We start from the raw sequence: 161643 nt of genomic DNA, 5'->3' as shown, positions 1-161643 counted from the left end.
TAGCTTCCATAAAAATATTCGTTGGAGTTGTTTCGGTTAGGCGGCAAAGGCCAGAGAACCCAACAGCAAATAGAATTCTATTCTTTTTGGATAAACTTATCCACAGGGAGGAGGTATAAATATCATTTGACAAAACCGCCTTAAAGATAGTCTAATTACGTGTTTTAGCTAAACAAGTTTTTGGGATAACAAAATGAAACGGACCTATCAACCTTCTGTTGTTAAACGTAAACGCACTCATGGTTTCCGCGCACGGATGAAAACCAGTGGCGGCCGCGCCGTGATTAGAGCACGTCGCGCCAAGGGACGGGCGAAACTTAGCGTATAGATGTTGCTTCGTAGTGCCTGCTACCCATGCTTTTCAAAAAAGCAAACGCTTAAAAGAAACGGATGAAATTTCATCCGTTTTTTCGTTTAAATGCCAAGTATATGGTGATTATTTACGTATATTGGCCAAGCCGAACGAGCTGAATCACCCGCGATTTACCGGCATTATTCGAAAAAAAACGGCATCTCATGCGGTAACCAGGAATTACATCAAGCGTAGCTTGCGAGAAATTTTCCGGCGGCACCAGAACCTATTTGACCGCTTGGATATCGTTGTCTTGGCGCACAAGAGCTTTACCGGGAATGCGTTCCATCAAGTAGAAGCAGAGTTCTTGCGGCTTATGGATAACCTGCAAAAACGGTTGGTGCAAAGATAATGAAACAATTGTTTATCGGCTTGATCAGAGTTTACCAGTACTTAATTAGCCCTTTGCTGGGGCCACGTTGCCGATTTACACCGACTTGTTCTGAATACTCTTGCCAGGCATTAGCCAAGTTCGGAGCCTTCAAAGGCAGTTGGCTTGGAATAAAAAGGCTTTGCCGTTGTCACCCCCGGCATCCGGGCGGATATGATCCGATACCCTAATTATGATTGAGGCAGCATGGACACCCAACGTCTGATACTTTTCATCGTTTTTTCATTTTCCGTTCTGATGTTATGGGATACCTGGCAAAAGGATCAGCACCCTGCCCCGGTTGGTCAGGTTGCGCAAGAAAAAGCGGGAACATCCCAAACGCCTTCCCCGACGGCGTTGCCTGCTGACGCGCCTGCCAAGGACTTTGGTGGACCGCTACAATCAGGAGAACGGGTAAAGGTACAAACAGATTTGATTTATGCTGAAATCGACACTCTTGGTGGCGATGTACGCAGGCTGGAATTGTTGAAGCACCATGACACCCAGGATAAAAGCAAAAATTTTGTCTTGCTGGAAGACGACCCGAAACACCTCTATATTGCTCAGTCAGGCCTGATAGGCAATGATTTGCCAACACATAAGACACTATTTTCTAATGCGGCAACCCAATACAAGCTCGCCGAGGGGGCGAATGAAATACAGGCAAGACTGACTTGGGTGGGTGCAAATGGCGTCAAGGTGGACAAGATTTTTACCTTTCGAAAAGGTAGCTACGTAGTTGATGTTGCCTACGAGATCAACAACGGCAGCGGAACCCGACTTGAGCCACATGCCTATTTCCAGTTAGTGAGAAATGGCCAGCCCCCACTCGGTAATCCCAAGTTTGTCTCGACCTATACTGGGTTTGCTGTTTACACTGAAAAAGATAAATTTAACAAAATCAGCTTCTCCGATATTGATAAGAATAAAGCGAGCTATCCGAAGCAAAGTGATGATGGTTGGGTCGCCATGGTCCAGCATTATTTTCTTAGCGCATGGCTTCCCGCCAACCAGCCGCGTGAATATTATGCGAAAAAGCTGGGAGATGATCTTTACGATGCGGGTGTGATTCTGCCTGTAGGCTTGATTGAGCCAGGATCCGTGAAGAAAGTTACGGTACCTCTTTATGTGGGACCGCAGGAGCAAGACCACCTCAGCAAGGTTGCGCCCGGCCTCAATCTGGTTGTTGATTACGGCATACTGACCGTAATTTCAGCGCCACTGTTCTGGGTTCTGGCGTTTCTTAACAAGCTGGTTCATAACTGGGGGGCGGCAATCATTTTGCTGACTATCCTGATCAAGCTGGCTTTCTATCCGTTGTCGGCAAAGAGCTACCGCTCCATGGCGCAGATGCGAGTTCTTGGGCCTAAACTGCAAAAACTCAAGGAGCAGTACGGCGACGATCGGCAAAGGTTGCATACAGCCATGATGGAGCTGTACAAGACCGAGAAGGTCAACCCGCTTGGGGGTTGTCTGCCGGTCGTGGTGCAGATTCCGGTATTTATCGCACTTTACTGGGCGTTGCTGAATAGTGTCGAAATGCGTCAGGCACCGTTCATGCTGTGGATCCATGATCTGTCTTCTCCCGACCCCTTTTACATCTTGCCGATCGTGATGGGGATCACGATGATCATTCAGACCAAGCTTAACCCGACCCCACCCGACCCCATTCAGGCCAAAGTGATGATGGTTATGCCGATCGCTTTCAGCGTTTTCTTCTTTTTCTTTCCCGCCGGCCTGGTTCTGTACTGGGTGGTGAACAATACGCTGTCGATTGCACAGCAATGGTATGTCACTCACGGCGTTGAGCAGGAAAAAGTCGCCGCAAAAAGGCATGGTAAACACTGATACCATCGCAGCAATTGCCACTGCCCATGGCCGCGGTGGTATTGGCGTGGTGCGTGTTTCTGGTGAAGACCTGCGAGTTTTCGCCAAGAAAATCCTAGGGAAAAACTCGCTTCCCCGTGTCGCTACGCTGAGCGATTTCCTCGGGGCCGACGGGGAAGTGATCGATCAGGGTATCGCACTGTCTTTCCCCGCCCCCCATTCCTATACTGGCCAGGATGTTCTCGAACTGCAGGGTCACGGCGGTGACGCGGTGTTGCGCCGGGTGCTTAGCCGTTGTCTGGAATTGGGTGCACGCCCCGCCGAGCCGGGAGAGTTTACCCAGCGCGCCTTTCTTAATGACAAGATGGATCTGGCTCAAGCGGAAAGTGTTGCTGATCTGATCGATGCGGCCACTGTCGAGGCGGCCAAAACCGCAATGCGCTCACTCCGCGGAGAGTTTTCCCATGCCATCCACCAATTGGTTGATGCACTGACCAGCCTGCGTATGCTGGTAGAGGCGACCCTGGATTTCCCGGAAGAGGAGATCGACTTTCTCGAAGAGTCCAATGCGCTAAACCAGCTAGTCGCTATCAGCGCTCAGCTGGATAAGGTCTTCCATCAGGCAAAGCAGGGTAGCCTGTTACGTGAGGGCTTGCATATCGTCCTCATTGGTCAGCCGAATGTGGGCAAATCCAGTTTGCTTAATCAGCTTGCGGGCGAGGAAGTGTCAATCGTCACTCCCGTGGCGGGAACCACTCGTGATGCGATCCGTCAACACATCGAGATCGAGGGCGTTGCGCTTCATTTTATTGACACTGCTGGCCTGCGAGAAACCGATGAGGAAGTTGAGAAAATCGGTATTGCCCGCACCTGGAGCGCGATACAGCAGGCTAACGCGGCGTTGCTCCTGATTGATGCTGCGAAAGGGATCGCGCCGGTCGACTTGGATATTATTACCAAATTACCATCAGGTTTGCCGCTGCTTCGTGTATTCAATAAGGTTGACCTTCTTGGGCAAGAACCCAGAGTGGATGTCGTGGGTGGGACTGTAGACATTTACCTCTCGGCGAAGACGGGAGCGGGAGTCGATCTGTTACATGAGCATCTGTTGCGAGTGGTTGGTTGGCAGACGGGTGGCGAGGGTGTGTTCATTGCGCGCGAACGTCACTTGAGCGCATTGCGCGTAGCCAAGGAGCGATTGACGCTGGCGGCCACATGCGAAGGACGTGTCGAGTTTTTTGCGGAGGAGCTCCGGTTAGCCCAGAACGCACTTTCCAGTATAACCGGCGAATTTACATCTGACGATTTGCTGGGCGAGATCTTTTCCCGTTTCTGTATCGGAAAATAGCGTTTCACGTGAAACAATAGCCTTTTTGGGTTATGATTCGCACTCATTTCGCACTCCCGGTTGACCATGCTTTATCCCTCCCAGTTTGATGTTATTGTGATCGGCGGCGGCCATGCAGGAACGGAAGCCGCGCTAGCCAGCGCCCGCATGGGGCTGAAAACGCTATTGTTGACGCATAACATCGAAACGCTCGGCCAAATGTCGTGTAATCCCTCGATCGGCGGTATTGGCAAGGGTCATTTGGTGAAGGAGGTCGATGCTCTGGGCGGAGCCATGGCGGCAGCGACAGATGAAGCGGGCATCCAGTTTCGCATCCTCAATTCCAGCAAGGGGCCGGCGGTGCGGGCAACGCGCGCGCAGGCTGACCGCGTCCTGTATCGGCAGGCGATTCGGGGTCGACTGGAGAGTCAACCCAATCTGTGGCTGTTCCAGCAGGCGGTTGATGACCTGATTCTTGAGCAAGACCGTGTGATGGGCGTGATTACCCAGCTGGGTTTGCGTTTTCAGGCCAAGGCCGTGGTGTTAACGGCAGGCACGTTCCTGGCAGGCCTGGTCCATGTTGGACAATCGAATTATCAGGCAGGGCGCGCCGGAGACCCCCCTTCGATCACCTTGGCGCAACGGTTGCGCGAGATTCAATTGCCAGTGAAGCGTTTTAAGACGGGCACGCCGCCGCGTATCGATGGACGCAGTCTGGATTATTCGGTGATGGTGGAGCAACCTGGCGACGACCCGGCGCCGGCATTTTCCTTCCTGGGCTCTTCCGCACAGCATCCACGCCAATTGCCATGCTGGATCACTCAGACCAATCTGCGTACTCACGATATTATCCGTGGCGGGCTGGACCGCTCGCCGCTTTACACGGGTGTGATAGAGGGGGTGGGGCCACGCTATTGTCCGTCTATTGAAGACAAGATCATGCGTTTTTCCGGCAAGGATTCACACCAGATTTTCGTTGAGCCGGAAGGGCTGAATACCCATGAAATCTATCCCAACGGCATCTCTACCAGCTTGCCTTTCGATGTACAGGTAGAGCTGGTGCGGTCTATACAAGGCTTTGAAAATGCACACATTACTCGGCCTGGCTACGCAATAGAGTACGATTTTTTCGACCCACTCGGGCTGAAACACTCATTGGAAACCAAGGCAATACAGGGACTATTCTTCGCGGGCCAGATTAATGGGACAACCGGTTATGAAGAAGCCGCAGCGCAGGGAATCCTGGCGGGTATTAATGCTGGGTTGTCGGCACAGGGAAAAGAAGCTTGGTATCCCGGCCGGGATCAGGCCTATCTCGGGGTGATGGTGGATGACCTGATCACCCGTGGCGTGGTTGAGCCTTACCGCATGTTTACCAGTCGCGCCGAATACCGGTTGATGTTGCGCGAGGATAATGCTGATCTGCGATTGACGGAAGCGGGGCGGTTGCTCGGCGTGGTTGATGATGCGAGGTGGCGGTGTTTCGTGGAAAAGCGTGAGGCTATCGCGCGCGAACAGGAACGACTGAAAAGTGTATGGGTTAATCCGAAGTTGCTGCCCCAGGAAGATGCGGAAAGGGTGCTGGGAAAGGGGATCGAGCGGGAGTATTCGTTATTGGATTTACTGCGCCGGCCTGATGTCAGCTACAGTGACTTGATGACGCTGACGGGCGCCGGTGTGGGGGTTGGAGACTCAAAGGTGGCCGAACAAATTGAGATCCAAGCCAAGTACCAGGGTTACATCGCGCGTCAGCAGGAGGAGGTGGCCCGTCATCAGCATTATGAAGCCATGGTCTTGCCGCTGAGTTTGGATTACCGCGAGGTGCATGGACTCTCCATCGAGGTGCAGCAGAAGCTTAACCAGCACAAGCCTGAAACACTGGGACAAGCCGGGCGAATCTCCGGGGTGACGCCAGCGGCGATTTCTGTACTGCTGGTGTACTTGAAGCGTAGTCAGAAGATTAGTGACGAGAAGAAAAGCGCATGAGCCCGGAAGAAAAATTAGTCTGTGGTCTGGAGGAAATGGGCCTGGATTTAGACCCGGCAACGCAATCAAGATTGCTGAGCTATGTTGAGCTCATACAGAAATGGAACCAGGTTTATAACCTGACTGCCGTGCGTGATCCGCAAAAAATGGTAACCCAGCATTTGCTCGATAGCCTGGCGGTTTTACCGCATATCGACGGGTGCCGAATCATTGATGTCGGAACCGGGCCCGGTCTGCCGGGAATCCCCTTGGCACTGGCGAATCCGTCGCTTGAGGTTACCCTGCTGGACAGCAACCATAAAAAAACCAGTTTTCTCCGGCAAGCCTGTCTGGAGTTGGGCTTGAAGAACACGACAGTAGTCTGCGAAAGGGTAGAGGCATGGCGGCCGGAAGAAAAATACGATGTAGTGATTTCTCGGGCATTTTCTGATTTGGCCGAGTTCGTCGGCTTGGCGTTGCATTTATGTAGTAATACGGGGCTGATGCTGGCAATGAAGGGGGTTTATCCCTATGAGGAGTTGACCCGATTGCCGGCTACCGTTGTATTGCAGGGAGTAGAGCCGCTCAAGGTGCCGAGCCTGGATGCCGAACGGCATCTGGTTTTGCTGCGACCGATAAAAATGGAAGCAATGGGTTAGGGTGGAGTGATGGCAAAAGTACTCGCAATTACAAATCAAAAAGGAGGTGTGGGGAAGACCACCACCACGGTCAATCTTGCGGCCAGCTTGGCGGCAACCAAACGTCGTGTGTTGCTGATCGACCTTGATCCGCAAGGCAACGCCACCATGGGTTGTGGTGTCGACAAAATGGCTCTGACGCAGACGGTATATCATGTGCTGCTGGAGGAAAAGAGCATCGCGGAGGTGCGTATCACCAACACCTGCGGCAAGTTTGACCTGATCCCTTCCAACCGCGAATTGGCGGGCGCGGAGGTCGAACTGGTGGATTTGCCGCATCGGGAAAAACGGCTTAAAAATGCCCTGGCAAACATTGAGGCAGATTACGATTTTGTGCTGATCGACTGTCCGCCGGCACTTAACTTGCTTACGGTGAACGGCCTTTGCGCTGCGCAGGCGGTGATGATCCCGATGCAGTGCGAATATTACGCCCTGGAGGGTCTGAGCGATCTGGTGCAGACCATTAAGCGGGTGCGTGCCAGCCTGAACCCGCAGCTGGAAATCGAGGGTTTGCTGCGGACCATGTTCGATCCGAGGAATACCCTCGCACAGCAGGTGTCAGAGCAACTGCAGCGGCATTTTGGCGATAAGGTCTATCGCACCGTGATTCCGCGTAATGTCCGGCTGGCAGAAGCGCCCAGCTATGGTGTGCCGGTGTTGTATCACGACAAAACATCGAAAGGCGCGCAGGCGTATTTGGCGCTGGCTGGCGAAATGGTAAGAAAGTGAGGGGGAAATGGTAAAAATGAAGGGGTTGGGACGTGGTCTTGATGCACTGCTGGCTGGCGGCGGTGAAGAAGAAAATAAAGATAGGCTGCAAAATTTACAGCTGGATCAGCTTCAGCCAGGAAAATATCAGCCGCGCACCCACATGGACCAGGAATCCCTGGCGGAATTGGCCGAATCCATCAAATCCCAGGGCATCATGCAGCCCATACTGGCCAGGGCGCTGATTGCGGGCAGCTATGAAATTATTGCCGGCGAGCGGCGTTGGCGCGCAGCTCGGCTTGCCGGGCTGACAGAAGTGCCGGTGCTGGTGCGGGTGGTGGCGGATGAGGCGGCATTGGCAATGTCGTTGATCGAGAATATTCAGCGTGAGAACCTCAATCCGCTGGAGGAGGCTACGGGAATCCAGCGCCTGATTAACGAGTTTGATATGACCCACCAGCTAGCCGCTGAAGCGGTAGGGCGATCGCGTAGCGCGGTAAGCAATCTGTTGCGCCTGCTCAATCTGGCAGCACCGGTGCAGGAGCTGCTGATGCACAATCAACTCGACATGGGGCATGCCAGAGCGTTGCTAAGCCTGCCTAATGTGGGACAAATTACGGTGGCCAATGAGATTGTGGGCAAAGGGTTGTCTGTGCGCGAAGCGGAAAGGCTGGTTCAGCGTCAGCAACAACCGGCGAACTCAAAGCCTAAGACCAGGCCGGACCGGGATATTTTAAGGTTACAGGAAGATTTGGCGGAAAAATTGGGTGCTATAGTAACGCTAAAAACACAAAATAAGGGCCGGGGTAAGCTGATCATTAATTACGATAGCCTGGAGCAACTGGACAATATTATTGGTCGACTGAGCGAAAGATGATGTGTAGAATTTCTTCTGTACATATAAGAATATAATTATTTGCCTACATATTAAATTGCCTGTAATCTGATGTTAAGGTCCTGAATAAAATGCTCGGCTGAGCGAGCTTCTGGAATGCCCTTAAATTGACGAGCGGGTCAAGGAGGGATTAAAATCGCGTCACTTTTTATTTCTGACTGCGATTTGCAAATGGGCGTAGGTTACGGGGCGGTCGGTGTGCAGGCTGCTACGGTGATTCTTGGCGCATCGTTGTTGCTAATCTGGCAGGAAAGAAATGTTGCTGTTGCGGCATTTTTTGGTGGCGCGGTAGCCGTGGCAAATGCGCTGTTTCTGATCTGGTGCATGCGTGCCGGTGCGCAGCGGCCAGTGCAAGAAGCGCGTCAGGAACTGGCTTGGTTGGTACGCTTCAGCATGGAGCGTTTTTTGATGGTCGCGCTGCTGATAGTGGCGGGATTGGGATGGTTGAAGCTGATGCCGGTGCCTTTGCTGATCGGTTTTGTTTTGGGGCAGTTGACCTTGGTATTTTCGACAATATTCAGTGGAATAGAGAAACAATAAATGTCTGCAGAAACACTCACATCCTCAGAATATATCAGACACCATTTGCAGAATCTGACTTTTGGCCAGTTGTCAGATGGTTCCTTGGGTATTGCGCGAAGTGCAGAGCAGGCTAAGGAAATGGGTTTCTGGGCCATTAATCTGGACACCATGTTCTTTTCCTTTGCCCTTGGCGTACTGTTTCTGTTCTTTTTTACGCGTGCGGCTCAAAAAGCCTCGGCGGGCGTACCTAGTGGGCTACAGAATTTCGTCGAGTGGATCATTGAATTCATTGATACCAGTGTGCGCGGTTCGTTTACTGCCAGAAATGACATGGTAGCACCGCTCGCCCTGACGATTTTCGCCTGGATACTGTTAATGAATCTGATGGATCTTGTGCCTATAGATTATCTGCCCTTAATCGCCCATGCGGCCGGTATTCCATTTCTGAAAGTTGTTCCCACGACCGATCCCAATGCCACATTCGGCATGTCTATCGGGGTGTTTGTGCTGGTGGTGTATTACAGCATCAAGATGAAAGGCCTGGGCGGATTTGTCGGCGAATTAACGCTACAACCCTTCGGTAAATTCGGTATGCCAGCCAACATCTTCCTGGAGGGCGTGAACCTGATTGCCAAGCCGATTTCGTTGGCCCTGCGGCTATTTGGCAATATGTACGCTGGCGAAATGATCTTCATCCTGATCGCTCTCATGGGCGCCTCGTGGGCAAGCGTCTCTTTTGGTAGCACGCTGCTGTTCGGTTCGCAGATTGTACTTTCACTGGGGTGGGCGATTTTCCACATTCTGATTGTGACGCTACAAGCGTTTATTTTCATGACATTAACCGTGGTTTACCTGGATATGGCCCATCAGGAACATCATTAAAGTTATTCAACCCCTTATTTTTTAAATTAACCAGGAGATACACAATGGAACATGCACTGCTTTTCATCGCTGGCGCGATCATGATGGGTCTGGGCGCACTGGGTGCGGCTGTCGGTATCGGTATTCTGGGCGGGCGCTTCCTTGAAGGTGCGGCTCGTCAGCCTGAATTGATTCCGATGCTACGTACCCAGTTCTTCGTGGTCATGGGTCTGGTTGATGCAGTGCCGATGATCGCGGTTGGTATCGCCATGTACGTCCTGTTTGCGGTTGCAGGCTAAGGCTGATAGTCATTCTTAATACAAGAAAGGTTCCTGCATGAATATCAATGCAACCCTTCTCGGGCAAACGATCATGTTTATCATGTTCGTCTGGTTCTGCATGAGGTTTGTCTGGCCGCCCATCATGCAGGTGTTGACCGCGCGCAAGCAGGTCATCGCCGATGGATTGGCCGCCGGTGAGCGCGGAAAGCACGAGCTGGAGTTGGCCTCCCGTCGTGCTACTGAGGGCATGCATGAAGCCAAGCAGAAAGCGGCTGATGTGATCGCCCAGGCTGAGAAGCGCGCAGCTCAAATCATCGATGAGGCCAAAGGGCACGCCAAGGATGAAGGCGACCGTCTCGTTGCTGGGGCTAAAGCTGAAATAGAGCAGGAAGTCCATCGGGCCAAGGAAAGTTTGCGCCAGCAGGTGGCCGATCTGGCGATCGCCGGCGCGGAGAAAATCCTTCGTCGAGAAATAGATGCCAAGGTGCACGCCGAACTCCTGACATCGATCAAGAGCGAGCTATAGAGACATCATGGCAGAAGTCACTACCATAGCCAGACCCTATGCCGAAGCGGTTTACCGCATCGCCGAGCAGGGTGACGCACTCGATAAGTGGTCGCAGATGCTGGAGTTTGCTTCAACGGTTGTTAACGACCCGCAGATGCAGGCGGTGATCGGCAACCCCCGGCTGACGGCGGAACAACAGCGAAACGCGTTTCTTGCCGTGTGCGAAAAGAGTATCGATGCACAAGGCGTAAACATGGTAAAGCTGCTGCTGGAGAATGGCCGGCTGACCTTGTTGCCGGTCATCCGCGAGCAGTTCGAGCTGCTACGGGCACTGCACGGCGGCGTCATGGACACCGAGATTTTCAGTGCCTATCCCCTGAGTGACGCAGAGAAAGAAGATTTAGTGCGTCGCTTGGAAACCAAATACAAGCGCAAAGTTGAGGCGACCGTAACCCTGGACCCCGGACTGATCGGCGGTGTCAGAATCGTAGCGGGCGACGTCGTGATTGACGCATCGGTGCGCGGCCAATTACAAAACATGGCGTTTACGCTCAAAAGTTAGGAGAGATCATGCAGTTGAATCCTTCAGAGATCAGTGAGCTGATCAAGAGCAAAATCGAAAACCTGGCCACCACGGCCGAGGCGCGGAATCAGGGCACGGTAGTGTCGGTTACCGACGGTATCGTCCGAGTTCATGGCCTGAGTGACGCAATGCAGGGTGAGATGCTGGAATTTCCCGGTAACACCTTCGGCCTTGCACTCAATCTTGAGCGAGACTCGGTTGGCGCCGTGGTGTTGGGCGAATACGAGCACATTACTGAAGGCGACACCGTCAAGTGTACCGGCCGCATTCTGGAGGTGCCGGTCGGTGAAGCACTGATGGGACGCGTGGTGAACTCGTTGGGTCAGCCGATTGACGGCAAAGGGCCGATCAACACCACCGAAAAATCCCCGATCGAAAAAATTGCTCCCGGTGTTATTGCTCGCCAGTCCGTGTCTCAACCAGTACAAACCGGCCTCAAGTCAATTGACGCCATGGTGCCGATCGGCCGCGGTCAGCGAGAACTAATTATTGGCGACCGGCAAACCGGCAAAACCGCCGTGGCCGTGGATGCCATCATTAATCAGAAGGGCACCGGGGTAATCTGCATCTACGTGGCTATCGGTCAGAAAGCGTCGAGCATTATCAACGTGGTGCGCAAGTTGGAAGAGCACGGCGCCATGGGCCACACTATTGTAGTGGCCGCAACCGCCTCTGACTCGGCGGCAATGCAGTACATCGCACCCTATTCGGGTTGCTCGATGGGCGAATATTTCCGCGACCGTGGTCAGGACGCCCTGATCATTTATGACGACCTCACCAAGCAGGCTTGGGCCTACCGCCAGATTTCCCTGTTGCTGCGGCGTCCGCCTGGTCGCGAGGCTTACCCGGGTGATGTGTTCTACTTGCACTCCCGTCTGCTCGAGCGCGCTGCGCGCATCAACGCGGAAGACGTGGAAAAGCGTTCCGGGGTAAAAGGCAAGACAGGCTCGCTCACCGCGCTGCCGATTATCGAAACCCAGGCCGGCGACGTTTCGGCGTTCGTTCCGACCAACGTGATTTCGATTACCGACGGTCAGATCTTTCTGGAAACCGACTTGTTCAACGCCGGGATTCGTCCCGCAATCAATGCCGGTCTTTCCGTGTCCCGCGTCGGTGGAGCGGCGCAGACCAAGGTGATCAAGAAGCTGGGCGGCGGTATTCGTATGGCGCTGGCGCAGTACCGCGAGCTGGCAGCGTTCGCGCAGTTTGCGTCCGACCTTGACGAGGCAACCCGCAAGCAGCTGGAACGCGGCAAAATGGTTACCGAGCTTATGAAGCAGGCCCAGTTCGCTCCGATGACCGTAGCGGACACGGCGCTAACCTTGTTTGCCGTGAACAAGGGTTATCTTGACGATGTTGACGTGAAAAAAGCGCTGGCCTTCGAGGCTGCTTTGCACGCTTTCATCAAGAGCAAGTACAGCGCGTTGCGAGACAAGATCGAAGAAACCAAGGAAATGGACGCTGAAGCAGAAAAAGCGTTGAGCGCGGCGATCGATGATTTCAAAGCCAGCGCCGTTTATTGATTGAGCGCAGACGAATTCACAGCGGAGTTGACTGATGGCTGGCGGTAAAGAAATTCGGACCAAGATCAAGAGCGTCCAGAATACCCAGAAGATAACCCGAGCCATGGAAATGGTTGCGGCCTCCAAAATGCGCAAAGCGCAGGATCGGATGCGTGCGGCCAGGCCCTATGCGGAGAAAATTCGTAATGTAGCGGCACACCTGAGCCATGCCAATCCGGAATACAAACATCCTTTTCTGGTAAAGCGCGAGAACCCGAGCCGCATCGGGGTGATCGTGGTTACCTCGGACAAGGGGTTGTGCGGTGGCCTGAACACCAACGTCCTGCGCATGACCCTGGCTAGGATGAAGGAATGGGAAAGCGGCAAGCATGGCGTTGAGGTTTGCGCTATAGGCAACAAAGCACTAGGTTTCATGCAGCGCATCGGAGCTAGCGTGCTTTCACAGGCGACGCATCTGGGCGATACGCCGCACATGGAAAAGCTGATCGGGCCGGTTAAGTTGATGCTGGATGCCTATAATGATGGCCGCATCGACGCGTTGCATATCTGTTTCACCCGCTTCGTCAATACCATGAAGCAGGAGCCGGTGATGGAGCAGCTTCTGCCCATTAGTGGTGAAGCGTTGGGAAGCGCAAGCGGCCATTGGGATTATATTTATGAGCCAGATGCTAAGCAGGTCATTGACGATCTGCTGGTGCGGTATATCGAGACCCTGATTTATCAGTCAGTGGCTGAAAATATTGCCTCCGAGCAAAGTTCACGGATGGTGGCGATGAAGGCGGCCTCGGATAATGCCGGGAACGTGATTGACGAACTCAAGCTGATTTACAACAAAACCCGTCAGGCAGCCATCACCAAGGAACTATCCGAGATCGTCGCGGGTGCCGCAGCGGTTTAATCGAATGAATTGTATTTATTAAGGAAGTGATGATGAGCCAAGGTAAAATAGTGCAGATTATCGGTGCGGTGGTTGACGTAGAGTTCCCGCGCGAATCTCTGCCCAAAGTTTACGATGCGCTGAAGCTGCCTGATGTGGGCCTGACACTGGAAGTGCAGCAGCAACTGGGCGATGGCGTGGTGAGAACTATTGCAATGGGCACAACGGACGGTTTACGTCGCGGTATGGAAGTATCCAATACCGGTGCGCCTATTTCCGTACCGGTGGGTACCAAGACCTTGGGCCGTATCATGGACGTATTGGGTAACCCGATCGACGAGTTGGGCCCGATTGGTAATGAACATAGCTGGGCAATTCATCGCAAGGCTCCCGCTTTTGATGAGCTGTCACCCTCGACCGAACTGCTCGAAACAGGTATCAAGGTGATTGACCTGATTTGCCCGTTCGCCAAAGGCGGCAAGGTTGGTCTGTTTGGCGGCGCTGGTGTGGGCAAGACCGTTAACATGATGGAGCTGATTCGCAACATCGCGGTCGAGCACAGCGGTTATTCGGTTTTCGCTGGCGTCGGCGAGCGCACCCGCGAGGGCAACGACTTCTATCATGAAATGAAAGAAGGCGGTGTGCTGGATAAAGTCTCACTGGTCTACGGCCAGATGAACGAACCACCTGGCAACCGTTTGCGCGTAGCCTTGACCGGCCTCACCATGGCGGAATTCTTCCGCGACGAAGGCCGCGACGTGCTGCTGTTTGTGGATAATATTTACCGCTTTACCCTGGCCGGCACCGAAGTGTCCGCGCTGCTGGGTCGTATGCCTTCAGCGGTGGGCTACCAGCCCACCCTGGCGGAGGAGATGGGTCGCTTGCAGGAGCGTATTACCTCGACCAAGAAAGGCTCAATTACTTCTATCCAGGCCGTATATGTGCCTGCGGATGATTTGACCGATCCGTCTCCGGCCACCACCTTTGCCCACTTGGACGCAACCGTGGTGTTGTCGCGGCAAGTGGCGGAACTGGGCATCTATCCAGCGGTCGACCCTCTCGATTCCACCTCCCGCCAGCTCGATCCGCTGGTGGTGGGCGAGGAGCATTACAATGTCGCCCGCGGCGTGCAATCCACGCTTCAGCGCTACAAGGAATTACGCGACATCATCGCGATTCTGGGTATGGATGAGCTTGCTCCGGAAGACAAGCTGGCGGTATCTCGTGCACGCAAAATTCAGCGCTTCCTGTCCCAGCCGTTCTTTGTTGCCGAGGTGTTTACCGGCTCCCCCGGCAAGTTTGTGTCACTCAAGGATACGCTCGCGGGCTTCAAGGGCATCGTCAACGGTGATTACGATCATTTGCCGGAACAGGCCTTCTACATGGTTGGCACCATCGACGAAGTCGTGGAAAAAGCAAAAACCATTTAAGGCAAATCAACCATGGCAATGACAATGCATGTGGACGTGGTCAGTGCGGAACGTTCGCTTTTCTCCGGATTGGTAGAATTCCTCGTTGCTCCGGCGGCAATGGGAGAAGTGGGTATTTACCCACGTCACGCGCCGATGATTACCAAAATCAAGGCGGGCTCGGTTCGCCTCAAGTTGCCTGATCGCGACGAAGAGGAGTTGATCTACGTTTCCGGCGGCTTGCTCGAGGTTCAACCCTCGGTGGTGACCATCCTTGCCGACACAGCGGTTCGTGGCAGAGACCTGGATGAGGTGAAGGCAATGGAAGCCAAGCAACGAGCTGAGGAGGCTATGCGCGATCGCACGGCATCGATCGATTACGCTCAGGCACAGGCTGAGTTGGCCGAGGCCATCGCCCAGTTACATGCGATTCAACGACTGCGCAAGCAGAGGTAGTGCTTGTGCGAGTGGGTAGGTAGTGTTGAAATGGCAGCCTCTAGGGCTGCCATTTTTTTATAGGCAAAACAAAATCATGATATCCAAACTTAACATCGTTATATTGGCGGCTGGAAAAGGTTCGCGCATGCACTCAGACCGCCCGAAGGTTCTGCACCCGCTTGCAGGCCGTCCACTACTCGGGCATGTTATCAATGCCGCACGAGAACTTGACCCTGCAAAATTGCTGGTGGTTTATGGGCATGGTGGTGAGACCGTGCCGCAGGCATTCGCTGACAGTGATATCACCTGGGTCAATCAGGTGCAGCAACTTGGAACCGGTCATGCATTGCAGCAGGCCGCAGTGGAGTTGGATGATGCCGGGGTGACCCTGATTCTGTATGGTGACGTGCCGCTGATCTCCGTCAGTACTCTACGTAACCTGCTGGACTCAATGAATGGAGATTCGGTTGGTTTGCTGACGGTATCGTTACCGGACCCGGAGGGATACGGCCGAATCCTGCGCGATGCGCAAGGCCAAGTAAAATCCATTGTAGAGCACAAAGATGCGAATGAGGCGGAGCGCGCCATACATGAAGTGAATACGGGCATCATGGCACTACCCAATGCTAAGATGAAAAAATGGCTTAGTGCTTTACGCAACGACAATGCCCAGGGAGAGTACTATTTGACTGACGTTATCGCCATGGCCGTGGTTGATGGCGTGAGAGTGAATGCTCGCCACCCTGGCCACCACTGGGAGGTGATAGGAGTGAACAGCGCCGCTCAGTTGGCGCATCTGGAACGTCTGCACCAGCATGAAGTTGCCACCAGGCTGATGGAGCGAGGCGTACGTCTGATGGATCCAAAGCGCATCGACGTGCGTGGCGAATTGGTCTGTGGCCGAGATGTCAGCATCGACGTCAACTGCGTTTTTGAAGGCAAGGTGGTATTGGGCGATAATGTCACTGTTGCCGCCAACTGCGTGCTGCGTGATGTCAGTGTTGGAGAGGGGACCCGGATTGCGCCATTTAGCCTGATTGAGGAGGCACGAATTGGCGATAATGGACGTATTGGACCGTTTGCCCGACTCCGCCCTGGTACCGAACTGGCAGAAGATGTGCATGTCGGCAATTTCGTCGAGTTGAAAAATAGCCAGGTTGACCGCGGCAGCAAGATCAACCACCTGAGTTATATCGGTGATACCACGGTAGGAAAAAATGTGAATATCGGCGCTGGTACCATCACCTGCAACTACGATGGCGCCTACAAGCACCGGACGGTTATCGAGGACGACGCATTTATCGGTTCAGACACCCAACTGGTAGCCCCGGTCACCGTAGGCAAGGGCGCGACCATTGGTGCGGGAGCGACAATTACCAGAGATGCGCCGGCGGAGCAACTCACTCTGTCGCGGGCAAAGCAGGTTACAATCCCAGGCTGGAAACGGCCTCAAAAAAATAAACCTTCTCCCTGACGGAGTCTAAATATGTGTGGAATCATCGGCGCTGTTGCACAGCGCAATGTTGTGCCTATTCTGCTGGAAGGCTTGAGGCGGCTTGAATATCGTGGTTACGATTCGGCAGGTCTGGCCGTGTCGGTGAATGGTGGGCTAACTCGAGTGCGGAAGCCGGGGCGCGTGGCCGAGTTGGAAGCGGAAATAAAAATCCAGAAAACGCATGGCAATCTCGGCATTGCTCATACTCGTTGGGCGACGCATGGCGTACCCAGCGAGCGCAACGCCCACCCCCATGTTAGCGAGGAATCACTTGCCGTTGTGCACAATGGTATTATCGAAAACCACGAAGCGTTGCGCCAGCGGTTAAGCGAAATCGGTTACCACTTCACTTCCGATACCGACACCGAAGTCATCGTCCATTTGATTCATTTTCATTTCCACCAGGAAAAAGACCTGTTTCAGGCTACCCGCAAGGCCGTCACCGAACTCAAGGGTACCTACGCGATAGGTGTGATCTGTGCCGCTGAGCCAAATCGACTGGTGTGCGCGCGCGAGGGCAGTCCGCTGTTGATCGGTGTCGGTATCGAGGAGCACTTCATCGCTTCCGATGTTTCGGCATTACTCCCGGTTACGCAAAAAGTGGTTTACTTGGAAGAGGGCGACGTGGCGGATATTGGCCTGCTCGACTTCAGGATTGTTGACCGGAGTGGCATGCAGGTATCCAGGCCGGTACAAATCAGCGAACTCAGCGCGGACCGGGCAGAGCTGGGCGGTTACCGGCACTACATGCAGAAAGAAATTTTCGAGCAGCCTCGCGCTTTGGCAGAAACCCTGGAAGAGGCGCTGAGCCATGGTGACCTCAACCCGACAATATTTGGTGATCACGCGAGTAACGTACTCAGTGCAATCGATAGTGTAACCATCATTGCTTGCGGTACCAGTTATCACGCCGCAATGGTGGCACGCTACTGGATTGAGAGTGTTGCGGGAATTCCATGCAACGCTGAAGTGGCGAGCGAATACCGATATCGTGACAGTGTGCCCAATCCCAATGCGCTGATCGTGACCATTTCCCAGTCGGGCGAAACGGCGGATACCCTGGCAGCGCTAAAGCATGCCAAATCCCTCGGCCATGTACATAGCCTGTCTATTTGTAATGCCCCTGAAAGCGCGCTGGTACGCGAATCGGGGCTACGCTTTCTGACTCGTGCGGGCCCTGAAATTGGTGTTGCCTCTACCAAAGCTTTCACCACCCAACTGACCGCATTGCTTTTGCTGGCATTGGTGTTGGGCAAGCTGCGCGGCCGCATCAGCGCCGCGCAGGAAACAGCGCACCTCGATGCGCTGCGCCACTTGCCAGCGATGGTCAACCAGGTGCTGCTGCTCGAGCCGCAGATTGAGCTCTGGGCTGAGCGCATGGCATTCAAGCAGCATGCCCTGTTTCTTGGGCGTGGATTGCATTATCCGATCGCCATGGAAGGCGCGCTGAAGCTGAAGGAAATCTCCTACATCCATGCCGAAGCCTACCCGGCGGGAGAGCTAAAGCACGGCCCGCTGGCGTTGGTCGATAGCGACATGCCGGTGGTCGCTATCGCCCCCAACGATGCCTTGCTGGAAAAACTGAAATCCAACCTGCAGGAAGTCCGCGCTCGCGGCGGCGAGTTGTACGTGCTTGCTGACCAGGATAGCCAGATGCAGGCACAGGAGGACGTTCACCTGATCAAGCTGCCGGAGCATGCTGGACTGCTGAGTCCGATCCTGCATACGGTGCCGCTACAGTTGCTGGCCTATCATGCGGCCTTGCAAAAGGGAACGGACGTGGACAAGCCAAGAAACCTGGCAAAATCGGTCACAGTGGAATAGCGGAGGCAATAACATGGCTGTGATAGCGGTCTTCAACCAGAAAGGCGGGGTGGGTAAAACCACCACGACTCTGAATCTGGCGGCCGCCCTGGCGCATCTGGAAAAACGGCCGATTGCGATTGACCTCGATCCCCAGGCGCATCTGACACTTTCATGTGGAATCCGCGCAGAAAACCGGGATGAGAGCATTGCGGCGTTTTACCGCGAGGAGACTCCGTTGGCTAGCCTGGTACGTGATGTCGCTGACGGTATGCGGCTGATTCCAGGTCATCTGGAGTTGTCGAAAATCGATGCGCTATACGGAAAAAGCACCAGCATTGCATCGCGCCTGCGCGAGGGCCTGCAGGAAAGCCTGGCATGGGAGGATAGTCCGATTTTGATCGACTGCTGCCCGATGCTTGGCGTGTTGTCATTGAATGCGATTTTTGCTGCCGACCGAGTGTTGATCCCTGTGTCGGCCGATTATCTTTCCATGCAGGGGGTTGAGCGGCTGGATGCAGCACTAAATGTTCTGGAGAGAGGTCTGAAGCGTAAAATCGAACGCAAAGTGGTGGTGACCCGCTTCGATTCCCGCAGAAAGTTTTCCCATCACGTTTATGAGCAGTTAAGGGAGCGTTACGGCGACGCTTTGTGCGAAACGCATATTGCGGAAAATGTCAGCCTGGCGGAGAGCCCGGAGCATGGCAAGAGTGTGTTTGATTTTGCGCCCCGCAGCCAAGGGGCAAAAGACTATTTTGCGTTGACAGCGGAATTGCTTGATAAAGGCTTCATTCAGTAGCGAGATGCGCGCTATTCCTGAATTTCTTGTAAACATCATCAAGTCGGCCAAGCAAGGCATTGACGTTTTCTTCGTCGATCGCTTCGGCGACATTGTAAAGTAACCGAATTTCTCCTCCATCCAGGTTTTCTTCACGCAAGGCTCTTTGCAGACGGTCTGCGCAGTCGCGCATTTTCTAGAGCGGTTTCCGGCAGAATCGCCAGAAACTGACCATCTTTGTGGTTTTCCACGATATCCATCACGCGTAGATGAATTCGCAGTATGTCCGCGATCTGCAGGAACTGCTCCTGACCGGCATTCGGAACCTTGAGCAGGAGCAGACGGAATTTTTGCTGATAGCGCTTCATCCGGGAAATTTCTTCCTCGATGCGGCGCGACATTGTGCTCGTCACGCAAATGAATAACCCGCGCGTGCAGGATTACGCGGCGTATAGTTCCCCCCGCTTCTCGGCCAGATCCGGGTAAATGGAGGTTAGTGGCAAGCCTATGCTGTGAGAGGGGACGCCAAATTCGCCGATTCGGTCGCTCAGGTAAAGTACGTTGAGTTGGCAATCAGCCAACAGTTAAGCCACCACTTCGTCCTGTTCTGTCAACGCAGCAAGCACAGGACCTGATGGGATGAAGGAACATTCAGCATAAGGCTATCTCGTGATGCAGGCAGGAAATCAATATAACAACACCCATCTGGGGTTACGCTGCGCCGGACTTTCTGCTGATGCCATGTTTCATGGCAAAGGTGGCAACCTGCACGCGGTTGTCGAGCCCGAGCTTTTCCAGGATGCTGCCCAGGTGATTACGTACGGTGTTGTCCGAAAGGCCCAGTTCATCGCCAATGGCCTTGTTGCTCATGCCGCGCGCAACCAAACCAACGATTTCCAGTTCGCGGGTTGAAAGTTTGCTGCCGGCATCGGATGCCAGTTTCCCCTGCATGGCTTCATCCATGACGGGGGAGTGATGTAACCCGGAACCTCTCGCGACAGTAGATATCGCCTGAAGGATTTGAGCGGGCTCGCTGGTTTTGGATACGTAGCCGTCAACCCCACGCTCTATAGCCTCACGAATTTCGTGGGCTTCGTCAGCAACGGTCAGCATGATTACCTTGATGCCGAACCGCTTCAGTTCGGGAACCAGAGTCAGTCCATCCTCGTCACGCAAGTTACGATCCAGCAAGGCAACTTCCGCGCGGCCGCCGTCACGAAGCCAGTCGAGGACGCCGCCTATCTCGGCAAATTGCCCGGCAACAGTGATTCCATCCGTACCAGCCTCGAGCAGGTGCGACAAACCTTTGCGAAACAGAGGGTGGTCGTCGACCAGAATGACGGAGATGCTCATGGCAGAGAGGTTAGATATTTCCCCTAGTTACCGGCACGTTCCTGCCGCGCCCGTTTGATCAACTGGTCGAGAGCCGACATCAGGCCGGCATGGCTGCCAGTGTTTGATACGGATGTGCGATATTTTCCATCCACGATAACCGTGGGAACACCACTGATACCATAGGCTTGGGTAAGCTGCTTGGCACGCAATGTCTTGCTCTGGGTAGAGAATGAAGAATAATTATCGATAAAGCTTTTCCGGGGGATGCCCTGTTTTTCAACCCAGTCAAAGATGGCATTGTCGTCAGCGAAGCGAGTGTGGCGGACATGTATGGCATTGAAAAATTCGCCATTCAGCCTTTCGGTCAGCCCCATGGCTTCGAAGGTATAAAACACTTTGGCAAGAGGCGTCCAGTCGGCACGGAAAATCGCCGGCAAGCGGCGAAACTCGACATCGTTGGGAAGCTGCTTCGCCCATTTGCTTATATCTGCCTCGAGGTCGAAACAATGTGAGCAGGCGTAGGAGAAGATTTCCAGAACCTCGATCTTTTTCCCGGTCTCCACGGCTTGGGGCGGGGAAAGCAGCTCATATTCCTTGCCGGGACGGAGATCTGCTGCTGCAGTGAACCCGACCAGGGACAAAGCGATAGCCAGGAAAATGCGCAGGAAAAAGGGGCGGAAGAAAGGGGTAAAGTTCATGTTGTCTACTCCGGAATAAATAATTTCAGTGAGTTAATGTGTCGACGGTTCTTTGATCTTGACCAGACTGGAGGCAATGTCGTTCTGCGTGAGCAGGGTGCGAGAGCGGCTCATGTCTTCGATGTTGGCAAAAGGCCCAATGCGTACCCGGTGCCAGACTCCCTTGTCGGGAATGTCCGCCGTTTGGATGACCGCTTCCAGGCCGAGGAGGGCGAGACGCGCCTTCATGTTGTCAGCTTCGGTTGCCGCTTGAAAAGAACCGACCTGAAGAAAATAGCTGTCTTTGGCGACCCCTTCCTGCTTGGTGGCTTGCTTGATTTCCTGTTCTGACACCGGCGCCTCGCTGCCAGGCAGGATCGTATAGAAATCAAACCGGGGCTTGTCGGAAGACTTGCCATTTTTGCCTGCCACATCGGGTGGCGCAGTATCTTGCGCGGCGGTGTCGTTTTTTGTCGCTGCCTTGGTGGATGTAGATGCCTCAGGCTGTTTGTCTCGGCTGGCGAAGGGCTTGGGGCTGAAGTTAATGTAAAGAGCAACACCAATCGCTACGGCGAGACCGACGATCAGCCCGATTAGAACGCCCATAAATAACGGGCTACCCTCTTTTCTGGAGGAAGAACGGTCGGTTTTTTTGTAATCGCGGCTCATAAAGTGACCAAATCTACATTTTTTCTGGGCTGCCAACGCCAAGTAGCGCCAACCCGTTACGCAACACTTGCCGGACGGAGGTAATCAGCGCCAGACGAGCTAGTCGCAAACCGTTGTCCGGAACCAGGAACTGCTCCGCATTATAGTAACTGTGAAACTCTCCAGCCAGTTCCTTGAGGTAATAGGCGATCAGGTGGGGAGAAAGTTCCCTGGCCGCGCTTTCTACAATACCCGAATAGTCGTTCAGCAGGTTCATCAGGGCAAGCTCGTGCTTGCCGCCCAAGACTCCGGTTTCCACATCGGCCAGTTCTGCTGCGTTGCCCCCCCATTGCCCCAGTACACTGCAGATTCGGGCGTGCGCATACTGGATGTAATACACGGGGTTCTCGTTGCTCTGCGATTTAGCCAGTTCCAGATCGAAGTCGAGGTGCTGGTCGCTTTTGCGCAGTACGTAAAAAAACCGCGCGGCATCGTTACCGACTTCCTCGCGCAATTCGCGCAAGGTGACGAAGTTGCCGCTACGCGTGGACATCGGCAATTTTTCCGCGCCGCGCCAGAGCACGGCGAACTGAACCAGGGCGATAACTAGTCGCTCGGCATCCAGTTCCAGTGCGGTCAGTGCACCTTTAACGCGGGCAATGTAGCCATGGTGGTCCGCACCCCAGACATTAACGACGCGGTCGAAGCCGCGTTCATATTTGTTCAGGTGATAGGCGATATCAGAGGCGAAATAGGTGTAAAGGCCATTCTCGCGCTGTACCACGCGGTCTTTCTCGTCACCGAAGTGGGTGGAGCGGAACCACTTTGCGCCGTCCTGCAGGTAAATATGGCCATGCTTTTCCAGGTCGGCGACGGCGCGATCCACCAGTCCGGTGTCGAATAGCGATTTTTCCGAGAACCAAGAGTCGAAAGTAACGCCGAATTCGGTCAGGTCGTTGCGGCAATCCTCCAGCTGCTCGGTCAGCGCAATGTTGTGGATATAGGCATAACCCTCGCCAAGCAGCTTCTTGGCATTGGCGATCAAAGCATCGAGGTGGCCATCGGCATCCTCCTCATGGGCGGGAACGCTCTCCAGAATAGGACCCGGCTGGTGCAGGTAACGATCACCGTGGGCTTCCTGGATCAGGCCTGCCATGTCGCGCACGTAGCCGCCCTGATAGGCATTGGCCGGGAAGGCGACGTGCACGCCATTCAGTTCCAGATAGCGCAGCCAGGTGGAGAGTGCCAGGATATCCATCTGCCGACCGGCATCGTTGACGTAATACTCGCGGGCAACTTTATATCCGGCAGCGCCAAGCACATTCGCGAGGCTCATGCCAAACGCCGCGCCTCGTCCATGGCCGACATGCAGCGGGCCGGTGGGGTTGGCGGAAACGAATTCGACCTGAACTTTGAGTCCTTGTCCCAGGGTGCTGCAGCCAAAATTTGATCCCTGCGCCAGAACCAGCTTGATGACCTGTTGCTTGGCAGCTGAAGTCAAAAAAAGGTTGATGAAGCCGGCGCCGGCAATTTCGGTTTTTTTCCACAAAAGGCGAGGCGGGTAGAGCACTCAGCAGCCTGGTTGCGATTTCCCGCGGATTGCCGCGCAACGGACGCGCCAGCTGCATCGCCAGATTGCAGGCAAAATCGCCATGTTGCGCCTGCTTGGGGCGTGTGATTTCGAAAGCGGTACCGGCGTGTTCCGGCGCGACTTCTTTCAGGGCTTGGGCAAATAGTTCGGAAAGATGATGTTTCAAAGCGATAACTCTTGCGTAAAACAGCCATTTTAACGGCTATTCGCTCGTGCTGCACTAAAACTCCAGAGGGTCGACATCCAGAGACCAGCGGACATTCCCGCCCAAGCCGAACAGCGCTTTATTCCAGGCGCTAAGAAAAGCCTGCAAAGCGCCTCTGGATGCGGCCTGAACCAGCAGGTGCGCACGCTCCATGCCGGCCAGGCGAGTCATCTGGGCCGGCACTGGATCGAACAGATTGACGTCGAAATCTTGGGGAACAACTCCCTGCGCTTTGCGCAGGAACGCCAAGGCAGTTTCCATTTGCGGTGCTTCGGCACGCAGCAGGGCCTGGTGGCAAAAGGGCGGGAATTCAGCCTGCTTGCGCTCGGTCAACAGGGTTTCGGCAAAACCCGGATAGTCGTGCTTGATCAGCGCTTGGAACAGGGGGTGGGTTGGGAATTGGGTCTGGATCAGCACGATGCCGGGGAGGGCGTCGCGCCCGGCGCGCCCCGAGACCTGCATAAGCTGCGCGAAGAGCCGCTCCGAGGCGCGGAAATCGGCGCTGTACAGTGCGCCGTCCGCGTTCACCACGCCGACCAGGGTGAGTTTCTTGAAGTCGTGGCCTTTCGCCAGCAGCTGGGTACCGATTACGATATCCACCTCCGCCGCATGGATGCGCTCAAGCATTTCGGGCAAGGCCTGCTTGCGCTTGGTGCTGTCGCGGTCGACGCGCAGGATGCGGGCGCTGGGAAACAGACTGCCCAAGTTATCCTCCAGCCGTTGTGTGCCTTGGCCGAGAGGCGCCAGGTCGGCATTGCCGCAATCCGGGCAGGTGGGAGGAATGCGAGATTCGTGGCCACAATGATGGCAGCGCAGGCGTTTCTCGCGCAGGTGAACGACTAATCGGCTGGAACAACGGTGGCAGGTGGAGACCCATCCACACTGGGCACAGCGCATCACCGGGGCATAGCCGCGACGGTTGATGAAAATCAGGCTTTGCTCGCCGCGCTCCAGGCGTGCTCGCAGCGCATCGATCAAGGAGTCAGACAGGCCATCGGCCAGCTTGGCGCGACTGATATCGATGCAGTGAATGGCCGGCAACGCGGCTTCCGCGATGGCGCGTGCCGGCAGTTCCAGCTTTTGGTAGCGGCCGATGCCGGCGTTGTACCAGGTTTCCAGCGCGGGCGTGGCCGAGCCGAGTATCACTGGCGTGCCGGCCTGTTTGCCGCGTGCGACGGCCATATCGCGCGCAGAATAGCGAAGCCCATCCTGCTGCTTGAACGAGCCGTCGTGCTCTTCGTCCACCACGATCAGCTTCAGTTTCGGCATTGGCGTGAACAGGGCCAGGCGGGTGCCCAGTACGATTCGGGCGCGGCCAGACTGCGCCAGCGACCAATTGCGCAGACGCTCCCCGGCGGAGAGGCGGCTGTGGAGGCTGACCTGGCAGGTATCCGGGAAGCGGGCGCGAAAGCGCGATTCCAACTGTGGCGTGAGGTTGATTTCCGGCACCAGCACCAAGGCCTGCCCGCCGTGCTGCAAAACCTGTGCGATGACCCGCAAATAGACTTCCGTTTTGCCGCTGCCGGTGATGCCGTACAGCAGCCAGACCTGAAAATGATCCTGGCCGGACAGAATGGCGGTGACGGCTTGTTCCTGCGGTGGTGTCAGGGGCGGCAGATCGTCCGCCTTGGCCGGTGTGGGTGCAGGCTCGGCTATTTCCTCGCTTTCTTCAGCCCACCCCCGCGCAATAAATTCCTTGATGGCTTGCGGGGCGCTCGGGGAAATAGCGGCAATATCGCTGCGCAGAAGCGTGCCGGCTTGCTTCAGACTTTGCAGCAGCTTGCGCTTGACGATGGCGCGGGCGGGCAAGGTATCGGTTTCGAGTGCGAGACCCGTCTCGGTCAGGTGGTAGCCGGTCGGTTTGGCGCGCGCAACCGGCTTGGTCTGGCGCAGGGGGACGGGCAGGGCGTTGAGAACGACTTCACCCAAAGGATGGTGATAGTAGTCGGCGCAGAAGCGCAGCAGCCGGAATATTTCTCCTGAAAGGGGCGGTGAGTCGCGAAAGACCTGAAGCACCGGCTTGATGCGCCCCGGTGCCAAATTGGAGTGGTCAGTAATTTCGGCGACCACGCCGACCATCTGACGTCGACCGAATGAAACCAGAACCCGGTCGCCGATGGCGATCTCGCCCTGATCTGCTGCGGAATAATCAAACAGGGTGTCGAGCGGGACATCCAGTGCGACACGAAGAATCTTCATGCCAGACGTCACATATTTTGGGCGGCTACGCGTGGTACGGCTTGCTCAGTTCGTGCACCGCTTCGACCATGGCGGCGGCATTTTCAGGATTGGTGAACTGCGAAATGCCATGCCCCAGATTGAATACGTGGCCGCTGCCCTTGCCATAGCTGTGCAGGACTTTGCCCACTTCGGCGCGGATGGCATCGGGGTTGCTGAACAATACTGCCGGATCAAGGTTGCCCTGCAGCCCGACCTTGTCACCGATACGGGCACGCGCCTGGCCGATGTCGATAGCCCAGTCCAGCCCGACCGCGTTGCAACCGGTAGCGGCGATGCTTTCCAGCCACAGTCCGCCGCCCTTGGTGAAGATGATATTGGGGATGGTGGCGCCATTATGTTCACGGATCAGTCCGCTGACGATCTGCTCCATATAGGGCAGGGAGAATTCATGGTAAGCAGCGTGGGACAGCGCCCCACCCCAGGAGTCGAAAATCATCACGGCCTGCGCGCCGGCTTCGATCTGCGCATTCAGATAGCTGGTCACGGCGCGGGCGTTGATGTCGAGGATGTGATGAAGCAGCTCAGGGCGCTGGTAGAGCATAGTCTTGACCAAAGCAAAATCCGAGCTGCTGCCGCCTTCGACCATGTAGCAGGCCAGCGTGAACGGGCTGCCGGCAAAGCCGATCAACGGCACTTCGTTGTTGAGTGTTTTGCGGATCTGGCTTACGGCATCCATCACATAGCGCAGATGTACGTTTGGGTCAGGTACGGCCAAGTCGCGAATTTCCCATTCGTCGCGCAGCGGGCGCTCGAATTTTGGTCCTTCGCCGGTGCTGAAATAAAGACCCAGGCCCATGGCGTCAGGAATGGTGAGAATGTCTGAAAACAGGATGGCGGCGTCGAGCGGGAAGCGTGCCAGCGGCTGCATCGTAACTTCGGTGGCGAGGTTGGGGTTCTTGCATAAAGACAGGAAATCACCCGCTCTGCCACGCGTCTGATTGTATTCCGGTAGATAGCGGCCGGCTTGCCGCATCATCCATACCGGGGTGTATTCGGTTGGTTGGCGCAACAAGGCGCGCAGGAAGGTATCGTTTTTTAGTTTATTGCTCATTTTATAACCCTCTTTCCCAACCCCTCGCTCACTTGCGGACGAGGGGGGTAAAATTATCGGGGTAAATCGGAAAAGCCCATCAGGGTTTCATCGACGGCACGTGCAGCTTGGCGGCCTTCGCGTATGGCCCACACTATCAACGATTGGCCGCGGCGCATATCGCCGGCAGCGAATACCTTGTCCGCCGAAGTTTTGTAGCAGCCCGCACCATCCGTCGCGGCCTTGGCATTGCCGCGGCCGTCCTTTTCCACACCAAAGGCATCCAGAACTTTTTGCACCGGGCTGACGAATCCCATCGCCAGCAGCACCAGATCGGCCTGAATTTCGAATTCGCTGCCGGGCATTTCAACCATCTTGCCGGCATTCCATTCCACGCGCACGCAGCTCAGTTTTTCGACCTTGCCATTGGCGCCGAGGAATGCCTTGGTGGTGACCGACCAATCGCGCGTGCAGCCTTCTTCCTGAGAACTGGAAGTGCGCAGCTTGAGTGGCCAGTTGGGCCAGGTCAGCGCTTTGTTTTCCTGTTCGGCAGGACGCGGCATCACTTCGATCTGGGTTACCGAAGCCGCTCCCTGGCGGATCGAGGTGCCCACGCAGTCGGAGCCCGTATCGCCGCCGCCGATCACTACGACATGTTTGCCGGAGGCCGATATCTGTTGAGGCAGCACATCGCCGGCAACCACCTTATTCTGCTGCGGCAGGAACTCCATGGCGAAATGGACGCCCGACAGTTCCCGTCCTGGTGCCGGTAAATCACGGGCTTGTTCCGCACCGCCGGTCAGAACCACGGCGTTGAACTCGTCCTTCAGTTTTTGTGCCGGCACATCCTCGCCGACCTGTTGATTGACGCGGAATTCGACTCCCTCTGCGCGCATCTGTTCGATGCGGCGGTCGATGTGTGACTTCTCGAATTTGAAATCGGGGATGCCATAACGTAACAGTCCACCGATGCGGTCGTTCTTTTCGAACACCACCACGTCATGTCCGGCCCGTGCCAGTTGCTGCGCGCAGGCTAGCCCGGCGGGGCCGGAGCCGACAATCGCGACCTTCTTGCCGGTCTTCTTCTGTGCCGGCAGTGGTACGACCCAGCCTTGCTCCCAGCCCTTGTCGATAATCGCGTGCTCGATCGACTTGATGCCCACCGCATCATCGTTGATGTTCAGCGTACACGCAGCCTCGCAGGGTGCCGGGCAAACGCGGCCGGTGAACTCGGGAAAGTTGTTGGTGGAATGCAGCACGTCGAGGGCCTGCTTCCAGTTGCCCCGGTACACCAGGTCATTCCAGTCCGGAATGATGTTGTTGACGGGGCAGCCGCTGGTACAGAAAGGAATGCCGCAGTCCATGCAGCGTGCTCCCTGTATGGCGGCTTGTTCGTCGGCCAGGGGCTGAACGAATTCGCGGTAGTTCTTCAGGCGCTCCGCGACGGGAAGGCTCACCTCGTTCAGGCGGCGCAATTCCATGAATCCGGTAGGCTTGCCCATTTATGCAACCTCCTTCAACTTGGCCTGTTGTGTTGCGATTTCCTGCAAGGCGCGGCGATATTCGGTAGGCATGACCTTGACGAATTTCGGCAGATAGTGCGCCCAGTTATCCAGAATTTCCTTCGCCCGCGCGCTGCCGGTGTAGCGCAGGTGCTTCTCGATTTTTCCGCGTAGCGCCGCTTCGTCGGCTTTGCCGAGAGGGTTGAAATGGACCCTGCCATGCCCTTCCAGTGCGCCGGTTTCACTGGCGGCCACCTCTTCGGGTATTGGCTCCAACTGCACCATGGACAAATTGCAGCGACGTTCAAAGCTGCCGTCCTCGTCGAGCACGTAGGCAACGCCACCGGACATGCCGGCCGCAAAATTACGCCCGGTCTGACCCAGTACGATCACCATGCCGCCAGTCATATATTCGCAACCGTGGTCACCCAGGCCCTCCACTACGGCAACGGCCCCAGAATTACGCACCGCGAAGCGCTCACCCGCTACGCCGCGGAAGTAGCATTCGCCGCTGGTCGCCCCGTACAGTACGGTGTTGCCGACGATGATGTTTTCTTCAGCCACGATTTTGCATTCTTTGGGCGGCATCACCACGATGCGTCCGCCGCACAAACCCTTGCCGACATAGTCATTGCCTTCGCCGGACAACTCGAAGGTAACGCCATGGGCGAGGAAGGCGCCAAAACTTTGCCCTGCCGTACCGGTCAGCTTCACCGTGATGGTGTCGTCCGGCAGTCCGGCGTGACCGTAGCGTTTCGCGACCTCGTGCGACAACATGGTGCCGGCGGTGCGGTTGACGTTGCCGATGACACTGCTTATTACCACCGGTTGCTGGGTTTCCAGAGCGGCTTTGGCCTGTGCAATGAGCTGATGATCCAGTGCCTTGTCCAAGCCGTGATCCTGCGTCTCAGTGTGGAGGCGCGCCACACTGGACGGCATGGCGGGCTGATGGAACACCTTGGAGAAATCCAGTCCTTTGGCTTTCCAGTGCGTGATGCCCTGCTTCATGTCGAGCAGATCGCTGCGCCCGATCAGATCATCGAATTTGCGGATACCCATCTGCGCCATGAGTTCGCGCGCTTCCTCGGCGACGAAGAAGAAGTAATTCACTACATGCTCGGGCTGGCCGGTGAACTTCCTGCGCAGCACGGGGTCTTGAGTTGCCACGCCCACCGGGCAGGTATTCAGGTGGCACTTGCGCATCATGATGCAACCTTCCACCACCAGCGGCGCGGTGGCGAAGCCGAATTCGTCCGCGCCCAGCAAGGCGCCGATCAGCACGTCGCGACCGGTCTTGAGCTGCCCGTCCACCTGCAAGGCAACGCGCCCGCGCAGCTGGTTCAGCACCAGGGTCTGCTGGGTTTCCGCCAAGCCGAGCTCCCACGAGGTGCCGGCGTGCTTGATGGAAGACAGCGGCGATGCGCCGGTGCCGCCATCGTAGCCGGCGACCACGATGTGGTCCGCCTTGGCTTTGGATACACCGGCTGCCACTGTGCCCACGCCCACTTCGGAGACCAGCTTGACCGAGATGGACGCGCTGGGATTGGCATTTTTCAGATCATGGATCAGCTGCGCGAGATCCTCGATCGAATAAATGTCATGGTGCGGCGGCGGGGAAATCAGGCCCACGCCGGGGACCGAGAAGCGTAGCTGGGCGATGTATTCGGAGACCTTGTGGCCGGGCAGCTGGCCGCCTTCGCCGGGCTTGGCGCCTTGCGCCATCTTGATCTGGATCTGGTCGGCGCTGGACAGGTATTCTGCCGTTACGCCGAATCGACCGGATGCCACCTGCTTGATCCGGGAGCGCAGCGAATCGCCTTCTTTCATCACCAGGTCGCGTTCAATACGACCCTTGCCGATAATCTCGGAGAGCTTTTCGCCGTCCTTCACTGCCCTGAAGCGAGCGGCGTCTTCACCGCCTTCGCCGGTATTGGACTTGCCGCCGATGCGGTTCATCGCGATGGCCAGCGTGGTATGCGCCTCGGTGGAAATCGAGCCGAGCGACATCGCGCCGGTGACGAAGCGCTTGACGATCTCTTTTGCCGGCTCAACTTCATCCAGCGGCACCGGCGCGCCGGCTGTCTTAATTTCGAACAGTCCGCGCAAAGTCTTCAGATGCTCGCTCTGGTCGTTGATCAGCTTGGCATATTCTTTGTAAGTCTGAGCATTGTTGGAACGCGTGGCATGTTGCAGTTTGGCGATGACGTCCGGCGTCCACATATGGGCTTCGCCGCGCACCCGGTAGGCGTATTCGCCGCCCGCTTCCAGTGCGTTGGACAGCACCGGATCGTTGCCGAATGCGGACTGGTGGGTGAGTACGGTTTCTTCGGCGATTTCGTTCAGGCCGATGCCTTCGATCTGGGTTGGCGTGCCGGTGAAATACTGTTCGATAAAGCCGGCGTTCAGGCCGACCGCCTCAAAAATCTGGGAGCCGCAATAGGACTGGTAAGTGGAAATGCCCATTTTGGACATGACTTTCAACAGGCCCTTGTTGATCGCTTTGATATAGCGCTTGTTGGCTTCTTTGCCGGTCAGTCCGGCGGGCAAGGTGCCAGCCAGGGCATCAACAGTTTCAAAGGCCAGCCAGGGGCATACCGCCTCTGCGCCATAGCCGGCGAGCAGGGCGAAGTGATGTGTTTCGCGGGCAGAACCTGTTTCTACTACCAGACCGGCGCTGGTACGCAGGCCTTCGCGAACCAGGTGATGGTGCACGCCTGCGCAAGCCAGCAGCGCCGGGATGGCTGCACGGTCACGCGATATGGCCCGGTCGGACAGGATCAACACATTATAACCTCCCGCCACGGCCGCGTCGGCAGCTTCACACAAGGTCGCAATGGCTGCCTCGCAGCCTGCCGCACCTTGAGTAACCGGATAAGTGATATCCAGTATCCGGGTTTTGTAGCGCCCCTGCGTCAGCTGGTCGATATCGCGCAGCTTCGCCAAATCCTCATTGGACAACACCGGTTGATGGACTTCCAGGCGCAGCGGCGGATCAGTCTCGTCGATGCCGAGCAGATTGGGCTTTGGTCCGATGAACGAGGTCAGCGACATCACGATTTCTTCGCGGATCGGATCGATCGGCGGGTTGGTTACCTGGGCGAACAGTTGCTGAAAGTAATCGTACAGCGATTTGTTCTTGTCGGAGAGCACCGGCAACGCAGTATCGTTGCCCATGGAGCCGGTCGCTTCCTCGCCTGCCGCAGCCATGGGTGCGAGGATAAACTTGAGGTCTTCCTGCGTGTAGCCGAAGGCTTGCTGGGTATCGAGCAATGTTTCCTGGAGCGCCGGCTTGCCGTCTACGCCAGGCAGATCGCCAAGGAAATAGCGCGATTTCTCGATCCACTCGCGGTAAGGTTTGGCAGTGGCGAGCTGCTGCTTCAGTTCGGCGTCGTCCACAATACGGCCTGCCTCCAGGTCGATCAGGAACATCTTGCCCGGCTGCAAGCGCCATTTTTTCACGATCTTGTGCTGCGGAATGTCGAGCACGCCCATTTCGGACGCCATCAGCACGATATCATCATCGGTAATCAGGTAGCGTGCCGGACGCAGACCGTTGCGATCCAGGGTTGCGCCGATCAGGCGGCCATCGGTGAAAGCCACGGCAGCAGGGCCGTCCCATGGTTCCATCAGGGCGGCGTGGTATTCGTAAAAAGCACGGCGCTCTTCGTCCATCAGCGGGTTGCCTGCCCAAGCTTCAGGGATCAGCAGCATCATCGCGTGGGGAAGCGAGTAGCCACCCGCCACCAGTAGTTCTAGAGCATTGTCGAAGCAGGCCGAATCAGACTGGCCGTCCACGATCAATGGCCAGAGTTTTTCCAGATCCTCGCCCAACAACTTTGAAGACATCGCCGCATGGCGCGCCGTCATCCAGTTTACGTTGCCGCGCATGGTGTTGATCTCGCCGTTGTGGGCGATCATGCGGAAAGGGTGAGCAAGATCCCAGGTGGGGAAAGTGTTGGTGGAGAAGCGCTGGTGGACCAGCGCCAGCGCGCTGACCACGCTTGCATTTTGCAGGTCGAGGTAATATTTGCCGACCTGATTGGCCAGCAGCATGCCTTTGTAAACGATGGTGCGCGCGGACAGGGAGGGGATATAGAAGCCTGCCCCCTGTTCATTGGGCAGGTTGCGCACGGCATGTTCCGCAGTTTTGCGGATAACAAATAGTTTGCGTTCGAAACTGTCGGCATCCGGGCACTGCGCCCCTCGACCGATGAATACCTGGCGTACGACTGGCTCTACCGCCTTGACGCTTTCACCCAGGCTGGCGTTGTCCACCGGCACATCGCGCCAGCCCAGCAAGATTTGACCTTCCGCAGCGATTTTTTCGGCAATCGCGTGTTCGCAGGCGGCTCGCGCCGCAATATCGCGCGGCAGAAAGATCATGCCGACTCCGTATTCTCCGGCCTCGGGCAAATTCACGCCCTGAGCGGAACAGGAGAGCCGCAAAAATGCATCAGGAACCTGGATCAGTATGCCCGCACCATCGCCCGCCAGAGGGTCAGCACCCACTGCGCCGCGGTGGGTGAGATTTTCCAGAATCTGCAAGCCCTGACGTACCATGTCATGGCTCTGTTTGCCCTTGATGTGCGCGACAAAGCCCACGCCGCACGCGTCGTGCTCCTGGCGGGGATCATACAAGCCCTGTTGTACCGGCAACGAAAGATGGCTCACGTTGTTCCTCATCAAATTCATGGTCAGCTAATTTTTAAAGTGTTGATTCCATAACGCAGCGATGCCTATAGCAAAATCAGCGCGAAAGGGCGGAAATGTTACCCCGTCTAGAGCTGGATGGCAACCATGGGCCAATACCTCGTCCTGTGCTTTACACCGACTTCATTGAGAGGCAGGGCCTTATCGGTTTGGTGTGGTTTTACTTTAAGGGTGGGGGACGCGGAACTGAGTCATTGAGGTTATGTATAAGTTCGGTTATACGCTATAACTAAAATAAGTAGTTTGCGGAACAGAACTGAATCACGGAAAGCCACTTGGCAATTGATGTGATTTATACCTCTTTCGATTCCTTACCTAGGAATTCTGGCCAACAAGAATGTTGGGGATGGTTAGAGGCGGGCCGGAGAGGAATGACGGATGTACGATTGATTGCCTACCCAATAAAGCGTAGATTACTGTTAAAGCATCGAGTTATCCTGCATTGTTGCCATCACAAGTTAGCAGCAACAAACAGATGATGAGACAACTTAGAACTGCATACAACCTATTCGGTCCAGAGCATGCTCGATATTCACAATTTTTTTTCTGGCATCATGCATGGCCGTCGAAAGGCAGATGCATGGAGTATGCTGGATGTTCGCAAATTTCTTTTTGGCAATAAGAAACGCCATAGAACGCCAGATGAATGGGACAAAACCATTGTCGCCTTCTCGCCCAACTTCTCGCCTAGCTGGTTAAGAGACCTCGCCTTACCGGCGCCCGAGGACATTGCGAACCAACGGGATGAAAATGCCGAACAGCAGGTTTTCAAGGTTCGTCTTGCCAACAGCGAAGACCGCCGTAAATCAGCCAGTTTGCTCATTCAGAAAATGTATGACTGGCGTGGCTATGATGCCGATGCTTTAAAACATGATCCCAACAAGATAACCTTGGCGGTCTACCAGGAAGATAAAGTGGTGGGCACAATGTCCTTGGGCATGGACTCCCCTCAAGGTATGGTGGTAGACCAGCTTTACAAGCCGGAAGCAGATCAACTGCGCGCAGAAGGAAGAAAACTTTGCGATATCACCCGGCTAGCCGTGGATCATGATATCAAGTCAAAAAGTGTATTGGCCTCTTTGTTTCATATGGCGTTCATTTATGGACACAACATTCACCATGCAACAGATTTTCTGATTGAAGTGAATCCGCGCCATGTGCTTTTCTATGAACGCATGATGGGATTTGAACCATTTGGCGAAGAAAAAACGTGCCCCAGGGTCAATGCGCCAGCCGTACTGATGCGACTGGATGCAACCCACGCGGATGAACAGATAATCCGCTACGGCGGGATGGGGGCCGTCGCCACGGGCGTGAGGTCGATCTACCCCTATTTTTTCTCGCATGATGATGAATTGGGTATCACGCAGCGCCTGCTTAGGGGAGAATGACCCTAGTGGGTTTCTCTGGTTTGATCGCATGCAATCCTTTACTTATGATGAGGCTTTTTCCCGCAATATCGGCTGGCTTACCCGGCAGGAGCAGCAACAGTTGCGTCATAAACGCGTGGCGATTGCCGGCTTGGGCGGCGTGGGAGGAGTACACTTGCTGACGCTTTGTCGGCTGGGTATAAGCAAATTCCATCTGGCCGAGTTCGATACCTTCGATCTGGCTAATTTCAACCGCCAGGCCGGAGCGACGGTCAGCACTCTGGGTCTGGGCAAGATGGAGGTCATGATCCGCCAGGCGCGCGACATCAATCCGGAGCTTGAAATCAAGGAATTTGCAGGCGGTGTGACAGCCGACAACCTGGATGCCTTTCTGGATGACGTGGACATCTACGTCGACGGTCTGGATTTCTTCGCTTTTCAGGCTCGTCAGCTGGTCTTTGCCGCTTGCGAGGCAAAAAATATTCCTGCCGTCACTGCCGCCCCGCTGGGCATGGGCACGGCCGTGCTCAATTTTTTGCCGGGTGGCATGAGTTTTAATGATTATTTCCGCCTGGACGACGGCCCTGAGGCGGAAAAGCCCCTGCGTTTCCTCATGGGGCTTGCACCTGCCCGTCTGCAAATGGGCTACCTGGCCGACCCCTCCGCAGTTGATCTGGCCAATCGCAAGGGCCCGTCCACTATCATGGCCTGCCAGCTTTGCGCGGGCGTGGCGGCGACTGAAGCCCTGAAAATTCTCCTGGGTCGCGGTTTGGTTCGGATGGCGCCCAAAGGTTACCACTTCGATGCCTACCGCAATAAGCTGGCGCTGACCTGGCGACCCGGCGGTAACCGCAACCCCTTGCAGCGTCTCGTCATTGCCCTCGCCAAACGCCAGCTCGGACTTTAAAATGGACCCGATTCCGCAGCCCATCGCAGATATTCTCGAATTTTCCCGCTGGGCGCCCTCCGGCGACAACACCCAGCCCTGGCGCTTTGAGATCATCAACGAACGCCATCTGGTCGTCCACGCTTTCGATACCCGTGACCATTGCGTCTATGACCTGGATGGCCACCCCAGCCAGATTGCCTTGGGCGCGCTGCTGGAAACCCTCGCCATCGCGGCGAGTGCGCATGGCCTACGGGCGGAATTCAGGCGCCACTCCGACTCACCGGACACTCACCCTGACTATTCCGTGGACCTGATCCCGGATAGCCAATTGCCACCGGATCCCTTGCTGCCCCACATCAAGCACCGTTCCGTGCAGCGTCGGCCCATGCGGCTCACCCCCCTCACCGAGCCACAAAAACAGGCCCTGCAAATCGCTGTCGGAAAATCTTACGCCGTGCGTTGGTTCGAGGGCGGGCCACAACGCTGGCAGTTGGCCAAATTAATGTACGACAATGCCAAGCTCAGGCTCACCCTGCCGGAGGCCTATGCCGTTCACCGCAGCATCATCGAATGGCAAGCCCGATACAGCGATGACAAGGTGCCTGATCAGGCGCTGGGGCTGGACAAGATGACTCTCAAATTGATGCGCTGGGTCATGGGGAGTTGGCAACGTGTTGATTTTTTCAACACTTATTTGGCCGGGCACCTGATGCCGCGGATTGAAATGGATCTGTTGCCCGGACTGCTCTGTGCTGCCCATTTCGCCCTTCTGGCGCACAAAGCGCCTGAGACGATAGACGATTACGTTGCTGCAGGCCGGGCAGTTCAGCGCTTCTGGCTGACGGCTACTAGCCTGGGTCTACAACTGCAGCCAGAGATGACCCCGCTGATTTTTGGCCGCTATGTACGTGAAAACAGGGCGTTCAGCCGCTTGCCAGGCGCCATGGAAACAGCGGCAAACCTGGGTGACCGGCTTTCCCGGCTGTTGCGGAACGATGCGGTGGGGCAAGCCGTTTTTTTCGGACGAATCGGCAACGGGCGGTCAGCGGACAGCCGATCCCTGCGGCTGTCCGTTGGGCGGTTGATGAACGCAGGGTAAAGTCAAAAACTGTAGCGCACCTCGGTGTAAACCCGGTCTTTGTTGTCGAATGCACCGAACAGGCCGGTTGGCGGCCCGCCAAAAATATCAACACCGGTTGCCAGTCGCCAGTTACCGTCCAGTTTCCAGGTGAGTTTGAACTGGGCGGACCAGTCGTCGCGGTTTAAACTCCGGATAAGCAGCAATTTTGGTTCGAGCTTAGGGTGCAGGGCTTGGGTGCTGAACAGGAGGGAGATGCCGCTTTCAGTTTTGTCCGGTACGATGCCTGCATCGTGGCCGGGGAACCAGCGCTGAAAAAATTGCGCGTTGAAGCGGGTTTCCTGAGGGAAGCTCCATTCCAGCCCGACGATGTAATCCAGAATGTTTTGTTTGACCAGGCCATCTGCATCGGAGGCGCTGGTGGTGCTGAACAGTTTGTCTTTCGTGTAGATTGCCTCAGCCTTGAGCACCATCGGTCCCAGATCCTTGCCCAGAGTGGCACCTAATTGGTGAATGCGCTCATGGATGGGCTGATAGGTAATGGTGGGGGTGGGCAGCAGAGCAATCTGGCGCGATAAGGCTGCCGATGGATCGTTGGCGGTGTAGTAGAAACCCGAGATGTCCCAGCCACTCTTGAGCCAGGACAAGCGCGCTCCGTAAGCCGCGTTACCTAGACCAACAGGTTGCTTTTCCGAAGCAATTACCGTTTGAAAACCGGCGACGGCAGCCGGATTGAACGGGTAGAATTCGGCTGCGGGCTTGCCGATATTGTCGTAGCTCATGTAGGGTATCCACACCCCCTCGACGTGAAAATTCCCCTGAAAATACTCGGCTCGCGCCGCCCATTGGGGGATACGGATGATGTCGAAATCCGGCAGCACGAGCTGGCGCATATCCTTGGCCGATACCACGTCGGCAAAAAACAGCCCGACCATTTCGCCCCAGACGACATGCTGTCGACCCAAGCGAAAATCCCAGTCGCCGGACGAAAAATCCATATAGGCTTCACGGATCATGGCCTCGAAACGCTGATCTTTGCGCACAGCTTGGGGGTAGGTGTCGGCGAGGTCGTAGATCGGGTCGTAATTGATGCGCCCGCCCAGCTTCCACGACGCTCCGCCCGCCATGCGGCCTTGGGTGGAAAGGTCGAGGGTGTTGTTGAATCTGGACCAATGCTTTTTGTCGGTGTAGGTGTAAGCCAGGTCATTTTGATAAAAACCGGCCAGATGCGGTTCGGATGGTGAGGGCTGGCTTGGCGGCCCGGATTCAGCCGCGGCAGGTGCGCTGATGTCTTGCGGCGCTTCGGCCGCTTTCTTTGGGGCAGGGGGAGGACTGCCAAAGAGGTCGTCGATGGATTCCACATCCATGCGGGTTTTGCTCTTTTCTGCTGCGCCCGCCGGGATGGTGGTGATCAGCAGGCCCAGCAGCAAGATTCCGAGAAACCTTGGCTGCTGACTTGGCCGTCGGGTTTTGGAGCAAAAATGTACTCCCACAGTGTTCTCCCTATTCCATTATCTGGCCATCGGCCAGTTCAATCACCCGGTCGGCCATCTCCATGACGCGCGCGTCATGGGTGGAGAAAATGAAGGTCGTGCCTTCTTCCTGGTTGAGGTCTTTCATCAGCCTGAGAATACCTTCGCCGGTTTTGTGATCAAGGTTGGCAGTCGGTTCGTCTGCCAGGACGATGCTTGGACGGGTGGCGAGGGCACGCGCGATCGCCACTCGCTGGCGTTGACCACCGCTCAATTCATTGGGGCGGTGGTGCGCATAGGGTTCCAGGCCAACCACCTTCAGATAATGCTGGACGCGTTCCTGCCGCGTTTTCTTGGCTACCTTAGGTTGCTGCAACAAGGGATATTCGACATTTTCCCAAGCTGACAATACCGGCAGCAGATTGAAGGTCTGGAAGACAAAGCCCAGCGTGTTTAGTCGCAGATCAGCCAGTTCATCGGGTGTTTTGCCGCTGATATTCTGCCCTCCAATCAGGATGGTTCCCGTGGTCGGCGTGTCAATACAGCCAATCAGATTGAGCAGGGTCGACTTGCCGCTCCCCGACGGCCCCGCTAGCGCCATGAATTCGCCTTTATGGATAGAAAGGGAAATGTTGCGCAATGCCGTAACAGTTTGTTTGCCAAGGGCATATTCTTTGCCGACTGCTTGAGCTTCGACGATCACTGCCGCAGGTTCGGCATCGTTTTCTTCATCGGCAACAAATTCCAGTTGAAAGTGGTGAATCGTGAGCTTGTCGCCATTTTTTAGTGGGGCACGCTGGATTTTTTCTCCGTTCAGGAAGACGCCACATCTGCTTCCCAAGTCTTCCAGGTAATAGAGGCCATCGACCAAAGTAATCCGCGCATGTTTGCGGCTGATTCCCGGATCTGGCAGTTGTATCTCGCATTCCGAGGCGCGGCCAATCTTGAGATCAGCCGAGTAGAGGCGAATATTCCGCTGGGTCTGCTGGTCCTGTCTTATCAGAAGGCTAGCCACGACCTCTCCTTCCCGTTGCCCAGGAACAAAACTGGGGAGGACAAAACACAGATTTTTGCTTGTTACCGAGCATGCACATGACCTCACTTAACTTTATCATATAGTATTCAATAATCTTAGTTTATTCGGTTTTGGTTGACAGGACACCTCTTATGACTATGACTCCATCTTATTATCCACACGACGTTTACGTTAAGCGCTTTCGGCTGATGCCTATCCGGACAATTTTCGCCGCCGCGATGCTGTTGTTGATTTTCCGGTCGGCGCTGGCTGCCGACACCGCAGGTGGAGATCTCGTTGCTCGTGAAATGCTGACCCGCGCAGACCGTATCCGTTTTCCTGACGAGGGTTTCCAGGTTGACGTGACCATCACGACAACCGAACCCGATGCCACTGAAGACGTACGCGCTTACCGGATACTTTCCAAAGGCAACGACCAGACCCTGGTGCAGACAACGGCGCCGGTGGTTGACCGAGGTCAGATTTTGCTGATGCGGGATCGCGACCTGTGGGCTTTTTTGCCCAACCTGTCTCAGCCGATTCGTTTGCCGCTCTCGCAGAAATTGACTGGCCAGGTTGCAAATGGCGACTTGGCTCGCGCCAATTTTGCAGGTGATTACGAACCCATACTCTTGCGCACAGAGAAAATTGACGGCGTGTCATATCATGTTTTGCAATTGGATGCGGTCGATAGCGGAGTCACTTATCGACGGGTGCTTTACTGGGTGAACGCAAAAAACAGTCGACCTTATAAAGCCGAATTCTATGCGCTTTCGGGCCGTTTGCTGAAAACCGGGCTCTACCAGGAGTTTCGTGCACAGGGCGGGGAAACGCGACCGACACGACTGGTGATAGAAGATGCACTGCGTCGCGGTCGACGTTCGGTACTCGAATATGGCGAGATGGTCATGCGAGATCTGCCAGATAAGGTGTTCACCAAGGATTACCTGAAGAAGCTCAGTCACTGAAGCGGTATTTCAAATATTATGACGCAGTGCGTCCACCACCGGCAGGCGTGAGGCGCGCCGGGCCGGAAGCACGGCAGCCATAACCGCTGCTAGCGCCCCAGTCAGGGCCGCCATCACAAGCACCCACGGCACCAGTCGAATCGTAGCAGTGTAGCCGACGTTCGAGCCGGGCGGTGGCGGCATGGAAATGCCGATGCTAGATACCAAGCCTGCTAGCGTGCTCCCCACGACCACTCCGAGCAGGCTGCCGAGCAGTCCCAGCAGCGTATTTTCGAGCAGGACGAGCTTGAAGATTTGGCGCCGGCGCAGGCCCAGAGCGAGCAAAGTTCCGAATTCGCCGGTGCGTTCGTAGACCACCATGTTAATGGTGCTGGCCACGCTCAATACCAGCATGACCAGAATGATAGCCTGCAGCGCCCCGAATTGGCGCCGGTACAGGGCCTCAGTTTTTTGATAAAAATCGGCCAACTCATGCCAAGGCTTCACGACGTAGCCGAGCGGCTCCAGCTTGGCTCTGATGATGGTGGTTACCGCGTCGGTTGAAGCAGTGTCGTCCAACAACACGACAGCGCTATGTACCGACTTGGTAAACAGCAATTCCTGGGCGGCTGACAACGGAATACGTACGGCTCGATCGTCGTAATCCTTGGAGAAAGTGCGGAACACGCCGACGACTTCATACTCCAGGGTGTTCAGCGCACCTTCCGGCGTATTCACCATCAAGGTCACGAAACTGCCGGGGTGCAACTGCAGGGCGGCGGCGACACCTTCTCCGATTACCGCGCCGAATGCGTCCGTATTCCGCAACGGGCGGCCGGCAACGATGGTGGTGGCGGTTCCCAATTGCGCTTCCCTGCCCGGTTCAATGCCTTCGCCGATAATGGGTAAATCGGCGTGGCCGTTATTGGCCAGCCCGGAAAAATTCAGGCGAGTCATTACCGCCTGCACGTGCGGAATAGCCTGTACCGCGTCCGTCACGGACTTCGGCTGCGCGATCATATAATGTGACGGATCGCGGCGACCATACTCAAGATAGCCACTCCTCAAAATCTGCACATGTCCGATGCGCGAGTGGATTGTCGCCTCGCGCAGCTGCACGAACACATCCTCGACAAAGCCGCCGCTGATGATGATGGCGACCACCCCGGTAATGATTGCCGCCAGTGTCAGCGCAGTACGCAGACGCTGGCGGAAGATGTTGCGGAAGGCGAGCTTGAACATGGCTTTCGCGGGCCTCAGATATTGTGACGCAACGCGTTAATGATTTGCAGGCGCGAGGCTTTCCATGCCGGATACAAACCCGCCAGCGTAGTGGTGATGAATGCGACAAGAAACGCATTCATCACCACGTTCAAGGTAATCAGTATTTCGCCGGTGTAGCCCTCTGTCATTCCCGGTGGTGGTGGCATGGGGATGCCAATCGCAGAAATCAATTCGGCCAGCCCATAACCGGCGACCAGACCCAGGGATGCGCCGACTAGCCCGAGCAGCAATCCTTCGATGGCGAACAGATGAAGGATTTTTTTGCGCTTGAAACCAATAGCCAGCAGCGTGCCGATTTCGCCGGTACGCTCGAGCACATTCATCACCAGCATGTTGGAAATGCTGAGGACGATAATACAGCCAATGATCAGTCGCAGCACGTTCATCTGCTGCGAGAACAGCGCCACTGTCTTGTTGTAGAAATCTGCTTGCTGGTACCAAGGTACGAACTCCAACTTGTTCGATTGCGCGGGGAAGCGGGTGCGGAACCGCTCCAGGTAGTCGTCTGTGCGCTCGGTGTCATCGAGCAACACCAGCCAGGCGTGGGCGCCGTTAACGCGCAGAAGTGTCTGCGCCAAGCCGATAGGCAGGCGCAAGGCGGAATCGTCGTAGGTCTGGTTGGCACTGATAAACACCCCGGCCACCTTTGCCTCGACGGCGTTGATGCCGCCGCCTGCAGTATTGGCCAGTAGCGCCACAGTGGCGCCCGGCTTCACATCGAGATTGCGCGCCAGGCCGTATCCCAGAATCACCTCTTTTGCGGTCGCGCCGGCGATATTTCTTCCTTCCGAAATACGCAGAGCCTTGCTCAGCTCCGCCTCCTTCTGCGGATCGACACCATCTGCCACAAACGCTATTGTCGTCTCGCCGTGGCTGATGAGTCCGGTCACCGCCAGCCGCGGTGCTACCAGTTTGACGCCGGGAGTGGATTCGATCGCTTTGCGCTGAGGCAAGTTCTCCGGTAATACGTAAGCGTAAGGATTGGCTGCGCCTGCGCTGAGGTATCCCGGTCGCACGACCTGAATGTGGCCTAATTGGGACTGGATGGTGCCTTCGCGCATGGCCCAGAAAATCCACTGGATGAAACCGTCGGCAAGCATCAGTGAGGTGACGCCGACGGCCACCGTAAGCAGGGCAGCTAGCGCACGCCGCCGATTGCGTGCGAGGTTGCGCGCGGCAATCAGCAGGTTAGCCATGGCAATCCAGGCTATTGGGGATGGATGCATGGCCCGCCACACCTACGGCTCGATGCTTCGGTGCACTTCTCATGGGCATTCGGATTGTCGTTGCGATGCTACACATTCGGGAGAACTCCCACTAATTTCATTGCATGAGCCATAATACAAAATAATCACTGTGTTATGGTATTACTTTCCCGCGAGTGAGTGTAATGCAAAGCCGAAACAAGCCAGTTATTCTTCTTGTTGCTGAAGCGGTCACGCTTGCGCATTTCGCCCGGATTGCAACGCTGGCGAAGGCGCTCGATCCCGCGGTGTATGAAGTGGTTGTCGCATCGGATCCTCGCTACACCGATCTGGAAGCGCCACTTGGCTTTGCGTTTCATCCCATTCGATCCATCTCCACAGCCGAATTCGCACAAGCCCTTGCCCGGGGCAAGCCGCTTTACAGCGTAGAAACGCTTACTCAGTACGTCGAAGACGACCTTGCGCTGCTCGATAGCGTCAAACCCGATCTGGTGGTCGGAGACTTCCGCCTGTCGCTGGCCGTGAGTGCGCCGTTGCGCCGCATCCCCTATGCTTCCGTGGTCAATGCCTACTGGAGCCCGTTCGCCGATACCGCCTACCCGGTACCTGACTTGTCCATGACCCGGATTCTGGGCGTCCGCCTGGCGCAAAAACTGTTTGATGCAGCCAGACCCATGGCCTTCGCCCTGCATGCCCGACCCTTGAACCGGGTACGCCGCCACTATGGACTGCCGTCGCTTGGGTCGGATCTACGAAATGTCTACACTTGGGGCGATTACACCCTGTATGCGGATATCCCCGAAGTGGTGCCGACTCGCAGGCTGCCAGCCCAGCATCGCTATCTTGGCCCGATTCTCTGGTCCACACATACACCGCTGCCCGAGTGGTGGAGCCGCCTTCCCGAAGACAGGCCGATCGTATTCCTGACTCTGGGCAGCTCGGGTCAGGCCGATCTCCTGCCTATGGCTCTCACGGCACTGTCGAAACTCCCGGTCACGGTTATTGCTGCCACCGCAGGCAACATTGCGCTTGCCGATGTGCCTGCCAATGCGTACATCACAAATTACCTGCCGATGGACATCGCAACCCGACGCGCGCAACTGGTGATCAGCAACGGCGGCAGCCTGACTACCTACCAGGCTTTTGCCAGTGGCGTGCCGGTCATCGGTCTGTGTTCCAATATGGATCAACTGCTGAATATGGGTGCGACAGAACGCTTGGGAGCCGGAATCATGCTGCGTGCCGGAAAGGCGTCTTCTGCCAGCATATTGGAGGCTGCAATTGCCATCCTTAATAATCCATCTTATGCGCAGGCGGCCAACCGGGTTGGCCGGATCCTGGTGCAGACTGATGCTGCGCAACGTTTTCGGGATGTCGTGGAGGAGATGCTCCGCCAAAGGAGCAATCCCTCTTCGGACCAACCCCAGAAGTAGATTGGCAAGAATGCGGCTTGCATCCTGTACGAATTGCCCAGGCAACCGTCGGAAAAATTTACACCCGCGAAAGTAGTGCTAGCCCGTTGGCTATAGGTGGATTGCACCGGTTTGCGGGAGGAATGAAAAAAGGCAAGAGTTTGATCCCTTGCCTTTCAAAACCACCTAGCGCAGAGCGCTTATGCTTGCTTGCGGCGGCGGGCGAATGCTGCTCCGAGCAGGCCTAGTCCCAGCAGTCCAAGGGTGGCAGGTTCAGGCACACGCTTGACGTCCGTTTTCTCGATCATCGACAGGCTTAAGGTGTAAGCACCAGTGCTCAATGCATTGGTGTACGCAGAGTAGCCACCGAAGGTATCGTTAGCATAAGGTCCCGAGTGTACCGCGTCAGGATCACCCCCGGTCAGCACTTCACGAGTCAGGTTCAGGTTCTCTGCATCGGCCAATTCCGTACCGCCAGCAATCCCATCGCCGACCACACCGTTAGGCGCCCATACAAAGGTTGGGACCAGATCGCCTACCTTGGTCAAGGTGATGGTCATGGAGAGCGTGCCGCGCGCTACCGAGCCCGCTTTGGCAAGCGCGTCTAGCGAAGCCAAAATGTAAGGGTCGGCCAGGAACGAGAAAGAAATCCGGCAGTCGTGGCTCGCGCAATCGCTTCCGAGTTGAATGCCAAGGCTGACGGAGGTCGAAGATATGTTGCGTCCGTCCGCATCACCAAAACCGCTATACTCGACATTGCTCTCGGCCATGTTGCGTGCCTCGATCGGGGTGCCAGTAATACTCTGTTCGGTCACCACTTTTGCATCGCCGGAGGAGTAGTTCGTTCCCAGTTGGCCGAAGAGATTGTAGTAAGTATTGCCAGCACCGGTGGTGGTGACCATCTCATTGGTACGGAATGGGTTTGAGCCCGTGCCGTTGGAAGCGGGTGCGTCAGGAGGCGGAGTGACTGAAGAGCCCGCGCTTCCGCTGCCATTCAAAGTGGCGGCGCTGGAGGAGAGGGACGATGGGGTTCCAAAGGTGAAGATTCCAGGAATGCCCGCACCAACAGATTGCCCATCAAACAGCCCGATTACAAAACCATTGCTAATATTATTTGTTACCGTTGCGTAGGCGTTCGCCTGTGCTTGACCGGACACACCGATTCCGCAGGCAAGCATGCTGGCCGACAGCGCAAGCAGCTTAATTTTCGTTTTCATGATTGTTCTCCTATTAATAAATGTTGAGCTTCTTGAACCTGAGAGGCTCTGCCGTCGAAACTGGCCGGTCTTGGCACTCACTGTTGGTTAAAGCAGAAAGTGTGCCATAAATAAATAAACCATCAAAAACAATTTGTTATGATTAAAGCTCAATTGCTGGCGGGTTGTGTGTATGTGGCTTGTAAAATTTTCCGACGCTACCTACGAGCCGTGAGTCCAACCCAAATTCAGACCCGGGTGCGCGGTTCGGCATCAGGCTACCGCCCCCGATTCCCGCCGCTTTAACAATTTGGCCGGAACACCGCCCCAGATCTCCCCAGCTCCTATGTGAGTGCCCTTGGTTACCACCGCGCCCACCGAGACGATGGCGCCATCACCGATGGTGACCCCGGACATCACCACAGCATGGGCACCAACGGTGACATTGTTGCCGATGTGAATGGGATGGTGAGCCAAGCGCGTACCTTCGATGACGTGAGGCACGAGCAGGGCGGATTCACCAATGACAGAATTGTTCCCGATTTGAACAAAAAGCGGGTCATAAATCAGGCCGGAGCTGTAAGTATTGTGGCCAAGTCGGGCGCCCAGAACCAGGTAGAGCAGGCGCATGAAGGGGATAGGGGGGGTTCCACTACGCATGATGGAATTGAAGAAAATGAGGTAAAACAGAACATAAACATGGTAGACGAATTCGGCCCGAGATCCTTCGTGAATCTCGCCTTCCGGCAGGGGCATGGCCACCAGAAACAGTCTGTAGACAGCGATTGCATACGCATAGACATATGCCACCCAAGCTGCAACCATGCCGATCCCACGAAAGTCTCCCAGCGGGAGTTTGCCTGGCAGCAGGCTGGTTGTTGCTGTTGCCAGCGCAAAAACAATCAGACATAGACCAATAAAAACCACGATGGGTTGCCAGGTAATCTTGCGCATGATCGGCTAAATAACCTCGTGGTTGGTTGAGATGGTGAAACAGGTAAAAAGGGATCGCGCATAGGCAGGGAGGCCTTCGGTGGCGGAATGCGCTGTAAAATATTCCGACACTGTGCCTGAAGCCATGACGGCAGGCCGGTTAAAAAGTTGGTCAGGTTGGAGACAGTGTGGCTTCTGATGGTTCATGGGATCCGCCTTGGCCTACCATTTTTTTAGAAGTGCTTTGGCTTCGTCTTGCTGTGGAAAGCTTAACCCAGAAGCCAGAACGGCCTCAAGCTGTTTGCGCGCCTTCTGCCTGTCGCCCGCTTTGGCGAGCGCAACGGCGTAGTGAAAGCCGATTTCCGGATTTGTGGGCGCGAGTGCAACCGCTTTTTGCAGAAGTTCGACGGCGCGTGCCGTTTTACCCTGTTCGAATAAAATCCAGCCCAGGGTGTCCGTGATAAACGCGGCATCGGGTCTGAGTTTATAGGTTTGCTCCGCCATGGCCAGCGCACGCGGATCTTTTGCGCGATGATACAGCCAGGCGAGGTTGTTGAGAGCGAGCAGGTTGCCGGGCGCATCCCGTAATAGAATCTGGTATTGCTCGATGGCTTGCTTATCTTGCCCGCGGGTCATGTAAGCTTGCGCCATGTAGGTGCGGGTAGCGGTGTCTTTAGGTTGCTCTTTGAGCCATTGCAGCAGACGGGCGTCGGAATCCTTTACACTTCCGGCCAGTGACTGCGCCTGGTGCCGTTTGACCGCGATCAGACCGCTTTTGTCGAGGGCAAAGGCTTTCTCGTAGGACTTTGCAGCCTGGTCATACTGCTTCTGGTCGATGTGAATGTCGCCTTCGAACACGAAACCTGCCGACATCTTGGGGTTTTGCTGTTGCACCTGCTGGGCGATTTTCAGTGCATCCGCAGGTTTTCCAGACCTGAGTTCCAGAGAGATGAGCGCGGCTTGCGCCTCCAGAAAGTCGGGCTTCAGTTCCAAAGCTTGGTTTAATGATGCTTTGGCTGCGTCAAGGTTTTTTGCGGTGGCCTGTACCGATGCGAGTTTGAAATGAGCAAGTGGCGACTTGGGTGCCAGGCGGGCGAGTTTTTGGTAACTCGTGAGTGCATTCTCCGTTTCACCGGCGGCAAGCTGCGTTGCACCGAGCAAGTCCAAGGCATCCGGGTCGTCAGGATTGGCTGTCTGCGCTTCGCGCGCAAGGTTCAACGCCTTTTGTGCCTCATTAATTCCCAGGTAGTGTTCTGCCAGGAGTCGGCGTGGCTGAAGCGCCGATGGATTGGCCCGTGCCGCCTGCTCCAGCCAGGAAACAGCCTCTTTCTTGTTACTTGCCAGCTTGACCAGCGCCAACAATGCGGGGAGATTATTTTTATCCTTGGCCAGGATGGCTTCGTAGCGCTTGCGGGCAGCCTGGGGTTTGCTTTCCTGGAGGTCGATCTGCGCCAGGTTCATGGCTGCTGAGCTGTAGGCTGGATTGAGTGTCAGCACGTGTTCAAAATTTTTCCGCGCATTGACAAAATCTTTTTTGCCGGCGTAGGCCGCCCCTCGGAAATTGTATACAGCGGGGTTGTTCGGACTCTTTTTCTCAAGCACGTTAATCGCTGCCAGCGCTTTGTCGAATTCGCTGTTACGCAGATGGGTCAAGATCAATAGTGTATCTGCCACGGTTTGACCTGGATCTTCTGCGGTTGCGGATTCCAGTTCTGCCATGGCGCGCGCCGAGTCGCCGGTGGCCATATGACTTAGGCTCAGTGCGGTGCTTAGTTTGGCGTTTTTCGGATCGATTGCTTTTGCTTTTTGAAGATAGTCACGCGCCTGCGCGGGTTCATGCGCTTGCAGAGAGGCTTCGCCAGCCATCGTCAACACGCTCAGGTCTCGGCTTTCCATCATGAGCAGGGGTTTTAAGGTGTCTAGTGCACGAACGGGTTGCCCCGTTTTCAGCCACGCAGCCGCGAGGCCTTTGCGCGCATACATGCTATTGGGGACTTGGCTCAAAACCTTGGTGAAATTCTGGATGGCCTGTTCATAACTGCCGAGTTCGTAGGACACCATCCCGAAAAGCAGGATGCTTGGCAGATGATTGGGGGCATCCTTCAGTACTTCTTGCAGGTTATCCCGCGCTGCGGCATATTTGGCCTGCCGAAATCCCAGTAGTGCCTGTAAATACTTGGCCCGCAGATTATGCGGCGCAACTTTGCGCGCCGTACCAATCTCCGACTGCGCGGTATCAAACTTGCCTGCCGACATGTGCAGAAAGGCCAGGCTCAGGCGGGCATCGACGTGATCAGGATCGATCTTGAGTACGTCAGAGTAGGCGGCTTCTGCCGCTTCAGGTTCATTTCTGACTTGCGCCAGTTTGCCCATCCACATCCAGGTGTCGGCATTCTTGGCGTCCAATTTGAGGGCCTGTTCAAGCAATGCCTTGGCATGATCTAAGTCCTTCGTGGCAGCGGCGCACCTGGAAAGACCCCAGTAGGTAGGGACATAAGCTGGATCGATCTTCGCGGATTGCTTGAACAGCTCGCATCCTTGCTCCAGATGACCCAGGCCTAACTGAGCCTCACCGTGAAGCTGTTGAATTTTTGCCATATTTTTGGGAGATGTTAAGGTGCTTGGCGTGACCTCATTAAGGACCCGTTCATAGCTCTCCTGCAAAAGCAATGCCTGACCCAGCAGAACTTTGATTGATTCCTCGTTGACTCCGAGTTTCTGTGCCCGCAGCAACTCTTTTTCCGCGTCCTTACCTTGTTGCGCCTTGATATAAATTTCCCCTAGGAGCAGGCGAGCTTCGGCATTGTCAGGGTTTTGCTGCAACGCATTCTTGAGTTCGATGATGCTTGCGCGTGGGTCACCCTTGTCCAGGAAGTCCTTTGCCTTTTGGATATGTTGCTGAGGTGTTGAACTACTGATCTGATCGCACGCTGAGACAACAGGTAATGCGATGATTGCCGCCAACAGCGCCGCTTTGCCAAAAGCACCTGAAACCATTTTTCTCTCCTTTATCATTTACCGATTTGCAGCTGCTTAAGCATGTTTTGCGCATCTTTCTCATGGGGAAATGCAACCCCGCTGGCAAGCAGTCGTTCCAGTTCCTGCCGGGCATGCGCGCTATCACCCGATTTCGCCAGTGTGACCGCCAAATGCCAGCGGATCTCGGCAACGCCCGGCGCCTGCGAGACGGCGCGGCGAAGGGGGTCGAGACCTTTGGCAGGCTGTCCGGACTGGGTCAGCAGCCAGCCGTAGGTGTCCAGTATAGTGGGATTATTGGGTTGAAGCTTCAATGCCTGTTCGGCATACGAAAGCGCGCGATTATCTTTGAGTTCCGACAACGCCCAAGCGAGATTGTTGAGGACAATAAGGTTACCCGGGGTTTGCTGATTCTGGAGCAGGTAATGTTCCGAGGCCGCCTTGAATGCGCCGCGCGCGATCAGGTGCTCAGCCAGATAAAGCCGGGTTCCGCCGTCCTGCGGATGGCTGGCGAGCCAAGAGGCAAGCCGTTTCTCACCTTCCTCGAATCGGCCTGCACCGGCTAGTGCCTGGTACAGGCGAACCAGTGTGACGGGAGAGGGCGCGAGTTTGTGCGCGCGCTCAAACGCGGCGAGCGCGGCGGGATATTGCTTGCGTGCCAGTGCCGTATCGCCTTCCAGCATCAGTCCTGCTGGGGAAGCGGGCTTTTGTTGCTGGATCTGTTTGGCAATTTTATGCGCTTCGTCATACCGCGCAGACTGGATTTCAAGGCTGCCGAGCATGAGTTGCGCCTCAATCAAATCGGGTTTCGTTCCCAGCGCCCCTAGCAGGGTTTTGCGTGCGTCCCCGGGTTGCTTCATCGCCATCTGAACCTGGGCGAGCTTCAATTGCGGTTCCGTCTGGTTGGGGAGTTGATCGGCGAGTTTGCGGTAGGTGTCCAAAGCGTTGCCCAAGTCTTTGCTGGCAAACTGGGCGGTGCCAAGCAGGTCGAGCGCAGCCGGATTTTTGGGTTGGACGTTGACCGCTTCGCGCGCGGCGAGTACGGCTTTGGCATTGTCGCCTTTGGCCAACTGGAAACGCGCCTGTAGTAAATGCGGCTGGATGGCTTGCGGGTTGGCGTTGGTCGCTTTTTCCAGCCAGTTGGTGTAAGCTTTTTCGTCCTTCTGGAGCAGGCTCAGATCAGCTATGGCAAGCATGGCCAGGAGATGTTTGGGATCAGCTTTGAGAATATCTTCGAAACGTTTTCGCGCGTTCGTGGCCTGTCCATCCTTGAGATCAAGCTGGGCGAGATTGGCGGCGGCAGTGAAAAATTTGGGATCGAGTTTGAGCGCGTGTTCGAAACTGTCGCGCGCTTTTGCGATGTCTTTTTTGCCAAGGTAGGCCACACCCCGGTAATTCCACGGCAAAGGGCTCTGCGGCATTTTCTTTTCCAGCACGGCGATGCTGGTGAGCGCTGCGTCGTATTGCCGGCTCTTGATCTGGCTGAGGACGATGAGGATATCGGCGCGACCACTTTCACCCTCAAGTCCGGAGGCGATTTGCAGGTCGGCGAGCGCACGCTTGTCGCCTTGCGCCAAACGCGAAAGGCCTAGCTCGGTGCGGATGGCGGCGTTATTCGGGCTGATCTGCGCGGCTTTCTCGAAGTGCTCTGAAGCTTGAGCAAACTGTTTTTTTGCGAGGGCGGTTTCAGCGGCGATTACGTGCACGCCTGCATCATTCGAATGTTCGGGATCAAGCGGAACAAGCGTGCGTGCGGCATCGTCCGGTCGTCCTTGCCGCAATTGTGTTGCGACCAGCAGTTTGCGCGCGTAGAGGCTGTTTGGGTCTTTGTCCAGATAGGTTTTCAGATGCTGTTCGGCCTGTTGCAGCGAGCCCAGGGAAAACTGGACCGCACCTGCAAGTAGCACGCTGGGCATGTGGTTGGGTGTGGCGCGCAATATCTGCTGAAGGGAATCGAGCGCTGCTGCATGTTTCCCCTGGCGGAAATCGAGCAGCGCCTGCAAGTAATCCACCATCAGGTTCTTTGGCGCCTTCTTGCGCGCTGCCTCGATATCGGCACGGGCCTCACCAAATTTCCCGGCGGCAAGTTCCACAGACGCTCGGCTAAGGCGTGCCGGCGTGTTGTCCGGCATGATCTTCAGAGCCTCTCCGTAGGCGTCCAGAGCAGGTTGAATCTTCCCTTGGGCTCGAAGCAAATCACCCTTGAAAAACCAAGCGTCGATATTTTTTGGGTTTTTGCTCACCGCGAGATCGGTGAAGCTCACGGCAGCATCGATGTCTTTGTCCTCGATGGCGAGACGGGCCATCCCGAGCAGGGCATCGGCAAAGTCATCCCTGGACTGGAGCGCCTGCTCGAATGATTGCTTGGCATCCTGGTATTTGCCCAGACCGAGATAGGCATTTCCGCGCAAACCCAGTATTTCCGGAGAGGTTGGTTTCTTGGCTGCGGTTTGGTCTGTTTCATCCAGAACCTTCTGGAATTGTCCTTGCATCAGCAAGACTTTTCCCAGTCCCGGCGCTACCTTGTCACGGCCCATGCCTAGCGCCAGAGCCTTGCGTAGTTCCTTCTCGGCCGAAGCGGGATCGCCGGTTTCCTGATAAATCATGCCTAAGAGGTGGCGGGCTTCGGCATCATCCGGGGTTTTCTGCAAGGCGTTCTTAAGCTGAATAATGGCGGCCTGGTTGTCCCCCTTTTGCTGAAACTGCTTGGCTTGAGAGATTAGTGCCTGGGTGTTTTCGACCTTGCTACAGGCGGTTGTTCCTCCCCCGATTAGCACGACGATCGTCGAAAGCATAACCCACTTGTTTACCCGCTTATTACTGCCGAAATTATGCATAGGTACTTTCTGCTATAAGAGCCTTTGCTAGGCAACCCGGTCTTAGCATGGAATCTATTTTTGCCGCAATATTTTACAAGACCAACGGTATAAATTTAGACGGGAATGGAGACAGACTCTCATAACACATTCTATTATTTATTATTATTTATTGATAGACCTTGCCCACAGGGGAGTCAAGGTTGCCACGGTCATGGCGGCCGTAATCTTAGCAACAAAATGCAAGTGAGTGAGTTGCTTGCGGCGTTTAGGTTGATGATGCCAGGATCCGAATAATGTCGGTATTTTTTACACACACCACTGTCAGGCATCGAGCGCTATTAGTTAATCTGTTGTAATTATAAGAAAATCATATTTTGGCGTGAAACTTGCAGGTGTGTATCACCAATCTTGAACAAAATTAGGTGGTAAGTTGCAATGTCTTTTTCAGGCAAGCTCTTGGTAGTGCTGGTAGCGTGGACCTTGTGTGTCAGCAGTGCCGGCGCCGACGACCATACGCGCTCATCGCTGGCGGTGCAGGAAGCCGGTTTGGACAATCCTGAGGCGCTGGTCGCACTGGCGGTAAAGTATGAACATGCCGAGGGCGTGAAGCAGGACTTTGCCAAGGCGGCAGACTTGTATTGTCGCGCCGCCCGCCTTGGTTTTGCCGGTGCCCAGTTTGCCCTTGGCTGGATGTATGCTAATGGACGCGGCGTTTCCCGCGACGATGGGGTGGCCGCGCATTTATTTGCTATGGCGGCCGAACAGGGGCATGAGCACGCGCAGGAAATGGTGCGCTATACGCGTTCTTCTGCGGCGACGTCGTTGCCACGCTGTTTGTTGCCCGAGGAATCCGCGCCGGAAACGGGAAACGGTCCGGAGCCGGTGGATGCAAAGGTCTATCCGAAAGGCCCTATCTTCACCCTGGTGCAACAATTGTCGCCCCGCTACTCGGTAGATCCCAAGCTGGTTTTGGCGATCATATCAGTTGAATCTGGTTTCAACGTGAGAGCGGTATCACCTAAAAATGCACAAGGACTGATGCAACTCATCCCCGAAACGGCGCATCGTTTCCGCGTCAAAAACGCTTTCGATCCGGCGCAAAATATCCAGGGTGGGTTGGCCTACTTGCAATGGTTGCTTGCATTCTTCAAGGGCAATGTGCCGCTGGTTGCCGCAGCCTACAACGCCGGTGAGAGGGCTGTAGAAAGGCATCGCGGGATTCCTCCCTATCCCGAAACAAGGGACTACGTGCGAAAAATAACGGCCCTTTACGGGAAGTCTACCCACCCCTTCCTGATCAACCTGGCTGAGACGTCATCATTTGTGGCGTTGCCGGTGAACTATCCTCAATAAACTCGTAACGGTCGCCCTGGTTTGAGTTAGGCATTTCAAATTCCCCGAGATCTGTTGCAGATTCCAGATCTCCGGTTACCTCAAGGCCAATGGACGGTCTGCCGCCAGGCAAGAAATATCTTGTCTGCACTGATAACGCGCCGGAGGCTCGCGGCATCACACCCTGTGTCAGAAGGTGTGCAGCAAGCGAGCTTGGGAAGGGCGCGAGCGACGCATCGCAATTCCCAGTCAGGTCTCGTCGAACAATGCGCAGCCATCGTCGACAACTGCCAGAACTTTTGTGATTGGGGGGGCAGACCTTGTCATCGGCGCTGGTTATGGAAATGCCTCGCGTTTATAAAATCCTCCACGAGGTCTTCGTGAAACAGATACACTCCTGTCATAGCGCTGCTACCCTTCCCTTCGGACTTGAGTCCGCCGCTATCATGAAGTGCGTTGTCTTTCAGCTGATAAGCCAAGACTAAGTGGATTTTTTGATGGTCCGCTACACCTGCGGACCTTTCTAATCACGGCGGACCTGTCACGTTCGGAAACTGGGGCTAGTGTGCGCAGTAGTGTTCAGCGAGTACCATACCCCATTTTATAATGCGCTATAGTGGAATAGAGATGGTTTCGTCATGGCAGAGGGCTTTGAGGGGTTGGTTCTTGATGCAGATGGAGAGGGACCGCATAATTATTTGCGCGATAATCGCGACAGGGGACCGTAGCGGGATGGGTATGAATAGCAATACACGATTGAATGGCTGCAGTGCTTTCCTGGGCCATTGCTTAGGGCGCGTAAGAAATATTGTCCTTGTGGGACTGGGGTTGCTGATGGTTTCCCCGCTTTGGGGTACCGAGCTGGTCCAAACAATTGAACGTATCAAGCCAGCCGTTGTGGGTATAGGAACTTTTCAAAAGACGCGTACCCCGCCAGTGAATTTTCTGGGCACAGGCTTTGTGCTGGATGATGGTCTCCACGTGGTCACCAATGCTCACGTTGTCCCCGAATCGTTGGACATCGGGAACAAGGAGTCGCTTGTCGTGATCACTGGCAAAGGTAAAGAGCCGGAACTCAGGGCGGCGACTCCAGTTGCTCTGGATAGGGAGCACGATCTGGCTCTGTTGAGGATTAGCGGGACGGCTCTACCTGCAATGCAGCTCGGGGATTCGGGCGCTGCCCGGGAGGGACAGGCATTGGCCTTCACCGGGTTTCCAATCGGAATGGTTCTGGGGTTTTATCCGGTGACTCACCGCGCCATCATTTCCGCGATCACACCCGTCGTGTTACCAGCACGGAACTCCCGTGGGCTTGACGCAAAGATGATCGGCCAGTTGCATCGGTCCGCCTATACCGTGTTTCAGCTCGATGGCACAGCCTATCCCGGCAGCAGCGGGAGCCCCCTCTACGATCCTGAAACCGGGTTGGTGTACGGCATCATCAACATGGTGTATGTAAAGGGAATGAAGGAAGCCGCCCTTACTCATCCGAGCGGCATAACCTACGCTATCCCCGGAAATTACATCGTCGATCTGCTGGGTCGAAAAATACCGTAAAAGGGAGTACCTGAGTTGGCTCGAATTTCCAATCATCACATTTCCACAACGGCAATCTTTCTTTTTAGCGTGGAAGCGCTCGTACTGATGATCTCGGTTTACCTAGGGACAAAAATTCGTTTTCTTGACCAGCCCCAGCTTTTTTCAGCCGCTCTTACGGACCTGTTTCCGCAGGCTGGCACCTTTGCCGTTGTAATGGTCTTGAGCATGACTGCGATGGGGATGTATCAACTGGATTCCAGGCCGGACCCCAAGGCTACGTTGCTTCGCCTCATGCCTTCCCTGGTTTTGGGGTTGGGCCTTATGAGTCTGGTTTTCTACTGGGCGCCCGACCTGTATTTTGGCCGCGGCATATTGGGGATAGTGTTGCTTCTTGCCATGGTGGGGATATTTCTGACTCGGTCGGTTTTTTTCAAGTGGTCCCGCTTGGGAATTTCGGAGTCTCGGATCATGGTGCTCGGTACAGGTGCCAGGGCTAAGGAATTCGGTGATCTGATCGGGAACGACCCTGGTTGCCATAAATTCAAGATCGTCGGTTTTGTGGCGCTACCAGGTGAGAAGCATCTGGTGCCTCCCTCCTCCGTTTTGCCTGCGGAAGGGCTCCTGATGGCCATGGTCAACAAATACTCTGTAAGTGAGGTTATCGTCGCGGTTGGAGACCGGCGCAACGGCGGCTTCCCAATTCAGGAGCTTCTGGAATGCAAACTGCATGGGGTCAATGTGAGCGACGCCGCCAAATTTTACGAACGCGAGCGAGGCCAGATCCGGGTTGATTCCCTTTTCCCTAGCTGGCTGGTCTTTGGCGATGGATTTGAGCAAGGGATCTTGAGAAGGGTCGTCAAGAGGGGTTTCGACTCGACCGCAAGCGTCATCCTTCTGGCGGCCACATTCCCCGTCATGCTGGTTACAGCCCTCTGCATTTTCGTCGAAAGTGGTGCGCCTATCCTTTTTCGGCAGGAAAGGGTGGGAAAAGGGGGCGAAACGTTTATGGTCCTGAAGTTTCGCAGTATGAGAAATGATGCCGAGCAAGAGGGAAAACCACAATGGGCGGCTGCTAATGATCCACGGACAACAAGGGTGGGCAGAATTATCCGGAAATTGAGGATAGACGAACTTCCCCAGATATTTAACGTGTTGAAAGGGGAAATGAGTTTTGTGGGTCCCCGCCCGGAAAGGCCCTATTTTGTGGACCTGCTCAGCGCCAAGATCCCCTATTACAACACTAGGCACAGCATCAAGCCGGGGATAACCGGATGGGCCCAGGTACGCTACCAGTATGGCGCCTCGGTGGGGGATGCCATCGAAAAGCTGCAGTATGACCTGTACTATGTGAAGAACAACAGCCTGTTTCTGGATATCATTATTCTGATAGATACAATCCAGGTCGTCTTGTTGGGCAAGGGGGGAAGGTGAGCTCAAGTCACCGAGATATTCCATGTTGACAACAAACATTGTGGCACTCAGCTACGCTGCCGCTGCGGCAGCATTTTTTTTCTTGTCCGGCCTCCTGTTGACAAGTTGGCGCGGTCGTCTGCACGGGATGGTGCTCACCGTCGCATGCCTGCTTTCTGCGCTTTGGGCGGCGACGGTCGCTTATCAGGCCACTTTGGGGCGTCCGATATCGCTCCTGACGGATATCCTGGAAATCCTTCGGAACGCAGGCTGGACTGCTTTTCTGGTCATGTTGCTGGGACCCTTACGGCAGACGGAGGTTTTGTCTCCCCCCAGAGTCAAGCCAGCTGTGGTGGCAGTGACAGGGTTTTACCTTTTGCTCTTTCTTGTCACTCTCTACTCTTATGAAGGTCTTGGCACTGCCCCCTTTGGGGCGATGGCCAGCGTCGTCGGACGCGGGGCAATGGCGGTTATTGGCATGATCCTGGTGGAGCAGCTCTACAGAAACACGCCTGCCAAGCAGCGCTGGGGGATAAAATTCGCCTGCCTGGGGATAGGCGGGTTGTTCGCTTACGATTTCTATCTTTATAGCGATGCCATGTTATTCCGGCAGGTGAGCCCGGAGATCTGGACAGCGCGAGGGATAGTCAATGCCCTGGTCGTTCCCTTGATGGCGGTGTCTGCCGCGCGTAATCCTCAATGGTCATTAGGAATTTCGGTTTCGCGCCGGATCCTGTTCCATTCCACGGCGCTTTTAGGGGCCGCCATGTACTTGCTGGTCATGGCGGCTGCCGGTTACTACTTGCGTTTTTTTGGGGGAAACTGGGGCCCGGTGCTGCAGGTTGCTTTTCTGTTCGGTGCCGTCGCATTGCTCCTGATTGTGCTGTTCTCGGGCACTTTGCGTTCCTGGCTAAAGGTTTTCATCAGCAAGAATTTTTTCAGCTACAACTACGACTATCGGGAAGAATGGTTACGTTTTATCCTCACTCTCTCCGAGGATGGCCACGGTCTGGGCGAGCGCGCCATCCAGGCCATTGCTGAGCTGGTGGAAAGCCCTGGCGGAGCTTTGTGGATCAGCAGCGAGTCCGGTGATTGTGAACTTGTTGCGCATTGGAACATGCCACTGGCTGGCGGGATAGAGCCAGTGAATAGCCCCTTTTGCCGGTTTCTCGAAAACCAGCAATGGGTGATGGATTTGCAAGAGTACGACACCAATCCCGAAAAATACGCTGCAATCACCATTCCACAGTGGTTACGCGCTATTCCAAAGGCTTGGCTGGTGGTTCCGCTGATTCAGCACGGAGGATTATTTGGTTTTGTGCTGCTGGCTCAGCCCAGGAGCAGAATCAGGCTGAACTGGGAGGTGAATGATCTGCTCAAGATCGCCGGCCGCCAGGCGGCAAGTTATCTCGCGCAACAGGAAGCGGCCAATGCGCTTCTGGTGGCGCGACAGTTTGAATCATTCAATCGCATGTCCACTTTCGTCGTACACGACCTGAAAAATTTGGTTTCCCAGTTGTCACTGCTGCTTTCCCTCACCGAAAAACACAAAAATAACCCGGAGTTCCAAAAAGACATGACCGACACGGTGGATTTCTCGGTACAGAAAATGAAGCTGCTCCTTCAGAAATTGAGCAGCGGTACTTCTGATGAGAAGTCCGCCCCGCTACCTATTGAAAATCTGCTGCAGCAGGCGGTTGCGGCCAAGCTGGCCGATACGCCGAAGCCGGTGCTTGAGATCCAGGATCCCGGTCTGGAGGTCTTCGCCAATTGGGTGCGCCTGGAACGGGTGATCGGGCATCTCATCCAGAACGCCATTGAGGCTACTCCAAGAGACGGCCAGGTCCTTGTGCACTTGGCCAGGCAGGATGAGTCTGCAATCATAGAGGTCAAAGACAGCGGGCACGGCATGAGCGAGGAGTTTATCCGCGAGCGGCTGTTCAAGCCCTTCGAGTCTACCAAGTCGGCAGGCATGGGAATAGGCGTGTTTGAAAGCCGGGAATACATACGTGAACTTGGGGGCCAGCTGGAAGTTACCAGCAGCCAGTCGGGCGGCACTACTTTCCGTGTGATGCTGCCGCTTCATCGCCAGGATCAGGCTGTCGAGAGAGTCGCATAGTTTGAAAGGGAATTCGGTGAATCGGGACAAACCCCACCTGCTGATTATTGAGGACGACCCCGGTCTGCAGAAGTTGCTGCGCTGGAATTTCGAGGCTTACGAAGTTTTGGTGGCAGGGGATCGTGAAAGCGCACTCGCGCAAGTTCGTCGGTATCAACCGGCGGTTGTCACCATGGATCTCGGGCTTCCTCCTGACCCCGATGGTGCTTCCGAGGGCTTGGCCACGCTGCAGCAAATACGCGCACTTGCCCCGGATACCAAGCTGATCGTCCTTACCGGCAACCAGGATCATGCCAATGCGGTGAAGGCCATCGGCATGGGCGCTTACGATTTTCACCAGAAACCTTTTGATCCAGAGATGCTCGGTCTGGTGGTCGAACGGGCCTTTTTCCTGTATGCGTTGCAGCAGGAAAACCGTCGGATGCAGCAAGTCCAAATGGATTCACCCCTGTCGGGCATTATCAGCAGGGATCCGGGTATGCTCAAGATATGCAGTAACGTGGAAAGGGTCGCGACCTCTGACGCCACAGTAATGCTATTGGGCGAAAGTGGAACCGGCAAGGAGTTGCTGGCAAAGGCCTTGCACCAGTTGAGCTCGCGGCAAGGGGAGCGGTTCATGGCGATCAACTGTGCGGCGATCCCCGAAAGCCTTCTGGAAAGCGAGCTGTTCGGTTATGAGAAGGGTGCCTTTACCGGGGCTGCCAAGCAGACTCTGGGCAAAATCGAGATTGCCAATGGGGGCACCTTTTTTCTCGATGAGGTGGGTGACCTGCCGATGGCCCTGCAGGCAAAAATTTTGCGCTTCCTGCAGGAAAGGGTGATAGAACGGATAGGGGGTCGTGAAGAGATTCCTGTGGATGTGCGCATTGTCTGTGCGACACATCAGAACCTGAAGGAAATGATAGCAGCGGGAGACTTCCGCGAAGATCTCTATTACCGGTTGAGCGAGATCGTCGTCACGATTCCTCCACTACGGGTGCGGGTGGGAGATGCCGCATTGTTGGCGCATCACTTCAGGAACAAGTTCAGTGTTCGGGAGGGACGTTCCTCGCTTAATTTCAGTCAGGAGGCGCTGGCCACGATAGAAAGCTATTCATGGCCAGGCAATGTGCGGGAAATGGAAAACAGCATCAAGCGTGCCGTCATCATGGCGGATGGCTCCCAAATCAGTGTGGACGATCTTGGGCTGCAGCCTTCATCCAAGGCAGAAGAAGAGCATCTCAATCTACGTCAGGTGCGGGATGAGGCGGAATACAAGGCCATTGTGAAGGTGCTGGCGAGAATGGATGGCAATATTACCAAGGCGGCCGACTTGCTGGGTATCAGCCGCCCAACCCTGTATGACCTGATGAACCGGCATGGGATAAATTAGCTTAACTTGTCGCGAAGTATTCATTTCAAATTCTGTATATCCAACATAATTTCATGCTTTTATACAATATAACCATCCCTGATGGGGTGGCCAAATAATGGAACGACAATGGGTTTAAGGGCCAAAAGATAAAGGGCTGCGATGTTAAAAAAAATAAGGAACTTGTTGTGAGTGGTCTGTGCGGCTGGATAGGCTACGGTGCCACAACGGCAGAAAATCGGCAGATTGTTGAGCGAATGGCTGGGCCGCTGGCGCGCTTTGATGGTAGCAACATTCAGACCTTGGTGGGGAGGGCTGGTGCCCTGACTGTCGCCGCGAGCGGCGACAGTGCTCACCTCTACCACAATGAAGGGCTTTTGGTCGCGGTATGGGGCCGGGTCAGATTTATGGAGTCTCGTCTGGCCCTGCTTGCGCAGGCCGAGGGTGTGGCTAAAGTACTGGCAGACGGCTGGCGGGAAAAGGGCGAATCAGTTCTCTCGCTTCTGGAGGGTGCATATGCCCTTTGTATCCTGAATGAAGCCACCGGTGAAGTGGTTCTGGCGGTTGATCGCATGGGGAATCTGCCTCTTTCCTACACACTTTCTGGAGATGGACTGGTATTTGGTTCATCGGCGGATGCTATCATTCTTCATCCGTTGGCAAGACCGGAGATCGACCCGCAGAGCCTCTACAATTACCTTTATTTTCATATGGTGCCTGGTCCCGACACGATCTACACGGGGCAAAAGCGCCTCCTGCCGGGCGAATATCTGGTTTTCAGTAAGGGCAGGGCGGAAACAAAAAAACACTGGGAAATGCAGTTCCTGGAAGGTCAAAATCGTCCCTTTGACGAGCTCAAGCAGGAATTTTTGCGGCTGTTGCGCTCAAGCGTGCGCGAGGCCTCCTCAGATCAGGATGTTGGCGCCTTCCTCAGTGGCGGGACAGACAGTTCCACGATCGCGGGCATCCTGGGGGAGGTTGGCGGCCGGCCTGCCCGCACCTACTCCATCGGCTTCGAAGCCGATGGCTATGACGAGATGGAATACGCTCGTATTGCGGCCCGACATTTTTCTACCGAGCATCACGAATACTATGTTACTCCGGATGACGTGGTGGCAGCTATTCCGCAGATTGCAGGAATCTTCGATCAGCCCTTCGGCAACGCTTCTGCCGTGCCCACGTTTTATTGCGCACGCATGGCGAGAGCGGACGGCCTGAACAGGATCCTGGGTGGTGACGGGGGTGACGAGCTATTTGGCGGTAACGATCGTTATGCAAAGCAGTATATCTTTTCCCTCTATGAACGTATTCCCTCGTTATTGCGCAAGGGGGTGCTGGAACCTGCCGTTTTCGGCATGCCCGGTGGCCAGAGAGTGCCGCTGGTGCGCAAGGCCCGCAGCTACATCGAGCAGGCCTCGGTGCTGATGCCGGCGCGCACGGAAACTTACAATCTGCTCGATCGTTACGGCCATGAGGAGATTTTTACACGGGAATTTCTAGCCACCGTTGATCCGGGACAGCCTCTCTCCCGCTTGAAAGAAACTTATCGCCAAACCCATGCCCAAAGCCTGATCAACCAAATGCTCGCCCTTGATTTGAAGTTTACTCTCGCCGACAACGACCTGCCTAAGGTGGTCAAGGCCTGTGAACTGGCGGGGATGGAGGTGGCTTTTCCGTTTCTCAACGACGAAATGGTGGCCTTCTCGGCGGGGCTGGCACCGGAGCTCAAACTCAAAGGGACAAAACTGCGTTATTTTTTCAAGGAAGCGCTGCGCGATTTTTTGCCGGGCGAGATCATCACCAAGCAAAAGCACGGTTTCGGCCTGCCTTTCGGCGTCTGGCTCCAGGATCACAAGCCACTGCAGGAACTGGCCACCGATAGCCTGAATGGCCTGAAATCGCGCAACATCGTGCGCGCCGAGTTCATCGACAAACTGCTCGGGCAGCATCTGGCGGAGCACGCCGGATATCATGGCACCATGGTATGGGTGCTGATGATGCTGGAACAGTGGTTCAGGCAACGCTAGTGGCCTGCTTCCGAAAATACCCCGGATTCAAAAAATCCCTTAAAAAATTTTCTGGGAGTAAGCAGCTATACTTTTAAAATAAGCGTTGCACTTCAGACATGCAATTCACCCCAATTATCTTACGTTATCGAGTTTCAATATGACTTACGCCCCAGACTCCACCGTCATCAATGCACTCTCTCGCAGCCAGCAGCACAGGAAGGCTTTGAGCTTCATTATCTGTGGCAGCGTCGGCTCCGGCAAGAGGACCCTGGCCAGTCAGCTGCCCTATCAATCAGAAATACTGTTCGAGGGTCAGCTGGCCATGCTGAACGCCGGTACGAAGAATAAAACTCAGGGCGCCGACAACCCTGATTCCGCCTTGCTAGCGGAAGGAGTGTCCGCGGGTCAAGAGCAGATTGATGCCGCCGGCCACCTCTTTTCCGCCGATGTGGCAGTCATCCTCATCGACGCAAGCCAAGGCATGCTCACCCAGGATCGCCAGCATAGCCACCTGGTATCATTGCTAGGAATCCGCAAGGTCATCCTGGCCATCAACAAGATGGATCTTGTGAACTACTCGGAAATAGCATTTCAGCGCATCGTCGACGACTACCGCAGCTTCGCTAGCCAGATCGGGCTGGCACACATCACTGCCATTCCCCTCTCGGCATTGCATGGCGACAACATTGTCGCGCCCGGTAACCACATGCCGTGGCACCAGGGCACCACTCTGACGAGTTGCCTGGAAGCGATGGAAATCGATATCGCGCGCGGAGAGGCCATTTCTGCAGCTGATGCGCCGGCAAGTGTGGCCGACCAGTTTGAATCCACGATTATCTGGATGCACGATGCCCCCCTGTTTTCGGGGCGGTCGTATTTGCTCAAGACCGGATCCCAAACGGTTACAGCCACTATTACCGACATCAAATACCAGATGAGCATGGACTCTCCGGAACACCTGGCGGCAACAAAATTGGAGAACAATACCGTCGGCGTGTGCAACATCAGTGTCAACCGGCCGGTCACCTTCAAACCCTATAACGAAGATCGGGATATGGGCGGTTTCATCCTGATCGACCGAGTGAGCAACCGCATCGTCGGGATGGGCTTGCTGCACTTTGCCCTGCGCCGTGCACAGAACATCCACATGCAGCACGTCGACGTGGACAAGGCCGCACGCGCCATAAGCAAGGAGCAGAAGCCCTGCATGCTGTGGTTCACCGGCCTTTCCGGCTCAGGGAAATCCACCATCGCCAATCTGGTGGAAAAGAGGCTACACGCCATGGGCTGCCACACTTATCTGCTCGATGGCGACAACGTGCGTCACGGCTTGAACAAGGATCTTGGATTCACCGAGGTTGACCGGGTAGAGAATATCCGTCGCGTGGCGGAAGTAGGCAAGTTGATGGTGGATGCCGGCCTGATCGTCCTGGCCGCATTCATTTCCCCTTTTCGGTCGGAACGCCGCCTGGCGCGGGAACTGCTCGAAGAAGGCGAATTTATTGAGATATTTGTTGATGTCCCGCTTTCGATCGCCGAAGAGCGCGACCCGAAAGGGCTTTATCGCAAGGCCCGTAAAGGTGATCTGAAAAATTTTACCGGGATCGACTCGCCTTATGAGACGCCTCAAGCACCTGAAATCCATCTTGACACAGCTTCGATGTCACCCGATCAGGCGGCTGAACTGGTCGTGGAAACTATTCAGCCCATGTCGAACTAATTAATCAGGCAATTGGTCTTTAATATCGTGAGGGCTTTTCAGTTCTGGTGCTGGGCTATATTTGACTTACATGCGTTGTGGCCCAGGAATGGTGCCTGGCTGGCAGCAATGGCGAAAAGCAGTGTCCCATGTGCGAACCCATAGCGCAGTAGCAGTTCCATGGGTGTTGCATAGTGGGCCCTGTCCTGGCTCAAAAGAAACTGAAAAGCGGAAAAAACTTGGCCGTATTTGATGATGTAGGACTCAAAGCCAGCGTGCAGAGCGAGATAAGCCAAAGGAAACGAGGCAATACTCCATAGTACTCCTCGCATGGTGCCTACACGCATGCCGGAGCCGAGCGCACCGGCCAGTTGAGCTCCCGCCAGGGCAAGCATGAACAAACCGGCAGCGACCCACAGAAATGTCTTTGGCGTTCCGCCCCCGGCAAGAAGCTCGGTCAGATTGTCTGTTGCAGCGTACCGAATGACCACGATATAGATAACCGGCAACAAAGCCAGCGTAGCGACTGACCATACCCAGATAAAGCCACTTGCTTTGGGTAGCCAGGATCGCAATGAGATAAATCCTGCCCCAAATGAAACCACAGACCAGAGCGCGAACAAGCTGATAAAACGTCCGATCGATTCCCATTCCCAAGGCCAGTCCAGAATGGGTGAGCCGACGATTTTATGAATCATTTCGAGGGGCGCTGACATGCGCAGCAGAAACCAGGCGACGATACCGTGAAGTAGCAGATAGGCGGGCAGATATTCAGGCCGTTGCGAGCCTGTTGTCAGGTGTCTGGCTGCCCAGGCCGGGAAGCCAAATATCCATGCAACAGCGCACGCGAGGGCTAGAGAAGACAAGACGGGGTGCTCTTGTCCGATCAGTTTGCGTACGTTGTAGGGTACCTCAGGGATATACGTTGCAGCCAGGAGCAGCAAAGCAAGCCCCAGCACGAGTCCCCCTGCAAACAGCCATGGACTGTGGCGAGGCGCCGGTATGACAGGTGTAGTTCGTACTCGTTGGTGGCGCATGGACATAATTCGCCATGCAAGTGCGCACCCCGCCCAACCCCCTGCTATTTCCAATACCCAGTCAGTCAGGTCGGCGAATTTGCCGGGCAGGAATAGCTGGCCTACTTCCACTGAGCCAGCAACGATACCCGTGCTAGCCAAGGCGGCCATCTTCCAGAGAGAGGGTGGCCCGGAGCGAATTTTGCCTGCAAGCAAGGCGAGCAGTATGCCCAGTGGAAAAAAGAACCCGATCTTGTGCAATACTTCAGTCACTGCTCGATATTCGGTACCGAAGTAATAGATGGCAAGAGGCACCCGGGTTGTTGCCTCGGTAAGCCGGCTGTGCAAGAACGCTCCATCAGTTCGAAAATCGAAGGGATACCAGAACACGGCAAATATCAGGGCTAGCCAGAGGAGTATCCCTGCGATTAATCCGCTGGTGTTGCCCACTGCTTTAGCCTGTTTTACAGCAGGTTCTCCGGCTCGCCATCGAATAGCCAGCCATATCCCGATAGCAGAACCCAAACTGCCGGTGAGAATGTCGGTAGTGTCTGTGACGCGGGTGTAAACAAAAATCTGGAGAAACTCGATCATGGCCGCTGCGGCAGTCAGCCTGAGCCAGATTCGTTTTGTATCGTATCTGGCGGTAAGGCTTGCCAGTACCCCGGCTGGAACCCATATCAACACATCCGTGAGAAAGCCGTAGAATTGTTGCGCAAGATCGGCCTGTCCGTTTGTGAATGGAATGAGGACAATACGCCCTTCATGCCACTTGTGGTAGATCTCTACCGGGCTGATGGTCAGATCCAACGGCAGGATGTTATACCCGAACAACAGAAACAGGTAGCCATAAAGAAGCCGCTGGGCGAGATCCATTGGCCCTTCGACGGCTCGCCAGCCCAAATACCATCGAGTTACGGATGACCCGATAACCCACCACAGAGAGATGCCTATAAAAGCGCCGAGGGTTTCTGCGTAAATGTCGTTCAGCGAAACGGTGCGTGGCGGGAAGAAAATCTGGGTAAATTCAATCGCCACACTCAGGCCGGTGCAGGCAAGTAGCACTAATAGCGTTGCCGCGATACGCCAGCCTACGATTTTTGAGTGCCACAGTGTGCCGAGCCATACAAAAGCCAAAGGCACGAACAGCAGAATGTTTGCCACCCAGTCGGCGCGAGATCCAATTCCCAGGTTAAGGTAGCGAATGTCGCGAAAAAATGCCCGAGCTTCTTCCCATGGGTGCGGCTGGAAGTGCAGCGGCACCAAGCTTCCGTAAATGACAAAGGCCGTGTACGCGAATGCGAGCAACAGCAGGAACTGGCGCGTCTCAGTACTATTCTTCTCGTCAGGGCCGGATTTGCGCTGAGGCTGAGCAGACCCGGCCGAATGCGGATTGTAGGCGATTGGCATTTCAGGCATGACGGTCATCTGGATAAGAAAGGCGCATTTTCACGGTTTCCTGTTTTTGCTGAGTGGCCAACCAGGGTTGCGACCTTCACCTGCGTAGGCGCCGGCGAAAGAGTTTTTCCGACTCTCACCGTTGAAACCAAGATCCCAACCTTCATAGCTATGCAGTGTGTGGGTCTCCATTGGTAAGTTCTTCAGTCTGCCCGGTCGCGGATACAGGTCCAGCTTTTCCAGAGGGGCAAATGGCGCATTGAGGTATCTTCCCGCTACTTCATAACGATTGGTCAGGTTCGCCGATAATGCCCTCTCGGGAACAGATAGCGGCGGCTTGCCAAACACCGCATTGCCCGCCACGAACTGACTATATTCAGGGTCGCCTTCACGTTTCAAAAGTACAATGCCATTTATAAATGCAACAATTGTATTGTAGAACACGCTGATGGTTCGTGGCGTGTCGTTGTGAGGTTGAATCCGGATCGCGTCGCCCGCGTGATTCACGAACAGGTTGTTGTACAAGGCGATATTCCCCTCGCCCTGGAAGAGAGACTCACCAGGGTTCTGGTAGAAAAAGTTGCCATGGACGAGATAGATATCATTGCTGCCTGGGCCCACCAGCGGAAAGTGTCCTACCAGCACGTTCGGCCTGGCCATAGGGCCATTCGATGCGCCCTGTTCCTTGCTGAACACATTGTCGCGAATAGTGGTTACGCTGCGCTCCTGCGGCATCCCCGGCAATTCCGGGCGCTGGTTCTGGTGTTTGATCTGCAGGTTGTAACCGATCGTATCCAGAATCACGTTGTGCTCGATCAGGCCGCCAATAAAAGGGGCGTTGCCATCAGAGTTGCCCAAATAAATGCCGGTGCCGGCGCCCACAATCCGGTTTTCCCGAATCACCCAGCCCCATGCCGGGCATTTGGTGGAGATGCCCACGGTCTGCTGGTTGTTGCCATGGCCACGGATATCCAGATTTGCAAGGGTAATATGGTGCGCCCACTGCGCATGGCCTTCGCATTTCACGCCATCCACAGGCAGGCCCGCACCATCGAGTGTCAGGTTCCGCACAGTCACATGGCTGGAGTTCACAATGCTGACGGTGTTGCGCCCGGTGTGCGCCAGGAGGAGGGCTGGCAGCGTGCCGTCAGGACCGGTGACCACGATGGGCGCGTGCACGGTCCCGTTCAGATTGTGAATTGGAAGCCCACGTTCATAAATGCCCGGAGATAGAGTCAATTGATCGCCTGGTGCGAGTTCGCGAAGCAAGGCCACATAAGTATCTGGCGTTGCGGTGTATGCTGTGCTTCCTGCCGCCATGTTCGCCAAGAGTATTGTGCCTATCAAAGCAACCAGAGGTTTGATCATCGCTTATTCTGTCCGAATCATTATGGGTGGAAGCTTACATTGGCTTTGTTAAGGTGTGTTTGCTTAAATTATAGGGTTGGCAGATTACTGTTCTTTGGTCTTTCCGGCGGTTGGGTGGGTTTGCACCAACGTGGTGAATACGTACATCATGACTGGAGCATTCTCAAGGTTGACCCGAAGTGGTTTCGCCAGGTGTTAAACTAGTATGACCATTGCCGAAATGGGGCGACAAGAAAGTGCTGATGCCTTGCTGGACGGAACCTGCATCCGTGATTACGCTCACGTCACCGGTTCATTTTAAGGTGTTGATAGGAGGAGCTGACTTGTTGGTGGCAAGATAAAATAACTGCAACGTGGTTTTCAAAACGCTACAATCGTAAAGCTATCCGATTAGAATAAAAAATAAATTTAAGCGGTAAGATTTGCCTTGATTAACCTACCTGCTTCTGACGATAACAAAGACATTGTGGGGATACCGCCGCTGGTGTTGATATTCTGACCCGGCTAGCGAAATTCTGCCGCCAGTTTGAATGGTGTGTTAATTGCATTGCGGCACTAAGGAAGTGGCATATAGATGATTGCAGTATTAAAAAGCTTATACGATTACCGTGAGTTGATGGCTGTGCTCGCCTGGAAAAATGTCACTCTACGCTATAAACAGGCTTATCTGGGCATCGCTTGGGCTGTGGTGAAGCCGCTTACGCTCATGCTTATTTTTACACTGGTCAAGAGCTTCGTCGGTATCGACAGCGGCAGCATTCCTTATCCCCTTTTGACCTTTGCGGCGCTCATGCCCTGGGTGTTCTTTCAAGAAGCTGCATCGGAGGGAGTAAACAGCGTCGTCGGCAATGCTAACCTGATCAAGAAGATCTATTTTCCCCGCGAGATATTTCCCCTCACCGCAGTCATCACCAAACTGGTGGAGCTCGGCATCAGTTTTCTCATCCTGGCTGGGCTCATGGTTTGGTATCATTTTGTACCGGGCGTTTACATCTTCTGGGTGCCCTTCATAATCCTCTACACCATCCTGGCAGCACTGAGCATCGCCTTCGTCGGCGGAGCCGTCAATGTTTACTACCGTGATGTGGGGACGGCACTGCCCGTGCTGCTTTCTCTGTTGATGTATGCTTCTCCGGTGATCTACCCCTTGCAGCTGGTGAAAGATAAGCTGCTGGTTCACCACGCTGCCGGTGAGTGGTCCAACCTGCTTTATACCCTGTATACCCTCAATCCTATGGCCGGCATCATCGACGCATTTCAGAGTGTGGTGCTGAGAAACGAACCGCCTGACCTGGGAGCCATGGTGCCCGGTATGATCCTGGTCGCGATCCTTCTCCCCCTGAGCTACGCCTTCTTCAAACGGGCGGAATCCTATTTCGCGGACGTCATTTGACCATGCCTATTATCGAAGTCGATCATGTCACCAAAGAATTCAAACTCGGCCAACTGCAGAGCCTGAAAACCACCGCGCTCAACCAGTTGCGACGTCTTACTGGCGAGCCGATTGAAAAGCGTGCCCCGTTCAAAGCCCTGGATGACGTCACTTTTTCCATCGAGCCTGGCGAGGTCGTTGGCATCATAGGTCACAATGGCGCCGGCAAGAGCACGATTCTCAAGCTGCTGGCCAACATTTCAAAGCCCTCCAGCGGCAGCATCCAGGTTAAGGGCAAGGTAGCGCCGCTTATCGAAGTCGGCGCGGGACTGGTGCCCGAACTCACTGGCCGTGAGAACATTTATCTCAATGGTTCGATCCTCGGCATGAAGCGCGCCGAGATCAACAACAAACTCGACGATATTGTGGCCTTCGCTGAACTGGAAGAGTTCATTGATACCCCGATCAAGAGATATAGCTCTGGAATGCAGGTTAGGTTGGGGTTCGGTATTGCCACTAGCGTTGATTCCGATATTCTCATAGTGGATGAAGTACTTGCGGTAGGGGACCTTGCATTTCAGCGTAAGAGCTTCGGTCGAATGACAGAATTAATTAAGGACCGCAACCGGACCGTGCTGATCGTAAGCCACAATATTAGACAAATCGAGCGCATATGTACTCGCGCAATTCTTCTTGATCATGGAAAGCTCGCACGGGATGGGGTCGTTGGCGACGTCTGCGATGCATTTTTCCGCGGGAGCAATGATAAGATTGCTGAGGATGCCGCGAAAATCAGTCGCGCACGAGTGCGTGCATCAGGCGAGGCGGAGTTTCTGTCCATCGCCGTGATAAAAGATTCGGGTCAGCCTGTCACTGAGGTGGCGTCAGGTGATCCCTTAAGAATTCGAGTCAAATTTCGGCTTGATGTGCCATTAGAAAAGCCAGAATTAATCCTGGGTACGCACACGACAGACTTCTTTTATCTGACCGGATCTTCAACTGCGGTTTTTGATTCGCGACCCGATTTCGAGGCGGGTGTACACGAAGTTGAGGTGGTTTTTCAGCACTACCCTCTTACGGCCGGTATTTATTGTTTGCGGTTTGCAATATTTGATAAGGATCGGCGTGCCATCTTTGTCGGGGACAACCTTGGAACATTTAAAGTGAAACCGGGCCATGATGAGGTAAGAGAAGAAGGGTTGCGCATGCTTGATATACCTGCAACATGGGCGCTTCAGGGCCATACTTTTCAGAGCCGCCATGACAACTGAGCGTGTTTCAGGTATCCCGTTGATGAAAATGATGCCGCAAGTGCGCGCATCACAATCAGTACGAAGCTTAGGTCGCCTCATCATCACGAGAACTTAACCTGAAGATGCGCATCCTCTATGCCAGCGAACGCCCGCCTTACCCTTACTTTCTCGGAGGGGCTGCGCGGTGCGCGCATCAATTGCTGATGACTATGGCGAACGAGCTTGGAGTCGAGTGCGCTGCCGTGGGCTCCAGCGATTATGCGATATCGCCCTGGGCCGATCCACAGCCTGGGGAGTATCAGGCGTTGGGGATACAGGGTGTTTGGCCAAACGAAAAAAGACGGGCTTTATCCGTCTCCGCACCGCTGCGCTCCTCTCCCCGGCCTGTTTGCGATGAGTTGGAAGCGCGCGCGCGGCCTGATGAGTGGGGAGGTATTATCGACTGTGGCTATCCGGTGCAGGTCTTTCCGAATTTCCTCGTTGCACTCGCCGATTTTATCGACGACTTCAAGCCGGATGTTATTTGGTCCCAGCTAGAGGGCGCCCGAGAGGTTCTTGATCTCGCTAAGGCCAAAGGTATCCAGGGCGTGCTTTACGTGCACGATGCTGAGTTCGACCCTGACGAGTTGCGTGCAACTGCGGAGTTGGGCTGCCATGTCGTGTGCAGTAGTGGCTTTTTGGCCGAGAAGGTCCGCAGGGTGCTAAGCAGAGGGGTTCATGTGGTCTATCCCGCCGCCGAGCTGTATTTCGATTCGGCAGGCGATCCGGACGGCTACGTGACCATGATCAATCCGCATCGGGTGAAAGGGGTAGACACATTTTTCGAGATCGCCAGGCGCCTGCCGGCGGAAAAATTCTTGCTCCTGGAGTCATGGAAGTTGAATGATGCTGCTCTAGCGAGCTTGCAGTCGCAGTTAAACCAAGTGCCTAACGTGCTGTTTGTGCGTCGTGTTTCCGATATGCGTTCGATTTACCGCCAGACTAAACTGCTAGTCATTCCATCGATTTGGGAAGAGGGGTTCGGCTTAGTGGCCATCGAGGCGCAGTCGTGCTGCATCCCGGTGATTGCCAGTGCGCGGGGAGGGTTGCCTGAATCGGTGGGTGATGGGGGCATCCTGATCCAGAATTCTCTGAATGCTGATGCGTGGGTCGAGGCCATCGGAGAGGTGCTGGGCGATGCGTTTGCTTACAGCGAATGGTCCCGTCGAGCCCTGCGCCACGCTGGCGCGGAAGACTTTGCTCCCCTTCAGCTCGCCCGGCGGTTTCTTGAGGTCTGCTCTGCCCCTGTGCTCATTATAGCGTGGCATGTCCGTGTTCTTAATGCCGCGCGCGATCGTCTGCAGAAACTCCCTGTGTTGGGCAGACTCTTCTGTCGGGACTTCCGGTAAACTCCATTCAACAAGGGACAAGATATGCATTCCATTAGAACACTGGCCGGCCTAAAGCTACGACCCGTTGCCATGGCAATGCTTGTGGTTGCCACATGGGCAGCAATACTGAGCCTGCCGACTGGATGTTCCAGCCCGGATAAGCCAGTAAAGGTGTTTGAGGATGTGACGCTGTCTTCCGGACTTGGGGGATATGTCGGTATGACCTATGGCGTCGCTTGGGGAGATTTTGATGGCGACGGCCTGCCGGACCTCTATGTGACTAACCACCTCAACGAAGCGAAGTTGTTCCGGAATATGGGCAAGGGACGCTTCGTCGATGTGACCCGGGATTTTTTCGTATCGGGGGATGTGGGAGGCGACAAGCATGGCGCTGCGTGGGCCGATTTCGACAACGATGGCCGACTCGACCTGGTGCAATTGACTGGCGCGAAGGAGGGGGTTGGCTCGGAATTGAAGCGCCTCTTTCTGAATCGGGGCACGAAATTTGAAGAAGTGGCAGAGTCAGCAGGTGTTTCCAATCCTTATGGCCGCACACGTATGCCCTTGTGGGTCGATCTCAACCATGACGGCCGGTTGGACCTGTTCCAGGGGGCAGAGATCCGCTTCGATGATCGTCTGCCACCGTTCGCCTTCCTGCAGCAAGATGGCCGCTTTGTTGAAGCGCCGGAGGCATTGAAGTTTGCGTCCAAATCTGTGCCATTTTGTATCGTCACCGAGCTCAACAATAACGCGCACCCCGAACTGGTATGCAGGGTTGCGGGCAAGGGTATAAACCGGACTGCACAGGTGTTCGATACTTCCAAGCTGCCCGCTCGGGAACTCGATCTGCTTCCGGTCACGGCGTTCGAGGATATCGTCGCCGGCGACTTCGACAACGATGGCGCCATCGACCTTTTCCTGGCGCGCAAAAATCCCTCTGGGCCGGTTGCCTTTGGCCGGCCAGGCAGCAACGAGATTATTACGGATATATTGATCAATGAGGCAGATGTCGGCAAGACGGTGGGTTTCAGTTTCCGTTCTGCGGGCAGGGTCAGTTTTCGCGTTGCATCTGTCCACCCCGCTGGGGCGTTGACGGCAGAACGTATCCACATCGGCCAGCAAGGCTGGCATCCGGATGGGCTTAATTTTCCCCTGTCGCCGGAAACGGCGAAGGTGGTTGGCACAGCGTCCTACCAACCCGGTGTGCAGGCGGGGCTTTATGTAGGGCTGACGTCACCGGACAAATGGCAGGTGTTCGTCTCCGGTGCTCGGGATATAGTGCCGGGTGGCAAGGCCAAGTTCCACCAGGTCGCAGTAAAGGTTATTTCGACAGAGCCCATAACGGACCTTGCGGCGACTGGCGAATCCTCCAAGGCCGAGGAGGCGCCACAACGCCTGTTTATGAACCGGGGTGGGAAGCTGATTGAAGAGGGCGACAAGCGGGGCATCAACAAAAAGACAATTGCGGCGGTGAATGTGGTGGCCGGAGACTTCAACAACGATATGCTCCTGGATCTGTTCGTACTGGCCTCGGGCGACGTCGGCAAGCAAGAAAACCTGCTGTTGCTTAATCGGGGCGATGGCTACTTCGATACGGTGCTAATGGCGGGCGGGGCGGCCGGTCCTCGCTCAGGCGTGGGTGACAGCGTGACGGCAGTGGACTTCGATGGTGATGGATTTCTCGATCTTCTGGTGACCACAGGCGGGAGTATGGGCCGCAGCCTCGGTCTGCCGTCCGAGGGTGGGGCCTATTATCTTTACCGTAATGTCGGAAACGCTAACCACTGGCTCGAAATCGATCTGGAGGGAACGGCGTCAAATCGTGACGGGATTGGCGCCAGAGTGAATGTCACAGCAGGTGGAGTCACCCAGGTGAGGATACAGGACGGAGGCATCCATCACCGCGGGCAGAATCACAGCCGACTGCATTTTGGCCTGGGCAAGAACACGCAGGTGGAGAAAGTCAGCATTCAATGGCCGAGTGGAACGGTCCAGGAGTTGAGCGGTGTGGGCGCTGATCAACGTATGCGGATCAAAGAACCTGCCAAGTGATTTAACGATATGGCGAGGATGTCCGAAATGTTTTTCTGGCGAAAGCAGAAACCGAGTTATGAAAAGGCCATGGACTGGTTCAAACAGCACATGGTGCCCGACCAAGGCATCATTGTGCATACCAAGACGCCCGTGCCGTATCCGGAAGTAACCGGCTATTTCATCCCGACGTTATACAACTGGGGTGAGCAGGAACTAGCGAGAACTTGCACCCGCTGGCTGCTTTCCATACAGTTGCCGAATGGCGCATTCCCCGCCCCGGACGGCGTGCCCTATACCTTCGATACCGGGCAGATCATGCGCGGGTTGTGCGCAGCATTGAACGATATGAATGATATCGAAGCCCCGTTGCGCAATGCGTGCGACTGGGTGGTGGCGCAGATTGATACGGAAGGCCGCCTGACCACGCCTTCGACCGAACTTTGGACCGGCATTGCGAACGATCTCATTCATACCTATGTGCTGCCTCCGCTCGCTCAGGCGGGCAAGCTGCTGGGCGTCAAAGAATATGAAGATGCAGCCAATTTCGTTCTGTCCTACTACAAGAAACAGGAGGCACTGGTTCCCTTCAATCGGTTGTCGCATTTCCATGCTTACACCATGGAGGCGCTGTGTGAACTCGGGGAACTCGAACTGGCGAGCCGCGGCATGGCGGACGTGGAACGATGCCAGCGGGATGACGGCAGCATTCCCGCCTATCCGGACGTGGATTGGGTTTGCTCGACCGGCATGGCGCAGTACGCCATCGTCTGGTACACGCTGGGAAAGAAGCAACCAGCCGATCTGGCCATGCGCTACCTTGAGAAAATACAGAACAAATCGGGCGGGTTCTACGGTAGCTACGGCAAGGGCGCGAAATATATTGCAGGTGCGGAAATCAGTTGGGCGGTGAAGTACTTTCTTGATGCGCACCTCCTGAAAATGCAAGGGGAAGGCAAACATGCTTAAGGTTCTTACTGTTTTCGGCACCCGTCCAGAAGCTATCAAAATGGCGCCGGTCATCTCTGAACTGGAAAAGTATCCAGCGCTGATCGAGAATAAAAACTGCCTCACCGGCCAGCACAAGGACATGGTGGCGCCGCTGATTGATCTCTTCAACATTCGGGTCGATTATGATCTGAACCTGATGCGCGAAAATCAGACCTTGGAACACATCACCATCAGCGTGTTGCGGGAAGTCAGCCGGATACTGCGCGAGGAACATTTTGATCTGCTGCTGGTACAGGGCGATACGACCACATCGATGGCCGCGGCCCTGGCGGCCTTTTATTGCGGCGTCAAGATCGGCCACATCGAGGCCGGTCTCAGAACCTTCGACAAATTTCAACCCTACCCCGAAGAATCCAACAGAAAAATCATCGATGCGGTGGCGGATCTGTTCTTTGCTCATAGTGACAAAGCGAAACAACATTTGCTCAACGAGGGCATTCCCGAGGGACGCATTGCGGTGACGGGTAACACGGTAATCGATGCCTTGCTCGACGTTTCCAGTCGTCCTTACAGCTTTGCGGGAACACCGCTGGAAACGCTACCCTTTAGTACGAAACGCATCATTCTGGTCACCGCTCACCGGCGAGAGAGTTTCGGTGGACCATTCGAATCGATCTGTCGCGGTCTCAAGGAGTTGGCCCTTAAATACAAAGACCAGATCGTGCTGGTCTACCCGGTGCACCGCAATCCGAATGTACGCCAAGTCGTGAACAGTGTTCTTTCCGGGATCGAGAATGTGTTACTAATCGACCCGCTGGATTATCTGCCCCTGGTCCACCTGATGAAGAAGTCCTACATGGTGCTCACGGATTCAGGCGGGCTTCAGGAAGAAGCACCCAGCCTGGGCAAACCGGTACTGGTGCTGCGCAGGGTGACCGAGCGACAGGAAGGCGTGGAGGCGGGCACGTTGAAGCTGGTCGGGATGGACGCGGCGACCATCGTCGCGGAAGCTTCACAACTCCTCGACGATGAAGGTGCATACCAGGCCAAGGCGTCGAAAGTGAATCCTTACGGGGATGGCACGGCACGGATCAAGATCGTGCAGCGGATTCTGCAAGACCCGGGCATGCGTGACACATGATCGATAGCACTACTGACAACCCTCTCGTCAGCATTGTGTTGCCCACCTACAAGCGGGCTCATGTGCTACCGAGCGCGATTCAAAGCGTATTGAATCAGACTTATACGAATCTGGAACTGATCATTGTCGACGACAACTCACCTGATGACACACGTGCGGTGGTGGCTACGTTCAACGACCCGCGCATCCGCTATGTGCGCAACGAACCGAATCTCAAACTGCCACGCGCACTGAACCGGGGGTTCTCGCTCGCACGCGGTGAGTATCTGACCTGGACCTCCGACGACAATCTGTACGACAAGAATGCTATTCAGCGTATGGTCGAGGTATTGCAGGGCGGTGACTGCGATTTCATCTATGCGGATTACTATCTTTTTGCCGACCTGGATCCGGACGGTAGGCCGCTGGATATCCACCACGACAAGCTCCCGAACAAAGTGCAGCTGGAAAAAGGCAATCATATTGGCGCCTGTTTTATGTACACCCGTGAGGTCTATGCAGCGGTGGGGGATTATGACCCGGAACTGTTCCTGGTGGAGGACTACGATTATTTCATGCGCATCGCAAAGCGCTTTCGGCTGTGCCACATCCCCGAGCCTCTCTATTATTTCAGGCGTGACGACGATACGTTGTATTGCTCGCGCTTCTGCGAAGTCAAGGCTTCCGATGTGCTGGTACGTTACAAGAATGGTTTGCTCAGCGAGACGGACGTCCTGGAAGCCGTCGTGGCACTGCTCCTGCGAAACACCGTTGACCTGAAGAATCCTTTTCTCCGCTGGGGCCATCTCGCGGTCGGCAAGCTCTCGTTTCGGCTCGCCACGCTGCACCGGAAGATGCTTGCCGAGTACCTGCGGCGGCGCCTGAGGAGCCGCGTATGGGCGATTCTGGAAGACTATCGATTGAATCGTATCGCCTTTAGTGCCGCCAAGGATGTGCTGTGCAGCTTAATGAAGGAGCTGGGAACGATTGTCTACACTCAGCCGAAAAGCAAGTAGGGGATACCGCATATGCGTCAATATTTAATGTCAGCGCTCCGAGGTCCCGCGCAGGCGCGCGCTGCCCATCGACAGGCGCTGCTGAGGCATCCGGGCATCGCTTCAGGTATTGAGCAGTTGCTCAGCGCCTGCCCAGATAGCGACATAAACGATGACGAAGAGCCGGTCTTTCTCTTGTCCGCCGGTTGGCGTTCCGGATCAACTCTGTTGCAGCGGCTCATCATGTCGGATTCGCAGGTGCTCATCTGGGGCGAGCCTTACGACGAATGCGGCATGATTCAGGCGCTCGCGGAAAGCATGAAGGCATTTCGGCCCGATTGGCCACCCGCCGAGTATTACTACGACGGCACGCCTCCCGCCGACCTATCTGGCAACTGGGTTGCCAACCTGTTCCCCTCTCTGGAGGATTTACGCAAAGGACACCGCGCCTTCTTTGACACGCTGTTTTCCGAGCCGGCAAAGCGAGGGGGGGCTGCGCGCTGGGGTATCAAGGAAGTTCGGCTGGGCAGTGAGCACGCGCTCTATCTGCGCTGGCTCTACCCCAAGGCCAAAATTCTCTTTTTGTATCGCAACCCGCTGGATGCTTACCGTTCCTATGCGCGATATGGCCGTAGCTGGTACGACATTTTTCCGAACAGGCCGATGTTCACGCCTACCGCCTTCGGTACGCACTGGCGTCAGTTGATGGAGGGCTATTTGAGAGATGCCAGGAAACTGGATGCGCTGTTGGTGCGCTACGAGGATCTCATCGGGAACCGTCCGCCTCTTGAAGAGATTGAATCGTATCTGGGCATCCGCATTGACCGTTCGGTGCTAGGCGCCAAAGTGGGCAGTTCGGAGCGGGGCGGCGAGAAAGCCCGGGTGAGCCGACTGGAGAAATGGCTGCTCAAGCGGGCCGTGTCGCCGATGGCGAAGGAGCTGGGATATGAATGGTAGCCTACGTTATTTGCCAACGCCACGTGCCCGATGCCGCTGTCCGATCAGGGCTGGCTGACAGCCATGGACGTCAGTATTATCGTTTGCACTTACAATCGCGCCGAATCGCTGCGTGACACCCTGAGCGCGCTGCATGCTCAAAAGACCAGTCCGTCACGTGAGCTGGAAGTTGTTGTCGTCGATAACAACTCGAAAGATCAGACGCGCGCAGTCGTGGAGGAGATGCAGCGTGTGTGGCCCCAGTTGCGTTATGAGTTCCAGGGCGAACAGGGGCTGTCCCACGCGCGCAACCACGGCATTGCCGTAGCGCACGGAAACACACTGCTTTTTACTGATGATGACGTGCTGCCGGAGCCCGATTGGGTGGAAGTGACCCTGGCCGGGTTGGAGAAATACCGCGCCGATTCCTGTGGTGGCTATATTGCTCCCATCTGGGAAGTGCCGCCCCCCAGCTGGCTGACCGAGCGCTTTTATGGCTTTCTCGCTATACGCACCGATCGCAGCGATGATTATGTCATTACCTCGCCTTCTCAGGCGCCGTTCGGTGCCAACATGGCTTTCCGCCGCGAGGTATTCCAGAAGGTGGGCGGTTTCGACACCAGTCGTGGTCGCAAGGGCAAGGTGCTTGCCAGCGGAGAGGATGGCGAACTTTTCGAGCGCATCCTGTCGGCGGGTCTCAAGGCTGTATTTCTCGGTCAGTCTCGTGTGCACCACAAGGTGGAAAGTTTCCGTCTGACCAAGCGTTACTTCCGCCGCTGGCGGTTTCAATCCAGCCGCAACATTGCACAAAACAAGAAGATGGTGGGTGAACGCCGACTGTTGAATATTCCTCTGTATGTCTTTCCCCAGTTTTTGCGAGCTGTGGCGCGCATGTTGTGGGGGCACGTGTCCCAGCCCCGGGACGAAGCATTCAACCGGGAAATGGTAGTGTGCCATTTCCTCGGCCTGATGCAAGGCCTATACCGCTCGCGTTTATCTTGACCCCGCTGCTCACTATTCTGATCTGCACCCACAACCGAGCTGACCTGCTGGAACGGGTACTGGTTTCGCTGAACGCGGCGCAGCGCCCCGTCATGCCGGTGCAGATTATTGTGGCAGCCAATGCCTGTACCGACGATACGCTGGCGCGGATGCGGATTTATCAGTCGCAACAGGCCAGCAAGGGTTGGCTGCCGCTACGCCTGATTAACGTTCCCACACCGGGAAAGTCCCATGCGCTCAATCGGGCCATCCCCGAGATCGACACTGAGCTTACTGCCTTTGTCGATGATGACCACCGAGTCGATGAAAATTATCTGCTTGCGATAGAGCAGGCGGCGCAAACCTGGCCCGATGCGGGTTTGTACTGCGGACGCATTCTGCCCGACTGGAACGGCATGGAACCCGCTTGGGTGCATGATGAAGGTCCATACCGGATTTATCCGCTGCCGGTACCCCGCTATGACCAAGGGAAAGAACCCAGGACCATCACCCCGGAGGAAGGCCCCATTCCTGGTGGTGGTAACCTCGTCGTGCGCCGTCACGTATTTGAACTGGTCGGGCAGTTTTCAACTGAACTGGGGCCACACGGTCACGATCTGGGTGGCGGCGAGGATAGCGAATATGTGCTACGCGCCCTGACTCGCGGTGCACGTTGTCAGTACATGCCGGCCATTGTGCAACATCATTATGTCGATGCCGAACGGCTCAAACTTGGTTATCTGCTGAAGAAAGGTTATCAGCGCACCCGCTCCACTTCACGTATTCACGGCAATGGCCGGATACCTCTCTACATGTGGCGCAAGCTAGTTGAATATGGGTTGCAAAGTGTATTCAGCCTGTCTTGGGCAAAGAGCCGCTTTTACTGGGTTCGAGTTGCTGCTGCCTTGGGTGAAATTCAGGGCCGTCACGAGTCCGGCCACCGTGGCAAGGGACTAGACCTGCCGCCAGATCACGACATGTCTGGGGCCAAGGCATTAGGGATGCTGATAGCGGTGTGTGGCCTGGTGGCGTTGTTCGCAAGCGGTGAGGGCTGCTGGGCCGGTTTGTTCCCCGCTCTCGGGGTCGCTGTGGCTGGAACGGCCGTCCTGCTGGCTAAATCATTGTTGGACTTTTCCCAGACCGGGCCGCGTATTCGTGCGGAAATCCTAACCTATTACCGGCGTTATACGCTGTTTGCACTGGCGCGTCTCAGCCTGTGGGCGTTTTCGCTGATGCTGTTCATAGGTGGAGGCGGGGTGCTGATTTACTATTCGCTGAACGTAAGCCTGGGTTGGGTTTGGTCCTCGTGGTTGGCCGTACTGGCCGCCTTCCTGGGCCTGCTCGGTGCAAGTGGGCTCCAATTCATCCGTAAGCTGCGCTTCAATCCGGGGTTGCTGGTCGCCTCCATGCACTACCGCATGAGCCGTTTCTACTGGTTGTGGCGCTGGATGACGCCGGGCCGCATTTATTTCATGCAGTTTATATTGGCTGCAGCCGCTTTGCTGTTGATGATCGCCGCTTCATGGCAATTGGCCAGGCAGAACCAGACAGGCGATCTGATCGCGCTGTGGGCAGCTGTACTGTTCTTTGCAGGCGCAATCGCCTGGGCAGCATGGCTGCCCGAGGCGCGTCCTCCGGCACGCCGTTCACCCGAACGCGCTACCGATGTACCACCAAATATCCTGATGATCGGGTCGGATACGTTGCGCGCTGACCGGTTGAGTTCGTTGGGCTACCGACGTGCACTCACTCCCCACATTGACCAGCTTGCCGAGCAGGGAGTTCTGTTTGCCAACTGTTATGTGCCCTGCGCTCGTACTGCACCCAGTCTGGTTTCTCTGCTCACTGGCACCTGGCCACATACCCATGGCATCCGCGACAATTTTGTGACCGACGCGGAAACCCGGCTCAAGGTTGCCGCTTTGCCACAACTGCTGAAACCATTAGGCTATCGCACCGCCGCTCTGTCCGACTGGTGCGGTGGCGACATGGGAAAACTCTCATTCGGCTTCGATTACACTGACCTGCCGGAAGACCAGTGGAACCTGAAATACCTGATACGGCAGGGGCCAAAGGATTTGCGCCTGTTTGTATCGTTGTTCACCCATAACCGGCTGGGGCGGTTGCTGTTGCCTGAAATATATTACCTTGGCGGCGTGCCCCTTACCCAACAAATGGGACGGCGTGCCCGACGGCTGGTGTCGCGCCTGGCCGCCAGCCCGGAACCATTCTTCCTTAACGTGTTTTACTCCACCACCCACCCGCCATTCGCTTCTGAATGGCCGTGGTACACGCGTTTTGCCGACCCAGCCTACGCGGGCGAATCCAAGTTTGCCATGGCGCGGTTGACCGATCCCTTTGAGATCATCCGCCGCCAGGGAGCACCCAAAGAGGAGTTCGACCTTGATCAAATCATTGATTTGTACGATGGCTGCGTGGCCGAGTTCGATGATGAAGTGGGCAAGATGCTGCGCCACCTCGACGCCTGCGGGCTTGCGGACAATACCATTGTCGTTGTCTATTCCGACCATGGCATGGAATTCTTCGAGCATGACACCTGGGGCCAGGGCAATTCCGCCGTAGGTGATTTCAGCCCGCGTATTCCGCTGTTGATCCGCGACCCGCGCAAACCTGCTCGCGGCAAGGTTGAACAGGTTGTGCGCAGTATCGATCTCGCCCCCACCCTGCTGGAATTGGTGGGGGCCAGCCCCGCCACCAGTATGGATGGCGTGTCACTTGTTCAGTGTTTTTCTGCGCATGGCAACTGCCCAAGTCTCGACGCCTTCAACGAAACCGGTGTGTGGATTGCCGAAATCCCAGGTATGCCGGAACATCACCTGCGCTACCCTGATTTGCTGGAATTGATGGAAGTGCCGGACAGAAGCAGCGGCACCATGGCGATCAAGCCGGAATATACGCTGCGGATCATGGGTGCAAAAGATCGCATGATCCGTAGCGGCCGCTGGAAGCTGGTGTATCAACCGCTGGAATCGGGTTATCAACTGCGCCTGTTCGATTTGGACATCGACCCGGAATGTCAGGTTAACGTGCTGGATCGATATCCGGAGACGGCTGGCTACCTGCGACAAGCCTTATTGTCATGGATAGCCGAAGATTGATTATGAAAGGTTGCGACAGGCAGTTGCACCATGCTCAAAATTGCGTGAAATCTTGAAAGAAGAAAGCCATGCCCCGCGTATCCGTCATAATTCCCACCCACAATCGACCCGTACTGCTGGCCGAAGCACTAACAAGCTTGCTTGCTCAGACCTTTACCGACTGGGAAGCGCTAATCGTAGATGATGCCTCTACCACTCCAGTTACTATTGATGAAGGAGACAAGCGTATCCGGGTCCTTCGCCACTCCTCATCCCAGGGTGGTGCCGCCGCTAAGAACGCCGGGATCAAAGACGCTTCTGCCGAGATACTCGCATTCCTGGATGACGATGATCTCTATGCTCCCCAGTATTTGGAACGTGCGCTTGGCATACTGGACCGCAACCCCAACCTTGACGTGGTTTTCATGGGTGTGTCCTGGTTCGGTACTGCCGGCTCCTGGGGTCAGCGTAACTATGACGAAGCCATGGCGAAAACCTTGGCCCTGGCTCAGGGTAAGGCCCTTGAAGAGGGCGTCATTACCTTTGGTGATCGTCTGCTTGATGCTCTTCTGAAATCTGTTCCTATGGCCTTCCAACGGCCAGTAGTCAGAAAGCGAGCCTTGGAACGCATTGGCCCATACCGACCGGACTGTCTGCTCTGGGATTGCGACTGGGCGATAAGCGCTGCGCTGAACGCCAGCACTGCATTCCTCCCGGATGGATTGTATCTGCAACGGGCAGAAGGGCAGGGATATTCATCACGTGGCAATCGCAGACTCGAACACTTGGCCTCGAGCATTGAAATCAAGGATCGATTTCTGCAGAACGCGCACCATGGGCTCTACCCACAGCGCCTCATACCCCAGTTTCGTAAAGCGGCGGCCATGGCTTGGTTCGATCTGGCCTGGCATCATTATCAACAAAACAATCGGCGCAGAGCATTCGGCGCACTATGGGCTAGCGAACTCAGACAATTCAGCCTGCCCCACCTCAAACTGCTGGTCCGACTTATGCTGCCGAACAAATCACTATAAATGTGTCTTCTCCGTTGTCTTTGCATCACCAATAGCGACTCAACGACATCAAGACAAGCGCGTTGGGGTTTGCAAGCTCATCTCAATCTACAGAAACCACGAATGTATTGGCCGCGGCTCAAGATTTAGGCCCTCCCGATATCAGCAGAGCGCGCATCAGGCCGAACCACGCAGGCAGGCAGGATGGGCGTAGTGCAATTGCTGCGAGGTATGTGTTGATGGCCTCTTTACGGCGGCCTTGCAGCCGATAGTGCCAGGCCGTACCCAAGGTGCTTTGGTAGCGCTCCTCTCGCAACAGCGGGAGCAACCTTTGGTGCTGTTCTCTATTCAGGTGCCTTTCGAGATTGCGTAATGCATGGGCATTTCCGACCTGCATTTCATATGCACTACCGGAGGTATTGGAGCTGTGACGACGGTACCCTGCCAACGTTTCGATTTGGTAGAGGAACGCGCCTCGCGCGGCGATGCGCATCCATAAATCGTAATCATCCGACCAGTGGGGTTGGCTAGCATCGAAGCCGCCTACTGCGTCAAAAGCACTACGCCTGAGCATGACCAGCGAGGCACTCAAAATGAAATTGCCGCGAATCAGGTGTTCAAGTATCTGACCAGATGTGCGTGGATAGTGAAGTGCGCCGGACGGGCTGGTAACTACGCCATGCTCGTCAATGCCGCGATGATCGCAGTAGGTGGCCAGGGCATTGCTGTGCTGATTCAGCAGGGCGGCCTGACGTTCCAGCTTGATGTCGTCCCAGACGTCATCCTGATCAAGAAAAGCCACCAGTTCGCCATGGCTGGCCTTGACGCCGTTGTTTCTGGCAATAGCGGGCCCACTGTTGGTCTGGTCTATTATCAGGATCCGCCCCCCATAGCTTTTGAGGATTTCCATGCTGTTGTCTTTGGATCCATCGTTGACCACTACGATTTCAACGTGAGGGTAAGTCTGGCTGAGTGCGCTATCAATACAAGCTCGCAGATAACGACTGCCGTTATAAACCGGAATGACAACAGAAATCAGCGTATGGGTCATGCTGGGCGATGTGATGTTGAGGCTGCCACATCGCTTGTTGGTCGGGCGACGATGGCATATTGTTGATACAGGGTATCCGCCAGCGCGCCCATGGATAGCAGGCTGGCAATTTTCTGTGCACGGGAATAGTGTGGGTTGATACCCTGAAGGTTGACTAACGCATAGCCGCATTGTGCGATGGTGGAAATTATGCTTTTTTTGGTAAAGAAACGCAGATGGGTGCGATCCAACACCCCGACGTTCACATAATTCCAGTTGCCGCGCAGGGTGTAATCAACGAACTCAGGCCAGTGCCTGATATTGGGGATGGAAGCGACAATCACGCCAGTTTTGCTCAGCAAGTCCTGCATCTTGACCAGTATGGAATACGGATCCACCAGATGCTCCAGTACGTCATTGAAAATGATGCAGTCGAAATAGTGCAGGGGCAGATCGGGCAGGGCGCTCTCCACGCTACCAGTCAGAACGCGATGTAATTTTTGTGTAGCCAGGCTGGCTGCCTCTGGTTGATACTCAACGCCCCAAGTTTCGGCGCCCAATTTATCCTTGATTAGCAGACTAAAGCCGCCTGTGCCACAGCCCACTTCAAGGGTGCAGGTGACGCTGGGCGGAATAAACGCCAGCATTTCCGCACGGTCATGCTGATAATATTGTTTGACTGGTTGCATCGTCTCTCCCGAACTTCGTGAAAGTGGTCGCACGATATTGTTCAATGTCGAGGAACGTCGGGACCATACCCTGAACTGGAACCGCACATCCTGAAATTAGCGCCCTGCCGGATCTTGCAAGACTTGATGGGGGTAGATCCAATTCAATCCGTACAGAAGCGGCAATAAGGATTTGTTGGTGAGCCAATTTTAGGGGGATCATTCTGTGGTGTCGGCCCGGTTGGTGCTGTCAGATTGGCATCATCAGTGGCCTGGCTCGTTGCCTCCCCCGAAGGTGGCGCAGCTTCGGATGTTACTTCTTTAACCTCATCCCTGGTCGCCTCAGTGGGCACGGTTATGGCAACCGCTTCAGGATAGGGTAACTTTCCTCCCAACTCCGTATAGCGGCGCTTGAGTGCTTGTGAACCTGGGTTGCGCCTTAAGCCTTCGGTAGCCATTTCCAGAGCCTTGGGTTTGTTTCCCATTTCCTGATGGTAATCTGCCAGCGCCTGGTAAACTTCAGGAGAGTCGGGGCTGTAGCGCAATATCTTGGTAAATTCAGCCGCAGCTTCCCAATGCTTACCCATCAGCTTCAGGGCTCGTGCTTTGCCCATATGCACTTCGCCGCGCATGGCGTAATCCTCCTGAGTGTGACCCAACACATAATCGAAATTGTTGATCGACTCATTCAAGTAATGCCCCATTTCCTGCTTGTTGCCTATAGCAGCATAGGCGCGATTCAGGAAGCGCAGTCCATCGCAATAGTGGTGCATATGCGCACTATTCGGATTGTTGTGGTCCAGACGCGAGTAAACACGAGCCTGACACATAGCCTGCTCTGCTGAGGTCGGCGCATAGGGCTGAATTGCCCATGCCGGCATGGAAATCAGTAGTAATATCCCAATCCAGTATTTCTTCATGCTGTATCGCTCCTTGTCATTTTCTGGGATAGGGCAAGCGTTTTTGTCGCCACTCTTTCCCATGCGAATTCCGTTTGCGCTCGGGACCAACCACGATGCCCCATTTCCTCGGTTTTTTCCCTGTTGAGCAGCAGTTTGGACAAGCCCTGTGCCACGGCCTCGACAGAGTCGCCCTCAACGCGCAGGCCAGTCACCCCATCGAGGACCGCCGCGCCTGTCCCCCCCGCCGCGCCTGCCAGAACTGGTTTGCCACAGGCGGCGGCCTCGATGAACACCATGCCGAAGCCTTCGTTGTCGCCATTGATTTCGCGGTTGGGCATGGCAAATACATCACAGGCATTCATCCACCTGGGTAAGTCCTCGGCGGCAACCCCACCCAGCATGTGCGCTACGCCACGTAAATTATGTTCCGAAATCAGGCCGTCCAGGTAATCGTAATCTTCTCCAATACCCGCCAGTACGTAGTGCACTGGCATTCCTTCCTGGCGCAATTGTGAAATGGCACGTATGAGCTGATCAAAGCCTTTGCGCCGTGACAGCCGTCCAACCGAAAACACCAGCTTTTCTTTTGGGCCAATTCCCAGACTTTCTCGCAAACCGCCCGTATCAAGGCCGGACCTGAATACAGTCACATCCACTCCAGGATAGATGAGGGTGATTCTATCTTCCGCTACACCCATCACCAGCAGAGTATCTCGGGTGTGTTCGCTGTTGGCGATGACCCGGTCAGCATGCCTCAATGCAAACTGCATGGCTTGGTACTTGCGACCGTGCCCCCAAGTGGTGAGTTCCTCGCCATGAGCATAAATGACGACAGGTCTGAAAGACAAGCGGGCCACCAGCCAGGCTGTCAGTCCTTCGGGCAGGGCACGAAAGGCGTGGATGGCATCAAAGCGATGTGTCAGTATCAGCCACAGGGATTTGAAAAAAAAACGGGCATACATCACCAGCGATTCAGGCCTGAGCCAAGGTACGCGCTTGAGGTCGAGCCGGTGAATGCTGTTGGGATGAATGGCGTCGACCTCGGCCGCACCCGGAACATCTGCGGTGACGATGTGAATCTCCTTGCCACCAAGGCGTTTGTAGACTTCAGCTGCCCATACGGCGGTGCCGCCCTTGGTAGGCAGAAAAAGTTCGGTGAGGACGAGCAGTCGGTTCATTATGCTTTCAGTTTATCCCAGAAGACGCAGAAGTCACGGATTGCACGATAATCGCCTGCGTTTTTCTCACCCTTTCAACATCGATAATACGTCCCGCAGGCTGCGCCAACCGGGGTTGCTGACCAGCGAGGGCAGGACGGCGTACACTGCTGCGCTGCGCTGCGCATTTTTTGCCAGTGCGCACGCCAGGTTGTAACGTGCGCTTTGCATCCGCTGCTTGATGCCCAGTCGCACCGGTGGGGGGAAGTTTTTCGCCAGGCGTTCGAGGTCGGTCAGCGTGCGCACATTTTCTTGCTGCGCCGCAAGGGGGTTGCGCCGCGTCGCGCTCCTGCTGTGGATAAGATACACACCAAGCGGTGCGCATACCACACCGATGCGCTGGCTTCTGGATATAAGACGGGTGAGAAAATGGACGTCCTCACAGACCTTGTAGCCGAGTGGGTAGCCACCAAGATCGAGAAATATGCCGCGCGGTACGGAAAGCGTGTGGGTATCGCCAAAATGATCTGCAGCATAGGCCTGAATTTCATGTCCTTGATCCATGACTGCACGCGCATTGTTTGCTGCCTTGGCAATCATCATGCGTCCTGAGTCATGCTGTGACATGGACGTCCCCAGCAATTTGCCGGCATCGTCTCGATACTCGTAATCCCCGGTCAAAAAATCGAGTGCTGCATCTTCTCGTATCCATTCTGCATGCAGCCGCAGCCGATCGGGGTAGTACCAGTCGTCAGCATCCAGGAAGGCGAGCCAATCTCCACTGGCGATTCGTGCGCCGTGGTTGCGCGCACTCGACACCCCCGCGTTGTCCTGACGCATATAGCACAGCTTGTCGCCATAACGGGCGACGACTTCGGCTGTCCCATCTGCTGAGCCGTCATCGACCACGATGATTTCTTGCGCTGGATAGGTTTGCGCAAGCACGGAATCGATGGCGCGCGCCAGGGTGGTTTCGCTGTTGTAAGCCGGAATGATGACGGAGAAGCTTGGCGTCATTTATGCCCCTAGCACCTTACTCAGCATCCACAAGGGCACGGCGAGGCCACTTATTTTGGTCAGCTTGGCAAAACCGCGTATTTGTTCGATGCGCCGCAACCAGATTCGAAATCGCGGGATTAAGTTTGCTTCCACCAGTGCCGGAATTTTTGTTTGCATCGCGTTAGCCAGCGCTAAACTGGTCATGAAGCGTATCTCTGGAAAAGCGCTTTGCAGTTGCTTCAGGGCAGCCTCCAAAACAAGCAAACTTGCATCGCACTTCTCCATTGTGCCAATGAAATTGAAGCGATGCATTTCCACCAGACACGGCCTCCCAAGACGCAGGTGCTCCCTGGCATCGCTCACCAGCCGCTCCGGTGTATGTCCCAGCATGGGCTCGAAATATACATCTCGTACCAGATAAATTTGCCCGCTGTTACTCAGCTCGCCGTTTACTATTCGTTTGTCCTCACCCCCGGGCTTTCCTGTTGCTTCTCGGCGGGTGTAGCGGGCGCCGGGCGTGATGATGACGTCAATACCCTCGTTGGACCATGCTGCTTCCACTTCTTCCGTCCAGACGAAGGTGGTCGCTACGGCCACGCGCGGCCGTATTTTGAAACATGCGCCGAATAAGTGGGTTTCCTCAGTGATGGCCGTGCATAGCGCCTCGCTAGCCAGTGTGCGCGAGGGTAGTACGCTTGCGTCCGTCCAGCGTGCCTGTAGAGGCGAGGGCAGGGATTCCGTGGCAGGAATGCCATCGCTTTGCAACCAGTCGCGAACGCTCGCGTCTGTCACTGCTGCCTGCATGAGCGATTGAGGCCAGTAATGTTCCATGCCGTGGAGATGCAGCGCAAATACGCCTTGTTGCACACCCGCCGCCATCACCTCACGCAATGGGGCATAAAACGGCATAGCCAAATTGGTTGAAAAATACTCAGCTCCTCCGGCGTCTCTTATGCGCCGGGTATCGGCTGTTGCCAGAATAACGCCGAGAGTAGCGACGGGTGTTTGTCCTTCCCTGTCTTTAAAACGCGCCAATATTTCGCGCAAGTTTTCTAAAGCTTTCGCTTGATCAAGCGGGCCGGCACCCCAGTCATCGCTTTCGAAGATCACCACCGGATAACGCAACACCGGCTCACGCCAACTGCGACGCAAATCCATTGCATAAAAACCGATCAGGCCGCCCCAAACCAGAATCAAAAAAAAAGTGAGGTAGCTCAGCATATCGATGTGTTAGTTTGGGTAACCCATTTGCAGAGCTGTTGCCCGTACCAGCGGCAGTACACGCTCCACTCGTTCGCGGTTACGACCGTCCCGCCACTTGTCGATCCGTATTTCGCCAAATGCGTCGTAGGGCGTTTCCAGCACATTGCGGCATAGGCTTTCTATCGGTGTATCGAATTGCAGTTGACAGGATTGGAAAATGGCGCGGAAACCTGCGACGGGATCGCGCACCAGGTCTTCATAAAAAACTTCTATCCATTTATCCGCGGGTACCGTTGCCTTAGCCGCCATGATGGCCTCATTTATGGCGCGATACTGAAACGCGGCCACCTCTTCTACCGGCGCTTTGAGATATTGGCGCCAACCGTCGGTCAGGAAAAAACACCACTTGGTATATCGCCCGCCATCTATTTCTACTCGCGCAGGAAGATCGTCCGACCAGGTGGAATATTTGCCTTCCTTGCCCCAGCCTTCGATAAGTGAATTGATGTTGTCTCCCGGGCTGCGCTTGATATAGACGAAGATGGCTTCGGGGAAAAGTGCCTGCAAATAAGGCACGCACAAGCCATTTTGATTGTTTTTGTCGATCCAGCGCGAATTGCCACTCCAAGCGTAAAAATAGCGGGCCACCACTTTTCGGTCCTTGGGCGTCGCATCTTGGGCCGAAAGTGCATGTGTGTCCCAATTTTTTTCCGCCAACGGATGTAACGCGACCCAAAAATCATGGGTCTCCCGATTCAGTGAACCCAATTCGGGGGAAGCAGCTAATGTTTTATACAGCATGGTGGTGCCGGCACGGCTACAGCCAATTACGAAGATCGGCCGGTCCGGTCCGGTGCGAGCAATATCCCACCATAAACTCCGCAGGCCGCGTAGCACTTGTTGGCCGTGATGGCGTAGGGTTTTATCAACTTTAAGCCAGAAATATCTCAAATCCGGTTTCCCTTCACCGTTTTAGTTAGCTGACACCGCTAGCCTCTGTATCCATTATGGCAGGCGGATGCGCTGCTTTTGAGCGAGGATTCTCTGGGGCATAGCCTGAACTACGTCGGAATCAGTCAGGTTGTCCATCTCCAGCGTTCCCCAAGTGTTCTTGACAGCAATCTGGTATGTCAGCACCAGAATAATTACCAAATGGTAGTAGTAATCAAAATACGCAAGGCCAAGAAACGCGCCCCCCGTCGCATAGCCAACCATGCTCACCTGAGTCATGGCTGCCAAGTCAGCTGCCCACTTCTGGTCCGGATCATTTTGACATTTCCGGATAACTTTGCTTCCCGTCCGCCATGCGGTCAGCCCAATGAGCACGAATAAGCCAAAGCCAATAAAGCCATGCTCACCCAGGACTTCGAAGTAGATGCTATGCACATCGTGCACGTTATCGGGGTCTGGGGCGTACAGAAGGAAAGTCGGGCCTTGGAAGGCTTCGAACCCCCCTCCGGTGATGCGAGACTTTGCCACGTTAATGGCGGTGTGCCAGGCATTGATGCGACCCATTGCCGAGGCGTCCTCCTGATAGTTTTGGATGGTGTGCATGCGGTCCCAATATTCCTGGGGCATGATCGACGCGATCAAGATGATTGCCGCGATGATATAGAACGCTGTGGTCACCTTGTTGCGGCTTTTTAACCAGAGCAGACCGCCCATGGCGGCTGCAGCCAGCAGAGCCCCGCGTGATTGCGATCCGATTGCGGCCAGCCCGGTTAGTACCATACTGGCCGCCAACCCCAACCGAATCAGCTTGTTCTGTGACTGCAGGTGCAGGTACCGAAGCAATGGAACCGTCATGATCAGTGCCAACCCTATCTCGTTGCTTCCGGCAATGAAAGTGGTTGCCGGACCCTGCACGTGATATATGCCGCCATTCAAAATGGTAAAAATTCCACCTTTGACTCCGTAAAATGCAAGCGAGAGCGCGATCACCCATACCAGGCCGTCCATGCGTTTTCGGTCTGTTATCAACATCGCAGTCAGCAGTGTCATGATCTGGATCTTCAAGACCTTATCCCACTCCTCCCAAGCTGATTGTGGGTAAAATGCGAAGAAAGTAGTAAATGTCACCCAGCCCAGAAAAAGGAGCAACAGGATGGTTTCCGGAGTCCACGGAAGGCGCTTGGGTTCTTTTGAGAGCAGGTAAACCGTCAAGGTGGTCAATGCGGTCATGAACGCGAATGGGATAGTGGTCGCAAATCCCCATGCCAGCTTGTGGGGGTTCATGTAGCTGAGCCAGGACCACAGATAGATTCCGTAGTGAGGATGCTTGAAGACTAGCACCAGGGCGCCAAACACGACAACGGTGACAAAGATATCCCTCATGCTGTTTTTTCCCCTGCATTGAACCAGGTTACGCGTTTTGGTAATTGGACGTCCCGCAGGAGTCCTTTGCGTAAATGCTCGGCCACTTGTCGCTCATGATGCCATCTGCGATCTTTTACCTGGTAAAGCTTACCCTTGCCTGGCTGCTGCGCACCCAGAGGCTCGCCCTGGGCTAAACGGGCCAGTGCTTCTGCGTAGATCTCAGCGCTGTCACGAACGCTGCGCCAGAACAGATTCAACTCATCATCACCTGCATGTACTTCCGGGCAGACATGGGCGATGAGCCTGCCGGTGTCGATGCCCGGATCGATGAAGTGTAGCGTGCAGCCGACTTTCTCCGGCTCGCCATTGTATAGGGCCCAGAATGTGCAATCTGCACCGCGATATTCAGGTGAAAGACCGCCGTGCAAATTCATGATGCCGATTAGCCCCATGTCAAGCAAAGGGCCGCGGATCAGCGAGGTGCCAAATACCGCAATCACATCTGGCTGCAAGCGACGCGCCAGTTCGACGACATCGGGATGGTTGATGTGAGGCACTTCGGTGACCAGATCCGCCCGTGCCAGACGAGGCCCCGTTTCACCAAAGAAAAATTTTCCTTCACCCCCGCCGGTATATCGTCTGCGATCACGCAACCAGCGCCATACCTTGCGCCATAGATTATCCGGTCGCAGCAACTTCAGGACTTTTTTCGTCGTCCAGTGGCTGCCTGCCTCCTGGACAATGGCAACTACATTCGCCGCGCCGCATAACCGGTTCGCCACATAAAGGTGCCGCGGAGAGCGGCCGCACAGCACCATGACGGATAAGTCAGCCATGGCTCTGCGCTCCCTGATTAGCCAACCGAGTGGCAACAGGCGGAATTGCCTCATCCTTCATGTCCATCATCAGCGCATCGGCGAAAAACTTCGCTGCCCAGTTGGGATATTCGAAGCGGGAATAATCCCCCCAAATGGGAGAGGATCCGGCAATGCCGCCTTTAACGGCATTATCCGCATCATCGAGGCGTTGGGTGCGCTTTACGTATTCGATTGCGCGCCGTGCATGCTCACGCAGTTCGGGCGCGCCGCCATCTTGCGCCAGACGCGTCCAGTTGAGGCTCATCTGAGCTACGCCGGTAAGGCAGCTATAGGTTGCGCGCGGTTCCCAGTTGTCGGCATAAGTGCCTGCGAGCCAGCCATCTGCGCGCTGGGCGCGTGCCATGCCGCGAGCAGCGACAAGCGCAGCCGACAGGTAACGTTCATCTCCCAGCAGTACGCCGCTTTCCAGAAAGCCCCGAATCGCATAGGCGATGGTGTGTGTAAAGGGGGCTTTGTCGGAGGTAAAGGCATTGGTGGAAAACCAGCCGGATTGGGTCTGCTGGGTAAGCGCCCAGTCGAGGTTGCGCCGTGCCGCCTGTGTCAGTTCCCGTTCATTTGCGATGAGGCCTGTGGCGAGCAGCGCCCAAGTGCCACGGGTGTTGTATACGTGTGGAACGTCATTGTGTTCGAAGCGCCGCCAGCAGCCATCGGCTTCTTGCTGTCGTGTCAGCCACCAGCCGGCTTTGACGGCGGCTTCCAGGCATTCCTTACGGCCCAGCAGCAGGTAACCGGCGAGCATGCCATGCATGATCTGCCCGGTATTGAAAATAACGGGTTGGCTGCCGGCCTCACCGAAATGCCCAGGGAAAGCCCCATCTTGCAGCTGAATTGAAAGTTCCCAATCGATCATGCGCTGGGCTCGCGACACCAATTCCGGCCGGTCAAGGATATTTGCCGCAGCCAAAAAGGTCTCAATGATGTAGCCGGTTGTCTCGGGATAGCTCGGCAGCCAGCCATCCTCAAAACTCCAGCCGGCAGAAACGCCTCCCGCATCCAACTGGTTCTCGCGCACATCCTGTGCGCGACATAGCCAATCAATGACACCGACAAGATGCATCTGGTGCGAGCGCGGTTTTTCCGCGGCCGGTCGCATCAGATCATTCATGATGAGACGAAGGTGGCGCGGTCGCCAGGGTTTAAAGCGGAACGGCAAGCTTAACAGGGTTGCAAGATTCACTCCGCCCCTCATCAGTTCGCGGCGCCGTCCGATGTGGCGATACCTAACCCACCGGCAAGTGATACATGGCTGACGACATAGCGATGTTTGCCGGATGCCTCAGGTGCGATGTTGTCCACGAGTTGAATTCGGATATTCACATCTTCTCCCATTCGTTCTTTCAGCTCAATTTCGATGTTGCGTAGAGCTTCTTTACGCCAGCTCGTGTTCCGAACTACTAACACTTCCAAATCGCGCAGTTCGTGCTGTATCAGCTTGAATTCAGCCACACCTTCTATGGCGCGCAGCACATAAATGCCGGCCAGCGCGTGCATGATGGTGCCATCACTTTTTACCAGAAAATCCGTGCTGCGTCCTACTACTTCGGAGATAACATGCAGGCCACGCCCATCGCGGCATGGTTCTTCGCTCATCCGCACCATGTCACCGGTGCGATAGCGGATGAAAGGTTGCGCCTCGGAACACAACCCGCTTATGACCGCTTCACCTGCTTCCCCCGGCTTGACTGGCTGACCTTGAGGGTCGTGCACCTCCAGCAGAATGCTTTCGCTGATCAGCAGCATTTGTCCGTGCGGCGTTTCGTGGGCGGTGAAGCCGATGTCGCGGCTGCCAAATTCATTGGCCACTGGCACGCCAAACACTTCCTGAATAAGTGACCGCTGATGGGGGAAAAGCGGCTCACCCGTAGTGCACACTACCCGCAATTTGGGTAGCTTGAAGCGCATATTACGTTCCTTCGCATGCGCAGCTAGCAAGGCCACCGAACTGGCGTAGCCGTAAAGGCACCGAGGCTGCCAGGATTGAATTGCCTGGATGTAAGTATCCATCCGCACGGGTGACATATCGAATGCGTTCAGCACCATCTGATTCACCAAACGATCGCGCAAGGTTTTGATGCGATCTGTTTTATTGAGTTCGACCGGTGCACCCCATAAATACACTTCACGCTCACCCGGCTCCACGCCCCACCAGCGGCGGGCACGCATCCTGCCCGCCGCATCGGAAGCCTGCCGCTGCCGACCGTAAAAAAAGATCAACGGTTTGCCGCTCGAGCCGCCAGTGTTGTAGCGAAACGTACCACCTGGTGCACCATGCCAAACCAACTGGTCGCGGTTGGCTGCCGCATCGGCTTTGTCCATGGTGGGCAGTTTTCGGAGGCTGGCAAGCGTTAACGGACATGATAGGTCGAGTCCGGCTGCTTGAATGCGCGCCGCATGCCAGGGGCAATGTTGTGCCGCTACGTTCAGCAGTCCTTGAAGTTTTTGCAACTGAAGCTGCTCTATTTCTGGACGCGATAGCCATTGCGAGCGCTCCAGTTCATGCAAATAAGCAAACGTCGGTCGATGCAGAAGGTGCTCCTGCAAACGGTAGATAGAACTGCCTATCATGGCGTTTATCGACAATGGGCTCACGGGCTCTCCGCTGAGGTTTGCGCTGTTTCGATGGTGCACAGTTGAGCATACACGCCGAACAATCGCTCGCGCACACATTGCCAGGTATATTGCTGGACGCTTGCCAGGCCTGCTTCGGACAGGCGCCGCGCAAGATCCGGTGTGGTCAACACTTGTATCAAGGCTTGCGCCATGGCTTGTGGGTCGCCCGGCGGAATCAGCAGCGCGGTTCGCCCGTCTTCCACCAGAAAAGGAACCCCTCCCACATTGGTGCTGACGATCGGTACGCCGCTCGCCAACGCCTCCAGGACGGAAATAGGCATATTGTCGGCAAGGCTAGGATTGATCATCACATCCGCTGAACGATAGAGTTCAGGCATGTGTTCATTTTCCACTCGCCCGGTGAAATGCACGGCAGTATCGATGTTCAAAACACGCGCCAGGCCTTCGAGCGCGGCGCGCTCCGGTCCTGAGCCTGCGATGGTCATTCGTGCGCTTGGCAACCGATCTTTAACAATTCGGAATGCACGCAATGCGCTCGTGTTGTCATAAATTGGTTCGAGGTTGCGCGCAACGAGGATATGCGGCCATTGTGCGCTATTCGAAGATGGCATCCTTGGAGAAAACCGCGTTAGATTAATTACATTCGGCACGATAGTTGTCGTGAAACCAAAGCGGCCAAACACTTCCTGGAGAAACCCGGATGGCACAATCAATATATCCGTCCGCTCCAAACTTGGCTTCACCCAGCGCAGAGCGCGAGTAAGAAAGCTTTCCGCTTCTCCCCCCCGGTAGTTAACGACAACCGGGATTTTTTTAATTTTTGCGATCCAGATGGCCGGCGCCGCAAACAAGTGCCAGGACCAACCCGAGTTGGCCATGATGTGAAACAAGTCGGCGCGGCTTGATGCTCGCCATAGATGAATAAAATACGGCAGCAGGCGAAACACGGCGCGCAGCCCTTTGATCTGGCCGATCCAGCGTGGCCGGTAGGGCGCGTTGACTTGTACCAGTTCCACGCCGATACCTTCTTGCGCCAGCAGCCCGGCCAATTGCCGGGTTTGATTGGCCATGCCGCCAGAAGGTGGCGGCAGTGGCCCGATGAGGGCAATTTTTAAATCCTGAATTCTCATCCCGGTCACTCCACAGCCTTGCGGGTCGAGCGATTATAAACGTCACGATAGCGCTCTACGGATACTTTCCAGTTGCGCTCGGTCTCGACAAAGCGCCGCCCGGCGGTTTTCATCGCGGGCCAGCGCTTGGGTGTGTTAATCAAATCAATCACTTTACTTGCCAGATCTTCCTGAGACTCGGCTTTAAACAGCACACCCGTTTCGCCATCTCGAATCAGTTCTCTGTGGCCACCCACATCGGAGGCCACAAATAAGCGGCCCTGTGCCATCGCTTCTAAAGGCTTCAGCGGCGTGACCAATTCGGTTAAACGCATCGAGTGGCGTGGATAGACGAGCACGTCCACCAGGTCGTAATATCGGTTCACTTCGCTGTGTGGTACGCGGCCAGTGAACACGACCTTGTCCATGATGCCCAGTGCATGGGCTTGCCGCTTCAGGCTTTCTTCTTGTGGGCCGCCACCTACCAGCAGGATACGCACGTCCGGGGCCTGCACAAGGATTTTCGGGAAAGCGGCCAGCAATAGATCCAGCCCCTCATAGGCGTAAAAGGAACCGATGAAACCCAGTACCCGAACACCGCTCAGGCCAAGCTGCGTTTTGAGTTGCTGGTCCGGCTCGCCACCGAGAGAAAATTTTTCGATATCGACTGCATTCGGAATCACCGTCACCTTATTCGATGGAATGCCGCGTGCGACGATGTCGCTACGCAGGCCTTCGCAGATCGTGGTGACCGCATCGACATGCTTGAAGGCGTAGGTTTCCATGGCGCGGGTTAAGCGATAACGCATGCTGCCTTCTTTGGCCGTGCCGTGATCTGCCGCTGCGTCTTCCCAGAATGCGCGCACTTCGTACACTACCGGGAGGCCCAATGCATGTCCCACGCGCAGCGCTGGCAATGCGGTCAACACTGGAGAATGCGCATGCAGAATATCTGGCTTCACGATAGCAATCACTTCGCTCAGCCGATGCGCCAAACTTTGCATTACCGCGACCGGGTTCAGCCCCGGCATCCGGCTTAATCGCCCGTTATGCTTCGGTGTGCGATAGAAGTGCAGCCCGTCCACCTCTTCTTCCAGCACGTCGCAATTGACCTGCTTTTCGCTGGTGAGGTGGAAGGTTGCCCAGCCTAATGCGCGTTGCTCGCGCAGAATCGCAGCGCTACGAAAGGTGTAGCCACTGTGCAGCGGGATGGAATGATCGAGGATATGGAGGATACGGTAACTCATTACTTTGCTTTAATTGACTTGTTGATTGCGCAAAAATGACTCGAACATCAGCAACGTCCATAGCGCCGTGCTGTAATCCCGCAAGCCGGATTGATGCAGATCCACCAACTCGTTCAGATAGCCGGCGTTGAAGTAGCCGGTTTGAGCCAGCACTGGACCAAGGACAGCGTTTCTCACTCTATCTTTCAGTGGGCCACGGAACCAACTGGCCAGCGGTACGGCGAAGCCCATTTTTTTGCGGTAGAGAATGTTGTCGGGCAGGTAGGGCTCCATGGTTTTTTTGAAAATATATTTACCCTCCCGCCCATTCAGTTTAAGCGACGGCTGGATGCACGATGCCCATTCCACCAGCTTGTGGTCGAGCAAGGGTTCGCGCACTTCGAGCGCATGCGCCATGCTGGCGCGATCAACTTTGGTGAGGATGTCACCGACCAGATAAGTTTTGATATCGAGGTATTGCACGCGTGCGAGCGGTTCATCAGTGGGTGAGTGGGCATCGTGTCGCTGCATCACTTCCACCGCGCGATAACCTTGCAGTTCGCGCTTGAAGCTTGGGCTGAACAAGCGATCGCGCATGGTGTCGCTCCACAGCGAGATGCTGTGGAAATAGCCTTCGACCGAATCGCGCGCCATGCCTTCGAGTGTGGCTTTGGCGCGGAAAATCTTCGGCGCCCAATCTGCTTTAGGATAGACGCGACCCAGCATGCCAAACAGGGGGCGACGCAAGGACGTTGGCAACAGTCCACGCATGCGTTCTTCATTCATGTGCCAGCGATAGCGTCGGTAGCCGGCGAAATTCTCGTCGCCGCCATCGCCAGACAAGGCAACGGTGACATTCTTGCGCGCCAGCTCACACACGCGGTAGGTCGGGATCGCCGAGCTATCCGCATAGGGTTCATCGTAAATCGCCGCCAGTTTGTCGATGAGATCGAAATCGTCCGTATCGACTTGCTCTACGCGGTGATTGGTTTTATATCTTGTGGCGACTTGCGCAGCGTATTCGGACTCATTGAATGCCGGATCGCCGAAGGAAATGGAGCAGGTGTTCACCGGCTCGTTTGATAGGTCCGCCATTATCGCCACCACTGCGCTCGAGTCCACGCCGCCGGAAAGAAAGGCTCCCAGCGGCACTTCGGACACCAGACGGATCTTGATCGATTCACGTAGCAGGCGTAGCAGTTCTTCTTGTGCTTCCTGCTCAGAGATCGCGGCGACAGGCTGGAACGGCACATCCCAATATTCGTGCGTCTGCGGCAATGGCTGGCCGCGCTTGACGGTGAGGGTGTGGCCGGGAGGCAGCTTGTAGGCTTCCTTATAAATCGTGCGGGGCTCGGCAACATAGCCGTAGGCAAAATATTCTTCGATGGCGCATGGATCAATCTCGCGCCCGCAGGCCGGATAGGCGGTCAACGCCTTGAGTTCGGAGCCGAAAATCAGCATGCCGTCGTGTGCGAACCCGTAATACAAGGGCTTTACGCCCATGCGGTCACGCGCCAGAAACAGTGTCTCCTGATTACGATCCCACAAGGCAAACGCGAACATGCCGCGGAAACGCTCGACACAAGCCTCGCCCCATTCCTCCCAGGCATGGACGATGACTTCGGTATCGCAGCGCGTGCGGAAGGTGTGGCCCAGCGCTTGCAGTTCGGGAATCAGATCGACGAAGTTGTAGATCTCGCCGTTGAATACCACCACCACGCTGCCATCTTCGTTGAACAAGGGTTGGTGGCCGGATGATAGATCAATGATGGACAAGCGCCGATGCCCCAGGCCCACGCCGGACTCGGTATGCAGCCCGCCTTCGTCCGGACCGCGATGAAATTGGGCCTGGTTCATCTGCGCGAGCAGCGTCTGGTCGACTTCGGCCCGCCCGTTGTAATCAAAAATTCCTACGATACCGCACATGCTGTTTGGTTATTCCTTTGTCAGACTGGTTCGCTCCGTTCGAGCTGGGCTAGAAGCGAATTCATGATTGTTGGCGAGTGCACGGTCATACACGCTGAGATAGTTCGCTAGCATCGCTTCCATGCTGAAGCGAGAGTCGATTTTTTCCCGCGCGGTTTGACCGTGCGTTTTCACCTGCACGCTGTCCTGAGCATAGCTGTGCAAGGCTTGCGCCAAAGCCGCCGAATCACCGGCAGGTACTAGTTTACCGGTTCGGTCATGCTCTACCAACTCAGGGTTGCCGCCAACACGGGTGGCAACCACCGGTAGCCCGCTCGCCATGGCTTCCAGAATGGTGTTGGAAATGCCTTCGCCCAACGAGGGCAATACGAATATATCCAGTGCGCGCATGATTTCGGCCACGTCTGAGCGTTCCCCCGGTAGCCATGCCAAATGCTCGGCCCCGGCTGTACGCAGCAGATCAAGGCATTCCACTCGGCTGTCGCCCTCGCCCACGATGACCAGCCGCAACCGCTTGCGCGACTCAGGCTGGTCCGACAATAAGCGCAGAAATGCGCGCACCAGGTTTGGATAGTCTTTTACTTCCGCCATACGGCCAACGCTGCCGATCAACAATTCGCTGCCGCTCATGAAACCATCCGGCCCGATCAGTGTGCGTTCATCTTGGCGCGGGTGGAAATGCAAGCTGTCCACCCCATTGTAGATTTGGGTGATGCGCTGAGGCGCGGCTCCGACCGTGTTTTCAAGCCAGTTAGCCAAATCCTTGCTGACTGCGATGTATTGGTGCACTAGCGGCCGCGCCAATTTGCGCAGCAGGTTGTATTTTCGGTTCTTGCCTTGCAGGTCGAACACGTCACGCCCATGCTCGCCATGTACGCGTGCTCGCACGCCTGCTGCTGCCGCTACGAACTGCCCTTCCAGCGTCGACAGGTTGCGGGTGTGCAGCAGATCCGGGCGCAGCTCGCGCAGCAGCCGGAACAGCCTCCCATACAGCCCTAGGTCTTTGCCGGGCCGCTTGTGCAGAGCGAAAAACTGTACATCGTCTCGCTGTAGGCGATGGCGAAAATCGGTGTAACCGTCCAGGCAAACTACCGCATGGCGGTAACGGTCGGCTGGCATGTGGTTGAGCAAATTGACGACACCGTTTTCCAGCCCGCCCATGCCGAAATGCTGCACCACGTGGGCGATAAGCGGGGCGCGCATGCTCATGGCCCGCCCGCAGCCTGTTTCAGGCTTGTTTCGATGGTCGGCAGCATGTCGCCGATGAATTCTTGCATGACGACCGCAGCGGACTCTATATCGCCATCGTAGGGTGCGGAGAGGATGATCGCTGCCGCATCGTCACGCTGGCCCAGCAATCTCGCTTTGGCTTCCAGCAGCTTGGCGAAATGCGCATTAACGGTGGGAATATCGCCGATGCGATTCCAGTTCCACACCAGCAACCGTCGCGTCGCCGAGCGTAGCTTGGTCTGCACAATCGGCAGCAGCTGGCTGTCGATTGTGACGACGCGGCTGGTCTCACCGACGTTGCTCCAGACGGGGTGTTTCTGGCGCACGATAACATTGGTCGATGTAACGAGTTGGGCACCTTCATGCTGATGGAGGTAGTAGCCAATGTAGAGACTGACTACCTTGGACCCTTTACGGTAAGTTTGCATCACGCTGGCGTCGCTGCCGCTATAATTCGGCTGCCAGTCGGACAGAGGTAACGGGTCTGCGAGCCAGCCATTGGCGGCAGGAACTTCGAGCTTGATCGGTACGGGTGGCGGAACATGGTTTTTCAGGTAGGCGGCATATCCCGGCCACATAGCCGCTATGCTTACGGCAGCAAGGGTGGTCAACGCGATACGCCGGAGGGGTAACGGAGCCAAATTGGTCGGTGTTGCGGCGGATTCGCTGTCTTTCGTCTGCTGCAAGTCTTCGCGCCAGAAGGCGCCAATCCAGAACAGCAGCAGCATCACCAGACCAAAGAATACCCAGCCGTAGATGTAGTGATCGACGCCCAATGCCAGTTTCATGTCAGAGAGGTGCGCAATCATTACGATCATGTAGGCGCGCAGACCGTTGGCGATGACCGGAACGATCACTGACAAAATAGTGAAAATGATGCGCCGTCGGGTGCTGCGGTAAGTGAGGTAGGCGTACAGGCAGCCCAGGGTGAGCGAGGCGATCAGGTAACGCAAGCCGCTGCATCCTTCCACTACCGACCATTGGCCACTGGGAATGGTAAAAAAAGTGCCCTCGCGGTAGACCGGAATGCCGGTGAGCTGCAATGCGGCAACGGTAAAATCGGCGGTGAAATCCATCATGTACGGGATGAGAAACTCACCCATCGGCACCGCAAAAAACAGAAAACCCAACGGGAACGTGAGAGCACGGGTGACGCGCAAACCAAGAATAATCCACACCAGCACCGGAATCATCGCCACTAGCGCGTATTGCTGTACAACCAGTACCCGTGCCAGGTAGGCCAGCAGCCAGCCAAAGCCAAACAGGAGTAATACCGGCAAGCCGCGCAGGTCTGGCTGAGGCGCGAGCAATGCAATTTCCTTGCGCCGACCCCAGATCAAAAAAGCACTGATGGGGAAGATCAGGAAGCCATGTGCAAAGGTTTCCGAACGGTTCCAAATGGCTACCGTGGACAGGGTGGTCTGGTAAAACAGCAACAGCAGCGCTGCCACCGCAGCGATTGTCAGCAGAGTAGCGATGGCCCAGTCGTTGGCCTGACGCTCGGGAGCTGTGCTGTCGGGATGGATGGCGGCAGGTTTACTCATGCATTACTCCAGCGGTTGTTAGCGCGATGGGTTTTGATGCGGTAGCTGTGCTGTGAAATGTCATCCCCGGTTCCGGTGAAAGTAAATCATCCACACGTTCCAGGTTGCGTTCCCATGTGTAGTCCGCCAGGGCTCGTGCCCGTGCGGCCTGGCCAATGTTGTTTTGGGGGTGTTGCAGTAAGGTCGAAATAGTGGCGACAAATTCTTTGTGGTCACGTGCCAGCAGAACTTCTTCTCCAATCTTCGCGGCAATGCCTTCCAGTGCCTGGATTGAGGCGACCACCGGCTTGGCCATGGCCATCGCCTCCAGCACCTTGTTCTGGATGCCGCGAGCAATGCGTAGTGGGGCCACTGCAAGGCGGGCATGCGCAAGGTAGGGACGAATGTCAGCCACTGCGCCGGTCACGTGCACGCCAGCCAATGCCGTGAGCGCCTGTACCTGGGGTGTGGGCCGGGAGCCGACGATATAAAAGCGCACATCAGGATTGCTGGCCAGCACCTCAGGCAGGATTTCCCGCGCAAACCATTGCACTGCATCGATATTGGGCCAGTAGTCCATCGCGCCGGTGAATACGATGGCAGCTTCATCTGAATGGTAAGGGTTGGGATACTCATGGGCGGGTGAAAAATATCCGGCATCCACCCCATTGTTAAAGAAGCTGGTCTTGGTCGCGCTTTCCGGCGCAAGTTGCTGAAACAGATCGGCCTCCGCTTGGGACACGAATAGCGATGCGTCGAATTCGTACGCGACTTTTCGCTCGTAGCTCAGCAGCGAGCGGCTTTCGCGCCGGTACAGCCAGCTCATGGGCCAGGGTTTTTTCTCGGCATATTGCCGCCATTTATCCGAGTCTATGTCGACGAAATCGATGATGCGCCGTGCTTGTCGGGCATTCATCACGTACTGAGCCATGGCCGAAGAGAATACCAGAACGCGTTCTATGGACTGTTCCTTCATTACCGTGTCTACCCACTGTTGCAAACCGCGATTGTGATAATAGTCCAGCGTTAGCGGCCGCTTGCCAGTCAACGCGCCCAGACTGCGCAGTCGCGCGGTGCGCGGGTTCAAGGATGCAAAATGGGTCTCTCCGCACAATTTCTTTACTGTATCCACGTGTTGCCAGTCGTCGTGGTCATCGACAAAGGTGCCTAAATGCACGCGATAACGCTGCGCCAAGTACTTCAGTATATGCCAGGAGCGGATTTTGTCGCCCTTGTTGGGCGGGTAGGGGATGCGATGGGTGAGATACAGAATGTCTTGCATCGCTCTACCCCAGATTCCTGACGATATACGGGCCGATTGCGTTGGCCACAGACAGAGGCAAGTGCTGCCACAGTTTGATGAACAGCCGGTACTTGGGGTTCAATGGATTGGTGTCCGGCACGGTCTTTGCTCGGTGCAACTGGTATTCGTAATGCAGCGGCTGTGGTTCGAACCCCCAGTTTTTCTTGAAGTCGAATGGCCCGGTGCCGCGCTTGCTGCGGCCATAATCGAACACCTTGATGCCGCGCTCGCAGGCGCGCCGCATCAGCTCCCAGTATTTGAAATCGTTGGCTGCAACATCGCGTGCTGCCAACGTGTCGCCAGCATAGTAGGGTAGTACCTCGTCGCGGAAATAAAAGCTTAGCACGCTGCTTAAGACTTGTTCGTCTTTTACCACAGTCAGCACTTCGCAATCTCTGCCGAATACTTCTTGCAGCAGAGCAAAATAGCGCTTGGGCAGCGCGGGAGTGCCATGGCGGTGGACATTGTCCGCGAACACGGAAAAAAATCGCTCCACATCGTTGTCGATCTCGCTAGCAAGCTCGGCCTTGATGCCCTTGCGCACCATCGCGCGCTGTTTGCGCGGAATGGCGAGCATGTTGGCTTCCACGTCCGGATCAATGGTCTTGCGGAAGGTGACGTACAGATCCTTGCCCGGCCAGTCGGTGTGAAAAGGCACTGTGTTGCGGTATTCCAGGAAGTCCACGTTGAGACTTGCAGCCAGTTTTTGCGCCTCCTCGTCCAGCGCCTGTCGTGCCGGCTCAGTGCTGGCGGCGATGCCGCCGTAGACACAAAACGGCAGTGAAGATAACGAATGCCCGAAGAGTCGGCTGTCGTTTTCTGCCAACGGCAGCACGCCCTGGATGGCGCCGTTCTCCTCGGCCAGCAGGAAGTGGGTGCGGTGGCCGAAGGCGCGCTCTATCACTTCTTTCCAGCCGGCGCGGTGGAAAAATGTGGCTGCGTGACAGCCGAAAACGAACTGATCCCAGTGTGCGGTGTCACCCGGCGTCATCGTGCGCACCTGTAGTGCGGTCGGGTTCGCCGTGCGTACGCTCACGTTTCTGCTTTCATGAACACGCGATCCATGCGGTCCCAGTGAAAATCCCGTAATAGCGCCTGAATGCGGGATTCCATGCGTGTCAGATTGACGTAATGGCGGAATTGCGTTTTTAACGAGATGCCCTGCTGACGAGGCTGGTCTGGATCAAGTTCCCACGGATGGAAGTAGAAAATGCAGGGCTTGCCGTCCTGATGGTTGACACGGCGTATGAGCCAGCGTGACGCCTGATAGGGCAGTAGTCTGAAATAACCGCCTCCTGCCGCTGGCAGGTTGCGGCCCAGCAGCGCCACAGTGGTGGGGGGGAGTTCTAGCACGCCACCCTCGCCACGCGGGTAGTGGGCAAAGCGCGGCGCCTCGGGCATACCGTAATGGTCGTGCCGGATCGGATAAATGCTGGAACTGTATTGATAACCCGCCTCCAGCAGCACGTCGTGCGCCCACAGATTGTCAGCACCAATGGAAAAGCTCGGAGCGCGATAGCCGATTACCGAACTGCCGGAGATGTCCTCCAGCAATTTCTTGGCGTGTGTGATGTCCTTGCCGAAGTCGTTCCGGTTTTGATCGCTGACGCGGTGATGGCCATAGCCGTGGCTGGCGAGTTCGTGGCCGTTGTCTACGATGCGCCGCACCACATCAGGGTAGCGCTCGGCGACCCAGCCCAGGGTGAAAAAGGTGGCATGTGCGTTACCCTCATTCAGCAAGGCCAGTGCGATGTCGATGTTGCGTTCCACCCGGCACGGCAGGCTGTCCCAATGTTCGCGCAGGATGTGGGGGGCAAAGGCCGAGACCTGGAAGTAATCCTCCACGTCGATGGTCATCGCATTCCGTATCTGCGCTGTTGTCATAAAATGTTTTCTGCAGGAGGCTGCATGAATGTCAGCTCAGACATCCATTTTCCAGCCATTCGTGAATTGCCGTTGCAATGCGTATCGAGGCTTGTCCATCCCAGAATTCAGGGATCCTGCCCGCCTTGCCGCCGCTGCGCATAATTTCGTCGAAGGCCGCCAGAATTTTTACCGGGTCCTGGCCGGCAATGGTATTGGTTCCCTCTTCCACCGTGATCGGCCTTTCCGTATTGTTTCTCAGCGTGATGCATGGGACGCCAAGGGCCGTAGTTTCCTCCTGAATGCCGCCTGAGTCGGTCAGCATGACCCGTGCATTCTTCATCAATCCCAGCATTTCCAGATAACCCATGGGCGGCAGCAGCAGCAACTCGGGAACTTTCAGCATCTCTTCCAGGCCAGAATTCTTGATCATGGCGTGGGTGCGCGGGTGCATCGGGAAGATGACGGGCAACTTGCGGCTGATTTTCAGGACTGTATCAAGCAGGGTGCGCAGGGTGGCGGGATCGTCCACGTTGGAGGGTCGGTGCAGGGTGAGGACGGCATAGCCGGCGTTGCCGCCCATAAAATCCTCATGCCCGGCGTCTTTCAGGATTTTGGACAAGGGGACGGCCCTTTCCAGATTGCGGCGCAGAGTGTCGATCATGACGTTGCCGACAAAATGGATGCGCGATTCGACTATTCCTTCTCGCAGCAGGTTTTCGCGGCCGCTGCTTTCGGTGATAAAGAGCAGGTCGGAGATCTGGTCAGTCAATATCCGGTTGATCTCCTCCGGCATGGCGCGGTCGAAGCTGCGCAGACCCGCTTCGACGTGAATCACCGGAACTCCTTTTTTTGCCGCCACCAGAGCGCAGGCCAGAGTGGAGTTTACGTCGCCGACCACTAGCACAGCGGAAGGCCGCTTGGCGTCCAGCACGGGCTCGAAGCGGCGCATGACTTCTGCTGTTTGGATCGCGTGACTTCCGGAGCCCACCTCCAGATTGATATCCGGTTGCGGGATACCGAGCGCCTCGAAATACTGATGGTTCATGACGGCATCATAATGCTGACCAGTGTGAACCAGACTCAAGGCCAGCGGTGGTCTGAGATTCCCCAGCGCCGCCATGATCGGCGCCATTTTCATGAAGTTCGGGCGCGCACCCACGACGCAAAGGATGCTGCCCAGGGTCTGAACCCCTGACGTGGGTATCGGCATTGACTATCTTCTTTTCGAAAGTTCTTTATTTACTCTGGGCAAGGAGAGGATCTGTTTGAGCAGATCCAGCACCGAGATGACGGAGGTCTCCATCTTGGCAAGCCTTTCATCCATGTTTTCCAGACTGACGCGGGTTACCGCTTTGTCTGGAACGGTGGTGGAAGTGATTTGGGCATCGGCTCCCGAGGCGGGAAGATCAAACTCATGCTGGATATCGCGAATGACTTCATTGACCTCTGAACTGCCAAAATCGTGTAGTTCTTCCAGGCAACCCATCAGCAACAGGCGGTCACACAGGGTATTGATCTTTCTGGGAATGCCGGTCGTGTAGTCGTAAATGGCGTCAAAGGCGTCCGCACCGAAGGACGGGTCGCCGCGCCAGCCAACGGTGCTCATCCGGTGTTCGATATACGACCTGGTTTCCGAGGCATCCATCGGTCCCAGATGATAGGTGGCGATTACCCTTTGCCGCAATTGTTCCATCTCACTGCCATGAAGGGTTTTCCTGAACTCCGGTTGACCGAGCAGGAAGGTTTGCAGCAAGGATTTGTCGGCAGTCTGGAAATTGGAAAGCATCCTCAATTCTTCCACCGCGCGGGGGGCAAGGTTCTGCGCCTCGTCCACCACCAGGAGGGCACGTTTTCCCTGACGGTCGCAAAGCCGAAGAAACTCCTCAATTGCGGTCAGAAGGTCGGCCTTGCTCGCGTCCTTGAAGGGAAGGCCGAAGGCCGCTGCTGTCATTCGCAGAGTGTCTTCCGAACCGAGGTGGGTGCTCACCAGTTGCGCCGCCAGGATGTTTTTCGCCTCCATTTTGCGGAAAAGGTTGCGCACCAGGGTGGTCTTGCCCGCGCCGATTTCGCCGGTGATGACGATGAAGCCCTCACCCTGAGACAACCCGTATTCCAGGTAGGCCATGGCGCGCTTATGGCCTTTGCTGCCGAAGAAGAAATTCGGGTCGGGTTTAAGTTGGAATGGCTTGGCGCTGAAACCGTAGAAGGATTCATACATGCTGAAAGCCCGCTAGAATCTCATGAACAGGGAGGCAGTCAGGGCATTCTCGCTATAATCGCCGCTGTCCTGGCTGGAGTCACGCTGCAGCCGCCGCAATTCAACCGAGCCATTGAGCTTGGGCTGGAACTGCCTGGTCAGGCTGAGCCTGATGGTCTTGTCGTTGTCTGTTCTGCCCAAGGAGGGGTAGCTGTTTCTGGTATACCCGGCGTTGATATTGGCGCTGGTGCGCGGGCCTATCCGCCAGTTCCAGAAAGCATTGCCGCCCACCTGTTTTGTGCTGTCGCTCAGCGCCAGCGCGGAGCTGCCAAACAGGGTGCTGTCTTGAGTTTGTGAGGTCTGCGCATCGCGCGTCGCGTGGAACAGGCTGAGTATGAGTGTGTTTTTTGCACCCGTCACGGCAACAGATGCCTGCAGGCGTTTTTGCAGAAAGAGGCGGTTGGTCAGGTAATTTACGGATTCTGCTAGGGATGGTCCGACGCGCAGTGTTATCGCATCAACATATAGCTTCCGGATGACTGGATCGGGCATCGTGGCGGCCAATAACTGATTCAGGAAACTCGCGGTGTCTATTGTGGCGGGAATCAAAAACTGATCTCTGGTAGAAGTGATATCCTCGCTGTAGCCCAGGCTCCAGGTGGTCAGGCGGGTGCGATGGCTGGCTGCGAGGGAGTAGGTGTCACCAAAGAATCTTCGTCCGGCGCTGGCATCGAGGCTGGTCGTTGCGCTGGGCGTCCAGGAAAAGCCGGCAGACCAGAAAGAACCATCGGGCTTTGTTCCGATCGAAATGTAGTTGTTTTTTTCATAGCCTCCGGTGGCTGTCAGCCTGAATTTCGGGGTAACCGGATAGCTCAGATTGCCGGAAAGAACTTCTGTATCTATATCTGGGGTGTTGGTGGTATTGCCATAGCTGGTTTTCCCGCTGCTGTAGTTCAAGCCCCAGCCCAGCGTGCTAAAGGCTGATCCGCTGTTCAGGCCGAGCTGGATGCGGTCCGACTGGCTGTTCCATAGCCCACTACCGCCAGTGCTGACTTCGTCATGAGTGTAGCGAACCTCGGTTGAGGCAAAGTTACTGAATTTATGGCGCAGATAGGGGCTGACGCTATAGGTCTGTACCTCGGTGCGGTTCCCGGTGGTATTGACGTTGTCAGCCGCCTGCGGGCCAGACAAAGATATGTTTTGCTGGCTAATCGCGGCTCGACCATCCAGGAAAAGCAAATCATCAACCAGCTCGGCATTGGCGCTGGCGTTCAATAGGTGATTCATCGTGTTTTGGCTGCTCTCCTCCGCGTAGACAAGATTCTGCATAACGTAACTGGCGTTGAGCTTCAGGCGGGGGCCGGTGCCCGTCAAGGATATGCCGGGATTGACCTGGGTAATGAATTCGCTCTTTTCCTGCCCCGACGGTGCCAATTTAACGTTGTCGGTATAGGTCTCTTTCAGGTCGAGACTGGGGGAGATTTTCCATTCCGCCGCGCCTGCATGAGAGTACACAAGCAGCATTGCCGTGGCGATGGAGCAGGTTGCAGGAAACGAAAGCCTATGGCAGGTGCCGGATCCAGGCGCTTTAGCCGTAGTAACCATAATACTCCCCACCGGGGAATGCCCGGGCTTTGTTGTAAATCAGATTAACGATATCGCATGCTTCTATTTGCCTGAGTGCTTCCTTGATCGCTTGCTGGGTCGTGCTTTCAGCCGCCACCACCAGGACAATCTGCCCCATTTGGCTTGCCAGCACATGCGCCTCGCTGGTAAGGAGCAAAGGAGGGGAGTCAAATATGACAATGCGGTCTGGGTAACGGCGCGCAATTTCCTTGAGCAAGTCGCTCATGGCCTGGCTCGCCAACAGCTCGGTTGCACGCTTGTGCCTGCTTCCGGCCTGAAGGATGGAGAGCTTTTCAACATTGGTTCTGATCAGGACGTCAGCCAGATCAAGCTTGTCGTCGAGAAGCACATCCAGCAAGCCGCGACCAGTCTCCAGCCCGAGGTACCTGGGTACCGAAGGCCGGGCTACATCGGCATCCACCAGAAGAACCGTGTGATCCAATTCCATCGCGATGCTCATCGCCAAGTTGGCAGCGCAGAAGGTTTTTCCTTCTCCAGCCAGGGCGCTGGTGACCATAATCAGATTGCCGCTATTGACAGGCTCGGCTCCCTGACTGAAAGCATTCTTGATCAATGGGCGCTTGATCAAGCGGAACTCCTCGGCAATTTGTGATCTTTCTCCATCAGGAATTATCATGCCCAACTGGCGTAATTTCGACAGATTGATCATGCCCTGTTTTGACACATGGCCTCCCGCCGAAAGCGCCGGGTTGGTTTCGTTCCCCTCGTTTCCACTGACAGCCTTCTGGTCTGAATGTTCTGGCGTCTCCGGGGCTATTTCCGCTGAGGAGGATGTTTCCATCTTTTCGATCTGATCGAGCTTGCCTGCTGCCTTTTCAATAAGGCTCACGCGGTCTCCCGATGGGGACTTCGCGGTAACCTCATGCGGGGGCAACTTTGCCCCTTTTTCGATCTGATCGAGCTTGCCTGCTGCCTTTTCAATAATGCTCACGCTGTCTCCCGATGGTGTTCATTCCCTAGGCGCCAATCCCGTTATGTTGGATGTCTTGTGGCCAGGAGTCTATCGGACTGACAGACTCCTAGGATGGTTGAACTCAAAATGGTGGCATGTTTTTGAGTGCCTTTGCCAAGAACGCGCCATATAAACCTAACAAAAATAGCAAAGAGAGGCCGAAGGCGTAAACGCCCTTTTTTCGCTTGATGATTTCCTGGTCCGTCCAAATCATGCTCACCGTGCCCAATACCGGGAAGCCGGTTATCTCTCGCAGGGTGCCCTGGCTCTGGAAGGTGGGCCGGATCAGGCTCATCAGCAACGCAGTCCCGATTCCGGCCAGCAGGGCGCCCAAAAATACCAGGGAGACCAGTCTGAAACGGTTCGGAGCGGTGGGGATTTGTGGAACCATTGGCGGATCAATAATCTTGAATGTCAAGAGTTCTGTAGTGGTGGCCATTTCGCCGGACATTTTTGCGCTTTCCCGGCGTTCAAGCAGTTTTTCGTAATTACCCTTGTTTACCTCATAGTCTCGGTTGAGCTGGGTGAACTCCGCTTCAACCTGGGGTATTGCATTGATCTGGGTCTTCAGGTGATTATAACGGGCAGAATATTCTGCCACGCGTGCCCTCATGGAGGCCACCCTGGCGTCGGCTTCCATGAGGGCAACATTGATTTGTTGCAGCATGGGACTATAGTTTTTCCCGGGGTCGGCACTGCGCTTGCTCAGCTTGGCCTCTTCCTTCTTGCGCTCTTCAAGTTGAGTAATCAGACGTTTGGTGGCAACGATGTCCGGGTGCCGTTCGGTAAAGTTCAGGCGAAGCGCGTCCAGATTCTTGTTCAGGGCCTGGATGCGACCGTCTATTTCAGGGTTTGAGTCCGCGACCGGGAGCTGATCTGCCATCGGTTCACCGTCAGTCATCTGTTTCTTGATGGAATTACGCGCATTCTCGGCTTCCCGCAATTCAAGTTGTGCCTGATTGAGGCTCTCAGCTGTTGTTGTCAGCTTTGCAAAATAATCCCCGCCTTCATGGGGCAACAGCCCAATGTTTTTCCGCTTGAATTCCTTCAGGGCATTTTCGGCGAGGACCAGCTTCTCCTCATAAGCTTTGATCTGCTGTTCGATGAAGTGAACCGCCGATGCCGAGTCCTGTTTCTTGTCTCCGAGACTGCCCTCGACAAAGATAGTCAGAAATGATTGGACCACGTCTTTAGCGAGTTTGGGATTTTCATTGCTGTACAAAATAGTATAGAGGTTATCCCGGCCAGTCGTGGCCATCGTGATCTCGTCCATCAGGCCTTTGATCTGCTGCTCCCGGTCCTTTGCCGTGCTGGCCTTGATGTCCAGATCTACCATGCGCAGGACCCTTTCTACGTTAGGGCGGCTGAACAGGGTGCGGCTCATGATTGAGACTTGCTGTTCCACGTTGGGAGAGGTTGTCATTCCCGACAGCAACGGCTTCAATATGCTTTGGGTGTCCACGTAAACTCTTGCCGAGGCCTCATAACGGTCAGGCAACTTGTACACCGTAATCCACCCTGCCAAGGCAACGACCCAAGCGGCTATCACCGCATACCAGCGATATTTCCATATCCCCTTCAAATGGGAAAGCAGCTGGGCCATCAGTTCTTGCATCTTGAAACTCCCCTTGCTTTTTTGTTTTTGCCTTGGTAATTCAGTAATAGATAAAGTATCTGTCCGTGGCATTTGTGCCGTCATTGAGCCTTGGAAGCCTGATGACAGATCGCTTACACGCCCTCCCAATCCGTAGCCTTACTTAATCGCCCATGTTTTGAAGCGAGGAGGGCAATGTCAAAGAATGGCCAGAGAAAGGGGCTTGGGAATTAAAAAAAGCTTTCAGGTATAACTAGGATATCTCCCGGACGCATGGGAACGTTGGCTGACATGTCACCATCCTTGATCAGGTCGTTCAGTCTGACGGCGAACTGCTGCTGTGTTCCGCTGATGCTGCGTATGACGCTGGCCCGGTTTCCAGCCGCAAAATCAGTGATTCCCCCTACTGCAATCAGAACATCCATCAGACTCATGTCCTTGCGGTACGGCAGCGCCTGCGGTTTTGCCGCTTGGCCAATGACCCGGATTTGCTCGTCGTATGGTCCGACAAAGCCGGTTACTATGACCGTTACAACCGGCTCCTGAATGTATTTGGCCAGAGCCTTCTCGATGTCTCGTGCCAGTTGGCTTGATGTCTTGCCGCTGGCCAGCAGGTCTTCCACCAGCGGAGTTGTGATTTTACCATCAGGTCGGACCGGCACCGTCATTGAGACCTCCGGGTTGCGCCACACGGTGATACTCAGGCTATCCCCGGGACCAACCAGGTAGTCATGCGTGGGAGGGGGGGTGTCTGCTGCAGAGATGGGTTGATGTGCCGTGCCCGTGCAACCGCCAAGGGCAAGAATGGAAAACGCAAAAGCAAGGCAAGCCAGCCATCTCGTAGTATTGGTGTGTTGTGGAGCATTCATTTGGATTACCTTTTTTAGGTTGTGAAAGGTGCGTTGGCAGCGCCAGGACAAAGTTTGATTTTCCGTAAAATTATGTTGGATTAAGGCTCTCGTCCAATGGAGGGTTTTCCCCATTGCCATGCATATAGGTATTCTACACATAGCAATCAATTTTACTCTAACACTTATGCAAAAATCATTTCCTGAGCCACGTCAATTAAGGGGGTACGATAAATAACGAACGGTGTCTCAGAACTCGTATAGGCACATGATTTCACAAGAACCAATGCGATGATATTTGCAAGGAGTTCGGATGCCAGCCTGGAACGCCAATTACAGCTTTAGACTAGATAACGTCACGAGGATTGTCAAGCTTGTATAACGGCCAGCAGAGCCGCTTTACCCCTATGCAATGATGAGTTGTGGAATTTTCTGGAATTGCTCCTCAAGTCTCTTCAATGGTGAACAGGCGCCGGTATTCCCGAATGGCGTAACGGTCGGTCATGCCAGCAATATAGTCGGCAATGGCGCGAGGCTTGTCCTGTTGAGCTTTTTCCTGGTATTGCGGCGGCAGGAGGCGAGCGTCGTCGAGAAAGGCCTGGAAGAGTTCTCGGATGATGCGCCGTGCTTTGCTGCTCATACGCATGACGCGGTAGTGGCGGTAAAGCTGAGTGCGCAGGAAACGCTTCAGTTCTTGCTGTTCCTCGCGGATGGCGGGGCTGAAGGCGATCAGGGGCGGCGCTTCGCGTACGTCATCTATGGATCTGGGCGCGGCGGCAGTGATGTTTTCTGTGCTTTGCATGATCAGGTCCAGTGCCAAGGTATTGATCATGCGGCGCACGGTTTCATGGATCAAGCGTCGGTCGGCCAAGTCGGGATAAAGGTCGCGCACTATTTTGAGGTGGCGGGCGAAAAGGCTGACTTCGGCCAGTTGTTCCAAAGTAATCAGGCCGGAGCGCAGGCCGTCATCGACATCGTGATTGTTGTAGGCAATTTCGTCGGCAAGATTGGCAACCTGGGCTTCAAGGGAGGGACGTTTGCCGTGCAGGAAGCGTTCGCCCACTTCGCTGAGCGTGGCGGCGTTTTGCGGGGAGCAGTGCTTGAGGATGCCCTCGCGGGTTTCGAAGGTCAGGTTAAGGCCATCGAATTCGGCATAGCGCTCTTCCAGCATATCCACTACGCGCAGAGACTGGAGGTTGTGTTCGAAGCCGCCGTAGTCCTTCATGCAGCCATTGAGTTCATCTTGGCCGGCGTGGCCGAAAGGAGTATGGCCGAGATCGTGGGCCAACGCGATGGCTTCCACCAGATCTTCGTCGAGTCGCAGGTTGCGAGCGATGGTACGTCCGATCTGTGCCACTTCCAGGCTGTGAGTCAGACGCGTGCGAAACAGGTCGCCTTCGTGGTTGACGAACACCTGGGTCTTATATTCGAGACGGCGAAAGGCGGTGGAATGAATGATGCGATCACGGTCGCGCTGAAATTCGCTGCGGCCGCCGGGTATCGGCTCAGGGAAGCGCCGCCCGCGAGAGGCTGCCGACAAGGCCGCGTAGGGGGCGAGGTTCTCAGACATGCTGAGCGGTTTCCCGTAGTGTTTCCCGCAGCGTCTGTTCCGTGACGTCTGCGGTGATCACCGCCGCGCCGATCGCTTTCAGTAGTACAAAGCGCATTCTGCCGTTTTCCACCTTTTTGTCTATCGCCATGTGTTCCAGATAGGCGTCCACTCCGAGGTCGGGCGCACTGACCGGCAGCCTGGCTCGCTCGAATAGCGCACGGATGCGGCTCACCTCGGCTTCGCTGATCCAGCCCAGTCGCTGCGACAGGCTTGCTGCTAGCATAGTGCCGGCCCCAACGGCTTCGCCGTGGAGCCAGTTGCCGTAACCCATCCCGGCTTCTATGGCGTGCCCGAAAGTGTGCCCCAGGTTGAGCAGGGCACGAACGCCGCCTTCGTGTTCATCCGCGATGACGACTTCCGCCTTATTCTCGCAGGAGCGTTTGATGGCATAAGCCAGCGCATCAGGGTCGCGCGTAAGCAGCGCGGGCATGTTTTGCTCCAGCCACTCGAAAAAAGGCAGGTCGCGGATCAGACCGTACTTGATCACTTCGGCCAGGCCGGCGGAGAGCTGTCGGTCATCCAGCGTGTCCAAAGTGGAAGTGTCGGCCAGCACCAGCTTGGGCTGGTAGAAGGCCCCGACCATGTTTTTCCCCAGCGGGTGGTTGATGCCGGTTTTCCCGCCCACCGAGGAATCCACCTGTGCCAACAAGGTGGTAGGAATCTGGATGAAAGGTACGCCACGCAGGTAGGTGGCGGCGGCAAAGCCGGTGAGATCACCGATGACGCCTCCGCCCAGAGCGATCAGGGTGGTCTTGCGCTCGCAATGGTGTGTCAGGAGTGCATCGTAGACTAGGTTCAGCGTCTCCGAGTTTTTGTATTCCTCCCCATCGGGCAGGATGATAGGCACGATATCCACGCCTTCCGCCGCCAGGGGCTTGCTCAGCGCATCCAGATACAGCGGCGCTACCGTGGTGTTGGTGACAATGGCAACCTGCTTGCGGGCCAGATGAGGAAGGATCAGTTCGGGGCGCGTCAGCAGGGCGGTGCCGATGTGGATCGGGTAAGTACGCTCGTTCAAATCTACGGTAAGGGTTTGCATGGGCTTTGTTTAATTTCAGTCAGTTTTTGAGGCGCCGGGGTTAAGCTGTTTCAGCCGTTCTTCAATCTGGTGAACCAGCGCATGGACGCTTTGTGATCCCGTGTCCACAATGATGTCCGCAATTTCAGAGTACAAAGGGTCGCGTTGCACAAAAAGCTCTTTCATTTTTGCCTGAGGATCGGAAGTTTGCAGCAGGGGACGGTTTTTGTCGTGACGGGTGCGTTGCCAAAGATCTTCCACCTTTGCGCGTAGGTAAATTACCGTACCATTGTTGCGGAGGTTGTCTCGATTTCGTTGGCTCAATATTGCGCCGCCCCCGGTCGCCAGCACGATATTATTTTGTCTGGTCAGTTCTTCGATAACCGCTGTTTCTCGGATTCGGAAACCGGCTTCTCCCTCCAACTCGAAAATCAGGGGAATATTGACCCCAGTGCGCTTTTCGATTTCATGATCGGAGTCGACAAACGGTCTGCTGAAGTGCCGGGCGATAAGCTTGCCTACGGTAGTTTTGCCGGCGCCCATCAGCCCGACTAAAAAAATATTGCCTGTCACTCGTTCCCTTTAAGGGTTGTCATCGTGACAGGCATTTTAGCGGAAAAAACAGTGTCTGGCCCAGCTAACGCACCAAACAAAGCTTTTCGATGCGTTATCTCAGGTTGAGGCTTTCCTTGAGAATCTTGGGCGTAACAAAAACAAGCAGTTCTCTCTTGTCGTCACGCTTGTCGGTATTTCGGAACATAAAACCGAGAACCGGAATATCACCGAGCAGTGGTACTTTGGTCACCGTGGTGGATTCCTCCTGGTTGAAGATGCCGCCGATGACCACGGTTCCGCCATTCTCAACCAGCACCTGCGTGGTAATCTGCTTGGTATTGATGGCCGGGCCCGCGACGGTGTCTACTCCCCGGCTGTCCTTGTTGACCTTCAGATCCATGATGATATTGTCGTCAGGCGTAATTTGCGGCTTCACTTTCAGGCTCAGCACGGCCTTCTTGAAGGATACACTGGTGGAGCCACTGCTGGAGGCTTGCAGGTAAGGGATTTCGGTGCCATCCTCGATGACGGCTTCTGACTGATCAGACGTGAGCACGCGTGGGTTGGAAATGATTTTCCCCTTGCCATCCGCTTGCAGTGCTGACAGTTCAAGATTCAGAAAGCGGGTAGCGTTCGATTGGAAGAGGATCATGGACAAGACCCCAGCTGTGCCGGATGAGCTTTTTGCAGGTAGGTTAACATTCATGCCTTGAGGGCTGTATGTCGGAATTGTTGCCGCCTGTCCAGTGCCATATCCAGGAGCTTCGAGCTGGCCGCCTACCATGGCTCTCTGGTTGGTTCCCGTGATGCTGCCGTGATCTTGAAAGCCTAATCTCGCCCCAAGCGCTCTGCTGAAAGTGTCGCTGGCCTCAACAATGCGCGCTTCTATCATCACTTGCCTGACCGGTATGTCGATCTGGTTGATCAGTTTGCGTACATCTTCCAGCTTGGCAGGGGTATCCTGGATAAAGAGCATGTTGGTACGAGGGTCCCAGACTGCGCTGCCGCGCTTGGAAAGGATTTTCTGCTTGTCGTCAGCAAGGATCTTCTGGAAGGACTCGGCCTTGGTGTATTTAAGCTGGAAGGTTTCCGTCCGCAACTGCTCCAGCTCAGAGATCTGCTGCTTTGCTTCCAGTTCCAGTTTTTCTTTGGTGGCAAGCTCCTCGCTGGGGGCAATCATGATGACATTGCCGGATTTGCGCATGCTTAACCCCGATTGCTTGAGGGTGATATCCAGTGCCTGATCCCAGGGGACATCTTTCAGGCGCAGGGTGGTAGAGCTTCTGACGGAATCGCTGATAACGACATTCATCTCGGCGAAATCTGCAAGCACGGCAAGCAAGGTGCGGGTTTCAATATTTTGGAAGTCGAGGGAAAGCTTCTCACCGCTGTAGCCGGCCTTTGTTCCTTGCACCAGTTTGCTAGAATCTTCAACAATCGGCTTGACGTCCAGAATGAATTGGTGGTCGGTTTGATAGGCGGAGTGTTCCCATAGCCCCTTGGGTTCGATCACTAAGCGCGCATTGTTACCATGACCGAACGTACTGACTGTTTGTACCGGCGTGCCGAAATCCACAACATCGAGCTTACGCTCCAGGTTGCGTGGGAGCGTGGTATTGATGAACTCTACTACGATAGATTTACCTTCAGTGCGGATATCAATGCCGGTATTTGCATCGGAAAGGTCGACAACGACCCGGCCTTCACCTCCTTTGCCACGGCGGAAGTCGACGTCTCGCAGAGCATGTTTTTGTGAGCCGGGGGGGGCTTCGGCAAATTTTGCACTCACATTAGAGGTGACTCCGGTAGATTCGGTGCCCTGTAGGGTGATCAAAAGGGTGTCTCCGGCAATCTTGGTTTCATAGCCGGCTGGCTTGGTTAGATTGATGACCAGCCGGGTGCGGCTACCCGCCTGAACAATATTCAGGTTGCGCAACACGCCTTCACCGATATTGATGGTATTTTTCCCCAATGTGTTGGCCGTATCCGGTAGATCCAGCGCAATTCGTGGTGGATTGTTGACGGCAAACCCGGCAGGCGGATTTTTCAGGGCATGTTTCAGCTTCAGAGTGATCAAAAATTTGCCATTTTGAAGGGCGGCATAGTCCACGCTTTCGATGCTGTTCTGTGGCATCTGGGCTGCTTCCGGACTGGTACTGCCAGGCTCGACAGCTGCGTGGCTATTGGCAATGAACAGGGTAGTCAGGCAGACGACCTGAATAAAACAGCGAATTGTCGATTTAATAATGTTCATGGCGGCCTCTATCTTTACTTTTGGCCTGGCGCACTGGCCAGATTAATGCTGGTGTTTTGCTCGATCCAATTTCCGGTGCTGTCCTGAACAACTTCTGTCATGATAATCTCGTTATCTGTGATTTTAGTGATCATGCCGAAATTTTGTCCCATGTGTTCACCAATTTTGACTCTATGCAGAGAGCCATCCGAGGTTCTTATCAGGCCATATCTGACCTTGTTTTGTTCCAGAAATCCGACCATCTTCAGGTTTTCAAGCGGATATTTCTCTAGTTCTTCCTTGTTGCGCTTGAGGTCAGGCTGGAGCCCGCCACCTTGACCTGGTTGTAATTTCCGTGGCTTGAAAGGGTCTGGCAAGTCGAATGCATGGTAGGCAAAGGATTCGTAAGGCTTGATTTCCGGCAAGGGCTCAATCTTGCCCCGTAGGCCTTCTCCAGACTCGTTGACGAATTGCTTCAAATCATCCAATCCATCCCCGCTACAGGCCGAAAGGGCGAGAATGGGCATAATGATTAAAAAAAGGTGGGTGGGCCTCACTTCTTGGCCTCCTTGGCAGATTTTCTCTGCGCCGCTTTCTGCGCCGCGAGCTCGTTCTCATCAAGGTAACGGTAGGTTTTTGCAACGGCGCTCATGGTCAATGTCTGGCCGCTGGGGGTGATATTGATTTCGTTTAAGGTGACGATGCGTGGTAGCCGCGAGACATCACTGGCAAAGGCTCCGAGGTCATGGTAATTGCCGGTTACGCGAATGGAAATGGGCCGCTCAGCATAAAATTCGCTTAAAATTTCATTGTTTGCGGGTCGAAACAGTTCAAACTCCAGTCCGCGCCCAAGGCCGGCTTGGTTGATGTCTGTCAGGAGCGCATCCATTTCAGCCTTGTTAGGTAACTGTTTGATCAGTGCACCGAAAGCCTGTTCCAGGTCTTTGAGCTGTCGGCGATATGTGTCCAGGTTGACGACCTGTTTTTTCTTCGAGATAAAGGTTTCGCGAAGTTGGGATTCCTTTTCTTTTGCGGCATCCAGGTCAGCAAGCTGGTTTTGCCAGTCGAACCAGTATCCGGCGAAAAGGATTAGTACGAACAGTCCGCACAGCGCAAGTACTTTCGGGATTATTGGCCAGTTGCCAATATCCTTCGGGTTGAGTTTTGTGAAATCGTCCAGATTCATGCTTTTTTATCCTTGGACTTGGCGCTACCCTCACCCTTGCCTTTGTCGGCAGCGGCCTCTGGCGGGGCAAGTTTGACGTTTAAGGAAAATTCGCTGGCACGCAGGTTGTTTATTGTGGCAGCTTTGACCTCGATCAAATTTGGGGACTGCAGCCAAGGGGATGCTTCCAGACTTCGCATCAATGTAGCCACCCTTGCATTGGATTGCGCATATCCTTGCAGGTTTATGCTATTGCCACTTTGCTTGACAGCTTTGAGGTACACCCCGTCAGGTAATTGGCGTACTAGTTGATCAAGCAGATAGACGACTGCGGAGCGATTGCTCTGTAGGGTTTCCACTACTTGCTTGCGAGCCAGCATGGCCTGCGTTTGTTCTTTAAGCACTTGAATTTCTGCAATCTGGTCGTCGAGTTTTTTGATTTCCGTTACTAGAAATGTATTACGTGCCTCCTGATTTTCTATCTGAGTACTCAGATAGGTATGAATCATAATTACAATCAACAGACCCAGTACCGATGCGGCGCCGGCCATAAAAGCAAGTTCACGCTGGCGTGCGGCTCGTTTTTGCTCGCGATGGGGTAACAGGTTGATGCGGATCATGATGGATCGAACCTTCGCATGGCAAGGCCACAGGCAATCAGCAATATCGGCGCGTCCTGCGCCAGTTGGCGGGGTTTGACGCGCGAAGAGATCGCCATGTTGGCAAAAGGGTTGGCAACGGAGGTGCGGACCTGGGTTCGTTGCGAAACAGCTTCATCCGCGCCCGGGATCATGGCGCATCCGCCGGCCAGCAAAATGTGGTCAACCCGGTTGAACTGGGTGGAAGAGAAGAAAAACTGCAATGATCGAGCCACTTCCAGCGCGAGCGAGTCTAAAAAAGGTTGAAGTACTTCGGGCTCATAATTTTCCGGCAGGCCACCGTTACGTTTTGCAATTTCGGCTTCTTCCGCCGACAGACTATAACGGCGCTGGATTTCTTGGGTTAGCTGATTTCCGCCAAAAGTTTGCTCGCGCATATAAACTGACTGGTTGTTGAGTAGTACGTTGACATGCATCATGGCGGAGCCAATGTCGATGATGGCAATGGTCTGATCATGCCCATTATTAGGCAGTTGCGGGGCAATCAGCTCGTAGGCCGTTTGGGTGGCGTAAGATTCCACATCCATGACCAGTGCTTTTAGGCCTGCTGATTCGATAGCGGCGACCCGGTCCTCAACTTTTTCCTTGCGCGATGCGGCGATTAAAACCTCGTCTTCCTCCGGATTATTTGGGACCGGGCCTAACACTTGAAAGTCCAGGTTTACCTCGTCCAGAGCGAATGGAATATACTGGTTGGCCTCGCTTTCCACCTGCATCTCGAGTTCGTTTTCACTTAGCCCGGCAGCGACAATAATTTTTTTTGTGATGACGGCTGCCGCTGGCAGAGCCAGAGAAACATTTTTGGTCCGTGTTCCCATTTGGCGCCAAGCATGTTTAATAGCTTCCGAAACCGCTTCGAGATTTGCGATGTTGCCGTCTGCAACGGCATCTTTTGCCAAGGGTTCAATAGCGTAGCGCTCGATACGGTACAAGCCCTTACCGGCGTCGCTGAGTTCAACCATCTTGACGGACGAAGTACTGATGTCAACGCCGATGAGGGGCGGAGACTTGGTCTGCAGAAAATCGAGATTCAAATTGAAGTCGAGCTGCAACGAATTTCCTTTTCAATATTGCCCGGTTAGGTGAGTTACGTATAATTTACATTAAATGCTAGCAACAAGTGCTGAACGTGTAAAGTATTTTTTTGGAATTTCTTTTGTCGGCCCAGACGCCTATAATCCTCCCCTTAAGTAATTTATGTCAATTGGTTCTGATATTAAATTAAAGTAAGAAAGAGTTTAATGAGTTCACGTTGGTGGCGATATCCGCTGTTGGCCTTTTTGGCTTTAGGTTTTGTTTTTTCTGCCGCAATCATGCTGGCGGGAATTTTGGCTTACCCTGACCTCCCCTCACTGGAGGTGCTGACCGATTACCGGCCCAAAATCCCTCTGCGCGTTTATACGACGGAGGGTGCGTTAATTGGCGAGTTTGGCGAGGAGCGGCGTGCGCTAATCAAGATTGGGGATGTGCCCAAGCCGATGAAGCTGGCGATTCTTGCTGCTGAGGACGACCGGTTCTATAGTCATGGCGGGATAGATTACATGGGGGTGCTGCGCGCCGCCCTGGCTAATCTGACCGCTGGCGGCGCACGGGAAGGTGCGAGCACGATTACGATGCAGGTGGCGCGGAATTTTTTCCTGTCCGGAGAGAAAACGCTGACACGCAAATTTAGCGAAGTACTCCTGGCACTGAAAATTGAACATTATTTGTCCAAGGATCAGATTCTCGAACTGTACGTCAACCAGATTTATCTGGGACAGCGTGCTTACGGTTTCTCCGCCGCTGCCCAGACTTACTTTGGGCGCCCGCTTGAAAGATTGACCGTGGCAGAGGCAGCGATGCTGGCTGGACTCCCGAAAGCGCCCTCGCGCTACAATCCTGTGGTGAACCCGAAGCGGGCAAAAATTCGGCAGCATTATGTCCTGCGCCGTATGCATGATCTCAAATACATTACTGATGCGGAATATCAGGCCGCTCTGGCACAACCTCTGGCGGTAAAGCGTGAGGTGCATAATGTAGAGGTCAATGCGGATTATGTGGCGGAAATGGTCAGGCAGGCGATGTTCGAGCGCTATCAGGAGGCGATTTACAGCAGCGGCATGAAAGTTTACACCACGCTGCGTAAGGTTGATCAAGAGGCTGCCAATCAGGCGTTGCGTCAGGGCGTGCTGGATTATGATCGCCGCCATGGCTACCGTGGGCCGGAGAGTTTTGTTGATCTGCCTGTTAGGGCGGCAAATCTTGAAGAACTGTTGGAAGACGCTTTGGCGGATGCGGATACAAGTAATGGCCTGGTGCCCGCGATCGTTCTGGAGGCGAGTCTGAAGCAGGTAAAATGCTATATTAAGGGCGGCGAAACTGTCCAGATTAGCAACGAAGGTCTGAAGTTCGTACTTAAAACCCTGAGTGATAATGCCAGCCCGAAAACTCGACTGCGCCGAGGTGCGCTGATTCGCGTCCAGAAGGATGACAAGTCAGGGTGGCAGATTTTACAACGGCCGCAAATCGAGTCGGCGCTGGTCTCGGTAGTGCCTCAGGACGGTGCGATTCGTGCTCTGGTCGGAGGGTTCGATTTTAATCGCAGCAAATTCAACCACGTCATGCAGGCATGGCGTCAGCCGGGTTCGAGCTTCAAGCCGTTCATTTACTCGGCGGCGCTGGAAAAAGGCTTGACTGCCGCAACCGTGATCAATGATGCCCCCATCGTTGTGGATGCTGCCCAAACCGGGGGCCAGGTCTGGGAGCCAAAAAATTACGAGAATGATTATGATGGCCCGATGCGTTTGCGCACCGCCCTGACCAAGTCGAAGAACCTGGTTTCTATCCGTGTGCTGCAGTCTATCGGCCCATCGTACGCACAGGATTACATCACCCGTTTCGGCTTCTCGCCTGAGCAGCACCCCCCCTACCTGACTATGGCACTGGGTGCGGGATCGGTAACTCCTATGCAAATGGCCGCGGCTTACTCGGTGTTTGCTAACGGGGGCTACCGTACGCAGCCTTATTTGATAGACCGGATTGTCGATGCACGCGGCACCCTGCTGGTGCAGGCCAAACCCAAGCGTGCGGGCGATGACGCCGAGCGTGTGATCGATGCACGGAATGCTTTTATCATGACTTCCATCATGCGCGATGTGGTCCGTTTTGGTACCGGGGCGCGCGCCATGCAACTGAAGCGCCAGGATCTCGCCGGAAAGACCGGAACTACTAATGACCAGGTGGATGCCTGGTTTACAGGTTTCAACCCGGGACTGGTGGCGATTGCCTGGATTGGCTTTGATCAGCCTCGTTCCATGGGCGGATCAGAAACGGGCGCTCAGGCTGCGCTGCCGATCTGGATGGGTTATATGGGCAAGGTGTTGAAAGGTGTGCCGGAAGTAGATCTGGTCATTCCGGAAGGTGTAGCGACAGTCAAGATCAACCCGCAAAGTGGACATCGTGTTCCCGATGGAAGTGAGGGGATTCTAGAATATTTTTATCAGGAAAATGTTCCGGCCGAACAGACCGGATTTTTCGAAGGCCTCTTTGGCGGTGGCGGAAAATCCGCAGAAGAGGTTAAGGATCAATTGTTCTGAAATGTCGGGACGGGATAATGACTTGGGTGAAAAGCCCGCGCAGATGCATCGAGAGAGAGAAAAATCCGCGAACCTCCGTATGCGTGAGCGAATCGCGCACCAAGCGGCCCGCATTATTGCGGAGGATGGTCTTCAGAATTATGCCTTGGCCAAGCATAAGGCCGCTCGCCAGATAGGTGCGCCGGACACACACAACCTGCCCGATAATGAAGAAGTTGAGCGGGCCTTAAGGGATTATCAGGCGCTTTACCAGCGGGGTGAGCAAAGTGCGCGTTTAAGCCAGTTGCGGCAGCAGGCATTGGATGCGATGCGCCTGCTGGGGCAGTTTAACCCGTACCTTACTGGTTCTGTTTTGAAAGGCACGGCAACCCGCTACTCGGACATTAACCTGCAGTTATTCACAGATAGCGCCAAGGAGGTAGAGTTGTTTCTTCTGGCTCGGCAGGTGTCCTATAAAAGTGGAGAAAAGCGCCTCTATTTTGGGAGCGAAGAGCGCGCCCTTCCAGTCTTCACTTTGCTGGATGGCTCCGCAGAAATTAATATTACGGTATTTGCTGCAGAGGATATACGCCAAATTCCGCGTGGTCCTTCTGAAAAAAATGCGCGCGCGCACGTCAGGCAGGTCGAGGCATTGCTTGAAGAAGGATAATGCCCTTATACTTTGCATGCACATTCTTGCCTAAGGCGCATAAAAAAGGATCTTGCGTTTTTGTTTTCTAAATAGTTTTAGAGACCCCACTTTTTAATGACCCCTCTGTTGTCTTTCTGCTCTGTCTCTTTCCATAATAACTTATGGGTAATCCTTGCTGGATGTCAGCATGACATTCTTTCCGCAGTTACTGGCGGGGCAGCATGGTAACCCCTGCCGAAAATTCATCCCAAGGCTTATCGGTTGCCAACGAAGACGACGCCAGTAGTTTTACGGTAAGTTGGAAGAAAGAGATTGTCTATATTCTTCGCGCAGTGATGGAAAAAACTGAGTTGGTAACCATCTATTTTAACCGTGGTGAAAATTTCATACTGACATCCATCATTGATATAGACCCTGACGAGGAGCGGGTTTTTCTGGATTTGGGTGCGAACGAAGCGCTCAACGAAAAAATTCTCGATAGCGGTAAAATAATTTTTGTTACGGCCCAAGAGAAGGTCAAAGTTCAGTTTGTCGCCAACTGGATAGAAAAAACTCGGCTCGAAGGCCGTGATGTGTTCATGACAGAGCTTCCCAAGTCGTTGATAAAGTTGCAGCGGCGGGAATATTATCGGGTGACGACGCCTATTGTTAATCCATTGAAATGTATTGTGTTAATGGACGACAAGCGTAAGGTTGAAATGGCAGTTGCAGACATTAGCATCGGCGGCGTAGGCGTTGTTCTCCCGCCGGAAGGTGCTGTAGTGGAACCCGGGATGGTATTTAATGGATGCAACCTGATTTTGCCGGAAATCGGCAATATTGTGGCGACCATGGAAATACGGAACGTGTTCGAAGTGACTTTAAGAAACGGGTTGAAAACCAAACGGGCAGGTTGTCAGTTTATCAACTTGTCGGCCCATACACAGTCCATGATTCAACGCTATATTATCAAAATGGAGCGTGAGAGACGGGCTATGGAACGGGACCGTCAATAGCCCTTGGGTTACTTAACCGGTCATAATGATGTCAAAATTCGACAAGAATTTTGAGTTGAAATGGACCATGTTCGGTGATTCGAACGTTGCCCATCATTCCATTTTGCTTTCCATGAGCCAGTTCGCCGCATCCAACGCAAAATAGGTCAATATTCCATCCGCGCCGGCGCGCTTGAACCCCAGCAAGGCTTCCAGCACGCATGCTTTCTCATTTAGCCAGCCATTCTGGGCGGCCGCTTTGAGCATTGCGTATTCGCCGCTAACCTGGTAAACAAACGTAGGCGCCTGGTAGGTGTCCTTGATGCGTCGAACGATGTCGAGATAGGGCATGCCAGGTTTGATCATGACCATATCGGCCCCCTCTTCGAGGTCCAGCCCCACTTCCCACAGGGCTTCATCGCTGTTGGCTGGATCCATCTGGTAGGTATATTTGTTGCCCGCCCCCAGATTGGCGGAGGAGCCGACCGCATCGCGGAATGGTCCGTAAAAGCTCGATGCGTACTTGGCGGAATAAGCCAGAATTCGGGTGTGGATGTGATTCTGACTATCGAGCGCATTGCGTATTGCGCCGATGCGTCCGTCCATCATGTCAGAAGGGGCAACCACATCGGCGCCGGCCTCGGCATGAGTAAGAGCCTGTTTTACCAATACCGCTACGGTCTCGTCATTCAAAACATAGCCGTTGCTGTCGATCAGCCCGTCCTGGCCGTGGATGGTGTAGGGGTCCAGCGCAATGTCGGTGATGATGCCTAATTCCGGAAAACGTTGCTTCAGTGCTCGCACCACTCGGGGTACCAGGCCTTCCGGGTTATAAGCTTCGGCTGCATCCAGACTTTTGAGGGGCAGATCGATCACCGGGAAAATCGCCAGGGCAGGTATTCCGAGTTTGACGCATTCTTCCGCCTGATGAAGAAGCTTGTCCAGGGTTTGCCTGATGACTCCAGGCATGGAGGCAACCTGTTCACTACGGTTATTGCCGTCCAGTACAAATACCGGGTAAATAAGGTCGGCTGGCGTCAGTAGCGTTTCGCGCATCAGGCGACGGGAAAACTCGTCGTGCCGCATGCGGCGCATGCGTTTATGTGGATATTTGCCCAGAGCGTGCATACCAAGTCCTGTGTAGATGGAGTCCGCGAATTGCGCGGCCTCATTAAGGGTGTGTCAGTGCAGTGTTTCGGGGATGCTGAAATCGATGTTAAGCGCGGAACTTTTGCTGGTCATGCCACTCTGAACAAGCGGACGATAACCCTTTCGTCCCCCGCTTTCCTCCCTGAGCGGGTGCCTTAACCCTTGTTAAGGCGTTTCATCCCCCCGGGTTTACTCCCCTTTACCCGGGGTTTTTTTGTTTTCTAAAGATATCAATGTCGCCAGATTGCGTCAATGCGCAACAATGGCCCCCATATCCTCTTGGGGAGCAGACAACCATTTTCCTATCATTGCTTCCGCCTCATCGAGGCCGACCCGTTTCAAACTGGAAAAAAGTTGAACCGTGCAGTTTGGGTAAGTTCGCTCGAGCTCGGTCCGAACTGCGCGTAGAGTGGATGTGGCTTGCTGCTTGCTAAGCTTGTCCGCCTTGGTGAGCAGGACGTGTACCGGCTTGCAGGTGGGGATAAACCAGTTGAGCATTTGGTGATCCAGCGGGGTGAGCGGATGACGGGCATCCATGATCAGCACCAGACCGTACAGAGATTCCCGCTCCATCAGGTAGCGGCTCAACACACTTTGCCAATGCACGCGCATGGCCTCAGGCACCTTAGCGTAGCCGTAGCCGGGAAGATCAACCAGAAAGCGGTCGTTACCAAGGCTGAAAAAATTGATCAACTGGGTGCGCCCCGGTGTTTTGCTGACGAATGCGAGACGATTGCGATTGGCCAGCGTGTTGATTGCGCTGGATTTTCCTGAGTTGGAGCGGCCCGCGAATGCAATCTCTATACCGCTGGGGGGTGGCAGGTCGGTAAGCTTGTCCGCCGAGATAAAAAACTGTGCTTCTTGAAATAATGCCATATTCTTCCTTTTTCAGTCTGGCATGATAAGGCAAATTTGGTATAGAATGCGAAGTTATTTTTAGCAAATTCATACAACGGTTTAAGGAGCAGGCGATGAAACAAGCCATGGTGGTGGCAGCGGTTGTCGGGTTGATGGCCGCATCAGGGGTAAACGCGGAAGTGGTAAGCAAGGCTGACCCGGCGAAGGCTCAGCAGATCGTCAATACAGTCTGCGTTGCGTGTCATGGTGCGGATGGCAATAGTCCGGCGCCAGCCAATCCGAAGCTGGCATCCCAGCACCCTGATTATCTTAACAAGCAGCTGACCAACTTCAAATCGGGCGAACGTAAGAGTGCAATCATGGCGGGCATGGCCGCGGCCCTTACACCGGAGGACATGAAGAATCTGGCAGCTTATTTTGGCGGACAAAAACAGGCGCCGGCCGCCGCTCAGGACAAGGTGCTTGCTGCGCAAGGTGAAAAAATCTATCGGGGTGGAGTCGCAGAGATGGGCGTGCCGGCCTGTAGTGGTTGCCACGGCCCTACCGGTTCCGGTATCCCGGCGATGTTCCCCCGCTTGGCTGGGCAGCACGGCGAATATATTGAAACCCAGTTGAAGAATTTCCGCATCAGCGAGCGTGCCAACGACCCTGGTAAGATGATGCAGATGGTCGCCATGAAAATGTCCGACAAGGATATGAAAGCGGTGGCGGAATATATTTCCGGGCTGCATTGATTCTCTGAATCAAACTCAGGTGGGTAAAAAGGGTGGCGCAAGTCACCCTTTTTTTATTCGTAGAGTCCCTGCAAAAGCATTACGCACCTGTTTTCCACGGCCCTTTATGAGCCGTTGAGTTCAATGCATTGTTTTAAGGTAAAATAAAAATTAATACTTCCTGATGCGTAGAAGTGTTGCAGCGGATTTTAGGGAGAATTGAACGTGAAAAAATTTGTAATTCTCGCAGTGATGGTTGGATTAACTGCCACTTGGGGGGCCGTGGCAGCCCCCCCCAAGGGTGACCCGGATAAGGGCAAGCTGATAGCCTCCCAGGTTTGTCTGGCTTGTCATGGCATCGATGGCAACGGCACAGAGCCGACCAACCCTGAATTTCCCAAGCTGGCGGGCAAGCAGCCCGAATATCTCCTCAAGCAGCTCAAGGATTACAAGTCAGGCAAGCGTAAGAACGAGATCATGGCCGCCATGGTGGCGAGCCTGACACCCGATGACATGGCCAACCTTGCGCTCTATTTTGCTGGCCAGAAAGCTAAGCCTGGCGTGGTCAAAAACTCGGCCCTGCTGGCTCAGGGGAAAAAGATTTTCATGGATGGCAACCCTGAAGCCGGCGTACCGGCCTGCGCTGGATGCCACGAGGCAGATGCCTCCGGCTATGCTTTTTTCCCCCACCTTGCCGGACAGCATGCCGAGTACACTTTGTTGCAGCTGAAGCGTTTCAATAGCGGCGAGCGCGATAACGACAAGGGACTGGCGATGCAGTCCGTTACAGTGAAAATGACGGAGCAGGAAATGAGGGCCGTAGCGGAGTATCTTGCGGGCATTCAATTAAAATAAGCGGAACTCTTTCCAATACCCACAATGGTGTGTCGCTTACCCTGTGCGCCAATGTCTGGCCGCATGGGACATTAATCGTAGACAAGGAAACCGATAATGAAAAAACTTTGCTTCCTGGCGCTGGCCTTGGCTTTGGTGCAGACATTGCCTGCTTTGGCCGGGGCGCCCCAGCAACCCAAGGCACCGGGAATCGAATCCAAGGACTATGTCTGGAATGAACCCGTAGGTGAAAAGGCTGAAATTCTCAAGCTGAAAGGCGACGCTGAACGCGGCCGCATTGCCTACCGAGTTTGCCAGGGCTGTCACAAGCCGGACGGCGCCGGGCTAAGGGACGGAACTTACCCGCAGTTGGCGGGTCAGCATGCCACTGTGCTGATCAAGCAGATGGCCGACGTGCGCGATGGCCGCAGGGAAAACCCGAAGATGTTCCCGTTCGCCGGCAAGCACATTATCGATATGCAGGAAATCGCCGATGTTGCTGTTTACCTGCAGAACATGAAAATTCCGCATGACAACGGCAAAGGTCCGGGCACCAGTCTGGCGCGCGGCAAGGAACTGTACAAAAGCGACTGCCACGACTGCCATGGCGAAAACGGTGAGGGCAACGAGAAGAAGTTTTACCCTGTTCTGGCGGGGCAGCATTACAAATACATGTTGCGCCAGATCATGAATATTCGCGATGGCAAACGCGGGAACGCCAACCCTAAGATGGTGAAGGTAGTACAGAATTTCAACGATGCAGACATGGAAGCGGTGGTGGACTATATGTCCCGGCTTTCCATGCCTGAGCGCAGTGCTGTAAGGAAGTGATGTATTCCCGGAATTAGCGCCGCCGCCTCGGGGTGGTGGCTGTGAATGGCCGCCCCCTGAGCGTGGCAAACAGATGCAGGATAGGAGTGATAACCGGCTCCAGTTTTTTGCGCATCAAGGTGCCAGAGGCGGTGGTTAGTGCCAGCACCGGTGTCGCCGTTTCCGCGCCCATGCATGCTAGTGCGATCATCGCCCGTATTTCTCCTGCCAACTCCGGCACTGCATTGAGCAGTTCCCGTACTTCCACTGGCTGCTCGTTGCTGGCGCAGACTGCTTCAGCGTGGGCAAGGGCAGCCTCGACTGAGCGTCTACAGGCGCCGGTCCCCGACCTTACCGCAGAAAAATAGGCCGCTATCGCATTCAGCAGGGCGATTATCACATCCTGGTTTTCCGGGCGGCGCAACACTTCTTCGCTGGTCTGAAGGAAGGCTTGGCCCGGCCCGGATAGCAATCGTTCCAGCTGGCGGGCGTAAGGATTGCCCTGTCCGATTAGAGGTGTCAGCTTTGCCCGCTGGGTTTCCCAATCAGCGCGTGGAGCGTGCTGTTCTGGCAGATCGTCCGGCATGCACTCGAAAAAGCCGAGGTAGTAGGCATTGTCGTAGGTAGCCTTTTTCCACAGACGCTGTCGGGCTGACGCGTCGGTCAACCCGGGCTGGAGCACGATCCGCACAGTGTCCATGATGATATGGGGTTCGCTTTCGAAGGGCAGATGTTCGATCAGGTAATCGGCTAGAATTTTGCCCATTTGCCCTTGTACGACGCATTCCCTCTCCAGCATGCGTCGGGCGTTGTCGGCGGTCGGCATGGCCCACCAGGCGCAACGCGCCAATTCGTCGGTGAGGCCATTGGAATAGGCGACCGAGACCACCGCCTCGGGTTCTCCGAGCAACAACAGACGGTCAAGTCCCTTGTCGCGAGCTTGTCCCATGCGCGTCCAGCGTTGTATATAGACCGGATAGCCACCAGGCGAGCCGATGGCGTGGCCCGCAAGAAGTTCGCGCACCCGGCGCAGGTACTGGTCGCTACGCCCAGTCGGATGCAATTTGACCGCTGCTTCGCCGCGCGGGGACAAACCGAGAACCGTCATGTTGGCTTCATCAATGCGGATTGCCTGGATTTCTCCGGCGAGCAGTACGTTGAGACGCAGAGCGTCTTCGGGAGTGAGTTCGGACATGGGTAGGCTAGGGCGTGTTAACATTAATTTCGCGTCTGCGACGGGGGCGATTTGGGATGCAGCCCGCGAAGCAAGACACGACGTGGTGCAAGCCACCACAAGTGGCTTGCGACAAAGGGGGGCGCCCAAATCGCCCCCGTCCCGTAGGGTTGCTGCGAGAAAAGCGCGTCTGCGTCGTTGCAAGGCTTGCGAATGGAACAACCATTCGCCGCGCCTCGCGCCTAGCATCCATCGCTTTCTCGCAGCAACGCAGGTGTGAAATTAGTGTTAACACGCCCTAGTTCAGTTGAATACGTTGTCCCCACGGCACCGGCGCCTTGCCTTTGACTAGCCAGATGACGGGGTAATGAGGTTCAGATGGAGGGAAGTCTCCCTCGGCATCGGTAAAATAGAGCAACATGTCGGGAGATCTTCCCTGTTGCTCGACCCATTCGAATACTGGCCGGAAGTCGGTGCCGCCACCACCCTTGAATTCCTTGGGCAGCTTGAACTCCTCCCAAGGTTCGAAGACCCACGGCCCTCCTTCGGCCAGAGCAGTATCGCAGGCATGCAGGGTGAGCCGGGCACGTAACTGACCTTTGAGCGTGTTGATTTCGGCCAGAAAATCGTTCAGTTCCGTGCTGCTGACCGAGCCGCTGGTGTCGAGTGCGACCACGATATCAGCCTGGGAACTCCTCAGGGAGGGCAGGATCATCTGTCCCTCGCGGCGCGAAGGGCGCATATAGCTGTAATCATCCCGGGCAACCTGGGTCATGTAGCGAGCCAGCAGCATGCGCCAGGGGAGCTTCGGTTGCAACAGTTCGCCCACCATGCGCGCCAGCAACCCGCCCAGTTTGCCCGCCTGCTGCGCCTGCTGGGCAGCGCCGGCGAGTCGCTGCTGCCATTGCGCACTCAGCTCTTCGCGCTCTGCTGCGGTCAGCGGCTTGGGCTGGGGTGCGCCTCCCGACTGATCATCCTTCTGTTGGCCCTGCGAACTGCCGCCGGACTGGGATTGGTTTTGCTGGTCGGATTGCTGGTTCTGGCCACCCTCGCTCTGCTCGTCCCCCTTTTGCTGGCCGCTGCTGGTCGGGTCTATGTCCTCGCCGTCATAGATGTGCTGATCCATCGGCTCATCGGTGTTGTTCTCATCGATGCAGGGGTAGATCTCTTCTGCCGTCATGCCTTCGTAAAGATCAAGGACCAGGGCGCCGGGCGGTGCCTTGAGGCCGTCCTTGATCAGCAAGGGGTTGATGGCGAAGTCGCAGGCGATGTCCCAACGTTGTTTGATGCGATGCTGGCGCCGCGCGAAATGGGACAGTGCGCAGTGCAGCGCCTCGTGCGCAAGCACGAACTGGGTTTCGTCCAGGGTCAGCGCCGCGATATATTCCGGGTTGTAATAGAAATTGCGGGCATCCGTGGCAGTGGTGCGGCACCATTTCGGGTTGGCGGCGATCATCGGCAGGCGCAGGGCGAGGGCGCCGATGAAAGGTTTGTCCAGGATCAGCCGGGTGCGGGCGGCCGCCAGCTTGGTTTCTAGATCTCCTTCCGCCATGATGGCTGCCTTACATTTCGTACAGCATCAGGTCGGCGACGGCGTTCGCCCACTTGGAGAACTGCGGTACATCGAACAGGTTCTGGCCGATGGCGCGGTGCATGTCTGACACCAGCATGATGCCCATTTCCTTGAGCGGGAAACGGCTGGCGTAGTCGAGGATGTGGCCATAAATATTGCGGGCCTCGGTGCTGCCTTTGGCGCGAATGGCGCGCCCCACCAAGGCCGAAGCGACAGCGTATTGAAGATCAATTTCCCGCGGTACGGCGACTTCCTCTCCGCGCAGGATCGCATCCAGGTTCGGCATGCGGTCGAGGTTCTCGATGAAGGCGTTAAGTTCAAGGCCGGCAGCCGGGCCGACGCAAGCCTGCAAAGTGGGCAGCAATAACTCCGGGTGATCACCGAATTTTTGCAGTGCGCGGTGGGAAAATTCCCACGAACGCGGGCTGGGGAAGGCGACAGGGTTGTGCGCCGGGTCAAAATCAAACAGCAATTCGGGACGGAAGCGCAGAAAGCCGATCAGGCGCTCGTCGATGTTGTTTGCGTAGGCCCAGGCTACCCAGTCATCGAGATTAGCTTCGACCTCGAAATGAGAAAAGCGGTTGGCCAGCGGTGCAGGCATAGTATAGGTGACGCCGCGGTCGCCCTGACGGTTGCCGGCAGCGAAGATCGCCCAGCCTTCCGGAATTTGATAGGCGCCCAGGCGTCGATCGAGAATCAGCTGGTAGGCCGCCGCAGAAACACTGGGCGGGGCCGAGGTGATCTCATCCAGGAACAAGATGCCTTGAGGGCCATGTTTTTTGGCATCTGGCAGCATCGAGGGGATGGCCCATTCAACACGATCCTCGATGCGAAACGGGATGCCGCGCAGGTCAGTGGGTTCCATTTGGGAAAGGCGGATATCTATCATCGGCACGCTGTGGCGTGCTGCAACCTGGGCGATGATCTGGGATTTTCCCACGCCAGGTGGGCCCCATAGCATGACAGGTGTGTGATGACCTTCCTGAGCGCTCAGAAATTCGCGATCCAGGATGGTGGAGAGTTGGGCCGGCCGCATGGTGCATTCCTCAATTTAGACTAAGTTTAATTATATCGGAGTTCAGGGGCAAAATACCACATCCAGATAGGCTATGTGTGGTTTGAGGGGGTTGCCTTCAAGGGGGTACGCCACAATCCAAGAATCATCTGCATGATTCAATTCCCTGGGATAGGGTTATTTGTCATTCGGCAAGTTTGCTATAGCCGAGCCTCCGGCTCGGAATGACGGTAAGATTTCAACCTCGGCAGTGAATTTCCTGTATCAGGGTGTGGGTGGCATTTTCCCCACGGTGTCTGGTAATGACCAAGTGTGGCGTACTGATTAATAGTCAGTGTCGTTGCGCCAAGAGGCCTGAGTTGTTAACGCTTGGACATTCCACCAAAAACTTCGTCTGCAGCCTGCAAGGTTTTTTCGATTTCCAAGTCGGTGTGGGCAGCTGAAACGAATCCTGCCTCGAATGCGGAAGGGGCAAGATAAATGCCTTTCTCCAGCATGGCGTGGAAGAAATGGTTGAAGGCGGTCTTGTCGCATTCCATCACTTCGGCATAGCTGGTCGGGGGCGTGGCGCGGAAGTAGACGCCGAACATGCCGCCAACGGACTGCGCCGAAAAAATCACCCCATGCTTCCTGGCCGCTGCAGTCAGGCCATCGATTAGCTTGCGGGTTGCTGCGGCAAGTTTGTCGTAGAAACCCGGCGCCTGCACCAGCCTGAGCGTGGTTAGTCCGGCGGCTACAGCCACCGGGTTGCCGGATAGGGTGCCGGCCTGATAGACCGGGCCAAGCGGAGCGAGCTTCTGCATGATTTCGCGGCGACCGCCGAACGCCCCGAGCGGCATGCCGCCGCCGATCACCTTGCCGAGCGTAGTCAGGTCGGGAACGATGCCGAACATGCCTTGGGCGCACTTCGGCCCGACGCGGAAGCCGGTCATCACTTCGTCGAAGATCAGCACGCTGCCATGTTGGGTGCACAGCTCGCGCAGCGCCTTGAGGAACTCGGGCTTGGGTGCGACCAGGTTCATGTTTCCGGCGACCGGCTCGACGATCACTGCGGCAATTTCGTTGCCGATTTTCCCGAAAGTTTCTACCAGTGCGGCGCTGTCGTTGTAGGCCAGCACCAGGGTATGCGCCGCAGTTTCTGCCGGGACCCCGCCGGAGCTGGGTTGGCCGAAGGTAAGTGCGCCGGAGCCGGCCTTGACCAGTAGCGAGTCGGCGTGGCCGTGGTAACAACCTTCGAACTTGATGATCTTGGAACGGCCGGTGTATCCCCGCGCCAGGCGGATGGCGCTCATGGTGGCCTCGGTGCCGGAACTGACCAGGCGCACCTGATCCATGCCGGGTAGCAGCATGCACAAAGTTTCAGCCATTTCCAGTTCCAGCGCGGTGGGTGCGCCGAAGCTCAAGCCGTTGGCGGCGGTTTCCTGGACGGCCTTGATCACCTCGGGGTGGGCGTGGCCGAGGATCATTGGTCCCCAGGAGCCGACGTAATCGATATACGCCTGGCCATCCTCGTCCCAGACGGTGGCACCTGCGCCGCGCTTGAAAAACACCGGCGTGCCGCCGACCGAGCCGAAAGCGCGTACAGGCGAATTGACGCCGCCGGGGATGAACTGCTGAGATTTTTCGAAAAGTTGCTGGTTGCGTGAGGTCATAGTCATTACCTTAGTGCAGTGTATGGTGGTTTGATTTTTCGAATAACACGGCAAAGCGGCTGGCGGCTCTCACGATATCCTCGCTGTCGAATAGCGCAGAAATAACGGCCACGGCGTCGGTGCCGGCTTCGATCAGGGGGGTGACATTATCCGCAGTAATGCCGCCGATGGAGACGAGCGGTATATTCAGGACCCGCTTTGCTTCGTGTAAAAGAGTTAAAGGTGCCGTAACCACGTCGGATTTGGTCGACGACGGGAAGAAACTGCCGAAGGCAACATAATTTGCGCCATGGGCTTCGGCATCGAGCGCCCGTTGCAAGTCATTATAACAAGACACGCCGATAATTTTATCCGGGCCGAGAATCAGTCGGGCTTCACGCACACTGCCATCGTCCTTGCCCAGGTGTACTCCATCCGCACCGGTCAGGTCGGAGAGGCGAATATCGTCATTGATGATCAGCGGCACATGGAATTGTTTGCACAGCGCTAATAATTCGCTGGCCTGCTCGTGGCGCAACCCAACATCGCCCCCTTTGTTGCGATATTGCACCAGGTGAGCGCCACCAGACAAGGCCTGTCTGACCTGTTCCACCAGACTTTCGGTGTCGGCGCATTCGGGGGTGATGGCATATAGGCCGCCGATCAAAACAATCGCCCTTCACGTTTGCACCTTCTCCCGTTTGCTGGAGAGGGTGAGGGAGAGATGCGCTGCCCTATGGTTTCAAGTGCCGGTGGCATCTTTTTCCTCGTGCGCCCAGAAAAGACGATCGGGAATGTATTGCCCCATGCCCGGGTGGAAGCCGGCTTTCAATGCTTGCCAGGTGAATTCCTGTGCCTCCTTTACTGCTTCCGGAATATCTAGGCCTTGGGCTATCGAGGCGGCGATCGCCGAAGCCAGGGTACAGCCCGAACCGTGGTAGCTTCCTGGCAGGCGTTGCCAGCTGTCGCTACGCAACACGCCGCTTTCACCATAGAGAGTGTTCACTACCTGGGGCGTATTTTCATGGGTGCCGGTAATAAGCACGAATTCGCAGCCCATTTCGATAATGCGCCGGGCGCATTCGGCAAGATCGGGTTCGGCATCGCCATCATCGTCATCAAGCTGCGCGATACGCCTGGCTTCCATACTGTTGGGCGTGAGCAGGGTGGTCTGAGGGATGAGCATTTCCAGCAAGGCCGTGAGTATGTCGTCGCCAGCCAATTCATCCCCACGGCCGGAGGCCAGCACCGGGTCCAGTATCAGCGGGATATCCGGGTAATCAGCGACTACCTCGGCGATGGCGGCAACATTTTCCACGCTGCCGATCAGGCCAACTTTGAAAACCCCCACCGGCATGTCCTCTAGTACACAGCGCGCCTGGTCGGCAACCCACTCGGCCTCCATGGCCATTACGTCCTCTACGCCCAAGGTGTCTTGCACCGTGATGGCGGTGACTACCGAAAGGGGATGGCATCCCATGCTGGACAAGGTCAGGATGTCAGCTTGCAGACCGGCTCCGCCACTCGGATCGGAAGCGGAAAAAGCAAGTACAATCGGGGGCGTTTCGCGCGTGTTTGCCATGAGTACGGACGTTGTCATGCTGAAAAAATCGAGTGGTGTCTACCATGGTAAAGGTTGATCGAAAGACAGTATCTTAACCTAAATTGGCGTGGAGATTCCCGGCATTTTGCCGTATGAGTTATGACAAGGCGCTTTACCTGAAGAGAATTTATTATACAATGCTCTAAAATAGTGTCTTCATATAAACTCAAAGGCTGATACCATTACCCGGACAGGGTGGATTAGCCTGGGTAATAAAAAAGCTTGGAGGAGGCGAGTGAGCGGAGAAACACAAACTCTTGCGGGAACCAAGGTGATGGTGATTGATGACAGCAATACCATACGCCGCAGTGCCGAGATTTTTCTGGTGAAGGCCGGATGTGAGGTTATCCTCGCAGAAGATGGGTTTGACGCTCTGTCCAAGATTGCCGATCATCAACCCGATGTCATTTTCGTTGATATCATGATGCCGCGCCTGGATGGCTATCAGACTTGCGCGCTGATCAAGAAAAACTCAAAATTCAAAGTCACCCCCGTTATCATGCTATCCAGCAAGGATGGTTTGTTCGACCGTGCTCGGGGCAGGATGGTGGGGTCCGATGAATATCTGACCAAACCTTTTACCAAGGAAAGTCTGCTTAAAACTGTGAGTCAGTACATGGCTCAGCGTAGTGCCAGCTAGAGAGGAAATAAATGGCTATCAATAAGATTATGGTCGTGGATGATTCGCCTACCGAAAGATTCTTCCTTGGCGGCTTGCTGACTAAACAGGGCTATCAGGTGATTACCGCCGAAAGTGGTGAGGAGGCAATCACCAAGGCCAAGCTGGAAAAGCCTGACTTGATCATCATGGATGTGGTGATGCCGGGCCTGAATGGGTTTCAGGCGACACGGGCAATTTCTAAGGATGAAGAAACCAAAGATATTCCTGTCATCATGTGCACCACCAAGGGACAGGAAACCGATAAGGTATGGGGAATGCGGCAGGGCGCCAAGGATTACATCGTCAAACCGGTGAATCAGGATGAACTGCTGAAAAAAATTACGGCACTCGGTTGATCTCCATGTCACCGTACGTTGCCTGGGGCTTACAAGGATAGCAGATGGCAAGAAAAATCAGCCTGCGAGCATTTCATGAGAGCGTGATGGCCAAGTTGCAGAGCTTGGCATCTAGCGATACTGCCAACCCCTCCAAGCTGGGTGTCCAGATTGGCTCGCAGTTCTGGCTGGTCAATCTTTCCGATATCAGCGAAGCGTTGCCTATTCCAAAGTTGACCTCCGTTCCCCTCGCGCAGTCATGGTTTTGCGGTGTGGCGAATTTTCGCGGCAATCTCTATGGCATCGTTGATTTTTCCCATTTTCTCGGTGGCGCGCCAACGCAATTTGTCGTGGATTGCCGCCTGCTTCTGGTTCACCAGAAATTTTCTGTCAATTGTGGAATCGTCGTCAGTCGCATGCTGGGATTGCGCAATCCAGAGAAAATGCAACGGGTGGAAATAGAGGGGGAGGCTCCGCCCTGGGTTGCTGCCGAATACCATGATGAAACTGGACAACGGTGGCAGGAACTGAATATGCAGGTATTGACCGGGCACGCCCAGTTTTTGAATGTAGGCCTGTCATAAAGGCGTTCGGCGGGCACTTAATGAATGATCATTTCTTTGAGTTGAAAATAAAATTAGGGATGGAGATTTAATCATGGGATTCAAGTTGCCAAGTTTCAGCTTTTTCAAGGAGAAGCCCGGACAGGCGTCTCCGACCGGACCGACGACGAAGTTGGGGCTGAATACCACCTTGGTGATGAAAGGGCTTCAGAAGATGGTCGGCGATTCAGGGCAATCACTGCCGCTTATCGGCGAAAAGCCCATAAGGCAGCAGTTGAAGATACTGGGCGGCGCATGGGCCGTGGCCGTGCTTCTCACCTTGTCTCCGCTGCTCTGGTACGGTGTGAACCTGTATATCCTGAAACAGCATACCGGCACCTCGACGGAAATGCAGATGTTGTCGCAACGGATCGCGAAGGGCGCACAGCAAGCTGCGCAAGGTAACCAGATCGCTTTTGCCCAGTTGAAAGATGCCGATCGGCGCTTTTCCAGCCACATTAATAACTTGTTACAGGGTGGTGCCGGCATACCCGCTTCGTCTAACGCCATGCGACCGGAGTTGATGGAGATTAAAGCGCTGTGGGGCAAGATGGCCAAGGATATCGGGCTGATGGCGGCGCAGGAAAAAAATCTGATCCAGCTGAGCAATAACGTGGTCGGGGTTAACTCCAGCAATAATGATTTGCTCGACCTTACCGAGCTGCTGGCTGCCCAGCTGATTCAGTCGGGCGCGGGAGTAAGGGAGGTTGCCGCCGCCCGGCAACTGGGGATGCTGACCCAGCGGATTGCGAAAAATGCCAATGTTCTGCTCCTGACGGGAAGCGATGCCGATCTTGACGAAACTTTTCTGGATGGCAAAAGCATCACCATCTTCCGCAATACTTTGGTCGGCCTGAAAGATGGGAGTGGGGGCATGTTGCTGAACCCGGTCAAAGATTCTATCGCGCGCGATATGCTGGGAGATATCGATCAAACTTTTAAAGATTTTTCCGTGCATGTCGATCAGATGCTGCAAAATGTTCGACCTTTGGCGGCGGCCCACGACGCTCAACGTTCTTTGTTTAAAGACGGGGACAAGATGCTGGACTTATCCAGCAAGCTGACCGAGAGTTACAACAATCATGCCAGCAGTGGTTTGCTGGAAGCGTTGTTAACCGTCATTTTCGGTAGTGCGGCATTGTTGTTCGCCGTGCTGTTTGCCAAGGTGTTGCTGGATGATGCCAAGCGTAAGGCGGCCATCAGTGAGCAGGAAAACAAACGAAACCAGGAGGCGATTCTGCGGCTGCTCAATGAAATGGGCGATCTGGCGGAAGGCGACCTGACCGTGAGGGCGCGAGTGACCGAGGATATCACCGGTGCTATTGCCGACTCGATCAACTACGCGATCGACGAGCTGCGATCGCTGGTTGTAGGGGTAAACAAGGCGACAGAGCAACTGGCTCGGGAGTCTCAGGAGGCGCAGGGTACCTCCGAGCATTTGCTGCAGGCTTCGGAAAAGCAGTCGCGTGAGATTGAGGAAACCAGTGCGGCGGTGTTGCAGATGGCAGATTCCATTAACCAGGTATCGGCTAACGCCGCTGAGTCTGCGAAAGTGGCGCAGCAATCCCTCCAGGCCGCAGATAAGGGTGCCGCAGCGGTGCAAAATTCCATTGCAGGCATGAATGAGATTCGTGGGCAGATTCAGGAAACAGCTAAACGGATCAAGCGGCTGGGTGAAAGCTCCCAGGAGATTAGCGAGATCGTGGAACTGATTTCGGATATTACCGAACAAACCAACATTCTGGCGCTGAACGCGGCGATTCAGGCAGCTTCGGCGGGTGAGGCGGGGCGTGGCTTCACCGTGGTGGCGGAAGAGGTGCAGCGGTTGGCAGAGCGTTCAGGCGAGGCAACCAAGCAGATCGGCGCGATCGTAAAGACCATTCAGACCGACACCCACGATGCGGTGGCCGCTATGGAGCAAAGTACTCAGGGTGTGGTGGAAGGCGCCAAGCTTTCAGATGCGGCGGGCCAGGCCCTGTCCGAGATCGAACGGGTTACGCGCAGTCTGGCGGATCTGATCGACACCATTTCCAGGGCGACCCAGGCGCAGGCGGAGGCTGCTGGCAAAGTGGCGACGAACATGCAGGATATTCAGGACATTACCAACCAGACCACGGATGGTACCAAGCAGACCGCCGCTTCTGTTGGTCAGTTGACCGCACTTGCTGCCGAGCTGAAAGGCTCTGTGGCGGGCTTCAAACTTGCATAGGTAATTAAAGAGCATGGCCACCGAGTTGGATATCGGCCCACTGACCTGGGTCAAAGGCGAAATCGACCAGGCGCTGGAGCAAGCCAGGCAGAAACTGGCGGGATTCTTTGGCAACCCCAGCGATCTTTCCCCACTGCGCTATTGCTTGACTCACCTGCATCAGGTGAATGGCGCCATCCTGATGGTCGGCCTGGAAGGGGCTGCGCGCGTTAGCGGTGAAATCGAAAAGCTGGTGGTCGCTCTGGAGAAGGAGGAGGTTCCTCCTTCTCCAGCCAACCTCGAAGTCCTTAACCAGGCCATTGCTGAGCTCTCCAAGTATCTCTCCGGCCTGCTTGATGGCGAGCCAGATGTGCCGCTCAGGCTCTACCCGGTCTATAAAAGTTTGCGTCAGGCACGTAACGCCTCGGGTTTTGCCGAAAGCGACTTGTTTTTCCCGGATCTGTCCACGCGCGCACCGAAGGATGGCTATGCGAAGCCCGCGAGTGAGGCCGAACTGCAAGTGCTGGCCAAGGCTGAGCGTGCGCGCTTTCAGGGGGGGCTGCTTAAATTCCTTCGCACACCGGACGACCCGGCGGGGATAGAGGCAATGCGCGAGGCATTGCTGGTCATCGAACGAGCTCAGAGTTTGCCGGCGCAACGAACCTTCTGGTGGTCCGCGGGGGCACTGATAGAAGGTTTGCTCAACAAGGGCTTGAGTCCCGACTTCGAAGCCAAGCGCCTGCTTGGCAGGATTGATCAGCAGATTCGCAAGCTTGCCGAATCCTCATCCAAGGTGGCGGAACACCTGCTGCGTGATCTGCTATACCGGGTGGCATGTAGTCAGCCGGTGAGCGAGCGGATCAAGCAGGTCAAGCAGGCATTCGATCTGGATAGCTGCTTGCCGCAGATGGCCACTGCTGCAGAGGTGGACGCAGCTCGGCTCCAGCCCCTGCTTCGGGAACTGAAGGAGTTGCTGACGCCGGTCAAGGAGTTGTGGTTGAAGTTCACCACAGGCCATAAAGAAAGCCTGAAAAATTTGCAGGAACCCTTAGGTCGGCTGGTAGAAAAAAGCCTGTCGCTGAATAATCCCCCTTTGCATGGCCTGCTCTTGCAGACACAAGCGCTCGCAGCAACTCAACCGGGGCAGGACAGTGCCGGAGATGTTCTAGCTATAGAAGTGGCCACGGCTCTGCTGCTGGCGGAGAATGTGCTGGAAAACTTTGCCCAGTTCAATGATGAAATGGCAAAGCAGCTGGAAATCCAGACCAAGCGTATGTCGGCTGTTTTAAGTGGCCGCCCGGAAGAAATCGATGCGGCGGGAATCCCGCACCTTGGTGACATCAGCCGCAAAGCCCAGGAAAAACTCCTGTTGGCTCAGGTTGCGCATGAAATTCAGGCCAATCTGCGGCGGATTGAGGAAGTGCTGGATACGTTCTTCAGGGATACGACCAAGCGGGAGGGTATTTCCTCTCTCGAACCTGTCCTGAAGCAGATTTCCGGTGCGCTGACAATTCTCGATCTTGGAAAGGCAGACAAGCTGCTTGACCTCTGCCATTCCAGCATCCTGCGCTTTGCTGATCCAGTTTATGAGCCGAGCCCAAAAGAGCTGGAGGGGGTGGCTGAAGGTTTGAGCAGCCTGGGTTTCTACATCGAAGAAGTTCAGTATGGACGTGCGGATGCGGAAAAAATTATTAGCCGTGCCCTGTCTCGCCTGACGGGCGAGCCGGAGGAAAAAACGGCTACTCCGCAAGAAGAAGTCGAGGAAACTCGTGCGGATGATGAAAGCATCGAAGCCAGTCTGTATAAGCAAAAACAACTGGCACAGGAAAACTTCCAGGAGTGGCAGGCTAACCCCGATGATTTGGCTGCACGCCAGAAGCTGGAGAAATCGCTGAACGGTCTGGCTCATGACGCCGATCTGGTGGCCGATTTGGAGCTGAAGGAACAGGCCGCCACCGCAAGGCGACTGTTGGATGAAGAGCAGGGGAGGCCGGCTCCCGGATTGGCGAGCGCGGTTGCCGCCCTGGTCGAGACCAAGATACCCGTAGCGCCATCGCAAGAAACCGAACGTTTGCTGGACGCATCCGAGGAAGCTGTCGACGCAGAAATGCTTGAGATTTACTTGGAAGAAGCGACTGAGGTGTTAGCTACTGTCAGCGAGAATCTGCAGGCCTGCCATGAACAGCCTGGCGACCGCGAGGCTCTAACCACGATCCGTCGTGGCTTTCATACCCTGAAGGGCAGCGGACGCATGGTCGGCCTGACAGATCTGGGGGAGGTTGCATGGGCGGTCGAACAGGTGATGAACAAATGGCTGCAGGATGAGAGAGGCGCCACACCTGTACTGTTGAATTTTATCGAGCAGGCGTGCACTGCATTCGGGCAATGGGTGGGGCAACTTCAAAGCAAAGGCTCGGTGGTTGTAGAGGCCGATGCACTGATGGTCTCGGCAGAGCAGTTAATGAGTGGTAAGGAAACGGCTGAAGTTGTGCCGCAGGTCAGTGCAATGCCCGCTTCCGTCGAGGTCGAGGAGGAACTCGCGCCCGTAGAGGAGTCTGCCGAACCCGCGGAAGAAATTAGCTTGCCAAGCTTCGATGTGGTTGAGGAGGGTACAGCCGAAATCGGCTATCCTGTTATGGAAGAGCCACTCACCTTCGAGCCGCAGCCTGAAGAGGAGGTGACGGAAGCTGTCGAACCGGTTGAGGAAATCGGTTTGCCGGTTATGGACTTTGATTTCATCGAAGAAGCGGCAGCCGAAATGGCTGCATCTGCTGTTGAAGAATCCCCAGGGGCAGAAGCGTTGCCTGCTGAAGAGATTATGCTTGAAGCTCCGGAGCCGACTGAAGAAATCAGCCAGCCGCTTGTCGAGGAAGTTGAGCAGACGGCTGTCGTTGAGACCGAGGCCCCTGGCATTGAGGAACTTGTTTCAGTATCTCTTGAGTTGAATGCAGAAGAGGCCGAGCCTGAGCCGCTGCCTGAAACCGATATAGTGATTGGTGATGTCACCCTGCCGAGTGCGCTTTTCGATATTTTCATGAGCGAGGCCAAGCAGCGGGTTGCAGTTCTGCGGGAAGAGCTGGCGCGTCTGGAAGATCAGCCGGACTTGCCAATTCGGGAAGATTTCATGCGCGCTGCCCATACCCTGTGCGGCATTTCCCGTACCGTGGGATTTCCGGCATCGGCCCAGCTTAGTTTTGAACTGGAGGAATGGCTCAGGGAAATGTTGGAGCACCCACGACCGGCCAATGGTAAGCAGGTCAAAGTGACCGGTGATGCAGTCGTCGCGCTGAACAAGATGGTGCAGGCAGTCGAAGAACAAAAAATGCCGAAACCGGCAAAGCAGTTAGTCCGTTCGCTGCAAGCGTTGGTTAAAAAAGCGCGCGCGGACGGAGAAAAGGCCGCCTCATCGGCTCTGATAGAACGCGCGGTAGCCGAAGCGGTGAAGCCAGCCAAAATCGCGAAGCCAATTGCCGTATTTCCTGAGGTAGAGAGGCGAGTTGAAGTGGTCCGGACAGCGGCGTTTGAAGTGCCGATGCCGACATCTCGCGATGACATTGATCAGGACATCCTGCCCCTGTTTCTGGAGGAAGCGCAGGATCTGTATCCGCTGGTTGGTACTCAGGTACGTGCATGGCGGGAAAAACCTGCTGACCGACAGGCGCCGCAAGACCTGCAGAGATCGCTGCATACCTTCAAGGGTAGTGCCCGTATGGCCGGCGCGTTGCAGTTGGGCGACCTGGTACACAACATGGAAACCCTGGTGGTTGATTCGACGGAGGCGGGTGCCCCTGCGGCCTCCTTGTTCGATGAACTCTTCACCTATTTTGACAAGATCGGCGACTTGCTGGATCGCCTGCAGGCTGGGACAGAAACTCCAATATCTGCGGAAACCACGGCGGGTCAACCAGATCTCCAACTGCTGCCAGCATCGGCAAAACCCGGCGTGCAACAATTGCGGGTGCGCGCAGATATTCTGGACAGGCTGGTCAACGAAGCGGGTGAGATCAGTATCGCGCGCTCCCGCGTCGAAGGCGAGATGCAGAGCTTCAAGCAGTCATTATTGGAGTTGACGGAAAACGTCATCCGCCTGCGCAACCAGGTTCGCGAGATTGAAATTCAGGCGGAAAGCCGGATGCAGTCCCAGGCAAATCAGACCGGCGGTGTTGCAGAGACATTCGATCCACTTGAGTTTGACCGATTTACCCGTTTTCAGGAGTTGACCCGCTTCCTGGCCGAGAGCGTGAATGACGTCGCTACGGTGCAGCAGAGTCTGCTAAAAAGTTTGGGTGAAGCCGATGCTGCGTTGCTGCAGCAGGCACGGCAGAATCGTGAATTGCAGCAAGAGCTGATGCACATCCGAATGGTGCCGCTGTCGAGCATTACTGATCGGCTCCATCGCATTGTTCGGCAAACTGCCAGGGAACTGGACAAAAAGGCGAACCTGGAGATAAAGGGCGGAGAAGTGGAGTTGGACCGAAGCGTGCTGGAAAAAATGACCGCACCCTTCGAGCATCTGCTGCGAAATTCCATGGTGCATGGCGTGGAAAGTGTGGCAGACAGGATTCAGGCTGGTAAGGCGGAAGCCGGGGCTATCCGTATCGAGGCACGCCAGGAAGGCAATGAAATCGTGCTGACCTTGGTTGATGATGGCGCCGGATTCAATCTGGAAGCGATTCGTAAACACGCAGTCCAAATCGGCAGGCTCCAGGCAGATAGCGATATTACTCCTGCACGACTGGTCGACATGATCTTTGAGCCCGGATTTTCCACTGCTCAGCAGGTGACCCAGGTTGCTGGGCGCGGTGTTGGACTGGATGTGGTGCGCAGCGAGATAGCGGGTCTAGGCGGACGTGTCGAGGCAATTCCGGGAGAGCATGGCGGAGCAATATTTAGCATCTATTTACCACTTACACTTGCCGTAGCGCAGGCCGTGTTGGTACGTACTGGCGAAAAAATTTATGCCCTTCCCTCGTCGATGGTGGAACAGGTCAAGGAGTTCAAATCAGCCGGGCTGGAGGAAATTCAGCGGAAAGGCGAGATTGAGTGGCAGAATAACCGCTATCCGCTGTTCTATCTGCCGAGGCTCCTGGGCGACAAGGAGCAGGTGCCGGAGATGCATCGCTATGCCATGACGTTGCTGCTCAGGAGCGGTAGCCAGCGCGTCGCGGTGCAAGTGGATGAGATTCTGGGCAACCAGGAAATCGTGATCAAGAATATTGGGCCGCAGCTTGCCCGCGTGCCCGGTATAGCCGGGGCAACGGTGCTGGGCAATGGTCAGGTTGCGCTGATCATCAATCCCGCTCCGTTGGTGCAGCGTATGGCTATGCAGGTACCTTCATTCCTCGGTACGGTGTCAGTAGCACCGATGCCCGAAGCGGTTGCGCCGACCATTATGGTGGTAGACGATTCCCTGACGGTGCGCAAGATCACCTCCCGCCTGCTGTCGAAGGAAGGGTACCAGGTGGTGACTGCCAAGGATGGTGTGGATGCCCTGCAGCACTTGCAGGAGATTTTGCCAGACGTCATGCTGGTGGATATCGAGATGCCGCGCATGGACGGCTTTGAATTGACCAAGAATGTGCGCAGCGACCCGCAAACTGCGCATATTCCTATCATCATGATTACTTCGCGAACTGCGGAAAAGCACCGCAACTACGCGATGGAACTGGGCGTCAACGCCTACCTGGGTAAGCCCTTCCAGGAAGACGAGTTACTCGACCATATCGCCGGTTTCCTCAAGAAACCGTAGATGCGTTCTATTCCTGATCACCTGGCTTGGATGAAGCGGGGTGGAGTCCGGGTTTTTCTCGATTCTGCTTCGCTCCAGGCCAATTTGTTCGAATTTAATTTCAAATCCCAATAATTATTTAGTGTGTGTCCGCACACTCTGCGATTTCACTATTTTTTTGGAAATGGAATTAGCTGACTGACCAACTTACCGCTCCGGTGTAAGCAGTTAGAAGTACGATGATGCCGAAGCCGATGCGGTACCAGGCAAAGGCAGAAAAATCGTGGTGGCTGATGTAGCGAAGCAAGCCCCGCACTGCAAAAAAAGCGCTGACAAACGACGCTGCGCCGCCCACCGCAAACATTCCCAGGTCGTCTGTATTCAGCAGGTAACGATATTTGATCAGTTCGTAAGCCGTGGCTGCGAACAGGGTGGGAATAGCCAGGAAGAAGGAGAACTCCGTGGCCGCCTGGCGCGACATGCCGAAAAACAGTCCTCCTATGATGGTCGCACCGGAGCGCGAAGTACCGGGAATCAGCGCCAGTGACTGCGCCAGTCCGACCTTCAGCGCATCGCGCCAGCCCATGTTGTCCACCCGCTCAACACGGATGACATGCTTGCGCCGCTCCGCCCACAGGATCAATACCCCCCCGACGATGAAGGCCAGCGCAACCGGCACCGGCTTGAACAGGTATTGCTTGATCTTGCTGGCGAACAGCAGGCCAAGTATGGCTGCGGGCATAAAGGCGACAGCCAGGTTGAGCACGAAGCGCTGCGCATCCTCCCTACCCGCCCGCAGGCCGGTGACGACACTACCCAGCCGGGCGCGAAATTCCCAGCATACCGCGAGTATCGCCGCGAACTGGATGACGATCTCGAACATCTTGCCTTTGTCGTCGTTGAAGTCGAGCAGGTCGCCCACCAGGATCAGGTGGCCTGTGCTGGAAACCGGCAGAAATTCGGTGAGACCCTCGACGATGCCGAGGGTCAGGGCTTTTAGCAGAAGGATAGGATCCACGGATCAGGCTTTCTGGTAGAGTTTTGCGCCGGTATTCAAGAATTCCACTGATTTTTCCTGCATTCCCTTCTCCAGCGCCTCATTCTCGGATACGCCCTGAGCGGCCGCATAGTCGCGCACGTCCTGAGTGATTTTCATGGAGCAGAAGTGCGGACCGCACATCGAGCAGAAGTGGGCGACCTTGGCCGAATCCTTGGGCAGGGTTTCGTCATGGAATTCCTTGGCTTTGTCGGGGTCGAGACCGAGGTTGAACTGGTCATCCCAGCGGAATTCGAAACGCGCTTTGGACAGGGCATTGTCTCTAATCTGCGCGCCTGGGTGGCCTTTGGCCAGATCGGCAGCGTGGGCGGCAATTTTGTAGGTAATGATGCCGACACGTACGTCTTCCTTGTCCGGCAGGCCGAGGTGCTCTTTGGGTGTGACATAGCACAGCATGGCACAGCCATACCAGCCGATCATGGCGGCCCCAATGCCGGAAGTGATGTGGTCGTAGCCGGGGGCAATGTCGGTGGTGAGTGGTCCCAAAGTGTAAAAGGGCGCTTCGTCACAATGCTTAAGCTGAAGCTCCATGTTTTCCTTGATCATGTGCATCGGCACGTGGCCAGGGCCTTCTATCATGGTCTGGACATCGTGCTTCCAGGCGATTTTGGTCAGCTCTCCCAGAGTGATCAGTTCGGCGAATTGCGCTTCGTCGTTGGCATCATATAAAGAACCCGGACGCAGGCCATCCCCAAGACTGAAACTGACGTCATAGGCCTTCATGATTTCGCAGATATCTTCGAAATGGGTATAAAGGAAATTTTCCTTGTGGTGAGCCAGGCACCACTTGGCGAGGATGGAACCACCGCGCGAGACGATACCGGTCATGCGCTTGGCGGTCATCGGCACATAGGCGAGCCTTACACCGGCGTGTATGGTGAAGTAATCTACCCCTTGCTCAGCTTGTTCGATCAGAGTGTCGCGGAAGATTTCCCAGTTCAGGTCTTCGGCCTTGCCGTTGACCTTTTCCAGTGCCTGATAGATTGGCACGGTGCCAATGGGCACCGGGCTGTTGCGGATAATCCACTCACGGGTTTCGTGGATGTTTTTGCCGGTGGAGAGGTCCATGATGGTATCGGCGCCCCAGCGGATGCCCCACACCATTTTTTCGACTTCGTCGTGAATCGAAGAAGCCAGCGCCGAGTTGCCAATGTTGCCATTAATCTTGACCAGGAAATTACGGCCAATGATAACGGGTTCGAGTTCTGGGTGATTGATGTTTGCCGGGATAATGGCGCGACCGCGTGCAATTTCTTCACGAACGAATTCAGGCGTGATGATTTTGGGAATGGCGGCGCCGAAACTTTCGCCGGGGTGCTGACGGGTGACAAGTTCGGAAAGATTGTCGCGGCGCTGGTTCTCGCGGATGGCGACAAATTCCATTTCAGGGGTGATGATGCCCTTGCGGGCGTAGTGCATCTGGCTGACATTCATGCCGGCTTTGGCGCGGCGCGGGGTGCGGTGCAGGTTGAAGCGCATCTCTGCCAGGGAGGGGTCGTTCAGGCGGTTCAGACCATAAGCCGAGCTCAGTCCGGGTAGATTCTCAGTGTCGCCTCGTGCTTCGAACCAGGGTGCGCGGATTGCCGGCAGCCCATTACGGATGTCGATTTTAACGTCCGGGTCAGTGTAGGGTCCGGAGGTGTCATAGACGTAGACGGGCGGGTTTTTTTCTGCCCCCATGCTGGCTGGGGTGTCGGACAGACTGATTTCGCGCATCGGTACGCGGATGTCGGGGCGAGAACCTGGTACGTATACCTTGCGGGAGTTGGCGAAGGGTTGTACCGCAGCCTCATCGACACTGGCGGTCAGGTTCAAGAAAATGGGGTTGGCGTTCATGGTGGTGCTCCTAGGAAAATCGTGGGGAGCATGGTGCGGCTATGCTTTCCTACGACGGCATTACCCGTATCAGGTTCAGAGGGTATTTCTCACCGGCCTCAGGTTGTTGAAGCGCGGACCCCTAGCAAAGTGTGTGAAACTAATGGAAATGTGGAATAATTGCAAGTATTAGCATAACCTTAATTTCGGAGGGATATGAACATGGACATTGAACGGGCCCGTTTTAATATGGTGGAACAGCAGATTCGTCCTTGGGACGTGCTGGATCAGGACGTTCTGGACTTACTGCGCCAGATTCGGCGCGAGGATTTTGTTCCCGAACAATACCGGGAGCTGGCTTTTTCCGATATGGAAATTCCCTTGGGTCACGGTGAGGCGATGCTGTCGCCCAAATTTGAGGCGAAAATCCTGCAGGAAGTTGGCGTGAAATCTACGGACCAAGTGCTGGAAGTGGGTACCGGCAGCGGCTATCTGACCGCTTTGCTGGCGCGCATGGCACACGGGGGCTCCGTGCATAGCGTTGAAATTGTCCCTGAATTCTCGTCGCAAGCAGCAGCTATGCTTAAGCAGCATGGCATCGCAAATATTACCCTGGAGGTAGGGGATGCGGCCCGCGGATGGAAACAGGCCGGCCCGTATGATGTGATTGTATTGACTGGTTCGGTCCCGGTACTACCTGAGGCGTTTCAGGCGGATCTGAAAGTTGGCGGCAGGTTATTTGCCGTGGTTGGCGAATCGCCGGTCATGGAAGCCCAATTGATTACCTGCGTTGCCAAGGGCGTGTATCGTACGACCAATCTATTTGAGACCAGCGTCCCTCCTCTGAAGAATGCAATGCAACCCCAGCGCTTCGTATTTTAAATAGATTTCTTCGCCGTCAGGTGGTGACGGCCTGATCGGTCAGGGCATGCTAGCCGCTGTCATTGGTTGTATTAAGGGATAGAAAATGAAGTCACGCGTAACATCCAGTTTGCCGGGCATCCGGATGAAATCCTTGCCACTCGCGCTTCTTGCGCTGCTCGCCAGCCCTGCCTATGCCGCCAACCTGATGGAAGTGTATCGCGATGCGCAGCAGCAGGATGCTGCCTATGCCTCGGCGCGTGCCGCCTATGAAGCCGGCCAGGAAAAAGCGCCACAGGGCCTCGCCCTGCTGTTGCCGAGCATCAATCTGAGCGCCAACACTTCCAGAAACGAGGTGGATTCGCCTACCTCCAACCGGCAATACAACGCCAACGGCTATAATCTGTCCCTGACCCAGCCGGTCTATCGTAAACAGAATTTTGCCCTATATGAGCAATCCAAAAGCCAGGTTGTTCAGGCTGAGGCGCAGTTTGCCGTCGCCCGGCAGGACCTGATCGTCAGAGTCGCCCAGGCTTATTTCGACGTTCTGCTCGCCCAGGATAATGTTGCCTTGGCCGGCGCCCAGAAGGCCGCCATCGGCGAGCAGCTGGAAATGGCCAAGCGCAATTTCGAGGTGGGTACCGTCACCATTACCGATACTCACGAGGCTCAGGCGCGATTCGATCTCACTACAGCTCAGGAAATTGCCGCACAGAATGATCTCGAAATCAAGAATCGCGCTTTGCAACTGATCCTCGGCAAGATACCAGCACATCTCAATGCGCTGAATGACAAGCTTCCTCTTGTCCTGCCTGAACCCAACGACATGACGAAATGGGTCGAGCAGGCCGAACAGCAAAGTCCGCAGATCGCGATTCAGCGCGCCGCGCTAGAAATAGCAACGCAGGAAGTTGAAAGAAACCGTGGCGGTCACCATCCCACTCTTGACTTGGTGGCGGGCTACGGTCAAAGCAGCAATTCCAGCTACCTGGTCAGTGGCACGGTCACCAGCCAAACCGTCGGCTTGCAGTTGAACCTGCCGATTTTTCAGGGTGGCAGCGTCAATTCGAAGGTGCGTGAAGCATTGGCCAACAAGGAAAAAGCCCGACAGGATCTGGAGCTGGGCAATCGGCAGGCCGCATTACAGACCCGGCAAGCTTTTCTGGGTGTGACCAGCGGCCTGGCTCAGGTCAAGGCACTGGAGCAGGCGCTGGTGTCGAGCCAGAGCTCGCTCGACTCCACCCGGCTAGGTCAGGAAGTGGGGGTGCGTACCAACGTGGATGTATTGAATGCCCAGCAGCAGCTTTATACGGCCAAGCGTGATTTGTCGCAGGCGCGCTACAATTACATTATCAGCCAGCTCAAGCTCAAGTCCGCGGTAGGGTCGCTGCAAGACGAGGATGTCGAGCAGGTCAATCGCTGGTTGGGGAAATAAACATTTGAATTGAAAGTGCTGAGTAATGAGTAAAATCTCAGCACTCAGCTGATACAAGGCTCGATCAGCGTCATCAGTCGTTCCGTTGCGCCGCGATGCCGGTCGGCAAAAGTCAGCGCCGTAACCGACATGGCTTTCATTCTCTCCGGTGTTTTCAGCAAATCCCTGACCATTAATGCTAACTCCTCGGCATTAGCCACGCGTTGCGCAGCGCCAGCCTGAACGGCAAGTTCGGTTACTTCCGAAAAGTTGAAAGTGTGCGGGCCGATCAAAATCGGCTTGCCCATCGCTGCCGCCTCAATCAGATTCTGGCCACCGAGCGGCAGCAGGCTGCCGCCGATGAAAGCGATATCGCAGGTAGCGTAATAGGAGAACATCTCCCCCATGCTGTCGCCCAACACTACTTGGGTTTCCGGGGCAACGACTTGGTTTGCCGAACGGCGCTGGAAGCGGATGTCGCGTTGCGTCAGCATATCCGCCACCTGGTCGAAGCGTTGCGGATGGCGCGGCACGATGACGATGAGCAGGTTGGGGATGTCGATTCTGGCTAGCGCTTCAATAATCAGCACTTCCTCGCCTTCCCGTGTGCTGGCGGCAAGAAACACCGGGCGTACAGCTCCGAATTGTTCCCGCAGGTTTTTTCCAAGGGAGATCGCGCTTTGTGGTACGGCGATATCGAACTTGAGGTTGCCGGTAATATTCACGGAAGGTGCGCCTAATTCCACCAATCGTCTTGCATCTGCCTCGGTTTGGCCTGCAATTACCGAAAGTGATTGCAGGCTGTCACGAGTAAGTGTTTTGAAACGGCCATATTTGCGCGCCGATTTTTCCGACATCCGCGCGTTGACAAGTAGTAGCGGCACCCCGGTTTTCTTACAGATCTGTACCAGGTTGAACCAGATTTCGGTTTCCATCAGCAGCCCGATTTCGGGCTTGAAGTGACGAAGAAAGCGCCTTGTCGCAATCGGAAAATCATAGGGCAGATAGCATTGCAGAACTTGATCGCCGAACAACTGCCTGCCGGTATCCCGGCCAGTGGGTGTCATGTGGGTGAGCAGGATACGGTGTTCTGGATAACGTGCCTGCAATTGGGTAACCAGCGGCACTGCGGCGCGAGTCTCTCCCACCGATACCGCGTGCAGCCAGATCAGTGGGGTAGCCGGCTGGCCGCGATAAAAACCAAAACGCTCACCGATATGACGCAGGTAGCCGGGCTGGCGCCGGGATCGCCATAACAGATGGAACAGAATGTAAGGCAACAAGAGATACAGTAGCAGGGTGTATAAGCGGCGCATCATAATGCGACCATTCCATTCAGGGCGTTGATCACGTTTGCTGTGTCGGGTGGGGTACCCGTTCTGCCCAGGTTGATCGCCTGTCCGGAAGAAACATGAAGACCGGTCAGGCCGGGGTCGGATGCACAGTAAATGGCGATGGTCGGTATGGTCAATGCCGCTGCGAGATGGACTAGCCCGGTATCTACGCCGACTGACGCGATGGATAAAGAAAGCAGCGTTGCAGCTTGCCCGAGGGTGAGCGCAGGAGGAACAACGCTTAAGGCGATTTTTTCCGCCAGCCGCTGGCTACGCAGCTGTTCTGCCGCACTTCCCCAGGGTAATACGCAGGCAATTCCCTTGCTGGCAAGGTAAGTACCTAATGCAATCCAGTCGGCTTCGGGCCATAGCTTGTCGTCGCGACTGGTGGCGTGCAGCAGGACGACGAAGGGTGTTGTCGGCAACCAGGGCAGGACAAGGGATGGCGCCGCGATGCCATAGTTCACAGGATCATCAGGCGAGTAGCCGAGGGCTCGACCGGCAAGCAGGCGATTTCGCATAACCGCAGGCTGATTTTTTTCAACCCTCAGTGTTTTGTCATAGAACAGCGCAGCCAGTGGTTCACGAGCGCTTTGCCAGTCGAATCCACAGTGGGCCCCTTGGGCAAGGCGGGTAATAATCGCGCTTTTGATCAGTCCCTGGGTGTCGAGTATTACGTCATATGTCTTGTTGCGCAGGTGTTTGATGAAGATCGATATCTCAGCGTGCACGGTGCGGCTGAACAGGTTTTTGCGCCAGCGCCGCACGGCGACGGGAATGATTTCCCCCATGCCTGGATGCAGGGCTGGAATGCCGGCGAAGGATTCTTCCACCACCCAGTCGATTTCGGCTTCCGGGAAATGGGCGCGAATGTCGCTGACCACGGGCAGGTTGTGAATGACATCCCCCATTGAGGAGGTTTTGACGAGCAATATCTTCGGCATCGCGGTATTTTAGCCTAGAATATCGGCTTTAATATCGGCAGATAGCGCGGATGCAGCAGAAAACCCCTTTGTCGGTGGTCATCATTGCCCTGAATGCGGCAAGCCAGATCGAGGCTTGCCTGAAAAGCGCCGCTTTTGCCGATGAAATCGTGGTGGTGGATTCCGGTAGCCGGGACGATACCCGGGAAATCGCGTTAAAATATGGTGCTCGGGTACTGCATCAGGACTGGCTCGGATTTGGCCGGCAAAAACAATTTGCGATCGAGCAAGCAAGTCATGACTGGGTGCTGTGTCTGGATGCGGACGAGCGGGTCAGCGACCCGCTGCGTGCGAGCATCGTGGAGATGCTGCAGGCGCCGCGCTTTCGAGCTTATCGTATGGCGCGCTGCAATCGCTTTATGGGACGCTGGCTCAGGCATGGCGAGGGTTATCCTGACTGGAGTCTGCGATTATTCGATCGACGCGTTGCCAATTGGAGCGAGGACGAGGTTCACGAAAAAGTGCTGACCACTTCACCGGCTGGCAACGTGCAGGGAGATTTACTGCATGAATCGCAGGAAAGTCTCACCGTCTACCTGGAAAAACAGGATCGCTATACCAGTCTGCAGGCGGAAGCGCTTGCTCGGCGAGGAAAGCAGGTTTCGTTCGGGCGGTTGGTGGCCAGTCCGCTGCTCAGGTTCGTGAAGTTCTATTTCCTCCGGCTCGGCTTTCTCGACGGCGTGCCGGGGCTGGTGCATATCGTCATAGGATGTTTCAACAGTTTCGTGAAATACGCGAAACTGCATGAATTGAACGAAAAAGGAAAATTGTGAAAGTTTTAATTACCGGCGTGGCCGGCTTTATCGGCATGCATGTTGCGCAGCGTTTGCTGGCGCAGGGTGTCGAGGTAGTCGGCATCGATAACCTCAACGATTACTATGATGTTCAGCTGAAAGAAGATCGTCTTAAGCAGCTCTTGCCGCTTCAGGGCTTCCGCTTCGTCAGGCTGGACATGGCTGATCGCACTGCGATGGAAGCGCTTTTTGCCGGCGAGAAATTTCAGCGCGTCGTCAATCTCGCGGCACAACCGGGTGTACGCTACTCGATTCAAAATCCCCATGCCTACGTCAACACCAACATCGTAGGTTTCCTGAATGTGCTCGAAGGCTGCCGCCATAACGGCGTGGAACACCTGGTTTATGCCAGCAGCTCCAGCGTCTATGGCTCTAATACGCATATGCCGTTCAGCGTGCACGATAACGTCGATCACCCGGTCAGCCTCTACGCAGCCACCAAAAAATCTAACGAGCTGATGGCGCACACTTACAGCCATCTGTATCGTTTGCCGACCACCGGGCTACGCTTCTTTACCGTTTACGGGCCGTGGGGCCGGCCGGATATGTCGCCATCCCTGTTTGCCAGTGCGATTCTCGAAGATCGCCCGATCGATGTATTCAACCAGGGCAAGATGCAGCGTGATTTCACCTATATCGACGACATTGCCGAAGGCGTGGTGCGGGTGCTGGATAAAGTTGCTCAGCCCAATTCGTCGTTCGACCGGGCTGCTCCCGATACCGCAAGCAGCGATGCGCCTTACCGGATTTACAATATCGGCAACCATGAGCCAGTGGAGTTGATGACTTTTATCGAAACTATCGAAAGCGCCATCGGCAAAAAAGCCGCCAAGAATATGCTGCCGATGCAGGATGGCGATGTGGTTGCCACTTATGCGGATATTGAGGAGCTGACTCAGACGGTTGGCTTTGCACCGCACACGCCGTTGAGTGAAGGAGTGGCGAAGTTTGCTGCCTGGTTCAAGATCTATTACGGAGCGCGTTCAAAATGATTCTGGTCACCGGTGGCGCAGGCTTTATTGGTTCAAACTTCATCTTGGACTGGATAGCCGCCACCGGTGAGGCCGTCGTCAATCTGGATAAGCTCACCTATGCTGGCAACCTGGAAAATCTCGCCAACCTGAAGGACGACCCTCGGCATATTTTCGTCCAGGGTGACATCAATGACCGGGTGCTGGTGGCCAAGCTGCTGAGCCAGCACCAACCTCGCGCCATCATCCATTTCGCAGCGGAAAGCCATGTCGACCGATCCATCCACGGCCCTGGCGAATTCATCCAGACCAATATCAACGGCACCTTCAGCCTGCTGGAAGAAGTACGGGCTTATTGGCAAGAGTTGCAAGCGGAAGAAAAAGCCGCATTTCGTTTCCTTCACGTTTCCACCGATGAGGTGTATGGCTCGCTCGGCGCTAACGATCCGCCGTTCACTGAAACTACGGCGTATGCGCCGAATAGCCCCTACTCTGCCTCCAAGGCGGCGTCCGATCATCTGGTTCGGGCCTATCATCACACCTACGGACTGCCAACGCTGACCACCAACTGCTCGAATAATTACGGCGCATTCCAGTTCCCCGAGAAGCTGATTCCCTTGATCATCCTCAATGCACTGAACGGCAAACCGTTGCCGATTTACGGTGACGGCATGAACGTGCGCGACTGGCTTTACGTCGGCGACCACTGCGCTGCGATCCGTGCCGTGCTGGCCGGAGGCCGGCTGGGAGAAACCTATAACATCGGCGGCTGGAATGAGAAAACCAACCTCGACGTGGTGAACACCGTGTGCGCCATTCTTGATGAACTGAAGCCCGCCGCCAATAGCAAACCCTATGCTTCCCTGATCACTTATGTGAAGGACCGCCCTGGGCATGATCGCCGCTACGCCATCGATGCGCGGAAAATCGAGCGGGAACTGGGCTGGAAGCCGCTGGAAACCTTCGAGACCGGCATCCGTAAAACCGTGGCATGGTACCTCGACAATATGGGCTGGGTGGAGAACATCGTCAGCGGTGAATATCAGCAATGGATGAAAGCGAATTACCAAAATCGGGAGAAGGCATGAAAGGAATTATCCTTGCCGGCGGATCCGGCACGCGCCTGCATCCGGTGACCCTGGCGGTTTCCAAACAACTGTTGCCGGTGTATGACAAGCCGATGATTTATTACCCCCTGTCTACGCTGATGCTGGCTGGGATACGCGACATCCTGATCATTTCCACGCCCCAGGATACGCCGCGTTTCGAGCAATTGCTGGGCGATGGCACGCGCTGGGGTCTCAACATCCGCTATGCGGTTCAGCCCGAGCCGGAGGGCATTGCCCAGGCATTCATTATCGGCGCAGATTTCATCGGTAATGATCCCTGTGCCCTGGTGCTGGGGGACAATATCTTTTACGGCCACGAATTGGCGGATGATTTGCAGGCCGCAGCGCAAAAGGACACTGGGGCGACAGTATTTGCTTACCCGGTGCAAGACCCCGAACGCTATGGCGTGGTGGAATTCGATCAAGCCGGTCAGGCTCTTTCCATCGAGGAAAAACCCCTCAAGCCGAAATCCCGCTATGCGGTGACTGGCCTGTATTTCTACGATAATCGAGTGGTGGAAGTCGCGCGGTCGCTCAAGCCTTCTCCCCGAGGTGAACTGGAGATTACCGACGTCAACAGGCTATACCTGAGCCAGGGGCGGCTGGAAGTGTCAGTCATGGGCCGCGGCATGGCCTGGCTCGATACCGGCACGCATGAATCTCTCCTCGAGGCATCTCAGTTCATCGAGACGATAGAAAAACGCCAAGGTCTCAAGATCGCTTGCCCGGAAGAGATCGCTTACCGCATGGGCTATATTTCAGCGGAACAACTGGAAGCACTGGCTATCCCATTGAGTAAAAATGGCTATGGACGGTATTTGCAGGGGCTGCTGCAGGAAAGACTATTCTGATGAAGGTTATTCGGAGCACCATCCCTGATGTATTGATCCTCGAACCCAAAGTGTATGGCGACGAGCGAGGTTTTTTTTTCGAGAGCTACAATGAGAAAGTACTGGCGGAGGCGGCGGGAATTCCCGCGCATTTCGTCCAGGACAACCATTCCCGCTCGGCAAAAAATGTACTCCGGGGGCTGCATTATCAGATCAAACAGCCACAGGGAAAGTTGGTGCGAGTGATCGCGGGTGAGGTATTCGATGTTGCGGTGGATATTCGCAAGAATTCACCCACCTTCGGGAAATGGACGGGGTTCAATCTATCGGCGGAAAACAAGCGCATGGCCTGGATCCCGCCCGGTTTCGCGCATGGCTTTCTGGTCTTGTCCGACTATGCAGAGTTTCTCTATAAGACGACCGATTACTGGGTGCCTGAATACGAGCGCTGCATCCGATGGAGCGACACCGGTCTGGCAGTAGATTGGCCGCTTCAGGGCGACCCGGTGCTGTCCGCCAAGGATCAGGCCGGTGTCGCATTCCGCGCAGCCGAGGTGTTTGAGTGAAAAAAATTCTATTGGTTGGTAAGAACGGCCAAGTCGGATGGGAGCTGCAGCGCACCCTGGCTACGCTGGGTGATGTAGTTGCAATAGATCGCCAGGGAATGGATCTGGCCAACCCCGATTCGATTCGCAATACCATTCGAGCCATCCAGCCAAATTTGATCGTCAACGCCGCCGCCTATACCGCTGTCGACAAGGCGGAAAGCGAACCAGAACTGGCCATGGCGATCAATGGTGTGGCACCCGGCATCATGGCGGAAGAGGCCAAACAGCTAGGCGCCACAATGGTTCACTATTCCACAGACTATGTGTTTGACGGCACAAAAACCTCTCCTTACACCGAGGAGGATATTCCCAACCCACTCAGTGTTTACGGCAAAACCAAACTTGCTGGTGAACATGCAGTTCAGGCTGCGGGCATCCCGTATCTGATTTTCCGTACTAGTTGGGTGTACGGCCTGCGTGGCAGGAACTTTCTGCTGACCATCCTGCGGCTGGCCAAGGAGCGTGATGAGTTGCGGATCGTGGACGACCAGATCGGCGCACCTACCTGGAGCCGGATGATTGCGGAAGCGACCGGGCAGGTGTTGGGCCAAGGTTTCCAACCCTTTGTCATGAGGAGCGGCATTTACAATCTGACAGCGGCCGGCCAGACTTCATGGCATGGTTTTACACGAGTGATTCTTGAAAATGTCTCAGGCCTAATACAGCCTCTGCCCCATCTGATTCCCCTTGCTACTTCCGAATATCCGTTGCCCGCACCAAGACCACCATACTCTACTTTGTCTTCCATCAAACTTAATCAGATATTTGGGGTGGCACTGCCAGATTGGGATGCTTCATTAACGCTTTGCATGGACAAAGAAAACATAAAGCAGTGTTTTTAATTGAAGTGCTGTTAAATGCAGTAGAACGCAATGCCGATTCCCGTAGATCTTTTCGGTGGAACCGGCATGCATTTGTGGCAGGTTTTCCGCGCATTGCATCCCAATACATTCATGAAGCGATTTACTACAGAAAACCTTTGTGTACGTCATGGGGCTTGAAGGTTCAATGAGATGCGGAGTTCCGACTTATGGTTAAGTCCGGTGCTTCGCGCTTCTTGCAAATGTATATCTATCTGTATTCCAGTCGGGTGCCGCCATCGTTTGGGCGAATCCGGGGTTGACGAATTTGATCATGATTGAAGTGCAATCAGAGAAGAATATTTGGGTGAAGAAGATATTGTGTGCCTTTTAAAGACATGTACGGGCGAATATCGCCACAAGAAGGTGGGTTGAAACAATGGACGCGAGAAGAATGACACTGGCTGGTTTTTTTGGCCTTCTTGGCCAGGTATTTAACCCTGTTTTCCTGGCCTTGCTTCTGTTTTTTTTGTCGCCTATGTGGGGCATGATTTCTGATTTAACGACAATAGCGCATCCGTATTATCTTGTTTTAATAGCCATTGCAATTTATGCCGGAATATTATTTTTTGGTACAAATCATATTTACTTTCCAATAAAGGTGAGTCTCTCCAACGTAGATGTGGCATTCATATTATTGGTGTTGATTTTGGTAACGTTCAGTCTGTTTCTAAGTTTGAGTGACTTGAATACGTTACTTCCGATCATGATTGGTCGCATTTGTGCTCCTTATTTTTTTGGGCGTTTGCTTGTTAATGGACAAATAAAACAATTTATTGGATATGTGTTGTCGTTAAGCTTATTGCTTAATATAGCCCTTGTTTTGCTTGAATTGTTTTATGCGCCTTATAGTGAAAATGCTAGAAGTTTTTTGTTTTCAAAATATGTGGTGTACCAGACAGTTGGGGCTTTTGCCGGTTACCTGCTTGTCGCGACAAGTGTTATTGAGTTGTCCAATGTTTTTTATTCGCGTCTACTGAGAATTATTAATGGTTGCGCTATCGTGTCCAGCGTTTTTGTGATGGTGCATATGAGTGCTCGGGGCATGCTTACCGCATCTCTGCTGGTGATATTTTATGTCTGTTTATTAGGAAATATTAGTCGACGATATTTAACGCTTCTTGTGCTAATTACATGTGCGTTATTTATCTCGTTTATCACGTTGCCACAATCTAAATTTGAACATTTTGAAAATTTGGCGAAATTCGTATTTCCGTTTATTCAAACAACCACTACGGTTAGTAACAAATCTCTTGAAATTAGATCGTCATATATAGACGACACTATCCGTGAGGCTAAGGAAAATCCGATATGGGGTGTGGGACCTGGTAATTTTGGGGCAAATGAAGGTCAACTTAATAAGAAATTTGCTTCCCCGCATTCTACTTTTTTACAGGCAATTACAGAGTTGGGGTTGGTTGGCTTTACTGTGTTTTTAATATTCAACATTAGTCTTGGAGTCATGTGCCATAGATCAATTTCTTCTCAAAGAAATGATTTAAACAGTTTTCCGGCCAATAAGGTGGTGGCAGCCATGTGGGCATTTGCGCTAGTGCAGGATCAATTTAGTGGTAATTATTTTAATTCAATTCAATATTTTTTCTTAAGCGCTTTACTGGTATCCGCGTCAAACGCGGTTCAAGGATGTCGCTCTCGAACAACATAGATTACTCGTGAGTGTAGGTTAATGATAGATACTATAGATAAGTTGATGCGGTTGTTTACCCGCAAGCAGCGAAGGCATTTGATTTTTTTGATGCTGTTAATGGTGGTCGCGGCTTTGCTTGAGCTGATCGGGATTGGTGCGTTGGTCCCGGTTGTCGGGGTCATGCAAAACCCCGAAATTATAGAGAAAAGCCGATTCCTGTCGACACTTTCGGCTTTTATGGGTAATCCATCAAGGGAGGGCTTTTTTCTAATACTATTGTTTATTTTGTTATTTCTTTTTTTGAGTAAAAATTTATTTATCTATGTTCTTACGTCATTACAGTTTGGATTTGTTGCGAATGAAATGGCGGCTTTATCGGTCAAGCTGATGTCAGGCTATTTGAGGCGCCCTTATACTTTTCACCTCCAGATTAATACAGCGCAGTTAATCCGTAATGTTACGGGTGAGGTCAGCAGTATGTTGTATCAGGTCCTGATCCCAACACTCATTTTGTTGTCCGAGGGTATGGTGATTATTGGGTTGTTCACTTTGATAGTTGTGATGGACCCTTTGGCAGCATTCGTTGCGTTATCCGCAGGGAGTGCATTTGTTTGGTTATTCTATCGAACGTTTCGTGAGCGACTTGCAACAATTGGCAGTGATTTGCAGGTTGATGCGGCAAGATTGATTCAATACGCACAAGAAGGTCTGGGTGGGATAAAAGAGATCAAAGTTCTGTGCAGAGAGGCTTTTTTTGAGGAAGGCTTCGCCAAGCATGCTCGTGGCCATTCTCAAAACGTACGTATGTCGTTGCTTCTTAACGCCCTGCCCAGGCTGGTGCTGGAGACTCTTTTTATTGCGCTGTTTGTTGGGGTAATGCTTGTCATGACCGGACTTGGTCGAATGGCAGAGGCGCTACCACTTATGGCTGTGTACGCAGCTTCCGCATTTCGTTTGCTCCCAGGTTTGAACAGGATTATGACGTCGCTGAACCAGCTTCGATTAGGTGCTGCGTCACTGGGGACGGTTTATTCTGATATAGAGAACGATGATTTCAATAAATCGGATTCGTCTTTGCCAGCGATTCCAGGGATGCGGGATAAGCTGGAAGTGAAGAGCGTCTCATATGTATATCCTGGCGCAAATAAGCCGTCCATAAAGAACATCTCGCTGGTTATTCGATCAGGTGAAATGGTGGGTTTCGTTGGTAAAAGTGGTTCAGGTAAGACAACGCTGATAGATATTATCCTCGGTTTGTTGTCGCCTACGAGTGGCAAAGTTTTAGTTGATGGAATCCCTATTGAACAAAACTTGATGTCCTGGCAAAGGCAGGTGGGATATATACCCCAGTCAATCTATCTGACCGATGACACGCTGCGTAGAAACGTCGCCCTCGGACTATTGGACGATGAGATTGAAGACGGTAAAATTTGGGTGGCTTTGGAAGGCGCGCAACTAAAAACATTCGTTGAGGAACTTGTGGATGGTTTGGACACCTTGGTCGGCGAGCGGGGGGTAAGGCTGAGTGGCGGGCAGCGTCAGCGTATTGGAATTGCGCGCGCTCTTTATCATGACCCTAAAATATTGATCCTTGATGAGGCAACATCCGCGCTAGATAATCAGACTGAGGGTGAATTCATAAAGACAGTACGAGGGCTTCGAGGGAACAAGACGATTCTTGTTATTGCACATCGGCTGAGTACGATAGAGGGTTGTGATCGTGTTTGCCTTCTTCATGACGGGGAGCTGATGTCCGTCGGATCGTATAGCGAAGTGGTGGAGAATTTTGAAAAAGTGGGTTCTGTGGATTTACAATAATAAAGTTGATGTTAAAAGGGCCATTAAGGATTCAACTGCCGGGTTGCTATAAAGATTGGTATAATATTAAGGTTTAATAACTGACTAACTTCGCTTATATCATACCTTGCTTACTAACTCTTCTATCCTAATAACTGGCGGTACAGGTTCATTCGGCCATACCTTTGTGCCAATGACCCTGGCCCGCTTTAACCCCCACCGTTTGGTGATTTACTCTCGCGACGAGATGAAGCAGTGGGAAATGGCCAAGTTATTCGACAATGATCCGAGAGTACGGTTTTTTATTGGAGATGTTCGCGACAAGGATCGACTCGCACGCGCGCTAAACGGTATCGATTACGTTGTTCATGCGGCCGCCACCAAGATCGTTCCGACAGCAGAATACAACCCCTTTGAGTGCGTCAAGACCAATGTAATCGGCGCAATGAACCTGATCGACGCCTGTATTGACCAGGGGGTTAAACGTGTTGTGGCGCTTTCCACCGACAAGGCTAGCAGTCCGGCGAATCTGTACGGTGCTACCAAGCTGACCTCGGACAAGCTTTTTATCGCTGGTAACTCTTATGCCGGCAATGGCGACACTCACTTTGGTGTTGTTCGCTACGGCAATGTCATGGGTTCGCGCGGCTCGGTAATCCCATTCTTCCTTGCTATCGCCGAAAAAGGCGTGCTGCCAATTACTGACGCACGCATGACCCGTTTCATGATTACCTTGGAACAAGGGGTGGATCTCGTCTGGCATGCCTTTGAGGACATGGTCGGAGGCGAAATCTACGTCAAAAAAATCCCTTCCATGAAGGTGACCGATATTGCTCGTGCCGTTGCTCCCGACGCACGGCATGACATTGTCGGCATCCGGCCGGGTGAGAAGCTTCATGAGCAGATGATTGGCCCTGAGGACGCCCAGCATACCTACGAATACGCTGATCATTACAAGGTTCTGCCGGCGATTCATAACTGGAGCCAAGATCCTGGCCGTATCAA

Annotated in this window: 130 protein-coding genes, 2 pseudogenes and 1 riboswitch (1 of these 133 running past the window's edge); of the genes and pseudogenes, 66 read left to right on the top strand and 66 right to left on the bottom strand. The window is 55.0% G+C overall.

Going from position 1 to position 161643, the window contains the following annotated elements; translation table 11 throughout:
• The first annotated feature begins 193 nt into the window (after nucleotides 1–193).
• The 21 genes from rpmH to SCD_RS14930 all read left to right on the top strand — a co-directional run bounded on the left by rpmH (nucleotide 194) and on the right by SCD_RS14930 (nucleotide 19241).
• A complete protein-coding gene (rpmH, locus tag SCD_RS16255) occupies nucleotides 194–328 on the top strand; it encodes a 50S ribosomal protein L34 (protein ID WP_084607559.1) in 135 nt (44 codons plus the stop codon).
• A 13-nt stretch (nucleotides 329–341) separates the two neighbouring features.
• Entirely contained in the window at nucleotides 342–704 is a 363-nt protein-coding gene (rnpA, locus tag SCD_RS15020; RefSeq protein WP_041673544.1) for a ribonuclease P protein component, read from the top strand.
• Nucleotides 704–913, top strand: a complete 210-nt coding sequence (gene yidD / locus SCD_RS16250) for a membrane protein insertion efficiency factor YidD (RefSeq protein WP_084607557.1) — start codon at nucleotides 704–706, stop codon at nucleotides 911–913. The genes rnpA and yidD overlap by 1 nt, the downstream gene beginning before the upstream one ends.
• A gap of 16 nt (nucleotides 914–929) precedes the next feature.
• Nucleotides 930–2570, top strand: a complete 1641-nt coding sequence (gene yidC, locus SCD_RS15015) for a membrane protein insertase YidC (protein ID WP_009207205.1) — start codon at nucleotides 930–932, stop codon at nucleotides 2568–2570.
• The gene (gene mnmE / locus SCD_RS15010; protein WP_009207206.1) at nucleotides 2557–3897 is read left to right on the top strand and encodes a tRNA uridine-5-carboxymethylaminomethyl(34) synthesis GTPase MnmE; all 1341 of its coding nucleotides are present in this window, start codon (nucleotides 2557–2559) and stop codon (nucleotides 3895–3897) included. Before yidC ends, mnmE begins: the two co-directional genes overlap by 14 nt.
• 66 nt (nucleotides 3898–3963) lie before the next feature.
• Nucleotides 3964–5862 carry a tRNA uridine-5-carboxymethylaminomethyl(34) synthesis enzyme MnmG gene (mnmG, locus tag SCD_RS15005; protein WP_009207207.1) on the top strand — a complete coding sequence of 633 codons (1899 nt, stop codon included), beginning with the start codon at nucleotides 3964–3966 and terminating at the stop codon, nucleotides 5860–5862.
• Nucleotides 5859–6500 carry a 16S rRNA (guanine(527)-N(7))-methyltransferase RsmG gene (gene rsmG / locus SCD_RS15000; RefSeq protein WP_009207208.1) on the top strand — a complete coding sequence of 214 codons (642 nt, stop codon included), beginning with the start codon at nucleotides 5859–5861 and terminating at the stop codon, nucleotides 6498–6500. The genes mnmG and rsmG overlap by 4 nt, the downstream gene beginning before the upstream one ends.
• A gap of 9 nt (nucleotides 6501–6509) precedes the next feature.
• Entirely contained in the window at nucleotides 6510–7268 is a 759-nt protein-coding gene (locus tag SCD_RS14995; RefSeq protein WP_023507064.1) for a ParA family protein, read from the top strand.
• Between the two features lie 7 nt (nucleotides 7269–7275).
• Nucleotides 7276–8124, top strand: coding sequence for a ParB/RepB/Spo0J family partition protein (locus SCD_RS14990; RefSeq protein ID WP_009207210.1), 849 nt, complete (start codon nucleotides 7276–7278; stop codon nucleotides 8122–8124).
• A gap of 189 nt (nucleotides 8125–8313) precedes the next feature.
• Nucleotides 8314–8682 carry an ATP synthase subunit I gene (locus SCD_RS14985; RefSeq protein ID WP_041673543.1) on the top strand — a complete coding sequence of 123 codons (369 nt, stop codon included), beginning with the start codon at nucleotides 8314–8316 and terminating at the stop codon, nucleotides 8680–8682.
• Nucleotides 8683–9546, top strand: a complete 864-nt coding sequence (gene atpB, locus SCD_RS14980; RefSeq protein WP_009207212.1) for a F0F1 ATP synthase subunit A — start codon at nucleotides 8683–8685, stop codon at nucleotides 9544–9546. It begins immediately after the preceding gene.
• Nucleotides 9547–9590: 44 nt separating this feature from the next.
• Nucleotides 9591–9824, top strand: a complete 234-nt coding sequence (atpE, locus tag SCD_RS14975; RefSeq protein WP_009207213.1) for a F0F1 ATP synthase subunit C — start codon at nucleotides 9591–9593, stop codon at nucleotides 9822–9824.
• Between the two features lie 37 nt (nucleotides 9825–9861).
• A complete protein-coding gene (locus SCD_RS14970) occupies nucleotides 9862–10332 on the top strand; it encodes a F0F1 ATP synthase subunit B (RefSeq protein WP_009207214.1) in 471 nt (156 codons plus the stop codon).
• A 7-nt stretch (nucleotides 10333–10339) separates the two neighbouring features.
• Nucleotides 10340–10876, top strand: coding sequence for a F0F1 ATP synthase subunit delta (locus tag SCD_RS14965; protein ID WP_009207215.1), 537 nt, complete (start codon nucleotides 10340–10342; stop codon nucleotides 10874–10876).
• Between the two features lie 8 nt (nucleotides 10877–10884).
• A complete protein-coding gene (atpA, locus tag SCD_RS14960; RefSeq protein WP_009207216.1) occupies nucleotides 10885–12420 on the top strand; it encodes a F0F1 ATP synthase subunit alpha in 1536 nt (511 codons plus the stop codon).
• A gap of 34 nt (nucleotides 12421–12454) precedes the next feature.
• Nucleotides 12455–13318: a F0F1 ATP synthase subunit gamma gene (atpG, locus tag SCD_RS14955; protein ID WP_009207217.1), complete on the top strand. Its 864-nt coding sequence runs from the start codon at nucleotides 12455–12457 to the stop codon at nucleotides 13316–13318.
• Between the two features lie 32 nt (nucleotides 13319–13350).
• The gene (atpD, locus tag SCD_RS14950) at nucleotides 13351–14727 is read left to right on the top strand and encodes a F0F1 ATP synthase subunit beta (protein WP_009207218.1); all 1377 of its coding nucleotides are present in this window, start codon (nucleotides 13351–13353) and stop codon (nucleotides 14725–14727) included.
• Between the two features lie 12 nt (nucleotides 14728–14739).
• Nucleotides 14740–15162, top strand: coding sequence for a F0F1 ATP synthase subunit epsilon (locus SCD_RS14945; RefSeq protein WP_009207219.1), 423 nt, complete (start codon nucleotides 14740–14742; stop codon nucleotides 15160–15162).
• A gap of 76 nt (nucleotides 15163–15238) precedes the next feature.
• A complete protein-coding gene (gene glmU, locus SCD_RS14940; protein WP_023507063.1) occupies nucleotides 15239–16618 on the top strand; it encodes a bifunctional UDP-N-acetylglucosamine diphosphorylase/glucosamine-1-phosphate N-acetyltransferase GlmU in 1380 nt (459 codons plus the stop codon).
• Nucleotides 16619–16630: 12 nt separating this feature from the next.
• Nucleotides 16631–18463, top strand: a complete 1833-nt coding sequence (gene glmS, locus SCD_RS14935) for a glutamine--fructose-6-phosphate transaminase (isomerizing) (protein WP_009207221.1) — start codon at nucleotides 16631–16633, stop codon at nucleotides 18461–18463.
• A 13-nt stretch (nucleotides 18464–18476) separates the two neighbouring features.
• The gene (locus SCD_RS14930; protein WP_009207222.1) at nucleotides 18477–19241 is read left to right on the top strand and encodes a ParA family protein; all 765 of its coding nucleotides are present in this window, start codon (nucleotides 18477–18479) and stop codon (nucleotides 19239–19241) included.
• Here SCD_RS14930 and SCD_RS16565 read toward each other — a convergent pair.
• The 10 genes and pseudogenes from SCD_RS16565 to gltB form a co-directional block, all read right to left on the bottom strand.
• On the bottom strand, nucleotides 19231–19380 hold the full coding sequence (locus tag SCD_RS16565; RefSeq protein ID WP_009207223.1) for a hypothetical protein: 150 nt from the start codon (nucleotides 19378–19380) through the stop codon (nucleotides 19231–19233). The genes SCD_RS14930 and SCD_RS16565 overlap by 11 nt on opposite strands.
• Nucleotides 19373–19621: a nucleotidyl cyclase domain-containing protein gene (locus SCD_RS14925; RefSeq protein ID WP_009207224.1), complete on the bottom strand. Its 249-nt coding sequence runs from the start codon at nucleotides 19619–19621 to the stop codon at nucleotides 19373–19375. The genes SCD_RS16565 and SCD_RS14925 overlap by 8 nt, the downstream gene beginning before the upstream one ends.
• Before the next feature lie 310 nt (nucleotides 19622–19931).
• A complete protein-coding gene (locus tag SCD_RS14920) occupies nucleotides 19932–20573 on the bottom strand; it encodes a response regulator (RefSeq protein WP_009207225.1) in 642 nt (213 codons plus the stop codon).
• A 23-nt stretch (nucleotides 20574–20596) separates the two neighbouring features.
• A complete protein-coding gene (locus SCD_RS14915) occupies nucleotides 20597–21253 on the bottom strand; it encodes a thiol:disulfide interchange protein DsbA/DsbL (RefSeq protein ID WP_009207226.1) in 657 nt (218 codons plus the stop codon).
• Between the two features lie 33 nt (nucleotides 21254–21286).
• On the bottom strand, nucleotides 21287–21901 hold the full coding sequence (locus tag SCD_RS14910) for an SPOR domain-containing protein (protein ID WP_009207227.1): 615 nt from the start codon (nucleotides 21899–21901) through the stop codon (nucleotides 21287–21289).
• A gap of 13 nt (nucleotides 21902–21914) precedes the next feature.
• Nucleotides 21915–23637: pseudogene (argS, locus tag SCD_RS14905) on the bottom strand (arginine--tRNA ligase).
• 54 nt (nucleotides 23638–23691) lie between these two features.
• Entirely contained in the window at nucleotides 23692–25875 is a 2184-nt protein-coding gene (locus SCD_RS14900) for a primosomal protein N' (protein ID WP_009207229.1), read from the bottom strand.
• 25 nt (nucleotides 25876–25900) lie between these two features.
• Nucleotides 25901–26968, bottom strand: coding sequence for a uroporphyrinogen decarboxylase (gene hemE / locus SCD_RS14895; protein ID WP_009207230.1), 1068 nt, complete (start codon nucleotides 26966–26968; stop codon nucleotides 25901–25903).
• Between the two features lie 53 nt (nucleotides 26969–27021).
• The gene (locus SCD_RS14890) at nucleotides 27022–28449 is read right to left on the bottom strand and encodes a glutamate synthase subunit beta (RefSeq protein ID WP_009207231.1); all 1428 of its coding nucleotides are present in this window, start codon (nucleotides 28447–28449) and stop codon (nucleotides 27022–27024) included.
• Entirely contained in the window at nucleotides 28450–33141 is a 4692-nt protein-coding gene (gene gltB / locus SCD_RS14885; protein WP_009207232.1) for a glutamate synthase large subunit, read from the bottom strand.
• Between the two features lie 539 nt (nucleotides 33142–33680).
• Here gltB and SCD_RS14880 point away from each other — a divergent pair.
• The 3 genes from SCD_RS14880 to SCD_RS14870 are packed head-to-tail and all read left to right on the top strand — an operon-like array spanning nucleotide 33681 to nucleotide 36517.
• A complete protein-coding gene (locus SCD_RS14880) occupies nucleotides 33681–34550 on the top strand; it encodes an N-acyl amino acid synthase FeeM domain-containing protein (protein WP_051338823.1) in 870 nt (289 codons plus the stop codon).
• Between the two features lie 28 nt (nucleotides 34551–34578).
• The gene (locus SCD_RS14875) at nucleotides 34579–35436 is read left to right on the top strand and encodes a ThiF family adenylyltransferase (protein WP_009207234.1); all 858 of its coding nucleotides are present in this window, start codon (nucleotides 34579–34581) and stop codon (nucleotides 35434–35436) included.
• 1 nt (nucleotide 35437) lies between these two features.
• A complete protein-coding gene (locus SCD_RS14870) occupies nucleotides 35438–36517 on the top strand; it encodes a nitroreductase family protein (RefSeq protein WP_009207235.1) in 1080 nt (359 codons plus the stop codon).
• A 2-nt stretch (nucleotides 36518–36519) separates the two neighbouring features.
• Here SCD_RS14870 and SCD_RS14865 read toward each other — a convergent pair whose 3' ends face one another.
• The 3 genes and pseudogenes from SCD_RS14865 to SCD_RS16940 form a co-directional block, all read right to left on the bottom strand.
• A complete protein-coding gene (locus tag SCD_RS14865; RefSeq protein ID WP_009207236.1) occupies nucleotides 36520–37926 on the bottom strand; it encodes a DUF1302 family protein in 1407 nt (468 codons plus the stop codon).
• Nucleotides 37927–37999: 73 nt separating this feature from the next.
• Entirely contained in the window at nucleotides 38000–38671 is a 672-nt protein-coding gene (locus tag SCD_RS14860) for an ABC transporter ATP-binding protein (RefSeq protein ID WP_023507061.1), read from the bottom strand.
• Between the two features lie 90 nt (nucleotides 38672–38761).
• Nucleotides 38762–38983 (bottom strand): annotated as a pseudogene (locus SCD_RS16940) (FHA domain-containing protein); the annotation flags it as partial.
• Between the two features lie 152 nt (nucleotides 38984–39135).
• On the opposite strand from SCD_RS16940, the gene SCD_RS14855 reads away from it, so the two are divergent.
• Nucleotides 39136–39951: an outer membrane lipoprotein-sorting protein gene (locus SCD_RS14855; RefSeq protein WP_009207238.1), complete on the top strand. Its 816-nt coding sequence runs from the start codon at nucleotides 39136–39138 to the stop codon at nucleotides 39949–39951.
• Between the two features lie 9 nt (nucleotides 39952–39960).
• Here SCD_RS14855 and SCD_RS14850 read toward each other — a convergent pair whose 3' ends face one another.
• Nucleotides 39961–41172, bottom strand: coding sequence for an ABC transporter permease (locus SCD_RS14850; RefSeq protein WP_009207239.1), 1212 nt, complete (start codon nucleotides 41170–41172; stop codon nucleotides 39961–39963).
• Nucleotides 41173–41186: 14 nt separating this feature from the next.
• Entirely contained in the window at nucleotides 41187–42440 is a 1254-nt protein-coding gene (locus SCD_RS14845) for an ABC transporter permease (protein WP_009207240.1), read from the bottom strand.
• Between the two features lie 164 nt (nucleotides 42441–42604).
• Here SCD_RS14845 and SCD_RS14840 point away from each other — a divergent pair, with 164 nt between their 5' ends.
• Nucleotides 42605–43852 (top strand): glycosyltransferase, encoded by a 1248-nt coding sequence (locus tag SCD_RS14840; protein WP_009207241.1) that lies wholly within the window; start codon nucleotides 42605–42607, stop codon nucleotides 43850–43852.
• A 179-nt stretch (nucleotides 43853–44031) separates the two neighbouring features.
• Here the strand turns inward: SCD_RS14840 and SCD_RS16760 are convergent, their stop codons facing one another.
• The 4 genes from SCD_RS16760 to prsT (SCD_RS14820) all read right to left on the bottom strand — a co-directional run bounded on the left by SCD_RS16760 (nucleotide 44032) and on the right by prsT (SCD_RS14820) (nucleotide 51731).
• Nucleotides 44032–45048 carry an EDSAP-1 family PEP-CTERM protein gene (locus SCD_RS16760; RefSeq protein WP_009207242.1) on the bottom strand — a complete coding sequence of 339 codons (1017 nt, stop codon included), beginning with the start codon at nucleotides 45046–45048 and terminating at the stop codon, nucleotides 44032–44034.
• A gap of 252 nt (nucleotides 45049–45300) precedes the next feature.
• Nucleotides 45301–45981 (bottom strand): DapH/DapD/GlmU-related protein, encoded by a 681-nt coding sequence (locus SCD_RS14830; protein WP_009207243.1) that lies wholly within the window; start codon nucleotides 45979–45981, stop codon nucleotides 45301–45303.
• A gap of 201 nt (nucleotides 45982–46182) precedes the next feature.
• Nucleotides 46183–48957, bottom strand: coding sequence for an XrtA/PEP-CTERM system TPR-repeat protein PrsT (gene prsT / locus SCD_RS14825; protein ID WP_009207244.1), 2775 nt, complete (start codon nucleotides 48955–48957; stop codon nucleotides 46183–46185).
• 14 nt (nucleotides 48958–48971) lie between these two features.
• Entirely contained in the window at nucleotides 48972–51731 is a 2760-nt protein-coding gene (gene prsT, locus SCD_RS14820) for an XrtA/PEP-CTERM system TPR-repeat protein PrsT (RefSeq protein ID WP_148290801.1), read from the bottom strand.
• A gap of 459 nt (nucleotides 51732–52190) precedes the next feature.
• On the opposite strand from prsT (SCD_RS14820), the gene SCD_RS14815 reads away from it, so the two are divergent.
• The 7 genes from SCD_RS14815 (at nucleotide 52191) to cysC (ending at nucleotide 63235) form a co-directional block, all read left to right on the top strand.
• Nucleotides 52191–53108, top strand: coding sequence for a transglycosylase SLT domain-containing protein (locus SCD_RS14815; protein WP_009207246.1), 918 nt, complete (start codon nucleotides 52191–52193; stop codon nucleotides 53106–53108).
• A gap of 585 nt (nucleotides 53109–53693) precedes the next feature.
• Nucleotides 53694–54644 carry a S1 family peptidase gene (locus SCD_RS14810; protein WP_332370306.1) on the top strand — a complete coding sequence of 317 codons (951 nt, stop codon included), beginning with the start codon at nucleotides 53694–53696 and terminating at the stop codon, nucleotides 54642–54644.
• A 15-nt stretch (nucleotides 54645–54659) separates the two neighbouring features.
• Entirely contained in the window at nucleotides 54660–56057 is a 1398-nt protein-coding gene (locus SCD_RS14805; RefSeq protein WP_009207248.1) for a TIGR03013 family XrtA/PEP-CTERM system glycosyltransferase, read from the top strand.
• 22 nt (nucleotides 56058–56079) lie between these two features.
• Complete coding sequence (prsK, locus tag SCD_RS14800; RefSeq protein WP_009207249.1) at nucleotides 56080–58155, top strand: XrtA/PEP-CTERM system histidine kinase PrsK; 2076 nt, start codon at nucleotides 56080–56082, stop codon at nucleotides 58153–58155.
• Between the two features lie 16 nt (nucleotides 58156–58171).
• A complete protein-coding gene (gene prsR / locus SCD_RS14795) occupies nucleotides 58172–59527 on the top strand; it encodes a PEP-CTERM-box response regulator transcription factor (protein WP_009207250.1) in 1356 nt (451 codons plus the stop codon).
• Nucleotides 59528–59694: 167 nt separating this feature from the next.
• Nucleotides 59695–61533 (top strand): asparagine synthetase B family protein, encoded by a 1839-nt coding sequence (locus SCD_RS14790; RefSeq protein WP_009207251.1) that lies wholly within the window; start codon nucleotides 59695–59697, stop codon nucleotides 61531–61533.
• A 139-nt stretch (nucleotides 61534–61672) separates the two neighbouring features.
• A complete protein-coding gene (gene cysC, locus SCD_RS17040; protein ID WP_009207252.1) occupies nucleotides 61673–63235 on the top strand; it encodes an adenylyl-sulfate kinase in 1563 nt (520 codons plus the stop codon).
• A gap of 38 nt (nucleotides 63236–63273) precedes the next feature.
• On the opposite strand, the gene SCD_RS14780 is transcribed toward cysC, so the two are convergent.
• Entirely contained in the window at nucleotides 63274–65649 is a 2376-nt protein-coding gene (locus SCD_RS14780; RefSeq protein WP_009207253.1) for a VanZ family protein, read from the bottom strand.
• A gap of 30 nt (nucleotides 65650–65679) precedes the next feature.
• Nucleotides 65680–66996 carry a right-handed parallel beta-helix repeat-containing protein gene (locus SCD_RS14775; protein ID WP_009207254.1) on the bottom strand — a complete coding sequence of 439 codons (1317 nt, stop codon included), beginning with the start codon at nucleotides 66994–66996 and terminating at the stop codon, nucleotides 65680–65682.
• 574 nt (nucleotides 66997–67570) lie between these two features.
• Here SCD_RS14775 and SCD_RS14770 point away from each other — a divergent pair.
• From SCD_RS14770 to SCD_RS14720, 11 genes are all read left to right on the top strand, one after another.
• Nucleotides 67571–68389: an ABC transporter permease gene (locus tag SCD_RS14770; protein WP_009207255.1), complete on the top strand. Its 819-nt coding sequence runs from the start codon at nucleotides 67571–67573 to the stop codon at nucleotides 68387–68389.
• Between the two features lie 2 nt (nucleotides 68390–68391).
• Entirely contained in the window at nucleotides 68392–69639 is a 1248-nt protein-coding gene (locus tag SCD_RS14765) for an ABC transporter ATP-binding protein (protein ID WP_009207256.1), read from the top strand.
• Between the two features lie 104 nt (nucleotides 69640–69743).
• The gene (locus SCD_RS15945) at nucleotides 69744–71009 is read left to right on the top strand and encodes a glycosyltransferase (protein WP_009207257.1); all 1266 of its coding nucleotides are present in this window, start codon (nucleotides 69744–69746) and stop codon (nucleotides 71007–71009) included.
• 24 nt (nucleotides 71010–71033) lie between these two features.
• Nucleotides 71034–73043 carry a CRTAC1 family protein gene (locus SCD_RS14755; RefSeq protein WP_009207258.1) on the top strand — a complete coding sequence of 670 codons (2010 nt, stop codon included), beginning with the start codon at nucleotides 71034–71036 and terminating at the stop codon, nucleotides 73041–73043.
• Between the two features lie 27 nt (nucleotides 73044–73070).
• Entirely contained in the window at nucleotides 73071–73991 is a 921-nt protein-coding gene (locus tag SCD_RS14750; protein WP_161626947.1) for a terpene cyclase/mutase family protein, read from the top strand.
• Complete coding sequence (gene wecB / locus SCD_RS14745; protein ID WP_009207260.1) at nucleotides 73984–75114, top strand: non-hydrolyzing UDP-N-acetylglucosamine 2-epimerase; 1131 nt, start codon at nucleotides 73984–73986, stop codon at nucleotides 75112–75114. Before SCD_RS14750 ends, wecB (SCD_RS14745) begins: the two co-directional genes overlap by 8 nt.
• Complete coding sequence (locus tag SCD_RS15940; RefSeq protein WP_009207261.1) at nucleotides 75111–76109, top strand: glycosyltransferase family 2 protein; 999 nt, start codon at nucleotides 75111–75113, stop codon at nucleotides 76107–76109. The genes wecB (SCD_RS14745) and SCD_RS15940 overlap by 4 nt, the downstream gene beginning before the upstream one ends.
• Nucleotides 76110–76136: 27 nt before the next feature.
• Nucleotides 76137–77045 carry a sulfotransferase family protein gene (locus SCD_RS14735; protein WP_051338821.1) on the top strand — a complete coding sequence of 303 codons (909 nt, stop codon included), beginning with the start codon at nucleotides 76137–76139 and terminating at the stop codon, nucleotides 77043–77045.
• 30 nt (nucleotides 77046–77075) lie between these two features.
• Entirely contained in the window at nucleotides 77076–78026 is a 951-nt protein-coding gene (locus SCD_RS14730; RefSeq protein WP_009207263.1) for a glycosyltransferase, read from the top strand.
• Nucleotides 78023–81124: a sulfatase-like hydrolase/transferase gene (locus tag SCD_RS14725; protein ID WP_009207264.1), complete on the top strand. Its 3102-nt coding sequence runs from the start codon at nucleotides 78023–78025 to the stop codon at nucleotides 81122–81124. Before SCD_RS14730 ends, SCD_RS14725 begins: the two co-directional genes overlap by 4 nt.
• A 68-nt stretch (nucleotides 81125–81192) precedes the next feature.
• Nucleotides 81193–82137 carry a glycosyltransferase family 2 protein gene (locus SCD_RS14720; RefSeq protein WP_009207265.1) on the top strand — a complete coding sequence of 315 codons (945 nt, stop codon included), beginning with the start codon at nucleotides 81193–81195 and terminating at the stop codon, nucleotides 82135–82137.
• Between the two features lie 118 nt (nucleotides 82138–82255).
• Here the strand turns inward: SCD_RS14720 and SCD_RS14715 are convergent, their stop codons facing one another.
• From SCD_RS14715 to SCD_RS14555, 33 genes are all read right to left on the bottom strand, one after another.
• Nucleotides 82256–83167 carry a glycosyltransferase family 2 protein gene (locus tag SCD_RS14715; RefSeq protein ID WP_009207266.1) on the bottom strand — a complete coding sequence of 304 codons (912 nt, stop codon included), beginning with the start codon at nucleotides 83165–83167 and terminating at the stop codon, nucleotides 82256–82258.
• Nucleotides 83164–83835 (bottom strand): class I SAM-dependent methyltransferase, encoded by a 672-nt coding sequence (locus SCD_RS14710; protein ID WP_009207267.1) that lies wholly within the window; start codon nucleotides 83833–83835, stop codon nucleotides 83164–83166. Before SCD_RS14710 ends, SCD_RS14715 begins: the two co-directional genes overlap by 4 nt.
• Before the next feature lie 143 nt (nucleotides 83836–83978).
• Nucleotides 83979–84734, bottom strand: a complete 756-nt coding sequence (locus SCD_RS14705; RefSeq protein WP_009207268.1) for a tetratricopeptide repeat protein — start codon at nucleotides 84732–84734, stop codon at nucleotides 83979–83981.
• Nucleotides 84731–85894, bottom strand: a complete 1164-nt coding sequence (locus SCD_RS14700) for a glycosyltransferase family 4 protein (RefSeq protein ID WP_009207269.1) — start codon at nucleotides 85892–85894, stop codon at nucleotides 84731–84733. The genes SCD_RS14705 and SCD_RS14700 overlap by 4 nt, the downstream gene beginning before the upstream one ends.
• A gap of 66 nt (nucleotides 85895–85960) precedes the next feature.
• Complete coding sequence (locus SCD_RS14695) at nucleotides 85961–86890, bottom strand: glycosyltransferase family 2 protein (RefSeq protein ID WP_009207270.1); 930 nt, start codon at nucleotides 86888–86890, stop codon at nucleotides 85961–85963.
• Nucleotides 86891–88093: a hypothetical protein gene (locus SCD_RS14690; protein ID WP_009207271.1), complete on the bottom strand. Its 1203-nt coding sequence runs from the start codon at nucleotides 88091–88093 to the stop codon at nucleotides 86891–86893.
• A 9-nt stretch (nucleotides 88094–88102) separates the two neighbouring features.
• On the bottom strand, nucleotides 88103–89026 hold the full coding sequence (locus tag SCD_RS14685) for a sulfotransferase family protein (RefSeq protein WP_009207272.1): 924 nt from the start codon (nucleotides 89024–89026) through the stop codon (nucleotides 88103–88105).
• A 54-nt stretch (nucleotides 89027–89080) separates the two neighbouring features.
• Nucleotides 89081–90409: a putative O-glycosylation ligase, exosortase A system-associated gene (locus SCD_RS14680; protein ID WP_009207273.1), complete on the bottom strand. Its 1329-nt coding sequence runs from the start codon at nucleotides 90407–90409 to the stop codon at nucleotides 89081–89083.
• Entirely contained in the window at nucleotides 90406–91227 is an 822-nt protein-coding gene (locus tag SCD_RS14675) for a formyl transferase (RefSeq protein WP_009207274.1), read from the bottom strand. Before SCD_RS14675 ends, SCD_RS14680 begins: the two co-directional genes overlap by 4 nt.
• Nucleotides 91220–92362 carry a prenyltransferase/squalene oxidase repeat-containing protein gene (locus tag SCD_RS14670; RefSeq protein WP_232504417.1) on the bottom strand — a complete coding sequence of 381 codons (1143 nt, stop codon included), beginning with the start codon at nucleotides 92360–92362 and terminating at the stop codon, nucleotides 91220–91222. Before SCD_RS14670 ends, SCD_RS14675 begins: the two co-directional genes overlap by 8 nt.
• Before the next feature lie 95 nt (nucleotides 92363–92457).
• Entirely contained in the window at nucleotides 92458–93858 is a 1401-nt protein-coding gene (locus tag SCD_RS14665) for a phenylacetate--CoA ligase family protein (RefSeq protein WP_232504416.1), read from the bottom strand.
• Nucleotides 93855–94910: a glycosyltransferase family 4 protein gene (locus tag SCD_RS14660; RefSeq protein ID WP_232504415.1), complete on the bottom strand. Its 1056-nt coding sequence runs from the start codon at nucleotides 94908–94910 to the stop codon at nucleotides 93855–93857. The genes SCD_RS14665 and SCD_RS14660 overlap by 4 nt, the downstream gene beginning before the upstream one ends.
• A 65-nt stretch (nucleotides 94911–94975) precedes the next feature.
• Complete coding sequence (locus tag SCD_RS14655; protein ID WP_009207278.1) at nucleotides 94976–96196, bottom strand: TIGR04063 family PEP-CTERM/XrtA system glycosyltransferase; 1221 nt, start codon at nucleotides 96194–96196, stop codon at nucleotides 94976–94978.
• A 9-nt stretch (nucleotides 96197–96205) separates the two neighbouring features.
• Nucleotides 96206–98101: an XrtA/PEP-CTERM system amidotransferase gene (locus SCD_RS14650; RefSeq protein ID WP_009207279.1), complete on the bottom strand. Its 1896-nt coding sequence runs from the start codon at nucleotides 98099–98101 to the stop codon at nucleotides 96206–96208.
• Between the two features lie 9 nt (nucleotides 98102–98110).
• Nucleotides 98111–99310 (bottom strand): TIGR03088 family PEP-CTERM/XrtA system glycosyltransferase, encoded by a 1200-nt coding sequence (locus tag SCD_RS14645; protein WP_009207280.1) that lies wholly within the window; start codon nucleotides 99308–99310, stop codon nucleotides 98111–98113.
• Entirely contained in the window at nucleotides 99307–100875 is a 1569-nt protein-coding gene (gene xrtA / locus SCD_RS14640) for an exosortase A (protein WP_009207281.1), read from the bottom strand. The genes SCD_RS14645 and xrtA overlap by 4 nt, the downstream gene beginning before the upstream one ends.
• The gene (locus SCD_RS14635) at nucleotides 100868–102136 is read right to left on the bottom strand and encodes a TIGR03087 family PEP-CTERM/XrtA system glycosyltransferase (RefSeq protein ID WP_009207282.1); all 1269 of its coding nucleotides are present in this window, start codon (nucleotides 102134–102136) and stop codon (nucleotides 100868–100870) included. The genes xrtA and SCD_RS14635 overlap by 8 nt, the downstream gene beginning before the upstream one ends.
• Before the next feature lie 4 nt (nucleotides 102137–102140).
• On the bottom strand, nucleotides 102141–103148 hold the full coding sequence (locus SCD_RS14630; protein WP_051338820.1) for a FemAB family XrtA/PEP-CTERM system-associated protein: 1008 nt from the start codon (nucleotides 103146–103148) through the stop codon (nucleotides 102141–102143).
• Nucleotides 103149–103189: 41 nt separating this feature from the next.
• Entirely contained in the window at nucleotides 103190–104041 is an 852-nt protein-coding gene (locus tag SCD_RS14625; protein ID WP_023507055.1) for an XrtA system polysaccharide deacetylase, read from the bottom strand.
• Between the two features lie 31 nt (nucleotides 104042–104072).
• A complete protein-coding gene (gene wecB / locus SCD_RS14620) occupies nucleotides 104073–105233 on the bottom strand; it encodes a non-hydrolyzing UDP-N-acetylglucosamine 2-epimerase (RefSeq protein WP_009207285.1) in 1161 nt (386 codons plus the stop codon).
• 3 nt (nucleotides 105234–105236) lie between these two features.
• Nucleotides 105237–106241, bottom strand: a complete 1005-nt coding sequence (locus SCD_RS14615; protein ID WP_009207286.1) for an XrtA/PEP-CTERM system-associated ATPase — start codon at nucleotides 106239–106241, stop codon at nucleotides 105237–105239.
• A gap of 12 nt (nucleotides 106242–106253) precedes the next feature.
• Complete coding sequence (locus SCD_RS14610) at nucleotides 106254–107825, bottom strand: TIGR03016 family PEP-CTERM system-associated outer membrane protein (protein WP_023507054.1); 1572 nt, start codon at nucleotides 107823–107825, stop codon at nucleotides 106254–106256.
• The gene (locus tag SCD_RS14605; protein ID WP_009207288.1) at nucleotides 107809–108798 is read right to left on the bottom strand and encodes an XrtA-associated tyrosine autokinase; all 990 of its coding nucleotides are present in this window, start codon (nucleotides 108796–108798) and stop codon (nucleotides 107809–107811) included. Before SCD_RS14605 ends, SCD_RS14610 begins: the two co-directional genes overlap by 17 nt.
• A 103-nt stretch (nucleotides 108799–108901) precedes the next feature.
• Nucleotides 108902–110518 carry an XrtA system polysaccharide chain length determinant gene (locus SCD_RS14600; RefSeq protein ID WP_332370305.1) on the bottom strand — a complete coding sequence of 539 codons (1617 nt, stop codon included), beginning with the start codon at nucleotides 110516–110518 and terminating at the stop codon, nucleotides 108902–108904.
• Between the two features lie 125 nt (nucleotides 110519–110643).
• The gene (locus SCD_RS14595; protein WP_009207290.1) at nucleotides 110644–111282 is read right to left on the bottom strand and encodes an XrtA/PEP-CTERM system exopolysaccharide export protein; all 639 of its coding nucleotides are present in this window, start codon (nucleotides 111280–111282) and stop codon (nucleotides 110644–110646) included.
• A gap of 424 nt (nucleotides 111283–111706) precedes the next feature.
• The gene (locus SCD_RS14590; protein WP_009207291.1) at nucleotides 111707–112831 is read right to left on the bottom strand and encodes a deoxyguanosinetriphosphate triphosphohydrolase; all 1125 of its coding nucleotides are present in this window, start codon (nucleotides 112829–112831) and stop codon (nucleotides 111707–111709) included.
• On the bottom strand, nucleotides 112824–113912 hold the full coding sequence (gene aroB / locus SCD_RS14585; protein ID WP_009207292.1) for a 3-dehydroquinate synthase: 1089 nt from the start codon (nucleotides 113910–113912) through the stop codon (nucleotides 112824–112826). The genes SCD_RS14590 and aroB overlap by 8 nt, the downstream gene beginning before the upstream one ends.
• Before the next feature lie 15 nt (nucleotides 113913–113927).
• Nucleotides 113928–114464, bottom strand: a complete 537-nt coding sequence (gene aroK / locus SCD_RS14580) for a shikimate kinase AroK (protein ID WP_009207293.1) — start codon at nucleotides 114462–114464, stop codon at nucleotides 113928–113930.
• Nucleotides 114465–114558: 94 nt separating this feature from the next.
• On the bottom strand, nucleotides 114559–116700 hold the full coding sequence (gene pilQ / locus SCD_RS14575) for a type IV pilus secretin PilQ (protein WP_009207294.1): 2142 nt from the start codon (nucleotides 116698–116700) through the stop codon (nucleotides 114559–114561).
• A 14-nt stretch (nucleotides 116701–116714) separates the two neighbouring features.
• The gene (locus SCD_RS14570) at nucleotides 116715–117236 is read right to left on the bottom strand and encodes a pilus assembly protein PilP (protein WP_009207295.1); all 522 of its coding nucleotides are present in this window, start codon (nucleotides 117234–117236) and stop codon (nucleotides 116715–116717) included.
• Entirely contained in the window at nucleotides 117233–117865 is a 633-nt protein-coding gene (locus SCD_RS14565; RefSeq protein WP_009207296.1) for a type IV pilus inner membrane component PilO, read from the bottom strand. The genes SCD_RS14570 and SCD_RS14565 overlap by 4 nt, the downstream gene beginning before the upstream one ends.
• A complete protein-coding gene (locus SCD_RS14560; protein ID WP_009207297.1) occupies nucleotides 117862–118464 on the bottom strand; it encodes a PilN domain-containing protein in 603 nt (200 codons plus the stop codon). Before SCD_RS14560 ends, SCD_RS14565 begins: the two co-directional genes overlap by 4 nt.
• Entirely contained in the window at nucleotides 118461–119555 is a 1095-nt protein-coding gene (locus SCD_RS14555) for a pilus assembly protein PilM (protein WP_009207298.1), read from the bottom strand. Before SCD_RS14555 ends, SCD_RS14560 begins: the two co-directional genes overlap by 4 nt.
• Nucleotides 119556–119744: 189 nt before the next feature.
• On the opposite strand from SCD_RS14555, the gene SCD_RS14550 reads away from it, so the two are divergent.
• From SCD_RS14550 to SCD_RS14540, 3 genes are all read left to right on the top strand, one after another.
• Entirely contained in the window at nucleotides 119745–122078 is a 2334-nt protein-coding gene (locus SCD_RS14550; protein ID WP_009207299.1) for a penicillin-binding protein 1A, read from the top strand.
• 22 nt (nucleotides 122079–122100) lie between these two features.
• Nucleotides 122101–122727 (top strand): hypothetical protein, encoded by a 627-nt coding sequence (locus SCD_RS14545; protein WP_232504414.1) that lies wholly within the window; start codon nucleotides 122101–122103, stop codon nucleotides 122725–122727.
• Nucleotides 122728–122930: 203 nt separating this feature from the next.
• Nucleotides 122931–123704 carry a flagellar brake protein gene (locus tag SCD_RS14540; protein WP_009207301.1) on the top strand — a complete coding sequence of 258 codons (774 nt, stop codon included), beginning with the start codon at nucleotides 122931–122933 and terminating at the stop codon, nucleotides 123702–123704.
• Nucleotides 123705–123797: 93 nt separating this feature from the next.
• On the opposite strand, the gene hemB is transcribed toward SCD_RS14540, so the two are convergent.
• Together hemB and yihA are read right to left on the bottom strand one after the other, a co-directional pair.
• Nucleotides 123798–124811: a porphobilinogen synthase gene (gene hemB, locus SCD_RS14535; RefSeq protein ID WP_009207302.1), complete on the bottom strand. Its 1014-nt coding sequence runs from the start codon at nucleotides 124809–124811 to the stop codon at nucleotides 123798–123800.
• Between the two features lie 270 nt (nucleotides 124812–125081).
• The gene (yihA, locus tag SCD_RS14530) at nucleotides 125082–125708 is read right to left on the bottom strand and encodes a ribosome biogenesis GTP-binding protein YihA/YsxC (RefSeq protein ID WP_009207304.1); all 627 of its coding nucleotides are present in this window, start codon (nucleotides 125706–125708) and stop codon (nucleotides 125082–125084) included.
• A 95-nt stretch (nucleotides 125709–125803) separates the two neighbouring features.
• On the opposite strand from yihA, the gene SCD_RS14525 reads away from it, so the two are divergent.
• The 3 genes from SCD_RS14525 to SCD_RS14515 all read left to right on the top strand — a co-directional run bounded on the left by SCD_RS14525 (nucleotide 125804) and on the right by SCD_RS14515 (nucleotide 128068).
• Entirely contained in the window at nucleotides 125804–126424 is a 621-nt protein-coding gene (locus tag SCD_RS14525; RefSeq protein WP_009207305.1) for a c-type cytochrome, read from the top strand.
• A 204-nt stretch (nucleotides 126425–126628) separates the two neighbouring features.
• Nucleotides 126629–127258, top strand: a complete 630-nt coding sequence (locus SCD_RS14520; RefSeq protein ID WP_051338819.1) for a c-type cytochrome — start codon at nucleotides 126629–126631, stop codon at nucleotides 127256–127258.
• 96 nt (nucleotides 127259–127354) lie between these two features.
• Entirely contained in the window at nucleotides 127355–128068 is a 714-nt protein-coding gene (locus tag SCD_RS14515; RefSeq protein WP_009207307.1) for a c-type cytochrome, read from the top strand.
• 13 nt (nucleotides 128069–128081) lie between these two features.
• Here SCD_RS14515 and SCD_RS14510 read toward each other — a convergent pair whose 3' ends face one another.
• From SCD_RS14510 to thiD, 6 genes are all read right to left on the bottom strand, one after another.
• Nucleotides 128082–129242 carry a hypothetical protein gene (locus tag SCD_RS14510; RefSeq protein WP_009207308.1) on the bottom strand — a complete coding sequence of 387 codons (1161 nt, stop codon included), beginning with the start codon at nucleotides 129240–129242 and terminating at the stop codon, nucleotides 128082–128084.
• 277 nt (nucleotides 129243–129519) lie between these two features.
• Nucleotides 129520–130773 (bottom strand): vWA domain-containing protein, encoded by a 1254-nt coding sequence (locus SCD_RS14505; protein WP_009207309.1) that lies wholly within the window; start codon nucleotides 130771–130773, stop codon nucleotides 129520–129522.
• Nucleotides 130774–130783: 10 nt separating this feature from the next.
• Nucleotides 130784–131830 carry an AAA family ATPase gene (locus SCD_RS14500; RefSeq protein WP_009207310.1) on the bottom strand — a complete coding sequence of 349 codons (1047 nt, stop codon included), beginning with the start codon at nucleotides 131828–131830 and terminating at the stop codon, nucleotides 130784–130786.
• A 341-nt stretch (nucleotides 131831–132171) separates the two neighbouring features.
• Nucleotides 132172–133461, bottom strand: a complete 1290-nt coding sequence (gene hemL, locus SCD_RS14495; RefSeq protein ID WP_009207311.1) for a glutamate-1-semialdehyde 2,1-aminomutase — start codon at nucleotides 133459–133461, stop codon at nucleotides 132172–132174.
• Nucleotides 133462–133471: 10 nt separating this feature from the next.
• Complete coding sequence (gene thiE / locus SCD_RS14490; protein ID WP_009207312.1) at nucleotides 133472–134107, bottom strand: thiamine phosphate synthase; 636 nt, start codon at nucleotides 134105–134107, stop codon at nucleotides 133472–133474.
• A 75-nt stretch (nucleotides 134108–134182) separates the two neighbouring features.
• Nucleotides 134183–135040, bottom strand: coding sequence for a bifunctional hydroxymethylpyrimidine kinase/phosphomethylpyrimidine kinase (gene thiD / locus SCD_RS14485; RefSeq protein ID WP_232504413.1), 858 nt, complete (start codon nucleotides 135038–135040; stop codon nucleotides 134183–134185).
• A 277-nt stretch (nucleotides 135041–135317) separates the two neighbouring features.
• Here thiD and SCD_RS14480 point away from each other — a divergent pair, with 277 nt between their 5' ends.
• The 5 genes from SCD_RS14480 (at nucleotide 135318) to SCD_RS14460 (ending at nucleotide 144578) form a co-directional block, all read left to right on the top strand.
• Nucleotides 135318–135683 (top strand): response regulator, encoded by a 366-nt coding sequence (locus SCD_RS14480; protein ID WP_041673538.1) that lies wholly within the window; start codon nucleotides 135318–135320, stop codon nucleotides 135681–135683.
• Nucleotides 135684–135694: 11 nt separating this feature from the next.
• Complete coding sequence (locus SCD_RS14475; RefSeq protein WP_009207315.1) at nucleotides 135695–136060, top strand: response regulator transcription factor; 366 nt, start codon at nucleotides 135695–135697, stop codon at nucleotides 136058–136060.
• 44 nt (nucleotides 136061–136104) lie between these two features.
• Complete coding sequence (locus SCD_RS14470) at nucleotides 136105–136623, top strand: chemotaxis protein CheW (protein WP_009207316.1); 519 nt, start codon at nucleotides 136105–136107, stop codon at nucleotides 136621–136623.
• Nucleotides 136624–136696: 73 nt separating this feature from the next.
• A complete protein-coding gene (locus SCD_RS14465; protein ID WP_009207317.1) occupies nucleotides 136697–138850 on the top strand; it encodes a methyl-accepting chemotaxis protein in 2154 nt (717 codons plus the stop codon).
• 13 nt (nucleotides 138851–138863) lie between these two features.
• The gene (locus tag SCD_RS14460) at nucleotides 138864–144578 is read left to right on the top strand and encodes an Hpt domain-containing protein (protein ID WP_009207318.1); all 5715 of its coding nucleotides are present in this window, start codon (nucleotides 138864–138866) and stop codon (nucleotides 144576–144578) included.
• 169 nt (nucleotides 144579–144747) lie between these two features.
• Here the strand turns inward: SCD_RS14460 and SCD_RS14455 are convergent, their stop codons facing one another.
• Nucleotides 144748–145575, bottom strand: coding sequence for an undecaprenyl-diphosphate phosphatase (locus SCD_RS14455; protein ID WP_009207319.1), 828 nt, complete (start codon nucleotides 145573–145575; stop codon nucleotides 144748–144750).
• Nucleotides 145576–145578: 3 nt separating this feature from the next.
• Nucleotides 145579–147450: a phosphomethylpyrimidine synthase ThiC gene (gene thiC, locus SCD_RS14450; protein ID WP_009207320.1), complete on the bottom strand. Its 1872-nt coding sequence runs from the start codon at nucleotides 147448–147450 to the stop codon at nucleotides 145579–145581.
• A gap of 29 nt (nucleotides 147451–147479) precedes the next feature.
• A riboswitch (TPP riboswitch) is annotated at nucleotides 147480–147583 on the bottom strand.
• Between the two features lie 68 nt (nucleotides 147584–147651).
• On the opposite strand from thiC, the gene SCD_RS14445 reads away from it, so the two are divergent.
• Together SCD_RS14445 and SCD_RS14440 are read left to right on the top strand one after the other, a co-directional pair.
• Nucleotides 147652–148311 carry a protein-L-isoaspartate O-methyltransferase family protein gene (locus SCD_RS14445; protein ID WP_023507052.1) on the top strand — a complete coding sequence of 220 codons (660 nt, stop codon included), beginning with the start codon at nucleotides 147652–147654 and terminating at the stop codon, nucleotides 148309–148311.
• Nucleotides 148312–148396: 85 nt separating this feature from the next.
• Nucleotides 148397–149725 carry a TolC family outer membrane protein gene (locus SCD_RS14440; protein ID WP_009207322.1) on the top strand — a complete coding sequence of 443 codons (1329 nt, stop codon included), beginning with the start codon at nucleotides 148397–148399 and terminating at the stop codon, nucleotides 149723–149725.
• Nucleotides 149726–149769: 44 nt separating this feature from the next.
• Here SCD_RS14440 and waaA read toward each other — a convergent pair whose 3' ends face one another.
• Both waaA and waaC read right to left on the bottom strand, forming a co-directional pair.
• Entirely contained in the window at nucleotides 149770–151023 is a 1254-nt protein-coding gene (waaA, locus tag SCD_RS14435) for a lipid IV(A) 3-deoxy-D-manno-octulosonic acid transferase (RefSeq protein WP_009207323.1), read from the bottom strand.
• Nucleotides 151020–151982, bottom strand: a complete 963-nt coding sequence (gene waaC / locus SCD_RS14430) for a lipopolysaccharide heptosyltransferase I (protein ID WP_023507050.1) — start codon at nucleotides 151980–151982, stop codon at nucleotides 151020–151022. The genes waaA and waaC overlap by 4 nt, the downstream gene beginning before the upstream one ends.
• A 50-nt stretch (nucleotides 151983–152032) precedes the next feature.
• Here waaC and SCD_RS14425 point away from each other — a divergent pair, with 50 nt between their 5' ends.
• The 9 genes from SCD_RS14425 to pseB form a co-directional block, all read left to right on the top strand.
• On the top strand, nucleotides 152033–152794 hold the full coding sequence (locus tag SCD_RS14425; protein ID WP_009207325.1) for a glycosyltransferase family 2 protein: 762 nt from the start codon (nucleotides 152033–152035) through the stop codon (nucleotides 152792–152794).
• Nucleotides 152791–153807: an NAD-dependent epimerase gene (locus SCD_RS14420; RefSeq protein WP_009207326.1), complete on the top strand. Its 1017-nt coding sequence runs from the start codon at nucleotides 152791–152793 to the stop codon at nucleotides 153805–153807. Before SCD_RS14425 ends, SCD_RS14420 begins: the two co-directional genes overlap by 4 nt.
• On the top strand, nucleotides 153804–154874 hold the full coding sequence (rfbB, locus tag SCD_RS14415; RefSeq protein WP_009207327.1) for a dTDP-glucose 4,6-dehydratase: 1071 nt from the start codon (nucleotides 153804–153806) through the stop codon (nucleotides 154872–154874). Before SCD_RS14420 ends, rfbB begins: the two co-directional genes overlap by 4 nt.
• Nucleotides 154871–155746, top strand: a complete 876-nt coding sequence (rfbA, locus tag SCD_RS14410) for a glucose-1-phosphate thymidylyltransferase RfbA (RefSeq protein WP_023507049.1) — start codon at nucleotides 154871–154873, stop codon at nucleotides 155744–155746. Before rfbB ends, rfbA begins: the two co-directional genes overlap by 4 nt.
• Nucleotides 155746–156291, top strand: coding sequence for a dTDP-4-dehydrorhamnose 3,5-epimerase (gene rfbC, locus SCD_RS14405; RefSeq protein WP_009207329.1), 546 nt, complete (start codon nucleotides 155746–155748; stop codon nucleotides 156289–156291). The genes rfbA and rfbC overlap by 1 nt, the downstream gene beginning before the upstream one ends.
• Nucleotides 156288–157175, top strand: coding sequence for a dTDP-4-dehydrorhamnose reductase (rfbD, locus tag SCD_RS14400; protein WP_009207330.1), 888 nt, complete (start codon nucleotides 156288–156290; stop codon nucleotides 157173–157175). The genes rfbC and rfbD overlap by 4 nt, the downstream gene beginning before the upstream one ends.
• Nucleotides 157176–157587: 412 nt before the next feature.
• Nucleotides 157588–158859, top strand: coding sequence for an O-antigen ligase family protein (locus SCD_RS14395; RefSeq protein WP_161626946.1), 1272 nt, complete (start codon nucleotides 157588–157590; stop codon nucleotides 158857–158859).
• 21 nt (nucleotides 158860–158880) lie between these two features.
• Nucleotides 158881–160659, top strand: a complete 1779-nt coding sequence (locus SCD_RS14390; RefSeq protein WP_023507047.1) for an ABC transporter ATP-binding protein — start codon at nucleotides 158881–158883, stop codon at nucleotides 160657–160659.
• Nucleotides 160660–160825: 166 nt separating this feature from the next.
• On the top strand, nucleotides 160826–161643 hold the 5' portion of the coding sequence (pseB, locus tag SCD_RS14385) for a UDP-N-acetylglucosamine 4,6-dehydratase (inverting) (protein WP_232504412.1). The gene runs 121 nt beyond the window's last position; 818 of the gene's 939 nt are visible here — the first part of the coding sequence; the start codon lies at nucleotides 160826–160828; the stop codon falls past the right edge of the window.

The sequence above is a fragment of the Sulfuricella denitrificans skB26 genome, from assembly GCF_000297055.2.
Taxonomy (GTDB): domain Bacteria; phylum Pseudomonadota; class Gammaproteobacteria; order Burkholderiales; family Sulfuricellaceae; genus Sulfuricella; species Sulfuricella denitrificans.
This window is presented reverse-complemented; position numbering and strand designations above follow the sequence as displayed.

What these genes read in the sequence shown, in the direction of transcription:
- rpmH (WP_084607559.1), top strand. Translation starts at nt 194, where the DNA reads ATGAAACGGACCTATCAACCTTCTGTTGTTAAACGTAAACGCACTCAT.
- yidD (WP_084607557.1), top strand. Translation starts at nt 704, where the DNA reads ATGAAACAATTGTTTATCGGCTTGATCAGAGTTTACCAGTACTTAATT.
- yidC (WP_009207205.1), top strand. Translation starts at nt 930, where the DNA reads ATGGACACCCAACGTCTGATACTTTTCATCGTTTTTTCATTTTCCGTT.
- mnmE (WP_009207206.1), top strand. Translation starts at nt 2,557, where the DNA reads ATGGTAAACACTGATACCATCGCAGCAATTGCCACTGCCCATGGCCGC.
- mnmG (WP_009207207.1), top strand. Translation starts at nt 3,964, where the DNA reads ATGCTTTATCCCTCCCAGTTTGATGTTATTGTGATCGGCGGCGGCCAT.
- rsmG (WP_009207208.1), top strand. Translation starts at nt 5,859, where the DNA reads ATGAGCCCGGAAGAAAAATTAGTCTGTGGTCTGGAGGAAATGGGCCTG.
- SCD_RS14995 (WP_023507064.1), top strand. Translation starts at nt 6,510, where the DNA reads ATGGCAAAAGTACTCGCAATTACAAATCAAAAAGGAGGTGTGGGGAAG.
- SCD_RS14990 (WP_009207210.1), top strand. Translation starts at nt 7,276, where the DNA reads ATGGTAAAAATGAAGGGGTTGGGACGTGGTCTTGATGCACTGCTGGCT.
- SCD_RS14985 (WP_041673543.1), top strand. Translation starts at nt 8,314, where the DNA reads ATGGGCGTAGGTTACGGGGCGGTCGGTGTGCAGGCTGCTACGGTGATT.
- atpB (WP_009207212.1), top strand. Translation starts at nt 8,683, where the DNA reads ATGTCTGCAGAAACACTCACATCCTCAGAATATATCAGACACCATTTG.
- atpE (WP_009207213.1), top strand. Translation starts at nt 9,591, where the DNA reads ATGGAACATGCACTGCTTTTCATCGCTGGCGCGATCATGATGGGTCTG.
- SCD_RS14970 (WP_009207214.1), top strand. Translation starts at nt 9,862, where the DNA reads ATGAATATCAATGCAACCCTTCTCGGGCAAACGATCATGTTTATCATG.
- SCD_RS14965 (WP_009207215.1), top strand. Translation starts at nt 10,340, where the DNA reads ATGGCAGAAGTCACTACCATAGCCAGACCCTATGCCGAAGCGGTTTAC.
- atpA (WP_009207216.1), top strand. Translation starts at nt 10,885, where the DNA reads ATGCAGTTGAATCCTTCAGAGATCAGTGAGCTGATCAAGAGCAAAATC.
- atpG (WP_009207217.1), top strand. Translation starts at nt 12,455, where the DNA reads ATGGCTGGCGGTAAAGAAATTCGGACCAAGATCAAGAGCGTCCAGAAT.
- atpD (WP_009207218.1), top strand. Translation starts at nt 13,351, where the DNA reads ATGAGCCAAGGTAAAATAGTGCAGATTATCGGTGCGGTGGTTGACGTA.
- SCD_RS14945 (WP_009207219.1), top strand. Translation starts at nt 14,740, where the DNA reads ATGGCAATGACAATGCATGTGGACGTGGTCAGTGCGGAACGTTCGCTT.
- glmU (WP_023507063.1), top strand. Translation starts at nt 15,239, where the DNA reads ATGATATCCAAACTTAACATCGTTATATTGGCGGCTGGAAAAGGTTCG.
- glmS (WP_009207221.1), top strand. Translation starts at nt 16,631, where the DNA reads ATGTGTGGAATCATCGGCGCTGTTGCACAGCGCAATGTTGTGCCTATT.
- SCD_RS14930 (WP_009207222.1), top strand. Translation starts at nt 18,477, where the DNA reads ATGGCTGTGATAGCGGTCTTCAACCAGAAAGGCGGGGTGGGTAAAACC.
- SCD_RS14925 (WP_009207224.1), bottom strand. Translation starts at nt 19,621, where the DNA reads ATGTCGCGCCGCATCGAGGAAGAAATTTCCCGGATGAAGCGCTATCAG.
- SCD_RS14920 (WP_009207225.1), bottom strand. Translation starts at nt 20,573, where the DNA reads ATGAGCATCTCCGTCATTCTGGTCGACGACCACCCTCTGTTTCGCAAA.
- SCD_RS14915 (WP_009207226.1), bottom strand. Translation starts at nt 21,253, where the DNA reads ATGAACTTTACCCCTTTCTTCCGCCCCTTTTTCCTGCGCATTTTCCTG.
- SCD_RS14910 (WP_009207227.1), bottom strand. Translation starts at nt 21,901, where the DNA reads ATGAGCCGCGATTACAAAAAAACCGACCGTTCTTCCTCCAGAAAAGAG.
- SCD_RS14900 (WP_009207229.1), bottom strand. Translation starts at nt 25,875, where the DNA reads ATGAAGATTCTTCGTGTCGCACTGGATGTCCCGCTCGACACCCTGTTT.
- hemE (WP_009207230.1), bottom strand. Translation starts at nt 26,968, where the DNA reads ATGAGCAATAAACTAAAAAACGATACCTTCCTGCGCGCCTTGTTGCGC.
- SCD_RS14890 (WP_009207231.1), bottom strand. Translation starts at nt 28,449, where the DNA reads ATGGGCAAGCCTACCGGATTCATGGAATTGCGCCGCCTGAACGAGGTG.
- gltB (WP_009207232.1), bottom strand. Translation starts at nt 33,141, where the DNA reads ATGAATTTGATGAGGAACAACGTGAGCCATCTTTCGTTGCCGGTACAA.
- SCD_RS14880 (WP_051338823.1), top strand. Translation starts at nt 33,681, where the DNA reads ATGCTCGATATTCACAATTTTTTTTCTGGCATCATGCATGGCCGTCGA.
- SCD_RS14875 (WP_009207234.1), top strand. Translation starts at nt 34,579, where the DNA reads ATGCAATCCTTTACTTATGATGAGGCTTTTTCCCGCAATATCGGCTGG.
- SCD_RS14870 (WP_009207235.1), top strand. Translation starts at nt 35,438, where the DNA reads ATGGACCCGATTCCGCAGCCCATCGCAGATATTCTCGAATTTTCCCGC.
- SCD_RS14855 (WP_009207238.1), top strand. Translation starts at nt 39,136, where the DNA reads ATGACTATGACTCCATCTTATTATCCACACGACGTTTACGTTAAGCGC.
- SCD_RS14850 (WP_009207239.1), bottom strand. Translation starts at nt 41,172, where the DNA reads ATGTTCAAGCTCGCCTTCCGCAACATCTTCCGCCAGCGTCTGCGTACT.
- SCD_RS14845 (WP_009207240.1), bottom strand. Translation starts at nt 42,440, where the DNA reads ATGCATCCATCCCCAATAGCCTGGATTGCCATGGCTAACCTGCTGATT.
- SCD_RS14840 (WP_009207241.1), top strand. Translation starts at nt 42,605, where the DNA reads ATGCAAAGCCGAAACAAGCCAGTTATTCTTCTTGTTGCTGAAGCGGTC.
- SCD_RS16760 (WP_009207242.1), bottom strand. Translation starts at nt 45,048, where the DNA reads ATGAAAACGAAAATTAAGCTGCTTGCGCTGTCGGCCAGCATGCTTGCC.
- SCD_RS14830 (WP_009207243.1), bottom strand. Translation starts at nt 45,981, where the DNA reads ATGCGCAAGATTACCTGGCAACCCATCGTGGTTTTTATTGGTCTATGT.
- prsT (WP_009207244.1), bottom strand. Translation starts at nt 48,957, where the DNA reads ATGGTTTCAGGTGCTTTTGGCAAAGCGGCGCTGTTGGCGGCAATCATC.
- prsT (WP_148290801.1), bottom strand. Translation starts at nt 51,731, where the DNA reads ATGCTTTCGACGATCGTCGTGCTAATCGGGGGAGGAACAACCGCCTGT.
- SCD_RS14815 (WP_009207246.1), top strand. Translation starts at nt 52,191, where the DNA reads ATGTCTTTTTCAGGCAAGCTCTTGGTAGTGCTGGTAGCGTGGACCTTG.
- SCD_RS14810 (WP_332370306.1), top strand. Translation starts at nt 53,694, where the DNA reads ATGCGCTATAGTGGAATAGAGATGGTTTCGTCATGGCAGAGGGCTTTG.
- prsK (WP_009207249.1), top strand. Translation starts at nt 56,080, where the DNA reads ATGTTGACAACAAACATTGTGGCACTCAGCTACGCTGCCGCTGCGGCA.
- cysC (WP_009207252.1), top strand. Translation starts at nt 61,673, where the DNA reads ATGACTTACGCCCCAGACTCCACCGTCATCAATGCACTCTCTCGCAGC.
- SCD_RS14780 (WP_009207253.1), bottom strand. Translation starts at nt 65,649, where the DNA reads ATGCCTGAAATGCCAATCGCCTACAATCCGCATTCGGCCGGGTCTGCT.
- SCD_RS14775 (WP_009207254.1), bottom strand. Translation starts at nt 66,996, where the DNA reads ATGATCAAACCTCTGGTTGCTTTGATAGGCACAATACTCTTGGCGAAC.
- SCD_RS14770 (WP_009207255.1), top strand. Translation starts at nt 67,571, where the DNA reads ATGATTGCAGTATTAAAAAGCTTATACGATTACCGTGAGTTGATGGCT.
- SCD_RS14765 (WP_009207256.1), top strand. Translation starts at nt 68,392, where the DNA reads ATGCCTATTATCGAAGTCGATCATGTCACCAAAGAATTCAAACTCGGC.
- SCD_RS15945 (WP_009207257.1), top strand. Translation starts at nt 69,744, where the DNA reads ATGCGCATCCTCTATGCCAGCGAACGCCCGCCTTACCCTTACTTTCTC.
- SCD_RS14755 (WP_009207258.1), top strand. Translation starts at nt 71,034, where the DNA reads ATGCATTCCATTAGAACACTGGCCGGCCTAAAGCTACGACCCGTTGCC.
- SCD_RS14750 (WP_161626947.1), top strand. Translation starts at nt 73,071, where the DNA reads ATGTTTTTCTGGCGAAAGCAGAAACCGAGTTATGAAAAGGCCATGGAC.
- wecB (WP_009207260.1), top strand. Translation starts at nt 73,984, where the DNA reads ATGCTTAAGGTTCTTACTGTTTTCGGCACCCGTCCAGAAGCTATCAAA.
- SCD_RS15940 (WP_009207261.1), top strand. Translation starts at nt 75,111, where the DNA reads ATGATCGATAGCACTACTGACAACCCTCTCGTCAGCATTGTGTTGCCC.
- SCD_RS14735 (WP_051338821.1), top strand. Translation starts at nt 76,137, where the DNA reads ATGTCAGCGCTCCGAGGTCCCGCGCAGGCGCGCGCTGCCCATCGACAG.
- SCD_RS14730 (WP_009207263.1), top strand. Translation starts at nt 77,076, where the DNA reads ATGCCGCTGTCCGATCAGGGCTGGCTGACAGCCATGGACGTCAGTATT.
- SCD_RS14720 (WP_009207265.1), top strand. Translation starts at nt 81,193, where the DNA reads ATGCCCCGCGTATCCGTCATAATTCCCACCCACAATCGACCCGTACTG.
- SCD_RS14715 (WP_009207266.1), bottom strand. Translation starts at nt 83,167, where the DNA reads ATGACCCATACGCTGATTTCTGTTGTCATTCCGGTTTATAACGGCAGT.
- SCD_RS14710 (WP_009207267.1), bottom strand. Translation starts at nt 83,835, where the DNA reads ATGCAACCAGTCAAACAATATTATCAGCATGACCGTGCGGAAATGCTG.
- SCD_RS14705 (WP_009207268.1), bottom strand. Translation starts at nt 84,734, where the DNA reads ATGAAGAAATACTGGATTGGGATATTACTACTGATTTCCATGCCGGCA.
- SCD_RS14700 (WP_009207269.1), bottom strand. Translation starts at nt 85,894, where the DNA reads ATGAACCGACTGCTCGTCCTCACCGAACTTTTTCTGCCTACCAAGGGC.
- SCD_RS14695 (WP_009207270.1), bottom strand. Translation starts at nt 86,890, where the DNA reads ATGACGCCAAGCTTCTCCGTCATCATTCCGGCTTACAACAGCGAAACC.
- SCD_RS14690 (WP_009207271.1), bottom strand. Translation starts at nt 88,093, where the DNA reads ATGCTGAGCTACCTCACTTTTTTTTTGATTCTGGTTTGGGGCGGCCTG.
- SCD_RS14680 (WP_009207273.1), bottom strand. Translation starts at nt 90,409, where the DNA reads ATGAGGGATATCTTTGTCACCGTTGTCGTGTTTGGCGCCCTGGTGCTA.
- SCD_RS14675 (WP_009207274.1), bottom strand. Translation starts at nt 91,227, where the DNA reads ATGGCTGACTTATCCGTCATGGTGCTGTGCGGCCGCTCTCCGCGGCAC.
- SCD_RS14670 (WP_232504417.1), bottom strand. Translation starts at nt 92,362, where the DNA reads ATGCGACCGGCCGCGGAAAAACCGCGCTCGCACCAGATGCATCTTGTC.
- SCD_RS14660 (WP_232504415.1), bottom strand. Translation starts at nt 94,910, where the DNA reads ATGGCCAATCAAACCCGGCAATTGGCCGGGCTGCTGGCGCAAGAAGGT.
- SCD_RS14655 (WP_009207278.1), bottom strand. Translation starts at nt 96,196, where the DNA reads ATGAGTTACCGTATCCTCCATATCCTCGATCATTCCATCCCGCTGCAC.
- SCD_RS14650 (WP_009207279.1), bottom strand. Translation starts at nt 98,101, where the DNA reads ATGTGCGGTATCGTAGGAATTTTTGATTACAACGGGCGGGCCGAAGTC.
- SCD_RS14645 (WP_009207280.1), bottom strand. Translation starts at nt 99,310, where the DNA reads ATGAGCATGCGCGCCCCGCTTATCGCCCACGTGGTGCAGCATTTCGGC.
- xrtA (WP_009207281.1), bottom strand. Translation starts at nt 100,875, where the DNA reads ATGAGTAAACCTGCCGCCATCCATCCCGACAGCACAGCTCCCGAGCGT.
- SCD_RS14635 (WP_009207282.1), bottom strand. Translation starts at nt 102,136, where the DNA reads ATGCAAGACATTCTGTATCTCACCCATCGCATCCCCTACCCGCCCAAC.
- SCD_RS14630 (WP_051338820.1), bottom strand. Translation starts at nt 103,148, where the DNA reads ATGACGCCGGGTGACACCGCACACTGGGATCAGTTCGTTTTCGGCTGT.
- SCD_RS14625 (WP_023507055.1), bottom strand. Translation starts at nt 104,041, where the DNA reads ATGACAACAGCGCAGATACGGAATGCGATGACCATCGACGTGGAGGAT.
- wecB (WP_009207285.1), bottom strand. Translation starts at nt 105,233, where the DNA reads ATGCCGATACCCACGTCAGGGGTTCAGACCCTGGGCAGCATCCTTTGC.
- SCD_RS14615 (WP_009207286.1), bottom strand. Translation starts at nt 106,241, where the DNA reads ATGTATGAATCCTTCTACGGTTTCAGCGCCAAGCCATTCCAACTTAAA.
- SCD_RS14610 (WP_023507054.1), bottom strand. Translation starts at nt 107,825, where the DNA reads ATGGTTACTACGGCTAAAGCGCCTGGATCCGGCACCTGCCATAGGCTT.
- SCD_RS14600 (WP_332370305.1), bottom strand. Translation starts at nt 110,518, where the DNA reads ATGACGGCACAAATGCCACGGACAGATACTTTATCTATTACTGAATTA.
- SCD_RS14595 (WP_009207290.1), bottom strand. Translation starts at nt 111,282, where the DNA reads ATGAATGCTCCACAACACACCAATACTACGAGATGGCTGGCTTGCCTT.
- SCD_RS14590 (WP_009207291.1), bottom strand. Translation starts at nt 112,831, where the DNA reads ATGTCTGAGAACCTCGCCCCCTACGCGGCCTTGTCGGCAGCCTCTCGC.
- aroB (WP_009207292.1), bottom strand. Translation starts at nt 113,912, where the DNA reads ATGCAAACCCTTACCGTAGATTTGAACGAGCGTACTTACCCGATCCAC.
- pilQ (WP_009207294.1), bottom strand. Translation starts at nt 116,700, where the DNA reads ATGAACATTATTAAATCGACAATTCGCTGTTTTATTCAGGTCGTCTGC.
- SCD_RS14565 (WP_009207296.1), bottom strand. Translation starts at nt 117,865, where the DNA reads ATGAATCTGGACGATTTCACAAAACTCAACCCGAAGGATATTGGCAAC.
- SCD_RS14560 (WP_009207297.1), bottom strand. Translation starts at nt 118,464, where the DNA reads ATGATCCGCATCAACCTGTTACCCCATCGCGAGCAAAAACGAGCCGCA.
- SCD_RS14550 (WP_009207299.1), top strand. Translation starts at nt 119,745, where the DNA reads ATGAGTTCACGTTGGTGGCGATATCCGCTGTTGGCCTTTTTGGCTTTA.
- SCD_RS14540 (WP_009207301.1), top strand. Translation starts at nt 122,931, where the DNA reads ATGGTAACCCCTGCCGAAAATTCATCCCAAGGCTTATCGGTTGCCAAC.
- hemB (WP_009207302.1), bottom strand. Translation starts at nt 124,811, where the DNA reads ATGCACGCTCTGGGCAAATATCCACATAAACGCATGCGCCGCATGCGG.
- yihA (WP_009207304.1), bottom strand. Translation starts at nt 125,708, where the DNA reads ATGGCATTATTTCAAGAAGCACAGTTTTTTATCTCGGCGGACAAGCTT.
- SCD_RS14525 (WP_009207305.1), top strand. Translation starts at nt 125,804, where the DNA reads ATGAAACAAGCCATGGTGGTGGCAGCGGTTGTCGGGTTGATGGCCGCA.
- SCD_RS14515 (WP_009207307.1), top strand. Translation starts at nt 127,355, where the DNA reads ATGAAAAAACTTTGCTTCCTGGCGCTGGCCTTGGCTTTGGTGCAGACA.
- SCD_RS14510 (WP_009207308.1), bottom strand. Translation starts at nt 129,242, where the DNA reads ATGTCCGAACTCACTCCCGAAGACGCTCTGCGTCTCAACGTACTGCTC.
- SCD_RS14505 (WP_009207309.1), bottom strand. Translation starts at nt 130,773, where the DNA reads ATGGCGGAAGGAGATCTAGAAACCAAGCTGGCGGCCGCCCGCACCCGG.
- SCD_RS14500 (WP_009207310.1), bottom strand. Translation starts at nt 131,830, where the DNA reads ATGCGGCCGGCCCAACTCTCCACCATCCTGGATCGCGAATTTCTGAGC.
- hemL (WP_009207311.1), bottom strand. Translation starts at nt 133,461, where the DNA reads ATGACCTCACGCAACCAGCAACTTTTCGAAAAATCTCAGCAGTTCATC.
- thiD (WP_232504413.1), bottom strand. Translation starts at nt 135,040, where the DNA reads ATGACAACGTCCGTACTCATGGCAAACACGCGCGAAACGCCCCCGATT.
- SCD_RS14480 (WP_041673538.1), top strand. Translation starts at nt 135,318, where the DNA reads ATGGTGATTGATGACAGCAATACCATACGCCGCAGTGCCGAGATTTTT.
- SCD_RS14475 (WP_009207315.1), top strand. Translation starts at nt 135,695, where the DNA reads ATGGCTATCAATAAGATTATGGTCGTGGATGATTCGCCTACCGAAAGA.
- SCD_RS14470 (WP_009207316.1), top strand. Translation starts at nt 136,105, where the DNA reads ATGGCAAGAAAAATCAGCCTGCGAGCATTTCATGAGAGCGTGATGGCC.
- SCD_RS14465 (WP_009207317.1), top strand. Translation starts at nt 136,697, where the DNA reads ATGGGATTCAAGTTGCCAAGTTTCAGCTTTTTCAAGGAGAAGCCCGGA.
- SCD_RS14460 (WP_009207318.1), top strand. Translation starts at nt 138,864, where the DNA reads ATGGCCACCGAGTTGGATATCGGCCCACTGACCTGGGTCAAAGGCGAA.
- thiC (WP_009207320.1), bottom strand. Translation starts at nt 147,450, where the DNA reads ATGAACGCCAACCCCATTTTCTTGAACCTGACCGCCAGTGTCGATGAG.
- SCD_RS14445 (WP_023507052.1), top strand. Translation starts at nt 147,652, where the DNA reads ATGGACATTGAACGGGCCCGTTTTAATATGGTGGAACAGCAGATTCGT.
- SCD_RS14440 (WP_009207322.1), top strand. Translation starts at nt 148,397, where the DNA reads ATGAAGTCACGCGTAACATCCAGTTTGCCGGGCATCCGGATGAAATCC.
- waaA (WP_009207323.1), bottom strand. Translation starts at nt 151,023, where the DNA reads ATGATGCGCCGCTTATACACCCTGCTACTGTATCTCTTGTTGCCTTAC.
- waaC (WP_023507050.1), bottom strand. Translation starts at nt 151,982, where the DNA reads ATGCCGAAGATATTGCTCGTCAAAACCTCCTCAATGGGGGATGTCATT.
- SCD_RS14425 (WP_009207325.1), top strand. Translation starts at nt 152,033, where the DNA reads ATGCAGCAGAAAACCCCTTTGTCGGTGGTCATCATTGCCCTGAATGCG.
- rfbB (WP_009207327.1), top strand. Translation starts at nt 153,804, where the DNA reads ATGATTCTGGTCACCGGTGGCGCAGGCTTTATTGGTTCAAACTTCATC.
- rfbA (WP_023507049.1), top strand. Translation starts at nt 154,871, where the DNA reads ATGAAAGGAATTATCCTTGCCGGCGGATCCGGCACGCGCCTGCATCCG.
- rfbC (WP_009207329.1), top strand. Translation starts at nt 155,746, where the DNA reads ATGAAGGTTATTCGGAGCACCATCCCTGATGTATTGATCCTCGAACCC.
- SCD_RS14395 (WP_161626946.1), top strand. Translation starts at nt 157,588, where the DNA reads ATGACACTGGCTGGTTTTTTTGGCCTTCTTGGCCAGGTATTTAACCCT.
- SCD_RS14390 (WP_023507047.1), top strand. Translation starts at nt 158,881, where the DNA reads ATGATAGATACTATAGATAAGTTGATGCGGTTGTTTACCCGCAAGCAG.